The organism is Micromonospora sp. WMMA1996 (assembly GCF_002573675.1).
Lineage (GTDB): Bacteria > Actinomycetota > Actinomycetes > Mycobacteriales > Micromonosporaceae > Micromonospora > Micromonospora sediminicola.
The window spans coordinates 56,677-284,764 of the sequence record NZ_PDHU01000003.1 but is presented as its reverse complement, the minus strand read 5'-3'; the positions used below and the strand labels follow the sequence as shown (position 1 = coordinate 284,764).

Sequence of the window (228,088 nt, the reverse complement as noted above, 5' to 3'; positions counted from 1 at the left end):
CGCGCTGATGAACCTGCGCCAGCACGCGCACACAGTCGCCGAGGTCGCGGTCGGTCCGGCGTCGGGCGCTCAGGGGCGTGTCCGCGCCGGACACCTCGTCGCTTGTCACCCGCGGCATGAAAGCACAGCTCGCCGCCCTGCGACCAGCGACCTTCACGACCGTCCCCGGGTCCACGGCGGCGCGTACCGGTCGAGGTAGGCGCGTGCCCGGGGGATCGGGTCCCGCCAGTACCGGTGCGGCATGCGGTGGTGGTGCGCCGCGCAGAAGGCGGCGAGGTCGTCCGCGAGCGGCACCCGTTCCACCGGGCGGCGTTCGAAGTCGCGATTGACCGCGAGCAGGTCCGGCTCCGGGTTCCAGCCGGCGTGGTCGAACGCCCAGCCCGCCCAGGTCGCGTACACGTGGAAGACCTGGCGGTCGTCCGCGAAGCGCAACCCGGTCGTGCCGATCGCCCGGTCGGGGTAGGTGTCCCGGCACACCCAGGCCAGGATGTGGCAGGCCCCGGCCGCGAAGAAGGCCTGGTCCGTGCGGTGCCAGGCGACACGCTGGTCGGAGCGCTCGAGCGGCGTCCGACGGAAGACCCCCGCTGCTGTCACTGCCATCAGCGCACGCTACCGGCACGGGTGGACCGTCAGGGGTCCGGACGGGACTGCCCGGCGGCCACGTCCCGGATCCGGCGCAGCGCCTCCGTCCGGTCCATCCCGGTCGACTGCAACACGTCGCTGACGGCCGAGCGGACCTGCCCGACGATCACCGTGCCGGACAGTCCGGTGCCCGCCATCTCGGCGCGCGTCGCCTCGGCCACCGCGCGCAGCGCGTGCCGGCGGGCGTCCTGCGGGCCCCAGCCGGACACCACCTCCTGCTGCAGGGCGTGCACGGCCGCGCCCAGCGCGTCGACGGCGTCGGGCAGGGTCTCCGGCACCGGCTCCCCGTCCTCGATCAGCACGAGGACCCGACGAGCCAGCACACGGGTGTTCCAGACCGCCTGGTCCACCTCCGGGGCGCTCATCTGGTAGTGCCGGACGGACCGCCGCCGCGGCCACCGGGCGGGAGCGAGCTGTGCGGTCTCCTTCGCGCCGCCGAAGGCGTCCCAGAATGTGCCCAGCTCGGCCCCGATCTCCTGCGAGCGGGTCAGGGCCCGTTCGGCCAGCGCGTGGTCACGACGCCGCAACGCGGACGCGGTCAGCCGGAGCTGGTCGGCCAGCTCCCGCAGCGTCGGCGCGGCCACCCGCCGCATCACCCGGAGCGGGTTGATCGGCACCAGCAGCAACGTCACCGCCAACCCGACGGCGCCGCCGATGAGCGCGTCGACGAACCGGGGGAACTCCAGCGTGTGTCGGGAGGAGGAGAGCGCGCCCAGCAGCACCGCCGTGCCGCTGGCGTTGCCGACGATCCCGCCGCGGGTGCTCAGCGCCAGGGCCACCAGGATGGCCGCCGTGACGATCACCCCGGTCTGCCACACGCCGACGCCGATCGCCTCGATCAGCAGGTCCGACACGAAGATCCCGAGTGTCACCCCGGCGAGCAGCTCGACGGTGTTGGGCAGCCGCCGCCCGAACGACGACGTGATCACGGCGACGGCCGCGGCCGGGGCGAAGATCGGGCTCGGCATGCCGGTGAGCCAGCGCGCGGCGGCCCAGGCCAGCGCCGCGGCCAGGCCGGCCTGGACGGCGAGTACGGACTTGATCCGCAACTGTTGGAGACGGTCCCGCCCCGCGGTCCGGCCGCGTTCGTTCACGCGCTCCCACGCCTCGTCGAACCGCTCCGCGTCGAGGCCGGCACGCCGCGGCGGCCCGTGCCGCCGGCCGTTGCCGTCCCGCTCTCCGGTCACCGGCGGCGGCTACCCGGAATCACCGTTCCCAATCACCGTGTCCGAGCGGGTGCGGAGGTCGTGCTCAGCCGGCGGCCCCGAGGTACGCGGCGAGGTTGGCCAGCGACGACGCGATGCCCTCCTCGTGCGCCGCCTGGTCGATGCCGGGCGGCACGCCGGTCGCGGTGACGGTCACCTCGGTCCGGTCGCCGGCGGCGGCGAGGTCCCAGGTCATGGTCATGGTGCCCGCGTACGCCGGGTCGTCGGCGTGAAACTCCGCCGTCTGCACCACCCGCTCGGGCGGCGCCAGGTCGGCGAACCCGACGTCGACGACGTCGGTGGCCTCCGACGTCTTGCCCGGGCTGTCGGCGGCGTCGAGGTAGGTGAGCACCATCCGGAAGCCGCCCCCGGGTCGGGGATCCCACCGCTCGATCCGCCCGCGCATGCCCTCCGGCGGCAACCACGCCTCCAGCGCCTCCCGGTCGAGGAGCGCCCGGTAGACCGTCTCCGCCGGCGCCTCGATCACCCTGCTCGCCCGATCCACCCTGCCCACCCCGCGATCCTAGGCCGCAGCACCCGTCGATCATGGAGTTGTGGTCGTCGACATAGGTGGCACGAGAGGGCGATCCGGGTGCCACAACTCCAAGTTCGGCGGAAGGCTCGACGGGAGCGGGTGGCCGACCGAGGCGCGGGCCGGGTACGCGCGGATCCGGAAGCGGCTCGCCGAGGTTGGTCTTGTCCGCACCACCCGCCGCGTCAAGATTGAAAACCCCACCTCGCGTGGTTCGAAGGGAGGTCACCATGTCTGCCCCGCGGCTCTTCCTGCCGAAGAGATGGGCCCTCGTCGCTGTCGCTGTGCTGCTCGTGATCAGCGCGTACGCCGTGGTGAGCGCCGTCCACCGAGCGCAGGAGTTCGAGGTGCCGGTGGACTCCTACCAGGTGGGTGGTGACCCCGGATTCCTCGTTGCACGCGTCGAGGTGCACCCCGACTTCGAGGTCGTGCGCACGAACGCTGACGACCAGGGGGATCGGGTGGTTCTGCATGTGGTCGCGCGGCAGCCGACCCTGTGGTGGTCGGGCGGCGACCACGCGGAGACGCGATGGGTGCGCGTGCGGCTCGGCAATCCCCTCCGTGACCGGCAGGTGGTGGATTCCGTTACCGGCAATCTCGTGCCACGAGGTTGACCCTTCAGCGCGCGTGACGCGGGTGTCGGGGAGGCTGGCGGTCGCCGCGCTGATGCCCGGCATGTTACTTTTCGCGCCCAGCGGTCGCGGACGGGTCGTCGAGACCGCCGGGACGTGGTCCGCGTGATCATCGCGAAGCCCGGGTAGCTGTCGCCTACGGCGTCTCGGGCAGCGCCGAGGTCACGTCCAGCTCGACCAGCTGCCCGGTGAAACCGAGCTGGGCCACCCCGAGCAGCGTGCTGGCGGTCGTGAACGCGGCCGCGAGCGGGGAGGCCAGGAACCGTCGCCACACCTGGGCGAGCACGGCCTGGTCGGCGCTGACGACGTAGATGACGGTACGCACGACGTGCTCCGGGCCGGCGCCGACCGAGCGGAGAGCGGCCAACGCGTTCCACACGACGCTGACACCGGCGCGCACATGCAACAAATGGTTGCGCGTCGCGTCCGCAGCGGCTAGCGTCATCTGCAACCAAAGGTTGCAGGAGGTTGCCATGGAGTACGGAACCATCGAGCGGGAGATCTTCGTCGAGGCGTCGCCCGACATCGTCTTCGAGGTGGTGAGCAGCCCCGAGCACCTGTCGAGATGGTGGCCCGACGAGGCCCGCTACACCCCGACCCCCGGCGCGCCCGGGGAGATCGTCTTCGGCGACACCGTCGTCCCGTTCACCGTCGTCGACGCGCGCCCGCCCCGGACGTTCTCGTTCCGCTGGACCCACCCCGCCGGCGAGACGCCGGTGGAGGGCAACTCGCTGCTGGTCACGTTCGAGCTGACCCCGTCGGGCGCCGGCACCCTGCTGCGGATGACCGAGACGGGCTTCCGGGAGATGGGCTGGGAGATCGCCGTGCTGGAGCAGCAGTACCGGGACCACGTCAGCGGCTGGGACCACTTCCTGCCGCAACTGCCGCCCTACGCCGCGACGCTGGCCGTCCGGCCGTGACCAGCACCCTGGTCGAGCCGGTCGACGACGACCTGTGGTCCGCGATCGGGGACCCGACCCGCCGCCGGATGCTCGACCTGCTGCTCGCCGAGGGCGGCGGCACCGCCACGTCGCTGAGCCGGCAGATGCCGGTGACCCGCCAGGCGGTGGCCAAGCACCTCGGCGTCCTGGACCGGGTCGGTCTGGTCCGGGGCGACCCGGCCGGCCGGGAACGGCGCTATCGCGTCGACGACGCCCAGCTCGCCCGCGCGGTGGCTCAACTCGCGTCGGTCGGCTCCGCCTGGGACGCCCGCCTGCGGCGGATCAAGCGGATCGCCGAGGAGATCCAGCGCGCCCGACCCGAATGACGAGACGAGGAGATCGAGATGGTGGACATCCTGCACCGGATCGGGGTGCGGACCCCGGACCCCACGACGGCGTACGAGGCGCTGACGACCGTCGACGGACTGGCCGGTTGGTGGACCGACGACACGACGGGCGGCACCGAGGTCGGTGGCGTCCTCGAGTTCCGCTTCCCGCCCGGCGGGTTCGACATGGAGGTCGTCGAGCTGCGGCCGTCCGAGCGGGTGGTCTGGCGGGTGGTGGACGGCCCGCCGGAGTGGGTCGGCACCACCGTCGAGTGGGACCTGCGCCAGGACGGCGACTGGACGATCGTGCTCTTCGCCCACCGGGGCTGGCGTGAGCCGGTCGAGTTCATGCACCACTGCGGCACGAAGTGGGGGTCCTACCTGCTGAGCCTGAAGTCGCTGGTGGAGACCGGCGAGGGCGCGCCGTCGCCGCGCGACGTGCGGATCAGCGACTGGCACTGAGCGGATCGTGCCCGGGGCCGCTGAGCAGGGCGCGGTGCTCGGTCCAGAGCCACCGCAGATAGGCGCGCAGCCGCTCCGGGGTGGCGATCCAGCCCTCGTCGGGATAGCGGAGCAACCGGCTGACCTCGCCGGCCACCAGGTCGTACCCGCACGCCCCGGTCTCCGGCACCGGGGCGTGCGGGGCGACCGCCACGGGCAGCGGAACCATCGGCACCCGCAGGCCGGCGTCGTCGGCGGCCCGCAACACGGTGAGGTAGACCCGGACCAGGTGGTACGGGGAGACGACCAGCGCGAGACTGCCGATGCCCAGCTCCCGAACCCGGTCGACGATCCACCGGGCCTGCTGTCCGGTGTCGCCGGCCGGCTCGGCCTGGAGCACGACCCCGTCGACCCGGCGCAGCCCGAGCGCCCGCAGGCGGTCCAGCGTGAGCGGGCGGTAGGTCCGCTCTGCCGGGTTGGTGCTCGCCACCAGCAGATGGCGCGGCGCCGGGTCGACCTCCCAGGCGCGGATCGCGTCGGTGAGGCGCCAGTCCTCGCCCTGGCCGGTGGGGACCACCAGCGCGTCCACCCGTGTCGCGGCACGGCCGGGCAGGGTGAGGATCATCGTGACCGCCTCCAGCAACGCCAGGAACCGGTCGGCCGGGACGTCCGCGAGCGCCCCCGCCGGCACGATCCGCGGCAGCGCGCCCGGCGGGCGGAAAACACTCGTCACGCCTGGAGATCCTGCCAGCACCCCACCGGAAACGAGTACGGATGCTCATCCGTCCGCCCACCCCGGCCCGGCAGGATCTCCAGGTGTGACGACGAGACGTGCGGTGCTCGGCGGGCTGATCCTCGCGGCGGCCACCGCCGGCGCCTGGTGGGCCTGGCTGAGCTGGGAGTCCGGCTGGACCGTGGACCCGGAGACCGGCGCGGCCGGCGGACCGTACGCGGTCCGGCAGGTGGCCGCCGCGGTGCTGACCCTGGTGGCGCTCGCCGTGGCCGGCGGCTGGTGGCTGAACACCTGGCTGGTCGCCTCGGTGATGACGGTGGCGTTCACCGTGCCGTGGGCGGCGCACGCCGCCGCGAGCGACGACAGCGGCCTGTGGGCGATCGGGGCGGCGCTGGTGGCGATCGGCACCGCCATCGGGGCGACGGTGGTCGCCGGCGGCACCGGCTGGCTGCGCCGGCGCACTGCGTGACGACCGGTAGGACGGCCAGGGGCCCCGCCGAACCGGCGGGGCCCCTGGGGTCACTGACGTTCGCTCAGGCGAGCGTCTTCAGGTAGTCGGGGTTGGCCTTCAGCCACTCCTCGACCGCCTTCTTCTCGTCGCCCTTGTGCGTGTTGAACATCAGGTCCTCCAGCGACGCGAGCTGGTCACCGTCCATCTTGAACTTCTTCAGCATCGCGGCGACCTCGGGGAAGTCCTCGCTGAAGCCCTGCCGACCGAACGTGTTGATCTGCTCGGCCTTGCCCAGCGTGCCCTTCGGGTCGGTCAGGTCCTTCAGCTCGTACTTGGCGTAGGCCCAGTGCGGGTGCCAGAGCGTGACCACGATCGGCTTCTTGTCCGCGATGGCGCCGTCGAGCGCGGCCAGCATGGCCGGGGTGGAGGACGTCTTCAGCTTCATCGAGCCGTCCAGGCCGTACTGCGGGAGCACCTGCTCCTGGGTGGCCTTGGTGAGGCCGGCGCCGGGCTCGATGCCGATCATCTCGCCGCCGAACGTGCCGGCCTTGCCGGCCAGGTCGGCCAGCGAGTCGACGCCCTCGACGTACTTCGGCACCGCGATGCTGAGGCTGGCGTCGTCGTGCCACACGCCCAGCTTCTCCAGCTTGTCGCCGTACTTCTCCACGTAGGAGGCGTGGGTGAGCGGCAGCCAGCCGTCCAGGAACAGGTCGATGTCGCCGTTCGCGAGGCCGCCGTAGACCAGCCCGGCCTCCAGGTTCTTGAGCTGGACCCGGTAGCCCTTGTCCTCCAGGATGTGCTGCCACAGGTTCGAGGCGGCGATCGCCTCGTCCCAGGCCATGTAGCCGATGGTGATCTTCTTGCCGGCGCCGGACGCGTCGTCCGACTTCTCGCCGCAGGCGGCCGCGCCGCCCAGGGCCAGGGTGGCGGTCACCGCCAGCGCGAGCACGCGCTTCACTGTCGTGAACACAGAATTTCCCTTCCTTTTCGGGGTGCCGGCGGTTCCGCGTACGCGGAACCAGGGGTGCCGGCGGGGAGGGCGACGGTCAGGCGGCCTCGCGCGCGAGGCGCTGGGCCCGCGCGGAGGGGAACCGGTCGCCCACGGAATCGGTGAGCCGGTCGAGCACGACGGCGAGGACCACGACCGCGATCCCGCCCTCGAAGCCGCTGCCCACCTCGACCTGGGAGAGCGCGAACATGATCACGTCGCCGAGTCCGCCGGCGCCGACCATGCCGGCGATGACCACCATGGACAGGGCCAGCATGATCACCTGGTTCACGCCGGTCATGATCGTCGGCAGCGCCAGCGGGAGCTTCGTCCGCAGCAGCACCATCCACGGCGGCGCGCCGAAGGACTCGGCCGCCTGCACGATCTCCTTGTCGACCTGGCGCAGGCCCAGCTCGGTCAGGCGGACGCCGGGCGGCATGCTGAACACCAGCGTGGCGAGCACGCCCGGCACCGTGCCGATGCCGAAGAAGAAGATCGCCGGGATCAGGTAGACGAACGCCGGCATCGTCTGCATCAGGTCCAGCACCGGCCGGGCCAGCGCGGAGGCCCGCCTGTTCTCGGCCACGAAGACGCCCAGCGGGATCGCCAGCAGCAGGGCGAGCACGCTGGCCACGAGCACCTGCGCGAGCGTGCTCATGGTCTCCTCCCAGTACGGCATCCCGGCCACCAGGCCGAGACCGACCGCGGTGCCGAGGCCGAACCTCCAGCCGCGCAGCCACCAGCCCAGGGCGGCGAGCACCGCGACGACCGCCACGGCGGGTACGCCGTTGAGCAGTTGGTCGAGCGGGCTGACCAGGGCCTCGACCACTGACGCGACAGCGTCGAAGACCGGTCCGAGGGTACGGGTGGCCCAGTCCACGGCGGACTCCGTCCACTCACCGAGCGGGACCCGGGGCAGGGCGGCGTCGAGCGGGGATTCGCGCAGGCTCATGCCGACATCTCCTTGTCGCCGACCAGTTCCGCCTCGGCCGGCCCGGTCGCGGGCTCGGCCGGTCGCGGGACCGGCGGGTGCGGGGCCGACGCGTGCGGCGCTTCGTCCGGGGTGGCGCTGGCGAGCGCGCTGAGCAGGGTGATCCGGGGGATCACCCCGGTCAGCCGGTCCCGGTCGTCCAGGACGGCCACCGGGTGCTGGCTCTCCGCGCAGTCGGCGAACAGGTCGGCCACGGCGGTCTCCTCGGTGACGGTGCGGACCCGCTCGCCCGAGACGTACCCGTCGAGGTTGGGTCGGTTCTCCCGCAGCGCGCGCAGCACCTCGTCCTCGGTGACCGTGCCGAGGAACCGCTTCCCCGGCCCGGTCACGTAGACCACCGAGGTCTGGCTCTCGCGCAGGGCCCGGGCGGCGACCCGGGGGCCGGCGTTGACGTCGAGGACGTGGTGCGGCTTCTCCATCACGGAGGCGGCGGTCAGGATCCGGGTCCGGTCCACGTCGGCCACGAACTGCGCCACGTAGTCGTTCGCCGGATCGGTGAGGATCTCCTCGGCGGTGCCGATCTGGACGATACGGCCGTCGCGCATCACCGCGATCCGATCACCGAGGCGCATCGCCTCGTTGAGGTCGTGGGTGATGAAGACGATCGTCTTGCCCAGCTCGGCCTGCAACTCCAGGAGCTGGTCCTGGATCTCGCGCCGGATGAGCGGGTCGAGCGCCGAGAACGCCTCGTCCATGAGCAGGATGTCGGTGCCGGCGGCCAGTGCCCGGGCCAGTCCGACCCGCTGGCGCATGCCACCGGAGAGGTCGTGCGGGAGCTTGTCCGCCCACTCGGTCAACCCGACCATGCGCAACGCGTCCATCGCGCGCTCCCGCCGCTGCGCCTTGGGCAGGCCGGCGACCTCCAGCGCGTAACCGGCGTTCTCCAGCACGGTGCGGTGCGGCATGAGCGCGAAGTGCTGGAAGACCATGCTGACCTTGTCCCGGCGCAGCTTGCGCAGCGCGGCCGGCTTGAGCGAGGTCACCTCGACCCCGTCGATCCGGACGCTGCCCGCGGTGGGTTGGAGCAGCCCGTTCAGCATCCGGATGAGGGTCGACTTCCCGGAGCCGGAGAGGCCCATGACGACGAAGATCTCGCCGGGGCGTACCTCGAAGGTCGCGTCGATGACGGCGGCCGTGGCCGGCAGGCCGGCGAGGGCCTCGGCGCGCGGTGCGCCGCCCGCCAGGCGTCCCACCGCTTCGTCGGCTCGGTTTCCGAATATTTTGTAGAGCGACTTCACTGCGAGCGCGGACACGATCCCCTCTCCGACGCCGGCCACCGCGGATCGCGCCGGTGGAGGCAGTCTTCGCGTCTCGTCCGTCATATCAACATCGGTCACGTTGTCTGGCCTGTGAGGGCCGGCCGAGAAACCTACCGACGTCATCGCCGCAAATCCAGTCGGGACTGCGGGGAATGTGGAACTGCACACAAAAAGCGGCGGTCGAATTCGGTCGTCCGGGTCTTCGGGTGAGCCCGTCCGCACGCTCGTGATCCGCGTTTTCCCTGATCAGGACGCTTCCCGTTCGGACCGGCCGGGCGGTGTGAGCGTCGGTGAGCGGCACTCGCGAATATGAAGGCGCCGATAGCAAATCGTCGCGTGATCGTCATATTCGGATCCCGGTCGAGCGATCGGCGGGTGGTGCGGGAAAGGGGACGCGCCGGACCGCGTGTCGAATTCCGTCGAAACGATTCACGAGAATGTGGCGAGGTGAGGACCACGTCGCGCCACTCCGTCCGACGGGCGCTGGACGGGCCAGGGCATACTCGCCGGATGTCCGATCAGGTCCGGCCCCGGCGGGCGGTGGTGGTGTCGCCGATGCTGACCGCGCTGCGCGAGGGCACCCGCGACCACCACGTCGTGGTGGAGCGCCGGTTGGCCCTGCCCGACCGGATCCGTGGCCGGGCGGACCTCGGCGTCACGCTCGCCGCGCTGCTCGACGCCTGGGCGCCGCTGGAACGGGACCTCGCCGCCGCCGACTGGACCGGGTTGCCGGTCGGTGCCCGGCTCGGTGAGGCCGCCGCGCTGCTCCGGGCGGATCTGACCGCGCTCGGCGTGGTGGGTGTGGTCGCGTCCGACCGGACGTCCGGCGTCCGCCTGGACACCACGCCTCGGGCGGTCGGCGGCCGGTACGTGCTGCTCGGCAGTGCCCTGGGCGGCAGCGTGATCGCCCCCGTGGTGGAGCGCCGGCTCGGCCTGGCCGAGGGGGAGGGGACACGCTTCTTCCGGCGCAGCGGCCGTGCCCCGGGTGCCGACTGGCGGGACTTCCGTCAGGCGCTGGCCGGGCGCGGCTGGTCGTCCGCGGAGCGGCACGACGCCGTCGAGGCCGCGCGGCAGACGTTCGAGTTCGTCGGTCGTACCGCGGCCGTCCGGCCCTCGGGCTGACGGCGGCCCGTTCGGCGGCGGTCGTGCCGGTGGTGGCCCGGTCGACCCGGCTCGTCAGCCCGGGCCCAGCTCCCGGGCGACGGTCCGCAGGGCCCGGGTCAGCTCCTCCGCCGAGGGTGCGGCGTCCGGGTCGACCAGCCACTGGGCCGCCACGCCGCCGAGCAGCGCCTGGTGGAACGCGCCGAGCCTGAGCGCGGTCGCCTCGTCCGCGTCCGGGTCGAGGCGGTGGAACACCTCGGACAGCCCGAGTCGCGCCCGGCGGTTGGCGGCGGCGAACGCCGCGCGCAGGTCGGGGGAGCGGTCCATCCGGGCGATCAGCTCGAACTGCACCGCCCACAGGGGACGCAGTCGGGCGAACGACTCGATGATCCGTTCCCAGGCCAGCTCGAACCGCTGCTCGGGATCGGCGTCCGGCCCGGCGTCCCGGGCCAGCGCGCGGTCCAGTTCCTCGCCCCACTCCGCCATCGCGCCGACGAGCGCCTCGTCGAGCAGCGCCCGCGTGGTGCGGAAGTGGTAGCCGATGGCGGCCAGGCTGGTGCCCGCCGCGGTGGCCACGTCCCGGGCGGTCGTGGCCGCGTAGCCCTTCTCGATCAGGCAGCGCTTCGCCCCGGCGAGCAGGTCCTCCCGATTACCCATGCCGGACAGCGTACCGAGGTGTTGGAATTCTGTCTTGCACAAACGTCTAACACGATTGTACCGTCGGCGGTATGACCGATGTGCTGATCTCCGGCGGCGGTGTCGCCGGCTGCGCCCTTGCCTGGTGGTTGCGCCACCACGGCTTCCGACCCGCAGTCGTGGAACGGGCCGCCGCGCCCCGCGACGGCGGCTACAAGGTGGACGTCCGGGGCGCCGCCCTGACCGTGCTGGACCGGATGGGCCTGACCGGTTCGGTCCGGGCGCACGACACCGGCATGCGCCTGGCCCGATTCCTCGACCGGCGCGGCCGGCAACTCGCCACCATGGACGCGGCCCTCTTCGGCGGCCGCACGGGAGGCGACGTCGAGATCATGCGCGGCGACCTGACCCGGATCCTGCGGGCGGCGACCGGAGACGTGGAACACCGCTTCGACGACTCGGTCACCGCGCTGCGCCCCACCGCCGACGGCGTGGACGTGACGTTCGCGCGGGGCGCGCACCGCCGCTTCGACCTGGTGATCGGCGCCGACGGGCTGCACTCGACGGTACGACGCCTCGCGTTCGGCCCGGAGTCGGCGTACCTGCGCCCGCTCGGGCACCACATCGCCATCTGCACCGTGCCCGCCGGGTTCGGCGAGGAGCGGGTCGAGCTGCTGCACCCGGCCCCCGGGCGGACCGTCGGCGTCTACCGCACCGCCGGCGCGCCCGACGCCCGGGCGCTCTTCCTCTTCCGGTCGCCGGCCGACGCCCCCGACCACGGCGACGCCGCCGGGCAGCGGGCGTTGCTGGGGCGGGCGTTCGCCGGCTCCGGATGGCGGGTGCCCGAGCTGCTCGCCGCGCTGCCGGACGCGCCGGACCTCTACCTCGACGCGATGAGCCAGGTCCGGATGGAGCGCTGGTCGTCCGGCCGCGTCGGCCTGGTCGGCGATGCCGCCTACGCCGCCTCGCCGGCCTCCGGTCAGGGCACCAGCCTGGGGCTGGTCGGCGCGTACGTGCTGGCCGCCGCGCTGGCCGAGGCGGGCGGGCAGCCGGCGGCCGGGTTCGCCGCGTACGAGCAGCGGATGCGACCGTTCGTCGCGGCGAACCAGGCCCTGGCCGAGCGCAACCTGAAGGGGATGGTGCTCGGCTCGGCCACGCAGATCCGGTTCCAGACGTCGATGCTGCGCCTTCTGCCGCGCCTGCCGGGACGGGAGCGGATGGTCAGCCGGGTGGCCGAGCCGATCCGGCGGGCCTCGGGCGCGATCACGTTGCCGGACCCGCCGGCCCGCGCGGCCTGAGGTTCAGGGGCGGTCCAGGCGCTCGGCGTACGCGTCGCGCAGCTCCGCCCAGCCGAAGTCCTTCGCCTCCGCGCCACGGATCGGGCCGACCGGATCGCCGTCGAGCAGATGACCGGCGACGTCGAGGCAGAGATGCCAGCCGGCGGCCACCATCGGGGCGAGGTCGGGCCGGTCGATCCGCTGCCGGACGGTGAGCGTGGTGCCGGCGCCGGCCGGGGTCAGTTCCCAGCGGAGCAGGGCGTCGCCCCAGGTGTACTCCAGCAGGCGTGGCCGGTCGGCGCGCAGCACGCGGGCCGGGGCCGGGTGGGCCCGGTCGCCGTCGACGGTGCGCAGCGTGGTCTCGCCGGGGCCGCCGAGGTCGTGGTCGGACCGGAACGGCGCCCACTGCGCCAGCTGTTCCGGGTCGGTGAGGGCGGCCCACACCTTCTCCGGCGGATGCCGGAGGTCCCGGACGAGCACCAGGTCCCACCGGTCGCCCCCGGGGACCAGCTCGACGTCGGCGAGCGGGCCGGGGCGGAAGTTGTCGCGCTGCATGGTCACTCCTGACTGTCGAGGTGGCGCTCCAGGGCGTCGAGGTGCGTGTCCCACATCCGCCGGTACGGCCCGAGCCAGTCGTCCACCGCCCGCAGCGGCCCGGTGTCGACCCGGTAGATCCGCCGCTGCGCGGCGGTGCGGCAGGTGACCAGGCCGGCCTCGCGCAGCACCCGCAGGTGCTTGGAGACGGCCGGCTGGCTCATCCCCAGCGCGTCCACCAGATCGCCGACGCTGCTCTCCGCCCGGCGCAGCCGGTCGAGGATGCGGCGGCGGGAGGGTTCGGCCAGTACGGCGAAGGCGTCCACGGACACGCTGGCAATATGCCTCACTGGTTATATGACTGTCAAGGAATGCAGGCGGGCGCTGCCGCGTCGCCGTCGGGTCCATATGCTCGGGGCATGGAACTGCGGATCTTCACCGAACCCCAGCAGGGGGCCAGCTACGACCAGTTGCTCGCCGTGGCGCGCCGCGCGGAGGAGACGGGGTTCGCGGCGTTCTTCCGCTCCGACCACTACCTGAAGATGGGCTCGGTGAGCGGGGACCCCGGTCCGACCGACGCCTGGACCACCCTCGCCGGCCTGGCCCGGGACACCACCCGGATCCGGCTCGGCACGCTGATGAGCGCCGCCACCTTCCGCCTGCCCGGCCCGCTGGCCATCACCGTGGCGCAGGTCGACCAGATGAGCGGCGGCCGGGTCGAGCTGGGCATCGGCACCGGCTGGTACGCCGAGGAGCACAGCGCGTACGGCATCCCGTTCCCGGCGCTGGGGGAGCGGTTCGACCGGCTGGAGGAGCAGCTCGCCGTCATCACCGGGCTCTGGTCCACCCCGCCCGGGTCGACGTTCGACTTCCCCGGCACCTACTACCCGGTCAGCGACTCGCCGGCGCTGCCCAAGCCGGTGCAGCGGCCCCGCCCGCCGATCCTGCTCGGCGGCATGGGCCCGAAGCGCACGCCCCGCCTGGCGGCCCGGTACGCCGACGAGTTCAACCTGCCGTTCGCCTCCGTCGACGACACGAAGACGCAGTTCCAGCGGGTACGCGACGCCTGCACCGCGATCGACCGGGACCCGTCCACCATGACCTGGTCCAACGCGGTGGTGCTGTGTTGCGGGCGCGACGACGCCGAGGTGGCCCGGCGCGCCGAGGCGATCGGCCGGGATCCCGACGAGCTGCGCGCGAACGGCGCCGCCGGCACACCCGCCGAGGTGGTCGACACGCTCGGCCGGTATGCCGAGACCGGCAGCGACCGCGTCTACCTCCAGGTACTCGACCTGGCCGACCTGGACCACCTGGAGCTGGTCGCCGCCGAGGTGATGCCGCAGCTCTGAGCCCCGGCTCGGCCTGGCCTGGCTCGGCTCGGCCTGGCCTGGCTCGGCTCGGCCTGGCCTGGCCTGGCTCGGCCTGGCCTGGCTCGGCCTGGCCTGGCTCGGCCTGGCCTGGCTCTGGCTCGGCTCGGCCTGGCTCGGTCCGGTCCGGGCTTGGTGCGGTCCGGTCCGGCTCGGTCCGGTCCGGTCCCGGTCCGGTCCCGGTCCGGCTCGGTCCGGTCCGGTCCGGTCCGGTCCGGCCCAGCTCGGCTCGGACTCGGCCTCGAGCTTCCTCAGCCGGCCCAGCACGGTCGGGAGGAGACTCGCGCCAAGCGCGATATGACTCAGAGTCATAATTATGACTCTGAGTCATAAAGGGTTCGAGGCGGCACTGCTTCTGACGGAGCGTTGCGGAGGGTGACCGTGCGCTCGGAACAGCGGCTTGTGTCGGGCGAACGATTCGCCGAGCCGCCGTGGCCAGGTGAGAGTCGAGCTGGCTGACAGCCGGCGTTGAAACCGGGGCGGCGCGGGACGGCCCTGCGACCGGGGCGGGGTGCCTAATGGGACCGACGGACGCCGGCCCGCCGGACGCGCCTGAGGGCGGGGCGGAACCGGGATGCCGGACGACCCGCGCCGGAACCGATGGCCGGGACCGGGCCCGGGCCGGAACCGAGGGCCGGGACCGAGGGCGGACCGGACCAGACCGGGCAGGGCAGGACCGGGCCGAGGCAGGACCGGGCCGAGGCAGGGCCGGGGCAGGGACCGGGCAGGGCCGGAGCAGGGACCGGGCAGGGCCGGGGCACGCCGGGACGGCCCGGCGTCGCATCTTGGGCGGGCCGGGGTCGGGCGGGCCGGGTCAGCCGGCCGTCGCCCGCCGCACCGTGTCGAGCCGGCCGTCCCGGTCGCTGTCCAGGTACGTGACGTCCGGGACGCCGTCGCCGTCCAGGTCGACCTGCACCACGTCGGCCACGCCGTCGCCGTCGAGGTCGGTCACCACCTCGACGGATCCGTCCAGGTGCCGGGTCACGATCGACCGGCCCTGCCCGGAGCGCGGCGGCGGGCCCGGCCGGGGCACCGGGTCCGGCTCGGGCTCCGGCGTCGGCGCCGGGACCGGCGCGGTCGCGTCGGGCGCCGCGCCGGTGAGGTCGGGGTCCACCCCGGTCGGATCGATCTCCTCCTCCGACGGGTACACGTCGCCGCGGAGGCTCGGGTCGCGGTAGCTGCTCATCCGCCCAGGATTCCCGCTCGGCCCCCGGAGCAACCCTGTCCGCGCCGGATGGCGCATGATGCAGCCCATGACCGACACCAACTGGGCCGGGAACGTCCGCTGGTCGGCGCGGGACCGGCACCGGCCGACCTCGGTGGACGAGGTGCGCCGGCTGGTCGCCGGGGCGGACCGGGCCCGGGCCGTCGGCACCGGCCACTCGTTCAACCGGCTCGGCGACACCGCCGGCACGCAGATCACGCTCGCCGGCCTGCCGCCGAGCGTCGCGCTCGACCCCGACCGGCGCACCGTCACGGTCGCCGCCGGCGTGCGCTACGGCGACCTGGCCACCGCGCTCCACAACCAGGGGTACGCGCTGCGCAACCTCGCCTCGCTCCCGCACATCTCGGTGGCCGGCTCGGTCGCCACCGCCACCCACGGATCCGGCCCGGCGAACGGCAACCTGGCCACCGCCGTGGCGGCGCTGGAGCTGGTCACCGCCGACGGTGACCTGCTCACCGTCGACCGTACCGACCCGAGGTTCGCCGGGCTGGTGGTCAACCTCGGCGCGCTGGGCGTGGTCACCCGGCTCACCCTCGACGTGGTGCCCACGTTCGCGGTGCGGCAGTTCGTGCGGCTCGGCCTGCCCCGCGCGGCGCTGGACGAGGCGCTCGACGCCGCGTACAGCGTCAGTGTCTTCACCGGGTGGCGGTCGGACCGCTTCGACCAGGTGTGGATCAAGCAGGACGCCGACCAGGCGCCGCCCCCGGCCGACTGGTTGGACACGGTGGCCGCCGACACGCCCCGGCACCCGGTGCCCGGCATGTCGCCGGAGCACTGCACCGCCCAGCTCGGCGAGGCCGGGCCGTGGCACGAGCGCCTGCCGCACTTCCGGCTCGGTTTCACCCCGAGCAGCGGCGACGAGCTGCAGTCCGAGTGGCACGTGGCCCGCGCCGACGCGGCGGCGGCGCTCGCCGCGCTCGACCCGGTCGCCGAGCGGATCGCCGCCGTGCTCCAGGTCTGCGAGCTGCGGACGGTGGCCGCCGACGAGCTGTGGCTGAGCCCGAACTTCCGGCGGGACACGCTGGCGGTGCACTTCACCTGGGTCGGTGACCCGGTGGCGGTGGCGCCGGTGCTGGCCGAGGTGGAGCAGCGGCTCGCCCCGTTCGCGCCGCGCCCGCACTGGGGCAAGCTCTTCGAGCGCGATCCGGCGGCCGCGTACCCCCGACACGGCGACTTCCGGGCCCTGCTGCGCGAGTTCGACCCGGACGGGAAGTTCCGCACCCCGGAGATGGACGTCTACTTCCCCCGCGACTGAGTCTCAGCGCCCGGCGGGCATCTGCTGGCGCAGGCTGCCGCGCTGCACGGCGCGGCTGATGTCGCTGGGCGAGACGATCCCGACCAGCCGGTCGTCGACCACCACCAGCGCCCGGCCGTCGGTGCACTCGTTGAGCCGGGGGAGCAGGTCGTTGAGCTGCTCGTCCGGGCGGGCGAGCACCAGCTCGTCGGCCCGGCAGGACACCTCGGCCAGCGTGGTGGAGGCGCGGCGGTCCGCCGCGATGCCGCGTACCCGGTCGAGCGTGACCAGGCCGACGGGCCGACCGTCGGCGGTCAGTGGCAACGTCGAGTGCCGGTACGCGAAGAGGTAGTGGTCGACGAAGTCGGCCACGGTCAGCTCGCCGGACGCGGTCTGCGGCTGCGGCGTCATCACGTCGCCGACCCGGATGCCGCGCAGCGCGTCGCCCATCCGGGCGGCGCGCTCCTCCTGGCCGGCGGCGCCGATCAGGAACCAACCGATCAGGGCCAGCCAGAGCCCGCCGAATCCGGCGCCGACCAGGAACCGCCACAGCCCGAGGCCGATCAGCAGGATGCCCAGCACCCAGCCGGCGCGCGCGGCCACCACCGAGGCCCGGGTCCGGTCGCCGGTGGCCTTCCACACCGCAGCGCGCAGCAGCCGCCCGCCGTCGAGCGGCGCGGCCGGCAGCACGTTGAAGACCGCCAGCAGCACGTTGATGCCGGCCAGCCAGGACAGCGCGCCGAGCAGCAACCCGCCCCCGCCGGCCGCCGCGACCGCCACCGCTATCGTGCCGAACACCACGCCGATGATCAGGCTGACCAGGGGTCCGACGCCGGCGATCCGCAGCTCGGCGCCCGGGTCCTTCGCCTCCCCCTTCAACTCGGCGACGCCGCCGAAGAGCCAGAGCGTGATCCCCTCGACCTCGATGCCGTTGCGCTTGGCCACCACCGCGTGCGACACCTCGTGGGCGAGCAGGCCGACGAAGAAGACCACCGCGGCGGCCAGGCCGGCGGCGACGTAGGCGAGCGTCGAATTTCCCGGGTACGAGCGCGGGAACAGACTCGCCGACAGCGACCACGCGATCAGCACGAAGATGACCAGGACGCTCCAGTTGACGCCGACGGGTACGCCCGCGATCCGGCCGAGCCGGAAACTCGCCCTCATGTCCCTGTCATACCCGGCGCGGGCACCCCCACACCAGGGCCGAACGCCACCGCGCGCCGTGGCCCACCGATCAGTCGGCGGTTCCGGCCGGCGCCACCCAGGTCGTCGGCTGACCGGTGATCGCCGTGATCAGGTCGAAGTCGCCGTCGTAGTGCAGCACCGTCGCACCATGTCGTTCGGCGGTGGCAGCGATCAGCAGATCGGCCATCGAGAGCGCCCGGTGGCTGCCCTTGTGCAGCGCCTTCACCTGCACGTCGATCGCTCGATCCCAGATGTCGTCAGGCATCGGAAGCCAGTCGAATCCGCGCAGCAACCATCGGATCCGTTGCGCCTCCTTGGCCGAGCGGGCACTGTGCAAGACCTCGATCTCGATCGCGCCGCGGACAGCCAGCAGACCCCGATCGGACAACTCGTCGAGCTCGTCGCGGGTCAGCGTCGGGGCGCCTCGCTGACCACGGTCGGGGAGAACTCGTTCGCCGCCTCCACCGCCCACTCCAGCGCGAAGTCCGCCTCCTCCTCCCAGCCCGGTTCGCCGCCGACGAAGTGTGACCGGCCGGGGAACTCCCGGTAGCTGGTGATCGCGGTGGAGCTGCGGTAGAGGTTGGCCAGGCTGACGGCCAGCGACGCCGGGATGACGTGGTCCTCGCCGCCGGCGGTGATCAGCAGCGGGGCGCGGTCGGCGCGCGTGCGGTCGATCTCGGTGGCCGAGTGCGGGTCCAGGTTGGCGAACGAGCCCTCGAACAGCACGTGCCCGGCGCCGGGGACGGCGTACCGCTCCCAGGCGGCGTCGGACTGGTCCTGGCTGATCGTGTTGCCGAAGGCGTACCGGAAGTCCTCGGCGGTGAACGGCACCGCGCGATGCCGGTTGGCCGGGTTGCGCAGGATGGAGAAGCCGGAGCGCAGCGTGCTCAGCGGCAGCTTGAGCACGCCCTTGACCGGCGCGGGGTGCACGCCGACGACGGCCGCGCCGAGGCGGCGGTCGAGCAGCAGCTGGGCGATCAGGCCGCCGAACGAGTGCCCCATCACGATCGGCGGGCGGGGCAGCTCGCGGATGATCGCCGCGTAGTGGTCGACGATCGTGGCGATGCGCTGTCCGGCGATCGGGGTGGGGTCGGCGCGCAGCTCGGCCGGCTCCCGGTCCATGCCGGGCCAGGCCGGGGTGAGCACCCGGAAGCCGCGCGCCGCGTAGCGCGCGGCCCAGTGCTCCCAGCTGCGTGAGGTCATCCAGAGCCCGTGGATGAGCACGATCGTGTCGACCCGTCCCGTCGGTACACCCATACCGCGGGTTACCCGGCCCGGTGGCCCTCACTCCCGGCCGGCGCCGTCGCGGCCAGCCCGTCGATCAGCAGGTCCAGGCCGAAGCCGAAGCGCTCGTCCCCACCGCCGGCCATCAGCTCGTCCAGGTGGCCCAGGATGCGCGGGTACGTCGGCGCGGGCAGGCCCTGGTAGTACGCCCGGAGCTGTCGGTGCATGTTCGCCCACCACGTGGGCGGGTCCTGCCCGGCGGCGCGGGCCTTCTCCGCGTACAGCGCGCCCTCGTAGGCGTCGCCGGCGATGTAGAGGAAGAGCCGGTCCAGGAACCAGGCCGCCCGCTGGGGCGGCACGCCGCCGGCCAGCAGGATCTCCAGCATCCCCTCGGTGACGCGCAGTGCGTTCGGGCCGGTGGGGATGGTGGCGAGCGAGGCCAGGGCCAGGTTGGTGTGGGTGGCGTACACCCGGTACGCCTGCCACGCGACCTCGCGGATCTGCTCGGCCCACCGCGCCGGGTCCGGCGCCGGGACCACGATGTCGGCGCTGGCCCGGTCGACCAGCAGTTCGAGCAGCTCCTCCTTGCCGGAGACGTGGGCGTAGAGCGACGCCGGCCCGGTGCCCAGCTCCTGGGCGACCCGCCGCATGCTCAGCGCGCCCAGCCCCTCGCGGTTGATCAGGGCGAGCGCGGTGTCCACCACCGCCTGCTGGCTGAGCGGCCGGCGGGGAGCCGGGCGGGTGCGGGCGCGGGTACGCCACGGCGGGGCGGGCTGGTCGCTCACGGACACCTCCGGCGGTCGGGACTCGAACATCGTACTTGCCGCGAACGCCGTTCGTTGCTAGAACGGTGTTCGACAACGAACACCGTTCGACCGATCGGGGGAGCCATGACCACCGAAACCGCGACGCCGGAGCGGGCGGGCGCGCCCGCCACCGGCCACCGCTGGCGCTGGATCGCGCTCGCGGTGATCCTCAGCGCCGAGGTGATGGACCTGCTCGACGTGCTGGTCACCAACCTCGCCGGCCCGGCGATCCGGGCCGACCTCGGCGGCTCGCCCGCCGTCATCCAGTGGCTCGGCGCCGGCTACACCCTGGCCATGGCCGTCGGCCTGGTCACCGGCGGCCGGCTCGGCGACCTCTACGGCCGGCGCCGGATGTTCCTGGTCGGGGTGCTCGGCTTCACCGCCGCCTCGGCCCTGTGCGCGCTGGCCGCCGGCCCCGGCACGCTGATCACCGCCCGAGTGGTGCAGGGCCTCTTCGGCGCCCTGCTCCTCCCGCAGGGGCTCGGCCTGATCAAGGAGATGTTCTCGGCGGACGAGCTGGCCGCCGCCTTCGGCGCCTTCGGCCCGGTGATGGGGCTCTCCGCGGTCGGCGGTCCGATCCTGGCCGGGTGGTTGGTCGACGCCGACCTGGCCGGCACCGGCTGGCGGGCCATCTTCCTGATCAACGTGCCGCTCGGCCTGCTCGCCGCGCTCGGCGCGCTCTGTTTCCTGCCCGAGTCCCGGGCCACCCGGGCCACCCGCCTCGACCTGCCCGGCGTCCTGCTCGTCTCGCTCGGCGCGGTGCTGCTGGTCCATCCACTGGTGCAGGGACGGGAGCTGGGCTGGCCCTGGTGGACGCTGGCCATGCCGGTCGGCGCGGTCCTGGTCCTCGCGCTCTTCGCCCGCTACGAGCTGGCCCGACAGCGCGCCGGCCGCGACCCGCTGGTCGTGCCGACGCTGTTCCGCCGCCGCGCGTTCACCGGTGGGCTGGTCGCGGGCCTGGCGTTCTTCACCGCGCTGACCGGCTTCTCGCTGGTGTTCAGCCTCTATCTCCAGCTCGGCCTGGGCTGGTCGCCGCTGCGCACCGGCCTGGCCTCGGTCCCGCAGGCGCTCGGCATGGTGCTCGCGTTCGTGCTGGCCGGCGCCGGCCTGGCGCGGCGTCTCGGCCGGCGGCTGATCCACCTCGGCCTGGGGGTGGTGGTGGCCGGCGTGGCCGGGATGCTGCTCACCCTGCGTCTGGTCGGCGACGACGTCACCCCGTGGCGGCTGACGCCCGCGCTGCTCGCGGTCGGCTTCGGGATGGGGCTGGTGATGGCGCCCTTCTTCGACATCGTGCTCTCCGGGGTGGACGAGGAGGAGACCGGCTCGGCCTCCGGCACACTCACCGCCGTCCAGCAGCTCGGCGGCGCGCTCGGCGTGGCCCTGCTCGGCACCGTCTTCTTCGACGCCGCGACGGCGGGGGTCGGCCACGCCGTGCGGGTCACCCTCGTCGCGGAGCTGGGCCTGCTGCTGGTGACGATCGCCGGCGCGTTCCTGCTGCCCCGCCGCGCCCGCGAGGCCGTCGCCCACTGACCCGGCGCGCCCGGGTGGCGGCCCCGCCGCCCGGGCCGCCCTGACAAATGTCACGGGTGGAAGGTGACGGCTGCTCCCGGGTCCGGTGCGTCGCGGGCCGGAGCATCGTGGACATGACCGACACCGCACCGGCCGTCGAACTGGCCGGACTCACCAAGACCTTCGGCCCGGTGACCGCCGTCGACGGGCTCAGCCTGCGGATCACCCCCGGTGAGGTGGTGGCCTTCCTCGGCCCCAACGGCGCCGGCAAGACCACCACGGTGGACATGCTGCTCGGGCTGGCCCGCCCGGACGCGGGCACCGTCCGGCTCTTCGGCGGCACCCCGGCCGACGCCGTCCGGCTCGGCCGGGTCGCCGCCGTGATGCAGACCGGTGGCCTGCTCAAGGACCTCACCGTCGCCGAGACGGTACGGATGACCGCGCACTTCTACGGCCACACCCGACCGGTCACCGAGGTGCTGGAGCGGGCTGGCATCGCCGAGATCGCCGACCGGCCGGTGGGTCGGTGCTCGGGCGGCCAGCAGCAGCGACTGCGGTTCGCGCTGGCGCTGCTGCCGGATCCGGACCTGATGGTGCTGGACGAGCCGACCACCGGAATGGACGTCGAGGGGCGGCGCGACTTCTGGCAGGCGATCCGGGCCGACGCCCGCTCCGGCCGGACCGTCCTGTTCGCCACCCACTACCTGGACGAGGCGGACGCGTACGCGGACCGGATCGTGCTGGTCCGCCAGGGGCGGGTGGTGGCCGACGGCACCACCGCGGAGATCAAGAACCTGGCCGCCGGCCGGGTGGTGCGGGCCACGCTGCCCGGCGCCGACCAGGCCGCGCTCGCCGCGCTGCCCGGCGTGCGCTCGGTCGAGGTACGCGGCGACGCGGTCCTGGTGCACAGCGAGGACTCCGACGTGGTCGCCCGGCACCTGCTGACCCGGACCGACGCCCGGGACCTGGAGATCACCTCCCGCAACCTCGAGGACGCGTTCCTCGCCCTCACCGCCGCCGCCTGACACCGACCCTCCCGGGAGCATCGCCATGACCGCCACCTCCTCGCCCACCACCACCACCCAGCCCCGCCGGGCCGACCGCCGGCCCCCCGCGCTCGGCGGCTTCTGCGCCCCGGTGCTCGCCATCGAGATCCGCCGGGTGCTGCGCAACCGCCGCACGCTGATGTTCATCCTGGTCATGCCGGCGGTCTTCTTCCTCCTGTTCGGACTGCCCTCGCGCGGCGAGAAGCTGGACAACGGCCTGCCGGTCACCGGCTGGATCATGATCAGCCTGGCCGTGTACGCGGCCATGGTCGCCACCACCAGCGCCGGCGCCGCCGTGGCCACCGAGCGCGCGCTGGGCTGGAGCCGGCAGCTGCGGTTGACCCCGTTGCGTCCCGCCGCGTACGTGGCGACCAAGGTGGCCACCGCGATGGTGCTCGGGCTGCTCGGCGTGCTGGTGGAGTTCGCCGTCGGTGCCGCCTCCGGGGTCCGGCTGCCGGCGCACGTCTGGCTGGAGTCCGGCGTGACCGCCTGGATCGGCTCGCTGGTCTTCGCCGCGTTCGGACTCTTCGTCGGCTACCTCGCCCCGGCCGAGAACGTCATGCAGTTCATGGGCCCGGCCCTGGCCATCCTGGCCATGCTGGGCGGCCTGTTCGTTCCCCTCGATCTGCTGCCCGACGTGATGCGGCAGATCGCCACGTTCACCCCGGTGTACGGGGTCGGTCAGCTCGCCCGCGCGCCGCTGACCGGCACCGGGGTGGACTGGGCGGCGGTCGCCAACGTGGCCGCCTGGACCGCGTTCTTCGGCCTCGGCGCGGCACGGCTGTTCCGCCGGGACACCACCCGGGTCTGAGCGGGGTCTAGCGTGGTCGGCGTGACGTCGCCGCCCGACCGGGTCCGGCCGGTGAACCGCCACTGGCGGTTCACCGGCTGGCTGCTCGCGGCGGTCTGGCTCTTCTTCCTCAACATCCCATTCGTCACCGCCCTGCATCAGCAGGAGTGGTGGCGGCGGTTGCTCGGGCTCGGTTCGGTGGTCGCGTTCGGCGTGGCGTACGTGCTGATCTTCGAGTGGGCTCGGGCCCGCCGGCAACGGCACCTCCCGATCCCGGTCGGTCGGGCCCGGGCGCTGCTCGCGTTGCTGCTCGCGATCGGCCTGGTCGGCATTCCGGGCACCGGCGGCGACTGGCTGACCACGCTGGTCTTCGTGGCCGCCGCCGCGGTGTTCCTGCTGCCACCGGTGGAGTCGCTGGTCGTGGTGGCGCTGGCCGCCGCGACCCCGCCGGTGACCTCGCACCTCGTGCCGGGCTGGGAGGCGGAGAGCACCGTGGTCTTCGCGGTGCTGCTCGCCTCGTTCGCCATGTTCGGGGTGAGCCGGCTGGCCCAGCGCAACGCCGAGCTCCAGGCCGCGCAGCAGGAGATCCGCCGGCTCGCGGTGGCCGAGGAACGCGCGCGGACGGCCCGCGACTTGCACGACATCCTCGGGCACTCGCTGACCGTGGTGGCGGTCAAGGCCGAGCTGGCCGGCCGGCTGCTGGAGCTGGACCCGGCCCGGGCGGCGACCGAGATCGCCGACGTGGAGCGGCTGGCCCGGGAGGCGCTGGCCGACGTGCGGGGCACCGTCGGGGCGTACCGCGGGGTGGACCTGGCGTCCGAACTGGCCGGAGCCCGGTCGGCGCTGGCCGCCGCGGGCATCGTCGCGGAGCTGCCGGAGACGGTGCCGGAGCTGCCGACGGACCGGGATGAGCTGTTCGGCTGGACGGTCCGCGAAGGGGTGACGAACGCGGTGCGGCACAGCGGCGCGCGGCGCTGTGTGATCCGGGTGGACCCGGCGGCGGTGGAGGTCCGCGACGACGGTCGGGGACCGGCCGGCGAGTCGGCGGGCGCCGGGCACGGGCTGGTCGGGCTGCGAGAGCGGGCGGCCCGGTTGGACGCGACCGTGACGGTGGCCCGAGCGCCCGGCGGGCGCGGTTTCCTGCTCCGGGTCACGGTGCCGGACACGAACGGGAGGGACTGCGGGTGACCGAGCCGATCCGACTGCTGCTCGCCGACGACCAGGCGCTGGTGCGCGGCGCGCTGGCCGCGCTGCTGGCGCTGGAACCGGACCTGACCGTGGTGGCCGAGGTGAGCCGGGGCGACGAGGTGGTGCCGGAGGCGCTGCGTACCCGCCCCGACGTGGCGTTGCTCGACGTGGAGATGCCCGGCCTGGACGGGGTGGCCGCGGCGGCCGCGCTGCGCGACGCGCTGCCCGCCTGCCGGGTGCTGGTGGTGACCACGTTCGGTCGGCCCGGCTACCTGCGCCGGGCGATGGAGGCGGGCGCGAACGGCTTCGTGGTCAAGGACACCCCGGCCCGGCAGCTCGCCGACGCGGTCCGCCGGGTGCACGCCGGCCTGCGGGTGGTCGACCCGACGCTGGCCGCCGAGACGCTGGCCACCGGGTCGAGTCCGCTCACCGAGCGGGAGACCGAGGTGCTGCGCACGGCCCGGGGCGGTGGCACGGTGGCCGAGCTGGCCGCGACGCTGCACCTGTCCGAGGGGACGGTCCGCAACCACCTCTCGTCCGCCATCGGCAAGACCGGCGCCCGCAACCGCGCCGACGCCGTCCGGGTCGCCGAGGCCAACGGCTGGCTGCTCGGGTAGAAGGAAGGGCCCCCTCTTAACGCCTCCGGTAGAGCAAGGGCCCCTTCTTAACAGGGCGTGTTAAGAAGGGGCCCTTCCTTGCACGGTTGGGCGGTCAGGGGAGGCGGTCGACGACCACGAGGCCGGTGCCGGGTTCCAGTTCGGCGAGGAGCTGGCGCTGGGCGCTGCGGGTGAGCCGGATGCAGCCGTTGGTGACGTTCTCGCCGAGCGTGTCGTCGTTGTACCAGCTGTGCAGTCCGATGTGGGCGCCGCGCAGTCCGGTCGGCACCGCGTCCGGGTCGTCGGGGATCGCGCCGAGGGCGAAGATGTCGACGCCGCCGTAGACGTCCTGCGGGGGTGGGGTGCGACCCAGCACGAACGTGCGACCGAGCGGGGTGAGCTGGCCGGACATGCCGAGACTGACCGGCCAGGAGCGCACCGCGCGCCCGTCCCGGTTCCAGGTGAGCCGGTGCGTGCGGCGCTCCACCACGATCTGGTCGCGCAACGCCACGGTGGTCCAGCCGCCGGACGGCAGCCAGCCGACGGTGCGGTTGGCCGAGGGGAGCAGCACCGCGGTCCAGCCGGCCCGGCGTTCGACGATCGGCACGGTCAGCCGGACCCCGCTGATGGTCGGGGCGAGGAAGGCCAGCGGTCGTCCGCCGGGCGCGTCGTAGGCGGCCACGTTCCGGTCCGGGCGCAGCCCTTCGCCCAGCGGGGTGGTGTCGGCCGGGGCCGGATCGGCCGGGAAGCCGCGGGGCGCCGGGTCGTAGGTGATCACCGGGAGGTCGGCCGGTGCGGGCGCGGCGGGCGGGACGGACTCCATCGGCGACGGGCGCGGCGAGGCCGTCGGGGACGTCGGGGGCGCGGCGACGGTCGGCGCGGGCGGCGGAGCGGTGGCGGTGAGCGCGCGGCCCACCAGCAGCGCGACGACCAGCAGCAGCGGTACGCCGAGCGCGGCGAGCAGCCAGCCGGGAGGCCGGCGTGCGGTAAACCGGTCGAACAGCACGAAACTGACTGTAACCGAACGGAAGCCCCCGTACCGCGAAGTGCGGCACGGGGGCTTCCGGGTGAGGTCAGCTCAGTTTCGCGCCGACGTGGATGGCGATCGCGTCGTGCGCGTTGACGGTGGCCGCGAACCAGCCCGCCGAGTCCACGGTGATCACCGGTCCGCTGCACGAGCCGTTGCTGAACGTGCCGTGGATGACGTCGCAGTAGCGCCCGGCCGGCAGGCCGGTGTAGTACGACCGGCCGCTGATCGCGGAGTCCTCGTCGTTGACGGTCAGGTAGCCCTTGCCGGCCCGGCTGAACGCGATGTGCTGGTAGCCGTTGTCGTACCAGTTGGTGACTCCGGCACCCTCGGTGGCGTTGCGGAAGCCGACCATGTTGGCGATGACCGGCCAGCGGTGCTCACACTCCCAGCCCGAGTAGCAGGTGGTGTTGGTGACCCTGTTGCTGCCGTCCGACGGGGGACCCTGGTCCCGACCGGAGTACGTGAAGCTCGACATCACCGCCGGGGTGCCGTACGGCCAGGCCAGCATGAACGCGTTGGCCAGGGCGTACTCGCCGCGGTCGCGGTAGGTGAGCACGCCGCCCTCGCGCTGGGTGTCGTGGTTGTCGGTGAAGACCACCGCCGAGCCGCCCGGCAGGTAGCCCCAGGACTCGCCGAAGTTGCGCAGGTACGCCAGCCGCTCGTTGTTGAACATCCGGGCCAGGTCCTTGCCGTACCGGAACTCGTGCACGTCGCCGTTGCCGGTGTACTCGGTCGGCTGGACCGGCTCACCCGCGCCGTAGATGACCTCCTGCACCAGGTACGCCGGCCGGGACAGCTTGGCCTTGATCGCCGCGATGTCGGCGGCCGGCATGTGCTTGCTGCCGTCCAGCCGGAACCCGTCGACGCCGAGCGAGAGCAGGTCGTTGAGGTACGTGGCCAGCCGGGTGCGGACGTAGTCCGACTCGGTCTTGAGGTCGGCGAGGTTGACCAGCTCGCAGTTCTGCACCTCGTACCGGTCGTTGTAGTTGGCGATGTCGTTGTTGCCGTTGCGGCCGCAGTAGTGGAAGTCCTGCGACGAGTAGACGCCCGGGTAGTTGTAGTGGCCGTACGACGTGCCGGCCCAGCCGGTGCCGCCGTTCTCCTGCCCGGACATGTGGTTGACCACGGCGTCGACGATCACCTTGACGCCGGCGTTGTGGCAGGTGTTCACCATGGACTGGAACTGGGCCCGGGTGCCCTTGCGGGACTCGATCCGGTAGCTGACCGGCTGGTAGGACACCCACCACGGGCTGCTGTTGACGTGTTCCTGCGGCGGGGACACCTGGACGTAGCCGTAGCCCTTGGGGCCGAGCGTGCTGGTGCACTCGTTGGCCACCGAGGTCCAGTTCCACTCGAAGAGCTGGACGATGACCTTCTTGCTTCCGGGGGTCGCGGCGGCGGCCGGGGGTGCCGCCACGGTGGTCGGGACGAGCAGGCTCGCGGCCAGGCCCAGGACGAGGGCCGCGGCGCGGCATCGGTGTCGATGCATCAGGACTCCTGCGGGGGTGCGGGGGTGCGGGGGAGTGGAGCCTGGGGAGGGCGTCAGTGCCGGCTTCTTGCAACCGGCGCTGAAATTTTCCGCAAGGTTACGAGTGTGTTGCAAGGACTGTCAATGCATGGGCATCCGTCGTTGCGTTGGGTGCTACACGCGCGCCCGGTCGGGACGGTTCGAGGAATCGGCCGAGAAATTCCTTACCGGAGGTGATCCGTCCGGGGCGTCGCTCCGTACCTGAGGTGGGAGCAGGGTCGGCCGGTGGGGGCGCCGCCGCGAGACGATCGAGGAGCAGATGGCCCGGGCACAGCAGAACGAGAAGGCGACGACCGTCCGGACCACCACCACCAGCCGTGGTGTCCGGACCATGTCGAAGTCCGCGATGGTGGCGCTGACCGCCTCCGCGCTCGGCCTCGCGTGGGCGGGTGTCGAGCTCGCCGGCGCCGGCGGCCTCATGTACTCGTACGGATTCTTCTTCACCGAGTTCTTCGCCGGGGTGGTCGCCCTGGTCTCACTGAGCCTCACCGTGATGCTGGGGCTGCTCGCCACCGACCGGCTGGTGCTGCTCATCCGGCACCGGGTGCTGCTCCAGTCGGCGCACCGCGCCACCGGCGTGCTCGGCGTGGCCGGGCTGCTCTTCCACGTCATCACCAAGATCGCGATCGGGCGGGCCGGGCCCACCGACGCGGTGGTGCCGTTCGTCGGCGGCAGCGGCCTCTACGTCGGGCTCGGCACCGTCGCCGCGCTGCTGATGGTCAGCGTGCTCTGGACCGGCCTGATCCGGGTCCGGTTCGCCGGCGTCGGTCCGAAGTGGTTCTGGCGGGCGCTGCACTCGATGGCGTACGTGTCCTGGCCGTTCGCGCTGCTGCACGGGCTCAACGCGGGCCGGACGGCGGCCGGTTGGGTGGTGCTCAGCTACCTCGCCTGCGTGCTGCTCGTGGTGATGGCACTGCTGGTGCGCGTCTCCGTCCACCTCGGCAAGCGCAGCCGCGAGCAGCACCAGGCCGCCGCGCTGAACAAGGCGATGGCGGGCAAGGGCGAGGAGCGCACCGGCGTGTTCGCCGCGCTCGGCCGCAAGAAGGCCGCCGACAAGGAGGAGAGCGGCGCCGGCCGGGGCCGCTGGGCCGAGGCGACCGCCACCTGGACCGCGCCGGCCGGCACCGCCCGCCGGCGGGACCCCGAGCGGTTCGCCGTACCGGTGGTGCCGGAACCCGGAACGCTGCGCGAGCCGGTGCGCGCGGCCGCCGCCCGGCGGCGCGGCGAGGCGACGGACGCGCCGGAACGCCGGGTCCGGACGCAGGAGGTCCCGGCCGCGCGGCGCACCTCGCGGCGCGGGGACGACGAACGCGAGCCGGTACGCCGCGGCCGGGAATCCGAGCGGGTGCCCGCCGTCCGGCGGAACACCGAGGAGTTGGAGCCGGTCGGCCGGCGGGACGGGGAGCGGTCCCGTCGTCGCCGCCGGGACGACGAGGAGCGGGTGAGCCGCCGGTCCCGGGCCGACGAGGACATGGTCGCGCAGTACTCGGCCCCGCCGGAGAGCGGTGGCCGGCACTCCGCCCCGCCGGACACGGGCGGACGCCACTCGGCCCCGCCGGACAGCGGCCGGTACGCCACCCCCGCCGAGGTGGCCCGCTACTCGGCCCCGCCGCGTCCGACGGACGAGGCGGAGGAGCCGTGGGACAGCCCGCGCCGCTGGGAGAGCCGCCCGGTCTCCGGCGAGCCGATCTCGGCCGGACCGATCTCCGGCACCCCGGTCACCGCGGAGCCGCGCAGCGGTTCCGGCCGGCGCTACCGGGACGAGGAGGACGTGCCGGAGGAGCCGGACTACTGGCGTCCGCCGGCCCGCTACGCCGCCGACGACGAGTTCGTCGACGACACCCCCACGCTCGTCGACCTGGCCTCCCGCCGGGCCCTGCGGGCCACCAAGGAGAGCCGTTCCGGCCGGCGCAAGCGGGCCGACGCGGACGCGGTCGACGGCGCGTACTGGGCCGGGCTGCGGGGTGAGGCCCGATGATGCGGACGACCGTGCCCCCGGTCGCCTGCGTCGGTGAACCCCGCCTGACCGCCGGCTTCGCCGAGTTCGGCCGGCTCGACCTGCTCGCCCACGAGGAGGTGCACGGCCCGATCGGTCCGATGGAGCCGGCGGCGCTGCTGCGGCTCGCCGAGGCGATCGACCTCAAGGGCAAGGGCGGTGCGGGCTTCCCGTTCGCCCGCAAGCTGCGCGCGGTGCTGGAGTCCTGCGAGCGGCAGGACCTGGCCGCCGTGGTGGTGGTCAACGCCAGCGAGGGCGAGCCGGCCAGTTGGAAGGACAAGGTGCTGCTCACCCGAGCGCCGCACCTCGTTCTGGACGGCGCCGCGCTGGCCGCGTTCGCGCTGGACGCCGACGAGATCGTGATCGGGGTGGCCGACGACGACGTGGGCCGGCCCTCACTGACCGAGGCGTTGCAGGAACGGCGGATGCCGGTGCCGACCACCATCGTCACCGTGCCGCACCGGTTCATCTCCGGTGAGGGCGGCGCGCTGGTCAACGGCATCAACGGCCTGCCGCACATCCCGCCCGGCACCAAGAAGCGCTCCAGCGACTCCGGCGTCGGCGGGCTGCCCACCCTGCTCTCCAACGCCGAGACGTACGCTCAGCTCGCGGTCGCCGCCCGGATCGGCCCGTACGAGTACGCCGCGCTCGGCACCGACGACGAGCCGGGCACCGTGCTGCTCACCGTCACCGGGTCGGCGAAGCGGCCGGCCGTGGTGGAGTGCGCCGCCGGCACCCCGCTGCGCGAGATCCTCGACCTGTGCGAGGTGCCGCCCGGGCCGGGCATCCTGATGGGCGGCTACCACGGCAAGTGGATCACCGCCGAGGCGGCGGAGCGGGCCGAGGTCTCCCGCAAGGGACTGGCCGCGGTGGGCGGCACGCTCGGCGCCGGCATCATCGTGCCGCTCGGCACCGACACCTGCCCGCTCGGCGAGGCCGCCCAGGTGGTCCGCTACCTGGCCGGTGAGTCCGCCGGGCAGTGCGGCCCGTGCAAGATGGGACTGCCCGACCTGGCCCGCTCCGTCGACCTCGCCGTCTCCGGCAGCGCCCCGATCGAGCTGGTCCGGGCCGCCGCCGGCGACGTGAAGGGGCGCGGCGCGTGCAGCCACCCGGACGGCACCGCCCGGTTCGCGCTGTCCGCCATGGAGGTGTTCGCCGACGACCTGCGGCTGCACGCCACCGGGGAGGGCTGCGGCAAACGGGTCAAGGGCACGATGGGCCTGCCCGGCGCGCCCGACGGCAACCCGCAGAAGCTCACCCTGGACTGGTCCCGCTGCGACGGGCACGGACTCTGCGCGCACGTGGTGCCGGACTTCATCCGGCTCGACGGCAACGGCTTCCCCGCCTTCCCCGCCACCCCGGTGCCGACCTGGCTGCGCGAGGGCGCGCTCAAGGCGGTCAAGGTCTGTCCCGAACTCGCGCTCCGGCTGGTCAAGGCGGAGTGACGACCACGTCAGGAGCGTCGATGGCATCACCCACCGTTCGTCGTCTCGGGGCCGCCGCCGTGCTGGCCGCCACGCTCACCGCCACGGCGGCCTGCGCGGTCGGTCCCGAGCGGACCACGTCGGTCGGTACGGTGGCCGCCCCGTCCGCCGCCGCGCCGACCACCGCCGCGAGCGCGTCGGCCGGCCCGTCGTCGCTCGCCCCGTCGCCGACCGCGCCGGCCCGGGTGCCGAAGACACTGGCGTTCGACGCGAAGACCCTCGACGGTACGGCGTTCTCCGCCGCCGCCCTGGCCGGGCGGCCGGTGGTGCTCTGGTTCTGGGCCCCCTGGTGCGCCACCTGCGCCAGCCAGGCGTGGACCGTCGCCGAGATCGCCCCGGCCTACCGGGACACGGTGCCGATCGTCGGCGTCGCCGGGCTCGGCCAGCAGAAGGCGATGAAGGAGTTCGTCACCGAGTTCGACCTGGCCGGCACCCCGCAGCTCGACGACCGCGCCGGCGCGGTGTGGCGCCGCTTCAAGGTGGTCGAGCAGAGCACGTTCGTCATCCTCGACCGGGACGGCAAGGTGGTCCACCAGGGCTTCCTCGACGGCGAGTCGCTCACCCGGCAGGTCGAGACGCTGGCCCGGGGATGACCGGCGCGCTGCTGCTCGCGCTGACCGCCGGCATGCTCGGCGCGGTCAACCCGTGCGGCTTCGCGATGCTGCCCGCGTACCTGTCGTTGCTGGTGGCCGGCCCCGGCGACGGCCGCGGCGCGGTCGGCCGCGCGCTCACCGCGACGGCCGGGCTGACCCTCGGGTACGTGCTGGTCTTCGGCGCGTTCGGGCTGGCCGTGGCGCCGGCGGCGGACTGGCTGCGGCCCCGGTTGCCCTGGCTGACCGTGACCCTCGGCGTGCTCCTGGCGCTGGCCGGCTGCTGGCTGCTCGCCGGCCGGCGGTTGCCCGCGCCCCGCCCGCTCACCACCGCGCCCCGGCTCACCCGCACCTGGCCGTCCATGGCGCTGTTCGGCGCGGCGTACGCGCTCACGTCGCTGACCTGCGCGATCGCGCCGTTCCTGGCGATCGTGGTGACCAGCCTGCGGGCCGGGTCGCCGCTGCGCGGGCTGGCGCTGTTCGGCGCGTACGCCCTCGGGATGGCCCTGGTGGTCGGTGTGGCCGCGCTGGCCGTGGCGTTGCTGCGCGGGCGGGTGGTGGCCGGACTGCGCGGCGCCGGCGCGTGGGTGCCGCGCCTGAGCGGCCTGGTGCTGCTGGTCGCCGGCGGCTACGTCGCCTGGTACGGCTGGTACGAGGTGCGCCTCGCCCTGGGCCGCCGCGACGCCTTCACCGACCCGGTGATCCGCACCGCCGCCCGAGCGCAGCAGGCTCTGGTGGGCGCCGTCGACACTCTGGGCCCCGCCGTCCTCACGACCCTCCTGACCCTGCTGCTCCTCCTCACCACCCTCACCCGCCGCCCCCGCGATCTTGCAGTTGGTGCCCGGGCGGAAGGGGTGAAGCGGACTTCTCACGGGCCGGAAGTGCAAGATCACGGGGGAGAGGTGGGGGCGGGGGAGCGGGGGCGGGTCAGCGCGGGGTGAGGCGGTCGGTGCCGAGCTTGTCGCGCAGCACCTCGGGGACCACGACCGAGCCGTCGGGCTGCTGGCACTGCTCCAGGATGGCCGGGAACAGCCGGCTGGTGGCCAGCGCCGAGCCGTTGAGCGTGTGCACGAACCGGGTCTGCTTCGCGCCCGGCTCGCGGTAGCGGATGGCCGCCCGGCGGGCCTGGTAGTCGCCGGCCCAGGAGACCGACGACACCTCCTTGTACTTGCCGGTGCTCGGCATCCACACCTCGACGTCGAGCGTCTTCTTCATCGAGGCGCTCGCGTCGCCGGCGGCGAGCAGGCTGGTCTGGAAGTGCAGACCGAGCCTGTCGACCAGGCCCTCGACGTGCCCGACCATCGCCTCCAGCGCCTCGCCCGCCTGCTCCGGCAGCGTGAACTGGAAGATCTCCACCTTGTTGAACTGGTGGCCGCGCACCGTGCCGCGCTCGTCCGAGTGCGAGCCGGCCGCCTCGCGGCGGTAGCACGGGGTGTAGGCGAACGCCTTGACCGGCAGCCGGCCCGTCTCCAGGATCTCGTCCTGGTAGGCGCCGAGGATCGCCGTCTCCGACGTGGGCAGCAGGAACTGCCCGCGCGGGGCGGACTGCCGGTCCAGGTGGTAGACGTCGTCGTAGAACTTCGGGAACTGCCCGGCGGCGAAGCCGGCGGTGTCCAGCAGCAGGTGCGGCGGGAGCAGGAACTCGTAGCCGGCCTGGATGTTCTGCTCGATCAGCCAGTTGACCAGCGCCCACTCCAGCCGGGCGCCCATGCCGGTGTACATCCAGAAGCCCGAGCCGCCGAGCTTCACGCCCCGCTCGTGGTCGACCAGGCCGAGCGCGCGGCTCAGCTCCACGTGGTCGCGCACCTTTTCGACGGCCGGCGGCTCACCGAACGTCCGCACCACCCGGTTGGCCTCCTTGCCCCCGGCGACCACGTCGTCGGCGGGCAGGTTGGGCAGCTCGCTCATCGCCGAGCGGAGCCGGGACTGCACCTCGTCGAGCTGGGACTCCAGCTCCGCGAGCTGCTTGCGCTCGGCCTCCGGGGCGACCGGCTGCGGCGTGGCGCCGGACCGCTTCGCCTCCGCGTACGCGCGCGCCTCGGCCTTGCGGCGCTGCCGCTCGGCGTCGATCTCCGTGATCAGCGCGCGTCGTTCCTGGTCGAGCCGCTGGATGTCGTCCAGCGCCCGGGTGACCTCGGCGGGATCCAGACGCTTCGCCAGCGCGGTCGCCACCGCCTCGCGATCCTTCCGGATCAACTCCATGTCGAGCATGCTGCTCGTACGCCTCCGTCCAGGCAGTCAGGTGGGACCCCCAGATGCTACCGTCGCGGCCCTGCCGGCCCGGGCCCGCCCGGTCTACAGGCGCACGGGCATGAGGACGGAGAACGCGTGCGCGTCGTCGGCCCGGCGCACCGCCAGCGGGGTGATCGGCCCGTCCAGCTCCAGCACGAGCTGCCCGCCGCCGGCGTCCAGCGCGTCGAGCAGGTACTCCCGGTTCACCCCGACCCGCAACCCGTCCGCGACCGGCGCGGCCTCCGGGTCGACCAGGCGCAGCTCGCCCCGGCCGTCCAGGCCCAGGGCCACCACCTCGTGCGCGACCCCGTCGTGCGCCCGGTGACAGACCGGGACGTCGGCCGCGGTGAGCGCCGCGCGCAGCGCCGCGCCGTCCACCCGGATCCGGTACGCGGGCGCGTCGCCGACCCGCGCGCGCAGCAGCCGGCGGACGTCCGGGAAGTCGTACGGCAGCGGTACGGCGGTCACCGGCCGGTCCCCGACCGAGACGGTCACCCGGTCCGCGGCGACCTCGGCCGCCACGGTCGGCCCGGCGTCGGTGTCCAGCGCGGCGCGCAGCTCGTCGACGGCGGCCACCGGCAGCAGCGCGGTCACCGGCGGGCCGTCGACGGTGGCGTCGACCCGGGCCACGGCCATCCGGAAACGGTCGGTGGCGGACAGGTGCACGCCGTCCGGCTCGACCGCCAGCAGCACGCCGGACAGGGCCGGCAGCTCCGGGTCGGCGCCGACGGCGAAGCGTACGGCGTCCACCGCCTCGGACAGGGCGGCGCGGGACAGCACGAGTCGGGTGGTCACGGTGGTCTCCTCCGGGTCGATCAGTCGACGGATCCGGGAGAGTTCGCGTCGCGCGTCGGTGAGGCCGTCCTCCAGCCGCCGCAGGTGCGCGTCGAGCAGGCGGTGCACCTCGGCCGGCCGGTGCCGGTGCCGCAGCGCCTCGGCGATCCCGGCCAGCGGCATGCCGACCCGCCGCAGCCCGGCCACCAGGCGCGCCGGCGCCACCTGGTCGCCGGTGTACCAGCGGTAGCCGGTCACCGGGTCCACCCGGGCCGGCGTCAGCACCCCGGAACGGTCGTAGAACCGCAGGGCGCTGATCGTCAACCCGCTGGCCCGGGCCAGCTCACCGATGCTGCGAAGCTCGCTCTCCACGGCCGTCATCCTGTGACCTCGACCAGGTCGAGGGTCAACCTCCCTCGGGCAGGGTGCGGAACGTGATCCCGGCCCGGACCAGCCGGTCCAGCAACGCGTCACCCATCGCGGCCACCGGGGTGACCTGGCCGGCGGTCTCCGGCAGGTCGTCGAACGCCAGGCAGAGCGCCGACTCGGCGAGCATCTTGGCGGTCTCGTCGTAGCCGGGGTCGCCGCCGGACACCTCGGTCACCACCCGCCGGCCGCCACCGGCGCCCACGAACCGCACCCGGAACCAGGACTTCGCCCGCTGCTCGGCGCTCGGCCCCTGGCCGGAGGCGAGCCGACCGAGCAGCCAGCGCCGGGTCGGCGGCACCTTGACCAGCCCGAGCACACCGGCCAGGCCGGCGCCGGCCACCAGCACGGTGGGCAGCCGTTTCACCGCCGCGAAGTGCCGGTAGCGGAAGTCCGGGCCGTACTCCGGGCGGGCCGCCGCGGACCGGCGGACGACCTGCGGGTCGATCGTGGGCAGCGGGACCGCCCACTGGTCGAACTCCCGGACCCGGCCCACCCTGCCGGGCACCGCCCGCACCCGCCGCCCCTCCGGTCGCGGCTCCACCGCGCGGCGGGCCCGGGCCGCCCGGCTCGCCTCGCCGGTGCGGGCGAACGCGGTCAGCGCCGAGTGGTACGTGCCGGCGGAGAAGCGGCCACCGGCCCGCACGTAGCCGTCGACCGTGACCGGGCCGTCGGTGGGAAGCTGCTTGACCGTGTACCAGACGCCCAGGTCGTGCGGGATCGAGTCGAAGCCGCAGGCGTGCACCAGGCGCGCGCCGGTGCGCACCGCCTCGGCGTGGTGCCGCACGTACATGAGGTCGACGAACTCCGGCTCGCCGGTGATGTCGAGGTAGTCGGTGCCGGCGCCGGCGCAGGCGGCCACCAGCGGGGCGCCGTGGTGCACGTACGGGCCGACGGTGCTGGCGACCACCCGGGCGCTCTCCGCCACCGCCCGCAGCGACGCCGGGTCGGTCACGTCCGCGGTGAGCAGGGGCAGGTCGGCCAGGCCGGGGTCGATCGCGGCCAGCCGGTCGCGGACGGCGGCGAGCTTGGCCGGGTTGCGCCCGGCGAGCGCCCAGCGCAGCCGGTCCGGCGCGTGCCGGGCCAGGTACTCCGCGGTCAGGCCGCCGGTGAAGCCGGTGGCACCGAACAGGACGAGGTCGTACGGACGGTCTGCGCGCATCCGCCGAGTGTGCCATCCGCGCCCGCCCGGATCACGGGGTGAAGACCACCCGGACACAGCCGTCGGCCCGGTCCCGGAACAACGCGTACCCGTCGGCGCCCCGCTCCAGCGGCAGCCGGTGGGTGGCCAGGTGCTCGGTCACCAGCTCGTCCCGGGCCATCCGGTTCAGCAGCTCCGGGATGGCGCCCGGCCCGGCGCGCCGGCCGCCGCGCACCACCAGACCCTTCTCCGCCACCGCGCCGACCGGGAACCGGTCGACGAACCCGGCCCCGCCGTCGAGCACCACCACCGTGCCGCCCTTGCGGCAGGCGTGCACCGCCTCGCGCAGCGCCACCCCGCCGTCCGGCTCGCCGGTCGGCCACCGCGTCGGCCCGGCCGGCGGACCCGCCGCGTCCACGCACACGTCCGGTCCCCGGCCGCCGCTGCGTTCCCGCAGCTCGGCGAGGACGTCCAAGTACCGGTGGTTGAGCGCCTCGACGCCCGGATTCCGGGTCACCATCCGCAGCCGGTCGTCGTGCTCGTCGACGACGACCACCCGGGCCGCGCCGCGCGCCACGGCCGCCCCGGCGGTGAGCTGGCCCACCGCGCCCGCGCCCCAGACGGCGACCACGTCGCCGGGGCCGATGCCGCCCAGCTCCGCCCCGTGCCAGGCGGCCGGGGCGGCGTCCGCGGCGAACACCGCCCGGTCGTCGTCCACGCCCGCGGGTACGGCGAACGCGCCCACGTCGGCGTACGGCACGCGGACGAACTCGGCGTGACCACCGGCGAAACCGCCGAGCCGGGCCGGCCGGCCGTAGCAGCCGGCGGTGGGCGGACCCCACTCCGGCTCGGCCGCCCCGCCGGACGTCCCGTTGTCGCAGCAGGCCAGCAGACCCTGCCGACAGAACCAGCACGCCCCGCAGGCCACCGACGCGCCGACCACCACCCGGTCCGCGACCCGGTGCCGCCGCACGTCCGGCCCGACCTCGACCACGTCGCCGACGAACTCGTGGCCGAGCACCTCGCCGGCGGCCGCCTCCGGTATCCGCCCGGCCAGCAGCGGCAGGTCGCCGCCGCAGGTCACGCTGCGACGTACCCGGACGATCATGTCGTGGGCGTTGCGCAGCTCGGGGTCGGGGACCCGGCGCACCGCGAGCGCGTCCGCGCCCTCCCAGCAGAGCGCCCTCACCCGGCGGCCCCGGGCCGGTCCAGCGGCGAGCGGTCCGCCCGCAGCACCTCCCCGGTCTCCAGGAGCTGCTTGGTCTCCCGCAGCACCTGGCGCAGGAACCGGCCCGGGTCGTCGCCGACCAGGTGCGCGGCGAACCCGGGCAGCGTCGGCTCCCCGCCCAGCGGGCGTACCGCCAGTTCGGTGCCGCGTCCACCCGGGGCCGGACGCGCGTGGACCTCCACCGCGCCGTCGAGCCGACGCAACGGCTCGGGCCACCGCCCGGGTGGCAGCACCTGGTCGGGCCGGCCGGTCACGGTCACCACCTGCCAGCGCCCGGGCCGAGGGTCCGTGCCGGGGCGGCGGGCGCGCCCCGACGTGCCAGGACGTTCGCGCCGCCGGCCGCCAGCGCGAGCGCGCCGCCGGCCCACCGTCCGGTCCGCGCCACCTGCCCTCCCGAGGTCGTGGGTCGCCGGGCGGCCGGAGCTGGATGGCCGGCCGCCCGCGTACCCCCAGGGTGGGGGTGGTCCGGGTGAGGCGGGTTCGCCCCGAAGGGGTGAACCGGTCCGGTCCGGGTAACCGCCCACCGCGCCGACGGGGGAGGGGGACGCATGCCGGAGGAGGCCGACCAGGTCCGGTTCGCCACCGCGCCGACCGACGCCACGACGGAGGTCTTCGGTACGCCGGAACCGCTCACCACCGGCGCCGCCGCGCCGCTGCTGGCGTCCCGGCTGACCCCACCCGTGCCGCCCGAGCCGGTGGTGCTCCGCCCACGCCTGCTGGACCGCCTGGAGCGGGGCGCGGGCGGGCCGGTCACGCTGGTGCTGGCCCCGGCCGGCTGGGGCAAGACGACAATGCTGTCCGGTTGGGCGCGCGGGGAGCGGGACGGCCCGGCGCCGGTCTGGGTGACCGTGGCGGAGGGCGACACCACCGGGCGGCTCTGGGCGTACCTGGCCGCCGCGCTGCGCGCGGCCGTCGCCGAGGAGCCGGACGAGGGGCCGCCGCCGGTGCCGGACGCGCCGCCCCGGCCGGAGCAGCTCGAAACGCTCGCCGCCGCGCTCGCCACGCGGGAGCGGCCGGTGCTGCTGGTCCTGGACGACCTGCACCGGGTGACCGACCCGGCGGCGCTGGCCGGGCTGGAGTTCCTGCTCCGCCACGGCGACGGGCGGCTGCGGCTGGTGGCCGGCGCCCGGCACGAGCCGCCGCTGACCCTGCACCGCTGGCGGCTGGCCGGTGACCTCACCACGATCGGTCCGGACGAGCTGGCGTTCCGCACCGACGAGGTCGCCGATCTGCTGGTCGCGCACGGGGTGCCGGTGCCGCCCGAGGCGGTGCCCCGGCTCGCCGAGCGGACCGCCGGCTGGCCGGCGGGGCTGCGTTTCGCCGCGCTGTCGCTGGGCGCCGGGGCCGACCCCGCCCGCGCGGTGGAGCGCTTCGGCGGCGACCAGCCGGACGTCGCCGCGTACCTGCGCGACGAGGTGCTCACGCCGCTGGACCCGGCCGCCCGCGACGTCCTGCGCCGCTGTGCGGTGACGGTCGCGGTCCGCGCCGACCTCGCCGCCGCGCTGACCGGCCGGGCCGACGCCGGGCACCTGCTCGCCGAGGCGGCCCGGGAGGGCGGTTTCGTCCAGCGCGACGGCGGCGAGCCGCCCTGGTACCGGCCGCACCCGCTGCTGGCCGACCTGCTCCGCGACGAACTGGACCGGCTTCCCGTCGAGGAGGTGCGCGAGCTGCACCGGCGGGCGGCCGGCTGGTGCGCGGCCCACGACCGACCGGCCGAGGCGCTGCGCCACGCGCTGGCCGCCGCCGAGTGGGACGACGCCACCACGCTGCTGCTGACGCGCTGGCCCGAGCTGGCCCCGGACGAGCCGGCCCCGGCTCCCGTCCCGGCCCCGCCCGAGCCGCCGGCCGAGGCGGTGCGGCGGGATCCCGAGCTGGCGCTGGCCGCGGCGGCCGAGCGGGTGTACGCCGGGGACCCGGCCGCCGCGGACGGGCAGCTGCGGCGGGCGGTCGCGCACGCGGTCGACCTGCCGGAACCCCGTCGGGACCGGTTCCGGCGGCTGGCCGCCGCGGTGGAGCTGGGCCTGGCCCGGCTCGCCGGCGACCACGAGGAGGTACGCCGGGCCGCCGACCGCCTGCTCGCCACCGTCTCCGCGCCGGCCGGCCTGCCCTCGGCTGCCGGGACCGACGTGGGCGGGGCCGGCCCGGCCGCCGCCGGGGCCGGGGGAGGCGTGCCCGCCGCCGACCCGCGCGCCGACAACGGTGAGGAGGACGACGTACGGGCGGTCGCCGATGCCGCGCTGGGGCTGGTGGCGCTGGCCGAGGGGGCGTTGACGACGGCGGGCGCGCGGCTCGGGACGGCGCTCGCGGCGGCGCGGCGGGCCGGCCGGCCCCGGATCGAGCTGCTCTGCGCCAGCCGCTCGGCGCTGCTGGAGGCGGCCCGGGGCGCGCTGCGGGCCGCCGAGGAGCACGCCCGGGAGGCGCTGGCGATGCCGCCCTGCCAGGGCTGGTCGTCCCGGCGGGACTGCGGCCACGCGTACCTGGCGTTGGCGCTGGTCTGGTGGCAGCGGGACCGGCCGGCGGAGGCCGCCGCGCACCTGGCGCTCGCCGGGCCGGCGGGCGCGGAGCCCGGCGCGGCGGCGCTGGCCGCGCTCTGCCGGGCCGGGTTGCTGGCCGACGGCGGGGAGCCGGCGGCGGCGCTGCGTACCCTCGCCGCCGCCCGGGCCGGTGCGCCCGGGCCGGAGCTGGGCGCGTGGCTCACCGCCGCCGAGGCCCAGCTCCGCGCGGCGGTCGGTGACCTGGAGGGCGCCCGCGCGCTGCTGGACGTGGTCGCCGACGGCGGATCACCCGATCCCGCGCTGGCGCTGGCGTCCGCCCGGCTGCGGCTGCGGGCCGGCGACGCCCGCGGGGCCGAGCGGGCGTTGCCCGACTGGACCGCGCCCGAGGCGGCGGACTGGCCGCTGCCGGTGCGGCTGGGCGCCGGGCTGCTGGAGGCGGCGTCGGCCGGCTCGGCCGGCGACGGGCGGCGGGCCGGACGGCTGCTGGAGGAGGTGCTGGCGCTGGCCGAGCCGGAGGGCTGCCGGCGCGTGTTCACCCGCGCCGAACCGGACGTCCGCGACCTGCTCGCCACGCACCTGGACTCCGGGACGGCCTACTGGGCGACGGTGAGCGACCTGGTCCGCGACGTGGACGCGCACCGGCCCGAGGCGACCCCGGACGCCCCGGCGCGGGCCCTGGACGAGCCGCTCACCGAGCGGGAGCTGACCATCCTGCGCTACCTGCAGAGCATCCTGTCCAACGTGGAGATCGCCGCCGAGTTGTCGCTGTCGGTCAACACCGTCAAGACGCACGTCCGCAACATCTACCGCAAGCTCGACGCGACCCGCCGGCGGGAGGCCGTCCGACGGGCGCGCGAGCTGCGGTTGATCTGACCGGTCAGGCGTTCGCGGCGGCGTCCACCACGGCCAGCAGCTCGGCCAGCTCGTAGCCGCCGTCGTGTCGGACGTCGTTGACGAACAGCGTCGGGGTGCCGTTCACCCCGCTGCGGATGCCGCCCACGAAGTCCTGCCGGACCCGGTCCGCGTGGGCCTGCCGACCCACCTCCGCGCCGACCTCCTCGGGCGGCAGCCCGAGCTGCTCGACGCCGAGCGACAGGTGCACCGGGTCGAGCTGGTCCTGGTGCTCGAAGAGCCAGTCGTGCATCTCCCAGAACCGGCCCCGCTCGCCGGCCGCCTCGGCGGCCTCCGCCGCGCTCTCCGCGTACGGGTGGACGTTGGTGATCGGGAAGTGGCGGTACGCCAACCGCACCACGTCGGCCCGCTGGCGCAGCACCTCGGCCAGGTTCGGGTACGCGGCGCCGCAGAACCGGCACTGGAAGTCGCCGTACTCGACGATGGTGACCGGCGCGTCGGCCGGCCCACGGACGTGGTCGCGCTCGGACACCGGGATCCGCAGTCGGGCGGTGGTGACCTGCAACGGCGTCGTCATCGGGTGCTCACCCGCCGATCCGTGCCCAGCTGCTCCAGGGCGTCGAGGATGCCGTCCACGCCCGGGTTGACCTCGGGCGGGGAGAGGTGGCTCCAGGCCACCCGGCCGTCGGGGTCGATCACCACGAGCGCCCGGTCCGACTGCCCGCGCGGCGCGTACGCGCCGTAGCGGCGGGACACCTCGCCCTTGGGTTCGAAGTCGGCCAGCAGCGGGAAGCGGATGCCCCGGCTCTCCGCGAACGCCCGGTGCGAGTCGACGCTGTCCACCGAGATGCCCAGCAGCACCGCGTCGTACCGCTCCAGTTCGGGCAGGGCGGCCTGGTAGAGGGCCATCTGGTCGCCGCAGACCGGGGTCCAGTCGGCGGGGTAGAAGGCCAGCACCACCGGACGGCCAGGGAACTGTCCGGGGCCCACCTCCCGCCCGTCCGGCGACGCCGGCAGGGTGAACGCGGGCGCTACCTGCCCGGGTGTGATCAGCCCGTTCGGATCACTCATGCCTCCCACCCTGGCCCGTGCCCGGGTGAGCCGGGCTCACCCGGGCCGGGTGGTTCGCCGGCTCACCGCCGGACGGACAGGTGGTTGTGCACCTCCCGGATGCCGGGGGCGTTCCAGACCACCCGCTCGATCTCGTCGCGTTCGGGCCCGGAGTGGACCCGGCCCTCCAGCAGGACGGTGTCGCCGTGGACCCGGACGCCGACCTGTTCGGCCTCGGTCGCGCCGTTGCGGGCCAGCGCGTCCACGATCTGCTCGGCCAGGTCCCGCCCGTCCGCGCGGACCGCCGGCCGGACGGTGATCCCGTTGCTCAGCCCGCGTACGCCGGTGAGCCGGGCGACGGACCGTTCGGCGGCGCGCCGCTGGTACTCCCACTCGACCTCGCCGTGCAGGGTGACCCAGCCGTCGGCCACGGTGACGTGCAGCGCCTCGACCGGCACGAAGGCGTCCCACTCCAGGGCGCGGGCGGCGGCGACGGCGATCTGCGGATCCTCCCGGCCGGCGGCGGTGTCGATCCGGACGGCGAGGTCGTTGGCGACCGCGCGGACCCGGGCCACCCGGTGCGCGGCCCGCTCGGCGGCCCACTTCTTGGCGTAGCTGTCGACCCGCCCGGTCAACGTCACCACGCCGTCGGTGACGGTCACCCCGATCTCGTCGGGGCCCACCCGGGGTTCCCAGGTCAGCTCGTCGAGCACGGCGGACTGGATGTCCCGGTCCGTACGCGTGGTCGTCTCGGTGGCCATCCGGCTCTCCTCCCCGTCGGTCGGCGACGCGGGCACGTACTCCCGCACCACCGATCCTGGGCGCGGACCGGGTGACCCGCCCTCACCCGGTCCGGGTGAGGAACGCCCCCGCCGGGTGGCGGAGACGCCGGTGGCCGCCCCCGGGGGTCGGGGGCGGCCACCGGCCGGCTCGTACGGTCCCGGTCAGCCGTCCAGGCCGGCGGGGGAGTTGGGCCGGTCGACGTCGACGAACTCGATCTCGTCGGCGACCCGGTCCCGGCTGCCGGCGGCGCGGGCGGCGGTGCCGGCGGCCCAGCCGACGGCGGCGCCGGCCAGGGCCGCGGCGATCAGCAGCGTCCAGGGCAGTGCGGGCCGGCGGCCGGCGAGCGCGTCGAAGGCGAGGCTGGCCCGCCGGCGCGCCTCGTCGGCGGCGGTGCCGACCAGGTCGGTGGCGTCGTCGGCCAGGCCGGAGGAGTTGCGACGGGCCGCCCGGGTGGCGTCCCGCACGCTGTCACCGGCGGAGCCCACGGCGGAGAGCAGGTGCTGCCACGCCTGGTCCGCGACCCGCTCGGGCTTGCTGCGGCGGTCCATCAGGCTGGATCCGAACATCGTTCTACCTCCTCGGGTGCCGAAGCCCGGCGGCCACTTCGGACTCCGGTGTTCATCCGGCGCGTCACGGTTCACTCCCCGTGGGCTGTGCCCCGTCGGCGCCCGCGCCAAACCCGTCCCGACGGCGGCCCGGGCCGTCGCCGGGCGAACCGGACGAACCGTGGAGAACGTGTCGGGGACCGGGTGTCCGCGCGAGGTGCGCGGGCCCGCTACCCTGGGTCGGCGGATCGGCCGGTCCGGCCCGGTCGTTCGGCCGGTCGTGGTCCGCGTCGAAGGGGAAATTGGAACCCGGAGGTCCGGATTGGGTTCGCCCAGGTGTGCCCACTCCGCGAATTGCTCATCCCGGGGGGTGGCGACGGGGGCCGTCGGAGGAATACTCTCGGTCGCGGCCCGCGTACTGATGAGGCGCCCGTACGGGCGAGTGGAGGTGCTCGCGTGAGCCTGTCGATCGTGAAGTCGGTGCGTCCGGGTGGTGTCGTCCAGATCGCGCCCCGTGGGGAGATCGACGTCGACACCGCGTACGAGGTGCGGGAAGCGATCGCCGAGGTGCTCGCGAAGGCCCGTCCCGCCCGGATCGAGCTCAACATGCGGCTCGTGACGTTCATCGACTCCGTCGGCATCAGCGCCATGGTCGCCGGCTTCCAGACGTGCGAGGTCAGCGGCGTCAAGCTCGTGGTCACCGAGCCGAGCCGGTTCGTGCACCGGCAGCTCTGGGTGACCGGCCTGCTCGGCCTCTTCGGCGCGCCCGAGCCCTGGTTCGCCGACGACGCCCCCGAGGTGCTGCCCGGCGCCTGAGCGCCGCCCTCGATCCCCCTCCGGCCTGGGGACCTTCGACCCGTTGCCAGCCCGGCTCCGGTACGGGACGATCGTCGCGACCCACGACGGCGAGGGGGATCGGTTGCAGAGCAGCGACAGCTTCAGCTACACCGTGCAGGCCCGGTGCACCCGGGCGGACGCGGTGGCCCTGCTCGGCGACCTGAGCCGGCAGGGCGAGCTGCATCCGCTGATCGTGCGGGTCCGGCAGGTGCCGTCGCGGCCCGGAGCGCTGGCCAGCTATGCGATCACCGACCGGCTGGAGCTGGGCCCCCTGCACTTCCCGGTGACCTACCAGGCGGACGTGCTGGTCGCCACCGAGGACGAGGTGGTCACCGTGGCCCGGCAGCAGCCGGCGACGACGGTTCGCAACCACACCCGGCTGCGCGACGAGCCCGACGGCGTGGTGCGGATCGACGTGGAGATCACCCTCACCGCGCCGGCCCCGCTGTTCGGCTACGCGTTCCGCCAGGCCCGCGCCGCCCACCTGGGCCTCGCGGCCCGTCTGGGCGCGACCCTGGAGGGCCGGCCGGCCTGACTCAGCCGGCCCGCCCCGCCGGGACCGACCGGCGGGCGGGCGGGCGCAGCCGCCCCCACGGCTTCCAGGTGGACAGCACGGTGGCCACGAGCAGCAGTGTGGTGGAGACGGCGGGCGGCACCACCAGGTCGATCCGCAGGTGCGCGTCGGCCGCGCCGGCCAGCGCGCCGAGGTGCCGGACCCGGGGCGTCAGCAGGAGCAGCACCAGCCCGAGCATCACGGTGGTGAGCGCGAACTTCACCAGCACCCACCGCCACCGCAGCAGCCCCCACGGGGTGAGCAGCGCGCTGGCCACCCCGATCAGCCAGACCGCGACGCTCAGCGGCGCGAACAGCCAGGTGACCAGCAACGCCGCCGCGGGGTAGACGACCTCCGGGTCGGCGCCGCGCAGCCCGGCCACGCCCAGCGCGAGCAGCCCCAGGTCGGTGCCGAGCCAGCCGAGCGAGGTGACCAGGTGCGCGGTGAGCAGCGCCTTGCGTCCGGCGGGGGAGAGTCGTCTCATGCCACCGATCGTCGGCCGCCGCGCGGCCCACGTCGTGGGCCGCGCGACGACTCCCGGAGTACGTCGGGGAGCGTAGTGCTCAGTAGACCGACAGGTGCACGTGGTTGGTGTGGTCGCTGGACGGGTCGCCGTTGCCGCCGCTGTACGACTTCCAGCCGCTGCTGGGCAGCCAGATCTGCTTGAACCAGATCACGTAGAGCACGGCGAGCGGGTCGGCGTTGCGCACGAAGTACGCGGCCAGGTTGTTGCCGTACGTCCGGTCGCCGCCGCTGGCCACCCCGCCGAAGCCGTCCTTCTGGGCGGCGAAGTCGCAGGCGCGTCCCTTCGGGTGCTCGCCGGAGCCGCTGGGCCGGTGGCAGGAGACGTACCGGGTGAAGCCGGCCGCCTTGGCCTGGTTGAGCGCGTGCAGGGTGCGCGGGGTGATGCAGCCGTCGGCCGGCGTCGGGTCGTTGACGCTGCACGACTCCGCCGGCCAGGAGCCGTCGGAGTTGCGCTTGGCCGGCGTCGCGTTCGCCGTCGAGGTGCCCCGGACGCCGCCGCTGCCGGCGGACGGCCGGTCGTTCGCCACCTCCAGCGCCCGCTCGGCCTGCTGCTTGCGCTTGGCCATCACCGTGACCTGCTTGCGCTGCTCCCGGATCTCGCCGTCGAGCGCGGCGCGGGTCCGGGTCGCCTCGTCCCGGGTGGTGATCAGGTCGCGCAGCGTCCGGTCCTCGTGCGCGGCGACCTGCTCCAGCGCGGCCGCCCGGTCCATGAAGCCCTCCGGGCTGCTGCTGCCGAGCAGGGCCGCGGCGGTGCCCATCCGGCCGGTGCGGTACGCCACCTCGGCGATCTCGCCGACCTTGGCGTCGCGTACGGCCAGCTCGGCGCCGACCGCGTCGAGTCGCTCGGTGAGCTGCTTCTGCCGGGCCACCGACCGGCTCAGCGCGGCCTTGGCCTCCAGCCAGCCCTTGCTGGCCGCGTCGAGCTGGGCGCGCAGTTCCGGGGTGCCGCCCTCGTCGTCACCGCCGGGGGCGGCGGCGCGCAGGCCGGTGGGGGAGGCCGACCACGCCGCCGAGGCGGGGGAGGCCGGCGCGGTCACGACGCCGAGGGCCAGCATCGCGACGAGCAGGGCCGCCATCCGGGCGGCCGTCCGTCGTACAGGTGCCACTGGGGGCATTCACATGTCCTTCCGTCAACCGCCGACCGGGTTAGCTGACGGGTTCGGGACGGAAGATCCCTACCGCTGACGCGGATGCACCCCACGTACGTGGTTCCCCGGCTCGCCCTGCGGGCGATTAGGCGACGGCCGCTCCACCGGCGCCGGGGTGGCGCCCGCGGTGTGGCCGCGACCGAGCCTACCGGCGTTGCCCGGGGCCGGCTCCGTCGCCCGGAGCCGGTGAACCCGGCAAAGCCGGCATTACGCCACAATAGCGGCCTAGATTTAAGTTTGCCCTAATTACCACTCGGTCGGGCCGCACGCTCCGGCCGACGCTCCGGGTTCGATCTGCAACGTGGCGTGATCGATCGAGAAGTCCTCGTGCAGGGCGGCCCGGGCGGCGGCCAGCACGGTGGCGACCTCGGCGCCGGGAGCGGTGGTCAGGTGCGCCGAGGCCACCTCCATGCCCGAGGTCAGCGTCCACACGTGCAGGTCGTGCACCTCCGCCACGCCCGGCACGGCGGCCAGCCGGTCGTGCACCGCGGTCACCTGGAGGTGTTCCGGCGCGGCCTGCACCAGGATGCGCACCGCCGCCCGGCCGAGCCGCCAGGTGCGGGGCAGGATGAACAGACCGATCGCCACGGCCACCAACGGGTCGGCCCACCACCAGTCGGTGACCGCGATGACCAGCGCGGCGCCGATCACCCCGAGCGAGCCGAGCAGGTCGCCGAGCACCTCCAGGTACGCGCCGCGCAGGTTGATGCTCTCCTGCGCCCCGGAGCGCAGCAGCGCGAAGGCGCCGACGTTGGCGAGCAGGCCGAGCACCGCCACCACGAGCATCGGGCCGGCCAGCACCTGCGGCGGGTCACCGAACCGGCGTACCGCCTCGACCAGGACGTAGACCGCGACCGCGCCGAGCAGCACCGCGTTCGCCAGCGCCGCGAGGACCTCCAGCCGGTAGAGGCCGAATGTGCGCTGCGGATCGGTGGTGGCGCGCCGGGTGGCGGTGATCGCGGCCAGCGCCATGCCGATGCCGAGCACGTCGGTGAACATGTGCCCGGCGTCGGAGAGCAGCGCGAGCGAACCGGTCGCGAAGGCGGCCACCGCCTCGACCAGCATGAGGGCGGTGAGCAGCGCGAACGCCGCCCAGAGCCGGCCCCGGTGGCGGTGCGCCGCGTTGGTCACCGCACCGCTGTGGTCATGACCTGCGCCCACGCACACACCCTTCCCTCCCGCACCCTGGCCAGGCCCAATGTATGTTCACATCGCTATGTGTGCAAGTGAGGGTGGATCACCCGGTCGGGTCGAGCGTGGTGAGGCGTTGGGTGGCCCGGGACAACGCGACGTAGAGCGTGCGCACCCCCGAGCCGGGGTCGGCCCGGATCTCGCTCGGCGCGACCAGCACCACGCCGTCGTACTCCATGCCCTTGGCCTGCAGGCTGGTCACCACCTGGAGCCGGCCGGCGCCGAGGCCGTCCAGCCAGCCGGCCACCTCGTCCCGGCGCGGCACCGGTGTGATCACGCCGACGGTGCCCTCCACCTCGCCCAGCAGGATCCGGGCCGCCTCGACCGTGCTCGCCGGCAGCTCGGCGGCGGGCACCGTGCGTTCGACCGGCGACACGCCGGTGGAACGCACCGCGTCGGGCAGCGTCAGGTCCGGATACAGCCGGCGGATCTCCGCCGCCGCCACCGCGAAGATCTCCGCCGAGTTGCGGTAGTTGGTGGTCAGCTCGTAGCGGTGCCGGCGGCGACGCCCCAGCGCCTGGTCGCGGGCCCGGTCCAGCTCCTGCGGGTCGCCGGTCCAGGCGGTCTGCGCCGGGTCGCCGACCACCGTCCAGGACGCCAGCCGGCCCCGGCGCCCGATCATCCGCCACTGCATCGGCGAGACGTCCTGCGACTCGTCCACCACCACGTGGGCGTAGTCGCGGTAGTCCGCCGGACGCTCCCGGGCCGCCGCCCGGGCGGCGCGCTGCCGGTCGGCGTACGTGCTCAGCTCGCGCACGCCGCCGGCCAGCTGGTACGGGTCCCGCTTCGGCTTCGCCCGCCGCACCGGAGTGCCGAGCAACGCGTCCAGCTCGTCCAGCAGCGCGATGTCGGCGACGGTCGACCCGTCGGCGTCCAGCGTCCGGTACGCCTCGGTGAGCAACCGGATCTCGGCCGAGGAGAGGATCCCGCCGGCGTAGCGGCGCAGCCGGTCCGGGCGGGCGAGCCACCCCAGCACGTGACGCGGGTGCAACCGGGGCCACCAGGCCTTGAGGAACTCCCGGAACTCCGGCCGCTCGATGATCTCGTCCTCGAACGCGGGCTGCTCCGGCAACCGGCCCACCCGCAGCGTCCGGGCCTGCGCGTAGAGCGCGGCGAGCACCGCGTCGAACGCCGACCGGCGCACCTCGTTGCGGCGCGCGCCCCGGGTCAGCGTCCGGTCCCGGATGCCGTCCAGCGCCGGCCGCTCCAGCCGCAGCAGCTCACCGCGGTAGAGCAGGCGCAACTCCGCCGGGGAGTCCGGCACCGCGTCCCGCACCGCCCGCTCCAGCACCCGGCGCATCCGCAGCGACCCCTTCACCGCGGCCACCTCCGGCGGATCGGTCCGGGTCGCCGACATCCCCGGGAAGAGCGAGCCCAGCGAGTGCAGCGTGGCCGTCTCCTCGCCGAGCGAGGGCAGCACCGAGGCGATGTACTCGACGAAGACGCCGGACGGCCCGACCACCAGGATGCCGCCGCCGGCGTAGCGGGCCCGGTCGGAGTAGAGCAGGTACGCGGCCCGGTGCAGCGCCACCGCCGTCTTGCCGGTGCCCGGGCCGCCGGAGACGATCGTGACTCCGCTGGCGGGGGAGCGGATCGCCTCGTCCTGCTCCCGCTGGATGGTGGCGACGATGTCCCGCATGCCCCGGCCGGTGGCCCGGGACAGCGTGGCCAGCAGCGCGCCGTCGCCGACCACCGCCATGTCCGCCGGGGCCGCCTCCGGATCGAGCAGGTCGTCCTCGATCCGGGTGACCTTCTCCGCGGCCGACTGGATCGTGCGCCGGCGGACGACGCCGCGCGGCTCGGCGGGCGTGGCCTGGTAGAACGCCGCCGCGGCCGGTGCCCGCCAGTCCACCACCAGCGTCTCCGCGTCCTCGGCGCGCACGCCCAACCGGCCCACGTGCAGCACCTGCCCGGTGCGCAGGTCCAGCCGGCCGAAGACCAGCCCCTCGTGCTCGGCGTCCAGCACGTGCCGCCGCTGGGCGGCGTGGAAGACCATCGCGTCCCGCTCGACCAGGGCGCCGAAGGTGCCCACCCGGGCCAGCCGGTACCCCTCCCGCTCGGCGTCGGCCGCGGACCGGCGCAGTTCGGCCAGCCGGGCGTACACCCGGTCGAGATGCCGCTGCTCGGCGGCGATCTCCCGGTCCAGCGTGGTCTGGTCGGTCAACGCGGTGCTCCTGGGGTCGGACGGCACGACGGGCTGAATGAGGGTACGGGCCGCCGGCAAGGCGGACGTCGGGGCCATGCCGCCGGCCGGGGCCGCGTCCCCGGCGGTTGCCCGTTATCCGGTCGTTCCCGCCCGTTTTCCGGGCCGTCGCACCGCGGCCGGGCGTGGCGCCGCGACGGTGGCCGTCAGGGTGTGACGGTGGCGACCGCGGCGGGGTCGCCCCCACCCCCGCCCGGCGCCGCGAGGACCCGGTCCAGCACCCCGGCGACGGCCGCGTTGACAGCGTCCGGCCGTTCCATCATCAACATGTGACCGGCACCGGGGCAGACGGTCAGCTCGGCGGTCGGCAGCGCCGCCGCGATGGACTCGGCGCAGGGCGGCGGGGTGAGCCGGTCCCGGTCGCCGACCAGCGCCGCCGCCGGCAGCCCGCCCAGCGCGGTCAGCGTCTCCAGCCGGTGCTGGGCGCCGATCGAGGCGCGGAACCCGCCGATCGACCGCAGCGTGGCGTGCGCCACCGCCGAGGTGACCAGCCGGATGTCCGCCGGGTCGCAGCGGTCGCCGAAGAGCATCCAGCGGATGCTCGGGCGCAGCGCCCGCAGCAGCGCGTGCGGGGGCCGCCAGCCGCCGCAGCGGGCCAGCACCCCGGCGCCGGTGGTCTCGGCGAGGCGGATCAACCGGGCGATGCGGGGCGAGAGCCCGTAGACGGTGTGCGTGTGCCCCTCGGCGGTGGTCGAGACGAAGACCAGGCCGGCGGTGCGCGCGGCGAACCGGTCGGGGTGGCGGTGGGCGTACTCCATCACGGTCATCCCACCCATCGAGTGCCCGACCAGCACGACCGGCCCGGACGGGACGATCTCGTCGATCACCGCCGCCAGGTCGTCGCCGAGCTGCGCCAGCGTGGCGTCGCGCAACGCCAGGCAGCTCGACCGGCCGTGGCCGCGCGCGTCGTAGGTCACCAGGCGCACCCGGTCGGCGAAGCGCTCCCGCAGCTCGGCGACCTGGTGGTGCCAGCTGCGTCCGTCCAGCGTCCAGCCGTGCAGCAGGACGACGGTGACCTCGGCGTCGACCGGTCCGCTGACCGTGACGTGCAGGCGCACGTCGTCGGAGAGCCGCAGTTCCCGATGCTCCGGCATCGTCCACCTCCCCCGGGCCGACCGGCACACGCACCGGAGTGACCCGGCGGTAACACCGGCGTTACCCGCCATGACACCACGGCAACCGGGGTGGGGAGAAGATTCGACGTCCGGCCCCGCCCGGTCGGATCGGTGACCAGGCTGGAGACATGCCCGCGACCCCCGCCGCCCGCAGCCCGCGGGCCGCCCTGGCCGAGCTGCTCACCGGCAACCGCCGGTTCGTCAGCGGCCAGCCGCTGCACGGGCACGACGTGACGGCGGCCGCGGCGGTGGCCTCCGGCGACCAGCAGCCGTACGCGGTGCTGCTGGGCTGCATCGACTCCCGGGTGCCGCTGGAGGCGATCTTCGACCAGACGTTCGGGTCGATCTGTGTGATCCGCACCGGCGCGCACGTCCTGGACCGGGCGGTGTGCGGCTCGATCGAGTACGTGGTGGGCCAGCTCGGCGTACGGCTGGTGATGGTGCTCGGCCACGAGCGCTGCGGCGCGGTGGGCTCGGCGGTCGACGCGCTGCGCACCGGGCGGCGGCCCGGCGGGGCGCTGGCGTACGTGGTGGACCGGATCGCGCCGGCGGTGGTCGAGGTCGGTGTGGACGACCCGGCCGCCCATCCGCTGGCGATCCGCCGCCACGTCCGGCGCACGGTGGCCGCGCTGCGCGCCGACGACCTGCTCGCCGGGCCGGTGGCGGCGGGGGAGTTGGCCGTGGTGGGCGCGCTCTACGACCTGGCCACCGGCGAGGTCACCCTGCTGCCGGAGGAGGAGACGCGGAACCGCCCGCCGGGGTGATCCCCGACGGGCGGTCCGGTGGTGCGGGTGAGGGCGCTCAGCCCTCGAAGACGCCGGCCTCGACGAGACGCTTCTCGGCGGCGTCCCAACCGTGACCCGGGTGGGCCGCGGCCAGGCCGTTGATCTCGGCGCGGATCTTGGCGGCGTGGCCGGCGGCGGCCAGCACGCGGATCTCCTCGACGAAGGCGTCGGAGTCGGTGCGCAGGTGCACGGTCTTGCCGTTGGTCAGGTTGCGCACGTAGGCGTGCTTGCCGCCGTTGAGCGGGATCAGGTACTTGAACTCGCCCAGCACGCTGAGGGCGCCACCCTGGCCAGCCTGGCCGGCCCGGACTGACGCGCGCGCGGTCTTAGAGGTGTTGCTCGCCACGGAGGTACTCCTTGCAGACGTACGGTGGGGACGGGATCCGTCCGGGGGCTGTGCGAGTGACGCCCGGGGTGAGCGCCGGCCCGCGAAGACGTGCGGCGGCACAGAACCGCCCAGAGAACTGTACACGAACCCGACGCCTGGCTGGTCGTCGCGCCGTCAGGGTGCACAACCGGGTCAGCCGCCCGGGTATTTCCCGCCGCCCGGCCCCGGCGAATTTTCCGATTCGCTGGCGCACCACCTGTCACAGCGGTCATCATGTGTGCCAGGGACCACTCGGGTGACGAGGTCGTAGGGGAAGACGCACCTCGGCTCACCGGGAGGTCACCGTGCCAACGCGTGGCGTCGTATACGTCCACTCGACCCCGCTCGCCGTGTGCTCGCACGTCGAGTGGGCGATCGCGCGCGTCCTCGCCGCGCCGGTCAACCTGCACTGGACGGCGCAGCCCGTCGATCCGGGCGCCCGACGCGCCGAGTGCGGCTGGACCGGCAGCCCGGGGACGGGCGCCGAGCTGGCCGCTGCCCTCCGGCAGTGGCCCATGATCCGTTTCGAGGTGACCGAGGAGCCCGGTCCCGGCGTCGACGGCGAGCGCTTCATGTACGTCCCGGGCCGGGGCCTGTTCCGGGCCACCGTGGGCGCGGCCGGCGACATCCAGCTCGGCGAGGACCGGCTGCGCGCCCTGATGGCCGCCGCCCGCGCGCCGGAGGCGCTCGCGCACGCGCTCGACAAGGCGCTCGGCACCGCCTGGGACGCCGAGCTGGAGCCCTACCGGTACGCCGGCGACGGCGCGCCGGTGACGCTGCTCACCCGGGTGGGGTGACGCCGGCCGAGTTGCCCCGATACGGTGGGGCGCGTGTCGATTTCCCCGCGACGCTCCGCCGTCGCGCTCGCCGCACTGACCGCGCTGGTCGTCTCCGGCTGCTCGGACGGGCCGGACCGGCCCCGCCCGGCGCCGTCGACAGCGGCGCCGTCGTCGGCTGCGCCGACCCCGACCGCCGACGACCCGGCCGCCCGGGCCGCCGCCCTGGTCGCCACGCTCTCCGACGAGGACCTGGTCGGGCAGGTGCTGATGCCCTACGCCTACGGCAGCTCGGCGACCGACGTGTCCGCCGGTTCGGCCGCCGGCAACCGGGCCCTGGCCGGCGTCGACACCCCGGCCGAGATGGTCGCGAAGTACCGCCTCGGCGGCGTGATCCTGGTCGGCTTCAGCGCCGACGACCCGACCTCGGGCAACCAGGCCACCACCAACGTCGACAACCCGAAGCAGGTCCGCGCGCTGACCGACGGGCTGCGCGCCGCCGCCGGGAAGCTGCCCGCCGGCGCCGCGCCCTTCCTGGTCGGCACCGACCAGGAGTACGGCGTGGTCACCCGGATCACCGACGGCGTGACCCAGCTGCCCAGCCCGCTCGCCGCCGGCGCGGCCGGCAACCCGGCGCTGACCGAGGCGGCCTGGCGCGCCGCCGGCGCGGAGCTGGCCGCGATGGGGATCAACATGGACTTCGCCCCGGTCGCCGACGTGCTGGCCACCCGCAGCACGGTGATCGGCTCGCGTTCCTTCGGCGCCGACCCGGCGACCGCGTCGCCGCAGGTGGCCGGCGCGGTACGCGGGCTGCAGGCCGAGGGTGTCGCGGCAGCCGTCAAGCACTTCCCCGGGCACGGCCTCAGCGCCGCCGACTCGCACACCGAGCTGCCGGTGGTCGGCCAGTCCCGGGCGGTGCTCGACCGGACCGCGTTCCCGCCCTTCCGCGCCGGTATCGACGCCGGCGCGATGGCGGTCATGTCCGCCCACCTGAACGTCAAGGCCGTCGACCCGGGCACCCCGGCCACCTTCTCCCGCAAGCTGCTCACCGACGTGCTCCGCGGCCAGCTCGGCTTCCGCGGCGTGGTGATCACCGACGGGATGAACATGGCGCCGGCGAAGAAGTGGTCGCCGGGCGAGGCCGCGGTGCGGGCGCTCAACGCCGGCAACGACCTGATCCTGATGACCCCGAACGTGGGCCGGGCGTACGACGGGCTGCGCGCCGCGCTGACGGACGGCTCGCTGCCCCGCACCCGGCTGGTCGAGGCGGTCACCCGGGTGCTGACCATGAAGTTCCGGCTGGCCGGCCACGCCCAGCCGGCGCTCGGGACGCTGGACGACGCCGGCCACCGCAAGGCCGCCGCCGACCTGGCCGCCGCCGCGGTGACCGTGCTGCGCGGCCGGTGCGGCGGCGCCGTGGCCGGGCCGGTCAGCGTCACCTCCTCCGGCGGCCGGGACCGCACCCGGGCCGTGCTGACCGAGGCGCTCACCGCCGCCGGGGTGAAGGTGGTGCCGTCCGGCGGTACCGTGGTGCACCTGGTCGGCTACGGCGACGGGGCGAAGGACCTGCGGGCCGGCGCCGACGTGACGGTGGCGATGGACACCCCGTACGTGCTGTCCGGCGCGAAGTCGCCGACGGTGCTGGCCACCTACTCGTCCACCCGGGCCTCGATGACCGCGCTGGCCGCGGTGCTCGCCGGCAAGGCCCGCCCGACCGGCCGGTCCCCGGTCCCGGTCCCCGGCCTCCCGCCCACCACCTGCGGCGCCTGAGGTGTAAGGAGGGGCCCCCTGTTAACGCCTCCGGTAGAGGAGGGGGCCCCGCTTAACACCCTCGGCGGCGGAAACCGGATGCGGCACCGAGCGCCCGGCTGGCAGGGTGAGCGCCCATGGGAGAGCCAGCACACGGTTTCCGCTACGTCGAGCGCGCCGACGGCACGGTGGTGATCACGCACCACGGGCGGGTCGCCGGCACGCTACGGGGCGGTCGGGCCGCGCAGTTCCTGGCCGAGGTCGAGGACGACCCGCAGCTGGTGATGGCCCGGTGGACCGGCAACTACCGGCGCGGCAACGAGCGGACCGCGCGGCAGCACCCCCGCAACCGCGCCTGATGTAAGGAAGGGCCCCTTCTTAACAGACGTCTGTTAAGAAGGGGCCCTTCCTTACATCAGGCGGCTCAGGGGCGCGTGAAGACCAGCGCCACGTTGTGACCGCCGAAGCCGAACGCGTTGTTCAGCGCGGCCGGGATCTCCAGGTGACGCGCCTTGTGCGCGGCCACGTCCAGGCTCAGGCCCTCGTCCGCGTCGTCCAGGTTGATCGTCGGCGGGATCACGCCGTCCCGGATGGCCAGGATGGTGGCGATCGACTCCAGCGCCCCGGCCGCGCCGAGCAGGTGCCCGGTCATCGACTTGGTGGCGGTGAGCACCGGGTGGTCGCCGAGCGCCTGCCGCAGCGCGCCGATCTCCAGCATGTCGCCCACCGGGGTCGAAGTGGCGTGCGCGTTGACGTGCACGATGTCCGTCCGGGCCACGTCCGCGTCGGCGACCGCCCGGGCGATGGCACGGATCGCGCCCTCGCCCTCGGCGTGCGGCTGCACGATGTCGTACGCGTCCGAGGTGATCCCGGCGCCGGCCAGGCGCGCGTACACCCGGGCGCCGCGGGCGGCGGCGTGCTCGGCCCGCTCCAGGACCACCACGCCCGCGCCCTCACCGAGCACGAAGCCGTCCCGGCCCTTGTCCCACGGCCGGGAGGCCCGCTCCGGCTCCTCGTTACGGGTCGACATGGCCCGCATCGAGCTGAAGCCGGCGATCGGCAGCGGGTGGATGACCGCCTCGGTGCCGCCGGCCACCACCACGTCGGCCCGGCCGGCGCGGATGATGTCCAGGCCGAGCGCGATCGCCTCCGCGCCGGTCGCGCACGCGCTGGCGACCGAGTGCACCCCGGCCTTGGCGCCCATCTCCAGCCCGACCCAGGCGGCCGGACCGTTGGGCATCAGCATCGGGATGGTGTGCGGGGAGACCCGCCGCGGGCCGGACGCCTCCAGGACGTCGTCCTGGGCGAGCAGGGTGGTGGCGCCGCCGATGCCGGAGCCGACGCTGACCGCCAGCCGCTCCGGGTCGGGCCCGGCGTCGGCCAGCCCGGCGTCCGCCCAGGCCTGCCGCGCGGCGATGATGGCGATCGCCTCCGAGCGGTCCAGCCGGCGCAGCTTCACCCGGTCCAGCACCTCGGCCGGGTCGACCGCCAGCTGGGCGGCGATCCGGACGGGCAGTTGCGCGGCCCACTCCTGGGTGAGCGCACTCACCCCGGAGCGGCCGGCGAGCATGGCGTCCCAGGTCGACGCGACGTCCCCGCCGAGCGGGGTCGTCGCGCCGAGCCCGGTGACGACGACGTCGGGGCGACTCATGATCAGGACTGCGCCTCGATGTAGCTGACCGCGTCCCCGACGGTCTTCAGGTTCTGCACCTCGTTGTCCGGGATCTTGACGCCGAACTTCTCCTCGGCGGCCACCACGACCTCCACCATGGAGAGCGAGTCGACGTCGAGGTCGTCGGTGAAGGACTTCCCCTCGGCCACGTCGTCCGGGTTCACCCCGGCAACCTCTTCGAGGATCTCGGCGAGGCCGGCGGTGATCTCGTCACGGGTCATTGCGGTTGGTTCCTCTCATCGGGGGGTTCTCGGTGCCCGGCGTCGCCGGTCACCGCACCTGGAGCGCGTGTGCGCCCGAGGGGGTCTTCAGGGGCAGCGGACGACCTGACCGGCGTAGGTCAGGCCGCCGCCGAAGCCGAACAGCAGCACCGGGGCGCCCGAGGGCACCTCGCGCCGCTCGACCATCTTCGACAGGGCCAGCGGGATGCTCGCCGCCGAGGTGTTGCCGGACTCGACGATGTCCTTGGCGATGATCGCGTCCGGGATGTTCAGCCGCTTGGCGATGCCGTCGATGATCCGGGCATTCGCCTGGTGCGGCACGAACGCGGCCAGCTCGGACGGGTCCACCCCGGCCCGCTCACAGGCCTGCAGCGCGAGCGGGGCCAGTGCGGTGGTGGCCCAGCGGAACACCGACTGCCCCTCCTGGGCGATGTACGGCCGCCAGCCCTCGATCCGGACCGCGTCGCTCTTCTCCGGCGCGGAACCCCAGACCACCGGCCCGATCCCGGCCGGCTCGTCGTCGGCGGTCGCGGTGACCACCGCCGCGCCGGCGCCGTCGCCGAAGATGATGCAGGTCGAGCGGTCGGTCCAGTCGGTGAAGTCGGAGAGCTTCTCCGCGCCGACGACGATCGCGTTGCGCGCCGCGCCGGCCCGGATCGCGTGGTCCACCGTGCCCAGCGCGTACGCGAAGCCGGAGCAGGCGGTGTTGACGTCGTACGCGCCCGGCGCGCTGATCCCCAGCTTGGCCGCGATCCGGCAGGCCACGTTCGGGCTGCGGTCCACGGACGTGCAGGTCGCCACCACGACCAGGTCGATGTCGGCGGCGGTGAGACCGGAGTTGGCCAGCGCCTTGCCGGCCGCGGCGGTGGCCATGTCGGCCACCGTCTCGTCGCCGGCGATCCGCCGGGTGACGATGCCGACCCGATCCCGGATCCACTCGTCGTTGGTGTCGACCATCTGCGCGAGTTCGTCGTTGGTGACCACGCGGGAGGGCTGGTAGTGCCCCATCGCGGCGATCCGGCTGCCGGCCATCTAGTGCGATCCTCCGATGCGGACGAGGGGCTGGCCCGGGGCGACCGGGTCCTCGTTGTGCGCGAGCCACTCGGTGAGCGGCCCGCTGTCGTGCGCGGTCACCTCGACCGGCCCCTGCCGGCCGGTGACGTGGCCGACGACCTGGCCGGCGCGCAGCTCGGCGCCCTCGGCCAGTTCGGCGACCGGCCGGAAGACTCCGGCGGCGGGGGAGACCACCACCCGGAAGCGGGACGCCGGGGGGCGGGCGACGACGCCGCCGTGGCGGGCGATCAGGGCGCGCGCGGCGGGCAGGTCGTCGGGGGTGTTCAGGGTGACGATCTCCGGCGCGCCCTCGCCCTTGAGCTCCCGCTTCACCAGGCCGGCCAGGGTGCCGGCCGGCGGCAGCTCGACCACGCCGGTGACGCCGAGGTCGGCCAGGGAGCGCATGCACAGGTCCCAGCGGACCGGGGCGGTCACCTGCCGGACCAGGCGGCGCACCGTCTCCCGGCCGTGCCCGACCGGGGCGCCGTCCAGGTTCGACAGGAGGATCCGGGTCGGGTCGGCCACGGTCACACCGGCGGCCACCCCGGCCAGGGCGGCCTCGGCCGGGGCCATGTACGGCGTGTGGAACGCGCCGGCCACCTGGAGCCGGATGATCCGGGCCCGGGCCGGCGGCTCGGCGGCCAGCTTCTCCAGCCCGCCGACCGCGCCGGCGGCGACGATCTGACCGGCGCCGTTGCGGTTGGCCGGGTGCAGCCCGTGCGCCTGGAGCGCGGCGAGCACCTCGTCCGGGTCGCCGCCGAGCACGGCGGCCATCCCGGTCGGTTCGAGCGCGCAGGCGGCGGCCATCTCCCGTCCGCGTACACCGGCGAGGGTCACGGCCGCCTCGGCGGGCAGCACCCCGGCCAGGGCGGCGGCGCCCAGTTCACCCACGCTGTGCCCGGCGACCAGCCCGACGTCGTGCATCGGCAGGTGCTCGGCGGCGAGCAGCGCGGCGGCCACCAGCAGCGGCTGGGTGCGGGCGGTGTCCTTGATCTCGTCCGCGTCCGCCCGGGTGCCCAGGTGGACGAGGTCGACGCCGGCCAGCGCCGACCACCAGCGCAGGCGCGCCTCGACGTCGGCGAGGTCGAGCCAGGGGGTCAGGAAGCCGGGCTTCTGCGAGCCCTGTCCGGGGGAGAGTACGGCGAGCACGTGTACGACTCTGACGGATACTCGCGGGTCGCGCTGTAACGCACGGCACGAAACCGCACTAGAAGCTTTAGAGGAAACCTACAAAGATCGGTGGCGATCATCGCCGCTCTGGGTGGTTTTCCGGCCCCCTGGGCTCCCTGTCTGGCTCGGGACGGGTGCGACTGCCGGTACCACCGGGTCCAGCCTACCCACCGTCAGCGCGACCTGGAGCGCGAAGGCGTCCCGCGGGGCGAGCGGCGAGAAGCCGGTCACCTCGGCGATCCGCTTGAGCCGGTAGCGCACCGTGTTCGGGTGCACGAACAGCGCCCGGGCGGCGCTCTCCAGCGTGCCGCCGGCGGCGAAGAACGCATCCAGCGTCTCCAGCAGTTCGCCGCCGGAGCGGGCCAGCGTCGCGTACACGTCGTGCCGCAACCGGCGGCGGGCCTCGGCGTCGCCGGCCAGGGCCCGCTCGGGCAGCAGTTCGGCGGCGGCGACCGGGCACGGCGCGGTCGGCCAGGCCGGCGCGGCCCGGAACCCGGCCAGCGCGGCCCGGGCGGACTCGGTCGCCTCGTCCAGGCTGGGCACGGCCGGACCGACCACCACCGGCCCGTCACCGAACGCGGTCCGCAGCTTCTCGGTCGCCGCCAGCGGGTCGGCCGCCCCGCCGAGCACGATGACCAGGCGGTCGCCGTGCACCCCGCCGATCACCTCGACGCCGATGCGCCGGGCCTGCCGGTAGACGGTGTGCAGCACGGCCGCCACCTCACCGCCGGGGGAGCGGCCCACCGCCACCGCCACCGGCGGCGCGTCCGACCAGCCCAGCGCGGCGGCCCGGCTGGCCAGCACGTCCGGCGAGTCGCCCCGCAGCAGCGCGTCGACCAGCAACGCCTGGAGCCGGGCGTCCCAGGAGCCCCGGCTCTCGGCGGCGCGGGCGTAGACCCTGGCGGCGGCGAACGCGATCTCCCGCGAGAAGCGCAGCACCGCCTCCCGCAGCGACTGCTCCTCGCCCGGCACGGCCAGGTCCGACACCTGCTCCTCGACCACCTCGATGGTCACCTTGATCAGCGCCACGGTCTGTTGGAGGGTGATCGAGCGGGCGAGCGCCTGCGGCGCGGCGGCGAAGACCTCGTCCGAGACCTCCTGGGTGCGGTCGGTCGCGCCGCCGCCCTGGCGCAGCCACTGCACCAGTGACCGCACGCCGGCCTGGGCGACCAGCATGACCCAGGAGCGCTGGTCGGCCGGCAGCTCCCGGAACCAGGGCAGCGTCTCGTCCATCCGGGCCACGCTGGCGGTGGCCAGGCCACCCGCCGCCCGCTCGATGCGGCGCAGCGTCGCCGACGTCTCGGTCCCGCCCGATTCGCTCACCGCCCCAGCCTGACACGCCGTGACCAGCGGTTCCACTCCGAGGGCACGGGGCCGCCCCGGCCGGACGATCTCCACCGGTACGCGCTGACGATCTCGTCCGGCCGGGCCAGTACGGTGTCAGGGCGCGTCGGGGCGTTCCGTCCGGCGGGCGACGGCGAGATGGAGGAGACCGGGATGGCGCACGGGGAGGCCGAGCACGGCTGCGCCCAGGGCGAGCCCTGCCGGCCGGGTCACGAGCAGCCGGCGGCGGCCAAGCACCCGCGCCGGGCGGGCCTGACCCACACGGGTGAGCCCGCGGTCGGCCGGGGGCCCGAGCGCGCCGACGACGAGCCGGTGATGCCGCGTCAGCGCGCCGCCGAGCCGTCGCCGCACGCCGGCGATCCGACACCGGTGCCCAGCTGCCGCAGCGACCGGGCCGGCTGGGCCGGGGCCCACCGGCACGGCGCGGTGCGCCCGGGCAACCGCACGACGCGCCGGGAGCGGCCGCCGCGCCGCTGGTGCTGACCACGCGATCCCCGTCCGGCGGTTAGCGTGGGTGGGGTGAAGGCGATCGTGATCGACGCGTACGGGTCGGCCGACCTGCTGACCCCGCGCGAGCTGCCCACCCCGCCGGTCGGGCCGGACACGGTCCTGGTCCGGGTGCGGGCGGCCGGGGTGAACCCGGTCGACTGGAAGGTCCGCGAGGGGCACCTGGCGGGTGCCTTCCCGAGCCACTTCCCGCTGGTGCCGGGGTGGGACGCGGCCGGGGTGGTGGAGGCGGTCGGTCCGGCGGTGGCCGGGTTCGCCGTCGGCGACGAGGTGATCGGCTACGTCCGCCGCGACGACGTGCAGCACGGCACGTACGCCGAACTGGTCCCGGCCCCCGAGCGGTGCCTGGCCGACAAGCCGGTGCGGGCGTCCTGGCCGGAGGCGGCCGGGCTGCCGCTGGCGGGGCTCACCGCGTACCAGGCGTTGCAGTTGGCCCGCACGGGCGCCGGCGACACCGTGCTGGTGCACGGCGCGTCCGGTGGGGTGGGGCACCTCGCGGTGCAGGTGGCCCGGGCGCTCGGCGCGGACCGGGTGATCGGCACGGCGAGTGAGGCCAACCACGACTTCGTCCGGTCGCTGGGCGCGGAGCCGGTCGCCTACGGCGACGGCCTGCGGGACCGGGTCCGGGCGGTCGCGCCGGACGGGGTCGACGTGGTGTTGGACCTGTTCGGCGGCGACGCGCTCGACGTCTCCGCGGAGCTGATCGCCCGGCCGGCCCGGATGATCTCCACCGCCGATCCCGAGCACGTGACCCGGCTCTGCGGCACCTACCTCTTCGTGAAGCCGTCCGCGGCGGACCTGGCGGTGCTGGCCGGGTTGGTCGACGCGGGCCGGCTGACCGTGCACGTGGCCCGTACGCTCCCGCTGGCCGAGGCGGCCGAGGCGCACCGCCTCGTCGAGGCGGGGCACGTCCGGGGCAAGGTCGTGCTGACGGTCTGAGTCGACGCTCAGCGGGTGCGGCGACGCACCAGCAGCGCGATGCCGGCCAGCCCGGCCGTGATGACGACCACCACGCCGACGTTGAGCAGCAGCAGCCGCTGCAGCTCGCCGAGCGCGGTGTCGAGGTCCTGCACCGGGTCGAGCGCGTCCTCCGGCAGCACGCGCTCGCCGCCGCCGATGCCGCCGGAGAGCGTGTCGAACCGGGGCTCCAGCGGCACCCCGACCGAGCGCAGCGTCTCGGACATGTTGAGGCGTCCGAAGAACCAGCCGGCCCGGGGGCGGCTCAGGTCGGGCTGCTTGGCCGGCCGGTAGACCCGGGGACCGCCCTTCGCCAGCGGGAAGAGGTCGAAGGTGTTCTTCGGGGTGCCGGCGACGAGCACCACCACCGTGTACTTCGGACCGAGGTCCTTGGCGGCGGGACCGCGCAGCTGACCGGTCGTGCCCAGCCACTTGACCTGGTCGACGATCAAGTTCACGTCGGCCGGGCGGCTGTCGGCCCGCAACCGGAGCGGCTGGTCGAGCCGGTCGCCGGTGATGTCCACCCCACCCGGGGCGAGCTTCGGCTTGGGTGCGGCCTGGGCCGCCGCCGGGCCGGCCAGGGCCAGCGAGCACACCAGTGCCACCGCCGCCCCGGTCAGAACGGTCAACACCCGTCTCACCTTCCGGACCATCGCCGCCTCCTCGCCCCGTTCGATGGCTGGCTTTCGCTGCGGGTCACACTGGACCTGTCCACCTCAAAGACTCCGCAGAACGTCGCCTGGTTGCAGCTGGTGGAAGAGTATTTGGAACTATCTGCGAGCTGAGACCGACCAATAGCCGGCCGATGATCAGCGGCCGGATCCTACCCGGATGGAGGGGCTCATGGGGGGCAGGGTTGTCCGTGTGGCGCGTACCTGGCTGGTGGTCCTCGGGGTGGCGGCGGGAGCGTCGCTGCTGCTGCCGGCCGCCCCGGCTTTCGCGCACAACTCCCTGACCGGCAGCGATCCGCAGAACGGGGCCCGGTTGGCCGCCGCGCCGAAGCGGATCGAGTTGCGGTTCCTGGCCACACCGAAGGAGGCCACGACGAAGGTCACCGTCACCGGGCCGGACAACGTGGTCGCCGCGGGCGGCGCGCCGACGTTCGCCGGCAAGCGGGTGAGCGTGCCGTTCCAGCCGGGCGCCGCGGGGCTCTACATCGTGACCTACCAGCTCGCCTCCGACGACGGACACCCGGTCAAGGGGGAGATCCGGTTCACCCTGACCACGGGCACGCCGGCCGAGCCGCCGTCGGCGAGCGCCGCGCCTGGCAGCGCCACGCCGACCACCGCGCCGGCATCCACCGCCGCCGGCTCGCCGTCCGCCGGCTCGCCGTCCGCGGCGAGCCCGTCCCCGGCCGCCGCCGGGGACGACGACGGGGGTACGGGCTGGCTCTGGACCGTCGTCCCGGTGGTGGTGCTGGGGCTGCTCCTGGTCGGAGCGCTCGTGCTGCGCCGTCGCGCCACCCGCCGCTGACCCGGGCGAGCACGCCGAACACGGTGCGTGACGGCCGCGGGAGAAGGACGAACGTGCGAGCGATATACCGCTGAGTCATATTTATGACCCAGCGGTATATCGCTCGCACCTGTATCGGCTCTCGGCCGCGACACGCCTGCGGACGACACGCCGGCCGGCTCCCCCACAGGCCCGCCGGGCCATGCCGCGGGATCGTGCGGCGTCGGGCCGCGCCGCCGGGCCAGCCGGGCAACGCCTGGGACACGCCGTGTCGGGCCGCGCCGCCGGGTCCGCCGGGACACGCCGTGTCGGGCCGCGCCGCCGGGTCCGCCGGGATACGCCGTGTCGGGCCGCGCCGCTGGGTCCACCCCGTCGGGCCGCGCCGCTGGGTCCACCCCGTCGGGCCGCGCCGCCGGGCCCGCCCCGCCGGAGGGCCCGGTCGGGGCGTCCGCGGAGCGACCGTCACGGGGCGACCGCGCCGGGCCGGGTCAGACCAGGCGTACCCGGGCGGCGCGCAGCCGGGTGAGCGTGCGGTCGCGGCCGAGCACCTCCAGGGACTCGAACAGCGGCAGCCCGACGGTGCGTCCGGTGACCGCGACCCGGACCGGCGCCTGTGCCTTGCCCAGCTTCAGCCCGCGCTCCGCGCCGACCGCCTCCAGCGTGGCCTTCAGCGACTCGGCGTCCCACGAGCCGAGCGCGTCGAACGCGGCGATCGCGGCGTCCAGCAGCTCGGCGGCGCCCTCCTTCATCGCCTTCGCCCAGGCCGCCTCGTCGATCAGCGGGTCGGCCAGGAAGAGGAAGTCGACGTTCGGCACGATCTCGCTGAGGACCGCGATCCGGGTCTGCGCCAGCGGGGCCACCGCGGCGAACGCGGCCGGGTCGAACTCGGCCGGCTGCCACGGCGGCGGGGCGATCGTGTCGGTGCCGGTGAGCCACGGCTGGCAGGCGGCGACGAAGTCCTCCAGCGGCAGCGCCCGGATGTACTCCCCGTTGAAGGCCCGCAGCTTCTTCTCGTCGAAGAAGGCGGGGGAGGGGTTGACCTCGTCGAGCCGGAACTCGTCCTCGATCACCGACCAGGGCACGATCTCCCGGTCGCCGGAGGGCGCCCAGCCGAGCAGCATCAGGTAGTTGCGCATCGCGTCGGCGAGGTAGCCCTCGTCCCGGTACGCCTCCAGGGCGACCTTGTCGCGCCGCTTGGACAGCTTCTGCCGCTTCTCGTTGACCACCACCGGCACGTGCGCCCAGATCGGCGGCTTGACCCCGAGCGCGTCCCAGAGCAACTGCTGCTTCGGGGTGTTGGGCAGGTGCTCCTCGGCCCGGATCACGTGGGTGATCCCCATGGTCATGTCGTCGACCACGTTGGCGAGCAGGAAGACCGGCGACCCGTCTCCACGGGCGATGACGAAGTCCTCGATCAGCTTGTTCTCGAACGTCGGCTCGCCCCGGATCAGGTCGACCACCACGGTCTCGCCCTCGTCCGGCGTACGGAAGCGCAGTGCCCGGCCCTCGCCCGGCCCCAGGCCGCGGTCCCGGCAGAAGCCGTCGTAGCCACGCTGCTGGGGGCCGGTACGCGCCTGCACGTCCTCGCGGGTGCAGTCGCAGTAGTAGGCCCGGCCGCCGTCGTACAGGCGCTGGGCGGCGGCACGGTGCTCGCCGGCGTAGGAGGACTGGAAGTACGGGCCCTCGTAGCTGCCCCGCGAGATGCCGATCCAGTCGAGCGCGGAGAGGATGCCCTCGGTCCACTCGGGCTTGTTGCGGGCCGCGTCGGTGTCCTCGACGCGGAGCACGAACACCCCGCCCTGCTGCTTGGCGAAGATCCAGTTCTGCAGCGCCGAGCGGGCGCCGCCGACGTGGAACATTCCGGTCGGGGAGGGGGCGAAGCGTACACGTACCGTCACGTCCCCCAGCCTACGGCGGGCCGCGACCGAGAAAGGAAGGGCCCCTTCTTAACGCCTCCGGAGGTGAAGGGGCCCCCTTTCAACACGCGCCAACAGGCGCGACGGCTGGCGGGCGTCACGGCACGGAGCGGATCTTCACCACCAGGGCGCTGCCGAGCAGGGTGACCGCCGCGGTCACCGCGTACAGCGTCGGGTAGCCGCCGAGGTGCACGACGATCGGCGCGGACAGCGCCGGACCGAGCACCTGTGGCGCCGAGTTGGCAATGTTGATCACGCCGAGGTCCTTGGCCCGGTCGGTGGCGGCCGGCAGCACCTGGGTGATCAACGCGGCGTCCACCGCCAGGTAGACGCCGTAGCCCGCGCCGAGCAGCAGCGCGGCCACGATCGCCATCGGCCAGACCGGCGCGACGGCGAGCAGCGTCGCCGCCACCGCCATGATCAGCCCGGACACGATCACGAAGACCTTGCGCCGGCCGGAGCGGTCGGAGAGTCGCCCGGCGACCACGGCGGTGAGCATCATGCCCAGCGTGTAGAGCAGGATCAGCACCAGCAGCGAGCCCTCGGGGTCGGCCACCCGCACCCCGTCGGTGAGGAAGTAGAGCAGGTAGAGCGTGCCGAGCGCGTTGCCGGTCTGCACCAGGAAGCGGGTGAACCAGGCCCAGGCGAAGTCGGGGTGGCGGCGCGGGCTGATCCACATCGAGGCGAGCAGGGCGCGCAGCCGCACCGGCGACCGGTGCTCCCGGGGCAGCGGGTCGTCCTGGGTGAGCAGCGCGAACGGCAGTGACAGCAGCAGCACGGCGAGCGCGATCGCCGCGTACCCGGCCGCGTTTCCGGTCACCACGGCGGTGACCAGCACCGCGCCCAGCACCAGGCCGAGCGCCTGCGGGATGCCCACCCAGCCCGAGACGCCGCCGCGCTGCGCCACCGGCACCCGGTCCGGGATCGCGGCGGTGAGGCTGGCCAGCATCGCGTTGAAGCAGACCTGCGCGGCCACCCAGGCCACCGCCACCCCGGCGATGCTGTCCTGCCGGGCCAGCAGCACCAGGGCGGCCGCGCCGACCACCGCGCCGGTCGCGGTCCAGACGTGCCGGCGGCCGAAGTGCCGGTTGGCCAGCCGCAGCGAGGTACGGTCCGACAGGGCCCCGGCGAGCGGGTTGGCCAGCACCGCGGCGAGCGCGCCGAGGCCGGTCACCACCGCCAGCATGGCCTCCTTGTCGCCCGGCGCGATCCGTTCCACCTGCTGCGGCAGCAGGACCTGGATCGGGGTGAAGAACGCCATCCAGACGCCCAGGTTGGCCGCGAAGATCAGCGCGATCCAGCTCCGCCGGACCGGCACCGTCGGCTCGGCGAGCGCCGCCGGCAGCGAGGCCGGCGTCGGGTTCACCGTGGTCATCGCCGCACCAGGTCACGGAACCAGGCGTACGACGACTTCGGCGTGCGCCGCTGGGTCGGGTAGTCGACGTGCACCAGGCCGAAGCGCTTGGTGAACCCCTCGGCCCACTCCCAGTTGTCCAGCAGCGACCAGACGAAGTACCCGGTCACCGGCACGCCCGCGCCGATCGCCTCGTGCACCGCGCGCACGTGCCCGTCCAGGTAGGCGATCCGCTCCGGGTCGTCCACCCGGCCCTGGGCGTCGGGCGCGTCGTCGTACGCGCACCCGCTCTCGGTGACCTGGATCTCCGGCAGCGCGTCGCCGTACCGGTCCCGTAGCTGGAGCAGCAGCTCACGCAGGCCGTCCGGGGCGACCGGCCAGTCGAACGCGGTACGCGGGTAACCGTCCAGCGGCACGATCTCGAACGGAAGCGGCGACCCTTCCTCGGGCGCGCGGATGCCCGTCGGGTTGTAGTAGTTCACGCCGAGCACCTCGATCGGCGCGGCGATGACGTCCAGGTCGCCGTCGCGGACCACGGTCGGGTCGACGCCGGGCGCGTCGGGGTAGCCGAGACCGAGCAGCGGGTCGGTGAAGAGCCGGTTGTGCAGCGCGTCGTACGCCGCGGCGGCGGCCCGGTCGACGTCACTGTCCCCGGCCGGCCGCACCGGCGAGTAGTTGTTGGCGATCGCCACCGGGCTCGCGGTGCGGGCCCGCAGCGCGGCCACCGCGAGACCGTGCCCGAGGAGCTGGTGGTGCGCGACCGGGAAGGCGTCGAAGAGCAGCACCCGGCCCGGCGCGTGCACGCCCATGCCGTGTCCGAGGCTCATGTGGATGAACGGCTCGTTGAGGGTGATCCAGAGCTTCACCCGGTCGCCGAGGCGGGCCGCGGTCACGTCGGCGTACTCGGCGAAGCGGGCCGCGGTGTCCCGGTTCAGCCAGCCGCCGGCGTCCTCCAGTGCCTGCGGCAGGTCCCAGTGGAAGAGCGTGGCGACCGGGTCCACGCCGGCCGCGAGCAGACCGTCCACCAGCCGGTCGTAGAAGTCCAGCCCGGCCGTCAGGGCCGGACCGGCGCCGGTGGGCTGGATCCGGGGCCAGGAGATCGAGAACCGGTACGCGGACACCCCCAGCCCGGCCAGCAGCGCGGTGTCCTCGGCGTACCGGTGGTGGTGGTCGCACGCCTCGTCGCCGGTGCTGCCGTCGACGATCCGTCCGGGCTCGCGGGCGAACGTGTCCCAGATGGACGGCCCGCGACCGTCGACGGTGGTCGCCCCCTCGATCTGGTACGCGGAGGTGGACACCCCCCAGCGGAAGCCGGCGGGGAAGTCGGGCATCGGCGCGGTCGTCAAGTCACCCTCCCGAGACGTGAAGCGTGTTCGCGACTCTAGGGCTCCGACGACCGCCGCGCCATAGGCCGGAAAGCGTCGACGGCACAAGGGTTTCCGGCGTGTCTTCTCCGAACTCGTCCGCTTAAGTCCGATTTACACATAGAGTGCCGAATATCGCGGATGTGATTTAAGTGGGGGAAAGATACTCATGATCCTCGTGGAACGCAGCGCACACGTGGCGGCGCCGGTGGAAGTGGTCTGGGACGTCGTGCAGCGGGCCGAGCAGCTGCCGGCCTGGCTGGCGGGGGTCCGCGCGGCCGAGGTCCTCTCGGGGGAGGGATTCGGCCGGCGACAACTGGTCCAGGCCGGACGCGGCTCCGCGCACGAGGCCGAGGTGATCGCCTACCAGGAGCCGACCCTGATCGGCTGGCGCGAACGGGCCAAGGGCGCGGGCGCCCGGGCCGAGGCGCGCACCGAGATCTACGTCCAGCTGACCGCGGACGAGGAGGACGGTGGCACCGTCGTACGACTGATCGTCGTGCGGTGGCCCGCCGGCCCCGTCAAGGCCGCCCTGCTGCGGCTCGGCCTGCGCCGGGTCGGCGCCGACCTGGAGGACTCGCTGGCCCGGCTGACCGACCTGGCCGCCGTCGGCTGACCGAGCCCGTCCCGGCGTCGCCCGCGATGGTGATGGTCCGGCGTCCCCGCCAGGGACGCCGGACCATCGTCGTCTGTGCCCGAAGTGTTAAGAAGGGGCCCCTTCTCTACCGGAGGCGTTAAGAAGGGGCCCTTCCTTTCAGCTGTCGCCGCCGGTTTCGCCGACCGGGGCGGCGGTGACGTCGTCCAGCGCGTACTTGCGGGCGGCGTCGGCCGGCACGTGGGCCGGCACCGTGCCGCGCAGGGCGAGCTGGCGCAGCGTGGCGACCGCGATCGACTCGGCGTCGACGTGGAAGTGACGACGCAGCGCGTGCCGGGTGTCCGACATGCCGAAGCCGTCGGTGCCGAGCGAGGTGTAGTCACCGGGCACCCAGCGGGAGATCAGGTCCGGCACCGCGCGCATCCAGTCGCTGACCGCGACCTTCGGGCCGTCGGCGTCGGCCAGCTTCCGCGCGATGTACGGCACCCGCTGCTCCTCGCCCGGGTTGAGCAGGTTGTGCTCCTCGCACTGCACCGCGTCGCGGCGCAGCTCGGTCCAGGACGTCACCGACCACACGTCGGCGGACACGCCCCAGTCCTCGGCGAGCAGCTGCTGGGCCTTGAGCGCCCACTGCATGCCGGTGCCGGAGGCGAGGATGTTCGCCTTCGGCGCGTCGTCACGAACCTGCGGCGCCGGCGAGTAGCGGTAGATGCCCTTGAGGATGCCCTCGACGTCCACACCCTCCGGCTCGGCCGGCTGGAAGATCGGCTCGTTGTAGACGGTGAGGTAGTAGAAGACGTTCTCCTGCTCCTCGCCGTACATCCGGTGCAGGCCGTTCTCCATGATGTGCGCCAGCTCGAAGGCGAACGCCGCGTCGTAGGAGACCACCGCCGGGTTGGTGGCGGCGAGCAGCAGCGAGTGGCCGTCCTCGTGCTGGAGGCCCTCACCGTTGAGCGTGGTCCGGCCGGCGGTGGCGCCGAGCACGAAGCCCCGCGCCATCTGGTCCGCCGCCGCCCAGAACCCGTCGCCGGTGCGCTGGAAGCCGAACATCGAGTAGAAGATGTACAGCGGGATCATCGGCTCGCCGTGCGTGGCGTACGCCGTGCCGGCGGCGGTGAACGAGGCGACCGAACCGGCCTCGTTGATGCCCTCGTGCAGGATCTGCCCGGTGGTCGACTCCTTGTAGGACAGGAACAGCTCCCGGTCCACCGAGGTGTAGCGCTGGCCGTGCGGCGAGTAGATCTTCTGGGTCGGGAAGAGCGAGTCCATGCCGAAGGTGCGGGCCTCGTCCGGGATGATCGGCACCCAGCGCTTGCCGAACTCCTTGTCCTTCATGATGTCCTTGAGCAGGCGGACGAACGCCATCGTGGTGGCGACCTTCTGCTTGCCCGACCCGCGCTTGACGTCGGAGAACCGCTCGCTGCCCGGCACGGCCAGCGTCTTGCGCGCGGTGTTGCGCGTGGGCAGGTAGCCGCCGAGCTGCTGCCGCCGGTCCTTGAGGTAGGCGATCTCGTCCGACTTCTCGCCCGGCGTGTAGTACGGCGGGAGGTAGGGGTTCTCCTCCAGCTGCTTGTCCGGGATGTCCAGGTAGAGGCGGTCGCGGAAGAGCTTCAGGTCCTCCAGCGTCAGCTTCTTCATCTGGTGGGTGGCGTTGCGGCCCTCGAAGTGCGAGCCCAGCGTCCAGCCCTTGATCGTCTTGGCGAGGATCACCGTCGGCTGGCCGGTGTGCTCCGTCGCCGCCTTGTAGGCCGCGTAGAGCTTGCGGTAGTCGTGACCGCCCCGCTTGAGGTTCCAGATCTCGTCGTCGGAGAGGTGCTCGACCATCTTGCGGGTGCGCGGGTCGCGGCCGAAGAAGTGCTCCCGCACGTACGCCCCGGACTCCGCCTTGTAGGTCTGATAGTCACCGTCGGGCGTGGTGTTCATCAGGTTGACCAGCGCGCCGTCGGTGTCCGCCGCGAGCAGCGGGTCCCACTCGCGGCCCCAGACGACCTTGATGACGTTCCAGCCGGCGCCCCGGAAGAACGCCTCCAGCTCCTGCATGACCTTGCCGTTGCCGCGGACCGGTCCGTCCAGGCGCTGGAGGTTGCAGTTGATCACGAAGGTGAGGTTGTCCAGCTCCTCGCGGGCGGCCACGCCGATCGCGCCGAGCGACTCGACCTCGTCCATCTCACCGTCGCCGAGGAACGCCCAGACGTGCTGCTGGGAAGTGTCCTTGATGCCGCGGTGGTGCAGGTAGCGGTTGAACCGCGCCTGGTAGATCGCGTTCAGCGGGCCGAGGCCCATGGACACGGTGGGGAACTCCCAGAAGTCCGGCATCAGCCGCGGGTGCGGGTACGACGGCAGCCCGCCGCCGGGGTGCGACAGCTCCTGCCGGAAGCCGTCGAGCTGGCTCTCGCTGAGCCGGCCCTCCAGGAACGCCCGCGCGTACATGCCGGGGGAGGCGTGACCCTGGTAGAAGATCTGGTCACCACCGCCCGGGTGGTTCTTGCCCCGGAAGAAGTGGTTGAAGCCCACCTCGTAGAGCGACGCGGAGCTGGCGAACGTGGAGATGTGGCCGCCGACGCCGATCTCCGGCCGCTGCGCCCGGTGCACCAGCATGGCGGCGTTCCAGCGGATGTACGCCCGCAGCCGCCGCTCGATGTGCTCGTCACCCGGGAACCACGGCTCCCGCTCCGGCGCGATCGTGTTGATGTAGTCGGTGGTGGTCAGGGACGGCACCCCGACCTGGCGCTCGCGGGCCCGCTCCAGCAGGCGCAGCATGACGTACCGGGCGCGCTTGGTTCCGCGCTCGTCGATGACACCGTCGAGCGACTCGACCCATTCGCTGGTCTCTTCAGGGTCGATGTCCGGAAGCTGGCTCGGCAGACCAGCGGTGATCACCGGGCGCTTGCGTTCCGTAGCCACAGGCGTTCCCTCGGTTCTGTGTGGGATAGGTCTCTAGCGCCATCCTGCCCCCTCGTGGCGCTCGTCGTCACGTCTCCCTCCCCCAGACGCGACGCTGAACACAGGTACCCACCAGTAACTTTGTGCGATCACCGGATGCGCTAGCCGGGTCGCCGGTGGCGGTCCACGGCTACCCTGCCGGCATGCGGCGGGATCCGGTTCTGGTCGGCGGCGCGATGACGGCGCTGGGGGTGCTCGTGGCGCTCGTCGCCGCGGTGGGGTTGGCGCGGGAGATCGCGCGCACCCCGGAGTGGGGGCCGGAATGGATCTTCGTCCTGGGCGGTGGCGTGCTGCTGGTCCTCGGCGGCGTCGGCGAACTCCGGCACCAGCGCCGCTTCCGGTCCGGCTACCGGGAGGCGGCGGGCGGGGGCAGCGCCTTCGACTACGTCCCACCCGGCCCGCACGGCACGAGTGGGGAGATGCCCAGCTACGGCGACAGCGGCGGGGGCGGGGGCGGCGACTGCGGTGGCGCTGGTGGCGGCGGGAACTGAGCGGCTGCGGCAGAATGCGCCGTATGCGCAGTGAGGTGATCAGCGTCCGGACCGGGTCCCGGCCGACCGTCCGGGACATCACGGCCGAGGCCGAGCGGTTCGTCGCCGGGGCCGGCGACGGGCTGCTGCACGTCTTCGTGCCGCACGCCACGGCCGGGCTCGCGATCATCGAGACCGGCGCCGGGTCGGACGACGACCTGCTCCGGGCGCTCGACGACCTGCTGCCCACCGACGACCGGTGGCGGCACCGGCACGGCTCGCCCGGCCACGGCCGCGACCACGTGCTCCCGGCGTTCGTGCCGCCGTACGCGACGCTGCCGGTGCTCGACGGGCGGATCCAGCTCGGCACCTGGCAGTCGATCTGCCTGGTCGACCCGAACGGCGACAACCCGGACCGTCAGGTGCGCTTCTCGTTCCTCGCCGGCTGAGCGGCCGGGCCGGGCGCGCCCCTACCCGCCGGGGGAGCCGGGTGTCGATGCCGTGTGGGATCGAGGTGCGGCCGCGAGAGGCGGCGATGTCAGCCGAGCAGTCGGCGCAGCTCGCCCGGCGTGTGGCCGAGGTGGGCGCGGACCGTGCGGGTCAGGTGCGCCTGGTCGCTGAAGCCCAGCTCGCCGGCGAGGTCGGCCAGGCGTACGTCACCCTGCTCGATCCGGTCCAGCGCCCGGGCGACGCGCAGCCGGTTGCGGTAGCGGGTGAGCGGCACCCCGGTGCGGGCCTGGAACTCGCGGCTGAGCCGGTAGGGCGACACGTCGAGCGCCCGGGCCAGCGGGAGCAGCCCGGCGGCCTCCGGGGCGTCGTCGTGCAGCGCCGCCCGGGCCCGCTCCACCAGCCGCCGGCCCGGCCCGCCGCCGCCGGCGACCGGCGTGACGGCACGCCCGACCAGCCGTACCAACCGCTCGGCGGCGGCGTGGTCGGGATCGGCGGCGTCCCGCAGCAGGAGCCGGTGGGCCAGGTCCAGCCGGCCGTCCACGTGCACCGTGCCCGGCGCCGGCCGGTCGTCGAACAGCTCCCGCCACAGCCGCTCCGACAGGTGAACCGACGTGCACTCGTCGCCGCCGGCCGGGTGCGCGAACCGCTCCTCCTCGCCCGGGACCGTCAGGTAGGCCACCGTCGACCCGACCCACGTGGCTCCGTGGCGACCGGCCCGCCGGAAGGCGCCCCGCCGGGCCAGCACCAGGCCGTACGCGTCGGCCGGCTCGGGCGTGGACCAGCCGCGGTGGTCGTCCCGGCAGCGCACCACGGTGACCCGGAAGTCCGGTCGGGCCAGCAGCCGGGTGGCGGTACGCATGCGGGTCAGCGTAGGCCGCCGCGAGGACGGAAACGCCCCGCAAGGATCGACAAGACCGGGGACGGCCGGCCCGGCAGGGTGGCCGGCGTGACCACTTCGCACCGCCGACCCGCCGCCCTGCTCGTCGTGCTGCTCACCGGGCAGGCCATGGCCTCCATGGACACCTCGATCACGGCCGTGGCCGCGCCGGCGATCCGGGCCGACCTGGGTGGCTCCGCCGCCGTCCAGCAGCTCGTGCTGGCCGGCTACACGCTCACCTTCGCCGTGCTGGTGGTGATCGGCGCCCGCCTCGGCGCCCGGCACGGCGGCCCCCGCGTCTTCCTGTTCGGCCTGGCCGGTTTCACGCTCGCCTCGCTGGCCTGCGGCCTGGCTCCGACCCCGGTCACGCTGGTGCTCGCCCGCGTCGCCCAGGGCGCCGCGGGCGCGCTGATGGTGCCGCAGGTGCTCGCGCTCATCCGGGCCGCGCTGCCGGACGCGGCCCGGGCGCGCGCGATCGGGGCGTACTCGATGGTCCTCGCCCTCGGCGTCGCCGCCGGTCAGGTCCTCGGCGGGCTCCTCGTCACGCTCGACCTCGGCGGCCTCACCTGGCGGCTGGCGTTCCTGGTCAACGTGCCGGTCGGGGTGGCCCTCCAGATCGTCGGCCGGCGGGTGCTGACCGGCCCACCGGCCGCGCCGCCCCGGCGGGAACCGCTCGACCTGACCGGCGCGGCGCTGCTGGCCGCGGCGATGCTCACCCTCGTGCTGCCGCTGGTGTTGGACACGCCCACCGGGATCCGCGTCGCCGCGGTCGCCGCCGGCGCCGTCGGGCTGCGGCTCTTCCTCGGGTACGAGCGCAGGCGGGCCGGTCGCGGCGGCGCCCCGCTGCTGGACGTGACGGTGCTGCGCCATCCCGGGGTCCCGGCCGGGCTGCTCGCCTGCTGCGTGGTGATGGGCTGCTACGCGGGCTTCCTGTTCGTGTTCACCCTGCGGGCGCAGGACGCGCTGGGCCTCAGCCCGCTCGCCGCCGGGCTGGCGTTCCTCCCGTACGCCGCGGGTTTCGCCCTGTGCGGTCTGGCGGTCGCACGACTGCCGGAGGCGGCCCGCGCGGTCCTGCCGGTGGCCGGGCCGCCGGTGCTGGCCGCGGTGGCGGTGCTCCTCGCCGCGCTTTCCGCCCGGGGCTGGCCCTGGGTGGCCGGCGGCGCGTTGCTGCTGCTCGGCGGCGCGGCGCACGCGGCGGCGTTCAGCCCGCTGGTCACCCGGCTCACCGACGCGGTGCCGGCGGGCGCCGCCGCCGCCCTGTCCGCGCTCGTGTCCACCGGCACGCTGCTCGCCGCCGTGCTCGGGGTGACCGTGGTCGGCGGCGTCCATCTGGCGCTGACCGCGGCCGACCTGCGGGGGGCCGCGCTGGCCCTGCCGCCGGCTGTGGTCACCGCCGGGTTGCTGCTGGCCGGCACGGTAGCCGCCCGGCGGGCGCTCCGGCCCGCCCGACCGGTCGCGCCGGAGCATATAGTGGAGCAGGTCAATTGTTGATCGGTCACGTACGATCGAGGCATGGAGTCGCCGTCCCCCGACGATCGACCCGGCCTGGCCGGGGACACGGTGCGCCGGATCCTGCACGTCGCCGCCGCGCTGCGACACCACCAGGACGAGGCGGTCGCCGCTCTGGGGCTCACCCCGGCGGCCGCCCGGGCCCTGCACGAGCTGGACCCGGACCATCCGCTGCCGGCCCGCGACCTCGCCGAGCAGTTGGGCTGCGACCGGTCCAACGTCACCGGTCTGGCCGACCGGCTGGAGCAGGCCGGGCTGGTCGAGCGGCGGGTCGACCCCACCGACCGGCGGCAGAAGACGCTGGTGGTCACCGGGCACGGGCGCGAGGTCCGCGAGCGGGTGGGGCGGGTGATGTCGGACTCCCGACTCCTCGACGGGCTGACCACCGCCGAGTTGGCCGCCCTGCGTGAGCTGGTCTGGAAGGTCTCCGACGGCGGCTGCCCCGAGGAGTGCGGCGAGGTCTGAGCCACACCGGGCGGAACGTGTCCGACTGGGCGCGGCGGGCGTGAGTCGGTAATGCTGTCCGACGTGACCACCCCGCACGATCTCGACGACCGGCTCCGCACCGACCTGGCCGCGCTCGGCGCGCCGGAGCGGCGGCGTGACCTGGCCGAGCCGCTGCCGGACGGCGGGCCGCTGACCGGGGCCCAGCTGTTGGCCCTGTTCGACGCGCAGCTCACCAGTCGGCTGCTCGACCTGGCCGGGCGCTGGCTGCGCGGCTTCGGCGAGGGGTACTACACGATCGGCTCGGCGGGTCACGAGGGCAACGCCGCGGTCGCCGCCGCGCTCCGGCCGACCGACCCGGCGTTGCTGCACTACCGCTCCGGCGCGTTCTACTGCCTGCGGGCCGCCCAGGCGGCCGGCGACTTCCCGCCCGGCCCGCCGCCCCCGCTCCCCGACGCACCGCCGTCCGACGATTCGGCGGCGCCCCTCCCCGACGGTTCGCCCGACTCCACCTCTCCCGGTTCCCGGGATGAGCTTCCCGAATCGCGGGAGATGGCTGGATCTGGGACCGACAGTGCCTCCATGGGGGCCACGTCCCTCCACGATCCGGATCCGGCGGCCGGCACCCGTCTGCGGGATGAGCGGGGCGGTCGGCCGGGTGTCGAGGGGATCGAACCGTCGGCCGAGGCGGTGCGGCTCCCGCCCGGAGCCGGCGTGACCGTGGACGCGGACGGCGACGCGACGGTCGGCGTGACGCCGGCCCGGGGTGGTGACGCGAGGGGCGGCGTGACCGTGGACGCGGCCGGCGACGCGACGGCCGGCGTACCCGATCTGCCCCCGCCGGCCCCCGACGACGCCTACGCGGACGCGGCGCGCGACGTGCTGCGCGGAATGGCCGCCTCGGCCGCGGAACCGATCGCCGGCGGCCGGCACAAGGTCTTCGGCCGGGCCGACCTCGCGGTCGTGCCGACCACCTCCACGATCGCCTCGCACCTGCCCCGGGCGGTCGGCCTGGCCCTGGCGCTGGAGTGGCCGCGCCCGGGCGGCCCGCGCGCCGACGGCGAGCCGGCGGCGACGTCCTGGCCGGCGGACGCGGTGGTGGTCTGCTCGTTCGGCGACGCCTCGGTCAACCACGCCAGCGCCACCGCCGCGTTCAACACCGCCGGCTGGTACGACCACTCCGACCTGCGGGTCCCGGTCCTGTTCGTGTGCGAGGACAACGGGCTCGGCATCAGCGTGCGCTCGCCCGAGGGGTGGGTGGCGGCCACGCTGCGGTCCCGGCCCGGCATCCGCTACTTCGCCGCCGACGGGACGGACGTGGTGGAGAGCCACCGGGTGGCGGCCGAGGCGGCGGACTGGGTGCGCCGGCACCGCCGGCCCGCCGTGCTGCACCTGGACACGGTCCGGCTGATGGGCCACGCCGGCGCGGACGCGGAGACCGCGTACCGCAGTCCCGCCGAGATCGCCGCCGACGCGGCTCGGGACCCGCTGCTGGCCACCGCGCGGCGGCTGGTGGAGGCCGGGTACGCCGGCGGCGAGGATCTGCTCGCCCGGTACGACGAGCGGGGCTGGCAGCTGCGCCGGATCGCCGAGGAGGTGCTCGACGAGCCGAAGCTGGCCTCCCCGGTCGAGGTGGTGGCGGAGTTGGCGCCGCGCCGGCCGGCGCGGGTGTCCCGGGCGGTCGCCGAGGCGGCGGCCCGGGCGGTGGGTCCGGGCGCCGCCGCCCGGGCGGCGGCGTTCGGCGGCAAGCCGCCGGAGCTGACCGGGCCGCTGACGCTGGCGCAGAGCATCAACGCGGCGTTGGCCGACGGCCTGCTCGACGACCCCGGGATGGCCGTCTTCGGCGAGGACGTCGCCGTCAAGGGCGGGGTGTACGGGGTCACCAAGGGGCTGCGGGACCGGTTCGGCGCGGCCCGGGTGTTCGACACGCTGCTCGACGAGACCTCGATCCTCGGGCTCGGGCTGGGCGCCGGGCTGGCCGGCATGCTGCCGGTGCCGGAGATCCAGTACCTGGCGTACCTGCACAACGCCGAGGACCAGCTGCGGGGCGAGGCGGCCAGCATGCGCTTCTTCTCCCGGGGCGCGTTCCGCAACCCGATGGTGGTGCGGGTGGCCGGCCTGGCCTACCAGGAGGGCTTCGGCGGGCACTTCCACAACGACAACTCGGTGGCGGTGCTGCGCGACGTGCCGGGGCTGCTGATCGCGGTGCCGGCCCGGCCGGACGACGCCGCGCCGATGCTGCGGACCTGCCTGGCGGCGGCGCGGGTGGACGGCAGCGTGTGCGTCTTCCTGGAGCCGATCGCGCTCTACCACGCCCGCGACCTCTACACCGAGGGCGACGGCGAGTGGACCGCCGAGTACGCCGAGCCGGGCGCCTGGGCCGACCGGCACGTGCCGGTCGGCCGGGCCCGGGTGTACGGGGTCGGCTCGGCCGAGGACCTCACCGTCATCACCTTCGGTAACGGCGTGCGGATGTCGCTGCGCGCCGCGGCCACCCTGGCCGACGAGGGGATCGGCACCCGGGTGGTGGACCTGCGGTGGCTCGCCCCGCTGCCGGTGGCGGACATCATTCGGGAGGCCTCCGCGACCGGCCGGGTGCTGGTGGTGGACGAGACGCGGCGCTCCGGCGGGGTGGGCGAGGGGGTGCTGGCCGCGCTGGTCGACACCGGCTACGTGGGGGCGGCGCGCCGGGTGGCGGCACTTGACTCGTTTGTACCATTAGGTCCGGCTGCCCGTCAGGTTCTGGTCTCGGAGGAGGCCATCACCCAGGGTGCCCGTACGCTGCTGGCACGGTAAATTCCGTTCCACCCGGTGCGCCACTTGCGCGGCGAGCCGCAACTGTGTGGACTGGGCGCGACGGCGTCGCACGACGCCACGAGCAGGCATGAGATGAGGAGGCACGCGACAGTGAGCGCGACCGCTGGTCAGGCCGCCGACGGGGTACGCAGCCTGGCGGACCGGTTCGGGATCGAACCGGGCATGGTCGTCATGGAGATGGGCTACGACGACGACGTCGACACCGATCTCCGGGACGCCCTGACCGACCGCTGTGGAGAGCTTGTCGACGAGGACACCGACGAGGTGGTCGACGCGGTTCTGGTCTGGCACCGCGACGGCGACGGAGACCTCTTCGAGCTGCTCGTCGACGCCCTCGGGCCGCTGGCGGACAACGGGGTGGTCTGGCTCCTGACGCCCAAGGCGGGCCGGGACGGCCACGTCGAGCCGAGCGAGGTCGCGGAGAGCGCGCAGACCGCCGGCCTCCAGCAGACCTCCACCATCAACGCCGGCCGCGACTGGAGCGGCGCCCGCCTCGTGCTGCGGCGCGGGTCGAAGAGCAAGAAGTAGGGTCTCCCTGATCATTTCCAGACCCGATCCCGAGGGAGCGCGCATGCCCATCGAGGTTGGCGCCGAGGCGCCGGACTTCCTGCTCAAGGACCAGAACAACCAGGAGGTCCGGCTCTCCGACCTCCGCGGTCGCAAGACCGTGCTGCTGGTCTTCTACCCGCTCGCCTTCACCGGCATCTGCCAGGGCGAGCTGTGCGAGGTGCGGGACAACCTCAACGAGTACGTGAACGACGACGTCCAGGTGCTGACCGTCAGCGTCGACTCGGTCTACGCCCACAAGATCTGGGCCGACCGGGAGGGCTACCAGTTCCCGCTGCTGGCCGACTTCTGGCCGCACGGCGCGGTCGCCCAGGCGTACGGCGTGTTCAACGAGGTCGCCGGCATCGCCAACCGGGGCACGTTCGTCATCGACAAGGCCGGCGTGGTCCGGTTCGCCGAGATGAACATGCCCGGCGAGGCGCGCGACCAGCAGGGCTGGCGCAAGGCGCTGGCCGAGGCCGTCGCCGCCTGATCCACCCCGGGCACGTCGTTCGACCGGGCCGGAGGCCGGCAGGTAAGCTTGCCGCTCCGGCCCGCCGTTCGGGCGTTCCGGGCGCGTAGCTCAGTGGGAGAGCACTCGCCTTACAAGCGAGGGGTCGCAGGTTCGAAACCTGCCGCGCCCACCACACACCACCGGCGGACAGTGGCAGCAGGAGCAGTCATGAAAGCCGCCTGTCGAGGTTCCCAAGGGCCTGCCGGCGAGGCCGGGGCTCCAGCTGGTTCCGCCGGCGTCGGAGGACAACGGGATGCTCTCGGACCACCAACAGCGGCTGCGGGCGAGGTTTCTCGCCGCTCCGGTCGTCGCGCCGCCGGAGCCATGGCGACACCTCGACCGGACGCGCCGGTGCATACCGGTGGGCGGGCTGCAGGGCGTCGGCTTCGGTGTCCACCCGCAGACCGGCGTCGACCTGCTGATGGTCGTCTCGATGGACGGCTTCGGCCTGATCGACGCGACAACGGGTGCGACGATCGCCCGGGACCGTGACCCCGACCCCGACGACGCGTCGCCGTCCGGGCCGGACCTGGCCTGTCCGGGCATCGGCGTGCTGGTGGGCGCGCGGGTACGCGTCGCCGGGTTGTTCGGCGGTGGCCTGCACGCCACGACCGGCGACGGGTGGACCGTCGTCGTGGTGGCGCCCGAGTGGCCGAACGATCGTGTCCTGCTGTCCGCTGACGGCGGTGCCTGCAAGGGCCCACCGGGCACGTCCTGGTGGCACGTCTTCCATGCCGACTACTCCGAACTGCGCGCCGCCGGCTTCTCCCCGTCCGGCCGCACCCTGGCGATCGCCACCAGCAGCGACGTGACACTCATCGTCCGCCCCGAGTTCGCGTGACGGCTCGGGACGTGGGTGACACGTGAGGCGACGTGGTCGCGGCGTTCACAGGCGTCCGCGTTCCCGAACTGCGGCCTCTATGCGCAGCAGCAGCCCGCTGACCAGCGTGACGGCGGCCACGAAGCGCCACTCGGGGAAGCCGCGGTCAGCGAGCAACACGAGCCAGCAGGCACCCACCACCGCCGCGATCGTCCCGACGATGCCGATGCCCCGACTTGATCTCGTATCCACAGCGGCACTCTACGACCGGCGGCAATGGTGACGGCAGTTCGAGGAGGGCTTGACCTCAAGCGTGGTTGAGCGACGAGCGTCGTCGTCATGCGCCGACTCATCCATGTGATCCGGGACGTTCTGGCAGTACGCGGTAGGACGGAGTGGAACCGCACCGCACGTGTCGCGGCGGCGGCCGATCCGTCCGTGCCCCCACTGGCCCGTCTCCTTCTGCTCGCCCCGGAGTTGTCCGGGCAGGCTGCCGGCGAGCCCGGGCGGCGCGGACGGGCGGACGAGGGCCGATGACCGCATCAGCCCTTACGAGAGCCGTCGGGTCGCCCCGACGGGCGGCGTGGTTCGGCCCCGCACGTCCCACGGACCGCCCTCCGGGAACGCGGCGAGCGTGAGCCGGGCGACCGAAGCGGTGTGCAGCCGGAAGCCGATCGCGATCGTCGTCGCCAGGATCCCGAGCGGGACGGGCACCGCCGGCCACCACCGCGACGCGAACGGCACCACCGGCTCCACGCCGGCCCCCTCCCCTCCGCCATCCGACGGTGGTGCCCGCATCGGTCGCGATCGACACCTGCGGCGGCGGCCCGGAGCCATATGCCCGGAGAGCGATATGACTGCTGGTCATATTCATGACTCAGCGGTATACCGACCACAACACCATGCTCCTCCGGGCTGGCACAATCGCGGGATGACCGAGCGACTGGCGCCGATCCTGCGGGTCCGCGACGCCGACGCCGCCGCGACCTGGTACGCCCGTCTCGGCTTCGCCCGCCTGTGGGAGCACCGGTTCGCGCCCGACCTGCCGCGCTATGCCAGCATCGGCCGGTCGGGCATGGAGATCCACCTGTCCGAGCACGCCGGGGACGCCCGGCCCGGGACGCTGCTCTACCTCTATGTGGACGACGTGGACGCGGCGGCGGCGGCCTGCGGCGGGGTCGAGGTGCGGAGCCAGGACTGGGGGCGGGACTTCGAGGTCACCGACCCGGACGGCAACCGCATCCGGGTCGGGACCGTGCCGTCCTGAGTGACCTCACTGGCGTCGGCGGGCGTCGGCCTCGACGTCGAGCAGGTCGTTCAGCGCCAGCGCGGAGTTGATCAGGGAGAGGTGGCTGAACGCCTGCGGGTAGTTGCCGATCTGCTCACCGGTCGCGGCGATCTCCTCGGCGTACAGGCCGAGGTGGTTGCTGAAGGTGAACATCTTCTCGAAGGTGAGCCGGGCGTCGTCCAGGCGGCCGGTGCGGGCCAGCGCCTCGACGTACCAGAAGGTGCACATGTTGAACGTGCCCTCGTGGCCGGGGAGGCCGTCGGGGGAGTGCACCGGGTCGTAGCGGTGGACCAGGCTGTCGGAGACCAGGTCCCGCTCGATGGACGCCAGTGTGGACTGCCACAGCGGGTCGCTGGGCGTGACGAAGCCGACCGCCGGCATGGCCAGCAGCGCGGCGTCCAGCACGTTCTCGTCGTACGCCTGCACGAAGCTGCCGCGTTCCCGGTGGTAGCCGCGGGCCATGACCTGGTTGTAGATCCGGTTGCGCTGTTCGACCCAGCAGGACATGTCGCCGGGGCGGCCGGTGCGGGTGGCCAGCCGGATCGCCCGGTCCAGCGCCACCCAGGACATCACCCGTCCGAACGTGTAGTTGCGGGGGTGGTGGCGGCTCTCCCAGATGCCGGCGTCAGGCTGGTCCCAGTTGTGGCACAGCCAGTCGACGAGCCGGACGGTGCTCTTCCACACCTGGTGCGACACCCGGATGCCCTGCTCGTCGGCGAGGTGCATGGCGTAGAGCGCCTCGCCGTGGATGTCCAGCTGGAGCTGGTCGGCGGCGCCGTTGCCGATCCGCACCGGCCGGGAGCCGCGGTAGCCCTCCAGGTGCTCGAGCACCTCCTCGTGCAGGTCGGAGGAGCCGTCCACCCGATACATGATCTTCAGCGGGTCCTGGTGGTCGCCGGCCTCGCGGATGCGCTCGTCCAGCCAGTCCATGTACCGGCTGACCTCCTCGGTGAAACCGAGGCCGAGCAGCGCGTGCACCGAGAACGACGTGTCGCGTACCCAGGTGTAGCGGTAGTCCCAGTTGCGGGTGCCGCCGACCAGCTCCGGCAGCGCGGCGGTGGGCGCGGCGATCATCGCGCCCGTGGGCGCGTACGTCATGAGCTTCAACGTGATGGCCGAGCGCTCGACCATCTCCCGCCAGCGGCCGGTGTAGCGGGAACGCTCGACCCAGCGCCGCCAGTAGTCCCGGGTCCACTCGAACATGCCCTGGACCTCTTCGGGCGGGATGATGCGCGGTTCGATGCCGCCCGTCTCCAGCACCACCCCACCGGTGTCACCCTCGTTCAACGTGCCGTACGCGACCAGGTCGCCGTCGTCGAGGTGCACGTCGCCGGTCTGGGAGATGAGCCGCCGCACCGGGTCGACCGGGTGGAAGGTGAGCGACTCCGTGCGGCCGCGGAAGACGTAGCCGTTGCGGTGCCGCTCCAGCTGGTGCTTCTCCCGCGCGTAGTCGAACCGGGGCCGGCACTCCACCCTGAACCGCATGCTGCCCCGCACCATGTTGACGATGCGGACCAGGCGGTGCGAGTCGGTGGCCCGCTCGCCGGTGACCGGCATGAAGTCCATCACCTCGGCGACGCCGTCGGCGCTGATGAAGCGGGTGATCAGGATCGGCGTGCCGGGGAGGTAGAGCTGCTTGGTCACGTACCGGACCTCGTGCGGGGCGATCCGGAAGTAGCCGCCCTTCTCCTTGTCCAGCAGCGCGGCGAAGATGCTCGGCGAGTCGAAGCGCGGCGCGCAGAACCAGTCGATGGTCCCGTCACAGGTCACCAGCGCGGCGGTCTGCAGGTCCCCGATGAGCCCGTGATCCTCGATCGCCGGATAGCTCTCCACGTCGCCCCCCGGTCTCGACTGCCTCCTGCGCCTTCAACCTAGGGGAAGAATTGTCGGGTTAGGCGGGATTCGCGGTGAGCCCACCCGCTCGCGCGCGCCGGTGCGCCTCGACGGCCCGGCGGGTCTCCTCGGCCACCAGGTCCGCGTTGATCATCGCGGCGGTCCAGGCGCCGGCCGCGGCGGCGGCGCCGACCTGCGCGGACAGGTCGGTCACGTTGCCCGCGACCCACACCCCGGGAACCTCGGTACGCCCCGTCGGGTCGGCCGGCACGTGCTCGCCCGCCCCGCTCGCGTGCGGCGCCGGCCGTAGGCCCAACCCGGTCAGGAACCCGGCCCGCGCCACCATCCGGGGCGCGACGGTCAGCACCTCGCGGGCGACCGTACGGCCGTCGCGCAGGCGTACCCCGGTCAGCCGGTCCCCGGCGACCTCGACGGCCGCGACCTCGCCCTCGACCACCGGCACGCCGCGCGCGGCGAGCTGCTCGGCCTGCTCGTCGGTGAGCGGCGGCGCGGTGTGGCGGAGATAGACCACGTCGTCGCTCCACTGCCGGAACAGCAGCGCCTGGTGCACCGACAGCGGGCCGCTGCCCAGCACCCCGATCGCGCGGTCGCGCACCTCCCAGCCGTGGCAGTAGGGGCAGTGCACCACGTCCCGGCCCCAGCGCTCACGCAGGCCCGGCACCTCCGGCAGTTCGTCCACCAGGCCGGTGGTGACCAGCAGGTGGCCGGCGCGCACCCGGCGGCCGTCGGCCAGCGTCACGTCGAACCCGTCGTCGTCGCGGGACACCGCTTCGACCTCGCCGGTGAGCAGGTCCCCGCCGTAGCCGCGCACCTCGTCCCGGCCGCGTGCCAGCAGCTCGGCCGGCGGCATGCCGTCGCGGGCCAGCAGGGCGTGCACCCCGTCGGCCGGGGCGTTGCGCGGGCTGCCCACGTCGACCACCAGCACCGACCGTCGGGCCCGGGCGAGCATCAGCGCGCCGCTCAGGCCGGCCGCGCCGCCGCCGATCACCAGTACCTCGTAGCCGTCCGTCCGTACCTCGGTCATGTCGACCACCTCCGCGACCAGCCTGCGGCCGGCACCGGCAAGTCTGCAAACTCCGTTGCCGATCTGGCAAACTGGCGGAATGGACGACGACCTCAACGGCGCGCTCGACGCGGTCGGCCCTCGGTTGCGCGCGTTGCGCCGCGAGCGGGAGACCACGCTCGCCGACCTCTCCGCCGCCACCGGCATCTCGGTGAGCACCCTGTCCCGGCTGGAGTCCGGTGGCCGCCGGCCCACACTGGAGCTGCTGCTCCCGCTCGCCCGGGCGCACGGCGTCACCCTCGACGAGCTGGTCGACGCGCCGCCCACCGGCGACCCGCGCATCCACCTGCGGCCGGTCGCCGCGTTCGGGATGACCATGCTGCCGCTCACCCGCCGGCCCGGCGGCATCCAGGCGTACAAGCTGATCATCCCGGCCGGCGGCCGGGCCGTGCCCGAGCCGAAGACCCACGAGGGGTACGAGTGGGTCTACGTCCTCAACGGGCGGCTGCGCCTGGTGCTCGGTGAGCACGACCTGGTGCTCGAACCGGGTGAGGCGGCCGAGTTCGACACCCGGGTGCCGCACTGGTTCGGTCGCGCCGACGCCGAGGGCGTGGAGTTCCTCAGCCTCTTCGGCAGCCAGGGCGAGCGCGCCCACCTGCGCGCCCGTCCCCGTACCCGCGAGTGATCCTGCCCACGCCGCGCGCTCAGCAGCAGGTCGGCCGGGGTTACCCGGCGGTTAGGGTGGCGGCGCGAAGTCGCTCCCGGGACCCGGGACGCGGCTTCGTAGTGCTTCACGGCGTCCGTGGAGCCCAGCCGTCCCGACGTTCTCCGGGCCAACCGCACCGGGACGGCTGCACCCCCACCGCCCGTCCGGCACGACCGGCGGGCCAACCCGGAACGGAGCAAGCCACGCCATGAGCGTGACGACGCAGGATCATGCTGCCCCGGTGGAGCCGACCGAACCCGCCCCGCGGGGTCGCCTCGACCGATACTTCGAGATCACCCACCGCGGCTCGACCGTGCGGCGCGAGGTGCTCGCCGGGCTCACGACGTTCGCCACGATGGCGTACATCGTGGTGCTCAACCCCCTGATCATCGGCACCGCGCCGGACGCCGACGGCAACCTGCTCGGCATCGCCCCGGTCGCCGGCGTCACCGCCCTGGTGGCCGCCGTCATGACGATCATGATGGGCGTCGTCGGCCGGGTGCCGTTCGCCGTCGCCACCGGCCTCGGGCTGAACGCGTTCGTGGCGTACGCGGTGGCCTCGCAGATGTCCTGGGCCGAGGCCATGGGCCTGGTGGTCGTCGAGGGCCTGATCATCACCGTGCTGGTGCTCACCGGCTTCCGCAAGGCCGTCTTCCGGGCCATCCCGGCCGAGCTGAAGGCCGCCATCGCCGCCGGCATCGGCCTGTTCATCGCCATGATCGGATTCGTCGACGGCGGCCTGGTCCGGCGCGTGCCGGACGCGGCCGGCACCACGGTTCCGGTGCAGCTCGGCGGCGACGGCACGCTGCGCGGCTGGACCACCGTGGTCTTCGTGGTCGGCCTGCTGGTCACCGGCATCCTGGTCGCCCGCAGGGTCAAGGCCGGCGTGCTGGTCGGCATCGTGGTCACCACGGTGGTCGCGGTGATCGTGAACGCGCTGGCCAAGCCGGGGCCGGCGTTCGTCGACGGCAAGCCCAACCCGGAGGGCTGGCGGCTCAACGTGCCGACCCTGCCCGACCCGCTGATCCAGAAGCCCGACCTGCACCTGCTCGGCAACGTCTCGTTCGGCGCGTTCGCCAACGTCGGCCTGACGACCGCGCTGCTGCTGGTCTTCACGCTGGTGCTGGCCGACTTCTTCGACGTCATGGGCACCACGGTCGGGCTCGCCAAGCAGGCGAACCTCGCCACCGAGGACGGCACCGACATGCCCCGCCTGGGCAAGGTGCTCTTCGTCGACGGGGTCGCCGCGGTCGCCGGTGGCGCCGGCAGCGCGTCGTCGGCCACCACGTACGTGGAGTCGTCCTCCGGCATCGCCGACGGCGGCCGGACCGGCCTGACCAGCGTGGTCACCGGCGTCCTCTTCCTCGGCGCGCTGCTGCTCACCCCGCTGGTGTCGCTGGTGCCCAGCGAGGCGGCCGGGCCGGCGCTGGTGGTGGTCGGCGCGCTGATGATCCGCCAGGTCAAGGACATCGACTTCACCGACCTCGGGGTCGCCGTGCCGGCGTTCCTCACCATGACGCTGATGCCGTTCACCTATTCGATCACCAACGGCATCGGCGCCGGCTTCGTCAGCTGGGTGGCGATCCGGGTGGCGCAGGGCAAGGGCCGCCAGATCCACCCGCTGCTCTGGGCGGTCGCCGTGGCGTTCGTGATCTACTTCGGCATCAACCTGGTCAAGGCCGTCACCGGCGTCGGCTGACCGCGCCGTCGGGTGCGTTTCCGGTCGTCCCGGCGACCGCAAACGCACCCGGAGCGCGCCCCCGCGGCGGCACGATCAGCCGGTGGGCTACGTGGACGTGGGCGGGCGGCAGGTCTGGTACGAGGTGCACGGCGCCGGCCGGCCGCTGGTGCTCCTGCACGGCGGCTACGGCTCGACCGAGACGTTCGCGCCGGTCCGGCCCGCGTTGGCCGCGCGCCGGCGGCTGATCGCGGTCGACCTCCAGGGACACGGCCGGACCCCCGACGCGGACCGGCCGCTGCGCCACGAGTCGATGGCCGACGACCTGGCCGCCCTGCTGCGTCGGCTCGACCTGCCCGCCGTCGACCTGCTCGGCTACTCGCTCGGCGGCGGGGTGGCGCTGCGCACCGCGATCCAGCACCCCACCCTGGTCCGCCGCCTCGTCGTGGTCTCCGCGCCGTGCCGGCGGCGTGGCTGGTATCCGGAGGCGCTGGCCGCGATGTCCGCCCACGACGAGCGGGCCGCCGAGCGCATGCGCGGCACCCCGGCGTACGAGCGGTACGCGCGGGTCGCGCCCCGACCGCAGGACTGGCCCACGCTCTGGGTCAAGAGCGGTGACCTGCTGCGCCGCGACTACGACTGGTCGGCCGAGGTGGCCGCGCTGCCGATGCCGGTGCTGCTGGTCTTCGCCGACGCCGACGCGATCCCCACGAGCCACGTGGCCGAGTTCTACGGCCTGCTCGGCGGTGGGCGCCGCGACCCGGGCGGCGACGGGTCCGACCGTCCCGCGTCCCGGCTGGCCGTGCTGCCCGGGCTCACCCACCGGGAGGTGGTCGCGTCGCCGGCGCTGCCGGCGGCGGTGCTGCCCTTCCTCACCCACACCGTCCGCGCCCCCGGCTGAGCGGCGCGGCACGCCGGGGCGGGTCAGGCGGCGAGCGCGTCCGCGTTCTCCGCCGGGGCTGCGCCCACCGTCACCCGCGGGCGCAGCAGCGCGTACGCGAGGACGACGGCGACCACGACGAGCCCGGCGCCGACCGCGAACGCGAGGTGGAAGCCGCTGGTCAGCGCGGTGGCCCGGTCGTCGCCGTGCGCGACCCGGTCGGCGGTGCGGGCGGCGGCCAGGGTGGACAGCACCGCGACACCGAGCGCCATGCCGAGCTGCTGGGTGGTGTTGAACAGCCCGGAGGCCAGACCGGCGTCCTCGGCGCGGGCGGCCGACATGCCCAGCGCGGTCAGCGCCGGCAGCACCAGACCGAACCCCGCGGCGAGCAGCATCACCGGCAGCACGTCGACGAGGTAGCTCCCGTCCGCCGGCACCCGGGCCAGCAGCGCGAACATGGCGACGAGCAGGACGAGCCCGGCCACCAGCACGGCCCGCTCGCCGAAGCGTCCGTTGAGCCGGGCGGAGACGCCGAGCGACACCGCGCCGATCGTCACCGCCGCCGGCAGCAGGGCCAGCCCGGTGCGGGTGGCGTCGTAGCCGAGCACCTGCTGGAGGTAGAGCGTGACCAGGACCTGGAACGCGAACGTCGCGGCGACGGTGAGCACCTGGACCACGTTCGCCACGGCGACGCCGCGGGAGTGGAGGATCCGCAGCGGCATCAGCGGCCGGCGCGCGGTCGCCTGCCGCAGCACGAAGCCGGCGAGCAGGGCGACGGCGAGGGCGCCCAGGCCGAGGGTGCGGGCGGACGTCGCCCCGTACCGCTCGATCGTGACCACCGCGTAGATGCCGGTCACCAGGCCGGCGGTGACCAGCAGCGCGCCGGCCACGTCGGCGCCGGCGGCGAGACCGATGCCCCGGTCGGCCGGCAGCGTGCGGGCGGCGAGCGCGATCGTGACCAGGCCGATCGGCAGGTTGATCAGGAAGATCCAGTGCCAGCCGAACGCGTCGGTGATCAGGCCGCCGGCGACCTGACCGATGGCGGCGCCGGCGGCGCCGGTGAAGCTGAACAGGGCGATCGCCCGGGCCCGCTCGGCGGTGCCGGGAAAGAGCGTGACCAGGATGCCGAGGCTCACCGCGGTCGCCGCCGCGCTGCCGACGCCCTGCAGGAACCGGGCGGCGACCAGCACGGCGGGGGAGCCGGCCACGCCGGCCAGCGCCGAGGCCGCGGTGAACAGCGCGGTGCCGGCCAGGAACATCGCGCGGCGGCCGAGCAGGTCACCGAGGCGGCCGGCGAGCAGGAGCAGGCTGCCGAACGCGATCAGGTAGGCGTTGACCACCCAGCTGAGGCTCGTCGGGGTGAAGTCCAGGTCGCGCTGGATGGCGGGCATCGCGATGGTGACGATGCTGCCGTCGAGGATGGTCATCAGAGCGCCGGTGGCGAGCACGCCGAGGGCGAGGCCGCGAGACATGGGGTCCTCCTGTCGGAAGGGGTGACAGGAGGACCGTAACGGATAGTTCCGTTACAGACAATCTTTTAGAGAACTACTGGCGTGCGCGGCGTACCGGTCGGGGATTCTGCGCCGGGGTGGCCAGGTGGTCGGCGGCCAGTCGCGCCAGCGCGCGGATGAGGACCTCCCGCTCGTCGTCGGGCAGACTGGCCAACGCCTCGGCGTGCACCCGGTCGACGATCTCCTGGCTGCGCTCGGCCACCCGGGCGCCCTCCTCGGTCACCGCGATGATCCGCGCCCGCCGGTCGGTGCTCGACGGGCGGCGGACGGCCAGCCCGGCCTGCTCCAGCGCGTCCACGGTCACCACCATGGTGGTCTTGTCCATGTCGCCGATCTCGGCGAGCTGGATCTGGGTGCGCTCCTCGGGCAGCGCGTGCACCAGTACGCAGTGCATCCGGGCGGTCAACCCGATCTCGGCCAGAGCCGCGGCCATCCGGGTGCGCAGCACGTGGCTGGTGTGGTCGAGCAGGAAGGACAGGTCCGGGGTGGTACGCGTCGGGCCCATGGCGGTCATGACACCAGCGTACCGACGGGTCCGTGCCGGATGATCCGGCACGGAACGGCGTGCCCGTGGTGGGGACCGGCGGGGTCGCGTGGCGGCCGGTGGACGGCGCGCGGCCCGCGTCAGTGCGCCGGCCCGTCCAGCCGGTGGGCCAGCCAGGGCAGCAGCGCGTCGCCCTGCAACCGCTGGAACGCCCGGACGGTCGGGATGCCGGGTGGCGGCGGTTGGCGGGCGCCGTCGAGGAAGAACCCGGTGAGGCCGGCCAGGACGCCGGTCAGGTCGGTCGGGTCGACGTGCGCGGTCAGCGGGCGGGTGGCCAGCAGCTCGTCCGGGTCGTGCCCGCCGTACACCTGGACGTTGACCACGGTGAGCAGGGTGTCCAGCCAGGTCGGGCCGCGACAGGCCCAGGGCCAGTCGACGACCGTCACCGTGCCGCCCGGGCCGAGCAGCAGGTTGTCGGCGCGTACGTCGAGGTGGCAGAGCGTGTCGCCGGTCAGCGCGGTGAGGCCGTGGTCGGCGGCGGCGCACAGGTCGGACAGGTGGGCCCGGGCCCACGGATCCAGGTCGGCGGGCGGGTCCTCGGCGATCCGCCGCCAGCCGCCGAAGTCGGTCGCGAGCCGCTCGGTGGCGGTGGCGGTCGCGGCGGAGGGGGCCGGGGTGAGTGCCGCGGCCATCGCCTCCAGCGTGGACAGCGCGGCGTCCAGCTCGCCGGCGTCCCACGGGGTGACCGGGTGCCGACCCTCGACGTCGGCGAAGACCAGCGCGATCCAGTCACCGTCGTCGTGGCTGCCGAGCAGGCGGGGTGCCGGCGCGTCGGCGGGCAGGGCGGCGGCGATCCGGGCCTCGGCGCGGTGCATGTCGGGGCTGCGGTCGTTCTGCGCCGGGCTGACCGCCTTGACGAAGGCCCGGCCGCCGCGCGCGGTGCGGACGCGGTCGGCGGTGCCGGGGGAGAAGCCGCCCGGCTGCGACTCCGCCGCCACCACCCGGTCGTCGAGAATGGTCTCGATCGCTGTGCGGACGTGGGCCGGCAGCTCGTGCCAGTGGAGTCGGGTCCTGCTCGGGCCGGTCACCGCCCCACGGTGACGTGTCGCCGCCGGCCGCGGCAACCGGATTGCAAGGAAGGGCCCCTTCTTAACGCCCCCTGTTAAGAAGGGGCCCTTCCTCTACCGGATGCGTTAACAGGGGCCCCTCCTTACCGCGTGTAGCGCAGCACCACCACGCCGCTGTCGAACGGGCGCGTGGCGGTGAGCGTGAACCGGCTCGGCGAGAAGCCCCGGTCCACCAGCGGGATGCCGCTGCCGACGACGACCGGGTTGAGCTTGACCACCAGCTCGTCGACCTCGTCCAGGAGTTGGCCGGCGAGCTGGCCGCCGCCGCAGAGCCAGATGTCGGCCCCGGGCCGCGCCTTCAGCTCGCGGACGAACGGCACCGGGTCACCGGCGACGATCCGCACGTCCGGATGGTCGGCCGGGGCGAGGGAGCGGCTGAAGACGTACTGCGTCAGGTGGTCGTAGGGGCTGGGGAAGCCGAGCGTCAGGCCGGGCTCGTAGGTCGCGCGTCCCATCAGGACGGTGTCGAACCGGCCGGCGGGCGGCGAGTCGACTCCGAGCTGGGCGTGGGCGAACGTGGGCAGCGTCTGCGGCCACTCGGAGACCAGGTAGGGAGCGACGTCGGGCTCCAGCGGAAGGAAGTCGAAGGACCCGTCGGGGGCGGCGATGAAGCCGTCGAGGGTGCTGGCGACGAAGTACACGAGCTTACGCAAACCGACTCCGATGTCCGGGTATTCCACGACGGCTGTCGTGGTTAGGTGGCGAATGTACAACACCTGTCGTGGTTGTTGCTACTGTGTTCGCGTGGCCCGGAACCCGCAACGCCGTACCCAGCTCGCCGACGCCGGCCTGACGGTCCTCGCCGCCGCCGGCGCGCGCGGACTGACCCACCGGGCGGTCGACGCCCAGGCGGGCGTGCCGACCGGCACGACCTCCAACTACTTCCCGTCCCGGGCGGCGCTGCTCGCCGGCCTGGCCGAACGGATCTTCGACCGGATCGCGCCCGACCCGGCGGTGCTGGCCGACCTGGGGCGCCGGGAGCCGTCGCTCGCGCTGATGACCGACTACCTGCGCGACATCGTCGCGCGCACCACCCGCGAGCCCGACCTCACCCGGGCCCTGATCGAGCTGCGGCTGGAGGCGGCCCGCCGGCCCGAGCTGCGGGCCGCGCTCGGCGGCGTGCTCCGCCGGGGGTACGCCGACGACGTCGCCTTCCACGTCGCCGCCGGCCTGCCCGGCGGGGCGTACGAGATCGCGCTGCTGCACTATGCCGTCGACGGGCTCCTGCTCGACCTGCTCACCACCTCGATCGACGCCGGATTCGACCCCGACCAGGTGGTCTCCACCCTCGTCTCCCGTCTGGTGGGAGCCGCCCCCGACTGAGCGCCGTCGCCGGCCCAGCGCCGACCCGGCAAGTTATCCCGGCCCGGCCAGCGGGAACGCGGGCCGGGACGGTCCCCGGGAAGGAGCAACGGATGCCGGATCGCACCGGACTGACCATCGGCGTGCTCGGTTCGTACGGCGGTCGCAACCTCGGCGACGAGGCGATCCTCACGGGTCTCCTGGCCGACCTGCGCCAGCACGAGCCGAACGCGCGGATCATCGTCTTCTCCCGCAACCCGGCGCACACCGCGCTGGCGCACCCCGACGTCGAGGCGGTGCCGTGGGAGGGCGTCAGCCGGGTCGACTCCTCCCAGGTGCTCAATCAGCTCGACCTGCTCATCCTGGGCGGCGGCGGCATCCTCTACGACAAGGAGGCCCGGCGCTACCTGCGGGTGGTCCGGGTCGCCCAGGAACGTGGGCTGCCCCTGCTCACCTACGCGGTCGGCGTCGGCCCGCTCACCGACGGCATGGACACCGGCATGGTGCGCGAGACGCTGGCGCAGGCGGTCGAGGTGACCGTCCGCGACCAGGAGTCGCGGATGGTGCTGGAGGAGGCCGGCCTGGTCAACCCGATCACCGTGACCGCCGACCCGGCGTTCCTGCTGGAACCCGAGGAGTTCCCGGCGCAGTGGCTGCGCGAGGAGGGCGTGCCGGCCGGTGCCCGGCTCGTCGGCCTGAGCGTGCGGGAACCGGGCCGCGCCGCGGAACGGCTCGACGTCGACGGCTACCACCGGCTGCTCGCCCAGATCGGCGACTTCCTGGTGCACCGGATCGACGCGTACGTCCTCTTCGTGCCGATGGAGCGCGACGACATCCGGCACTCGCACGGGGTGCTGTCGCACATGATCGCCGCCGACCGGGGCCGGATCCTGCACGGCGACTACCGGCCGGCGCAGATCCTCGGCCTGATGCGCCACTTCGACCTGGCGGTCGGCATGCGGCTGCACTTCCTGATCTTCGCCGCCATGATGAACACGCCGTTCCTGCCGCTGCCGTACGCCGGCAAGGTCTTCGACCTGGCCCAGCGGCTCGGCGTACCGGCGCTGCGTGGCGTGGAACGGGAGGTGGAGGGCCCGTTGCTGGCCGAGGTGGACCGGCTGTGGGACGAGCGGGCGGCCCGGGCCGACGAGACCGCCCGGCGGGTGGCCGAGGTGTGCGACCAGGCGCGGGGCACCTCGCAGGTGACCCGCAGCGTGCTGGACAGCATCCGGGCCCGGGCGTTGACCCCGGCGGCCTGACCGGGTCCGGTCAGACCGCCGGGCCGCGCCAGGTGTAGACCCACTCGTGGTCCGGCCGGTCATCCGACTCCAGCTCGTAGATCTGCGCCTCCGCCAACCCGCCCGGCCCGAGGTGGTGGTGGGTCAGCGGCGGGCGGCCGTTGCTGTCCAGCTCGACGGTGACGGTCTCGCCGTCGGCCGTGCCGCCCACCAGGGGGATGTGCACCGAGGAAGCCATGCGCCCATCCTGCCCCGGCCGGCCGGGGCGCGCAGCGGATCACGGGGCAGCGGGCGGGCCACGGTGGCGACTAGGGTCCGGGGATGGCGAACTCGACGATCGACCCGGCACTCGGTCCGGTCCTCGCCCGCACGGGCGACGAACGGGCGATCCTCGACGCGTTCCTCGACTTCCACCGCGCCACCGTGCTGCGCAAGGCACGCGGCCTCGCCGACGCCGACGCCCGCCGGCGCCTGGTGCCCTCGCTGACCACCCTGGCCGGGCTGCTCAAGCACCTGACCCTGGTCGAGGGCAACTGGTTCGGCCGGTTGTTCGCCCCCGAGCCGGGCGACGTCTACCTGACCTCGCAGGAGGAGGCCGACGCCAGCTTCACGCTCGGCCCGGCCGACACGGTCGAGGCGCTCACCGTGGCCTACGAGGCGGCCTGCGACCGGTCCCGGGCCATCGCCGCCCGGTTCGACCTCGACCATGTGGTGCCGCACCCGCAGCTCGGCGAGGTGTCGCTGCGCTGGGTGCTGGTCCACCTGATCGAGGAGACCGCCCGGCACGCCGGCCACGCCGACATCCTGCGCGAGCTGACCGACGGCGAGACCGGCGCGATCTGAGGCTCAGCGCCTCGGGAGCAGCCCGTCCGGATACTCCATCCCGTCGTGGGTGCACGCCGCGGCGGCCACCCGGGCGGCGTAGCGGGCCGCGTCGAGCGGGGCGGCGCCGCGCAGCCGGGCCGCGATCAGGCCGGCGGCGAAGGCGTCTCCGGCGCCGTTGGTGTCCACCACCGGCGCCGGCGGCTCGGCCGCGGGCACGTGTGCCGGCGGGGCGTCCGGGGCGTACAGCGTCGCGCCGGCGGAGCCACCGGTGACCAGGACCGTGCGCGGCGCCAGCGCGGCCGCCTCCTTGCCGGCCCGCTCGCCCAGCTTGACGTCGCTGACGAACACCAGGTCGGCGGCCTCGGCGAAGGGCCGGTGGTAGTCGTTGTCGCCGTCCCAGTCGTGCAGGTCGGTGGAGAGGGAGGTGGCGGCGCGCAGCACCGGCAGCGCGTCCCGGGCCCAGTCCATGATCGACACGTGCACGTGGGCCGCGCCGGCGACCAGCGCCGCCAGCTCCGCCGGCGGGAACGGCGCCGGACCGGACCAGGGCCGCGGGTCGTAGAGCGACATCCGCCGGCCCGCCGGGTCGACCAGGTTCACCGAACGGCGGGTGCCGGCGGGCGCGTCGACCAGCACGGTCCGCACCGAGGTACGGGCCAGCGCCGCCCGGACCACGTCGCCGGCCGGGTCGGCGCCCAGCACGTCGACGAGCGTCACCCGGAGGCCGAGCGCGTGCGCGGCCAGGGCCACCCCGGCGCCGGTGTTGCCGATCCGCAGCTCGACCGGGGGCACGGTCAGCGAGTCGGCGGCGGGCAGCGGCAGGGCGGGCACCCGGGCGCGGACGTCCACGCCGAGTCCGCCGATCACGAGGAGGTCGACCATGGCGCCGACGATAACGCCGACCGGCCGCCTATCCTGGCCCCGGGCGTCGTCGAGGGGGAAAGCACGTGCTGGTCATCCACGGGCTGTGGCTGCCCGGCGCCGGGCTCGCCCTGTGGGCCGAGGACGGCACGCTGCCGGCCCGGGCGCCCCGCCGACCCGGCCGCGTGCCGCGCGAACGACCGCACCCGTTCGCCGCCGACCACGCCACGCTCGCCGCCGCGCTCGACGGGCCGCCGGGCGAGCCGGTCTCCGTCCTGCTCGGCCTGCCCACCCGCGCCGGCTCGCCGGTCGACTCGCCCGAACTGGTCCGGGCCGCCGTCGAGGAGCCGGTCCGCGGCCCGGTCACCCGCGCCGGCTGGCGGGTGCCCGCCCTGGCGTACGCCCCGGACGACGCGTACGCGCTGCTGCGCGCGGGGTGGCCCGGCCCGGTCGGGGCGAGCCTGCGCCACCTGGGTGAGCTGGCCGACTTCGCCGCCGACCTGGTGACGCGGGGTCGGGTGCTGCCGGGCGTCGTCGACGCGTACCCCGGGGGTGGGCGGCCGGCGTCCGGCCGACGGGCCGACGGGCCGGGCGGCGCGGTTCCCGGCGGGCCGCTGTCGACGGCGCTCGCGGCCCCGGGCGGGTCGGCGCCCGGACGGCATGCGTCGGCGGCGGTCCGGACCGGGGGCGGGCGAGGGCTGCGGGTGGTGGCCGAGACCGACGTGGCGACCGCGCTCGCGGTCTGGCGGCCGCTGCTCACCGGCACCGACGCGGCGTGGGCCCGCGACCTGGCACTGGCCCTGCCCCCGGCGACGCGGGCGGCCCGCGAGTGGCAGCCGGAGGCCGCGGGTGCGCCCACCGCAGCCGGTGCGGGGGCGGGGGAGCTGGTCGCGGAGGCGCTGGACGCGTTGGTCGACGCCGCCGCGCGGGTGGCCCTGGCCGACACCCGGCTGCACCGGGGGATGCGCCCCGGCGGGCCGGTGCCGCGCTGGCTGGCCGCGCTCACCGGCCCGGAGCGCGCCTTTCCCGCCGAGCCGGCCGCGCTGGAGACGCTGCGGGCCGAGCTGGACGCGTGGCAGCGCGACGCCGCCGGCGGCGCGGTACGGGGCACGTTCCGCCTGGTCGAACCGGCCGTCGATCCGGTCGCCGAACTGGTCGAGGGTGCCACCTGGCGGGTGGAGTTCGGCCTGCACCCGGCCGACGAGCCGGGGCTGGTGGTCGACGCCGGGCACATCTGGCAGCGACCCGCGCCCGCGCTCGCCGCACGGGGCGTGGACCCGCAGGAGACGCTGCTGGCCGAGCTGGGCCGGGCCAGCCGGCTCTGGCCGGAGCTGGAGGCCGCGCTGCGCTCCGCCGCCCCCGAGGGAATGGAGCTGGACGCCGAGGGCGCGCACCGGTTCCTGCGCGAGGGCGCGCCAGTGCTGCACGCGGCCGGGTTCGGGGTGCTGCTGCCGTCCTGGTGGCGGCGTTCCTCGTCCCGGCTCGGCGCGCGGCTGCGGGCGCGCAGCCGCACCGCTCCCGGCGCGGTGGCCACCACCACCGGCGGCCTCGGGCTGGACGCGCTCGTCGACTACCGCTGGGAGGTGGCGCTCGGCGACCAGCCGTTGACCGCCGAGGAGCTGGCCTCGCTGGCCGACCTGAAGTCGCCGCTGGTCCGGCTGCGCGGCCGGTGGGTCGAGCTGGACGCGCAGCGCCTGGAGGCCGGGCTCCGGCTGCTCCGCTCCTCGGGCGAGCTGACCGTGGCGGACCTGCTGCGGATGGGGCTCTCCGGCGACGACCGGGCCGGTGAGCTGCCGGTGCTCGACGTGGTCGCCGACGGGGCGCTGGGCGAGCTGCTGGCCGGCGAGGCGGAGCGGCGGCTCACCCCGGCCGACCCGCCGCCGGGCTTCGCCGGGACGCTGCGGCCCTACCAGCGGCGCGGGCTGGCCTGGCTGGCCTTCCTCCAGTCGCTCGGGTTGGGCGGGATCCTCGCCGACGACATGGGCCTAGGCAAGACCGTGCAGCTGCTCGCGCTGCTCGCCGGCGACCCGCCGGAGGTCGGGCCGACGCTGCTGGTCTGCCCGATGTCGCTGGTCGGCAACTGGCAGCGGGAGGCGGCGAAGTTCGCGCCCGGCCTGCGGGTGCACGTGCACCACGGCGCCGAACGCGCCCGGGGCGACGGCTTCGCGGACGCCGTGCGGGAGGCGGACCTGGTGCTCACCACGTACTCGGTGGCCGCCCGGGACGCGTTCGAGCTGGCCGGCGTCGACTGGCACCGCGTGGTGGTGGACGAGGCGCAGGCGATCAAGAACGCCGCGACCCGGCAGGCCGAGGCGGTCCGGTCGCTGCCCGCGCGGCACCGGGTCGCGGTCACCGGTACGCCGGTGGAGAACCGGCTCGCCGACCTCTGGTCCATCATGCAGTTCGCGAATCCGGGTCTGCTCGGCCCGGCGGCGACGTTCCGCAAGCGCTTCGCCGAGCCGATCGAGCGGCACGGGGACGCCGAGGTGGCCGAGCGGCTGCGCCGGATCACCGGCCCGTTCGTGCTGCGCCGGCTCAAGACCGACCCGTCGATCATCACGGACCTGCCGGAGAAACTGGAGATGGAGGTGGTCTGCAACCTCACCGCCGAGCAGGCCGCGCTCTACCGGGCCGTGGTCGACGACATGATGGCGAAGATCGAGTCCAGCGACGGGATCGAGCGCCGGGGGCTGGTGCTGGCCACCATGACCCGGCTCAAGCAGGTCTGCAACCATCCCGCCCAGCTGCTGCACGACGGGTCCGCGCTGGTCGGCCGCTCCGGCAAGCTGGAACGCCTCGACGAGATCGTCGACGAGGTGCTCGCGGCGGGAGAGAAGGCGCTGCTGTTCACCCAGTACGCCGAGTTCGGCGGCATGCTGCGCGGGCACCTGTCGGCGCGTACCGGCCGGGAGGTGCTGCTGCTGCACGGCGGCGTCGGCAAGGCCGAACGGGACGCGATGGTGACCCGGTTCCAGTCCCCGGACGGGCCGCCGCTGTTCGTGCTCTCCCTCAAGGCCGGCGGCACCGGCCTGACGCTCACCGCCGCCAACCACGTGGTGCACGTGGACCGGTGGTGGAACCCGGCGGTCGAGGACCAGGCCACCGACCGGGCGTTCCGGATCGGACAGCGCCGTCGCGTCCAGGTCCGCAAGTTCGTCTGCGCCGGCACGGTGGAGGAGAAGGTGGCCGCGATGATCGCCGACAAGCGCAGCCTGGCGCGGTCGGTGGTGGGCAGCGGGGAGCAGTGGGTCACCGAGCTGTCCACCGCGACGCTGCGGGAGCTGTTCACGTTGGAGTCCGGGGCGGTGGTCGAGTGACCACACCGGACGACCGGCCGGCCCGCCGGTTCGACGAGTACGGGCCGCCGCTGCGGGTCGAGGGCGGCCTGCGGGCCCGCAGCACCCGGGGCGCGATCGGGCAGTCCTGGTGGTCGCGCCGCTTCCTGGAGGTGCTGGAGTCGTTCGCGCTCGGCTCCCGGCTCACCCGGGGCCGGGCGTACGCGCGCCGGGGGCAGGTGCTCCGGTTGGACGTCTCGCCCGGGGAGGTCACCGCCGAGGTGCAGGGGTCCCGGCCGACGCCGTACCCGGTGCGGATCGGGCTGGCCGCCTATCCGGAGGAGGTGTGGCGGCGGATCGAGGCGGAGCTGGCCGGGCAGGCGTTCTTCAGCGCCCGGCTGCTCGCCGGCGACCTGCCGGCCGAGTTGGAAAGGGTGTTCGCCGAGGCGGGCGCGCCGTTGTTCCCCGAGCGGGTGGGCGAGTTGGCGCAGCGCTGCGGCTGCCCCGACTTCGCGGTGCCGTGCAAGCACCTGGCGGCCACGTTCTACCTGCTGGCCGAGGCGTTCGACGCGGACCCGTTCCAGCTGCTGCACTGGCGCGGCCGGTCCCGGGCCGACCTGCTCGACCGGCTGCGGTCACTGCGCGGGGCGCACCCCGCCGACACCCCGCCGGATGCCCTCATGCCGGACGCCCTCATGCCGGACGCCCTCATGCCGGACGTCGGCACGCCGGACGTCGGCACGCCGGGCGTCGGTGGCGCGGTGCCGGTGCTCGGAGCCGCCCGCGCGACGGCCGGGCTGCCGGCCGTCGAGCCGGACGAGGAACTGGCCCGGTTCTGGCTGTCGCCGACACCGTTGCCGGACCGGCCGCCCACCCTGGCCACCGGGCCGGAGCTGCTGCTGCGCCAGCTCGGCCCGCCGGGCGCCGGGATCGGCGGCCCGGGCCTGGCCGAACGGCTGCGGCGGGCGTACCGGGAGTTCGGTCGCGGCGAGGCCGCGTCGCCCAGGGAGTTCGGTCGCGGCGAGGCCGCGTCGCCCAGGGAGTTCGGTCGCGGCGAGGCCGCGTCGCCCAGGGAGTTCGGTCGCGGCGAGGCCGCGTCCCCCAGGGAGTTCGGTCGCGGCGAGGCCGCGTCCGAGCGTTAAGCGGGGGCCCCTCCTCTACCGGAGGCGTTAAGCGGGGGCCCTTCCTTACGCTCACAGCAGGCGGCGGCGGAACCGCCACATCAGGGCGGCGTTGGCGACCAGCACCACCGCGCAGATCGCACCGGCCAACCTCCCGGCCAGCACGGTCATCGCCGGCAGCGACGCCCACAGCACGATCGTCAGCAGCATCATGTACCGGCCCCGGCGACCCTTGACCCGGTTGTCCAACCGGGCGAAGAACCGCGGATCGCTCTCCCGCAGCTGGCGGGTGATCTGTTCGAACCTGCGCTGATCCTCTTGGCTGAGCATGGCGGTGCCTTCCCCTCACGGCTTCAGCGGTTCGGCGGCATACCCGGATCGAAGGGCGGTCACGCGCCGCCGCTGCTCCTGTTTCGACGAGCCGGACACGGGTGCACACACGGCCCGGTGGCCGGTCGCGGCCGGGACGACGACGCCGCAAAGTGCGATATACCGCTGAGTCATAGATATGACCAGGCGGTATATCGCCCAAAAATCGTCGTCCGGCTGTCCAGCAGTCCGGATGTCCGGGACCTCAGCGCAGGCTTATCCCTACCTTAAGTTTGCGTGAGGTGGTGAACGCGGCCGGCAGCGTCGCGTCGGGTCGAAACGTCACGTCCGGGCGGTCGGCGCCCGGGTAGCCCCTGCTCCGGACGGTCGGCGGGTGGCGTCGGGGTGCCCGGCCTCTTGCAGTCGGCCTGAGCACCGTCTTAAGTGCGCGCACGGGCGCTTCCGGCGCGCCTTGAGCGGCCGGGGAGCGCTGGCTACTTTCCCGTAGCAACTCTCCGGCAACCGTCGCCGCCCCTCCGCCACCCAACCCCCGGGTGGCCGGCGTGCCGGCGCTCGAAGAAAACGGGATAGGTACATGGCCGACCTGAACGTGCCACCGCGTCGACCCCGGGACGACCGCGGCTGGGACGGATACCAGCACCCCCATCCGGACGGGTACCGCGATTTGGACTCCGCCGCGCCGTACGCCGGCGGCCACCCCGCCCCGGCGCCGCAGTCCGGCGCGGGACCGCAGTGGGTGGGGCCGAACGGCTTCGCCCCCGCCGGCCACGCGCCCGGTGGCTACGCCCAGCCCGCGCCCGGTGGCTACGCCCAGCCCGCCGGCGGGTACGGCCCGCCGCCCGGACCGGGACTGCCCAGCCTGGACGACGACGGTGCGGACGCGCCGCGAAGCGGCCGGCGCCGCGCCCTGGCGACCCTGGGCGGCGCGGCGGTGGTCGCCGGCGGCGCCGCCCTGGCCCTGTCCCCGCAGATCCGTGGCCTGTTCACCGACGAGGCGGCGGGTGACGCCACCGGCACGGTGACCACCGACGGCACCACGGCCCGGCCCAGCGGCCAGCAGCCCAGCACCGTGCGGACCTACACCGAGCAGAACGAGAGCTACATGGGCTCGCGGGCCGGTGCGGCGCTCAAGCGCAACGCCCCGGCCGGTGGCCGCCTGTTCGGCAGCCCGGCGGCGGCCGCCGAGGCGACCGAGGTGACCGTGAAGACGGTGCTCGCCAAGGACCCGATCACCCACCTGGCCCGCCGGACCACCTTCGGCCCGACGTCCAAGGTGATCGCCGACATCAAGCGGCTCGGCATCGACGACTGGCTGCGCCAGCAGTTGGAGCCGGAGAAGATCGCCCCGACCAAGGGCGAGCTGAAGCTGGCCGAGCTGCCCTCGCTCAAGCTGAGCCCGACCCAGCTGCGGGACCAGCGCGAGCAGCTCAACGAGCGCGGCGTCGACCCGGCCCGGGAGACGGTGGACGCCACCATCGCCCGGCAGATCTGGTCCGACCGCCAGCTCTTCGAGGTGATGGTCGACTTCTGGAACGACTTCCTGCACGTGGCGGCCGACTTCGACGGCGGGGAGAACTACCGCAACGCGTTCGACCGCGACGTCATCCGCAAGCACGCGCTGGGCAGCTACCCGGACATGCTGGTCGCCGCGAACAAGCACCCGGCACTGCTGCTCTACCTGAACCAGGTCGACTCGCGCAAGGACGCGATCAACGAGAACCTGGCCCGGGAGAACCTGGAGCTGTACTCGGTCGGCGTCGACGGCGGCTACACCGAGAAGGACGTGCGGCAGGCCGCGATGCTGCAGACCGGCCGGGGCGTCGCCGACGGCAAGTACATGTTCTTCGCCGACCGGCACTACGTCGGCAAGGTGAAGATCCTCGGGTTCACCCACGCCAACAACTCGAGCGACCCGAAGGTCGCCGACAAGGTGATCGACTCGTACATCCGGTACATCGCGCTGCACCCGTCGACCGCGAAGTACGTGGCCCAGAACCTGGCCACCCGGTTCGTCTCCGACACGCCGCCGAAGTCGATCGTGGACCGGCTGGCGAAGGCGTACACCACCAACAAGGGCAACATCCGCCCGGTGCTGGCGACGCTGTTCAGCTCGTCGGAGTTCTGGGCCGCCGTCGGCCAGAAGGTGCGCCGGCCGATGGAGTACCTGGTCGCCACGTACCGGTCGCTGGGCGTGGGCCCGGACGCGACCGCCGGGTTCGAGGGCGACAAGCGGCGTACGCCGTTCGCCCAGGGCCTGCGGCAGATCCAGGACAAGATGCGCGAGCTGGGCCAGTACCCGATGGGTAAGCCCACCCCCGACGGTTACGCCGACGTCTACCTGGCGTGGACCTCGGCCGGCACCATGATCGACGGCTGGAACGAGGCCGGCGACCTGCTCGGTGGCTGGCGCAAGCAGTTCACCTACGTCAAGCCGGAGAAGCTGGTGGCGAAGCCGCCGGCGACCGCCGGGGCGTACGTGGACGCGCTGGCGCAGAAGCTCGTGCACCAGAAGCTGAGCGCCAAGGAGAAGAAGCTCGTGCTCGCCGTGGCCGGGGTCACCGAGAGCACCAAGGTCGACGCCACCTTCAACGGGGCCATCGCCGCGGTCGCGCGGACGATCCTCGCGTCCCCCCAGCACCACCTCCGGTGAGGCATTCGATGGAGATGACCGTGAACCCGTACCCCCTGCACCCCGAATGCCCCGACCTGCGGCGGCTGGCCGACAACCCGGCCGAGGCGCTGCTGCGCGCCGAGGCCGACATCGTCGCGGCCGAGAACGCGGCCGAGGCCGACCGGTACCGCAGCCTGGAGGAGGTCGAGGAGGCCCAGCAGGACGGCCGGGGCGTCACCCGGCGTACCTTCGTCGCCGGCGCCGCGGCCACCGCGACCGCGCTGGCCACCGCGCAGTTCGTCACCACCTCGGCGTCGTTCGCGGCGACCAAGACCGGCACCCTGATCCACGTCTTCCTCTACGGCGGGCTGGACGGGCTCAGCCTGGTCGCGCCGGCCGACGACCCGGTGCTCGCCAAGGCCCGGCCCGACCTGCTGCTCGGCAACGACTCGCTGGCCCTGGGCCGTGGCTTCAAGCTGACCAGCGCGTTCGCCCCGCTGGACAAGTGGCTCAAGGCCGGCCAGCTCGGCTTCGTGCCGGCGGTCTCCGACCCGCGGCTGTCGCGCAGCCACTTCCAGGCCGCCGACGCCTGCAACCTGGGCGGCCTGCCCGGTGAGACCGGTGGCCGGGGCTGGCTGGACAGCCTGGTCGACACGCTGGGCAAGGGCACCGCGTTCCGCAGCGTCGGCATCGGCAGCACGCTGCCCCGCTCGCTGGTCGGCGTGAACGGCGCGATCTCCCTCAACAGCGTGGGGGAGCTGCGGCTCAACGGCGACGACAAGTACCGCGCCGCCACCGAGAAGGCGATCCGAGGCCTGTTCACCGGGATCAACCACCCGGTGGAGGAGTCGGTCCTCGAGGGGATGGGCGCGCTGGCCACCGCCCAGAAGCTCGCCGCCAAGCCGTACACCGCCGCCGCCGGGGTCAAGTACGAGGGCGTCGGCAACGCGTTCCAGCAGCTCGCCCAGCTCATCAAGGGCGGGGCGAACGTGCGGGTGGCCACCGTCGGCATGGGCGGCTACGACACCCACGAGAACCAGGGCACCAGCCAGGGCGGCCAGCTCTGGCGTCGGCTCAACGAGCTGGCCAACGCCATGGCCGCGTTCTTCACCGACCTGGGCGACCGGGCGTCGGACGTGACGATCATGGTGTCCAGCGAGTTCGGCCGCCGGGTCGGCTCGAACGGCGGCGGCACCGACCACGGGCACGGCGGCGTGGTCACCGTGCTGTCCGGGCGCAAGCTCGCCGGGTCGCTGCTCGGCGCCTGGAACGGCCTGGACAAGCTGGACAGCGGCGACGTGCCGGAGTACAACAACATGTTCAACGTCTACGGGTCGGTGGCGCAGGGCCGGTTCGGCCTGACCGCCGCCCAGGTGGACAAGGTCTTCCCCCGACAGAAGTTCACCCCGATCAAGATGTACGCGTGACGTATCAGGACACCCGCGCCGCCGGCCGCCGTACCGGGCACTCCGCCCCGTACGGCGGCCGTCCGGCTGCTCCCGTACCGCCGGGCCGGCCGCGCCGCGGGCCCGGCGGCCGGCGTGCGCTGGCGGTGGTGTTCTGGCTCGGCCTGGCCGCCGCGGTCCTGCCGTGGTGGCTGGACACCCCGGCCGGCTCGCTGACCGACACCGCCGACGTGCTCACCGCCGGCGGTCGGGTCACCGGCCTGGTCGCCGGCTACCTGCTGCTGGCGCAGGTGCTGATGATGAGCCGGCTCGGCGTGCTGGAACGCACGCTCGGCGGGGAGCGGATCTCCCGGCTGCACCGGGACCTCGGCGCCACCCTCCTGGTGGCGGTGCTCACCCACATGGCGCTGCTGGTGGTGGGCTACGCCCGGCAGGAGAAGAACTCGGTCCTCGGCGAGGTCGGCGCGCTGCTGACCGACTACGAGGACATGGTCTCCGCGTTCGTGGCCGCCGGCGTCATGGTGGCGGTCGGGGTCACCGCGGTGCGTGGCGTACGCCGCCGGCTGCCCTACGAGCTCTGGTACGTGCTGCACCTGACCAGCTACCTCACGCTGCTGCTCGGGTACGCGCACCAGTTCAGCAACGGCGCCCAGCTCTACGAGCCCGGGCCGGTGCGCACCGGCTGGATCGCCGCGTACCTGCTGGTGGTGGCCGCGCTGGTGTGGGGCCGGATGGTCGCGCCGCTGGTGTTCAACCTGCGGCACCGGCTGCGGGTGGCCGACGTGGTGGCGGAGAGCCCGGACACCGTCTCGATCTACCTGACCGGGCACCGGCTCAACCAGATCGACATGCTGGGCGGCCAGTATTTCCGCTGGCGGTTCCTCAACCCCGGCTGCTGGTGGCAGTCGCACCCGTTCTCCGTCTCGGCGGCGGCGAACGGCCGCTGGCTGCGGCTCACCGTGAAGGTCGTCGGCGGCCACACCGCCGAGCTGCGCGACCTCACCCCGGGCACCCGGGTGTGGGCCGAGGGCCCGTCCGGCACGTTCACCGCCGCGCACCGCACCCGCGAGCGGGCCCTGCTCATCGCCGGCGGCAGCGGCATCGCGCCGCTGCGGGCGATGCTGGAGGAGCTGCCGCCCGGCGCGGCGTTGATCTACCGCGCCCGCACCCCGGCCGACGTGCTGCTGCACCGGGAGCTGGACTGGCTGGCCCAGGCCCGGCAGACCTCGGTCTGGTACGTGGTCGGCCGCCGCGACGACCCCGGCCCCCGGCAGGTGATGAACCCCGAGGGCCTGCGCCGGCTGGTGCCCGACCTGACCCGGCGCGACGTCTACCTGTGCGGCCCCGGCGGCCTGGTCGACGAGGCCGTCAGGGCGTTGCGCGCCGCCGGCGTGCCCCGCCGCCAGATCCACCTCACCGCGTTCGAGCTGTAAGAGAGGCACCACCCATGCGTCGCGCGCTCCTCGCGATCACCGGCCTGGCCGCCGGCACCACCGCGCTGGTGGTGCTCAAGGGCGCCCCGGGCACCGGTCAGGCCGCCCAGGACCTGCCGGCCGCGCTGGCCCCGGCCGCCCCGGGCGGCTCGCCCGCGCCCGGCGGGCCGACCCCCACCGCGCCCGGCGCGGTGACACCCTCGGCCGCGCCGAGCGCGTCGGCGAAGCCCAGCGCCAAGCCCTCCGCCGACCGGAAGCCGGCCAGCCGGGGCGGCACCCGGACCAGCAGCGCCCCGGCCGCGCCGAGGACCACCACCAAGGCGCCCGCGCCCACCACCCGCACGGTGACCGGCCGGTCGGTCAGCTACGAGTACGGTTCGCTCCAGGTGAAGATCACGCTGAGCGGCAGCCGGATCGTCGACGCCACCGCGATCGGCATGCCGCTGGGCGGGCAGTCCGGTCAGCGCAGCGACGACGTGCAGGCGCGCTACAGCGGCAGCTCGGGTGAGGTGGTGGCGAAGCAGAGCGCGAACCTGAGCACCGTCTCCGGCGCCACCTACACCAGCACCGCCTACAAGCAGTCGCTCCAGTCCGCGATCGACAAGGCCTAGTTTGGCCGCCGCCGGTCGGCCCGGGCTGCGTCGGGTCGAGCAGATCATGGGTACGGCGATCAGCCTCGACCTGGCCGACGAACTGCCCGCCGCCGTCCTGCACGAGTTGGCCGAGGACACGTTCGACTGGCTGCGCGAGGTGGACGCGCGGTTCAGCACCTACCGGGACGACAGCGAGGTGTGCCGGCTGGACCGGGGCGAGTTGGCGTTGGCCGACGCCTCCGACCACCTGCGGGCCGTGCTCGAGTGCTGCGCCGACCTGTGGACCGCCACTGACGGCTTCTTCGACGCGTACGCGACCGGGCGGCTGGACCCGTCCGGCTACGTCAAGGGCTGGGCGGCGCAGGTGGCGTCGGACCGGCTGCTGGCCGCCGGCGCCCCGAACCACTGCGTGAACGCCGGCGGTGACGTGCGGGCACGCGGCCACACGGCCACCGGTGAGCCGTGGCGGATCGGCGTGCGGCATCCCTGGGACCCGGCGGCGACCTGCCTGGTGCTGACCGGCACCGACCTCGCAGTCGCCACGTCCGGGGTCTACGAGCGCGGTCACCACGTGGTCGACCCGCGCCGGGGGACGCCCGCGGTCGGACTGCGCTCGGTCACCGTGGTCGGCCCGGACCTGGGGCTGGCGGACGCCTACGCCACCGCCGCCGTCGCCATGGGTGAACCCGGCATCGCCTGGCTGGACCGCCTACCGACCCCCTGGCAGCACGCCGTTGTCACCGACACCGCCCGCCTCCTCCACTCCCGCACCCTCCCGGTGACCCCCTGACGGGGACGGGGGCTCAGCGGAGGGGGCGGTGGAGGATGGCGGGGCGGGAGCCCGGCGGTCGGGGGCGGCCGGGGCGGGCGCCTCGGGGGCGGGTGAAGCCCCACGGGTGGGGGCGGCGGCGGTGCCGCGGTGGCTCGGTGCCGCCGGTGTGGCGGGCCGCGTCGTCCCTGGACATCGTCAAACCCCCGCTCTGGCGCGTGCGCGCCCTCGGCAGGCTCAACGAGTGCGGTGCCGGGGAGGTCGCTGTCGGGCAGTTGTCCCGGCTCAGCGGCCTCGGCGAGGCAGGGGGAGGTGGCCGGGGAGCAGGTCCGGGGTGAGCGTCACCCCGGCGGCCCGTAACGCGGCGATCAGCGCGTTCTGCACCAGGTAGGAGTCGGGGAGCTGCCACCGGGCCTGCTCCGGCGCGACCGCCCAGCGCACGGTCCCCTCCGGCAGCCGGGTCGGCGGCGCCGGGATCCACGAGCCGGGGCCGTGCCGCACCACGTGGAAGCAGTGTTCCAGCTCCGGCCGGAGCGGGTCGCCGGGGCGGACCAGGAACATCCAGCGGCCGGTCGGGGTGACCAGCACCGGCCCTCGTACGCCGAGACCGGCCGGGTGGGTGGCGACCGTGTCCAGCACCCGCCGGCCGAGGTGGGCGGCGACCTCCAGCACGTCGAACGCGTGTCCGGTGGGCAGCAGCACCCCGTGCGGGCGGTCCCGCCACCAGGTGGCCACCCGGGCCGGGTCGGCGCTGGCCGCGCGCTCCCAGTCCTCCAGGGCGGGGTGGCAGCCCACCGTGGGACAGCCGGCCCGCCCGCAGACGAAGCGGCTGTTGGCCAGGCAGGCGCCCGGGGTGACCGGCCAACCGTGCAGCGCGTACCGGACGGCGACCCGGCGCAGCCGGACCCGCTCCAGCGGCGACAGGTGAGCGACGCGCGGTCGGACGTTCCCCCACATGTGTGCCATCCCCTCTCGCCCCGCCGAACCGTCCACATGCCACACGTCGAAAGCCGTCACTGCCGTAACCCACGTTCGTTGAGCTGACGAACGGCCGGTGCAACTTGCACGAAAACTACGAGAATTGGCTGGACGGCTGACGCACAACCTGTGCGACCAGGGCAAACCTGATGGACGTGGGGGGACCGGCCGGCGCCGTGAGGGGGAGGGAGCAGGGATGGACGAACTACCCATAGGCCGGCGGGTGGCGTACTGGCGGAGTCGCCGCAAGATGTCCCAGCAGGTCTTCGCCGACCGGCTCGGCAAGTCCAAGAGCTGGGTGGACAAGGTGGAGCGCGGCGTCCGCCGGCTGGACAAGTTCTCGGTCCTCTACGAGATCGCCGACATTCTCCAGATCGACGTGCAACTGCTGCACGGCAAGGACCCGGAGCGGCGCACCGACGCGCTCAACTGCATCGACCAGGTCGAGGTCGAGGAGATCCGCACCGCCCTGGAGCGGTACGACTCGATGAGCGCCTACTTCGACGCCGCGCCCTACCCGCCGCCGCTGGCCGACATGCACAAGGCGGTCAACCACGCCTGGCTCACCTACCAGTACGGCCGCTACGGCATGCTCACCCGCGCGCTGCCCAAGCTGCTGCGCGACGCCCAGGCGGCCGACGCCGGCTACGGCGGCGACGACCAGGCCCGGGAGGCCGCCCACCTGCTCGGGCAGGTCTACCAGATCGCCTCCTCGGTGCTGCGCAAGCTCGGCGAGTGCGACCTGGCCTGGCTGGCCGCAGACCGGTCCATGGCGGTGGCCCAGCGGGCCGACGACCCGCTGCTCGCCGGCATCGCCACCACCCGGGTCTGCAACGCCCTCGTCGCGATGGGCCGCCCCCGCCCGGCGCTCGAGCTCAACGTGCGGATCGCCAACCGGCTCGCCCCCGGCGGCGACAACGACGTCCGGCCCGAGCGCCTGTCCGTCTACGGCATGCTGCTGCTCCAGGGCGCGATGGCCGCCGCCCGGATCGGCGACTCGGCGACGGTCGACGACCTGCTCACCGGCGCGGGGGAGGCGGCCACCCTGCTCGGCGCCGACCACAACCACTACTGGACGTCGTTCGGCCCGACCAACCTGGAGCTGCACCGGGCCGCCGCGGCCGTCGAACTGGGCGACGGCGGCCGGGCCGTGGAGACGCACCACCGGCTGGCCGAGCCCGCGTTCAACGCGCTGCTGCCCGAGCGGCGCGCGCACCACCTGCTCGACCTGGCCCGGGGCTACGCCCAGATCGGCGACGTCGCCAACGCCGGCGACATGCTGCTGCGGGGCGACCGGCTCGCGCCCTCCGAGATCCGTTGCCGGCCCATCGCCCACGAGGTGATGTCGGACGTGCTCCGTCGCACACGGGGTGCGCCGCCTCCGCCCATCGCGGAGTTGGCTGAGCACATGGGAGTAGGAGTATGAGCGCGGGTCGGGTCGGATGAGCGGTCCGCACACCAGCAACGGGCACCGCCGGGTGCTCTACGTCATCGCCTGCGGCTCGCCGCTGGCCCGTCACGTCGGCCGGCTGGTCGACCTCGCCCAGCGGGACGGCTGGACGGTCTGTGTGGTCACCACGCCGGACGGCGCGAAGTTCGTCGACCGGACGGCGCTGGCCCGGCAGACCGGCCACCCGGTCCGGACGCACTACAAGAACCCGGGCGACCCGGACGTGCTGCCCCCGGCCGACGCGATCCTGGTCTGTCCGGCGACGGTCAACACGGTCAACAAGTGGGCGGTGGGCATCACCGACACGCTGGCGCTCGGCCTGCTGGTCGAGGCGCAGGGCCTCGGCGTGCCGATCGCGGCCGTCCCGTACACCAACGAGGCGATGGCCGGGCACCCGGCGTTCCGGGCGAGCCTGGCCCGCCTCGGCGAGTGGGGCGTGCGGGTGGTCTTCGGCGACCACGTCGTCCGCCTGCACCCGCCGGGCACCGGTGAGCGGCACCTGGACGCCTTCCCCTGGGACGCCGGCCTGGCCGCCCTGGACGGCGCGGCGCGGCCGGTCGCCCCGGTCGGCTGACGGGTGGGCGCGGGGCCCGTCGACGTCCGACGGCCCCGCGCCACCGCGGTGGGCGTGTCCCCGGCCGGACGCCGGTAAGCTGGCCCGCCGTGAGCACAACCGGATCGCCGCCCACCGTCGCCGACGTGGTGGCCGCCCTGGACCGCCGCTACCCGCCGGCCTGGGCCGAGGAGTGGGACCGGGTCGGCCTGGTGCTGGGCGAGCCCGACCACCCGGTGCGCCGCGTCGCCTGCGTGGTCGACGTGGTCCCCGAAACGGTCGACGAGGCGCTCGCCGCCGGCGCCGACATGATCGTCGCGCACCACCCGCTGCTGCTGCGCGGCGTCTCGTCGGTGGCCGCGACCACGTACAAGGGCCGGATCGTGCACCGGTTGATCAAGGCCGACGTCGCCCTGTACGTGGCGCACACCAACGCCGACGTGGCCGCCCCCGGGGTGTCCGACGCCCTGGCCGCCCGGTTCGGGCTGACCGGGCTGCGCCCGCTGCACCCGCCCCGCCCCGGTTCGCCCGCCGACGGGCCCGGCCGGGGCATCGGCCGCATCGGCGAGCTGCCCGCCCCGACGACCCTCGCCGAGCTGACCCGGCGGGCCGCCGAGGTGCTCCCGGTCACCGCCTGGGGAGTTCGCGCCGCGGGTGATCCCGGGCGTATGGTTCGTACCCTCGCCGTCAGCGGTGGCTCGGGGGACAGCTTCCTCGCCGAGGCGACCGCGGCCGGGGTGGACGCGTTCCTCACCGCGGACCTGCGCCACCATCCGGCCGGCGAGCACCTCGCCGCCGGCGGCCCGGCCCTGCTGGACGCCGCCCACTGGGCGACCGAACGACCCTGGCTGGACGACCTGGCCGCCCACCTGCGGGACGAGCTGGGCGTCGAGGCCGTGGTGTCCGACCTGGACACCGACCCGTGGACCGTGCACGCCGCCGCGCCCCGACCGGACGACAAGGAGCCCCGACCGTGAAGGCTGACCCGAAGGTGCAGCGTCGCCTGCTCGACCTGCAGGCGATCGACACCACCCTGGCCCAGCTCGCGCACCGCCGCCGGAGCCTGCCGGAGCGGGCCGAGCTGGAGGCGCTCGCGCGGGAGCTGTCCGCGCTGGAGGACGAGCGGGTCCGCGCCCAGGTGGCCGTCGACGACCTGGACCGGGACATCGCCCGGCTGGAGAAGGACGTCGACCAGGTGCGGGCGCGCAAGAGCAAGGACGAGGCCCGGCTGGCCTCGGGCAGCGGCCCGGCCCGGGAGCTGGAGGCGCTCCAGCACGAGCTGGTCTCGCTCAACCGCCGGCAGAGCGACCTGGAGGACGCCGAGCTGGAGCTGATGGAGCAGCGGGAGACCGCGCAGGGCGTGCTCGACGGCATCGAGGGCCGGATCGCCGACGCCCGGGAGCGCCGGGCCGCGGCCGAGCAGCGCCGCGACGACGCGCTGGCCGAGATCGCCAAGGAGGAGGAGTTCAAGCGCACCTCCCGCCAGCCGCTCGCCGGTGACCTGCCGCCGGACCTGGTCACCCTCTACGACAAGATCCGCGAGGACACCGGGCTGGGCGCGGCGCTGCTCACCGGGGGCCGCTGCGGCGGCTGCCGGCTGGAGCTCTCCGGCGCCGACCTGGCCCGCATCCGCAAGGCCGACCCGGACGACGTGGTCCGCTGCGAGGAGTGCCGCCGGATCATGGTCCGGACGAACGAGTCGGGGCTGTAGCCGCCGTGGCGGTGCGCGCGGTCGTGATCGAGGCCGACGGCGGTTCCCGGGGCAACCCGGGGCCGGCCGGCTACGGCGCGGTGGTCCGGGACCCGGAGACCGGCGAGGTGCTGGCCGAGCGGTCGGCGTCGATCGGCACGGCGACGAACAACGTGGCCGAGTACCGGGGCCTGATCGCGGGGCTGGAGGCCGCCGCCGAGCTGGGCGCGGTCGAGGTCGAGGCGCGGATGGACTCCAAGCTCGTGGTCGAGCAGATGTGCGGCCGCTGGCAGATCAAGCACCCCGGGCTGCGCCCGCTCGCGGCCCAGGCCGCCGGGCTGGTCGGCCGGTTCGCCGCCGTACGCTTCGTCTGGGTGCCCCGCGAGCGCAACCGGCACGCCGACGCCCTGGCCAACGCGGCGATGGACGCGGCGGCCGCCGGCGCGCCGGCCGAGGCCGCGGCGACGCCGCCGCCCGCCGCGACGGTGGCCCGGGCCACCGGCACCGACCCGGCCACCACCCCCGCCTCCTGGGAGCCCCGCCCGACCGAGGAGGGCACCCGGCTGATCCTGGTGCGGCACGGGGAGACCGAGCGCACCGTGCAGAAGCGCTACTCCGGCCGGGGCGACGTGCCGCTGACCGAGCGCGGGCGGGCGCAGGCCGCGGCCACCGCCGCCCGGGTGGCCGAGCTGGCGCCGTCCGTCGCGGCCGTGGTCAGCTCGCCGCTGTCCCGGTGTGTGGCCACCGCCGAGGCGGTCGCCGCGCGGGTCGGCGACCCACCGGTACGCACCGACGACGACCTGATCGAGTGCGACTTCGGGATCTGGGAGGGACGCACCTTCGCCGAGGTACGCCAGGGCTGGCCGGGCGAACTGGACGCGTGGCTCGCCTCGACCCGGGTCGCTCCGCCGCAGGGCGAGTCGTTCACCCAGGTCGCCGAGCGGACCGGACGCGCGGTGGACCGGCTGCGGTCGGCGTACCCGGGGGAGACCGTGGTGGTCGTCTCCCACGTCTCGCCGATCAAGCTGGTGCTGCGCGACGCCCTCGCCGCCGGCGACGCGTTCCTGCACCGGCTCTACCTGGACACCGCGGGCGTCTCGGTCCTCGACCTGTACCCGGACGGCGGCGTCGCGGTCCGCCTCGTCAACGACACCGCGCACCTGCGGAACCTCTGAGCCCCGGGCGGCCGTTCGGCGCACGCCGGCGGCCGCTCGGCGCATCGGCGTCGGTCTGTCGAACGTGACCGCGCTCACAGGGTCGTAGCCTCCGGCCGTCACATGGCCCGCTACGACTGCCCGGAGGGTGTCACATGGCCACACCGGAACCGGAGGCGCTGGACACGGCGCGATCCAGGGCGAAGGACAAGAGTCCCTGGAACTGGTTGCTCTTCATCCCGATCGTGGTGCCGCTGATCCCGGCCTTCTTCAACGCGGACTCGCCCCGGCTGTTCGGGTTCCCGCGCTTCTACTGGCTGCAACTGGCCTGGATCCTGCTGGGCGTCGGCACCACCACGCTGGTCTACCAGATGACCAAGAAGAAGCGGGGTGACCGCTGATGTGGCGCGACCACCTCACCGAGATCATCGTCTTCTCGCTGCTGTTCCTCCTGGTCAGCGCCATGGGTTTCGTGGCGGCCCGGTGGCGGCGACCGCAGGACATGGCCCACCTCGACGAGTGGGGTCTGGGCGGGCGCAGCTTCGGCGGCTGGATCACCTGGTTCCTGGTCGGCGGTGACCTCTACACCGCGTACACGTTCGTGGCGGTGCCGGCGCTGATCTTCGGGGCGGGCGCGGCCGGCTTCTTCGCCGTGCCGTACACGATCGTGATCTACCCGCTGGTGTTCCTGGTGCTCTGCCGGCTCTGGTCGGTCTCGCACCGGCACGGCTTCGTCACCCCGGCCGACTTCGTGCGCAACCGGTTCGGCTCGCCGATCCTGGCGCTGCTGGTGGCGATCACCGGCATCGTCGCCACCATGCCGTACATCGCGCTGCAACTGGTCGGCATCGAGGCGGTGCTCAAGACCATGGGCGTCACCGGCGACAGCGCGCTGGCCCGGCACCTGCCGATCATCATCGCGTTCGCCATCCTGGCCGCCTACACCTACCAGTCCGGGCTGCGCGCGCCGGCGCTGATCGCCTTCGTCAAGGACTCGCTGATCTACGTGGTGATCCTGGTGGCGGTCGTCTACCTGCCCTACAAGCTGGGCGGCTGGGGCAGCATCTTCGACGCCGCGGACGCCAAGTTCCAGGGCACGGCCAACAATCCCAACGACGGCATCCTGCTCAACGCCAACAACCAGCTCCAGTACGTGACGCTGGCGTTCGGCTCGGCGCTGGCGCTCTTCCTCTACCCGCACAGCATCACCGGCGTGCTGGCCAGCCGGAACCGGGACGTGATCAAGCGGAACATGTCCGCGCTGCCGGCGTACAGCCTGTTGCTCGGGCTGATCGCGCTGCTCGGCTACATGGCCATCGCGGCGAACGTGAAGCCGTTGCCCGGCGCGAAGGAGGGCAGCGTCGACGGCAACACGGTGGTGCCGCTGCTGTTCGACCAGCAGTTCCCGGACTGGTTCGCCGGTGTGGCGTACGCGGCCATCGGCATCGGCGCGCTGGTGCCGGCGGCGATCATGTCGATCGCGGCGGCGAACCTGTTCACCCGCAACATCTACAAGGAGTACCTGAAGCGGGACGCGACGCCGGCCCAGGAGGCCAACGTCTCGAAGATCACCTCGCTGGTGGTGAAGGTCGGCGCGGTGGCCTGCATCGTCTTCCTCGACCCGCAGTTCTCCATCGACCTCCAGCTCATCGGCGGCGTGATCATCCTGCAGACGCTGCCGGCGGTGGCGCTGGGCCTCTACACCCGCTGGTTCCACCGGGGCGCGCTGATCGCCGGCTGGGTGGCCGGCATGGGCCTGGGCATGTGGATGCTCTACCAGATCGGCAACCCAGCGACCGGGAAGAAGCACTTCGCCGGGTCGGCCTTCCCGCTCTCCGAGTTCGGCTTCGACACCAAGAAGACGATCTACGTGGGGATCGTGGCGGTGCTGGTGAACCTGGTGGTGGCCGCGCTGGGCACGCTGGTGCTGCGGGCGGCGAAGGTGGCCGACGGGCCGGACGGCACCACGCCGGACGACTACTTCGCCGACGAGGGGGACCCGCGGGTCACCACCTCCGCCGACAGCGCCGACTCCGCGCGCGAGCCGGTCGCATGAAAGGAGGGGCCCCCTCTTAACGCATTCCGTAGAGGAGGGGGCCCCTCTTAACAACCGCCTCAGCGGCGGCGGTTTCGCGCGTCGAGCGCCTCGTTGAGGCGGTGCAGCAGCTCCGCCAGGGTGTCCCGGTCCGCCTCGGACCAGGAGGCCAGCATCTCGCCGTAGAGCCGGGTGCGGGCGGCCCGCACGGCCGCCATCCGCTGGAGCCCGGCCGCCGTCGCGGAGATCACCGTGCCGCGCCCGTCGGCCGGGTCGGGGGTACGCGCGATCAGGCCGTCGCGCTGGAGCGCGGAGACCTGCCGGGTGACCGTGGACCCGTCCAGGTTGAGCCGGGCGGCCAGCGCCGAGACGTTCTGCGGCCCGGCCTGGTCGAGGTGGCGCAGGATCACGTACGCGGCGCGGTCGAGCAGCCGGTGCTCCATGGTGCCGGTGCCCCGCCGGGTCGCCTCGCCCAGTCGCATCAGCAGCGCGACCTCGGATTCGATCCGGCCGAGTGTGACCTCTTTCGCGTGGGCGTCGTCGCTCATAGCTGTATGATACAAGGAAATTACCTGTACGATACAGCTATCTGGGGAGGTTGCGGAGTGGATCGCCGATCCGAGCCCAACCGCAGTGCCATCTACGCCACCACGCTCGTGGCGTTCCTCGCCATCGCCGGCATCGCCGTGGTGGACCCGATCCTGCCCGCCATCGGCGAGGCGATCGGCGTCACCGCCTGGCAGGTCGAGCTGCTCTTCACCGCGTACATCGCGGTCATGGCCGTCGGCATGATCCCGGCCACCCTGGCCAGCGGAAAGTTCGGCTTCAAACCGGTGCTGATCACCGGCGTCTCGGTGGTCGGCCTGGCCGCCATTCTCGCCTCGTTCAGCAACGACATCGTCCAGCTCTCCGTGCTGCGCGGCGTCTGGGGCCTGGGCAACGCGATGTTCTTCGCCACCGCCATGGTGGTGCTGGTCAACCTCGCCAACGACCGGGAGTGGGTGGTCGGCCTCTTCGAGACCGCGCTCGGCCTCGGCTTCGCCGTCGGCCCGCTCATCGGCGGTCTGCTCGGCGAGGTGAGCTGGCGGCTGCCGTTCTTCGTCTGCGGCGTGTTCATGGTCCTCGCGCTCGGCGTCGCCGCCCGCAAGCTCCGCGAACCCACGAACAAGCAGGCTCCGGTACGCGTGGGCCAGATCTTCGCCACCTACCGCCGGCCGGCGTTCATCACGCTCTGCGTGGTCACCGCCGCGTACAACTTCGTCTTCTTCGTGGTGCTCGGCTACACGCCGCTGTTCCTGCGCCTCGACGTCATCCCGCTGGGCCTGGCGTTCACCGGCTGGGGCCTCGGCCTCGCCGCCGGCATCCTGCTGATCGGGCACCGGCTGGCCCACCGCATCGGCGCGGTGCAGACCGTCGGTGTGGCCATCGTCGGCCTGCTGGCCTGCATGGTGCTGTTCGCCACCAGCACCGGCACCGCCATGTCGCTCGTCGTCCTGGTCGTCGCCGGCCTGTTCATGGGCCTGGCCAACGCCAACCTCACCGACCTGGCGCTCGGCCTCGGCTCCGCCGACCGCCGCATCGCCACCGGCGCGTTCAACCTGGTCCGCTGGGGCGCCGCGGCGCCCGCCCCGATCATCTCCGGCAAGCTGGCCGAACACGGCCTGGCGCTGCCGTTCTGGGTCGGCTTCGGGGTGCTCGCCGTCGGCGTGCTGGTCTACCTCGGCTTCGGCCACCTGATGGCCGCCGGCTACGGCGAGCGGGTGGTGTGGAACCGGGCCGCCCGCACCGCCGAGCACGCCCCGGAGGAGCCGGTGGGGGAGGCGTACTGACCGACCGTCAGGTCAGCGCGCGCCACAGCAGGTAGAGGCCGATGGTCGTGCCGAACAGCACGATGACCGTCTTCAGCACCACCGCCGGAAGCCGGCGGGCCAGCCGGGCGCCCGCGTACCCCCCGACCAGGGTGGCCGGCGCGACCACCGCGACGGCCACCCAGTTCACCGGGCCGAACAGGGCGAACACCACCAGCGTGGTCAGCCCCACCACGGCCGACAGCAGGTTCTTCACCGCCGTCACCCGGGCCAGCGTGGCGTCCAGCACCAGGGCCAACCCGGCCACCAGCATCACCCCGAGCGCCGCGCCGAAGTAGCCGCCGTACACCGCGCCGACCGCGACCATGACCTGCACGGTGACCGTACGGCGGCGCGGGCTCAGCTGCGCCGGATGACCCACCAGCCGGCGCAGCGGGTCCTGGAACGCCAGCACCGCCGTCGCGCCCAGCACCAGGAACGGCACCACCAGCTCGAACGCGCGGGCCGGGGTGGCCAGCAGCAGCACGCAACCGACCACCGTGCCCACCGCGGCGGTCGGCAGCAGCGACCACAGGGCCCGGCCGCGCGGCAGGTCCGCCCGGCTGCCCGCCACGCTGGCCAGGTAGCCCGGGAAGACGGACACGGAGTTGGTGACGTTGGCCGGCACCGGCGGCAGGCCGCTCGCGATCAGCGCCGGGAACGTGATCAGCGAGCCGCCGCCGGCGACCGCGTTCACCGTGCCCGCGGCGAGGCCGGCGGCGAGCAGCAGCGCGGCGTCGGAGAGATCCATGATCTCCGAGGCTAGTACGCCCCGGGCCGGGTCGCCTGCCTGGTTCGGGCTCGGGTTGCGCCAGGGTCCCGGCCGAGGTCCCGCGGCTGTGTCCACGTCCCGCGTTGCCGCAACCTCGGTGAACTCGCGGTCCGCCGTCGCGCCCGGGCCGGAAATGCGCGTGACGGGTGCGTCGTTAGGATGAGAGCGCGACGGACGAGTCGACCGGGCGGTCGCGTCGACGGGCTCCGGCCCGTCGCCGAGGAACGTCCGGACTCCACAGGGCAGGGTGGTTGCTAACGGCAACCCGGGGTGACCCGCGGGACAGTGCCACAGAAAACAGACCGCCGGCCCGTCACGGGACGGTAAGGGTGAAACGGTGGGGTAAGAGCCCACCAGCACCCCGGGTGACCGGGGTGGCTCGGTAAACCCCACCCGGAGCAAGGCCAAGAAAGGGCCGTCACCGCAAGATGACGACCCGCGCAGACGCTTGAGGGCTGCCCGTCCGATGTCTGCGGGTAGGCCGCTGGAGCCTGCCGGCGACGGCAGGCCTAGATGGATGGCCGCCGCCGGCGCGTTCTCGGACGCGCCGGGCACAGAATCCGGCGTACAGGTCGACTCGTCCGTCGCCCTGTCGCCCCGGAGATCGCATCGCTACCGCCCTTCTCGGACGTGACCGCCAGTCCCTCCCATCAACCGATGTGCCGCTCGACGACCTCTCGTACCTGACGACGGAGGTCCGGGTGCTCGCCGCCGCTCATCCCCTCGGCCTCGAAGATCGCGTCGGTGAAGCCGTCCACCCCACCCGGAGGCGACTCGCGGAGCCGGCGCCTCTCCTCCGGTGGCAGGCAGAAGCCCAGCTTGACGCAGAGTTCGTCGAGGAGCCGGCGCACGTCGGACTCCCGGTCGTCACGGTGGCCCATGGAGGACAGCATGACGAACCCGGGACGTGGCCCTCCCTAGGGGGATCATGGGTGCTGCGCCGGATGTCGGACGGCGTGCCCGCCGCGCAGGATCGGAGGCATGAGCCTGCCCAGACCGCGCCGCCCGCTCCGGGACGCCGACGGCGTACGCCGGTTCCGGCTCTTCCTGGTCGCCGCCGTGCTCACCGTGGCGGTGACCCGGCTCTACCTGGCGGCCACCGGCTTCCCGCAGCTCGGCTCCGGCGACCTGCACGTGGCGCACCTGCTCTGGGGTGGGCTCGGCATGCTCGTCGCGCACCTGCTCCCGATGCTCTTCCTGGGCCGGGCGGTGCGTACCGCCGCCGCGGTGCTGGCCGGCGTGGGCTTCGGGCTGTTCATCGACGAGGTGGGGAAGTTCGTGACCCGGGACCACGACTACTTCTACGAGCCGGTCGCCGCGCTGATCCACGCCACGTTCCTCGCCGCCTGCGTGTTCGTGCTCCTCGTGGTGGGCCGTCGGCCGCCCACCGAGCGGGAACGGCGGGCCAACGCGGCCCAGGCCCTGGCGTACGCGGTGGCGGCGGGTGGCGTCCACCGGCCGGGCTTCCGGTGGCCGGACCGCCTGCGTACCCCTGTCGAGCTGATGTCGGGAACGACTCGGACGCCCGCGCTGGACCGCGCCACCGTGGTGGCGGTCGGGCTGCTCGCGGTGTTCTCGCTGGGCCGGCCGCTGGTGCTGTTGTCCCGTGAGCCAGGGCTGTGGCGCGGCGCCCACCTGGCGGCGGCGGTCGCCGCGCTGCTCGTCACCGCCGTCGGGCTGATCCGGTGGGCGGCGGGCCGGCGGGCGTCCGCGCTCGGGGCGCTCACGTCCGCCCTGGTGCTGCAGTTGGTCGTGGTGCAGTTCTTCTGGCTGCTCGACCACGAGTTCGCCGGCTTCGCGCTGGTGCTGGTCACGCTCGCCCTGCTCGGCCGCTGCCGGGGAATGGCCGCCCGGCAGCGGGCGGCGGGTGACGCGGACGGTCGGGTGCGGGTCGCGGCCTGAGTCGTCGGTGATATCAGCTCGACAGGCGGCGAGGACCGAGGTCCGTCCGCCCCGGCGGGATCGCCGACCGTCGGTCCCCCTCCGGGCGAGGGCACGGGTACGGGCCGGCGCCGGTCGCGCCGACCGCTGGGGCCGGCGCGACCGGCGCCGGTCAGGTCGTGGTCGGGGTGACGCCGTCGAGCAGGTCGGCCAGGCGGGCCGCGGTGGTCGGGGCGTGCAGGTGCAGCCGCGCCACGTTGATGCTGTCCGTGCCGACCACGGCGAGCAGGGCCTGCGGGCTCACCGCGTAGACGCTGAGATAGCCGCCCTCGTTGCGCACGGTGGACTGCTGGAAGTCGCCCTGGCCCAGCCGGAATCCGACCTGCCGGCCCAGCCCGAACATGGTGGCGGCCAGCGCCGCCAGGTCGTCCGGGTCGGCGCCGTTCTGCAGGTTGTGCGTGACGAGCAGCCCGTCGACGCCGCCGAGGACACAGCCGTGCACCCCGGGGATCTGCAGCCGCAGCGCCGACAGCTCCTGCCCGATGGCCGGGTACGGCAGGGTCGGGTTGCCGGCCAGCGAGGGCGGCAGCGTGCGCGGGGGTGGCAGCGCGCCGGCCCGGGCCGGCGTACGGCGGGGGAGGTCGTCCACCCGGCTCACAGCTCCAGGGTCTCCTCGATCACGCGCAGCTGATGCCGGGCCATCGCGAGGTTGGCCCGGCTCTTGCTCACCATCAGGTAGAGGAACAGTCCCTTGCCGGTGCGGTTGCTCAGTGGCCGGATCAGGTGGTACTGGCTGCCGAGCGTGATGAGGATGTCCTCGATCTCGTCGTCGAGCTTCAGCATCTCGATGGTGCGCAGCTTGGCCCGGACCACGTCGGTGTTGCCGGCGGCGGCGACGGTCAGGTCGATCTCGCCGGTGCCCCCGGCCACGCCGAGGGTCATGCCACTGGTGTAGTCGACGAGCGCGGCTCCGATCGCCCCGTCGATGCTCATCGCGTTCTTCAACGCGACGTCAAGATTGCCCACGGTTCTCTCCCCAGGTCTGACGGGATGCGCCGGCGGGCCCGCTCGCGGTGTCCGGCGGGGCTGACAGCCGACGTCTCCCGCGAATATGCTCCGTCGAGGCTTGCACAACGCCGTCCGCCCGGCACCGGCTCGGGCGATGATCCACCGAAGCGGAGCCCCCGGCTCGGCCGCCGGTCCCGTAAGTGGGACTCACCGTCGGATGGTCGATCCTGCCTCCTGCTGCTAGAGCGGGGACGTGTCGTCCCGCGTACCCCGTCTTCCGTCGTTCCCCGTCGCGACCGCCACGACCAGGTCTAATGTGGAGAGGGCGACGACTATTTGTGGCGTTCCGGTGGCGGCCGGGCGGTTCCCGGTGCACAGTGATCGCATGAGCGACGACGGAAGTGGTGGGCACTACTACTGGTGCACGCGACACCACCGGGTCGAGACCGATGCCGACGTGTGCCCCGCGAAGCACGTTCTCGGACCGTACGCCTCAGCCGCCGACGCGGAGAACGCCCTGCAGCAGGTGCGGGAGCGTAACGAAGCGTGGGATGCCGAGGACGCCCGTTGGGCCGGGGAGGGCCGCTAGACGGCGCGGGAGGGCCCGCGTCGAGGTGATCCGTGCTCCGCGAGGGCGAGAGCACGTCCCCAGGAAAGGGAACCGAGATGGCCGAAGCACAGCAGGCCACCCGCCCGGCCGCGAAACGGACGACCGCGAAGAGGACCACCGCGGGCAGGACGACGACGGTCACCAAGGCGTCGCCGAACGCCTCGGGCGCCGGCGCCGGACGGACGCCGGCGAAGAAGGCGGTGGCGAAGAAGGCCGCCGCCAAGAAGGTCGTGTCGGCGGCGCGCAAGGCGCCGGCCACCAGGGCCACGGCAGCCAGGACGACCGCCAAGAAGACCGCGGCCAAGAAGACCGCCGGTCGGACGGCGCCGGCCACGAGGACCACCGCCAAGAGCGCGCCGGCCAAGAAGGCCACCGCGAAGAAGACGGCGGCGAAGAAGGCGCCCGCGAAGAAGACCACGACGGCGGCGAAGAAGACCACCGCGGCGAGGAAGACCACGGCGGCCACGAAGACCACGGCGGCCCGGAAGACGACCACCGCCCGGACGACCACCGCGAAGAAGGCGCCGGCGAAGAAGACCACCGCCGCGAAGAAGGCGCCGGCCAAGAAGACCACCGCCTCGACGCGCCCCGCGGCGCGCAAGACGGCGGCCAAGAAGGCCCCGGCGAAGAAGACCACCACCGCGCGCAAGACCACCGCCGCCAAGAAGACCACGGCGGCCAAGAAGGCGCCGGCCCGCAAGACCACCACGGCCAAGCGGACCACCACCGCCCGCAAGGCCCCGGCCCGCCGGGCCTGACCCCGACCGCTCACCCGCGCGGCGGGAGCTGACGCCGTCGCGCCGGTGAGCGGAACGTGCGGGGCGCTGTCAGGATTGACCGCGTGGTGATCCGACGCGTACTGGCGCCCCGCATCGACTTCGGCGCGCTGCGCCGCGAGCTGGGACTGCCCGAGAGCTTCCCGGCCGCGGCGCAGCGCGAGGCCGACACGGCGGCGGCCGCGCCGCCGCCGGCCGTCGCCGACCGCACCGACGTCCCGTTCGTCACGGTCGACCCGGCGACCTCGCGCGACCTCGACCAGGCGATGCACCTCGCCCGCCGTCCCGGTGGCGGCTACCGCGTGCGGTACGCGATCGCCGACGTGTTCACCCACGTACGCCCCCGCGGTGAGCTGGAGGCGGAGACGTGGCGCCGGGGCCAGACGGTCTACCTGCCGGACGGCAACGTGCCGCTGCACCCGCACACGCTCAGCGAGGGGGCGGCCAGCCTGCTGCCCGACGCCGACCGGGCCGCGGTGCTCTGGACCATCGACCTGGACGCCGACGGTGGCACGGTCGCGGTCACCCTGGAACGGGCCCTGGTGCGCAGCCGGGCGAAGCTCGACTACGGCGGGGTGCAACGCGACGCCGACGCCGGCCGGCTGCCCGAGCCGATCGCCCTGCTGCCCGAGATCGGGGCCCTGCTCACCACCCGTGGTCTGCACCGGGGCGCGATCAATCTGCCGCTGCCCGAGCAGGACGTCGAGCCCGACGGCGACGGCTGGCGGCTGGTGCTGCGCGGCCCCGGCGCGATGGAGGAACACAACGCCCAGATCTCGCTGCTGACCGGCATGGCCGCCGCCGACATCATGCTCGCCGGCCGGATCGGGCTGCTGCGGACGATGCCGCGTCCCCGCGCGGAGGCGGTCGAGCGGCTGCGGACCGCCGCCGGCCCGCTCGGCGTGCCGTGGCCGGACGGTGTCCCGGTCGGTCAGGTGCTCGCCGGGCTGGACGCGTCGCGACCCCGGGCCGCCGCCTTCGTCGACCAGGCCGCCGAGCTGATGCGCGGGGCCGCGTACACCGCCTTCGACGGTGCGGTGCCCGAGCAGCCCGAGCACGGCGGGGTGGCCGCCGCGTACGCGCACGTCACCGCGCCGCTGCGCCGGCTCGCCGACCGCTACGCCACCGAGGCGTGCCTGGCCCTGCACGAGGGCCGGGAGGTGCCCGAGCACGTCCGGGCCGCGTTGCCGAAGCTGCCGGAGGTGATGGCGACGACCGACCGTACCGCCGGCGCGGCCACCCGGGGCGCGATCGAGCTGGCCGAGGCGGTGCTGCTGGCGCACCGGGTGGGGGAGACGTTCGAGGCGGCGGTGCTGGACGTGGACGAGCCGCGCCCGGCGGGCAACGGCCGCGCCGGCCGGCCGCCCGGCGGCACTGTCGCGCTGGACGAGCCGCCGGTGCGGGCCCGCTGCGTCGGCGACCTGCCGCTGGGAGAGCGCGTCCGGGTCCGGCTGACCGTGGCTGACCCGGTGGAGCGCAAGGTCGCCTTCGAACGCGCCTGACCGGCGGTGGATGTCCCGCACCCGACCCGGCGACCGGGGCGGGGATTGTCACAGCGCCTCGACGCGCCGACGCCGGGCACCCTTTGCGAGGATGACCGCATGGCTTACGACGCGACCACGCTGCCCGACGTCTCCGGGCTGACCGTCGGCATCATCGGTGGCACCGGCGACCAGGGGCGGGGACTCGCCTACCGGTTCGCCCGGGCCGGGCAGACCGTGCTGATCGGCTCCCGCGCCGCCGACCGGGCCGCCCAGGCCGCCGCCGAGATCGCCGCCCTGCCCGGGATGCCGGCCGGCGCGACGGTCACCGGTGCCGACAACGACGAGGTCGCCCGGCGCAGCGACGTGGTGATCGTGGCGGTGCCGTGGGACGGGCACGCCGCCACCGTCGCCGCGCTCGCCGAGCCGCTGGCTGGCAAGATCGTCGTGGACTGCGTCAACCCGCTCGGCTTCGACAAGCAGGGCCCGTACGCGCTCACCGTGGCCGAGGGCAGCGCCGTGCAGCAGGCCGCCGCGCTGCTGCCCGACTCCCGGGTCTGCGCCGCGTTCAACCACGTCAGCGCGCCGCTGCTGGCCGACCCGGAGGTCGACCGGATCGACCTCGACGTGCTGATCTGCACCGAGGACCGGGACCTGGTGGGCGTGGTCGCCGCGTTGGCCGCCCGGATCCCCGGGATGCGCGGCATCTACGCCGGCCGGCTGCGCAACGCCCACCAGATCGAGGCGTTCACCGCGAACCTGATCGCGATCAACAAGCGCTACAAGGCGCACGCCGGCATCCGGGTCACGGATCTCTGAGCGGCGCTTGTTAAGAAGGGGCCCCTCCTCTACGCCAGGCGTTAAGAAGGGGCCCTTCCTTACACCTCAGAAGGTGTGTTCGGGGGCGGGGAACTCGCCGCCGCGTACCTCGTCGGCGAACCGGCGGGTGGCGTCGGTGAGCGCGCCGGCCAGGTCGGCGTAACGCTTGACGAACCGGGGCGCCCGGCCGGTGCGCAGCCCGGCCATGTCCTGCCAGACCAGCACCTGACCGTCGGTGTCCGGGCCGGCGCCGATGCCGACGGTGGGGATGCGCAGCTCGCCGGTGACGCGCTTGGCCACCTCGCCCGGCACCATCTCCAGCACCACCGCGAACGCGCCCGCCTCGGCCACCGCCCGCGCGTCGGCGAGCACCTCCTCGGCGGTGTCGCCCCGGCCCTGCACGCGGTAGCCGCCGAGCGTGTGCTCGCTCTGCGGGGTGAAGCCGATGTGCGCCATCACCGGGATGCCGGCCCCGACGATCGCCTCGATCTGGGCGGCGCAGCGCCGGCCGCCCTCCAGCTTCACCGCGTGGCAGCCGCCCTCCTTCATGAACCGCACCGCGGTGCGCAGCGCCTGCGCCGGCCCCTCCTCGTAGGAGCCGAAGGGCAGGTCGCCGACGATCAGCGAGTGCCTCGTGGCCCGCACCACGGCGCGGACCAGCGGCAGCAGCTCCTCGGCGGTGACCGGCAGCGTGGTCTCGTAGCCGAAGACGTTGTTCGCCGCCGAGTCGCCGACCAGCAGCACCGGGATCCCCGCCTGGTCGAAGATCGAGGCGGTGTACTGGTCGTACGAGGTGAGCATGGCCCACCGCTCGCCGCGCTCCTTGGCGGCGATCAGGTCACGGGTGCGGATCCGCCGGGTGGCCGGCCCGCCGTAGAGGGCGGTCACCTCGGTCGGGGTGGACTCCACCATGACAATCTCCTTCCTCGAGGCCGCGCGCGCGGTCCCCGGGTTCCCCGCGATCGTCGCACCGGGCGGCCGGTCGGGGGCAGGTCGGAGTGGAGGAATTCACTCCCGGCCGAGGCCCGCTCAGCCGTCCTCGCGCCAGCGGTTGGTGATCGGCAGTCGCCGGTCCCGCCCGAACGCCTTCATGGAGATCTTGGTGCCGGGCGCGGACTGCCGCCGCTTGTACTCGGCGGTATCCACCATCCGCAGCACCTTGTCCACCACCGCCGGGTCGTGGCCGGACTCGATCAGGCCGTCGCGGCCCAGGTCGCCGTCGACGTAGCCGATCAGGATCGGGTCGAGCACGTCGTAGTCGGGCAGCGTGTCGCTGTCGAGCTGGCCGGGGCTCAACTCGGCCGACGGCGGCTTGCCGATCGAGTTCTCCGGGATCGGCGGGGTCTCCCCGCGCCGGGCCGCGTCCGCGTTGCGCCACTTCGCCAGCCGCCAGACCAGCGTCTTCCACACGTCCTTGACCGGGTTGTAGCCGCCCACCGAGTCGCCGTAGAGCGTCGAGTAGCCCACCGCCAGCTCGCTCTTGTTGCCGGTGGTGAGGACCAGGTGGCCCTCCTGGTTCGACAGCGCCATCAGGATCACGCCGCGCACCCGGGCCTGGAGGTTCTCCACCGCCACGCCGGACAGCGACATGTTGGCCAGGAACGTGTCCACCATCGGCTGGATCGGCTCGACGCGGTAGTCGAGGCCGGTCCGCTTGGCCAGGTCCTCGGCGTCGGTGCGGGAGTGCTCGGAGGAGTGCTGGCTGGGCATCGAGACGCCGACCACCCGCTGCGGGCCGAGCGCGTCCACCGCGAGGGCCGCCGCCACCGCCGAGTCGATGCCGCCGGAGAGGCCGAGCACCACCGAGGGGAAGCGGTTCTTGTCCACGTAGTCGCGCAGCCCCAGCACCAGCGCCTGCCACACCTCGGCCTCGTCGGCGACCGGCTCGATGATCCCGCCGGTCGCCGCCTCACCCGTCGGCTCGGCCGGGATGCCGGAGACATCGTGGCGGACCAGCCGCATCCCGTCGGCCAGGTCGGTGGCGCCGCCGGTCGCCTCCGGCGCGGCGGGCAGCTCCACGTCGTGCACCAGCAGGTGCTCGACGAACTGCGGCGCCCGGGCCAGCAGCGTCCCGTCGGCGTCCACGATCAGCGAGTCGCCGTCGTAGACCAGCTCGTCCTGGCCGCCGACCATGTTCACGTACGCGATCGCCGCGCCCGCCTCGGCGGCGCGCCGGCGCACCAGCGGCAGCCGCGCGTCGTCCTTGTTCAGCTCGTACGGCGACCCGTTGATGCTCAGCACCAGCCCGACGCCGGCCTGCCGGGCCACCGCGAACGGGCCGCCGGCCTGCCACAGGTCCTCGCAGATGGTCAGCGCCACGTCGACCCCGCCGACGCGCACCACGGTCAGCGTGTCGCCGGGGACGAAGTAGCGGTCCTCGTCGAACACCCCGTAGTTGGGCAGGTGGTGCTTGAAGTAGGTGGCCACCACCTCGCCGCGGTGCAGCAGCGCCGCCGCGTTGCGGGCCCCCCGGCCCGGCTCGGCGTCGGAGCTGACCTGCGGCGGCCCGTCCGCGTCCAGGTAGCCGACCAGGACCGGCAGGTCGCCGAGTCCGTCGGCGGCCAGGTCGGCGGCGAGCCGGTGCAGCGCGGCCCGGGACGCGGCGACGAAGGACCGGCGGAAGACCAGGTCCTCGACCGGGTAGCCGGTCACCATCAGCTCGGGGAAGAGGGCCAGCTGGGCGCCGGAGTCGGCGGCCTTGCGGGTCCACGCGCGGACCCGCTCGGCGTTTCCGGTGAGGTCGCCGACCGTCGGGTTGACCTGGCACAGGGCGAGACGCAGGGTGGGCATGTCCCCATCTTCCCCCAGTCGTCCCGCCCCAGTCCCGCCGGTCGTGGGAGACGCGGGCCACCGCCCGCCCGGCGTCCCCCGGGGCGGGACACGGCAGGACGACCCGCCGGGGAAGGGCGTAACGTCGGCGTAACGAGGCCGGTGAAGACTGAGCGGTCAGCCGGGCCGGCCCGACCGGTGCAGGACGTACGTGTCACGAGGGGTGGATGTGGACCGTCAGCAGGAGTTCGTCCTCCGTACGCTGGAGGAGCGGGACATCCGTTTCGTCCGGCTGTGGTTCACCGACGTGCTCGGCACGCTGAAGAGCGTCTCGGTGGCCCCGGCGGAGCTGGAGGCGGCCTTCGAGGAGGGCATCGGCTTCGACGGCTCCGCCATCGAGGGCTTCGCCCGGGTCTTCGAGTCGGACATGGTGGCCATGCCCGACCCGACCACGTTCCAGGTGTTCCCGTTCGAGGGCGGGGTCAGCGGCGAGAGCGCGCGGATGTTCTGCGACATCCTGCTGCCCGACGGCAGCCCGTCCTGGGCCGACCCGCGCCACGTGCTGCGCCGGATGCTCTCCCGGGCGGCCGACAAGGGCTTCACCTTCTACACCCACCCCGAGATCGAGTTCTTTTTGCTGGAGAACGGCCCGCAGGACGGCTCGGTGCCCGTCCCGGTGGACACCGGCGGCTACTTCGAGCACACCACGCACGCCGTCGCCCGGGACTTCCGCCGCCAGGCCGTGCTGGCGCTGGAGCGGATCGGCATCTCGGTGGAGTTCAGCCACCACGAGGTCGCCCCGGGTCAGCAGGAGATCGACCTGCGCTACGCCGACGCGCTCACCACCGCCGACAACATCATGACGTTCCGGCACGTGGTGAAGGAGGTGGCGCTCTCCACCGGGGTGCAGGCCAGCTTCATGCCGAAGCCGTTCACCGACCAGCCGGGCAGCGGCATGCACACCCACCTGTCGCTGTTCGAGGGGGAGCGCAACGCGTTCCACGACGCCGGCGACCCGATGAAGCTGTCCAAGGTCGCCAAGTCGTTCATCGCCGGGCTGCTCACCCACGCCCGGGAATACACCGCGGTCACCAACCAGTGGGTCAACTCCTACAAGCGGCTGTTCCCGCAGGCCCTGCCGGACCGGATCACCGAGAGCCCGGCGTACGTCTGCTGGGGTCACCTGAACCGCTCCGCGCTGGTCCGGGTCCCGGCCTACGGCAAGCCGAACTCGGCCCGGGTCGAGGTGCGGTCGCTGGACTCGGCGACCAACCCCTACCTGGCGTTCGCGGTGATGCTCGGCGCCGGCCTCAAGGGCATCGAGGAGGGCTACGAGCTGCCCCCGGGCGCCGAGGACGACGTCTGGTCGCTGAGCAGCGCCGAGCGCCGCGCCATGGGCTACGAGGCGCTGCCGGAGAACCTGTCCGAGGCGATCGACGTGATGGCCGGTTCCGAGCTGGTCGCCGAGGTGCTCGGCGAGCACGTCTTCGACTTCTTCCTGCGCAACAAGCGGGCCGAGTGGGAGCAGTACCGCCGCGAGGTCACCCCCTACGAGCGGCAGCACTACCTCTCGCTCTAGATCACCGTGGCGCGGTGCCGCTATCGTCTGCGGCACCGCCCGCGCACCCGCGCCGGGCGAACGGAGCCGGGGAGGGCGTTCGGTGCTGGGAGACCTGCTCAACGGGGCGTGGCAGAGCATCGTGTTCGGGGTCGTCGGGGTGGGCCTGATGGCCGCCGGGTTCCTGCTGGTCGACCTGCTCACGCCGGGAAAGCTGCGGGAGCTGATCTGGACGCGCCGCAACGGCAACGCGGCGCTGCTGCTCGCCGCCAACCAGCTCGGCATCGCCGGCATCGTGTTCACCGCCGTGCTGACCAGCTACAGCTCCTTCGCCAAGGGGCTGGCCTCCACGGTGATCTTCGGGCTGGTCGGTCTGCTGGTGATGGCGCTGGCGTTCCTGGTGCTGGACCTGCTCACCCCGGGCAAGCTCGGTGACGTCATCGCCGCCGACGAGCCGCACCCGGCGGCCCGGGTCAGCGCCGCCACCCACTTCGGCGCCGCGCTGATCGTCTGCGCCTGCATCGCCTGACGGTTGTCGGACCCGGGGCATAGCGTCCGGGAGGTGAACCGCACCGACCGTCTCTACGCCCTGGTCGAGGAGCTGCGGGCGGTGTCGCCGCGCCCGCGCAGCGCGCGCTGGCTGGCCCACCGCTTCGAGGTCAGCACCCGCACCGTCGAGCGCGACATCAGCGCGTTGCAGGGCGCCGGGGTGCCGATCTGGGCCGAGCCGGGCCGCACCGGCGGCTACGTGGTCGACCGGGCGCGCACGCTGCCGCCGGTCAACCTGACCCCGGCCGAGGCGGTGGCGATGGCCGTCGCGCTGCACCGCCTCGGTGGCTCCCCGTTCGCCTCGGCGGCCGGGGCCGCGCTGCGCAAGCTGGTCGCGGTGATGCCGCCCGCCGCGGTGGCCGAGGCGCACCGGCTCGCCGGCCGGGTGCACCTGGTGGGCGACGGGCCGGGCACCCCCGTCCCGGCCGCCGTCGCCGACGCGGTCGCCGCCGGGCGCGTGCTGCGCCTGCGGTACGCCGACCGCGACGGCGCCGACTCGGCGCGCGACGTGGAGCCGCTGGCCTACCTGGGCAACGCGACGCACTGGTACCTGGTCGCCTGGTGCCGGCTGCGCGACGGGCTGCGGTGTTTCCGCACCGACCGCATCCGTTCGGTGCACCCGCTGGCCGAGCCGGTGACCCGGGAGCTGCGCCCCGACGACCTCGACCTCCCGGTCGACCGGGTCCGCCCGCTCACCCTGGTCTGAAACCCGACAGCGTTTCCGGTCCGGATGGGGGAGGCTGGCGGGTCTGCCGCCCCGGGGGAGGAACACGCGTGCCCGACACGCTCAGCTACGCCGATGCCGTACGCCTGTTGGGCGGGGAGAAGAGCAAGGTCGTCGACTGGTTCGACAAGCTGACCGGGGGAGTGCTGCTGGCCGCGTCGGTGCCGGTGCCGGCGCTGCTCGGCCTCTTCGACGCCAAGGCGGAGTTCGTCCGGCTCGGCCACGAAGTGGTACGGGTCGCGTCCGAGAAGCGCTCCGGGCTGTCCCGGTACGGGCGCACGCAGCGGTTGGAGGCCGCGCACGCGGTGATCGCGGTGACCGCGTTCTTCGAGGCGCTGGCCGAGGCGGACCTGCCCTTCGACTTCGCCGACCTGGAGCTGCGTCGGTCCGAGCAGCTGACCCTGGCAGGGGCGGGGCCGGAGAGCAGGCGGTCCGTCGCACGGGTCCTCTTCGAGGTCCCGGCGCCGCTCCCCGCGCCCGAGGTGCCCTATGCGAGGCTGCGGGAATTGCTGCGGAACCACTACGTGCTTCTGGTCGGGCGGGTCGCGGACTTCGTCGACGGGCTGGCCGTGGGCGAACGGCTGACCGACGGGGAGAAGCAGTCGCTGCGGCAGGCGCTGGAGCGGTTACCGGAGTTCGCGGTCGAGCGCCATCGTGATCTGCTCACCGCCTTGGCGGCGGATTTCCCGGAGGTCGCGTTCTGGGCCGGGTTGCACGAGCACGAGGCGACCCGCGGAGAGGTACGCCAGCTCGCGGTCGGGCTGGTCGAGCTGCGCGAGACGTTGGCGGCGATGGCCACCGGCGGCACGCCCAGCGACTGGCGGGAGGCGTTGGCCCGCTCGTACCGCGCGCAGCTCGACCGGCCGATCATCAACTCGGGTGAGGTGCCGGACGGTCTCCGGGTCCCGGCGCTCGGCGTCGCGTACGTGCCGCCCTCGTACCGGGTGGCCGCACTGGGCGAGCAGTCGCGGCCGAGCGACGAGTCGTGGTGGGCGGTGCAGCCGGCCCGCGAGGATCTCGTCCAGTTCCTGATCGGGCATCTCACCTCCCCCCAGGCGGTTCACGCGCCGTTGCTGGTGCTGGGTCAGCCCGGTTCCGGCAAGTCCGTGCTGACCCGGGTCCTCGCGGCCCAGCTGCCGGCCCGTGACTTCCTGGTCGTCCGCGTGGTGCTGCGGGAGGTCCGGTTGGAGGCGGACCTTCAGGATCAGATCGAGCAGGCCGTGCGGGACGCCACCGGGGAGCGGTTGGCATGGCCCAAGCTGGCGCGGTCGGCCGGCGACGCCCTGCCGGTGGTGCTGCTGGACGGCTTCGACGAACTGCTCCAGGCCACCGGCGTGACCCAGACGGACTACCTGCTCAAGGTGGCCCAGTTCCAGCAGCGCGAGGTGGATCAGGGGCGACCGGTGGCGGTGCTGGTCACGAGCCGGACCAGTGTGGCCGACCGGGCGAAGCCGCCGCCGGGGACCGTCGCGCTCCGGCTGGAGCCGTTCGACCCGGCACGGGTCGCCCGCTGGGTGACCACCTGGAACGCGGCCAACTCCGACGGTTTCGCGGTGCTCGGCGTGCCGCCGCTGGATCCGGCGGCCGTGCTGACCCACCGCGAGCTGGCCGGGCAGCCACTGCTGTTGCTCATGCTCGCCCTCTACGCCGCCGACGGCAACGACCTGCGGTCGGCCGGCACGCTCGGCCGGGGTGAGCTGTACGAGAAGCTGCTGCGTAGCTTCGCCCGGCGTGAGGTGGTCAAGCACCGGGAGGGGCTGTCCGAGCGGGAGTTGTCCCGCGCCACCGAGGCGGAGCTGCGCCGGCTGGCCGTGGTGGCCTTCGCGATGTTCAACCGGGGCGTGCAGTGGGTCACCGAGGAGGAGTTGGAGGCGGACCTCGGCGAGCTCGCGTTCCTGGCGGGCGGGGCGCCGCAGGCGCGCGCCGACGGCAGCCTCCGGGTGCCGTTGCGGGCCGCGGAGATCGTGCTGGGGCGCTTCTTCTTCGTCCACCGGACGCAGGCGCTGCGCGGGGACCAGCGGACGGAGACGTACGAGTTCCTGCACGCCACGTTCGGCGAGTTCCTGGTCGCCCGGACGACCGCGCTCGTGCTGGAGGAGTTGGCTGCCCGGGAGGCGGCGACGACCATGTTGCGGAGCGCGTCGGTCGACGACGATCCACTGCACGCGCTGCTGTCGTTCGCGACCCTGACCGGGCGGGCGCCGGTCGTCGCGTTCCTCGTCGAGGCTCTCCGGTCGTCTCCGGGCGATCACGCGGCGGGCATCCTCGACGTGCTGCTGCGCCTGTTCCAGAGCGTGCACCACGGACGGCCCGGGCGGACGTTCGCCTCGTACCGGCCCCGGGCGCTGTCGGTGCCCGAACGGCACGCCGTCTACAGTGCGAACCTGCTCGTGCTGGCGCTCTGCGCGGTCGAGGAGCTGTCCGGCGGTCAGCTCTATCCGGCGGAGCCGGACGTCCGGGTGCCCTGGACGCGCCAGGCACTGCTCTGGCGCTCGCAGCTCGCCGAGGGCGAGTACCGGAGTCTGGTGAACGCCGTCGCGCTGGACCGGCGGGGCGACGGCCGGCGCCGGGAGATCGGCCTGAGCCTCGCTCCGGAGGGATGGAGACCGCCGGACGTGGACCTCGGGTGGACGTTCCGGCCCACCTCGTCGTCGGAGTCGAACTGGTTGCAGGTGGAGTCCGGGCCGGACGCCGCCTTCCTGCGTTCGGTGGCCAACTTCGAGTGTGGCGTCGCCGGTGACGCGGTCCAGCACGCGCTGGAGCCGCTGGTGGAGATGTTCCCACCGGGGTTCGCCTGGGTGGTACGTGGTGGCGACACAGGGCAACTGTCGGTGGGCCGCATGCTCGTGACGACGGTCCTGGGGATGCCGGGCCTCGGGCCCGCGGACCGGGCGGCACACTATCGCGTGGTCGCGTCGCTGGTGATCGCCTTCCACGGCTCGGACGAGCGGGACGAGGTCGACATGGCGGTGGTGCTGCTGGACCGGCTCGCCGCCGATCGCCTCGTGACCCGGGCCGCCGCGATCGCGGTGCTGAGCAGTCTCGAGTTCGTGCCGACGGCCGGGGACCGGGCCGCCGGCGCCTTCCTCCGCTGTTGCCTCGCGCTGATCGGCGCCGACGACCCGGAGACCCGTCAGGTCGCCCGCATCGTGGGGCGAACGTTGCACGCCGACCAGGGCTCGTGGAGCGCGTACACCGAGGAGTTGGCGGTGGAGGCGGTGGTCCGCCTCACCGAACTGGGGATCGACGAGTTCCACCTCAGCCCGGCGGAGGCCGACCGGCTCGCCCGGCTGTTCGTCGGACGCCGCCCGGATCTCGTCGATCGGATCCGACCGCTGGTGCTGGCTCCCGTGCCGCCACGACCGTCCACCGGACGGGCGTTGTCCGGCGGTGACGTGGCGGTGTGATTCCGAAACACCGACAGGACGGTGTCGCGGCGGCCGCTCAGGCTGACTTCTGACGACGCCGGCCGGACGGCCGGCGCGACGACAGGAGGCAGCATGTCCAGCACACCCGTGACCTGGTTCGAGATCGGCTCCGACCGGCCGGACGAGGCGCAGCGGTTCTACGCCGAGATGTTCGGCTGGACCTTCGAGGAACAGGGCGGCCCGGGTGGGTCGTACCGGCAGACGGCGGCCGGCGGGGAGCCGGGGATCGGCGGCGCGATCCGGGGCACCGACTCCGCCGCCGACAACTACGCGGTCTTCTACGCGCAGGTGACCGACGTGGCGGAGACCTGCCGCCGCGCCGAGTCGGCGGGCGGCACGGTGCTCGCGCCGCCGGTCACGACGCCGAGTGGGCTGACGCACGCCCGCCTGCGCGACCCGTCCGGCAACCTGCTCGGCGTCTTCACCCCGCCGGCCGCCGGCTGACCGCACCCTTGCTCCCGGCCGGCGGGCCAGCCGGGAGCAAGGCGTTGCGGTGGGTGCAAGTGGTTGCGCGCATCGTCGATTGTGAACCTCTGGTTTCCGCGGATCGAAGCTGGTAACTTCCTGGCACCACGCGTCGCAAGTTCTTGCAACGCCTTCATCCCCTTGCGCCCGTCGTGCGGGGCGGGGGTGTCAGGAGAGCGCCATGAGGGGCACCACCACCACCCGCCGCCGGTGGGGAGCGCTCGCGCTCGCCGCCGGCGTGCTCGCCGCGCTGCTGCCGTTCACCGCCGCCGCGGCGGCGAACACCGTCACCGTCTACTACCAGCCACCGGCCGCCTGGGGCGCGTCGGTCAACATCCACTACGGGGTGGACGGGCAGGCCTGGACGCCGGTGCCCGGCGTACCGATGGACACCGCCTGCGCCGGGTGGCGTCGCCGGACCGTCGACCTCGGTGCGGCCACCGGCCTCCAGGTCGTGTTCACCAACGGCAGCGGCGTCTGGGACAACAACAACGGCGCCAACTACCGGCTCGCCGCCGGCACGGTGACCGTCGCCGCCGGGCGGATCGGCGCGGGCGACCCCTGCGCCACGCCCCCGCCGACGCCGACGCCGACACCGACCGGAAGCACCGGCGGCGGGAACACCGCCGAGGTCTGGTACCACCTCACCCCGCGCGGCTGGTCCACCGCGAACCTGCACTACCGGCCCACCGGCGGCACCTGGACCACCGCGCCGGGCGTGGCCATGGAGACGCGCTGCGCCGGTTGGGCCCGCCGGATCGTCGACCTCGGCGCCGCCACCGGGCTCACCGCCGCGTTCAACAACAACGCCGGCACCTGGGACAACAACGGCGGCGCCGACTACACCCTCGGCGTCGGGCGCAGCGTCGTCGACAACGGCCGGGTCACCGCGGGGGCCGCCGACCCGTGCGCGCCGGTCGTGCCGGACACCGGCCCGCCGTCCACGCCGGGCGGGCTCACCGCCGTCGCCGACGGGCTGGCGGTCACCCTGAGCTGGACCGCCGCGACCGACGACCGGGCCGTCACCGGCTACGAGCTGACCCGCACCGGGGGCGCGGGCACCGTCACGGTCACCAGCACCACCACCCGGTACGTCGCGTACGACCTGCGGCCCGCCACCACGTACACCTGGACGGTGCGGGCGCTCGACGCGGCCGGCAACCGGTCGGCGGCGAGCGCGCCGGCGTCCGCGACCACCGGCAACCCGCCGGCCGGCGGCGCGCCACTCGGCGGCGACCCGCGCGAGGACAGCATCTACTTCGTCATGACCGCGCGGTTCGCCGACGGCGACCCGACCAACAACCGGGGCGGCAGCCAGCACGTCGCCTCCGGAAACGCGGCGAACGACGACCCGATGTTCCGGGGCGACTTCAAGGGGCTCGTCGACAAGCTCGACTACGTCAAGGCGCTCGGGTTCTCCGCCATCTGGATCACGCCGGTGGTGCTCAACCGCTCCGACTACGACTACCACGGCTACCACGGATGGGACTTCTACCGGGTCGACCCGCGGCTGGAGAGCGCCGGCGCGTCCTACCAGGACCTGATCAACGCCGCGCACGCCAAGGGCATCAAGATCTTCCAGGACGTGGTCTACAACCACAGCTCCCGGTGGGGCGCGAAGGGCCTGTTCACGCCCACCGTCTACGGCACCCGCGACGACCAGTGGAAGTGGTACTACGACCAGCCACAGGCCGGCCGGGCCTACGACCCGATGGTCGAGGCCACCGGCACCGACCCGGCGCTCACCCCGGCGCAGAACGCCAAGGCCAAGGGCCGACCGTACAACGGCGACGTCTGGTCGTCCGCCGCGCCCGCCGGCAACCAGTGCCTGAACTGGGGTACGCCGACCGGCGGGCGCAGCGCCGAGGGCTACACCCTCTACCAGTGCCAGTGGCCCACGCCGACCAGCAGGCTCTTCCCCGCCGACAGGTACCACCAGTGCTGGATCGGCAACTGGGAGGGCGAGGACGCGCGCAGCTGTTGGCTGCACGAGGACCTGGCCGACTTCAACACCGAGAACGCGCAGGTGCAGCGCTACCTGATCGACGCGTACAACCGGTTCATCGACATGGGGGTGGACGGCTTCCGGATCGACACCGCCGTGCACATCCCCCGGGTCACCTGGAACCGGCGCTTCCTGCCCGCCATCCAGCAGCACGCCGTGTCGAGGTTCGGCGAGAAGGGCCGGGACTTCTACGTCTTCGGCGAGGTCGCCGCGTTCGTCAACGACAAGTGGAACCGCGGCTCCGTCAACCACTCCGCCCAGTTCTTCACCTGGTCCGAGCGCAGGGAGTACAGCCCCGACGACGTGCGGGCCGCGATCGAGCAGTACGACTACGAGCAGCTGCTCGGCCCGTCCGGGCAGCCCACCACCGACAACGCGTTCCTGCGCGGCAACGCGTACCACGCGCCGGACCACTCGAAGTTCTCCGGCATGAACGTGGACGACATGCGGATGCACATGAACTTCTCCGACGCCGGCAACGCGTTCGGCAACGGGAAGGACTCCGACGACAGCTACAACGACGCCACCTACAACGTGGTCTACGTCGACAGCCACGACTACGGGCCGAACAAGTCCTCCACCCGCTACGCCGGCGGCACCGACGCCTGGGCGGAGAACATGAGCCTGATGTGGACGTTCCGCGGCATCCCGACGCTCTACTACGGCTCGGAGATCGAGTTCCGCAAGGGCGCCCGGATCGACTGCGGACCGAGCTGCCCGCTCGACACCACCGGCCGGGCCTACTACGGCGACCACCTTGCCGGCAGCGTCACCGCCGCCGACTTCGGGGTGGTCGGCTCGGCCAGCGGGGCGGTCGCCACCACGCTCAGCCAACCGCTGGTGAAGCACGTGCAACGGCTCAACCTGATCCGGCGGGCCGTGCCGGCGCTGCAGAAGGGGCAGTACTCGACCGAGGGCGTCAGCGGCGCGATGGCGTACAAGCGGCGCTTCACCCAGGGCGCGGTGGACAGCTTCGCCCTGGTCACCGTGTCCGGCGGCGCCACGTTCAGCGGCGTGCCGAACGGCCGGTACACCGACGCGGTCACCGGCGACGTCCGCTCGGTCACCAACGGCACGCTGACCGCCTCGGTCAGCGGCCGGGGCAACCTGCGGGTCTACGTGCTCGACCTGCCCGGCAACCCGGCCCCGGGGAAGGTCGGCGGGGACGGGCCGTACCTGCGCTGACGACAGCGTGGCGGGGTCCGGACGTGTCCGGACCCCGCCCTCGCCTGGGTGGCCCCGCCGGGGCCGGCCGGGAGGGAGGTGCGGCCGGCGAGGGGAGGCGGGGCCACCGGGTCACTCGCCGGGCCTGCCGTCCTGGCCGTGCCAGCCGCGGTGGCCCATGCCGCCCGGGCCCGGGAACACGCCGGCCTCGGCGGCCTTGAGCACCGCGTCGGCCTGCTCCTGGGTCAGCTTCCCGTCCTTGACGGCCTGGTCCAGCCGCTCCTTCAGGGCGGCCTGCCGGTCCTGCGTCGACGGCGGCTGCGGCCGCTCCGGCCGGTCGGCCTGGCGCTGCTCGCGCAGCTTCTCCAGCGCGGCGGTCACCTTGTCGGCCGGGACGCCCAGCTCCTTGGCGAGCGCGTCGGCGAACTCGGCCTGCCGCTGCTCACGGTCGCCGGTCCAGTCGGTGCTCGTGCTGGCGCTCGGAGTGGGGGTCTTGTCGTCGGCGAGCGCCACCGTCGGGGCGGCGATCCCGACGCCGAGCACCCCGGCGGCGGCGAGGCCGACCAGCAGGCGCTTCCTCGTCGTGCGGATCATGCGATTCTCCTGTTCGGTGGTGGTGCGATGACGTCACCGACAGTGACCGCCGGAGCTGGGGGCAACCCGTGGCGAACCTGTCAGCGAGCTGGCAATCGGGGCCACCGATCCGGACAAATGCGGTTGCGGGGCCGCCGGGGCGGCCGTGAGGCTGGGCGGAATCCCGACGGAAGGCATCCCTCATGACTCAGCCCGTCATCCGCGAGGTCCCGCTCACCGGGCCGGGCTCCGGCCCGTACGCGATCACGGTCGGGCCGGACGGCGCGCTCTGGCTGACGCTGGCCGGCTCCGGCGGCGTCGCCCGGCTCGGCCTCGACGGCGAGGTGCGGACCTACCGCGCCGACCCGCCGGAGAGCCGGCCGCTGATCATCACCACCGGCCCGGACGGCGCGCTCTGGTACACCCGCTCCGGCGACCACCGGCTCGGCCGGATCACCGTCGACGGCGAGAGCGGCTCGGTCGCGCTGCCGCCCGGCTGTTCCCCGTGCGGCCTGGTCACCGGGCCGGACGGGGCGCTCTGGTACGCCGGCATGGGCGACGACACGGTCGGCCGGGTCACCGTCGACGGGAAGGTCGCCACGTTCCCGCTGCCGGTCACCAAGGCGTTCCCGTCGATGCTGGCCGTCGGGCCGGACGAGGCGCTCTGGCTGACGCTGAACCAGGCGAACGCGGTCGCCCGGGTCGACCTCGACGGGTCGGTGGCGGTGTACCCGCTGCCCACCGACGCGGCCGGGCCGGTCGGCATCACCCGGGGCGGCGACGACGCGCTCTGGTTCGTCGAGATCGGCGCCGGGCAGCTCGGCCGGATCACCCCGGACGGGCGGATCGACGAGTTCCCGCTGCCGGACCGGACGTCCCGCCCGCACGCGATCGTCGCCGACCCGGCGGGCGGCTGCTGGTTCACCGAGTGGGCCGCGAACCGCATCGCCCACGTCGCCCCCGACGGCCACGTCACCGCCCACGCCCTGCCGACGCCGAATTCCGAACCCCACGGCCTGACCGTCACCCCCGACGGCGCGGTCTGGGCCGCCCTGGAAGCCGGCGCCGTCGCCCACCTCACCGCGCGCTGACGTCGATCATGAGGTTGGCGGCGCTGTGGAGATCGACAACTGCCGCCAACTTCATGATCGACCGGGTGGGGGTGGGGGTCAGCGGACGGCGGGGGTGACCGTCAGGGTGGCGGCGGTGGTGTCGAGGACGGCGGGGGTGCCCACCGGGACGGTGAGCTGGTTCCGGCCGTGACCGACGGGGAGGCCGCCGAGGACCGGGACACCGAGGTCGCCGAGGCGGTCGGTGAGCACGTCCACCACCGTCGTGTCCCAGCCGTCGGCGCACTCGGTGAACTGGCCGACCGCCACCCCGGCGAGCCCGTCCAGGGCACCGCAGCGGCGCAGGTGGGTCAGCATCCGGTCGATCTTGTAGGGCGGCTCCTGCACCTCCTCGACCAGCAGGATCGCGCCGCGCAGGTCGGGCATGTCCGGGGTGCCGATCGACGCGGTGATCAGGCACAGGTTCCCGCCCAGCAACCGACCCTCGGCCCGGCCGGGCACCCGCACCGGATACGTCTCCTCCGCCTCGACCGCCGCGACGGTCACCGGTTCGGTGCTGGTCAGCGCCGCGTGCAGCGACTCCGCCGAGCGGATCGGGGTGCGCTCGTCCCGCCAGGCGGCGCCCGGACCGTGCACCCCGGCCAGCCGCGCGCCGCGCCAGAGCGCGAACTGCAGCGCGGTGATGTCCGAGAAGCCCGCCACCACCTTCGGGTCCCGGCGTACCGCGGCCATGTCGATCAGGTCGACCACCCGCTGCGCCCCGTAGCCGCCCCGGGTGCAGATCACCCCGCGGATCTCCGGGTCGGCGAACGCCGCGTTCAGGTCCGCGGCCCGCAGCGCGTCGTCGCCGGCCAGGTAACCCCGGCGGGCGTACGCGTTCGGCGCGGGCACCGGCCGCAGGCCCCAGCCGGTGAGCAGCTCGACGCCGCGGGCCACCCGCTCCGGGCGGGTCGGGCCGGACGGCGACACCAGCATCACCGCGTCGCCGGGACGCAGGGCCGGTGGGCGCAGGCAGTCGTCGGTGGGCACGACCGGGAGCCTAGTGCGGCCGAGCCGGACCGTCCGCCGTCGGGCGCACCGGCTAGCCTCGACGTCGTGGCGACCGCGCTGGTGATCGAGAACGACCCGACCGACGACCTCCGCCGCCTGGGGGAGTGGCTCACCGAAGGGGGTCTGGAGCTGCGCGTCGTGCGCCCGCACGCCGGCGACGCGCTCCCCGACGACCTGGAGGGATACGCCGCCCTGGTGGTCCTCGGCGGCGACCAGCAGGCCTACCCGCTACCCGACGACAGCCCCGGCGCGGCCTGGTTCCCGGCGCTGGAGGGGCTGCTGCGCAAGGCGGTCCGCCACCGGGTGCCCACGCTGGCCATCTGCCTGGGCGCGCAACTGCTCGCCACCGCGCACGCCGGCCGGGTCGAGCGCAGCCCGTCCGGGCCGGAGATCGGCCCCACCGTGGTGGGTCGGCGCGACGCCGCCGAGACGGATCCGCTGTTCCGCTACGTGCCGCTGATGCCCGACGTGCTCCAGTGGCACGCCGACGAGATCACCGAGCTGCCGCACGGCGCGACGCTGCTCGCCGCCTCCACCCGCTACCCGCACCAGGCGTTCCGCCTCGGCGACCGGGCCTGGGGCCTGCAGTTCCACATCGAGTGCGACACCGCGATGATCGCCGAGTGGTCCCGCGACTCGGCCACGCTGGCCGAGCTGGGCTACGACCCGGAGCTGGTGGTGGCCGCCTGCGACCGGGCGATGGCCGACGTCGAGGAGGCCTGGCAGCCGTTCGCGATCCGGTTCGCCGCGCTCGCCCTCGGCGAACTCGGCGACGACAGCACCCGCCGCAGCCTGCCGCTGCTCGGGGCGTGACGTGACCCGGCCGGCCCGCGGACGCCTGGCCCGCTACGGCTTCGCCGAGGGAGACGGCGCCACCCGCGCCGCCGACCTGCTCGGCCCGGACGGGCTCGACCTGTGGCGCCCGGAGGCGCAGGAACCGGCCGACGAGGACGCCGCCGAGCTGCTCACCGCGCTGTCCCGGGCCGCCGACCCGGACCTGGCCCTGCGCCAGCTGCACCGGCTGGTCGAGTCGGAGCGGCGCGCCGGCGACGAGGTGGCGGTCCGCGACGCGCTGGCCGCCGATCCCGGGCTGCGCCGCCGGCTGGTCGCGGTGCTCGGCGCGTCCTCCGCGCTCGGCGACCACCTGGTGGCCAACCCGGGGCAGTGGGCCGTGCTGGCCACCGAGCCGGACGGCCTCGCCCCCACCGCCGACGGGCGGCTCGACCCGACCGTGGCGGCCCGGCTGACCACCGTCACCGGCGCGGTCCCGCTGCTGCGGCAGGCGTACCGGCTGGCGCTGCTGCGGATCGCGGCGGCCGACCTGACCGGCGGGCGGGGCCTGGAGCAGACCATGGCCGCGCTCTCCGGGCTGGCCGACGCCACCCTGGCCGCCGCCTACGACATCGCCGTCGACGAGCTGCCCGAGGGCACCCCGCGGCCCCGGCTGGCGGTGGTGGCGATGGGCAAGTGCGGGGGCGACGAGCTCAACTACGTCTCCGACGTCGACGTCATCTTCGTCGCCGCCGCCGACGACGACCTGTCCGCCGCCACCCAGGTCGCCACCCGGCTGATCCACATCTGCGGGCTGGTCGCCTGGCCGGTCGACGCGGCGCTGCGCCCGGAGGGCAACCGGGGCCCGCTGGTCCGCACGCTCGCCAGCCACCTGGCCTACTACAAGCGTTGGGCCCGCACCTGGGAGTTCCAGGCGTTGCTCAAGGCCCGCCCGGCGGCCGGCGACCTGGACCTGGCCCGGGAGTGGATCGAGGCGCTCGCCCCGCTGGTCTGGACCGCCGCCGAGCGGCCGGAGGCGGTCGAGGACGTCCGCGCCATGCGCCGCAAGATCCTCGACAACGTGCCGCCGAAGGAGCTGGAACGCGAGATCAAGCGCGGTCCGGGCGGGCTGCGCGACATCGAGTTCGCCGTCCAGCTGCTCCAGCTCGTGCACGGCCGCGGCGACGAGTCGCTGCGGGTGCCCGGCACCGTCCCGGCGTTGCGCGCCCTGGTCGCCGGCGGCTACGTCGGCCGCGCCGACGGCGAGGCGCTGCTGCGCGGCTACCGCTTCCTGCGCGCCGTCGAGCACCGGCTCCAGCTCCAGGGCCTGCGCCGCACCCACACCGTGCCGACCGAACCGGCCGCGCTGCGCTGGCTCGCCGCCGCGCTCGGCTACGCGGCCACCCCGGGCCGCAGCGCCGTCGAGGAGTTCCGCGCCGAGTGGGTCACCCACGCCGCCGAGGTACGCCGGCTGCACGCCAAGCTGCTCTACCGGCCGCTGCTGGAATCCGTCGCCCGGGTGCCGGCCGAAGGGCTGCGCCTCACGCCCGAGGCGGCCCGGCACCGGCTGGAGGTGCTCGGCTTCGCCGACCCGGTCGGGGCGCTGCGGCACCTGCAGGCGCTCACCGGCGGGGTCAGCCGCACCGCCGCCATCCAGCGCACGCTGCTGCCGGTGCTGCTGGACGAGTTCGCCGACGCCCCGGAGCCGGACCGGGGGCTGCTCAACTACCGGCAGGTCTCCGACAAGCTCGGCAGCACCCCCTGGTACCTGCGCCTGCTGCGCGACTCCGGCCCGGTGGCGCGCCGGCTGGCCCGGGTGCTCTCCTCCTCCCGCTACGCCGCCGACCTGCTGGCCCGCGAGCCGGAGGCGCTGCGGCTGCTCGCCGAGGACACCGAGCTGACCCCGCGCCCCCGGGACACCCTGGTCGAGGGCTTCACCGCCGCGGCGGCCCGGCACGACGACCCGGTCGAGGCCACCCGGGCGGTCCGCGCGTTGCGCCGCCGCGAGCTGGTCCGGATCGCCTGCGCCGACGTGCTCAGCCGGGCCGGGTCGCTCGCCCCGCTCACCCCGCGCCCGGTCGGCGGCGGGGAGCGCCGGCCGACGGTGGTCGACGTGACAGCGGTCGGCACCGCGCTGTCCCACGTCACCGACGCCACGCTGGCCGCCGCGCTGCGCGCCGCCCGGGCCGCCCAGCCCGGCCCGCCCGGCCTGCGCTTCGCGGTGATCGGCATGGGCCGGCTCGGCGGGTACGAGTCCAACTACCTCTCCGACGCCGACGTGCTCTTCGTCTACGACCCGCCGCCCGGGACGGAGGAGAGCGCGGCCAGCGCCGCCGCGCACGCGATCGCCGAGGAGCTGCGTCGGCTGCTCTCCGCGCCCGCCCCCGACCCGCCGCTCGGCGTCGACGCCGACCTGCGCCCGGAGGGCCGGCAGGGCCCGCTGGTGCGCAGCCTGGCCGCGTACGCCCAGTACTACGCCCGGTGGTCGCGGGTGTGGGAGGCGCAGGCGCTGCTGCGGGCCCGCTTCGTCTGCGGCGACGCCGACCTGGGCGCGCAGTTCGAGGCGATGATCGAGCCGGTGCGCTACCCGGCCGACGGGCTGACCCGCGAGCAGGTGGTGGAGATCCGCAGGATCAAGGCGCGGGTGGAGACCGAGCGCCTGCCCCGGGGCGCCGACCCGGCCACCCACACCAAGCTGGGCCGGGGCGGCCTCGCCGACGTCGAGTGGGCGGTGCAGCTGCTCCAGCTCCGGCACGCCGGCCGGCTGCCGGCGCTGCGCGGCACCCGTACCCTCGACGCCCTGGCCGCCGCCCGTGACGCCGGCCTGCTCGACGGCGACGACGCGGCCGAGCTGGCCGCCGGCTGGACCCTCGCCGCGCAGGTCCGCGACGCGTTGATGCTGGTCCGGGGTCGGGCCGGCGACCAGCTGCCCCGGCACGGGGTGGAGCTGGCGGGCGTGGTGCGCCTGCTGGGTCACGAGGACCCGGGCGAGTTCCTCGACGAATACCTGCGCACCGGCCGCCACTCCCGCACCGTCGTCCAGCGCATCCTCGAAGCCCCGCTCTGACGGGCGAGATCCGCTCCGGGTGATGAGTTCTCGCGCCCGTGCCCGTCACACCTCCGACGGCACACGACGAGACGTGAGGATGACCAGATGAGTGCGGACACACGGCCCGCGGGGTGGGGCGAGGTCGACGAACCGGTCTTCTCCGGGCTGACCGAGCGGCACCGGCGGGAGTTGCACGTGCACTGCTACCGGATGCTCGGGTCGTTCGAGGACGCCGAGGACGCCGTGCAGGAGACGTTCCTGCGGGCGTGGCGGCGCCGGGAGACCTACGCGGGACGGTCGACGGTGCGGGCCTGGCTCTACCGGATCGCCACCAACACCTGCCTGGACCTGCTCGCCAAGCGTCGCCCGCAACCGGCGACCGGCGGCGAGGTGCCCTGGTTGCAGCCCTATCCGGACCGGCTGCTCGACGAGCTGCCCGCCGGCGACGCGGACGAGCCGGAGGCGGTCGCCGTCGCGCGGGAGACGATCGAGCTGGCGTACCTGGTCGCGGTCCAGCACCTCGCGCCGCGCCCACGCGCCGTGCTGATCCTGCGCGACGTGCTCGGCTGGCCGGCGCGGGACGTCGCGGAGCTGCTCGGGGACTCCGTCAACTCGGTGAACAGCGCGTTGCAGCGGGCCCGCGCCGGCATGCGCGCGCACCTGCCCGCCGAGCGGCAGGACTGGACCGGCGGCGACGAGGACGCCGGCACCCGCGAGCTGGTGCGCCGCTTCACCGACGCCAGCGTCGCCAAGGACGTCGACCGGCTCGCCGCGCTGCTGCGCGACGACGTGCGCTGCTCGATGCCGCCCACGCCGGGCCTCCAGGTCGGCCGCGACGCGGTGGTCGGCGACTGGGTCGCGGACGGCTTCGGGGAGCTGGGGCGCCTGCGCGCCGTCCCCACCGCGGTGAACCGGCAGCCCGCCGTCGCCTTCTACCTCTGGCGGGAGCGGGAGGGCGCGTACCTGCCGCTGACGCTCGACGCCCTGCGCGTCACCGACGGGGCGATCGCCGAGATCGTCACGTTCCACGCCGACCAGTTCCCCCGGCTCGGACTGCCCGAGCGCCTGCCGGCCGACGGCACCGAGTAGCCCCGGTGCGGACGCTCACGCTGCCCGGCGGCGCGCGCGTCGCCGTGGTCGCGGCCCAGTGGCGCGACGCGTTCGCCGTCGTCGCCCGCGGGCGGGTGCAGCTGGAGCTGCGCGACGGCGCACCCGGGCCGGTCCTCGGCCGCGACGCCTACTTCTGGCTGCGCGACACCGGCGTACGCGCGCTGCGCAACCCCGACCGGCGCACCGCGACGGTGCGCATCCACACCCCCGACAGCGGACCCTGGAGGAACGACATGACCAGCGGCAACGACACGGCGGTGGCCGCCGGACCGGCGGCGGGCCGGACCGGCCACCGCCTCCGCCGGCTCGCCGGCACCGGCCTGCTCGCCACGCTCGCGGCGGTGGTGGTCACCACGCTCGCCGCCGCGCTCGCCCGCGCCCTCGGCGTCGACTTCGCGATCCCCGACGGCGGCGAGCGGATCCCGCTGGGCGGGTTCGCGGTGGTGACCGGCTTCTTCTCGGTCGTCGGCGTGGTCCTCGCCGCCGCTCTGCTGCGGTGGAGCGCCCGCCCCGCCGCGCGGTTCGGGTGGACGGCCGGGACGCTGACCGCGATCTCGCTGGTCCCGCCGTTCCTGGTCGGGGCGGACGCCGCCACCGTCGCCGCGCTGGTCGGGCTGCACCTCGTCGCGGCGGCGGTGATGATCCCGGCGCTGACCCGGAGCCTGCCCGCCGGGTGAGCCGGCGGCTCAGCTGCCGAGCGTGTACGTGCCGGCGCGGGGGACCGTCACCACGGTCCACCCGCCGTCGGCGGCGAGCGTCGCGCCGCCGGTGACGGTCAACCAGCGGTCGTGCCGGACCCGGACCGGGACCGGGCCGGGCCCGGGGGCGCGGAAGGTGACCGAGGCGCCGTCCTGCCGGACCAGCTCGCCGGGCGCGCCCACGAGCGGGGTGGGGTCGGCCACCGCGTACAGCCGCCAGTGCCGGTCCGACCAGACCTCGGTCAGGTACGGCTGGCCCGCGGTCACCAGCTCCGCCTCCGGCCGCCCCACCCAGGACAGCTCGACGTCCGGCACGGCCACGTACTGCACCGCGTTGTCGGCCAGCCAGGCCCGGTAGGAGTCGGGGGTCAACGCGACGCCGGTGCCCGAGGCGCCGGGGACGGTGGTGAAGAACAGCGGGTTGCGGTCGATGTCGGCCTGCCGCAACCAGCCCCGGGCCAGCGGCACCTCGCCGAGGCGGGCGGCCTCCCAGTAGTTGCGCGTCGGCGGCACCTCCACCCGCCCGGTGAGCCCGCGCCGGTCCAGCTCCGCGCGCAGCGGCGCGAAGTAGGCCGGATCGGCCGTCGGGTCGCCGGCGCTGCGCACGTCGGCGGTGACCACCGGCGGCTGCCACCAGCAGACCACCGCCAGCAGGGCGGCCAGCGTGACCGGGCCGGCGGCCCGGGGGAGCCGGCGCGCGGTCGGCCACCGCGCGGTGAGCCGGTCCGGCAGCGTCGCGGCGGCGGCCAGCACCGGCAGCGCGAACATCACCACCAGGCGGGTGGCGTTCAACCCGACCGGGGTGGGCAGCAGCGCGGCCGCCAGCACCCCCGCCCCGGACAGCAGCGCGCCCACCCGGACCGGCCGGTACGCCACCAGCGCCGCCACCAGCAGGCTCGTCACCACGGCGTGCGTCGTGTCCGCCCGGCTGATGTTCATCCAGCCGCCCTCGCCGAACAGCAGCCCGGTCACCGCCAGCGGGCCGGCCGCCGGCACGGCGAGCAGCAGGCCGTCGGCGTACCGGCGGGTCAGCAGCAGCGCGACGCCGGCCAGGCCGACGAAGAGCCCGGCCACCGGGCTGGCCGCGGAGGCGAGCAGCGCGGCGGTGCCGACGGCCGCGGCACGGACCCACCCGGCGCGGGACCACCGGGCCGGGCCGGCAGTCCCGGCGGTAGCGCCCGACGGCCGGCCGCCCGGGGCGGCGGGCAAGGTGAGCGCCAGCAGCGCGGCCAGGCCGAACGCGACGCCGAGGGCGTAGGTGACCCGGCCGGAGACCAGGTTGCCGGCGATGGTGACCACGCCGACCAGGCTGCCGAGCAGCGGGCGGGGCACCCGGAGCCGGACCAGCAGGGCCGCGAACGCGGTGGCCGAGGCGAGCAGGGCGAGCGCGCCGGTGGGGCGTACCCCGAGTGCCGCCATCAGCGGCGGCGAGACGAGGCTGTAACCCCACGGGTGCACCCCGCCGTACCAGCGCAGGTCGACCAGGGCGGACCCGTGCGCGGCGAAGAAGTCGGCGCGGGCGACCTGCGCGGACAGGTCCGACCCGGTGACCGGCAGAGTGAGCTGGAGCACGGCCAGGACGAGCGCCGACGCGGCGGACACCGCCACCACCCGAGTGCCCCGCATGCCCACCTCCTGATCGCGAACCACCGTACTGGCAGCATGTCGGACGTGCCTCACCACCTCTCGCGCTGGATCGGCCTGGCGGGCTCGGTGCTGCTCGCCGTGGCCGCCTTCCTCGGCGGCGCCCTGCCCGACGGCGAGCTGCGTCCCACGCCGGTCAGCATCTGGCAGGGCCCCAACGGCCCGCTCATCATCGGGCTCTGGCTGGTCGGCACCGGGCTGCTGGCGTGGGCCTGGTGGTCGCTGCGCGACCGGGTGCCGTCCGCCCGGTGGGTGCTGGTCACGGTCGCGCTCTGGCTGCTGCCGATGCTGGTCGCCCCGCCGCTGGGCAGCCGCGACGTCTACGCCTACGCCTGCCAGGGCGCCAGCTTCTCGGCCGGCATCAACCCGTACGAGCAGGGCGTGTCCGCGCTGCCCTGCCCCTGGTTGGACACCATCTCGTTCATCTGGCGGGACACCCCGGCGCCGTACGGGCCGCTGTTCGTGCTGCTCTCCGGCGCCGTGGTCAAGGCCACCGGTTCGCTGTGGGGCGCGGTCGCGCTGTTCCGGCTGCTCGCCGTCGCCGGGGTGGCGCTGACCGCCTGGGCGCTGCCGGTGCTGGCCCGCCGCTGCGGGGTGCCGCCGGAGCGGGCGCTCTGGCTGGCGTTGGCCAGCCCGCTGGTGCCGGTGCACCTGGCCTCCGGCGCGCACAACGACGCGCTGATGGTCGGCCTGCTCGTCGCCGGACTGGCCGTGGTGGCGGCCCGACCGGGCCGGCCAGGTCCGCTGCTCGCCGGTGGCGTGCTGCTCGGCCTGGCCGCCGGTGTCAAGATCACCGCGCTGGTGGTGCTGCCGTTCGCGGCGCTGGCCGCGATCGTCGGGCCGTACCGGATCCGGGCGCTGGTCCGCGACGGCGCGTGGGTGGTCGGCGGCGCGTTGGCGGCGCTGGCCGGCGCGACGCTCGCCGCCGGGCTGGGGCTCGGCTTCATCAGCGGGCTGGAGCAGGGCGGCCTGGTGGTGGCCTGGACCTCGCCGCCGACCGCGGTCGGGCAGACCGTCGGCTACCTGCTGGCGCCGTTCGGCGTGCACGTGGACGCGCTGCCGGTGACCCGGGCGATCGGCATGGTGGTGCTGGTCGCGGTGCTGGTCTGGCTCTGGTTCCGGTCCTGGCGTCGGGGCGAGCCGTTCTGGCACGCGGCGCTGGCGCTGACCGCCACGGTCGCGCTCTCCCCGCTGTTCCACCCCTGGTACTGGCTGTGGCCGCTGGCGGTGCTGGCCGCCACCGCGCGGCGGACCCGGTGGTTCGCGATCGTCACCGTGGTGTCGTCGTTCCTGGTGCTGGCCGACGGGACCGGTTTACCCCGGTACACCAAGATGCCGGGTGCGCCGCTGATGACGCTGTTCGTGATCGTGCTGGTCGTGCGGTTGGTACGGTCGGCCCGGAAGGGTCGGCAGCCGGTTCCCGTGTCCTGAGGAGTGTGCCGGTGAGCGAGCCCGACGCGCCGGTCCGACCGGTCGCCGCCAGCGTCGCCCGATACGCCGGTCTCACCGGGGCGACCCTGCTCACCGTCGCCGGCTGGCTCGGCGGGGCGCTGCCCGACGCGCCGCCACGCGCCACGCTCTCCGATTTCTGGCAGGCCCCGCACGGGCCGGCGACGCTGCTCTGCTGGCTGGTCGGCACGGCGCTGCTGGTGGGCGCCTGGTGGTCACTGCGCTGGGGCGCCCCGTCGGGCCGCTGGGCGTACCTGACCGCCGGGCTCTGGACCCTGCCGCTGCTGGCCGCGCCGCCGCTGGGCAGCCGGGACGTCTACTCGTACGCCTGCCAGGGCTGGACCTGGACGCGCGGGGTCAGCCCCTACCGGGTAGGTGTCGCCGCGGCCGGCTGCCCGTGGACCGACTCGGTGTCACCGATCTGGCGGGACACCCCCGCGCCGTACGGGCCGTTCTTCGTGCTGCTGGCCGGGCTGGCGGTGCTCGCCGGCGGCGGCCTGGTCGGGGCGATCGTGCTGTTCCGGGTGGCCGCGGTGGCCGGGGTGCTGCTGGTCGCGCTCTGCCTGCCCGGCCTGGCCCGGGCGGCGGGCGTGCCCACCCGACGGGCGGCCTGGCTGGTGCTGGCCTGCCCGCTGGTCGGCGTGCACCTGGTGGCCGGCGCGCACAACGACGCGCTGGCGCTCGGGCTGGTGCTGTTCGGACTGCTGGTGCTGATCCGCGGGCCGGGCAGGCCCCGCGCGCTGGTCGCGGCCGGGGTGCTGCTGGGCCTGGCCGTCGCGGTCAAGGCGATGGCCGTGGTGGTGCTGCCGTTCGCGGCGCTCGCCGCCGTGCTCGGCCGCTACACCTGGCGGGCGCTGCTGCGCGACGGCGGTCGGCTGGCCGCCGTGGTGCTCGGCACGCTCGTGGTGCTCTCGCTCGCCACCGGCCTCGGCCTGGGCTGGGTGGATGGGCTGGGCCGCAGCGGCGACTCGCAGCAGTGGACCTCACCACCCACCGCCGTCGGTTTCGTGGTCGACTACGCCGGCGAGGCGGCCGGCCGGCGGCCGCACGCGGTGCCGGTGACCCGGGCGGTCGCGTTGGTGCTGCTGGTCGCGTCGTTGGTGGCGCTCTGGTGGTGGGCGTGGACGGCGCTGCGACGGTGGAACGACGCCCGGCAGCGGGTGGTCCGGCTGACCGTGGCCCGACCCCGGGTGGCGCTGCTCGGCGCGGGGCTGGCGCTGACCGCGACCGTACTGCTCGCCCCGGTCTTCCACCCCTGGTACGCGACCTGGCCGCTGGCCCTGCTCGCGGTGTCGGCGGTGCCGCTGGCCCGGACCGTCTGGTTCGTGGCGCCCTGCGCGGTGGCATCGGTGCTCGCGCTGCCGGACGGCACCAACCTGGCCCGGTTCACCAAGGCGCCCGGCGCGGTGCTGATGACCGTGCTGGTGCTGGTCGTGCTGGTCGTGCTGGCGGCCGGCGTCCGGGCCGGCCTGCGCCGCCGTCGGGTCGACCGCTGAGCGACGGGCACGCAGAAGGCCGGGCCGGCCCCGCGGAGGCGGAGCCGGCCCGGCCGGTGCTGACGAGCGTGCTCAGCAGTCGAAGTACATCGCGAACTCGTGCGGGGTGGGCCGCAGGCGCACCGGGTCGACCTCGTTGGCCCGCTTCCAGTCGACCCAGGTGGAGATCAGGTCGGGCGTGAAGACACCGCCGTCGAGCAGGTAGTCGTGGTCGGCCTCCAGCGAGTCGAGCACGGCCGACAGCGAGCCCGGCACCTGCTTGACGTCGCCCCACTCCTCCGGCGGGAGGTCGTAGAGGTCCTTGTCGATCGGGGCCGGGGGTTCGATCTTGCTCTTGATGCCGTCCAGGCCGGCCATCATCATCGCGGAGAAGGCGAGGTAGACGTTGGCCGACGGGTCGGGGACGCGGAACTCGACGCGCTTGGCCTTGGGGTTGCTGCCGGTGACCGGGATGCGGGTGCAGGCGGAGCGGTTGCGCTGGGAGTAGACCAGGTTGACCGGGGCCTCGAAGCCGGGCACGAGGCGCCGGTAGGAGTTGACGGTCGGGTTGGTGAACGCCAGCAGCGAGGGCGCGTGGTGCAGCAGGCCGCCGATGTACCAGCGGGCGGTGTCGGACAGGCCGGCGTAGCCGGTCTCGTCGTAGAACAGCGGTTCGCCGTTCAGCCAGAGGCTCTGGTGGGTGTGCATGCCGGAGCCGTTGTCACCGAACAGCGGCTTGGGCATGAACGTGGCGGTCTTGCCGTTGGCCCACGCCTCGTTCTTCACGATGTACTTGAACAGCTGGAGCTGGTCCGCGGCGTGCAGCAGGGTCGAGAACCGATAGTTGATCTCGGACTGGCCGGCGGTGCCGACCTCGTGGTGCGAGCGCTCCACGGTGAACCCGGTGTCGACCAGGCGCCGCACGATCGAGTCGCGCAGGTCGGCGTAGTGGTCGACCGGCGGGACCGGGAAGTAGCCGCCCTTGTAGGCGGTCTTGTAGCCGCGGTTGCCGCCCTCCTCGACCCGGCCGGTGTTCCAGGCGCCCTCGATCGAGTCGATGTAGTAGAACGACTGGTGCGCGGAGGTCTCGTGGCGGATCGAGTCGAAGATGTAGAACTCGGCCTCGGCGCCGAAGTAGGCGGTGTCGGCGATGCCGCTGGCGGCGAGGTAGGCCTCGGCCTTCTTGGCGACGTTGCGCGGGTCCCGGGAGTAGGCCTCGCGGGTGAACGGGTCGTGGATGAAGAAGTTGATCGCGACCGTCTTCTGCGCCCGGAACGGGTCGACGAAGGCGGTGGCCACGTCCGGGAGCAGGAGCATGTCCGACTCGTGGATGGCCTGGAAGCCGCGGATCGACGAGCCGTCGAACGCGAGGCCGTCGGTGAAGACGCTGTCGTCGAAGGACTCGACCGGCAGGTTGAAGTGCTGCATCACGCCGGGCAGGTCACAGAAACGTACGTCGACGAACTTCACGTCCTCGTTCTTGAGGTATCGCAGGAGTTCCTCGGGATTGGCGAACACACGTCCTCCTGGCAGGTCCACTCCGGTGGCTGGCTCCTGGCGACGCTATGGCCGGGCGGTTGCCCGGCCGTGTCTCCTCTGTTTCCGCCGTGTTACGTCGCTCGCGGAGCATCATCCCCGCCCCGTTTGCGGTCATTTGTGGTGTTCGTCGGATTTACCGGTGGGTGCCGACGCGGCGCTACCCTGGCCGCTGTGACCGATACCGCCACCCCGGTGCCGCCCGCCACCGACCCCGCCTTCACGCCGCCCAGCCTCGGCCGTCGCTTCGGCGCGCTGCTCATCGACTGGATCCTGTGCCTGCTGGTCGCCGGCACCTTCGCCCACCCGACCCGCGACGGCTGGTCACCGGTCCTGGTACTGGTCCTGGAGTACGGCTTCTTCCTCGGCCTGTTCGCCCAGACCCCGGGCATGTTCCTGACCCGGGTCCGCTGCGTGGCCTGGGCCGACGGCGGCCGGATCGGGATCGTCCGGGCGCTGCTGCGCGGCCTCCTGCTGGCCCTCGTCGTGCCGGCCCTGATCATGGACGAGCACCGGCGCGGCCTGCACGACCGCCTCACCGGATCGGTCGTCACCGACGCGCCCCGCCGCTGACCCGCACCGAAAAGGAGCCGGCCCCCGTGGGGGACCGGCTCCTTTTCCGCGTACGTCGGAGGTCAGCGACCCCGGGTCTGCCGGAACGCGCCGCGCGGCGGCCGCATGTTCTTCGGGACCGCGCCCTTGGGCATCTGCGGCCGCGCGGTCAGCGCCTTGAGGCGCTTGTCGAGGGCGTTGACGTCCTTGGGGGAGAGGCTGCGGGGCAGCCGCATCAGCGTCATCCGCAGCTTGCGGACCGGCAGCTCACCGTCACCCTGACCGATCACGTAGTCGTGCAGCGGGGCGCTGCCGATCACCTTGGCCAGCCGGCGCTTCTCCTGGCCGAGCAGGCCCCGGACGCGCTGCGGGTTTCCCTCGGCCAGCAGGATCACGCCGGGCCGGCCCACCACCAGGTGCACCATGTCCATCTGGGTGGTGGAGCTGACCGCCGGGGTGACCCGCCAGTCGCCGCGCATGCTCTCCATGATCTGCGCCGCCGCGCCGGGCTGCCCCTCGGCGGCGTTCATCATCGCCTTGTTGGACCGCAGGTTGAGCACGATCAGCACGGCGAGCAGGGTGAGCAGGATGCCGATCGGCAGCCAGAGCCAGCCCCAGGCGAGCACCGCGACCACGGTGAGCGCGAGCGGGATCAGCACCGCCGCCGCCGTCAGCGGCGCGAACCACTTGTCCTGCTTGGCGGTGAACCGGAACACCATCCCGATCTGCTTCAGCCGCTGGCCGAACGAGACCTTCTCCTGGGGCTTTGCCATGCCGCAGAGTCTAGTGGTCGGCGCCCGGCCCGTTGATCCGTGGCCGCCCCTTCCGGCGCGGGCTGAGTACCTTACGGCCGCGCCGGCCCTTTCCGGTCCCCGGGTAAGGAGGTGGGGCGGGCGAAGATCAGGCACCGTACCCATGCCCCGGGGGCACCTTCGCGCGGAAAGTCGATGTCGACAGGGACGACACACCGCACGACAGGGAGATCGACGATGTTCGGCAACGACGCGGAATTTCTGCTCAGCATCCACCGCAGCCACGCCTCCGAGCTGCAGGCCGACGCGGCCCTCGACCGGCTCGCCCGGTCGCTGCCCCGCCGGCACGCGCACGGGTGGCTGAGCCGGCGCCAGCACACCGCCCGCACCACCGACGCCCGCCGGTGACCGCCCCGCCGGTCGCCGGCGCCGGCATCGAACCGGTCGTCACCGGATCGGCGCGGAGGCCGGAGACCACGGGCCCGGCCGTCGCCGGTCCGGCCGCCACGGGGGCGGCCGGACCGGCGACGCCGGCTGGACCGGTCACGCCGTCGGACCGCCATGGCATGCTCGACGGCGTGACCGTACGCGCCGCCAGCACCGTGCTCGTCGGCCGGCAGCCCGAGCTGGCCGTGCTGCGCGAGGCGCTGGCCCGGGCCCGCGGCGGCGACCCGACCACGGTGCTGGTCGGCGGGGAGGCCGGCGTCGGCAAGACCCGACTGATCGAGGAGTTCGGCGCCCACGTCGCCGCGGCCGGAGCGCGGCTGCTGGTCGGCCACTGCCTCGAACTGGGCGAGGCCGGCCTGCCCTTCGCCCCGTTCGCGGCCACGCTGCGCGACGTGCTGCGGCACGACGGCCCGACGGTCTTCGCCGGCTATGAGGCGGAGTTCGCCCGGCTGCTGCCGGAGCTGGCCCGGATGCCGGCCGGCGCCGCCGCGCCCGCCGGGCCGGCCCTCGCCGACACCCCGCGCGGCTACCTGTTCGACCTGGTCGCCGACCTGTTCCGGCGGCTCGCCGAGGAACGCCCGCTGGTGCTGGTGATCGAGGACCTGCACTGGGCCGACCGGTCCACCCGCGACCTGATCGGGTTCCTGGTGCGCGCCGCCCGCGCCACCCGCCTGCTGGTCGTCTGCACCTACCGCACCGACGAGCTGCACCGCGGCCACCCGCTGCGTCCCTTCCTCGCCGAGCTGGACCGGGTCCGGGGCGTGGACCGGATCGAGCTGGGCCGGCTCGACCACGACGGCACCGCCGCCGTGCTCGCCGACCTGCTCGGCGCGGAGCCGGCCGCCCGCGCCGTCGACGACGTGCACGACCGCACCCAGGGCAACCCGTTCTTCATCGAGGAGTTGGCCGCGGCCGGCGGGCCCATCGGCTGCGCCACCATCCCGGAGACGCTGCGGGACCTGCTGCTGGCCCGCGTCGACCGGCTGACCGAGCCGGCCCAGCGGGTGCTGCGGATCGCCGCCGCCGGCGGCACCCGCTTCGCCCACCAACTTCTCGCCGAGGTGGCCGGGCTGCCCGAGGCCGAGCTGGAGGACGCGCTGCGCGCCGCCGTCGCCGGTCAGCTCGTGGTCGCCGACCCGGACGGGGACTACGAGTTCCGGCACGCGCTGGTCCGCGAGGCGGTGCACGACGACCTGCTCCCCGGCGAGCACGCCCGGCTGCACGCCCGCTACGCCGCCGCGATCGAGGCGCAGCCACACCTGGTGGCCGCCGGTCGCGCCCCGGCCGAGATCGCCCACCACTGGTACGCCGCACACGACCACCCCCGCGCCCTCACCGCGGCCCGGGTCGCCGCCGCGGCGGCGACCGAGCGATACGCGTACGCCGAGCAGAGCCGGCTGCTGGAGCGCGTCCTCGAACTGTGGGAGCTGGTCCCCGACGCCGCCGACCGTCTCGGCATGGACCACCTGCGGGTGCTGGAGGAGACGCTCACCGCCGCCGTCACCGCGGGTGACCTCGGCCGGGCGCTCACCCTCACCCGGGCCGCGCTGGCCGAGGTCGACTCCACCGTCGAGCCGCTGCGGGCCGCCGCCCTGCTCGACCAGCGGGGCCGGCTGCTCGCCCTGCTCGGCAAGAGCGACGGCGCCGCCGAGCTGCGTGAGGCGTACCGGCTGGCGGCCGGCGCGCCGGGCGGCGCGGACCGGCTCGGCGTGCTGGCCGACATCGCGGCGCACCTGATGAAGGTCGACCCGGGGGAGGCCGCCTCGGTGGCCGCCGAGGCGATGGCCGGCGCGGCCGAGATCGGCAGCATCGACCTGGCGCTGCTGCCCACCCGGATCGCGGTGCTGCACCGCACCGAGGACACCCCGGATCTCGGGCTGGCCGAGCTGCGCCGGGTGGAGGCGCGGGCTCGGGCCGCCGGCGACTCACGGGCGCTGGTCAGTGCCCTGGTCTTCCTCTCCGACGTGCTCTACGAGCTGGGCCGGTACGCCGAGTCCGAGGAGGCCGCGGCGGCCGGGGTGAGCGAGGCGCGCCGGGTCGGGATCAGCCGTTCGATCGGCGCCTACCTGCTGTCCAACCGGGCCGAGGCGCTGATCGCGCTGGGGCGGTGGGACGAGGCCGACGACACCTGCGCGGAGGCGGCCCGGATCGATCCGCCGGGGGTGTCCGGCCTGCACTGGCTGCAACTGCGGGCCGGGCTCCGGCTGGCCCGGGCGCATCCCGCGGCCGACGAACTGGTCGGGCGGGCGCTGGCGTTCCTGGGTCGGCCCTATCTCTGGCCGAACCACCGCCTGCCGCTGCACGAGCTGCGCGTGGAGGCGGCCCTGGCGGCCGACGACAAGGTGGAGGCGGTACGCGCGGCCTGCGCCGCCCTGGCCGACGCGCACCTGGCCGACCGGCCCCGGGAGGGGTGGCCGGTGCTCCACGTGGCGGCCCGCGCCGCCGTGTTGGCCGGCGACGCGGCACTGGCCGGTGAGGTCTCCGCGCTGGCCGCCGTGCTGCCCGTACGGCACCCGGCCGAGCGCGCCCACCGCGCGCAGGTCGCCGCGATTCTGACCGGCCCCGGCGCGGGCGGTGAGGCACTGGGCGCGTGGCGGTCGGCGGTGGCGCAGTGGCGGGAGACCGGGCAGCCGTACCCGTTGGCTCGGGCGCTGCTCGGGCTGGCCGAGGCCGCCGCGGCGGCCGGCGAGCGGGACGAGGTGGCCGCCGCCGTCCGGGAGGCGGCCGAGGTGGCCGACCGCCTGGGCGCCACCCCGCTGGGGGAGCAGGTCGCCACGCTGGCGCGCCGGGTCGGGCTGCGCGGGACCGGCCGGCCGGGGCCGGACCTGTTGACCAGCCGGGAGCGGGAGGTGCTGCGGCTGGTCGCCGAGGGGCACAGCAACAGCCGGATCGCCGAGCGGCTCTTCATCTCGCCGAAGACGGCCAGCGTGCACGTCTCCCGGATCATCGCGAAGCTGGACGTGACCAACCGGGTGGAGGCCGCGGCGCTGGCCCACCGGCTCGGTCTGCTCGACCCGCCGCCGTCCGCACCGACACAGCGCCGGGCCCGGTAGTCCTCCGCGCCGACCGGCGGCGCGGAGGACGATCCGTCAGCGGGTGGTGACGACCTCCTGGCGGGCGGCGAGCGCCTGCTGGTAGAGCCGCCCGGCCCGGTACGACGAACGGACCAGCGGCCCGCTCATCACGCCGGCGAAGCCGATCTCCTCGGCCTCCTCGCGCAGTTCGACGAACTCCTCCGGCTTGACCCAGCGGGTGACCGGGTGGTGCCGGGGGGAGGGGCGCAGGTACTGCGTGATGGTGATCAGCTCGCAGCCGGCCTCGTGCAGGTCGCGCAGCGCCTGGGAGATCTCGGCGCGCTCCTCGCCCATGCCGAGGATGAGGTTGCTCTTGGTGACCAGGCCGTCGGCCCGGGCCTGCCGGATCACGTCGAGCGAGCGCTCGTAGCGGAACGCCGGGCGGATCCGCTTGAAGATGCGCGGCACCGTCTCGACGTTGTGCGCGAGCACCTCCGGGCGCGAGCCGAAGACCTCGGCGAGCTGCTCGGGCACCGCGTTGAAGTCGGGGATCAGCAGCTCGACGCCGCAGCCGGACTGGAGGGCATGGATCTGTCGGACCGTCTCGGCGTAGAGCCAGGCGCCGCCGTCGGGCAGGTCGTCACGGGCCACGCCGGTGATGGTCGCGTAGCGCAGGCCCATCGCGGCGACGGACTCGGCGACCCGGCGCGGCTCGTCGGCGTCGAACTCGGCCGGCTTGCCGGTGTCGATCTGGCAGAAGTCACAGCGCCGGGTGCACTGGTCGCCGCCGATGAGGAAGGTGGCCTCCCGGTCCTCCCAGCACTCGTAGATGTTGGGGCACCCGGCCTCCTGGCAGACCGTGTGCAGCCCTTCGCGCGAGACGAGCCCGCGCAGCTGGGTGTACTCCGGCCCCATCTTGGCCTTGACCTTGATCCACGGCGGTTTGCGCTCGATCGGCGTCTCGGCGTTGCGCGCTTCGATCCGCAGCAGGCGCCGCCCCTCCGGGGCGGCGGTCGCGGTGCGCGCTGGCTGCTCAGTCGTCGGCGCGTTTTGCTCGATCGTCACGAAATCGAGCCTACGCCGGTCGGCGGCGGTCGATGAACGTCGGGCGACGGCCGTCACCCCGGAAACGTTGTGACACCGGACACGAGCGGTCAAAAAACCCCGTCACATTCCGGCGATCGTGGTGCTAGCGTGCCGGGCAGAGCTGCGACGGAGCCGAGTAGCGGACCGACCCGCCAGCCCAGAGAGCCGCCGGTTGCTGCGAGGCGGTCTGGCGCCGGCCCGCGAAGACCCTCCCGAGCTGCGGGAGGAACGGCGTTCGCGCCCAGTAGAACCCGCCCGGCCGGCCCCGGTGAAAAGGCGACGAACGAGGCTCCCGCCGCGGCGGGGGCGAAGGTGTGGTGGCACCGCGAGGTTCCCGCTCGCCCACACCTCCCTGGGGATCGCGTTGCGATTGACCGAGGAGGTAACCGCCGTGCAACGCATCCTGTCCGCCCAACTTCCCACCCACGTCGGCGCCACCGTCCGGCTCGCCGGGTGGGTCCACCGCCGCCGGCTGCTCAAGTCGGTGGCCTTCCTGATCGTCCGGGACGCCGCCGGGCTCGCCCAGGTGGTGGTCGCCGCGCCCGCCGTGCGCGCGCAGGTCGAGGCGCTGCCCGAGGAGACCGTGGTCGAGGTGGTCGGCACGGTGGTCGTGAACCCGACCGCCCCCGCCGGGGTCGAGGTCGTCGAGCCCGAGGTACGACCACTCGGCCCGCCCGCCGTCCCGCCCCCGTTCGACCTCTACCGGCCGGTGCTGACCGCGAGCCTGCCCACCCAGCTCGACCACGCGCCGACCGCGCTGCGGCACCCCACCCGGTCCGCCGCGCTGCGGATCTCGGCCGCTGCCGTGTCCGGATTCCGGGCGACCCTCGACGCGCGGCGCTTCGTCGAGGTGCACACGCCGAAGGTGGTCGGCTCGTCCACCGAGAGCGGCGCGAACGTGTTCGCGCTGGACTGGTTCGGCCGGCCCGCCTACCTGGCCCAGTCGCCGCAGTTCTACAAGCAGCTCATGGTGGGCGTCTTCGAGCGGGTGTACGAGGTGGGGCCGGTGTTCCGCGCCGAGCCGCACGACACGGTCCGCCACCTGGCGCAGTACACCTCGCTCGACGTCGAGCTGGGATTCGTGACCGACCACCGGGACGTGATGGCGGTGCTGCGGGACACGGTGGCCGGGATGCTCGCGGCCGTGGCGGACCGGGCCGGCGCCGCGCTGGACACGCTCGGCGTGACGGTGCCGCCGGTGCCCGTCGAGATCCCGGCGGTGCACTTCACCGACGCGCTGACGATCGCCGGCGCCCCGGCCGACGAACCCGACCTGGCCCCCGCCCACGAGCGGGCGCTGGGGGAGTGGGCCCGCGCCGAGCACGGCAGCGACTTCCTGTTCGTCACCGGCTACCCGATGGCGAAGCGGCCCTTCTACACCCACCCGGACCCGGCCCGACCGGCGTACTCGAACGGTTTCGACCTGCTGTTCCGCGGCATGGAGCTGGTCACCGGCGGGCAGCGGCTGCACCGGCACGCCGACTACCTGGCCGCGTTGGCGGCCCGGGGCGAGCCGGTGGAGCCCTACGCCGGCTACGTGGACGCGTTCCGGCACGGGATGCCGCCGCACGGCGGCTTCGCGATCGGGCTGGAACGGTTCGTCGCCCGGCTCACCGGCGCGGCGAACGTCCGCGAGGTGACGGCCTTCCCGCGCGACCTGCACCGCCTCACACCCTGACCCCGCGCCGACGGACGGTCCTGATCCGGACCGTTCGCCGGCGCGCCGCCCGGGAAGCGGCAGGGCACGGGAACGGGGTGAGCGCAAACGTCATCGCGCGCAGCGGCGTGGCCTGCGCCCAGGGCCACGGGCGCCGGGGGTGTGGGTTCGGTCGCCTGGCCGATCACGACCTTGCACGCCCCGCGCGATATACCGCCTGGTCATACTTATGACTCAGCGGTATATCGCACCCGGGGGCATTGTCGTGCCGACGGCGACACGCCCGGCGCGGGATGCTCGCGCGACGGGATGACGGGCATCGACCGACGGCGGCCGGGAGCCGTACCCGGTCAGACCCGGGTGAGGGTGGGCAGGTGCCGCTCGACCACCGGGAGCACGTCGGCCACGGTGACCGGCCGGCCCAGTTCGGCGGTGAGCGAGGTGACCCCGGCGTCGCGGATGCCGCACGGCACGATCCGGTCGAAGAAGCCCAGGTCGCAGTCGCAGTTGACGGAGAAGCCGTGCAGCGTGACGCCGCGGGCCACCCGGATGCCGATGGCCGCCACCTTGCGGGCCGGGCCCCGGTCGTCCTCCGGCACCCACACGCCGCTGCGCCCCTCGACCCGGCCGGCGGTCAGCCCGAACTCGGCGCAGACGTCGATCAGCAGCTGCTCGGTGCGTCGCACGTAGGCCACCACGTCGACCGGGTCGGGCAGCCGGACGATCGGGTAGCCGACGAGCTGCCCCGGACCGTGCCAGGTGATCTTGCCGCCGCGGTCCACGTCCACCACCGGGGTGCCGTCCACCGGCCGGTCCCACGGCTCGGTCCGCTTGCCGGCGGTGTAGACGCTGGGGTGCTCCAGCAGCAGCACGGTGTCGCCCTGCTCGCCCGCCACCACGGCCTCGTGCAGCCGGCGCTGCTCGTCCCAGGCGGCCTGGTAGTCGAGCAGGCCGGCGCGGACGGCGGTCAGCCCGGAAGTCGTCACGCTCACCCGTCCAGCCTAGTCCCGCCGGCCGGGACCCCGACCCGTGACGCTCGTCGCGTCACGCCGCCGGCACCCGCCACACCCAGACGTCCTCGACCCGCTCGGGCGGGCCCAGCAGGGCGGTGGCGGTGCGGCGCAGCGCCTCCTCGTCGACGTCGTACTTGGCGCCGTGCACCCGGTCGGCCAGCACGACCGCCCGCACGTCCCAGTAGCGCAGGTCGGCCCGCGACTGCTGGATGCTGCCCTCGGTGACGATCGGCACCAGGCCGGTCCGGCCCGCCTGGTCCATCAGCGTGTCGAAGGTGCGCGGCACCGGGCCGATCCGGCCCCGGCCGTCCGGCCCGCCCGGGCCGAGGAAGAAGCCCGCCGGGATACGGAACTCGCCCTGCCGGTGGGCCAGGGCGTACGCCTGCCAGCGCTGGCCGTCGGGGTAGACGTCGACGGTCAGCGGCAGCGGGGTGAGCACCCCGTCGGGCGGGACGTAGCGCGTCCAGGCGCCGGTGGTGATGAACGCCGGGACCGGTTCGCGCACGCTGGTGAGCAGCGGGGTGGGCAGCAACGGCAGCAGCGCGACGGCGAACCCGACCGTCCAGGCCGCGCCGCCGAGCCGGCGCCGGGGCGGCCGGGCCCGCAGGCTGTCGACCGCGTACGCCAGCAGCAGGCCGATCACCGGCGCGACGACCAGCGCCAGCCGCGACGGCAGCGCCGCGTTGACCACCGGCAGGTTGTCCAGCACCCCGAACGGCAGCAGCTGGTCGGTGCGCCGGCCGTTCCACTTGGCCGTCGGCCCCCAGGAGAGCACGGCGAAGACCACCGCGGTGACGCCGAGCGCGGCCAGCGTGGCCCGGAACGCCCGGTCGGCGCGCCGCCAGAGCAGGGCGAAGCAGGCGACCGCGAGCAGCAGCAGCGCGACGCCGAAGAAGGAGTTCTCCTCGGTCGGGTTGGGCGCCAGCGAGGTGCCCCACCCGGCCCAGCCGGCCAGCGAGCGGCGCGGGTACGCCCCGTAGGCGGCGATGTCCTCGGAGTGGACCAGCGGGTCGAAGCCGGTGCCGTGGAACCGTTGCGGCCCGGCGAAGTGCAGCCAGAGCGGGTACGCCAGCAGCGCCCCGGCCACCAGCGCGGTCACACCGAGCCCGGCCGCCATCCGCGGCAGCGCGGCGCGCGCCTCGGCCCGGCGCGCCGGGGCCAGCGCCCAGACCAGCAGGAACACGCCGAGCGCCAGGGCGGTGAAGAACAGCCCCTCGGCGGCGATCGAGAAGGCGACCGCCACCAGCAGCCCCAGCACGATCCCCCCGGTGACCGCGCGCCCCGGCCGCCGCAGCCGGAACACGCCCCAGACCAGCAGCGGCACCAGCCAGCCCGCGGTCCAGTTCAGGTGCGCGTTGGCGTGCGACACCATCGCCGGGCAGTAGGCGATGAACAGCGCGCCCACCCCGGCGGCCAGCCGGCTGGCCACGAGGTGCCGGCTGAGCAGCCAGTACCAGGCCACCGCCGTGGCGGCCAGGTTGAGCGTGAGGATCACCAGGAACGTCGCGGGCGGCCCGACCAGGTACGTCAGCGGCGCGAAGACCGCCGCGTACACGGTGATCGAGGTGTTGACCGCGAGGTTCACGCCGTCCGGGACGTTGATCAGGTGGGTGAAGAGCGGGTTCTCGCCGTGGGTCAACGCGTGCCCGCCGAACGCCAGCAGCCACTCGAACAGCGCCTGGTCGCTGGAGTTGACGGTGATCGTGCGGCTGTTCGGGTCCCGCCACATGCCGCTGGTGACCCAGAGCGCCAGGGCCACCGCGGCCAGCGTCACCAGCAGGTCGGCGCGCCGGTCGCGAGCGGCGGTGGCCGGCGACGGGCCGGTGACCGGGGACGGGGAGAACGGCACGCAGCGGACGTTACCAATCGGACCTGGGCACACCGCCCGGACGGTGAATGTGTGACCGGCAACCATTCCTGTCGATGAAACACGGACGTAACGTCGCGGCAACTCGGAGAGTGACTCAGTTCACATTCCATGATCGGGAGGTCCCCGTGTCCCGCTCCTCATCCCTCATCACCCGCCTCGCCGGGGCGGCGGCCGGGGTCGTGCTGGCCGCGGCCGCCGTCCTGGTCTCCGCCCTGCCCGCGCAGGCCGCCTCGCTGACCCAGGTCAGCGGGTTCGGCTCCAACCCCGGCAACCTGGCCATGTACGCCTACCGGCCGGACGGCCTGCCGGCCAACGCGCCGGCCGTGGTGCTGCTGCACGGCTGCACCCAGAACGCCTCGACGTACTTCACCAACTCCGGCTGGCAGAAGTACGCCGACCAGTGGAAGTTCGCGCTGATCGTGCCGCAGCAGCCGTCCGGCAACAACGCCAACTCCTGCTTCAACTGGTTCGAGACCGGGGACACCGCCCGAGGCCAGGGTGAGGCGCTGTCGATCAAGCAGATGGTCGACTACGCGAAGACGAACTACGGCACCGACGCCGGCCGGGTCTTCGTCAGCGGCCTGTCCGCCGGCGGCGCGATGAGCTCCGTCATGCTCGCCACCTACCCCGACGTGTTCGCCGCCGGCTCGGTGATCGCCGGCATCCCGTACCGCTGTGCCACCAGCACGACCAGCGCCTTCAGCTGCATGAACCCGGGCGTGGACAAGACCCCGGCGCAGTGGGGCGACCTGGTCCGCAACGCGTACTCCGGCTACTCCGGCAAGCGGCCCCGGGTGGCGGTCTGGCACGGCACCAGCGACTACACGGTCAACGTGGCGAACGCGACCGAGTCGCGGGACCAGTGGACCAACGTGCTGGGCGTGTCGCAGACCCCGACCAGCACCTCGTCGCTGCCGGGCGGCACCAGCCTGGAGGTCTACGGCAACGACCAGGTGCGCGTCTACCGCGTCTCCGGCATGGGCCACGGCACCCCGGTCGACCCGGGCTCGGCCGCCGACCAGTGCGGCACCGCCGGGGCGTACTTCCTGGACACCATCTGCTCGACCTACCGGGACGCGCTCTTCTTCGGCCTGGGCGGCGGCACCACGCCGAGCCCGACCCCGACGGCGACCGCCTCGCCCACCCCGACCTCGTCGCCCTCGCCGACGCCCACCACGTCGCCGGTCTGCGTCACCGCCAGCAACTACGCGCACGTCGTGGCCGGCCGGGCCTACCAGTCCGGCGGGTACGCCTACGCGCTCGGCAGCGGCCAGCGGATGGGCCTCTACAACACCTTCTACACCACCGTGCTGAAGCAGACCGGCCCCAGCTACTGGGTCATCGGCTGCTGACCGCCCGCACCGCGCCGCCCTCGCCGGGTCACTCGGTGAGGGCGGCGTGCAGCGCGCCCGCCAGCTCCGGGTGGGTCCAGGTGAAACCGGCCCTGCCGAGCACCCCCGGCAGCACCCGGGTGCTGGTGAGCGCCTCGTGCGCGAAGCCGCCCAGCGCCACCTTCAGCGCCAGCGCCGGGATCGGCATGATCGCCGGTCGGTGCAGCTGACGGGCCAGCTCCCGGGTGAACTCGGCGTTGGTGACCGGCGCCGGGCCGACCACGTTGACCGGGCCGGCCACGTCGTCGCGGGCCAGCAGGAACACCGCGGCGTCCAGCCAGTCACGCATCGAGATCCATGGCAGCCACTGCCGGCCGTTGCCCAGCTTGCCGCCGACACCCAGCCGGAACGGCAGCAGCTGCGGCTTGAGCAGACCGCCGTCGCGGTGCAGCGGCAGCCCGGTGCGCAGCCGCACCACCCGTACCCCGGCGTCCTCGGCCGGTCGGGTCGCGGCCTCCCAGACCCGGCAGACGTCGGCCAGGAACCCCTCGCCGGCCGGCGCGTCCTCCTCGACGGTCCGGTCGCCGGTGTTGCCGTACCAGCCGACGGCGGAGGAGTTCAGCAGCGCCGCCGGCCGGTCCGTCGCGGGCAGCCCGGCGATCGTGATGGCCAGCGTGGTGGTGCTGTCCACCCGGCTGGTCCGGATCAGCTTCTTGTAGTCGTCGTTCCAGCGCTTGTCGCCCACCCCGGCGCCGGCCAGGTTGACCACCGCGTCGGCGTCGGCGACCAGCTGCGGGTCGAGCTGCGCGGCGGACGGATTCCACTGCCGCTCGTCGGGGGTACGCGGCGCGCGGCGGACCAGGCGGGTGACCTGGTGGCCGTCCGCGGCGAGCCGGTCGACCAGTCGGGTGCCGAGGAAGCCGGAGACGCCGGCCATGAGGATCCGCATGCTCATATCTTCGAGTACGGAGCGCGATCCGGATGCGTTGAGCGAAATCACTCACTCGTCACGCCCCCGTGTTGCGGAGTCGTCTCACTCGCCCGTGCGGCCGTCGACGGCCTCGCGCAGGATGTCGGCCTGACCCAGGTGCCGGGCGTACTCGTCGATCATGTGCAGGAGCACCCAGCGCAGCGATCGTTCGGCCCCCGTCCCCGGCGTGCGTCCGACCGCGTCGAGGGGGAGGGCGGCGGCGATCCGGCGGGAGGTCGCCACCTGTTCCCGCCAGATCGCGAAGCTGCCCGGGCCGGTGGCCTCGGCGACGTCGTGGAACGGCGCGTCGAAGTCGTCGGTCAGGTCGAACAGGTCCCCGGGCCAGGGCGCGTCCGCGACCACGCCCTGGAAGTACCAGCGTTCGACGGTCGCGAGGTGCCGGACCAGGCCGAGCAAGGACAGACCGGTGGACGGCACCGGACGTGACCGCAACTGCTCGTCGGACAGATCGGCGCACTTGCGGACCAGGGCGTCGCGCTGGAATTCGAGGAACGTGTCGAGCAGCGTGCGCTCGTCCGCGCCGGGCGGCAGCGCGAAGCGGCGGTCGGCCCCGGCGTCTCCGGGCACCACGGCGCTCACGCGGTCGCCGCGGTCGTGCGCAGGTCGGCCAGGAGGCGCTCCACCTCGGCGTACGCCGTCTCCGGCAGCGGCCCGCACGCCAGCGCGCCGATGTTCTCCTCGGCCTGGCCCACCGTCCGGCAACCGGGGATGGGCAGCGTGCGCGCGCTGCGGGCGAGCAGCCAGCCCAGCGCGCCCTGGGCCAGCGTGCGGCCGTCGGCGGTGAGCGCCTCGCGGACCCGGGCCACCCGCTCGGCCCACTCGGCGCGTGGCACCCCCTCGCTGAACCAGTCCAGCCACTCGGGAGCCGACCCGCGCACGTCGTCGCCGCCCCGGGCGGCCGGGGCGCCCTGGTACTTCGCGGTGAGCAGGCCCATCGCCAGCGGGCCCCGGTTGAGGCTGGCCAGGTCGAACTCCTCGCAGACCGCGAGCATCGCGGCGTTGTCCCGCAGCACCGACTGGTCGTGCTGGATCGCCGCGCAGCGCGGCCCGGCCGCCGCGAACGCCCGCGCCGACGCCGGGTCGTCGGTGCTCCAGCCGTACGCCCGGATCTTCCCCTCGTCGACCAGCGCCTCCAGGGTGTCGACCAGGTCCAGCGCGCGTGGCACCGGCAGGCCGTTGAGGTGGAGCTGGTAGAGGTCCACGTGGTCGGTGCCGAGGCGGCGCAGCGACCCCTCCAGGCTGCGTCGCGCGTTCGCGGGGCCGGCGTCCTCGCCGGTGGCCTGCCGGGTCGCCTCGTCGGTGAGGTAGCCGAACTTGGTGGCGATCACCGCCTGGTCCCGGCGACCGGCGAGCGCCCGGCCGAGCACCCGTTCGCTGTGCCCGGCCCCGTAGTTGCAGGAGGTGTCGAAGAGGGTCGCGCCGAGGTCCAGGGCCCGGTGGACGGTGCGGACCGACTCGTCGTCGTCCACCTCGCCCCAGCCCAGCGGCTGGGCGCCGGCCCAGAGCGGGCCGCCGATCGCCCAGCAGCCCATGCCGATGGCGCTGACCTCGATGCCGCTGCGCCCGAGTCGTCGTGTCGTCGTCATGGCCTCAGTGTCCTATCTCGAGCGCGCTCGAAGTCGACCCGTTTCCGGCCAGCCGGTGCAGGAGCGGCGCGAGCGCGGCGACGGCGTCGGCGCGTACCACGAAACGGGTGACGCCCCAGCGGCGCTCGTGCGCGGCGACGGCCGTGGCGATCTCGTCGGCGGTGCCGGCCAGCACGAACGGGGTGGCCAGCACCTCCGCCGGGGTGAGGCCGGTCTCGGCGGCCGTCTGCGCGGCGACCGACTCGGCGTCGTCGGTCACGGCGAACCGCTGGACCAGCGCCTCCAGGACCGGCGGCGCGTCCCGGCCGGCGGCGCCGGCCGCCACGTGGGCGAGCTGCGCCTCGATCTGGTCGGCCCGCCAACGGGCCTCGTGCTGGTGGCCGTCGGCGAGGGTGCGGCCGAAGCCGGTCAGGCCGACCACGTCGGCGTGCGCGCCGGCCCAGCGCAGCAACGTCGAGTTGGCCGTGCCCACGGTGAGCGGGATCCGGTCCTGGACCGGCCGGGGCGCGTCCAGGCGGGCGGCGTGCGCGGTCAGGTCCGGCGTGTCGACGGTGACCTCGTCGCCGGCCAGCAACGCCCGCACCGCCTCGGCCACCGCGACGCAGCGGCGGACCCGACCGGCGACGTCGGGGCGTTCGCGCCCGACCGCCCGCCACTCGGCCGGGGTGTGGCCGGCGCCGAGGCCGAGCCCGGCCCGCCCGCCGGAGACCACGTCCAGGGTGGCCACGTCGGCGGCGAGCAGGACCGGCTCCCGGACACCGGCGTTGGAGACGTACGAGCGCAGGCGCAGCGTGCCGGTCACCGTCGCCGCGGCGGCGAGCGCCACGAACGGGGACGGGCCGGAGCCGGGATGGTCGGCCGCGGAGAGCGCGTCGAACCCGGCGGCCTCGACGGTGCGGGCCAGCTCCACCCAGCTCGCCGCGTCGGTGGGCCGGGCCTGTACGGAGAAGGTCGCCATCGGCCCAGTCTCCGGTCGTGCCGCTCTCCCCGCCCACCCCTTCTGCCGAGGGCCGAAGGGGTGGGTGCCGCCCCGCCTCGACGCCTCAGACCGCGTCGAGGCGGGCCAGGTCGTCGGGGGAGAGGCGCAGGGCGCCGGCGGCGATGTTCTGCTCCAGGTGAGCCGGGTTGCCGGTGCCGGGGATCGCGAGCACGTTCGGGCCGCGACCCAACGTCCAGGCCAGCCGGATCTGGGCCGGGCCGACCCCGTGCTCGCGGGCCACGGCGACGACCTCCGGGTGCTCCTCGCCGGTGGCGCCGGCCTCCCGCCCGCTGGTGACGATGGAGAAGAACGGCACGAACGCGGTGCCGTGCGCGGCGCAGTCCCGGATCAGCTCGTCGTGGCTGCGGCGGTAGCCGAGGCCGTACGAGTTCTGCACGCAGACCACCGGCGCGACGGTCCGCGCCTCGGCGACCTGGTGCGGACGCACCGCCGAGACGCCGAGGTGCCGGATCAGCCCGGCGTCGACCAGTTCGGCGAGCGCGCCGTAGTGCTCGGCCAGCGGCTCCGGGCCGTGCACCCTCAGGTTGACCACGTCGAGGTGGTCCCGGCCGAGCTGGCGGAGGTTCTCCTCGACCTGGCCACGCAACTGGTCCGGCCGGGCCGCCGGCAGCCACCCGCCGGACGGGTCCCGGCCCGGTCCGACCTTGGTCACGATGACCAGGTCGTCCGGGTACGGCCACAGCGCCCGGTTGATCAGCTCGTTGGCGGAGCGCAGCGGGGAGAAGTAGAACGCGGCCGTGTCGATGTGGTTGACGCCCAGCTCGACCGCGCGGCGCAGCACGGCGACGGCCCGGTCCCGGTCGCTCGGGCTGCCGTCGGCGTTCGCGGTCAGCCGCATCGCGCCGAGGCCCATCCGGTTGACGGTCAGGTCGCCGAGCTGCCAGGTGCCGGCCGCGCCGGCGTGGACGGTGTCGGTGGTCATGCGGTCCCCGTTCTCTCCTGGCCCGGTGGTGGGCCGAGTGGTTCCACGGAGGCCACCGCCGATCGGTTCACCGCTTCGCGCTCACTCGCCCTCGTCGCGGTCGTCGGGCTGCTCGTGCCAGCGGGCCCGCCACGCCGCCTCGTGCGCCTCGTGGCTGGCCCGTTCCTCGAAGACCAGCTTCCGCAGCGCCCGCCGGCCCTCGTCGAAGACGACCACCTCGGCGGCCACCATACCGACCGTGATCGCGGTCAGCAGGCCCAGCGCGGCCAGGCCCGGCACTCGCTCGGCCAGTGGGATCGACGCGCCGAGCAGGAGGACGGCCGTGACCCGGGTCCAGCTCAGCGTGCGCAGCGTCCGCGCCTGGAACAGCATGTTGCCGCAGAGGAAGCAGGCCACGCCGCCGAACAGCAGCGGCACGCCCGGGCCGTGCGCCGGTTCGCTCGGCGGCACGTTCGGGTCGGCGATCCCGTGCACGATCATCTCCGCGCCGAGCGCGAACAGGATGATGCCCGCGATCATCGGCAGGAACAGGTACGCGTACGCGTCCCGGGCCATCGCCACCCGGGGGCCGTCCTCGGCGGCGTGCAGGGCGATCCGGGCGGCCGGCCCGACCATGTCGTAGTGCGCCCACCACAGCGCGGCGGTGAAGAAGATGCCGAGCACCGCCGCCGCGACGGCCGGCCAGGTGGGCGGCTGCCCGAGCAGGTTGCTGCCCACGCCGACCGAGATGACCGACTCGCCCAGCGCGATGATCAGGATGAGGTCGTACCGCTCGGTCCAGTGCTCGGCCGAGGCGACGCCCCAGCCCCAGGTGCCGGCGATGAGGCCGGTGCTGTACTGCAGCACCACGACGGTCGCCCACAGCCCGTCCCGCACCGCCGCCGCCGAGGTGAGACCGTCGATCTTCGGCGGCACCAGGGCGGCGACCAGCAGCAGCGCCGTGCTGCCGATCACCTCTGGGGCGAACCGGACCAGTTGCCGACGCTCGTTCGGGCTGTCCCGCACGACGTGCAGGTAGAGCAGCAGGTGCACCATCCGCAGCACGGTGTAGCTCAGCGCCGCGACGATCGGTCCGGCCGCGTTGCCGCGCGGGTCGCGGAACGCGTTCGGCAGCGACAGCGCGAACGTGAACAGCGCGGCCATGCCGACGGTCATGAGCACCGGGACGAAGCCCTCGCCGAGCCGTACCCGGGTGGCCACCACGCTGTGCACCACCCACGACCACCAGAGCACGGCGAGGACCAGCAGCGCGTGCAGCAGCGCGCCGCCGGTCACCTGGAGGGCGGTGGCCCGGGTGATGATGAAGAACGAGAAGACGAAGACCAGGTCGAAGAAGATCTCGAACCGGTCCACCCGGGCCCCCGGGGCCACCGGCACGGCCGGCCCGAGGCGCCCCCGCCACCCGTACCCGCTCACCGGCCGAGTCTGTCAGCGCCCCGGCGGCGGCGGGCCGGAACGACGCGGACCGCGTCCCGGTCAGCCCTGCCGGTGACGCAGCCCGTCCATCAGCAGGTCGAGCAGGCGGCCGGCCTGGTCGCGTTGGTCGGGCTCACCGGCCACCAGGGAGACGCCGCTCAGGCTCGCGAGCACGTCGGCGGCGGCCACGTCGGCGCGTACGGTGCCCTCGGCCGCGCCGGCCGCCAGCAGGTCGCCCAGCGCGGCGAGCAGCCGGTTCCGGCTGTGCGCGTACGGGTTGGCGCCGGAGGCGATGGCGAGCCGCAGCGCGTCGGCCATGCCCCGCTTGGTGGCGAGGTAGTCCACGAACCGGTCCATCCACGCGCGCAGCGCCGCCTCGGCGGGCCGGTCCGCCAGCAGCTCCGGCCCGGCGTCGCAGAGCTTGGCCAGCTCACTGCGGTAGGCCGCCTCGATCAACGCCTCCCGGGTCGGGAAGTGGCGGTAGAGGGTGCCGATGCCGACCCCGGCCTCCTTGGCCACCCGATCCAGCGTTACCTCGGCGCCTGCCCGGGAAAACGCCTGGACTGCGGCGTCCAGCAGTCGCTGCCGGTTGCGCAGCGCGTCGGCGCGCAGCGGTCGGTCGGGCACGGCTCCTCCTCGGCTCGACCGGGGCGGACACCCGGCCGGACTGGCAACCGGAGGATCCTCCGGTTAGTCTCGGTGTTAACGGAGGGTCCTCCGCTTCTCATCGTAGCGGGCGGACGTCGATCCGCCCCGCCCTCGACAAGGATGGATCATGACCACCAGCACTCCCGTCACCACCCCGTTCTCCCGCGAGACCACCGCCCTGGAGGTGGTCCGCGGCCTCGACCTGACCGGCCGGCGCGCCGTCGTCACCGGCGGCGCCTCCGGGATCGGCGTCGAGACCGCCCGCGCGCTCGCCTCCGCCGGGGCGGACGTCACCCTCGCGATCCGCAACCCGGACGCCGGGCAGCGCGCCGCCGCCGACATCACCGGCACCACCGGCAACGACCGGATCCTGGTCGCCCCGCTCGATCTCGCCGACCTCGACTCGGTGGCGGCCTTCGTCCGCACCTGGGACGGCCCGCTGCACATGCTGGTCAACAACGCCGGCATCATGGCCTCGCCCGAGATGCGCACCGAGCAGGGCTGGGAGATGCAGTTCGCGACCAACCACCTCGGGCACTTCGCCCTGGCCACCGGGCTGCACCCCGCGCTCGCCGCGGCCGGGGGCGCGCGGGTCGTCTCGGTCAGCTCGGCGGCCCACCTGCGCTCGCCCGTGGTGTTCGACGACATCCACTTCCGGCAGCGGCCGTACGACCCGTGGGCGGCGTACGGCCAGTCCAAGACCGCGAACGTGCTCTTCGCGGTCGAGGCCAGCCGGCGCTGGGCCGACGACGGGATCGTCGTCGACGCGCTGATGCCGGGCGCGATCCGCACCAACCTCCAGCGCTACATCAGCGACGAGGAACTGGACCGGATGCGCGCGCAGAGCGGCGGGGGAGCGGCGTACTGGAAGACGCCCGAGCAGGGGGCGGCCACCTCGGTGCTGGTCGCGGCCTCGCCGCTGGTCGCCGGCGCCGGCGGCCGGTACTTCGAGGACTGCCAGGAGGCCGGGGTGAACCAGCCGGGCACCCGCACCGGCTACGCCCCGTACGCCCGGGACCCGGAGTCCGCCGAGCGGCTCTGGACGGTCTCCGAGGAGCACCTGCGCGGCTGACAGGCGAAACGCCGGAGGGGCGCGCGGCAGTCGCCGCGCGCCCCTCCGCTGTCGAACGTCAGAGACCCAGTTCGGCCTCGAAGTTGCCGGCCTCCAGCCGCTCCTTGACCGAGGTCAGGAAGCGGGCGGCGTCGGCGCCGTCGATCAGGCGGTGGTCGTACGACATGGCCAGGTAGACCATCGACCGCACCGCGATGACCTCGCCCAGCTCCGGGTCGTTGACCACGACCGGACGCTTCACCACGGCACCCGTGCCGAGCATCGCCGACTGCGGCGACGGCACGATCGGGGTGTCGAAGAGGGCGCCCCGGCTGCCGGTGTTGGTCAGCGTGAACGTCGCGCCGGCCATCTCGTCCGGAGTGATCTTGTTGGCCCGGGTGCGCTCGGCCAGGTCGGCGATCCGCTTGGCGATGCCGCCCATGTTGAGGTCACCGGCGTTGTGGATGACCGGCACGAGCAGGCCGCGCTCGGTGTCCACCGCGATGCCCAGGTGCTCGGCGGCCGGGTAGGTGATCGTGCCGCCCTCCAGGTCCATGCTGGCCTGGATGATCGGGTGGGTCTGCAGCGCCTCGATCGCGGCCAGGGCGAAGAACGGCAGGAAGGACAGCTTCACGCCGTGCTTGGCCTGGAACGAGTCCTTGGCCCGGGCCCGCAGCTTGGCGACCTTGGTGACGTCGACCTCGACGACCGTGGTCAGCTGCGCCGTCTCGTGCAGCGACTGCTGCATCCGCTTGGCGATGGTGGCCCGGATCCGCGGCAGCTTCTCCGTGGTGCCCCGCTTGGCGCTCGGCTCCGGCTTGGCGGCCGGCTGGGCCGGCGCCTTCGCGGCGGCGGGCTCGGCGGCGGCCGGCGCGGCCGTGGCGGCCTTCGCCTTCTCGGCCGCCTCCAGCACGTCCTGCTTGCGGATCCGGCCACCCACGCCGGTGCCGTTGACCGAGGCGAGGTCGACGCCGTGCTCGGCGGCGAGCTTGCGGACCAGCGGCGTCACGTAGCCGGCGGCCTCCTCGCCGCCGCCCTGGGCCGGGGCGGTCGGGCGCTGCGGGGTGGCGGTCGGCGCGGCCGGCTGGGCGGCCTGCTCGGCCTTGGCCGGCTGCGCGGCCGTCTCCGCCTCGGCGGACGGCTCGTTGTAGGACAGACCCGGGGTCGGCTCCTCGACCTTCGGCTCCGGCTTCGGCTCGGCCTTGGGCTCCGGCTTCGGCTCGGGCTTCGGCTCCGCCTTGGGCTCGGGCTTCGGCTCCGCCTTCGGCTGGGCCGGCGCGGCGCCGGCCGCCCCGACGATCGCCAGCACGGCGCCGACGTCGGCGGTCTCGTCCTCGGCGACCTTGATCTCCTGCAGCGTGCCGGCGACCGGCGACGGGATCTCGGTGTCGACCTTGTCGGTGGAGACCTCCAGCAGCGGCTCGTCCACCTCGACGGTCTCGCCGACCTGCTTGAGCCAGCGGGTGACCGTACCCTCGGTGACGCTCTCGCCCAGGGCCGGCATGGTCACCGGGGTGCCCTCGCCCGACGACGCGGCGGGCTCGGCCGGCTCCTCGACGGCCGGCTGCTCGGCCTCGGCGCCCGGCTCGGCGGCGGCCTGCTCGGCCTGCTGCTCCGGCTCCGGGCCGGTGCCCTCGGCGGCGGCCGTCGGCTCGGTGGCCGGCTCGGCCTTCTCGGTGGGAGCCGCGCCCGCGTCCTCGCCCTCACCGGCGATGACGGCCAGCTCGCTGCCGACCTCGGCGGTCTCGTCCTCGCCGACCACGATCCGGCTCAGCACGCCCGCCGCGGGCGACGGGATCTCGGTGTCGACCTTGTCGGTCGACACCTCCAGCAGGGGCTCGTCGACCTCGACGGTGTCACCCTCCTGCTTGAGCCAGCGCGTGACGGTGCCCTCGGTGACGCTCTCGCCGAGCCGGGGCATGGTGACCGATACCGGCATGTTCTCCAGACTCCTTCATTCCCCTGGTGGGATCATCGCCCGTCGCCGGACGCCGCGGTTGTCGTGTCAGGCGTGCGCGTGCAGCGGCTTGCCGGCCAGGGCCAGGTGCGCCTCGCCCAGGGCCTCGTTCTGGGTCGGGTGGGCGTGCACGAGCTGCGCCACCTCGGCCGGGTAGGCCTCCCAGTTGTAGATGAGCTGGGCCTCGCCGATCAGCTCACCCACCCGGGCGCCGACCATGTGCACGCCGACCACCGGGCCGTCGTCCACCCGGACCAGCTTCACGTGGCCGGCGGTCTTGAGGATCTGGCTCTTGCCGTTGCCGCCCAGGTTGTAGTTGTAGGTCTTGACCTTGTCGGCGCCGTACTGCTCCTTGGCCTTCGCCTCGGTCAGCCCGACCGAGGCCAGCTCCGGGTCGCAGTAGGTGACGCGCGGGATGCCGGCCTCGTCGATCACGGCCGGGGTCTTCCCGGCGATCTCCTCGGCGACGAAGATGCCCTGCTGGAAGCCGCGGTGCGCGAGCTGGAGGCCGGGCACGATGTCGCCGACCGCGTAGACGTTCGGCACGCTGGTGCGCAGCCGCTCGTCGGTCAGCACGTAGCCGCGGTCCATCTTGACGCCCTGCTCCTCGTAGCCGAGGTCGGCGGTGTTCGGACCGCGGCCCACGGCGACCAGCAGCAGCTCGGCCTCGACCGTGTCGCCACCGGAGATCGTCAGCTTGACGCCGTTGTCGGTCTTCTCGACCTTCTCGAACGGCTTGCCGACCTTGAAGTTGATCTTCCGCTTGCGGAACGCCCGCTCCAGCGCCTTCGACGACTCCTCGTCCTCGGCGGCGACCAGGCGGGGCAGCGCCTCGACGATGGTCACGTCCACGCCGAAGGACTTCCATACGCTGGCGAACTCGACGCCGATCACGCCGCCGCCGAGCACGATCGCCGACGCCGGGACGCGGTCCAGGGTCAGCGCGTGGTCGCTGGTGATGATCCGCTCGCCGTCGACCTCCAGGCCGGGCAGGCTCTTCGCGTACGAGCCGGAGGCCAGCACGATGTTGCGGCCGGTGTAGCGCTTGCCGTCGACCTCGACGACGTTCTTGCCGACCAGCTTGCCGTGGCCCTCGACGATGGTGATCGCCTTGTTGCTCTTGAGCATGCCCTGAAGGCCCTTGTACAGCCGGGAGATCACGCCGTCCTTGTACGAGTTGACGGCCGCCATGTCGATGCCCACCAGCTCGGCCTTCACGCCGAACTGCTCGGACTCGCGGGTCTGGTCGGCGATCTCGGCGGCGTGCAGCAGCGCCTTGGTCGGGATGCACCCGTTGTGCAGGCAGGTCCCGCCGAGCTTGCCCTTCTCGATCAGCGCGACCGTCAGGCCGAGCTGGACGGCGCGCAGGGCGGTCGCGTAGCCGCCGCTACCACCTCCGAGGATGACGATGTCGAAGGTCGTGTCGTTCGGCTCGCTCACATCCAACTCCCAGGTCGCGTCACTGCATCGGGGGTTACGGCGGAGTAACAGGCACACCCCACCTCGGTCATCTTGTCACCACCACGGACCGAGCGCGTACCGAGGTGCCCAACGACACGTCGGCGACACGTACCCTTGGCATCGTCTTCGATGACGTCCGGGGGAGGAGTGGGTCCGGTGGCGCTGTTCCGACGACGCAAGCGGGTGGCCGCGGTGAGCCGCGACCGGGCCGCCGATCGCGCCGATCTGGACCACCTTGAGAACTTCGTCCGCACCCGCCGGGGCGTCGAGGCGTTCCTGGAACCGCGGACGACGGTCACCGAGACCACCGTGATGCTGATCGCCGACGACGGCGAGTGGACCCGTCGGCGGGTCGGCAGCCCGGACGAGGCCCGCCGGTGGGCCCACAAGATCGCGATCCCGATCTACGACGTGCGGCTGATGGGCTACCCGCAGCGGATGCGCGACTACAACGAGCGCCGCAAGCGCCGGCCCGAGCTGTTCTGAGCCGTCCGAGCTGTCGAGCGCACGTGTTAAGAAGGGCCCCTTCTACAACGCCAGGCGTTAAGAAGGGGCCCTTCCTTGCGCGTCAGCCGTTGGCGGCGACGTCGTCCACCAGGTGGAGCAGGGTGCGCACCGGCACGCCGGTGCCGCCCTTGGTCCAGTAGCCGGTCGCCTCGCCCGAGTGGTAGCCCGGCCCGGCGATGTCGATGTGCGCCCAGGCCACGTCGTCGGTGACGAACTCACGCAGGAACACGCCGCCCTGCAGCATGTGCCCGGCCCGGTCCATCCCGGCGTTGACCTGCGAGATGTCCGCGACGTCGGACTCCATGCCCTTGCGCACGTCGTCCGGCAGCGGCATCGGCCAGGCCGGCTCGCCGGTCGCGTCACCGGCCACCCGGACCCGCTCGCACAGCTCCGGGGTGCCCATCACGCCGGCGATCCGCTTACCCAGCGCGATCACCTGGCCGCCGGTCAGCGTCGACGTCTCGAACAGGTAGTCGGCGCCGTCCTCGCAGGCCCGAGCGATCGCGTCGGCCAGCACCATCCGGCCCTCGGCGTCGGTGTTGAGCACCTCCACCTTCTTGCCGTTGTACATGCTGATCACGTCGCCCGGCCGGTAGCTGGTGCCCGACGGCATGTTCTCCGCCATCGGCAGGTAACCGGTGACCGTCACCGACGGCTTGAGCGCCGCGACCGCCAGCATGGCCGCGCCGACCGCCGCCGCGCCGGCCATGTCCGACTTCATCTCCCACATGCCCTGCGCCGGCTTGATCGAGATGCCGCCGGTGTCGAACGTGATGCCCTTGCCGACCAGCGCGACCCGCTTGCCGTTACCGCCACCCGCGGGGGTCCAGGTGAGCTTCACCAGCCGCGGCGGGGCCTCCGAGCCCTGGCCGACCGCGAGGATGCCGCCGTAGCCGCCGGCGGCCAGCGCCGCCTCGTCCAGCACCTCGACCTCCAGCCCGGCCTCGCGGGCGGCGGCCGACACCACGTCGGCGAACGCCGGGGGACGCAGCTCGTTCGGCGCGGTGTTCACCCAGTCCCGACTGGTCCGCACCGCGCCGGCCACCGCCTGCGCGCGGGTGACCTCGGCCTGGGCGGTCCCGTCGGCCGCGTCCGGCACCGCGACCAGCACCTCGGCCACCGGCTCCCGCCGGGTCGGCTGCGGCTTGGTCTTGTAGCCGGCGAACCGGTAGCCGCCGAGCAGCGCGCCCTCGGCGACCGCGCGCAGCGCGGCCGGCGCGTCGGCGTCGTCGGGCAGCGGCAGGGCGAGGGCGACGCGCGCGGCGCCGGCCAGCGCCCGGACCGCGGCGCCGGCGGCGCGGCGCAGCGACTCGGGCCCGGGGGCGGCGCCGGAGGGCTCCGGGCCGAGCCCGACGGCGGCGACCACCGGTGCGGTCACCGTGCCCAGCGTGGCCAGCTTGATCACCTCGCCGGGGCCACCGGTCGCGCCGAGCAGGGCCAGCGTCTCGGTCAGCTTGCCGTCGAACGCGGCGGCGATGCTCTCCGCGCCGCTGGCCAGCAGCAGGGCGTGGGCGGGTGCGCCGCTGCCCGGCTCGGTGGTCTGGCTGTGCACGCCGATCACGATCGCGTCGACGGCGAGTTCGGCGGGGTCGGTGTCGACCAGGCTGAGGGTGGTGCGGGGCGATGTCACGAAAGCTACTCCGGGCGGGCCGGGCCGGCCGCGTCGTCGCGTACCGGCGGTGAAGGTCTCTCCGGCGGCAACCTACCCGTCGGAGGCGTGGCTGTCCCGCCGATGGACGCCGACGGGATCCCGCCGATGCTAACCAGCCCGGTCCGGGCCGGTAAGTTGCCACCCATGACCGAGGTGACCTCCGACGCCGCCGAGACCCGGCTGCGCCGCTCCCCGCTGCACGAGCGACACACCGCGCTCGGCGCGAAGTTCGCCCCCTTCGGGGGCTGGCAGATGCCGCTGGAGTACGCCGGCGGCGGCGTGCTCAAGGAGCACACGGCGGTGCGGACCGCTGTGGGCGTGTTCGACGTCTCGCACCTGGGCAAGGTCCGGGTCACCGGGCCGGGCGCCGCCGACTTCGTCAACGCCTGCCTGACCAATGACCTCGGCCGGATCGCGCCCGGAAAGGCGCAGTACACGCTCTGCTGCGACGACGCCACCGGCGGCGTGGTGGACGACATCATCGCCTACCTGCACGCCGACGACCACGTCTTCCTGGTGCCGAACGCGGCCAACACCGCCGAGGTGGCCCGCCGGTTGCGCGCCGCCGCGCCGGACGGCGTGACCGTCACCGACGAGCACGAGGCGTACGCGGTGCTCGCGGTCCAGGGTCCGCGGTCGGCCGAGCTGCTCGACGGGCTCGGCCTGCCCACGGGGCACGAGTACATGAGCTTCTCCACCGCCACGCTGGCCGGCGTGGAGCTGACCGTCTGCCGCACCGGCTACACCGGCGAGCTGGGCTACGAGCTGGTCGTGCCCGCCGAGCACGCGGTCGCGGTCTGGGACGCGCTGCTCGCCGCCGCCGACGACGTGCGCGCCTGCGGCCTGGCCGCCCGGGACACGCTGCGCACCGAGATGGGCTACCCGCTGCACGGGCAGGACCTCTCCCCGGAGATCACCCCGGTGCAGGGCCGCTCCGGCTGGGCGGTGGGCTGGGACAAGCCTGCCTTCTGGGGCCGGGACGCGCTGCGCGCCGAGAAGGCCGCCGGTCCGGCCCGTACGCTGCGCGGCCTCACCGCCGTGGACCGGGCCATCCCGCGTCCCGGCATGGCCGTGTACGCGGGCGACACGCAGGTCGGCGTCGTCACCAGCGGCACGTTCAGCCCGACGCTCAAGCACGGCGTCGCGCTGGCGCTGGTCGCCACCGACCCGAAGCTGCCCGACGGCGAGGAGCTGGAGGTCGACATCCGCGGCCGGCGGGCCCGGATGCGCCTGACGAAGCCCCCGTTCGTCCAGCCCTCCGTCCGCTGAACCGCGCGGGTCAGTCCTCGGCGAGGCGCTCGCCGGCGTCGAGGACGGCCTGCGTCCAGCCGCCCTCCAGCACGCCGGTGCCGTCCAGCACGGCCCAGTCGACCACGTCCGACGCCTCCACCACGACCGGCGAACCGATCCGCACGGCGGGGTCGGTGTTGGCGTCGCTGGCGCTGGCGCCGACGATCCGCTCCGGGACCTCCCAGGAGGTCACCCCGGCCCAGACGTACTCGGGGCCCTCGTCACCGGGCAGGCCGTACTTGACCACCAGCTGGCTCTCGTCGGGCAGCCGGCCGGCGAGGAACCGGGCCCGGATGTCGCCGAGCGAGGCGCGGGCGGTGGCCACCGCCCGGCTCATCGCGTCGCCGGTGCGGGTGTAACGGACGTCCGGCTGGATGCCGTTGAACAGCGTGGCGCAGGCGGCGGCGAAGTAGCGCCCGGGCGGACCGGGGTGCCCGGGCGGCGGGTTGAGGCTCAGGAACGAGTCGGCGTCCGGGTCGGTGGCCGGGTCCAGCTCCAACCGCAGCAGCACCGGCGCCGTCGCGCCGTGCTGCTCCGGATTGCCGTACGCGACCGCGATGTCGTGCCCGGTCACCGTGGCCAGCACCGGCAGCTGCACGAACGCCGGCACCTCCTCGCCGGCCAGCCCGTCGGTCCAGTCCCGCAGCAGCCGCCGGGCCGCCCCGGTCATCACCGCGCCCCAGGCCCGGGTGAGGTGGTCCGGCACGCCCTGGGCCTGCAACTCCAGCAGCCCGAACCGGCGCAGCCCCTTGGTGGTGAACCAGAGCCCGTCGGCGTCCGAGGAGTAGGGCACCAGCACCCAGTCGACCAGCCGGATCCGGCCGTGCTCGTCGGGCAGCGAGCGCAGCGCGGCCGCCGGGTCGAGGAACTGGAGCCCGAAGACGTCCACCACGTCCCCGCCGACCGTTTCGGCGACCGCCGCGGCCACCGCCCGGGCCGCCCACTCGTGCGCCGGCGGCCAGCCCGGCCGGTACTCGGCCTGCACCACCACCAGGTGGGTGGCGGCGGCCAGCCGGGCCAGCTGCTCGTCGGTGGCGCCGAACGCGCTGAGCAGGTCCGGCGGCAGCTCCGGGAACTCGTCGACGGTGCGCGTGTCCACGCTCATCAGGGGGCTGTCCAGCATCTGTTTCGCCAGCCCGTGCACCGGCTCGGCGAGCCGGCCGGCCAGACCCTCCACCGCGGTCTTCGGGCTGACCCGGGGCAGCCCGGCGATCGGCACCAGATAGGTCGCGTCGAGCGACTCGGGCACCGGTACGGGCAGGAAGTCGTCCGTGATGAGCATGTCGTCCCCCTCGACCGCGCCGGTGCACCAACCCGAACGCTACCCGTCCGACCGGGTGGCGATCAGCCGGTCAGGACCAGTCCCAGGTAGGACAGCGTGGTGACGATCTCCACGAGGGCGCCGAGGACGTCGCCGGTGATCCCGCCGAAGCGGCGTACCAGGTGTCGCAGGAGCCCGGCCGCGACGGCGAGCGCGCCGAGCACGGCGAGCGGCCCCTGCCACGGGCGGCCCGGCACGGCGGGCGCGGCCAGCAGCGCCACGGCGAGCGCGCCGACGGTCGGCGCCACCCACCCCACGGTGCCGGCCACCAGCGCGCCCAGGCCCTCCGGTCGGGCCGCCGGCACCCCGCGGCGACAGGCCAGCGTCACCCCCAGCCGCCCGGCCGCGGTGGCCGCGACCACCGCGGCGAGCGCCGCGACCGCGTCCCGTCCGACCAGCTCCGCGAGCACCGCGGTCTGGAGGAGGAGGACGAGCACCAGCGCGACCACCCCGAACGGGCCGACGTCCGGCTGTTTCATGATCTTCAGGGCGGCCGCGCCGCGGCGGTAGGAGCCGAGCGCGTCCACGGTGTCGGCCAGCCCGTCCAGGTGCAGGCCCCGGGTGAGCAGCGCGCCCAGCCCGACGGTGAGCCCGGCGGCGACCAGCGGCGGGGTGACGGCGCCGGCGAGCAGCAGCACCCCACCGAGCACTGCGCCGAGCAGCGCGCCGACCGCCGGGGCCAGGGCCATCGCGGTGCCGGCGGTGGCCCGGTCGACCCGGCCGGCGCGCAGCGGCGCGGTGGTGAACGTGGTCAGCGCCAGCCGGACGCCCTCGGTGAGCCGGGCCTCAGTCGGCACGTCGGCCGGGGAAGACCGGCTCGTCGGCGCCGGTCGTGGTCGGTCCCGGCCCGGCGGGCTCCGGCTCGGCGAAGTCCGGCTCGTCCGCGCCGGTCGTGGCCGGTCCCGGCCCGGCCGGCTCGGGCTCCGCGAAGCTCTCGTCCTCCGCGCCGCCGCCCAGCGACGGGTGCACCGGCAGGGTGGCGGCCAGCGTCAACGCCGAGCGCAGCAGCGGCAGGGCGGCCAGCGCGGTCGCCCCCTCGCCCAGGTCGAGGCGCAGGTCCAGCAGCGGCGTCAGGCCGAGGACGTCGGCGGCGAGCCGCACCCCGGGACGGCCGCCGTGGTCGGGCAGCAGGCACCAGTGCCGGGCCTGCCCGGCCAGGTCGCGGCTGACCATCCCGGCGGCGGTGCCGACGGGGCCGTCCAGCAGCACCGGGACCCGTCGGGCGGTGGCGCCGAGCAGCACGCCGGTGGCCATCGCGATGTCGCCGCCGCCCAGCTCGGACAGGATGTCGTGGGCCTCGCGGGGCGAGCGCCGAGTGCGGTGCAGCGCGTCCCGGACGGCCGCGCAGCGGACCATCCAGGCGGCGTCGTCGATCTCGCCCTGCTCGTTCACCACCCGGCCGAGCACGGCCGGCGGTTCCGCGCCGGCCGTGGCCGCCAGCACCGCGGCGGCCGCCGCCTCGGCGCCGGCCCCGCACGCCGCCAGCACCAGCAGCTGTACGCCGGCGTCGGCGGCCTGCTCGGCCAGGCGCCAGCCGTAGCGCAGCGCCGCCTCGACCTGGTCGGCGGGGAGCGCCGGACCGTCCTCGAACGGCGCCGAGGTGGGTGCCTCGACGACCTGGAGGCTGGCGCCGTTCTCGGCGGCCAGCCGGGCCAGCGCGCCCCGCCCGGCGCGGGCCTGCCGGGCCCGGCGGGCCGACTCGCCGGGCACCGCCCCGGCCGACGCGCCGCCGTCGTGGTCGCCGTGCAGCAGCAGCACCCGGACGGCGGCCCACGGGCGCGGGGTGGCGGTGCCCTGGGTGGCGGCGGCGAAGCCGACCACCTGCTCCAGCACGCCGAGCCCGGCGCCGGGGACGTCGAGCGTGGCGAGCCGGTCGACCGCCTGCGGGCCGGTGTAGTCGTCCGGCATCGGCAGTTCCATGCCGGGCTGGATGACCAGCCCGGTGGCGATCATCGGCAACGCCATGGTGGGGGCCGCCCAGTCGCCCGCGCCGGACGTCCCGCCCTGCCCCGGGGTGGGCACCGGCGCGGCGGTCGGGGTGAGCACCTCGGGCAGCGCCACGTCCGGCACGATCCGACCGCCCGGGTCCGGAGTGGAGGCGGTGGACGGCGCCCAGGGCCGGTCGGCCGGGCGGGACTCGGCCGTTCCCGGGCCGGTCGCCGGTTCCGCCGACGTGGCTCCGAGGCTTCCCGGGGCCGCCGGCCGCGCCGCCGGGGTGGACCCGGGCGTCGCCGGGGCGGCGCCGGCCGGGGCGGGCTGCTTGAGCCAGGCGGTCTGGCCGGCCACCACGAGCGCGACCGCGTCGCAGGCGTCGGCGACCGCCCGGTTGGTCGCGCCCAGCGCGTCGGTGAACGCCCGGCCCAGTGGTGTGGTGGGCACCAGCGACAGGCCGACCTCCGGGCTGACCAGCACCAGCCGCGCCTGGCTCGCGCGGACCGCGGCGGCCAGCTCGGCGACGGTGGCGGTGTCGTCGGCCGGCTGGTGGGCCGGGTCGAGCAGCACGGTGACCCAGCCGCCGAGGTCGTCCACGAGCACTGTGTCGTGCGGGCCGGCGGCGGTGATCAGCTCGACCAGCCGGCCCGGATCCGCCGCGGTCTCCTCGGTGGTCCAGCTCCCCGGCCGGCGGGCGCGGTGCGCCGCGAGGCGGCCCGCCCACTCGGTGTCCTCCGGGTCCCCGGCGGGGGCGGTGGCCACGTACCGGACCGTGGGCGCGTCGGCGACCAGTGACTCGGCGAACTCGGACTTGCCGGAGCGGATACCGCCGAGCACGAGGAGGGTGTGCCACCCGTCAACGGACATGCCCGTACCTTAGTTCTCCCGCCCGCGCCCCGCCCCTCCCCGCCCCCTCCCCGCCCCCTCCCCGCGTCGATCTTGCGGTTGCGGCCCTCGGGATGCCGGAAATGGTGGTTCTGTCGGGGCGACAACTGCACGATCGCGGGCGCGGGGTCAGTCGCAGTGTTCGAAGGGGCTCGCGTAGGTGGCTCCGGGGGTGGAGCCGCCCCACTTCACGCAGACGCCGGCGGCGGTGGCCCGGACCGGGCCGGCGTAGTACTGGTAGCCGCCGCTCTGGGTCTGTCGGGCCCTGCCCTGGACCTCCAGGTACGTGGTCACCGTGGTCACCCGGCCGACGTCGGCGTCCTTGAGCGTCACCACGCAGTTGGCGCCGGACGCGGCGCTGTAGAGCAGGTAGACCCGTCCCTGCCGGATCCCGCCGGCGGTCAACGTGGCCGAGTCGATCACCTGGTAGCCGCTGCCGCACACCTGCGTCGCGGTGTACGGGTTCGCCTTCGGCGCCGCCGTCGGGCCGCTCGTCGGGGCGGGGGCGCCGATGCTCGGCGCCGGTTCGCTCGGTGGCGCGGCGGTGCGGCTCGGCGTGGCCGACGGGGACCGGCCGGGCCGCCCCGCACGGCTCGGGCTCGGCGTCACCGGGCCGGCGTCGGCCGTCGTCGGCGGCACCGGATCGGCGACCGCCGACTCCCCGGCCACCGCGGTCGGGCCGGGCCCCGGGCCCGGCTCGTCGGGGGAGCGCAGCGCCGTCACGGCCACCGCGACCAGCACCGCGACCAGGGCCACACCGGCCGCGCCGGCCAGCGCCACCGTCCGCCGCCCGCGTCGCGCCGGCTCCTCCCGCGTCGCCGGCCCCTGATTCGACCCCGCCCACGAGGGGCCACCCGGGCCGGACCTCGGGTACGGGTCGCCCGCTCCTTGCGACGGGAACGCGCCGCCCGTACCCCGGCTCGGGAGGCCGGCCGGCGCGGACGCCGGGCTCGGGGGGCCGGCCGGCGCGGACGCCGGGCTCGGGAGATCGGCCGGCGCGGACGCCGGGCCTGGTTCGGCGGGGCCGCTCACCGCCCACGGCGGGCGCGGCGGGACCGGCACGACGGCCAGCGTGGCGTCCCGGGCGTCCCGCGCGCCCTCGGCCAGGGCCAGCCCGGTCGGGAAGCGGTCGCGCGGGCCCTTCGCCAGCGCGCGTCGGACCACCTCGACCACCGCCGGGGGCGTGGTCGGCGGCAGCGGCGGCGGCTCGTCCTGCACGTGCCGCATCGCCACCTGCAGCGGGTTGTCGCCGTCGAAGGGCGGGCGGCCGGCCAGGCAGAAGTACGCCACCGCGCCGAGCGCGTACACGTCGGTGACCGGCGAGACGGGCTGGCCGGCGGCCTGCTCCGGGGACATGTACGAGGCGGTGCCGAGCACCATGTGGGCGGCGGTGATGCCGGCCATGGTGCTGGCCCGGGCGATGCCGAAGTCGACGAGCACCACCGTGCCGTCCCGCTTCACCAGCAGGTTCCCCGGCTTCACGTCTCGGTGCACGATGCCGGCGAGGTGGGCGGCGTGCAGTGCCTGGGCGGCCTGCCCCACCACCGACATGGTGGACGCCGGGTCGAGCCGCCCGGCCTGCCGCACCCAGCTCGACAGCGGCTGGCCGTCGACGTACTCCATCACCAGGTAGCTGACCTGGCTGCCGTCGGCGAGCACGGCCGAGCCGAAGTCGTGCACCTGCACGATGCCGGGGTGGCGCAGCGCGGCCAGCATCCGGGCCTCGGCGTGGAACCGGGTGGTGAACTCCGGGTCCGCGACCAGCGACGGCAGCAGCACCTTCACCGCGACGGCCCGGTCCAGGAGCGTGTCGGTGCACCTCCACACGGCGCCCATGCCACCGGTGGCGACGCGTTCGTCCAGCCGGTACCGCTCGCTGAGCACCACTCCCGAAGTCAGCACCGCGACACCGTACCGGCCGGCGGCCGGCATGATCCATGTGGCGGCGGGCCGTCGCGCGGCGGGCCGACTAGGCTTGCGGGGGTTTGGCGTCCCACGGGGCGACGGCGGCGAGGGGAGACGCGGCATGGCGTGGAGCTGGCGGTACGAGGGCACGAACGGCGAAGCGGTCGACGGACCGGCTGAGTCGTTCCCGAATCAGGCCGACGCCGAGTCCTGGATCGGCCAGACCTGGCGGGAGCTCGCGACGTCCGGCGTCACCACCGTCTCACTGGTCGAGGACGACCGGGTGGAATACCGGATGAGCCTGCAGCCCCCGGCCGAATGACCGGCTACGACCGCCCGGGCGACCCGCTGGTGCTCGGGGTCCCCCGGGCGGCGTTCCGGCCCAGCCCCATCTTCCTGGCGCTGGTCGCGCTCTTCGTGGCCGCCGGGGTGATGACCTGGAACCGGTACGGCAACGTCCGGTTCGACGTGTTCCTCTTCGTGGTGTCGGGCTGGCTGGTGTCGCTCTGCCTGCACGAGTACGCCCACGCCGTGATCGCCTACCGGGCCGGCGACCGGGACATCGCGCACCGCGGCTACCTGACGCTCAACCCGCTGAAGTACACCAGCCCGCTGCTGTCGATCGTGCTGCCGGTGGTCGTGGTGCTGCTCGGCGGCATCGGCCTGCCCGGCGGCGCGGTCTGGGTGGACCGGCACGCCATTCCCGGCCGGCTGCGGCACTCCCTGGTCAGCCTGGCCGGGCCGGCCACCAACGTGCTGTTCACGCTGGTGCTGGTAGCGGCGCTGACCTGGGGGCCCGACCTGGGCGGGCCGCTGGAGTTCTGGGCCGGCGTCGGGCTGCTCGCGTTCCTCCAGCTCACCGCCAGCGTGCTCAACCTGCTGCCGGTGCCGGGCCTGGACGGCGGCAACATGATCCAGCCCTGGCTCAGCCCCGCCTACCGGCGGATGTACGACCTGTTCGCCCCGTACGGATTCATCCTGCTCTTCGCGCTGCTGTGGAGCCCGCAGATCAACCGGGTGTTCTTCGGCGGGGTCTTCGCCGTCGGCGAGGCGCTCGGCCTGCCCCGGGAGCTGTACCAGCTCGGGTTCTACCTGATCCGCTTCTGGCAGGGCTGACGCGCCGTCCCGGGCCGACGGTGACCGCCGGCCCGGGACCGGGCGTCACGGACGCTGGGCCGGGCTCTCGGTCTGCGCCGGGTCCCGCTCGGTGACCGGCTCGACGATCTCGTCGATCGCCTTGAGCAGCTCGGCGTCGAGCTTCACGCCGGCCGCCTTGACGTTGTCGTGCACCTGCTCGGGCCGGGACGCGCCGATGATGGCCGAGGCGACGTTGGGGTTCTGCAACACCCAGGCGACGGCGAGCTGCGGCATGGTCAGCCCGGCCTGCTCGGCCAGGGGCTTGAGCCGCTGCACGCGGGTCAGCACGTCGTCGGTGAGCCACTTGGCGATGAAGTCCGCGCCGGACTTCTCGTCGGTGGCGCGCGAGCCGGCCGGCGGCGGCTGACCCGGCAGGTACTTGCCGGACAGCACGCCCTGGGCCATCGGCGACCAGACGATCTGGCCGATGCCCAGCTCCTCGCTGGCCGGGACGACCTCGGTCTCGATGACCCGCCACAGCATCGAGTACTGCGGCTGGTTGGAGATCAGCGGGATGCGCAGCTCACGCGCGAGCGCGTGGGCCTCGCGCAGCTGCGACGCCTTCCACTCCGAGACGCCGATGTAGTGCGCCTTGCCGGAGCGTACGACGTCGGCGAAGGCCTCCATCGTCTCCTCCAGCGGGGTGCTGTAGTCGTAGCGGTGGGCCTGGTAGAGGTCGACGTGGTCGGTCTGCAGGCGGCGCAGCGAGCCGTCGATCGACTCCATGATGTGCTTGCGGGACAGGCCCCGGTCGTTGCGGCCCGGGCCGGTCGGCCAGTACACCTTGGTGAAGATCTCCAGCCCCTCGCGACGCTCGCCCTTGAGCGCCCGGCCGAGCACCGACTCGGCGCGGGTGCCGGCGTAGACGTCGGCGGTGTCGAACGTGGTGATGCCGCTGTCGAGGGCGGCCCGCACGCATGCGACGGCGGCCTCCTCCTCGACCTGCGAGCCGTGGGTGATCCAGTTGCCGTACGAGATCTCGCTGACCATCAGGCCGGAGCGGCCCAGGTGTCGGAATTCCATGCTTCCGACCCTAGTCCGGCCCGCCGGCCGGTGCCGCGCGGCGTTCACGCCGGCAGCAGCGCGTCCCGCATCCGGGCGCCGGAACGCCGGCTGCCCGACCCCGGCCCGGTCGACCCGGCCGCGCTCGGGCCCGCGGCCGCCCGCAACGGCATCGAGCTGCTGGGGCCCCCGCCGACGGCGTGAGACCGGGTCAGAGCACCGGGCTGGCGTCGGTGAGCAGCCGGTCGATCTCGGCGGCGACCTCCGCGCGGGCCCGGTGCACCGGATCGATCAGCGGCTCACCGCGCCGGTCCAACGCGCCCCACCGCCCCGACTCCGTGGTGACCAGGAACGCCACCGGGTGCACCACCAGCGTCGGGTACGCGGGCGCCACCACCACCCGGCCGCCCCGGTCCACCACGCCCCGGCGACCGGCCAGTTCGACCACGGCCAGACCGTCGGAGGTGAAGCCGTCCAGGTGCCGGCCGTCGGCCAGCGACGTGCCCAGACCGTGGTAGCGGGTCGGCACCACCACCGCCCCGGTCCGGTCCACCGCACCCCAGCCGCCGTTCTGCCGGACCGCCGCCAGCCCGTTGCGGAACGGCCGGGCCTCCTCGTACCCGGGTGGGATCTTCACGATGTTCATCTGGTCGACGGCCATCCACCGGCCCTTGCCGTCCATGGACACCCAGGACAGTCCCTCGGAGAACGGGCCCACGGCCCGGTAGCCGTTGTTCGCCTCGATCAGCGCCGCGCCGGTGCTGTCGATGAGCGCCCAGCGGGACGCCTCCGGCCGACGCACCCAGGCCAGCCCCTCGTGGAACGGCTGGGCCTCCGCGTACCGGTAGGCGACGACCAGTTCGCCGTCGGCGTCCGCGTACCCCCAGAGCTGCTGCTCATCGTCGAACGTCGGCACCGGGTAGCGCGGCGTGCCCAGGATCTCCTCCCGGGTGCGCGGCACCGGACCGAAGCCGCCGTCCGCGGCCCGCTCGGCCACCGCGTCCAGCGCGACCACGGTACGCGCGTTGAGCGGCCCGTCCTCGCCCTGCCGCAGGTCCAGCGCCCGCTCGAAGTGCAGGCACGCCTCGGTCAGCCGACCCTGGTCGAAGCAGGAACGCCCGGCGTGCTCGTGCAGCAACGCGCGCAGCCGGTCGGGCAGCTCCGGCGAGTTGGCCTCGGCGAAGAGCCGGTCGGCCTCCGCGTGCTCCCCACGCCAGCGCAGCACCTCGGCGAGGCGCGCGCGGGCCAGCGCGGTCCGCCGCAACTCGCCGGTGGACTCCGCGTACGTGAGGGCGAGCCGCGCGTCGGCGACCGCGTCGTCCAGGTCCCCGAGGACCCGGGACGCCACCGACCGGAGGCTGAGCAGCCGGGCCCGGCTGCGGTTGTCCAACGCGGTGTCGAGCTTGCCGGTGAGACCGTCCCGGATCCGCCGCAACTCGTCCGGGTCGGGGGCCTCCTCGCGCAGCGTCCCCGGGTGCAGCCGCCAACCCACGGCGGCCAGCGCCTGCTCCGGGTCGACCGGCGGCTCCGGCTCGGGAGCGGACGCCCCGGCCTCCGGTCCCGCCTCCTGGGCACCCGAATCCGCCGGCCCGCCCGAGCCGGCGTCGACGGTCGGTCCCTCGCCCGCCGCCGCGTCGCCCCGCACCGGCTCCGCCGGGACCCCGTCCGGCTCCCCGCCGTGCGCGCGGGTCGCCGCGTCGTCCTCGGTACGCGCCGGGACCCCGACGGTGCCGACCTCGGCCGTGGTCGCGCCCCGGTCCGTGCCGGCGTCGGTCCCGTCGGTCGAGGTGTCGCTCTGCTCCGCGGTGGTGCCGGTCCTGTCGGTCGAGGTGTCGCTCTGCTTCGCGGTGGTGCCGGTCCTGTCGGTCGAGGTGTCGCTCTGCTTCGCGGTGGTGCCGGTCCTGTCGGTCGAGGTGTCGCTCTGCTTCGCGGTGGTGCCGGTCCTGTCGGTCGAGGTGTCGCTCTGCTTCGCGGTGGTGCCGGGCGTTGTTGCCGGGGTGTCCTGGCCTGCGGTGGTGCTGGCCGGTGTCGTCGGGGTGTCGTGGTTCGTGGTGGTGCTGGCCGGTGCTGTGGGGGCGTCGGTGCTGTCGGAACGGGTGGCGCCGGCCGCGGCGAACGAGGCGGGCGTCGGCGCCGGGCCCGCTGGCGACGGCGAGGGCGCCGACGCCGGCGCGGGCGCTGCGGAGGTGGGGCGCGGCCCGGCGCCGAGGACCGGTTCGGTCGTCGTCCCGTCGTACCCGGTGGGGCTCGGCGTGCCGGGCCCGGGTGTCGGCGGCCGTGGCTCCGCGTCGGGCTGGGACGCGTCGGGCCGGGACGCGTCGGTCCGCGGGGCCTCGACCGTGGTCGCGGAGTCCGGTACGGCGGCCGCCACCCCGGCGACGTTCGGTTCCGGAGCTTGCGGGACGCCCGCCTCGCTGACGGGCGAGTCCGTGACACTCGGTTCCGGGCCGGTGTCCTCGGCGATCGCCCGCTCCGCAAGGACCCCGTCCGTCGCGGCCCGTTCCGTCGCGGTCTCCGCCGTCGCGGCGAGCAATTCGGCGGCCTGCTCGGTCGCGGCCTGCCCCGGGTGGTCCGGTGCGATGGTCCGGTGCTGCTCCACCCCGTTCGCGGTACCGCCGGACGTCGCCGATCCGGTGCACCCTGCCGTGTCGACGGACGCCACGAGATCACGGGCGTCGACGTCGGATTCGCCCGCTTCACCGGTGGCCCCCGACTCAACCGGTCCGCGGAGGCCGATCAGCTGCCCCTCCGCCCCCGACTCCTCACCCGCGCGAGATCTTGGAAGGAAAGGGCCCTCATAGGGGCCGGAATCTTCCAAGATCTCCGGCGGTGCCTCCGCGGTGGCGGCTCCGGTGCGGGTGGACGGGGGAGCCGGCTCCGCGAGGTCGACCGGCCCCACGGAAGCGACGGGCTGCGCGAGAGCGGGCGGCGGTACGGAGTCGGCGGGCTTCGTCACTTCGGCCGGGAGCACGGAGCCGGCGGGCCCGGCCGGATGACCGAGGTCGGCCGGGTTCGGGGAATCGGCGGGCTTGGCGGGGTTGTCCGGGTGCTCGGGGTCGGCCGGGTTCGGGGAGTCGGCGGGCGTCATGGGGTCCGCCGGGTGCCCGGGGCCGGCCGGGTGCATCGGGCGGCCCGACTGCGCGGGGGTGGCCGGCCTCGTCGCGGCGGTTACCGGCTGGTCGTCCTCCCGGACGACGCCGGCGACAGGTGCCCTGCGGTAGCGGTCGCTGGAGTGCGGGAGGCCCGCCGGCTCCGCGGCATGGTGGGTGTCAGCCTCGACCAGTCGGTCGGCTCCGGGACGGTCGGCGCTGTCCGCGGGCGCGGACTCGGCCGGGGTGGACCCGGCGACCGTCGTGTCCTGGTCCGCAGGTCGCGTACCCGCGTCCTGGTCCCCGGTGGCCGTCGGTCGGTTCGGACGGAACCAGGCTTCCGCGCCGGCGTCCGCGGCCTGCGGTGCGGGAGCTGTCCCCGCCACGGAGTGCCCGCTGCCGGCCCGTTCCGGCCGCTCTTCGACCGTTCCTCCGTCCTGCGTTCGGCCCGGCCGCTCGTCGACCCGGGCGGCGTTCGCACCCGCTGGAGGTTGACCGTTGTCCGTCGGCGGGGTTGGCCGGGTTTCCGCGCCGGGCCGAAGGTCCGCGGCGGTGCGGGGCTCGGACCCCGTCGTGGAGCCGGGACGGACGGTCGTGCCGACCTGCGGGCCGGTGGCCGGTCCCGGCTCCGGGCCGGAGGTCGTGTCGGTCCCGGCGCCGCTGACAGTGCTGTGGGTCGTATCGGATCCGGTCTCGGTGACCGGGCCGCGGCTCGTCCCGGCCTCGGCCCCGGTGACCGGGCCTCGGGTCGTCCCGGTCTCGGCGTCGGTGACCGTGCCGCGGGCGGTGTCGGCCCCGGCGTCGGTGACCGTGCTGTGGGTCGTGTCGGTGCGCGCCGCGGTGACCGGGCCCTCCTCGGGCCGCTGATCCGCACCCGGCTGCGCCCCGCCAGGCGCTCGGGGGGCGGGTGGTTTCGCCGTCTCCGGGCGGCGGTCGGCGGGTGGCGTCGGGGCGGTGTGGCGCGGGTGAGCCTCGGTGGGTCCGGTCGGTGCGGGTAGGGGCGCGCCGCTTCCGACGGTCGGGGTCGACGACGGGCCCGGGTAGACGGGCGGTGCCGGGCGAGCCGGCGGAGCCTGGGTCGGGCCCGGCCGGGCGGTCGGGCGCGGGTCCGGGCGATCCGCGTGCCGGGGCGGCGCTGCCGGCGGGACAGGCTCGCCGGACCCGTCCGTCGGCGGGGCGGGCCTGCCGGCATCCGCCGGCGCGGCCGGCTCGCCGGAGCGGGGGATCGACGGCGCGGCCGGCTCGCCGGGACGAGGGGTCGACGGCGCGGCCGGCTCGCCGGAGCGGGGGGTCGACGGCGCGGCCGGCTCGCCGGGACGGGGGGTCGACGGCGCGGCCGGCTCGCCGGAGCGGGGGGTCGACGGCGCGGCCGGCTCGCCGGGACGGGGGGTCGACGGCAGGGGTCCGGTTCCGGGCGCGTCACGGACGGGCGCGGCCGGCGTCGGGCCGGCGGACACCCGCCGGTCGGGCTCGGCGGCGGCGGGACGACGGGCCTCGTCGTAGCGTCCCGGTCCCACCGACCGGTGCGGGTCCTCCGGACGCGTCGGCGGTACGGGACGTGTCGGCACGTTCTCGGCGCCGGACACGGTGGTCCCCTCGCCGGGGCGGACCGGTGCTGCCGTCGGCCTGATCCCCTCCGGCCGTACCGCGGCGGGCCGGGGTCGGGCGTCGTCGGGGCGGGTGCGAGCGTCGGGCTCGACCGGAGCCGCGCCCCGGGCGTCGGGGACACGGGTCGACGGATGCCCGTCCGGCCGTGCCGGCCACTGCTCGGACCGGGGCCGGTACTCGGCGCTCGCGGCGACGTCGGGCCGTCTGCCGTCCTGCTCCGGCTGCGGTCGGCCGGACCCGGGCCGGCCCGAGGTGGCCGGCGGCCGGGAATCCCGTGCCTCCGGGCGGGTGCCGGGCTGAGCGGCGCGGGCGTCCACGGCCGGGGACCGAGGGTCGCGTGGCTCCGGGCGGGTGCCGGGCTGACCGGGGCGGGCGTCCACGGCGGGGGACCGAGGGTCGCGTGGGTCCGGGCGGGTGCCGGCCGGGCCGGGGCGGCCTTCCACGGCGGGCGGTCGCGCGTCGCGTGGTTCCGGACGCGGGGTGGCCTGACCGGGACGGGCGTCCACGGCGGGCGGCCGGACCTCCCGCGGTTCGGGGCGGCCGGCGCCGGGCTGGTCGGGGCGGCGACCGTCGGGGCGTGCGCCGTCCACGGGCTGGACCGGGTATCCGGGCGGCGTCGGGCGGGCCACCGGCGGGCGGTGCCGCTCGTCGGGCCGGTAGGCGGCGGGCTCGACACGTGGACGCGGCTCGACGACCGGCCACTCGCCCTGATGGGATCGGGCCCGGTCGGCGGGCGGGCGCTGCCCGTCCCACCGCTGGTCGGCGCCGGGGCGCGGAGGGCCGTACCGGTCGGGCTCGGTGCGGGGGCGCCCGCACTCGGGCGCCCGGCGGTGGGTCTCGGGGTACGCGGCGGCATCCCGGCGCGGCGCGCCGTCGTCCCACCGGCTCCCCGCCGGCTCGCGCCACTCGGCCGGGGGACGGGCCCCGGGGTCACGCCAACCGTCGCGGCCGTCCCGCTCCGGCGACGCCATCGGATGGTCCCGCCGGTCGACCGGCCGACCGGGACCGGCCTCACGTCGACCGTCGAGGGACGCCTCCCGGTGGCCGTGGGGGAGGGCGTCCCGACGCGGGTCGGACGCCGGACCGCGGCGACCGTCCGGGGTGGCCTCGTGGCCGTCGGCGGGGACACGTCGGCCGTCCACCGGGCGACGGCGCTCGGACCAGCCCGGGCCGGCGTGCGGTACCTCGTTCGGCTCCGGCACCCAGCCCGGCTCGGATCCGGGCGGGGCCGGTCGGTGCGACGCCGCGGCGGGACGTACCCACCGCTGGTCGGCGCGCTCCGGGCCGGGCCGGTGCCGCTCCTCGGGCCAGGGCCGCCGGTCGTCCGGGCCCGGTCCGTCCGGACGACCGTTCCGGTCGCGCGGCCCCGCGCCGCCGGGGTGCGACCCGCGCGAACCGTCCGCGGCGGCCGGACTCACCGGGTACGACGCACGACGCCCGTCCGGGCCGGCGGAGCTGAGCGGGTAGGCCTCGCGCGGTCCGGCAGGGCTGAGCGGATAGGCCTCGCGCGGTCCGGCAGGGCTGAGCGGATAGGCCTCGCGCGGCCCGGCGGGACTGACCGGGTAGGTGCCGCGCGGCCCGGCGGGGCTGACCGGGTAGGTACCACGCGGTCCGGCGGGGCTGGTCGGACGGGCCTCACGCGGTCCGGCGGGGCTGACCGGGTACGAGCCACGCGGGCTCGCAGGGCTCACCGGGTACGCGTCGTCGGGGCGGGAAGCGGCGGGGCTGACCGGCTGCTCGACACCCGGAGCGGGACTGACCGGGCGTACCTCGGCGCGTCCGACCACGGCGCGACGGCGGGGCGGAGGCGTCAGGTTCTCGAGGCCGATGTCGCCGGGGTAGCGCTGTCCGGGGAACTGCGGCTCCCATTCGTGGGTGGGCTCGGCGGCCCAGGCCGGTTCGGCCGGCTCGCGCCAGCTGCCCCAGCCACTCATCGGCAGCCCCTCCCGCCGCTCGCGCGGCGCGGCCCCGGGGCCGGCTCGCGTCGCTCGCTCACGGCGGTGTCACCTCGTTGGAAATTGTCGCGCTGGGCGCCGGACGTGCCGGTAGAGTCGCCCGGTCCAGCACGTCGTGGCTGCGGAAGGAGGGTAACGGCGTGGGCTCGGTCACCGCCACTGTGGGACCACCCACGGACGCACACGTTACCCCATGGTTTCGGACATTCGGCGCGATAGTGGCGGCCGGCTTCCGCCGGTACGCGACCTATCGCCAGGCCGCGGTGGCGGGCGTCGTCACCAACACCGTGTTCGGCTTCCTGCGCTGCTACATCTTCCTCGCCGCGACCGGCGCGGCCGGCACCGTGGCCGGTTACGACCGGGCGCAGCTCGCCACGTTCGTCTGGGCCGGGCAGGGTCTGCTGGCGGTGATCGCCATCTGGGGGTGGACCGATCTGGCCGACCGGATCCGCACCGGCGAGGTGGCCGCCGACCTGCTGCGGCCGGTGCACCCGGTGACCAGCTACCTCGCGATCGACCTCGGCCGGGCCGGGTTCGCCGCGCTGGCCCGGCTGGTGCCGCCGCTGGTGGTCGGCCCGCTCTTCTTCGCCGTCTACCTGCCCCGGCACTGGGCCACCGTGCCGTTGTTCCTGCTCTCCACGCTGCTCGCCGTGGTGGTCTGCTTCGGCTGCCGCTACCTGGTCAACGCCACCGCCTACTGGCTCCAGGACGTCCGCGGTCCGATGATCCTCTGGACGCTCGGCTCGGGCGTGCTGGCCGGGCTCTACTTCCCGCTGGGCTTCCTCCCCGGCTGGCTGGAGGCGGCCCTGCGGTACGCCACCCCGTTCCCCAGCATCCTGCAGGTTCCGCTGGACGTCCTGGTCGAGCGCGAGCCGATGTCGACCGGTCTCGGCCTGGTCGGGCTGCAACTGGTCTGGGCGGTGCTGCTGCTGGCGCTCTGCCGGCTGGTCCAGCGCCGTGCCGAGCGCCGCCTGGTGGTGCAGGGTGGCTGAGCGCGAGAGCGCGCCCAGGGTGGCTGAGCGCGAGAGCGCGCCCAGGGTGGCTGAGCGCGACAGCGCGCCCAGGGTGGCTGAGGCTGGCGCCGGAGGCGCGCTGCGGGCGTACCGGGCGCTGCTCGGGGCGCAGGCCCGCTCGCAGGCCGCCTACCGCACCTCGTTCGTGGTGGACCTGGTCGGCAACCTGGGTGCGACCGTGTTCGACGTGGTCACCGTCCTGGTGATCTTCGGGGTGACCCGTGAGCTGGGCGGGTTCACGCTGCGCGAGACGCTCGTCGTGGTCGGGCTGTCGTCGTGCGGCTTCGCCGCCGCCGACCTGCTGGTCGGCAACATCGAACGGCTGCCCCGGTACGTCCGCACCGGCCTGTTCGACGCCGTGCTGGTCCGCCCGCTCGCGGCGTTGCCCCAGCTGCTGCTGATGGACCTGCCGCTGCGCAAGGTGTCCCGGGCCGTGTTCGGGCTGGCCGTGCTGCTGTACGCGCTCGCCTCGGCGGGGATCGACTGGACCCCGGGCCGGGTGGCGCTGGCCGTGGTCGCCCCGCCGGCCGCTGTGGTGTTCTTCGCGTCGGTCTTCGTCACCACCGCCACGGTGTCGTTCTACTGGGTCGACTCGGGGGAGATGGCCAACTCGGTGACCTACGGGGGGCGCGACTTCACCTCGTACCCGGTCACCGTCTACGGCGGCTGGTTCCGCGCGCTGTTCGCGTACGGGATGGGGTTCGCCTTCGTCAGTTACCACCCGGCGCTGGCGCTGCTCGGCCGCGCCGACCCGCTCGGCCTGCCGCCCTGGGTGGGGTGGGCCTCGCCGGGCGTCGCGCTGGTCGCGGCGGCGGTCGCCGCCCTGGCCTGGCGGGTCGGGATCCGTCACTACCGGAGTACGGGGTCATGAACGTCATCGAGACGGACGGGCTGCGCAAGGAGTTCACGGTCCGGGTCAGGGCCGGGGCGCTGCGCCGCGAGAAGCGGACGGTGACCGCTGTCGACGGGGTCGACCTGCGGGTGGAGCGCGGCGAGATGCTCGGCTACATCGGGCCCAACGGCGCCGGGAAGTCGACCACGCTGAAGATGCTGACCGGGGTGCTGATGCCCTCGGCGGGCCACGCCCGGGTCTGCGGGCTGCGGCCGGTGGCCGACCGGACCCGGTTGGCGTTGCGTATCGGGGTGGTGTTCGGGCAGCGTTCGCAGCTCTGGTGGGACCTGCCGCTGCGGGATTCGTTCGACCTGCTGCGGCACGTCTACCGGGTGCCGGCCGCCGCGCACGCCGCCCGGCTGGCCCGCTGCCGGGACCTGCTCGACCTGGACGCGTTCCTGGACACCCCGGTCCGGCAGCTCTCCCTCGGTCAACGGATGCGCGGCGAGCTGACCGCGGCGCTGCTGCACGGCCCGGAGGTGCTCTTCCTGGACGAGCCCACCATCGGGCTGGACGTGGTGAGCAAGCAGGCGGTCCGCGGCTTCCTGGCCGAGCTGGGCCGGGCCGGCGACATCACACTGGTGCTCACCACGCACGACCTGGCCGACATCGAACGGCTCTGCCGTCGGCTGGTGGTGATCGACCACGGGCGGGTGGTGCACGACGGCTCGATCGCCGAGCTGCACCGCCGGTACGGGTCGCGCCGGATGGTGGTCGCCGAACTGGACGCCGCGCTGCCGGAGCCGCCGGCGCTGCCCGGCGCGCCGGTGCACCGGGTGGAGGCGGACGGCCGGCGGCTGGTCTTCGCGCTGGAGGCGGCGAGCGTGGCGGAGGTGGTGGCGGGGCTGGCCGGCCTGGCCACGTTGCGGGACATCTCGATCGTCGAGCCGGACATCGAGGAGGTCGTCGCCCGGCTCTACCGCAGTGAAAGGAAGGGCCCCCTCTTAACGCCTGGCGTATAGGAAGGGGCCCCGCTTAACACGTGTGTGCGCCGGTCAGACCTTGTCGCCGATGTCGACCCGGGGGGCGGGGGCGCGCATCTTGCGGAACGTGATCGACCGCATGATCGCGTAGAAGTAGAGCGACCCCAGTTTCTCGGTGCTCTTCGGGAAGCGCTCGCGGACCAGCTTCTTGATCTTCCTGGCGATCAGCACGGAGTCGATCAGCACGCCGAGGGCCAGCGCGCCCCAGAGCAGGTTCGACACCAGTCGCACCTGCGGCGGCATGGCCTGGTTGGAGCCGACCAGCACGATCAGCGCGCCGCCGAAGAACCAGGTGCCGACCGTACGCCGGGAGTCGACCACGTTGCGGGCCAGCAGCCGCTCCGGGCCCCGGTCGCGCGGGCCACCCTCGCGACGGAACTCGGCCGCGGCCTCGGCGCGCGCCGCGCGGCGCTGCTCCCGGGCCTCCTCCTTGGTCAGCGCGCGGGCCGGGGCGGCCGGACGGCGACCGGCGGCGGGGCGCTTCGGAGTGGTCTGCCCGAGTTCCTTCTTGCTGGGCGTGTAGCCCCGGGGACGGGCGGAGGACTCCTCGTCGGTCGTCACCGGGGTGACGGACTCCTCGACGAGGTCGGCTGACTTGCGACGAAACAACGACGGCACGCCGGCAAGGGTAGCCAAACGCGTCGGCCCGGTGCACACGCGGTGCACCGGGCCGACGGAGAAAGCGTGATCAGGGGCGCTCGACGTGCGCGCCGAGGTCGGCCAGCTTGGCCTCGAAGTCCTCGTAGCCGCGGTTGATCAGGTCGACGCCGTACACCCGGGAGGTGCCCTCGGCGGCCAGCGCCGCGATGAGGTGGCTGAACCCGGCCCGCAGGTCCGGGATGACCAGGTCGGCCGCGTGCAGCTTGCTCGGGCCGGCGATCACCGCGGAGTGCTTGAAGTTGCGCCGGCCGAAGCGGCACGGGGTGCCGCCGAGGCAGTCCCGGTAGACCTGGATGTTGGCGCCCATCGTGTTCAGCGCCTCGGTGTAGCCGAGCCGCTGCTCGTAGACCGTCTCGTGGACGATCGACAGGCCCCGGGCCTGGGTGAGCGCGACCACCAGCGGCTGCTGCCAGTCGGTCATGAAGCCGGGGTGCACGTCGGTCTCCAGCGCGACCGCGTTCAGCTCGCCGCCCGGGTGCCAGAACCGGATGCCGCCCTCCTGGCCCGGGTCGCCGAGCTTCGGCGGCCGGGCGTCGGTGACCTCGTACTCGCCGCCGACCGACCGGAAGATGTTCAGGAAGGTCATCATGTCGGCCTGCTGCGCGCCGAGGACCTCGACGTGGCCCCGGGTCGCCAGCGCCGCCGCCGCCCAGCTGGCCGCCTCGATCCGGTCCGGGATCGGCCGGTGGGTGTAGCCGTGCAGCTTCTTGACGCCCTGGATCTCGATCACCCGGTCGGTGTGGACCTTGATGATCGCGCCCATCTTCTGCAGGATGCAGATCAGGTCGATGATCTCGGGCTCGACCGCCGCGTTGCGCAGCTCGGTGACGCCCTCGGCCATCACGGCGGTGAGCAGCACCTGCTCGGTGGCCCCCACGCTCGGGTACGGCAGGGCGAACTTGGTGCCGTGCAGCCCGTTGGGCGCGGACAGGTGCAGTCCCTCGGGGGTCTTCTCGACCGTGGCGCCGAACTCGCGCAGCGCCTGGAGGTGGAAGTCGATCGGGCGGGGGCCGATGTGGCAGCCGCCCAGGTCGGGGATGAACGCGTGGCCGAGGCGGTGCAGCAGCGGGCCGCAGAACAGGATCGGGATCCGGCTGGACCCGGCGTGCACGTTGATCTGGTCGGTGCTGGCGCTCTCGACGTTTGACGGGTCGAAGACCAGCTCGCCGTCCTCGGTGCCGTCGGTCACCTTCACCCCGTGCAGGCCGAGCAGCCCGCGGACCACCTCGACGTCGCGGATCCGCGGCACGTCGAACAGTCGGCTGGGTGTGTCGCCGAGCAGGGCGGCGACCATCGCCTTGGACACGAGGTTCTTCGCGCCGCGCACGCGGATCCGCCCTTCGAGCGGAGTGCCTCCGTGTACGACCAGGACGTCGTCGGTCAACGCAACCTCCAGCGCGTTGGGTGCTGCCGTGTAGGTGAGGGGTCTGCGAAGTACATCGCTACCCGAATCGCGGTCATCGAAAAACGGCCCGCGTGTGTCGTCGCCCCGGCAGCATAGCCCTCCGTGACGAGAATGGAATCGGTCACATCGCCAGCGAGGGCACGAACCGGGGTGTCCGGTGCGTTTCCGTGCCAGCAGGGTGACCTACGGTGATCAGACCCCCGGCAGGGCGAGCATCTGGTCCAGCGCCGTCCGGGCGTGTCGGGCGGTGTCGGGGTCGACGGTGATCTGGTTGACCACGCGGCCCGCGACCAGCTCCTCCAGCGCCCAGACCAGGTGCGGCAGGTCGATCCGGTTCATCGTCGAGCAGTAGCAGACCGCCCGGTCGAGGAACATGATCTGCTTGTCCGGGTGGGCCAGCGCGAGCCGGCGGACCAGGTTCAGCTCCGTGCCCACCGCCCACGCCGAGCCGGCCGGGGCCGCCTCGATCGTGGAGATGATGAACTCGGTCGAGCCCACCAGGTCGGCGGCGGTGACGACCTCGTGCCGGCACTCCGGGTGCACCAGCACGTTGACGCCGGGCACCCGGGCCCGCACGTCGTTCACGCTGTCGAGCGTGAAGCGGCCGTGCACCGAGCAGTGCCCGCGCCACAGGATCATCTTCGCGTCGCGCACCTGCTCCTGGGTCAGCCCGCCGCCCGGCTTGTGCGGGTCGTAGAGCACGCAGTCGTCCAGCGAGAACCCCATCTCCAGCACCGCCGTGTTGCGGCCCAGGTGCTGGTCGGGCAGGAACAGCACCTTGCGGCCCTGCTCGAACGCCCAGTCCAGGGCGCGCTTGGCGTTGGACGAGGTGCACACCACGCCGCCGTTGCGGCCGACGAAACCCTTGATGTCGGCCGAGGAGTTCATGTAGGTCACCGGGACCGTGTCGGCGGCGACACCCAGGTCGGTCAGCGTGTCCCAGGCGGCCTCGACCTGCGTCAGCACCGCCATGTCCGCCATCGAGCAGCCGGCGGCCAGGTCGGGCAGGATCACCTTCTGCGCCTCCGAGGTGAGGATGTCGGCGCTCTCGGCCATGAAGTGCACACCGCAGAAGACGATGTACTCCGCGTCGGGCCGGGCCGCGGCCTCCCGGGCCAGCTTGAACGAGTCGCCGGTCACGTCGGCGAACTGGATCACCTCGTCGCGCTGGTAGTGGTGGCCCAGCACGAACACCTTCGTGCCGAGCGCGGCCTTCGCCGCCGCCGCGCGGGCCACCAGGTCGGGGTCGCTCGGCGCGGGGAGGTCACCCGGACACTCCACGCCACGCTCGGTGGCGGGGTCGCTGCCGCGGCCGAGGAGCAGCAGCGCAGTGGCGGTGTTGGAGGGCTCAACCCAGGTCGAAGTCACGACCCCATGGTCCCACAGCCCGGCCGCCGCGCAGCCGCCGCCGATGTGGCCTGCCACACTGCTCGGCATGCGCGTGCTGATCTGCCCGGACAAGTTCGCCGGCACGCTGCCGGCCCCGGAGGTCGCCGCCGCGGTGGCCGAGGGCTGGCGGAGCGTCGCCCCCGACGACGAACTGCTGCTGCGACCCCTCGCCGACGGCGGGCCCGGGTTCGTCGCCGTGCTCGCCGAGGCGCTCGGGGGACGCCGGCTGCCAGTGCCCACGGTCGACCCGCTGGGCCGCCCGGCCGCCGGTGAGATCCTGCTCACCGACGACGGCGTGGCCTACCTGGAGAGCGCGCAGGCGTGCGGCCTGCACCTGCTGTCGCCCGCCGAGCGCGACCCGAAGGCCACCACCTCGTACGGGCTGGGCCTGCTCGTCGCCGCCGCGGTCGAGGCGGGCGCCCGGACCGTGGTGGTCGGGCTGGGCGGGTCGGCCACCAACGACGGGGGCGCCGGCATGCTCGTCCCGCTCGGCGTGACAGCGCTCGACGGGGCCGGCCGGGCCCTCCCGTACGGCGGTGCGGCGCTCGCGGCCGTGGCCGGGCTCGACGGCGCTCCCCGACTGCGCGGCGCGGCGCTGGTCGCCGCCACCGACGTGGACAACCCGCTGCTCGGGCTGCACGGCGCGAGCAGCGTCTTCGGGCCGCAGAAGGGCGCCACCCGGGCGGACGTGCTGCTGCTCGACGCCGCGCTGGAGCGCTGGGCCGACGTGCTGGTCGAGCGGCTGCCCGACTGCCCGTCCGGGCTCGGCGCGCTGCCCGGCGGCGGCGCGGCCGGCGGACTCGGCGCGGCGGTGCTGGCACTGGGCGGCCGGTGTGAGTCGGGCATCGGGCTGGTCACCCGGGCGGTCGACCTGGACAGCGCGCTGGACACCGCCGACCTGGTGGTCACCGGCGAGGGCTCGTTCGACCACCAGTCGCTGCGCGGCAAGGTGGTCGCCGGCGTGGCCGGCGCGGCTCGCGACCGCGGCGTGCCCTGCGTGGTGCTGGCGGGACGGGTGAGCACCGGCCGGCGGGAAGCCGCCGCGGCCGGCGTGACCGAGGCGCACAGCCTGGTCGAGCACTTCGGCGGCGAGGAGCGCGGGGGAGTGGCCGCGGCGATGGAGCGCCCGGCCGAGGGGCTGCGGGCGCTCGGGGCCCGCCTGGCCGGCCAGTGGAGCCGCTGAGCGCGTTCCGCTGGTCACGCCGCCGGGTGGTCACGCCGGCAGCGGCGTACGATCGGAGACGGACCACCGGGAATACTGGCGGACGTGCGGCGTTGGCCAGTACGTCCGGACCTCATACCGCGCAGGGAGACTTCCACGTGACCACGCCAGCGCAGACCGAGTCGACCGAGGCCACGCAGGCCCCCAGCACCGTCGTCCTCACCGACGTCGCGGCGCAGAAGGTCAAGGCCCTGATCGAGCAGGAGGGCCGCGACGACCTGCGGCTCCGGGTCGCCGTGCAGCCGGGTGGCTGCTCCGGCCTGCGGTACCAGCTCTTCTTCGACGAGCGGTCGCTCGACGGTGACGTCGTCACCGACTTCGGCGGTGTCGAGGTCGTCGTCGACCGGATGAGCGCCCCCTACCTGGCCGGCGCCACCATCGACTTCGCCGACCGGATCGACGCCCAGGGCTTCACCATCGACAACCCGAACGCCGGCAGCTCCTGCGCCTGCGGCGACTCCTTCAGCTGAGTCGGCGGGCCCTACTCGACCGGAAACGGCGGGACCACCCCGGACGGGGCGGTCCCGCCGTTTCGTCGTACCGGTGGGTGTCCGTGCGGTGACGTCCGGATGTGCGGGGAGCGACCGGTCGGCGGCCGACCGCCGTCCGGGCGACCGGACCGACCGGTAGGCTGACCGCGCCGTGCTCCCGACCACGAGGGTTGACATGAAGATCGCCGTGACCGGCTCGATCGCGACCGACCACCTGATGAGCTTCCCCGGCCGCTTCGCCGACCAGCTCATCGCCGACCAGCTCGACAAGGTCTCGCTGTCCTTCCTCGTCGACGAGCTGGTGCTGCGGCGCGGTGGCACCGCCGCCAACATCGCGTTCGGCATGGCCCAGCTCGGGCTGCGACCGGTGCTCCTCGGCGCCGTCGGCGCGGACTTCGCCGACTACCGCTCCTGGCTGGAGCGGCACGGCGTGGACTGCGACTCGGTGCACGTCAGCGAGGTGGCGCACACGGCCCGCTTCGTCTGCACCACCGACACCGACATGTGCCAGATCGCCTCCTTCTACGCCGGCGCGATGAGCGAGGCCCGCAACATCGAGCTGTCCCCGGTCGCGCAGCGGCTCGGCGGGCTGGACCTGGTGCTGGTCAGCGCCAACGACCCGGCCGCCATGATCCGGCACTCCGCCGAGTGCCGCGACCGCGGCTACTCCTTCGTCGCCGACCCGTCGCAGCAGCTCGCCCGGATGGACGGCGCGGACGTGCTCGGCCTGATCGACGGCGCCGACTACCTGATGACCAACGAGTACGAGCGGTCGCTGCTGCAGAGCAAGGCCGGTCTCACCGACGAGCAGCTGCTGGACCGGGTGAAGGTGCGGGTCACCACGCTGGGCAAGCAGGGCGTGGAGATCGCCGGCCGGGAGGTCGGCACCATCCGGGTGCCGATCGCGCGGGAGATCCAGGCGGTCGACCCGACCGGCGTCGGCGACGGCTTCCGGGCCGGCTTCTTCGCCGCGCTCGACTGGGGCGTCGGCCTGGAGCGCGCGGCCCAGGTCGGCTGCCTGCTGGCCACGCTCGTGCTGGAGAACTTCGGCGGCCAGGAGTACGAGGTCCGCCGGGACCTGTTCGTGAAGCGGCTCGCCGAGTCGTACGGCGACGCGGCCGCCGAGGACGTCCGGCCGCACCTGCTGTGACCGGCGTGGCGGGCCCGGCCGGCGGCGGGGTGGACCCGGGGGTCCGCGCCGGCGCCGGCGGCCCGCTGCTGGTCGCGTTCGCCGGGCTGCCCGGCGTGGGCAAGAGCACCCTGGCCACCCGGGTCGGCGCGGCGTTGCGCGCCCCGGTGCTGCCGGTCGACCCGGTCGAACGGGCGCTGGGCCGCTACGGCCTCACCGGCGACGTGTCCGGCATGGCCGCCTACGGCGCGGTCGCCGGGCTGGCCGAGGTGCAGCTCGGCCTGGGGTTCAGCGTGGTGGTCGACGCGGTGAACCCGGTCGCCAGCGCGCGCGGGCTCTGGCACGACCTGGCCGAGCGGGCCGGGGTGCCGCTGCGGGTGATCGAGGTGCACTGCGGCGACGAGGCGGAGCACCGCCGCCGGGTCGAGGCCCGGCCGCCCGAGGAGCACGTCACCTGGGAACAGACGCTGCGGCGCCGGGCCGAGTACGAGCCGCTGATCGGTCCGCGCCTGGTGGTCGACACCGCCGTGGCGGTCGACCCGCTTCCCGGCATCCTCGCCTACCTGGGCTGAGCTCCGACCGTCGCCGGCGTTAAAAGGGGCCCCCTGCTCTACCGGAGGCGTTAAGAAGGGGCCCCTCCTTACACCCGGACGTCGTAGGCGGGCCCGGCGTGCGGGTGGGCGGCGAGGAACTCGTGCCCCCGCATCCGGCACCACGCCGGGATGTCCACCGCGGCGGCCGGGTCGTCGGCGAGCACCCGGACCACCGCGCCGGCCGGCAACCCGGGCACCCGGCGAGCGAGATTGATCACCGGCAGCGGGCAGCGCTGCCCCCGACAGTCGAGCACCTCGTCCGGTTCGCTCACAGGTCGGTCACCCCCGCCTCGGCGCGCAGGGCCGCGACGATCCCGGGCAGCTCGGCGAGGAACCGCTCCACGTCCGCCTCGGTGGTCTCCCGGTGCAGCGACACCCGCACGTTGCCGTGCGACAGCACTCCCATCGCCTCCAGCACGTGTGACGGCCGCAACGTCGAGGACGTGCAGGACGAGCCGGAGGAGACCGCGAAGCCACGCCGGTCCAACGCGTGCAGCAGCGCCTCGCCGTCCACGTACAGGCAGGAGAACGTCACCAGGTGCGGTAACCGGTCCACCGGGTCGCCGACCACCTCCACGTCCGGCACCTCCGCCGCCACCCGGGTCCGGATCCGGTCCACCAGCGGCGCCAGCCGGGCCGCCTCGGCCGCCGCGTCGGCCGCCGCCGCGCGCAGGCTCGCCGCCGCGGCCACCACCGCCGGCAGGTTCACCACCCCCGGCGTACGCCCCGACTCCCGCTCGTCGGCCGGGTACGGCGACTCCCACCGGGTGCCCTTGCGCACCACCAGCAGCCCGACGCCGGGCGGGCCGCCCCACTTGTGCGCGCTGGCGGTCAGCACCGACCAGCCCGCCGGCAGCGGCGCCCGGCCGACCAGCTGCGCCGCGTCCACGTAGAGCGGCACCCCGGCCTCGGCGGACAGCTCGGCCGCGGCGGGCACCGGCTGCACGGTGCCCACCTCGTGGCTGGCCCCGATCAGCGCCGCGAGGGCCACGCCGGGCGCGGTCACCGCCGCCGCCCAGGCGTCCAGGTCCAGCCGGCCCAGCCGGTCCACGGGTACGGCCACCGCGTCGCCCCCACCGGCTGCATGCCGCTGCGCGGCGTGCAGCACCGCCGAGTGCTCGATCGCCGAGTGCACGAGCGTCGCCCCGGCCCGCCGCCGCCCGGCCAGGCCACCGAGTACGGCGGCGTGCGCCGCCGCCGTACCGCTGGGGGTGAAGGAGAGCTCGTCGGCGCGGACGCCGAGCGTCTGTGCGGCGGCCTCCCGGGCGGCGTCGAGGAGCTGGCGGGCCCGACGGGCCGGCGCGTAGAGCCGGGCCGGGTCGGCCCAGCCGTCGTCCAGGGCGGCCAGCATCGCCTGCCGCGCCACCGGGTGGAGCGGAGCGGCGCTGGCGGCGTCCAGGTAGACCGGGGAGGCGTCCATGACGTTCCACGCTATCGCTCGGGTACGCCCAAGATCCCCCCGATGGGGGCGGACAGTGACCCCAAGACGGTCAGGCCCGCCATGGTCGAGTAATCTGCGACCGTCGGTGACGCCTTTGCCGTCGGTGTCAAGAACACGGAATCGCCGCGGCGCGCTAGGGAGGCAGGACCAGGTGGTCGCAAGGAGTTCGGAGGTACGGCCGTCGGCCGTACGGCACAGCGCTTCCCCGGGGGCCGGTGGGCGCCGGCGGCGTGGTGCTGGTCGAATCGCCGGGCTCGGTCTCGGCGGAGCGGCGCTGCTGGTTCTGCTCACCGGCTGTGACGTCGGCAAGACGTTCGACGGCTTCGGCTGGCCGCAGGGCGGCATCACCCCCGAGTCGCACCGGATGTACGACCTGTGGATCGCGTCCTGCATCGCGGCGCTCGCGGTCGGCGTCTTCGTGTGGGGCCTGATCTTCTGGTGCGTGATCCGTTACCGCAAGCGCGGCAACGAGCTGCCGGTGCAGACCCGCTACAACCTGCCGATGGAGTTCCTCTACACCATCGCGCCGATCCTCGTGGTCTCCGTGCTCTTCTACTACACGGCGGTCGTGCAGACCGACGTCAACAAGGAGTCGAAGAACCCGGACGTCACCGTCGAGGTCGTCGCCTTCAAGTGGAACTGGCAGTTCAACTACCGCGACGGCCAGGGCCGCGACGCCAACACCGTCGCCTCGGTGCTGGGCACCAGCGAGGTCATCCCGGTGCTGGTGCTGCCGAGCGGCCGGTCGATCCGGTTCGAGGAGCAGAGCCGCGACGTCATCCACTCGTTCTGGGTGCCGGAGCTGCTGTTCAAGCGCGACGTGATGCCGGGCAACGTCCGCAACACGTTCGAGGTCTCCAGCATCGACCAGGAGGGCGCGTTCGTCGGCCGCTGCGCCGAGCTGTGCGGCAGCTACCACGCCTTCATGAACTTCGAGCTGCGGGTCGTCTCGCCGGAGAAGTACGAGCAGTTCCTGGCGGCCAAGAAGGGCGGCCAGTCGACCCAGGACGCGCTCAAGGCGATCGGCGAGCCCGAGTACGCCACCGAGACGAAGCCGTTCGACACCCGCCGCACCAAGGACAACTTCAACCCGTCCGACGCGACGGCCGGCGCGGGAAACTGAGGGGTTCGGCATGAAGACCGAGTGGAAGATCTTCCTGACCATCGCCACGTTCCTCCTCGGCGCGACCGTCCTCTACGGCGCCTGGACGTACGCCGACAGCGACGGTCACGTCGAGTGGGTCGGCACCGTGGCGCTGCTGCTCTCGTTCCTGCTCTGCGCGATGTGCGGCGGCTTCTTCTGGTTCGTCTCCCGCCGGATCGACCTGCGACCGGAGGACCGGGCCGACGGTGAGATCGCCGACGGCGCCGGTGAGATCGGCTTCTTCAGCCCGGGCAGCTACTGGCCGTTCGGCCTGGCCCTGGCCGCCGCGATCGCCGGCCTCGGGCTCGTGTTCTGGCAGTTCTGGCTGCTGGGCCTGGGCATGGTGGCGGTCGTCTTCGCCACCTGCGGGCTGCTCTTCGAGTACTACTCCGGCACCCGCCGCACCGCCGAGCACTGACCCCCGAACCACCAGTCAGGCCCGCCGCCCCTCCGGGGCAGCGGGCCTGACTGTTCCCCCCTCTGGCGCCGTCGACCATGAAGTTGGCGGCGCGATCCGCCCCTTTCATCCCGGCCAACTTCATGATCGACGGCTCTCCGTGGCGGGTGACGGCGGGTTGGTGTTCGCTGTGGACGACGGGTCGGCGAGGCCGGATCCGGGCGGTGGCGCCTGGTGCGGGATGGCCGGGTGGTCCTGCCCCTCTTGCGCTTGCCCCTCTCGCGCCCGCCTCGCGCTCGTCCAGCGCCGACTCTGGGCCGCCTGTCGGTCCGTCCGCTGCCTGCCCTGACCCACCTGTCTGAGGTTGATCAAGGAGTTTGTGTCGCCTGGGGCGTCGTCACCTGACGCCAACTCCTTGATCGCCGGGTGCTGGCGTGGAAGGAGAGTGGGTGGGGGATGGGTCGGGAGGTGGTGGGGCATGGCGGGCTGGTGCTGGATGGTGGCGCGGTGGGACAGGCTTGGGTGCCCTGCCTGCCGGGGGTCCGCTGTCGCCACCGGTCTGCCCGCCCGGCTCGGCTCAGGGCGGCCCGGCTCGGCCCTGCCCGGCTCGGCCCTGCCCGGCTCGGCCCTGCCCGGCTCGGCCCTGCCCGGCTCGGCCCTGCCCTCCCCGGCCCGGCCCGGACGGGCCGAGAGCGGCCTTGCCTGGCCCTGCCAGGCGCCCCGCTCAGTCCTGCCTACCCGGCGCCGTGGGGCAGTGGCCGAGGGCGGGGGCGCGGCCGGCTGGCGGGTGGGAGGGGCGTGACGTCGCGGCGCTGGTCGCCGCTGGCCGGCGGCGCGGACCTGTCGGTGGTGGCTCGTCCTCGCGAGGTCCGACCGGCGGACGAGAAGAAGATCGGCCTTGCGGCGGGGTGGGTCAGGCGGCGTGCCGGTGGGTGGCGCGTCGGGCCGGGCGGCGGGACGGGCGCAACGCGTGCGTGGCGATCAGGATCGCCGTGCCGCAGCCGGTGCAGATCAGCTCGGGGCAGTCGACGCCGTGCCCGTCGCCGCAGGGCGGCGCCTCGAACAGCACGACGCCCTCACAGGTGTCGCAGGGCAACTCGCGGGCGGACACGGGCGTCTCCTCTCGGTCCGGTGCCGGTCGAAGCGGGGAAGCCATCGCCCGAAAACGGAAAATTACTCCCGTGTAGCTTGGCACGCGGGTATGACAGACACCCGTTCAGGCGGTGCGGGCGACCTCCAGCCAGCGGTCCAACGCGGCAGCGGCGGAGCCCGAGTCCACCGACTCGGCGGCCCGGACCAGGTTGGCCCGCAGCGCCTCGTGCAGGTCGCCGTCGAGCGGGCCCTGGGTGGACAGCGCGACCGCGGCGTTCACCAGCACCGCGTCCCGCACCGGGCCGGTCTCGCCGGCCAGCAGCCGCCGGACCACGTCGGCGTTGTAGACGGCGTCTCCGCCCCGCAGGTCGGCCAGGGTGGCCCGGGGCACCCCGAGTTCCGCGGCGTCCAGCAGGGCCTCCCTGACGGCGCCCTGCTGGGCCACCCAGACCCGGGTCGGCGCGCCGGTGCTGAACTCGTCCAGCCCGTCCTCACCGCGGACCACGATCGCCGAGTCGCCCCGGGCGGCGAAGACGGCCGCCATCACCGGCGCCATCCGCCGGTCGAAGCAGCCGACCGCGCCCGCGCGCGGGCGCGCCGGGTTGGTCAGCGGGCCGAGGAAGTTGAACGCGGTGGGTACGCCGATCTCCCGCCGGACCGGACCGGTGTGGCGCATGCCGGGGTGGAACCGGGCGGCGAAGCAGAAGCCGATGCCGGCCTCGGTGACGCAGCGCGCCACCTGCTCCGGTTCCAGGTCCAGCGGCACGCCGAGCTGCTCCAGCACGTCGGCCGTGCCGCACGAGGAGGAGGCGGCCCGGTTGCCGTGCTTGACCACCCGGACCCCGGCGCCGGCGACCACGAGGGCGGCCATGGTGGAGATGTTGACCGTGTGGGCCAGGTCCCCGCCGGTGCCCACCACGTCCAGCGCGGTGGCGCGCACCTCTTCGGGCAGGCGTACCGGCACGGCCCGGGTGAGCATCGTCTCGACCAGGCCACCCAGCTCGGCCGGGGTCTCACCCTTGGTGCGCAGCGCCACGGCGAACCCGGCGATCTGCGCCGGGGTGGCCGAGCCGGCCATGATCTCGCCCATCGCCCAGGCGGTGTCGGCGGTGGAGAGCTCCTCGCCGCGCAGCAGCGCGTTGAGCAGAAGCGGCCAGGTCCGTTCGCCCATGGCGGGCCTCCCGAGCGGCGTGAGTGAAGCGGTTGGGGGCGCGCGCCACGGCCGCGTCGCCGTGGCGCCGCGGGGTGGATCAGGCCGCGGCGTGGGTGCGGCGCAGCAGCTCGACCACGGTGCTGCCGGCGGTGACCGGGTCGAGCGGGTGGGTCAGCGTGGCGTCGACCTCGGCGTACGCGGCCAGCCAGCGGTCGGCGGCGCGGGCCAGCACCACGCAGGTCGGCGGCGCGTCGTCGCGGTCGTCCTTGATCTGGCGGGCGATGCCGATGCCGCCGCCCGGGCTCGCCTCGCCGTCGAGCAGCAGCAGGTCGATCTCGTAGTCGTCGACCAGCCGGACGCAGCCGGCGTAGTCGTCGGCCTCGACGAACTCGATCTCGATGCCGGGCGCCGGCCGGGTGCCGACGGCGAGCCGCATCCGGTCCCGGACCTTCGGGTCGTCGCTGTAGAGCAGGACGGTGCAAAGACGATCGCTCATCGTGACGTGGCTCCCACCTCGTAGCTGCCCGCTGATCGTAGCGGGCGTCACATTCGACCCGACGCCCCGCCCGGGCGGGACTCAGGCGCTGGCCTCCGCGGCCTTCTGGCGGGCCTCCTGGCGGTCCAGTTCCCGGTCCAGCCGGCGGGCCTCGCGCTCGGACTGCTTGATCCACTGGACCACCAGCACGGCCAGCATGGTGACGCTGACGAACTCACCGCCGGCCCAGAGCACGCCGCCGGCGACCACCTGGTCCTCCCAGGGGTCGGACCAGGACAGGTTCAGCGACGGGTACCAGTCGCCGCCGAACAGCGTGGTGCTCTGCATGATGGTGAGCCCGAGCACGGTGTGGAACGGCACGGAGAGCACCATGAGCAGCGCCCGGGCCGGGTAGGGCCAGCGGCCGGGCAGCGGGTCCAGGCCGAGCAACGGCCAGAAGAAGACGCACCCGGTGGCGATGAAATGCGCGTGCACCAGCTCGTGCGCCCACTCGTGCCGCAGCGTGAACTCGTAGAGGTCGGTGAAGTAGAGCGCGAACGGGTTCACCACGAAGATGGTGAACGCCACCAGCGGGAAGCTGTAGATCCGGGCGATTCGGCTGTGCACGATCGCCAGCAGCCGCTTGCGGGGCCGCACCGGCAGCGTGCGCAGCGCCAGCGTCACCGGGGCGCCGAGGGCCAGGAAGATCGGCGCGATCATCGACAGCACCATGTGCTGCACCATGTGCACCGAGAGCAGGGCGGTGTCGTACGCGCCGAGGCCGGTGAGCGTGACGAGCGCGATGCCGCCGAGGCCGGGGCCGAGGAACGCCACCGTGCGGATGACCGGCCAGCGGTCGCCGCGCAGCCGCAACCGGTGCACCCCGTAGAGGTAGAGGCCGGCGGCGAGCACCAGGCCCAGGGTGAGCCAGCTGTCCAGCCGGGTCTCGGTGAGCACCCGGGCGACGTCGAACGGCGGCGGGGCGGCCTCGCCTCCCGCCGCGAGCGTCGCCGGAGCCGCCGAGGTGACGGCGAGGATCTGATCGACGTGCAGCACGCTTTTCAGGGTAGGTCAGGCGAAGCGGACGACCACGATCGGGCCACTGCGGGCACCGGTTTGCCACCCCGCTGATCGTCGGTCCCGGTCAAGGGCAATAATGACCGCGTGACTGCGGCCCCAGCCATTGACAAGAGCCGGATCCACTCCCTGACGCGTCCCAACATGGTCAGCGTCGGGACGATCGTGTGGCTCTCCAGCGAACTCATGTTCTTCGCGGCGCTGTTCGCGATGTACTTCTCGATCCGCGCGGCGGCGCCGGAGCTGTGGGAGAAGCACACCGAGGCCCTCGACGTGCCCTACGCGACCACCTTCACGGTGATCCTGGTGCTCTCCTCGGTGACCTGCCAGCTCGGTGTCTTCGCGGCCGAGAAGGGCGACGTCCACGCCCTGCGTCGGTGGTTCACGATCACCTTCGTGATGGGCCTGATCTTCGTGCTCGGCCAGCTGAACGAGTACCGCCACCTGGTGCACGAGGGCGTCAAGATCAACGAAGACGGTTACGGGTCGATGTTCTACCTCACCACCGGCTTCCACGGTCTGCACGTGACCGGCGGTCTGGTCGCCTTCATCATCTTCATGATCCGCACCACCATGGGTCGGTTCACTCCGGCCCAGGCGACCTCGGCGATCGTCGTGTCCTACTACTGGCACTTCGTCGACGTCGTGTGGATCGGGCTCTACGCCATGATCTACTGGCTTCAGTGATCTTGGCGCGTCACGAACCGCGCCGCTGCTCCGTCCCCTGAGACAAGGTCCAACCGGTTAAGGACACAGGTCATGACTTCTGACAACGACCGCCGACGCGGTCTGCTCGCGCGGCTGCGCGGGCGGCCCGTAGCGCGCAGCAGGGGCCGCCGCCGGCTGGGCGCCGCGGTCCGGCTGGCCGCCGCGCTGATGCTGGCCGGCGGCGCCTACACCGTCTTCGCCCCGGGCGTGCAGGCGCAGGACAACCCGCCGCTGAGCGCCGCCGGCAACGAGGGCAAGGCGCTGTTCGACGTGAGCTGTGTGACCTGTCACGGTCGCAACGCCCAGGGCGTCGAGGGACGGGGTCCGAGCCTGATCGGCGTCGGATCGGCCTCGGTGGAGTTCCAGGTCAGCAGCGGCCGCATGCCGATGGCCCGGCAGGAGGCCCAGGCGATGCGCAAGCCGCCGGTCTTCACCGACGAGCAGGTGCGCCAGCTGGGCCAGTACATCCAGGAGCTGGGCGGTGGCCCGCAGGTGCCGTCGGGCAACCTGCGTGAGGGCGCCAACATGTCCACCGGTGGCGAGCTGTTCCGGATCAACTGCTCGCAGTGCCACGCCTTCGGCGGTGGCGGCGGCGCGCTCTCCTCCGGCAAGTACGCCCCGAGCCTGAAGCCGGCCAGCGACCGGCAGATCTACGCCGCCATGCTGAGCGGCCCGCAGAACATGCCGGTGTTCGGCGACAACCAGATCACTCCGCAGGAGAAGGCGGACATCATCGCCTACATCCAGGAGACCCTCAAGCACGACCAGGACCAGGGCGGTTTCAACCTGGGCCGGTACGGCCCGTCGACCGAGGGTCTGGCGATCTTCCTGGTCGGCATAGTCGCGCTGGTCTTCGCGAGCCTGTGGATTGCGGGCAAGTCGTGACCCGGCCGAACATCTGTATCATTGCCCTGGTGCCGGCCACCGGCGCCACGCGTAGCGAGGTGACGGCATGAGCACCCACACCGAGCACCAGGCCCAGTCGGGCCCGGAGCCGCTCGACGTGAACGACCCCCGGCTCTCCCGGTTCGACATCGTGCAGGAAGGCGCCCGGCGCGACGACATCGAGATCGTCCACTACGAGGCGCAGGTGGTCCCGGGCAGCAAGGCCGAGCGCCGGCTGACCCGCACGGTCGCCATGATGTTCCTGCTGACCGGCGCCTTCGCCACCGCCTTCCTGGCGATCTACATCTGGTGGCCGTGGCAGTGGGAGGCCGGTCGGGGCGGCGACAAGCTCTACACCCCGCTGCTCGGGCTGACCCTGGGCCTGGCGCTCCTCGGCGTCGGCTTCGGCATCCTGACCTGGGGCAAGAAGCTGCTGCCCAAGGAGGTCTCGATCCAGGACCGGCACGACCAGGTAAACAACCCGGAGGATCGCAAGATCACCGGTGAGACCATGCTCTACCTGGCCGACGAGCTCGGGGTGAAGCGCCGTCCGCTGCTCGGCATCTCGCTGCTCGCCGGTCTCGCGCCGGTCGGCGCGGTGATCGCGGCTCCGCTGGTCGGTGGTCTGATCCAGCAGCCGCACAAGAACAACCAGATGTTCACCACCGGCTTCCAGCCGGCCGAGGGCGGCGAGAAGATCCGGCTGATCCGCGAGGACGGCCGCCCGATCCGCCCCGCGGACGTCAGCGTCGGCGGTCAGCTCACCGTGTTCCCCGGCATCGAGGGTGGCGTCAGCAACAAGCACGCCGACTCGCCGACCCTGCTCATCCACCTGCGCGAGGACGACGCGCAGAAGTCGCGCGAGGCGAACGAGCGCAAGGGTCGCGGCGACTACATGTGGGGCAACTACGTCGCGTTCTCCAAGATCTGCACGCACGCCGGCTGCCCGGCCAGCCTCTACGAGCAGCAGACCAACCGGCTGCTCTGCCCCTGCCACCAGTCGCAGTTCCTCATCACCGACAACGCCAAGCCGATCTTCGGCCCGGCGAACCGGCCGCTGCCGCAGCTGCCGATCGAGGTGGACGAGGAGGGCTTCTTCGTGGCGAGGTCCGACTACACCGAGACCATCGGTCCCGACTTCTGGGAGCGGCCATGAAGCGCCGAAAGTTCGATCGGGCCGCGCTGCCGGCCAAGACCGCCGGGGCGGTTGACGACCGCTTCCAGGTCGCCACGCCGCTGCGCAAGCTGCTGAACAAGGTCTTCCCCGACCACTGGTCGTTCCTGCTCGGCGAGATCGCGCTCTTCTCGTTCGTGGTCCTGCTGCTGACCGGTGTGTTCCTGACCTTCTTCTACGAGCCGGCGATGACCGAGGTGGTATACGACGGCAGCTACGCCCCGCTGCGTGGCACCCCGATGTCGGCCGCGTACGCCTCCAGCCTGGACCTCTCGTTCGACGTCCGCGGCGGCCTGATCATGCGGCAGATGCACCACTGGGCGGCCCTGCTGTTCATGGCCGCGATCGTGGTGCACATGCTCCGGGTCTTCTTCACCGGCGCGTTCCGCAAGCCGCGTGAGACCAACTGGATCATCGGCTCGCTGCTGTTCTGGGTCGGCTTCCTGGCCGGCTTCACCGGCTACTCGCTGCCGGACGACGGCCTGTCCGGCACCGGTCTGCGGATCGCCTCCGGCATCATCCTGTCGATCCCGGTGATCGGTTCCTGGGTCAGCTCGTCGATCTTCGGCGGGGAGTTCCCCGGCACCATCATCATCAGCCGCTTCTTCATCGCCCACGTGCTGCTCATCCCGGGCCTGCTGGTGGCGCTGATCAGCGTGCACCTGGGCCTGGTGTTCAAGCAGAAGCACACCCAGTGGCCCGGCCCCGGCCGGACCAACGAGAACGTGGTCGGCGAGCGGATGTTCCCGCGCTACGCGCTCAAGCAGGGCGGCTTCTTCATGGTCGTCTTCGGCGTGATCGCGCTGATGGGTGGCCTCTTCCAGATCAACCCGATCTGGTACTTCGGCCCGTACGAGGCGTGGGTCGTCTCGGCGGCCAGCCAGCCCGACTGGTACGTCATGTTCCTCGACGGCTCGACCCGACTCATGCCGGGCTGGGAGATCAGCATCCCGATCGGCGACGGATACGTCATCCCGCCGCTGTTCTGGCCGACGGTCGTGCTCCCGGGCATCCTGGTGGGCCTGTCGACGATGTACCCGTTCCTGGAGGCACGCCGCCTCAAGGACTACAAGCACCACAACCTGCTCCAGCGGCCCCGGGACGTTCCGGCCCGGACCGCGGTGGGCGCCATGGCCGTCGCCTTCTACATCGTGCTGACGCTCTCCGGCGGCAACGACGTGATCGCCGACAAGTTCCACATCAGCTTGAACGCGATGACCTGGGCCGGCCGGATCGGTCTGCTGGTCGTCCCGCCGCTGGCCTACTACATCACCTACCGGATCTGCCTGGGTCTCCAGCAGCACGACCGGGAGGTGCTGGCCCACGGCGTGGAGACCGGCATCATCCGACGCCTGCCGGACGGCCGGTTCGTCGAGGTCCACCAGCCGCTGACCTCGGCGGACGGCCACGACGGTCACGCGCCGGCGCTGGACTACGTCGGCTGGGTGGTGCCGAAGAAGATGAACCGGCTGGGCGCCCTCGGGCCCGCCATCCGGGGCTTCTTCTACCCGATCGAGAAGCCGGCCGAGGCGCCGGTCTCGCCGGGCCACCCGCCGGTCGAGCCCCGACCGGAGCGGGAGGAGATCAGCAGCGGCGAGAGCCGTCGCTGACCCCGTCGCGTACGACTGACCGTGGCGCCCGCCGGACCATCCGGCGGGCGCCACGGCCGTTTCCGGCACTGTCGTCCGGTTGTGCCCGCCGGACGCCCGGCGGCCCCGCGCCGGTGCCCCGCCGCCCCCCGACACGGACGGGTGGAATCGCAGGAATAACCCCGGTCAGCCGGGTATCCGTGCGGTCCGACGTCTCATGGGGGAGGAAGCATGTTGGGAATCAAACGCCTGGGCCTGCTGGCCGCGCTGGTGGTCGTGGGGCTGGCGCCCGCCGCCGCGGCGCAGGCCGCGGCGCAGCCGTCGACGCAGGACACCCAGTATCTGCAGGCGGTGCACCAGGTCAACCTGTTCGAGATCACCGCCGGTAACCTGGCCCAGCAGAAGGGCCAGAACCAGCAGGTCAAGGACCTGGGCAAGATGTTCGTCACGGACCACACCCAGCTGGACCAGACGGTGCAGTCGACCGCCCAGCAGCTGAACGTGCAGCTGCCGGCCGACCCCACCGCCGACCAGCAGAAGGTCCTCGACAAGCTGAACAACCTCAGCGGGGCCGAGTTCGACAAGGCGTGGGTGACCGCCCAGCTGGCCGGCCACGTCCAGGCCATCCAGGCCACCCAGACGGAGATCTCGCAGGGCTCCGAGCAGTCGGTGGTGCAGATCGCCCAGGACGCGCTGCCGGTCCTCCAGGCGCACTACGACGCGTTGGTGGCCCTGGCCCAGACCCTGGGCATCCCGGTTCCGCAGACCAGCGCCAGCGGCACGCCCAGCCCGGGCGGCACCACGTCGCCGGCGCCGGGTGGTGGCGGCACCGAGTCGCCGGCTCCGGGCGGCACCGAGACCGAGGAGCCCGCCCCGGGCACCGAGTCCCCGGCGCCCGCGCAGAGCTGACGCACCGCACGAAACAGGTCGGCCGGCCCGTCCCCACCAGGGGCGGGCCGGCCGCCGCCGGTCTCAGTCGGCGTTGGCCAGCCCGATCGCGAACGCCTCCTCCAGGTCGTGCTGCGAGTAGGCGCGGAACGCGATGTGCGACTCGGTGTTCAGCACGCCGGGCACCTTGGAGATGCTGCCGGCGATGACCTGGGCGATCTGCTCGAACTCCCGGACCCGGACCATGGCGATCAGGTCGACGTGCCCGGCCACCGAGTAGACCTCGCTGACGCCGGGCAGGTTGGCCAGGGTCTCGGCCACCTCGGGGATGGAGTCGGTGGCGCAGTCGATCAGCACGATCGCGGTGATCACGGGACGTTTCTCCGTTCGTCGGCGACGAGGCCCATGCTAGAGCCCGGCGCGGTCACCGCGCGGCCGGGACGGTCAGGTCGGCGCCGGCCCGGACCACGCGATCGAGGCGTTCCCCGGCGGCGACGGTCGCGCCCGGCCAGATCACCGACCGGTCGACCGTGCCGTGGACCCGGGCGCCGGCGCCCACCACCGAGCGGGTGACCCGGCCGTCCACGGTGGCGGACGGGTCGACCAGCCCGTCCGGGCCGGCGGCGTGCAGGTTGGCGGCCAGGTAGTCGGCCGGCGTGCCGGTGTCGTAGAAGGTGCCCCGGTAGGGGACCACGGTCAGCGCGCCAGCCGCCTCCGCCGGCCGCCACACCGCCCGGACCAGGTCGCCGAACGTGGCCGGCAGGTCCCGGACCATCCGCCAGGGCAGGAGCGAGAAACCGACGAAGCGGTGCCCGTCGAAGGTGCCGGGGGCGGCCGGGTCGTCCGCCGGCTGTCCGAGCAGGCGTACGCTCCGCCCGTCCCAGCCGTCCAGCAGCGCGGCCACGTCCGGGCCGGGTGGGGTCTCCGGGTCGGCCAGGTAGGCGTCGGCGTTGCCGACGAGCACGCCCCGCCCGGCGATCCAGTCCCGCAGCCGCCCCAGCCCGCCGGCGGTGCCCAGTGGGTCGCCGGGCTCGACCGACAGGTGCGCCCGGTCACCCACCCGGGCCACCACCTGGTCGCCCAGGTAGCAGGCGTTCACCGCGACCCGGTCCGGGCCGGTCAGGCCGAGGCCGGCCAACCGTGCCAGGGCCCGGTCGAGCAGCGGCACGTTGCCGACCGGGCAGAGCGCCTTGGGCACCCGCTCGGTGAGCGGGCGCAGTCGGGTGCCCTCACCCGCCGCCAGCACGACCGCGCACACCTCGACCCCGGACGCCGTCGGACCGGATCCCGTCGGGCCGGACGGCGCGGCCGCCGGTGGGCTCACGCGGCCGGTGGCGTCGCCGGCGGGACCTCGCCGGCGCGCGGACCGATGCCGTAGTAGCCGAGCAGGTTGGCGGTGGCGCGGCTGAGCCGGGGCAGGTCGTCCAGCGGATGCCAGGCGGCCTCGAAGACCTCGGCCCCGTCGACCGCCAGCTCGGTGCGCGACGCCGGCACCTCCGCCTCGAACACCACGTCGACCCAGCCCTTGGCGTGCACGACCGCGTTCGGCACGGCCGGCCGGAGCGCGTCGGGGGAGAGGCGGACGCCGGACTCCTCGTACAGCTCCCGGGCGGCGCCGACCACGGGCGCCTCACCGCGTTGCAGCAGACCGGCCGGCAGGGTCCAGCTGTGGCCGGGCGGCTGGCGCAGCAGCAGGATCCGCCCGGCGCCGGTGGCCTCCGTGTCCCGGACCAGCGTGACCGCCCCCACGATGTACTTCGGCACGGCCAACCGCACCAGTCGCCGCCGCAGCGGGACCGGAAGCCGGTAGAAGAGCTGGTAGCCGAGGGCCCGTCCGGTGGCACGCGCGCGGGGGATCATGCGTCCAGGCTAGTGGCCGCCGGGCGGACGCGGGCGAACGACCTCCGCCCTACTGCCGGTGGTCGACCAGGTCGATCAGTTGCTGGACCACCGTGTCCGGCTCGACCGTGCGGTCGAAGACCGCCACCAGCAGCGTCTCCAGGTCGGGGTAGCCCAACTCCTCGGAGAGCCGCAGCAGCGGCAGGTCGCTGGCCAGGCCCCGGTTGTGCTTGCGCAGCGCCAGCCCGATGGAGGCGCGGCCGAGGCGGACCTTGTCGGCGATCGAGATGCCCGGCTCGGTGTGCTCGGCGAACCAGCGGTTGATCTGCATCTGGGCGTGCGGGGACTTGACGAAGCCCAGCCACTCCCGGCGCGGGCCCCGCGGGGCCACGTCCACCTCGAAGCCGCTCTCCGCGTCGCTCTCGGTGAAGATCTCCACCACGTCGCCCTCCTCCAGCTCGGAGGAGAGCGGGGCCAACCGGCCGTTGATCCGCGCGGCCAGACAGTGGTCGCCGCGCTCGGTGCCCAGCTCGTACGCGAGGTCGACCGGGGTGGCCCCGGCCGGCAGCACCACCTGGCGACCGTCGGCGACCACCTGGATCTGCGCCTCGGCCAGGTCGCACCGCAGCGACGCCATGAACTGGGTCGGGTCGACCGTGTCCTGCTCCCAGTCGAGCACCCGGCGCAGCCAGGCCAACTCGTCGGCCCGGTCGGCGGCCCGGCCCGCGGCCCGGGGGAAGCGGTAGTGGGCGGCCACGCCGTACTCCGCGGAACGGTGCATCTCGCTGGTGCGGATCAGCACCTCCACGGTGCGGTCCTGCGGGCCGCACACGCTGGTGTGCAGCGAGCGGTAGAGGTTGTTCTTCGGGGAGGCGATGAAGTCCTTGAACCGGCCCGGCACCGGCCGCCAGAGGCCGTGCACGGCGCCGAGCGCGGCATAGCAGTCGGTCGGTGGGCCGTCCACCACGATCGCGATGCGCGGCAGGTCGTACGGGGCGGCGTGGTCGCCGGCGACCGTGTCCTTCCAGATCGAGTAGAGGTGTCGCGGCCGGGGGGACACCTCGGCGTCCACCCGGTTGCGGCGCAACGCGGCCCGGGTCCGGGCCACCACGTCGCCCAGGTAGGCGTCCCAGCCCGGCCGGTCGTGCACGAACCGCTCGATCCGCGCGTGCTCGTCGGGTTGGAGGTGCAGCAGCACCACGTCGTCCAGCTCCCGTTTGAGGGTCTGGATGCCCAGCCGGTCGCAGAGCGGGACCAGCACCTCCTGCGTCTTACGGGCGATCCGCTCCCGCGAGGCGGCCGAGCGGACGCCGAGGGTGCGCATGTTGTGCAGCCGGTCGGCCAGCTTGATGACCAGGACCCGGACGTCCTTGCCGGCCGCCACGATCATCTTGCGGACGGTCTCCGCCTCGGCGGCCTTGCCGTAGAACGCCTTGTCGAACTTGGTCACGCCGTCGACCAGGTGGGCCACCTCGCGGCCGAAGTCCTCCTGGAGCGCCTGGAGCGTGTAGCGGGTGTCCTCCACGGTGTCGTGCAGCAGCGCGGCGACCAGGGTGGTGGTGTCCATGCCGAGGTCGGCGCAGATCTGCGCCACCGCGAGGGGGTGGGTGATGTAGGGCTCGCCGCTCTTGCGGAACTGGCCGCGGTGCATGTTCTCGGCGATCGTGTAGGCCCGACGCAGCACCGAGGCGTCGGCGCTGGGGTGGATCCCGCGGTGGGTGCGGACCAGGGCGGTGACCGGGTCGCCGTCGGTGGTGGGCCAGGTGAGCAGGGAGCGCAGGCGGCGGGTGAGCGGCAGCTCGCCCTGGGTCGGAAGGGCGCCGCCCAGGGCGGCGCCGTGTCCGGCGTCGACGTCCACCTGGGACACCTCCTCACCCCGACCCTCGACCGCCGGGACCGGCGACCGGGAGCAGGCCCGCGAATCGGGCAGGTCTGCACTTCTTTAACAGACTAAGGGAGTCGACGTAGTCCGATCGGACACTTGGTCATGAGCGTTCGGTCGAGAGTTGGTGGGACCCGCCGTTCTCCGCCTTCGCCAGCAGGTCACGGAACCGCCCCGCGCCGCCCACCGGGGAGGCCCATCCGTCGGTCGCCTCGACGAGCCGGGTCTCCGGTCGCTCCAACCAGGACAGGATCCGTTCGGTCTCCTCGGCGGTGGCCGCCGGCACCGGCCCGTGCCCGGGCAGCACCGTCTCGGCGGTGGCCCGGATCGCGGCGATCGTCGGTCGCGGGTGGACACCCGGCGGGGACACCCCGGCCCCGGCCAGCCGGCCGTGCCGGACCAGCGCCAGCTCCCAGCCGCCCCGGGCGGCCGGTCGGGCGGCGGCCAGCTCGGCGATGCCGGTCAGCGCGGCCAGCCGCTGCATCCGGACCGCCGCGCGCAGCACCGCGACCAGCCGGCCCCGCGCCACCGCGGCCTCCTCGTAGCGCTGGGCCGCGGACAGCACCTCGATCCGGGCGAGCAGGGCCTCGACCACCACCCCGGGGTCGTCGCGCGTGGCGGTGCGGAACGGGGTGGCCGCGCGGTGCTCGTACTCCTCCGGGGTGATCTTGTGCTCGCAGGGCGCCGGGCAGCGACCCAGCTCGGCCAGCGCGCAGGCCGGCATGGTGGTGCGCCGGGAGAGCCGGTGGGTGCACTGGCGCAGCGGCACCGCGTCGTGGAAGCCGGCGGCGGCCAGCTCGGCCGCCTGCCGGGACCGGAACGGGCCGAGGTAGGCCGAGTCGGTGGGCGCGAGGTCGCGCACGATCGACAACCGGGGGTACGCCTCGTCGGTGAGCTTCAGCCACACCTGGCGCTCGGGATACTTCGACCGGCGATTGTACGGCGGCGCGTGCGCCGCGATCAGCCGTAGCTCGCGGACCTCCGCCTCCAGCGAGTGGGCGCACTCGACCGCCTCCACCCGCTCGGCGGCGGCCAGCATCTCGGAGATCCGGGCCCGCTTCTCCGCCGCGGTGAAGTAGCTGCGGACCCGGGTGGCGATGTCGCCGGAGGTGCCCACGTAGAGCGGCCGGTCGTCGGCGGCCCGGAAGATGTAGACCCCGGGGACCTTCGGCAGCCCCTCGGCCAGGTGCCGTTTGCGCCGCTGGGTGGGGGTGACCGCGCGGGCGAACTCGATCGCCTCGCCGACGGTGTCCACCCGGTGCCCACCGAGGCGGCCGATCAGCCCGTGCAGCACGTCGACGGTGGCCTTGGCGTCGTCCAGCGCCCGGTGGGTGGGCTGGGTGGCGGTGCGGAAGTAGGCCGCGAGGGTGCCCAGCTTGCGGTTGGGCACCTCGTCGCGGGTGAGCACCCGCCGGGCCAGCGCGGCGGTGTCCAGCACCCGGGGGTTGGGCCACGCGTAGCCGTGCTTGGCGCAGGCGGCCTTGAGGAAGCCGACGTCGTAGGGGGCGTTGTGGGCGACCAGCACGGCGTCGGTGACGAACTCCAGGAAGCTCGGCAACACCTGCTCGATCGGCGGGGCGGGCAGCAGCATCGCCTGGGTGATGCCGGTCAGCACGGTGATGAACGGCGGGATCGGCACCCCGGGGTTGACCAGTGTGGCGAGCACGCCCAGCTCCTCGCCGCCACGGACCTTCACCGCGCCGATCTCGGTGATCCCCCCGCCGTCCGGCGCACCGCCGGTGGTCTCCAGGTCGACCACCACGAAGGTGGTCGCGTAGAGCGGCAACGCGGGGTCGACCCCGCTGCCCGCCGCCCGGTCCAGACCGGCCAACGCCTCCTGGACGTACTCCGCTCGCGTCACCCGCCGGACGGTAACGGCACGGTCCGACACTCCGGTCACTCCGGCCCCTTCCGTTACCACGGGGGTACGATGAGAGATCGGCTCACTCACCGGGCGGTGGGCCCGTTCGGGGTGGGAGACTTGCCACATGCCCCTCACCGAGCCGCACGACGACCGCACCTCCCCGGAGGAGCCGGTGGTCGGTGCGCCCGGAGCCGGTGAGGAACCGTCGACCACGGTCGAGCCCGAGCCCACTCTCCCCGAGCCGGTCCGCCAGCGGATCGTCACGCTGACCGCCGCCGTGCTGCCCGGCCTGCCCGCCGACGAGGTGCCGGTGCCGCTGCGCCGGGTCGCCAAGTTCGCCCCGAACCGCCGGGCCCGGCTCGGCGCCCCGGTGATCGCCGCCCAGCTCACCGCTGACCCGCTGTTCCGGCAGCGGGTCACCGCCCGGGTGCTGGCCGACGCCGGCGACCTCGGCGCGGCCGTGGTGGAGGGCACCGCGCCGGCCGCGGCCGACCCGGTCGAGGTGGCCGCCCTGGCCTACCTGGCCCGACCCAGGGGTTGGCGGGAACTCATCGACGCCAGCGGCGAGGCGGTACGCGCCGAGGCGGACAGCGCGGTCGTGGCCGAGCTGGTGCGGGAGGCCGAACAGCGGGCCACCCGGGCCGAGCACGACCGGGCGGTGGCCCGGGTCGAGGCCGACAAGCTGCGCGACGAGCTGGCCCGGGTCCGGGAGGAACTGGGCCAGCTCCGCGAGGAGGCGCGCCAGTTGGCCCGTACCCTGCGGGAGACCCAGGCCCGGGAGCGCAAGGCCACCGAACTGCTGGCCACCGAGCGCGGCCGGGCGGCCCGCGCGGCGGCCGACGCGGACGCCGAGCTGCGCCGCGCCCGGGCCCGGCTGGCCGAGGCGGAGGCCGCCGCCGGCGTGGCCCGGGCCAGCGCCAAGGAGGCCCGCTCCGTCGACGACGCCCGGTTGTGGCTGCTGCTGGAGACGATCGGTCAGGCCGCGGTCGGGCTGCGCCGGGAGCTGGCGCTCGACCCGGTCGACACGCTGCCGGCCGACTTCGTCGCCGACGCGTTCGCCGACCAGCCGGGAGCCGCGCCGGCCGGCGCCGCGACCCGGGCCCGCGACACGGACGACCCGGCCCGCCTCGACCAGCTCCTCGCCCTGCCCCGGGCACACCTGGTGGTGGACGGCTACAACGTCACCAAACGCGGCTTCGGCGAGATGTCGCTGGAGCAGCAGCGCAAGCGACTGATCACCGGCCTGGGCGGGATCGCCGCGCAGACCGGGGACGAGGTCACCGTCGTCTTCGACGGGGCCGAGCGGATCCACGGCCTGCCCCCGGCGCCGCGCGGCGTACGCGTGCTCTTCTCCCGCAAGGGGGAGACCGCCGACGAGCTGATCCGGCGGCTGGTCCGCGCCGAGCCGGCCGGCCGCCCGGTGGTGGTGGTCTCCTCGGACCGGGAGGTCGCCGACGGGGTCCGCCGCCACGGCGCGTACCCGCTCGGGGCCGACTCCCTGCTGCGCCGCCTCGCCCGCTCCTGACCCCACTCGGCGGCGGCGTTCCGATCGCGCCACTTCGGCGTACTGGTGGCCGGATGATCGTTTTCGAGGTGGGTGCTGCCTCGTTGTCCGGTTCTGTCATACCCGAGGCATAGCCTTTCGGTGACCGACGGTGGTGGTCCCTTCCCCGACCGCCACCGGCGACCCGTCAGGAGGCGTTGATGCTCATCGACTGCGACACCTGCGGCATCCGCGGCGCCGGCTGCTCCGGCTGTCTGGTGACCGCGCTGCTCGACCCCGACTCGCCGGCGGCCGACCTGGGCCCCGCCGAGCACCGGGCGATCGAGGTGTTCGCCCGGGCCGGCTTCGACGTGCAGGTGCTGCCGTCCGCGCCGGCCCCGGCGCCCCGCCGCTCCGCCCGCCGCCGCCGCGTCGCCTGACCACCGCCTGCCTCCGGGTGGCCCGACCCCCGCGCCCGGACTCTCCCCGTCCATCGGCCCGGCTCGCTGAGTCCGTCGCGTTCCAGGCCGGCCGGGCGGGCGCTCCGGGTTGAGCCCGTGACGGCCGGCCCCCGGGCTGACTCCGTCGGCCTCCCGGGTCCGGCGCCCGAGCACTGACCGCGGCCCGCGGCCCACGGCCCGCGGCCCACGGCCCGCGGCCCACGGCCCACGGCCCGCGGCCCACGGCCCACGGCCCGCGGCCCGCGGCCGGGCGGACCACTGTCGACCTCGCGCCACCGCGCCGTCGGGCGTATACGCGCGGCTGTCAACTCCGACGTGGCTGCACGTGCTGCTACCGCCGCTGCCGGCTTGAGGCGACGATCGCCCATTGTGAGGTCTGTCCTGCCGGCCGGCCCGGGCTTAGCCCGCCACGGGTCCGCTCCGCTGCTGTCGCGTGGCTGTCCCCTCCGGCGTGATCCCGAACCTCGATTCCCTTGGGCGTGTCGCGCCGGCCAGGCGCATGCGTCAGGAGCGATATGACTCCTGGTCATAAATATGACTCAGAGGCATATCGCTCTCGGGCCCTGCCTTCCGCCGCCCGCGCATGCGACCCGCCCACGCATGCCGCCACGCCGCGCCGTGGAGCGCCCGTCGCCCAGCGCCTGTCGTTCGGAAACTGCTGCCGCGCCGGTGGCTCGGGCGCCTGTCGTCCGGAGCCGTTGCCCGCGCCGGTCGCCCCCACCTGCGCCGGTCACCCACCACCCACGCCGGTCATCCACCACCCGCGCCGGTCACTCGGGGCCGGGCCGCCTGTCAACGCTCCGCGCGGGGCGGGTGTGACCGGGCGGGGCGGGCGGCGGCGGTGGGCGGTCGGGCACCGCAGCGGATCCGCGAGGATCGGGCAATAGGATGGGCGGTCACGGTGGAGGGGAGCGGCATGACGCGGACGGGTCGCGACGGCGGGGTGGGCTGGTGACCCCGCGCGGTTGGGCGGTGCTGAGCCTGGCCGGGCTGGCGGTCGCGCTGGTCGTGGCCGTCGTGCTGCTGGTGCCGTGGGGCCGGCCGCCGGCTCCCCGGGCGGACCAGCTCGCCGCGTTGCGGTCGCTCCCGGTCGACCAGGTCGCCCGGGGTCGGGCGTTCCACGACGCGTTGCGTCCGGCCGGCTGGTCGGCGCTCGCGGTCGGGCTGGTGGTGGCGCTGCTGCTCGGACTCACCCCGCTGGGTGGGCGCCTGGTCGAGCTGGCCGGCCGGCCCTTCGGCGGCCACTGGGTCGCGCAGGCCGTGCTCGGTGGGCTGGCCGTCATGTTCCTCGCCGACCTGCTCACGCTGCCCTTCTCGGCCTGGCGTCGCACCGTGCTGGTCCGCTACGGGCTGAGCACCCAGGGCTGGGGCGGCTGGGCGGTCGACCTGCTCAAGTCGTACGCGGTCAGCGCGGTCATCGGGGCGCTGGTGCTGCTCGGCTTCTACACGGTGGTGCGGCTTGCCCCCCGCTGGTGGTGGGCGTTCGGCGCGGCCGGCGCCGCCGCCCTGGTGGTCGTGCTGTCGTTCGTGCTGCCGGTGCTGGTCGAGCCGGTCTTCAACCGGTTCACCCCGATGGAGCCGGGCCCGCTGCGTACGGAGTTGACCAGCATGGCGGCCCGGGACGGGGTCCCGGTGCGCGACGTGCTGGTCGCCGATGCCTCCCGACGGACCCGGGCGGTCAACGCCTACGTCTCCGGGCTCGGACCGACCCGGCGGGTCGTGGTCTACGACACCCTGCTGCGCGAGGCCGAGCCGGCGGAGGTGACCAGCGTGGTCGCGCACGAGCTGGGGCACGCGAAGGACCGGGACGTCTGGACCGGCACCGTGCTCGGCGCGCTCGGCGCCGCCGCCGCGGTGGTGGCCCTCTACCTGGTCGGCTCGTGGACGCCGCTGTTGCGGCTGGCCGGCGTCGACTCCATCGCCCAGCCCCGCGCGTTCCCGCTGCTGATCGCGTTGGTCACGGTGGCCGGTCTGCTCGCCACCCCGGTGCAGGCGCTGGTCTCCCGTCGGGTGGAGGCCCGCGCCGACGCGCACGCGCTGGCGCTCACCGGCGACCCGACGACGTTCGAGGCGATGCAGCGTCGCCTGGCCGGGGTCAACCTGTCCGACCCCGACCCGCCGCGCTGGGAGTACCTGTGGTCGGCGTCCCACCCGTCCACCGTGGAGCGGATGGCCGCCGCCCGCGCCTACGCCAGGGAGACCGGCCGATGAGCCGCACCTTGCTGATCACCAACGACTTTCCGCCCCGCCCCGGCGGCATCCAGTCCTTCGTGCACAACCTGGCCGTACGCCAGCCCGCCGGGTCGGTGGTGGTCTACGCGTCGAGCTGGCGCGGCGCGGAGAAGTTCGACGCCGACCAGCCGTTCGAGGTGGTCCGTGAACGCACCAAGGTGCTGCTGCCCACCCCGCTGGTGGCGCGGCGGGCGGCCCGGCTGGCCCGGGCGTACGACTGCGACACGGTGTGGTTCGGCGCGGCGGCCCCGCTGGGGCTGCTGGCGTCCGGGCTGCGTCGGCGGGCCGGGATCCGCCGGGCGGTGGCGCTGACCCACGGGCACGAGGTCGGCTGGGCCGCGCTGCCCGGCGCCCGCGCCGCGCTGCGCCGCATCGGCCGGGGCGTGGACGTGACCACCTACCTCGGCGAGTACACCCGGGTCCGGCTGGCCCGGGCGCTGGACGGGCTCACCGAGCTGCGCCGGCTCGCGCCCGGCGTGGACGTGGACACCTACCACCCGGGCGTGGACGGCGGGCAGGTCCGGCTGCGGCTGGGGCTCGCCGACCGGCCGGTGGTGGTGTGCGTGTCGCGGCTGGTGCCGCGCAAGGGGCAGGACATGCTGATCCGGGCGTTGCCCGAGATCCGCCAGCGGGTGCCGGACGCCGCGCTGCTGGTCGTCGGCGGCGGGCCCTACCGGGCGACGTTGGAGAAGCTGGCCCGACAGGTCGGGGTGGAGCGGGACGTGGTCTTCACCGGCTCGGTGCCCACCGCCGAGCTGCCCGCGCACTACGCGGCCGGTGACGTCTACGCGATGCCCTGCCGCACCCGCAACCGGGGACTGGACGTGGAGGGCCTCGGCATCGTCTACCTGGAGGCGAGCGCGACCGGGCTGCCGGTGGTGGCCGGTGACTCCGGCGGCGCGCCGGACGCCGTCCGCGACGGGGAGACCGGGTACGTGGTCCGGGGCCGGGACGTGGCCCAGCTCGCCGACCGGGTGTCCGCCCTGCTCGCCGACCGCGACCTGGCGCAACAGTTCGGCGCGGCCGGACGCGCCTGGGTGGAGCGGGAGTGGCGCTGGGAGACCCAGGCCGAGCGGATGGCCGCCCTGCTCGCCGGCTGACCCCTCATGCGCCCGCCCCGTCCGAGTGCCCGCCCCCGAGCGCGCCGCCCGCCCGCCCCCGAGCGCGCCGCCCGCGGGGCGGGCCGGGCGGGCGGTGCTCCGGGCGGGCGGCGCGGGTCCGGTGGTGACGCTCAGACCCGCAGCGCGGCCCGCTCGGCCGCGGGCGACGGCGCCGTGGCCACCCGCCGACGGGACAGCCGCCCCGGCCACCAGGTACGCGCGCCCAGGTCCAGGGTCAGCGCCGGGATCAGCAGGCTGCGCACCAGGAGCGTGTCGAGCAGGATGCCGACCGCCACGATCACCCCCATCTGCACCGACGGCACCAGCGGCAGCACCAGCAGGGCGCCGAAGGTGGCCGCCAGCACCACCCCGGCGCTGGTGATCACGCCGCCGGTGACGGTGAGCGCCCGCAGCGTCCCGAGGCGGTGCCCGATCGACGCGGTCTCCTCCCGCGCGCGGGTCATCAGGAAGATCGTGTAGTCGACGCCGAGGGCGACCAGGAACAGGAACGCCTGCAGCGGCACCCCGACGAACAGCCGTGGGTGGCCCATCAGGTCCAGCAGCAGCCCGGCCGCGCCCATCGCCGCCGCGTACGACAGCACCACGCTCGCCATCAGCAGCAGCGGCGCGACCAGCGCGCGCAGCAGGAGCACCAGGATCACCAGGACGACGGCGAGCACCAGCGGGATGACCACCCGGTTGTCCCGGTCCACCGTGCGCCGCTCGTCGAGCAGCGTGGCGGTGCGCCCCCCGACCAGCGCCTGCGCGTCGGGCACCGCGTGCACTTCGGTCCGCAGCCGGCTCACGGTGTCCCGGGCCGGGGCGCTGTCCGGAGCGGCGGCGAGCACCGCGGTGACGCGTACCCATCGGCCGTCGGCGGACCGCTGCGGGCCGCCCACCTCCGCGACGCCCGGCACCGCGCGGACCGCGTCCACCACCCGGTCGGCCGCGCCGGCGGCGGCCAGCACCTCGACCGGCGCGGTCGACCCGCCCGGGTAGTGGGCGGCGACCAGCCGCTGGCCGGTGACCGAGCCGACCTCGGTGGTGAAGGACTCGTCGTCGGGCAGGCCGAGGGCGAGGTTGCCGATCCCGAGGGTCAGCGCGACCAGGGCCGCGGCGGTGCCCACCCAGACCAGGCGCGGCCGGCGACCGACCAGGCCGGCGAGCCGCCGCCACACCCCGTGGTCGGCGGTGCGGTCCCGCTCGTCCGCGCCGGGGGTGTGGCGCGGCACGAACGGCCAGAACAGCCACCGGCCGCACAGGACGAGCACCGCCGGCAGCAACGTGGTCATCGCCAGCAGCGCGGCCACGATGCCGACCGCGCCGACCGGGCCCAGGCCGCGGGTGGCGGGCAGGTCCGCCGCGACGAGGCAGAGCAGGCCGAGCGCGACGGTCGCCGCGGAGGCGCAGACCGCACCGTACGACCGACGCAGCGCGACCGCCATCGCGGCGTGCCGGTCGGCGTGCCGGCGCAGCTCCTCCCGGTAGCGGGCGATGAGCAGCAGGGCGTAGTCCACGCCGACGCCGAAGACCAGCACGGTGAGGATGGTCTGGCTCTGGAAGTCCACGGCCAGACCGGCGTGCCGGGCCAGCAGGTAGACGGTGGCGCCGGCGAGCTGGTTGGCGACGCCCACCGCGAGCAGCGGCACCAGCCACAGCACCGGGCTGCGGTAGGTGACCAGCAGGAGCAGGGCGACGGTGACGGCGGTGGCCAGCAGCAACGCGCCGTCCATCCCGTCGAACGCGTCCCAGATGTCGCTCTCGGCGGCCGCGTCGCCGGTCAGCGCGGTCCGCAGCCCCGGCACGCCCTCGGCGAGGCGGTCCTTCATGGCGCTCACCGCGTCGGCGCGCCGCTGCTCGTCGGCGGTGACCGGCAGCGAGAACAGCAGCGCCCGGCCGTCCGCGCTCGGCACCGGAGGGGAGACCACGCCGCCGTCGGCGTACCCGGCGAAGGCCGTCCGGTCGGCGTCGACCCGGGCCCGGTCGGCGGCGGTGAGGCCGGTGTCGCGGACGTAGACGGCGACGGCCAGCTGCCGGCGGGACTCGGGGAAGGCGGCCTCGGCCCGCTGCGCGGCGCGGCTGCTCTCGACGCCGGGCGGCAACGCGCCGAGCGTCGAGTTGTCCTGCGTCTCGCCCAGCTTCAGCGCGAGCGGCCCGGCGACCGCGAGCAGCACCAGCCAGAGCACGAGGACGGCGTACTTGCCGCGGCGGCCGGCGGGCAGCCCGGCCATTCGGTGCGGGGACATCGGGTTTCCTCTCACTCGTGCCCGACGCGGATTGCGGGCCCTGTCTGCGATCCTTCGGCTCGGCGGCCCGCCGGTCAGGGGTGCCGCCCCGACTCCACGGGTGGTGCCAGCACCACCGGATCCGCGGCGGTGGTGCCGGAGAATGAGGTCCGTGGACGCATCGGTGCGCGTACTGCTTCGGACCTGGCTGCGGCCCGGCGCGGTGACCGCCGCCCAGGGGCTGCTGATCGCGCTGCTGTCGTTGACCACGCACGTGGCCCTGTTCGTGCTGTCGCTGGCCGCGCTGGTGCTGATCCCGGCGTTCGGCGTCGGCTTCGCCCTCTTCCCGGTGGTCACCGCCGGGGTACGGGTCTGCGCCGGGCTGCACCGCCGGCTGGCCGGGTGGGGCGGCGTCGGGATGGCCACGCCGTACCTGCCGGCGCCGGCCGGCGCGCAGTTCGGCACGTGGCGGCGGTTCCGCTGGGTGGTGGCCGACCCGGCGACCTGGCGGGACCTGGCCTGGCTGCTGCCCGGCGCGGTCACCGGCGCGGTGTGCCTGGCCGCGTTCGCCCTCCCGCTGTACGGCCTGGAGGGGATGGTCGGCGTCCCGCTGGTGCTGCACACCTTCGACGTCTGGTACGGCTACGGCCCGTTCTGGCCGGTCGACAACCTGGTGGAGGCGCTGCTCTGCTTCCCGCTCGGCGCGTTGCTGCTGGCCGTCGGCGTGGCGGCCGGTCGCTGGCTGGTCTGGCTGCACGTGACGTTCGCCGGGTTCTTCCTGCCGCCGACGCGCAGCGCCGAGCTGGCCCTGCGGGTGCGGCAGTTGACCGTCACCCGGGCCGAGACGGTGGACGCGCAGGCCGCCGAGCTGCGTCGGATCGAACGGGACCTGCACGACGGCGCGCAGGCCCGGCTGGTCGCGCTGAGCATGAGCATCGGCCTGGCCGAGCAACTGGTGCGGGACGACCCGGAGGCGGTCCGTCGGCTGCTCGCCGAGGCCCGGGAGACCAGCGGGCAGGCGCTGGCCGAGCTGCGCGGGCTGGTGCGCGGCATCCACCCGCCGGTGCTCGCCGAGCGGGGCCTGCCCGGCGCGGTACGGGCGCTGGCGCTGGCCGTGCCGCTGCCGGTGGACGTCACCGTCGAGCTGCCCGGCCGGCCGGCGGCCCCGGTCGAGTCGGCCGCGTACTTCGCGGTGGCCGAGGCGCTGGCGAACGTGGGCAAGCACAGCGGGGCGACCCGCGCCTGGGTGGAGCTGCGGCACGGCGGCGGACGGCTGTCGGTGGTGGTCGGTGACGACGGCCGGGGCGGCGCGGAGGCGGCGGCGGGCGGCGGGTTGGCCGGGACGGGGCGTCGGCTGGCCGCGTTCGATGGGACGATGACGGTGACCAGTCCGGTGGGTGGGCCCACCGTCATCAGCATGGAGCTGCCGTGCGAGTTGTCATCGCCGAGGACCTCGCCCTCCTCCGGGACGGGCTGACCCGGATCCTGGAGGCGTTCGGCTGCCAGGTGGTGGCGGCCGTCGACAACGGACCGTCGGTGCTGCCGGCGCTGACCGCGCACCGGCCGGACGTCGCGGTCATCGACGTCCGGTTGCCGCCGACGTTCACCGACGAGGGGTTGCAGGCGGCGGTGCGGGCCCGCGCCGAGCTGCCCGGGCTGCCGGTGCTGGTGCTGTCCCAGCACGTCGAGCAGCTCTACGCCCGGGAGCTGCTCGCCGACCGGCGCGGCGGGGTCGGCTACCTGCTCAAGGACCGGGTGTCGCACGTGGACCAGTTCGTCGACGCGGTGCGCCGGGTCGCCGCCGGCGGCACCGTGATGGACCCGGAGGTGGTCGCGCAGCTGCTGGCCCGCCGGGCCGGCGCGGAGCCGCTCGACGAGCTGACCCCGCGGGAGCGGGAGGTGCTCGGCCTGATGGCCGAGGGCCGGTCGAACGCGGCCGTCGCCGCCCGGCTGTTCGTCACCGAGAAGGCCGTCGACAAGCACATCAACAGCATCTTCAGCAAGCTGCGGATGCCGCCGTCCGGCGACGACAACCGGCGGGTGCTGGCCGTCCTGGCCTACCTGGACGGGGCGGACACCCGACGCCTCCCGAGCTGACCGCGCCGCGGCGTGGCGTGGGGCCCCGCACCCTCACGTGTTAAGCGGGGGCCCCTCCTATACCGCAGGCGTTAAGAGGGGGCCCTTCCTTACGCGGCGGGCGCGTGGCTGAGGTGCTGCACGGCCGGTCCCGGGCGGCCGAAGTGCCAGCCCTGCCCGGCGTCGCAGCCGATCGCGCGCAGGCGGTCCGCCTGGTGCGCCGTCTCCACCCCCTCGGCGGTGACGGTGAGGCCGAGCGCGTGCGCCAGCGAGACCAGCGAGCCGAGGATCCGCTCGTCGGTACGGCCACCCGGGTCACCGGCCGGGGCCCGCAGCCCGGTCACGAACTCACCGGCCACCTTCAGCTCGTCGACCGGCAGGTCCCGCAGGTACGCGA

The 228,088-nt window shown here is 74.3% G+C and carries 211 protein-coding genes, 1 tRNA gene, 1 other RNA gene, 1 pseudogene and 1 riboswitch (2 of these 215 running past the window's edge); of the genes and pseudogenes, 110 read left to right on the top strand and 104 right to left on the bottom strand.

Annotated features, from left to right (window positions below):
* The 4 genes from COO58_RS20960 to COO58_RS20945 form a co-directional block, all read right to left on the bottom strand.
* On the bottom strand, window positions 1-109 hold the beginning of the coding sequence (locus tag COO58_RS20960) for a GNAT family N-acetyltransferase (RefSeq protein ID WP_218012409.1). It extends 431 nt beyond the left edge of the window; only the first 109 of its 540 coding nucleotides appear in the window; it begins with the start codon at window positions 107-109; its stop codon lies off the left edge, out of view.
* 44 nt (window positions 110-153) lie between these two features.
* Window positions 154-600, bottom strand: coding sequence for a hypothetical protein (locus tag COO58_RS20955; RefSeq protein WP_098746864.1), 447 nt, complete (start codon window positions 598-600; stop codon window positions 154-156).
* A gap of 29 nt (window positions 601-629) precedes the next feature.
* Window positions 630-1,829 carry an aromatic acid exporter family protein gene (locus tag COO58_RS20950; RefSeq protein WP_091572366.1) on the bottom strand — a complete coding sequence of 400 codons (1,200 nt, stop codon included), beginning with the start codon at window positions 1,827-1,829 and terminating at the stop codon, window positions 630-632.
* Window positions 1,830-1,893: 64 nt separating this feature from the next.
* A complete protein-coding gene (locus COO58_RS20945) occupies window positions 1,894-2,361 on the bottom strand; it encodes an SRPBCC family protein (RefSeq protein WP_091572369.1) in 468 nt (155 codons plus the stop codon).
* Window positions 2,362-2,609: 248 nt separating this feature from the next.
* Here COO58_RS20945 and COO58_RS20940 point away from each other — a divergent pair, with 248 nt between their 5' ends.
* A complete protein-coding gene (locus COO58_RS20940) occupies window positions 2,610-2,993 on the top strand; it encodes a hypothetical protein (protein WP_098746863.1) in 384 nt (127 codons plus the stop codon).
* Between the two features lie 154 nt (window positions 2,994-3,147).
* Here the strand turns inward: COO58_RS20940 and COO58_RS20935 are convergent, their stop codons facing one another.
* Window positions 3,148-3,411: a RidA family protein gene (locus COO58_RS20935; RefSeq protein WP_218012408.1), complete on the bottom strand. Its 264-nt coding sequence runs from the start codon at window positions 3,409-3,411 to the stop codon at window positions 3,148-3,150.
* A 73-nt stretch (window positions 3,412-3,484) separates the two neighbouring features.
* Between COO58_RS20935 and COO58_RS20930 the strand changes: the two genes are divergently transcribed.
* The 3 genes from COO58_RS20930 to COO58_RS20920 are packed head-to-tail and all read left to right on the top strand — an operon-like array spanning window position 3,485 to window position 4,740.
* Entirely contained in the window at window positions 3,485-3,931 is a 447-nt protein-coding gene (locus COO58_RS20930; protein ID WP_098746861.1) for an SRPBCC family protein, read from the top strand.
* Entirely contained in the window at window positions 3,928-4,278 is a 351-nt protein-coding gene (locus COO58_RS20925; RefSeq protein ID WP_091572381.1) for a metalloregulator ArsR/SmtB family transcription factor, read from the top strand. The genes COO58_RS20930 and COO58_RS20925 overlap by 4 nt, the downstream gene beginning before the upstream one ends.
* 18 nt (window positions 4,279-4,296) lie before the next feature.
* A complete protein-coding gene (locus COO58_RS20920; protein ID WP_098746859.1) occupies window positions 4,297-4,740 on the top strand; it encodes an SRPBCC domain-containing protein in 444 nt (147 codons plus the stop codon).
* Here COO58_RS20920 and COO58_RS20915 read toward each other — a convergent pair.
* Window positions 4,724-5,452, bottom strand: a complete 729-nt coding sequence (locus COO58_RS20915) for a hypothetical protein (protein WP_255292734.1) — start codon at window positions 5,450-5,452, stop codon at window positions 4,724-4,726. The two genes, COO58_RS20920 and COO58_RS20915, sit on opposite strands and share 17 nt — an antisense overlap.
* An 85-nt stretch (window positions 5,453-5,537) precedes the next feature.
* On the opposite strand from COO58_RS20915, the gene COO58_RS20910 reads away from it, so the two are divergent.
* Complete coding sequence (locus tag COO58_RS20910; RefSeq protein ID WP_098746858.1) at window positions 5,538-5,921, top strand: hypothetical protein; 384 nt, start codon at window positions 5,538-5,540, stop codon at window positions 5,919-5,921.
* Window positions 5,922-5,985: 64 nt separating this feature from the next.
* Here the strand turns inward: COO58_RS20910 and COO58_RS20905 are convergent, their stop codons facing one another.
* The 3 genes from COO58_RS20905 to COO58_RS20895 form a co-directional block, all read right to left on the bottom strand.
* On the bottom strand, window positions 5,986-6,873 hold the full coding sequence (locus COO58_RS20905; RefSeq protein ID WP_091572393.1) for a glycine betaine ABC transporter substrate-binding protein: 888 nt from the start codon (window positions 6,871-6,873) through the stop codon (window positions 5,986-5,988).
* Window positions 6,874-6,949: 76 nt separating this feature from the next.
* Window positions 6,950-7,843, bottom strand: coding sequence for a proline/glycine betaine ABC transporter permease (locus COO58_RS20900; RefSeq protein WP_098746856.1), 894 nt, complete (start codon window positions 7,841-7,843; stop codon window positions 6,950-6,952).
* Entirely contained in the window at window positions 7,840-9,135 is a 1,296-nt protein-coding gene (locus COO58_RS20895) for a glycine betaine/L-proline ABC transporter ATP-binding protein (protein ID WP_255292733.1), read from the bottom strand. Before COO58_RS20895 ends, COO58_RS20900 begins: the two co-directional genes overlap by 4 nt.
* A 516-nt stretch (window positions 9,136-9,651) precedes the next feature.
* Here COO58_RS20895 and COO58_RS20890 point away from each other — a divergent pair.
* Window positions 9,652-10,263 (top strand): biliverdin-producing heme oxygenase, encoded by a 612-nt coding sequence (locus tag COO58_RS20890; protein WP_176558925.1) that lies wholly within the window; start codon window positions 9,652-9,654, stop codon window positions 10,261-10,263.
* A gap of 54 nt (window positions 10,264-10,317) precedes the next feature.
* Here COO58_RS20890 and COO58_RS20885 read toward each other — a convergent pair whose 3' ends face one another.
* The gene (locus COO58_RS20885) at window positions 10,318-10,899 is read right to left on the bottom strand and encodes a TetR/AcrR family transcriptional regulator (RefSeq protein WP_098746851.1); all 582 of its coding nucleotides are present in this window, start codon (window positions 10,897-10,899) and stop codon (window positions 10,318-10,320) included.
* Between the two features lie 71 nt (window positions 10,900-10,970).
* Here COO58_RS20885 and COO58_RS20880 point away from each other — a divergent pair, with 71 nt between their 5' ends.
* Window positions 10,971-12,176 carry an FAD-dependent monooxygenase gene (locus COO58_RS20880; RefSeq protein ID WP_098746850.1) on the top strand — a complete coding sequence of 402 codons (1,206 nt, stop codon included), beginning with the start codon at window positions 10,971-10,973 and terminating at the stop codon, window positions 12,174-12,176.
* A gap of 3 nt (window positions 12,177-12,179) precedes the next feature.
* On the opposite strand, the gene COO58_RS20875 is transcribed toward COO58_RS20880, so the two are convergent.
* Both COO58_RS20875 and COO58_RS20870 read right to left on the bottom strand, forming a co-directional pair.
* A complete protein-coding gene (locus tag COO58_RS20875) occupies window positions 12,180-12,710 on the bottom strand; it encodes an SRPBCC family protein (RefSeq protein WP_091572410.1) in 531 nt (176 codons plus the stop codon).
* A 2-nt stretch (window positions 12,711-12,712) separates the two neighbouring features.
* A complete protein-coding gene (locus COO58_RS20870; protein ID WP_172967944.1) occupies window positions 12,713-13,021 on the bottom strand; it encodes a helix-turn-helix transcriptional regulator in 309 nt (102 codons plus the stop codon).
* An 87-nt stretch (window positions 13,022-13,108) separates the two neighbouring features.
* Here COO58_RS20870 and COO58_RS20865 point away from each other — a divergent pair, with 87 nt between their 5' ends.
* A complete protein-coding gene (locus COO58_RS20865; protein ID WP_091572414.1) occupies window positions 13,109-14,038 on the top strand; it encodes an LLM class F420-dependent oxidoreductase in 930 nt (309 codons plus the stop codon).
* An 832-nt stretch (window positions 14,039-14,870) separates the two neighbouring features.
* On the opposite strand, the gene COO58_RS20855 is transcribed toward COO58_RS20865, so the two are convergent.
* Window positions 14,871-15,242 (bottom strand): hypothetical protein, encoded by a 372-nt coding sequence (locus tag COO58_RS20855; RefSeq protein ID WP_091572419.1) that lies wholly within the window; start codon window positions 15,240-15,242, stop codon window positions 14,871-14,873.
* A 67-nt stretch (window positions 15,243-15,309) separates the two neighbouring features.
* Between COO58_RS20855 and COO58_RS20850 the strand changes: the two genes are divergently transcribed.
* Window positions 15,310-16,536, top strand: coding sequence for an FAD-binding protein (locus tag COO58_RS20850; RefSeq protein WP_098746848.1), 1,227 nt, complete (start codon window positions 15,310-15,312; stop codon window positions 16,534-16,536).
* 3 nt (window positions 16,537-16,539) lie between these two features.
* On the opposite strand, the gene COO58_RS20845 is transcribed toward COO58_RS20850, so the two are convergent.
* From COO58_RS20845 to COO58_RS20830, 4 genes are all read right to left on the bottom strand, one after another.
* Complete coding sequence (locus COO58_RS20845) at window positions 16,540-17,679, bottom strand: site-2 protease family protein (RefSeq protein WP_098746847.1); 1,140 nt, start codon at window positions 17,677-17,679, stop codon at window positions 16,540-16,542.
* Between the two features lie 70 nt (window positions 17,680-17,749).
* Window positions 17,750-18,088, bottom strand: a complete 339-nt coding sequence (locus COO58_RS20840; protein ID WP_245666165.1) for a PIN domain nuclease — start codon at window positions 18,086-18,088, stop codon at window positions 17,750-17,752.
* Between the two features lie 20 nt (window positions 18,089-18,108).
* Window positions 18,109-18,957: an alpha/beta hydrolase gene (locus COO58_RS20835; RefSeq protein ID WP_098746845.1), complete on the bottom strand. Its 849-nt coding sequence runs from the start codon at window positions 18,955-18,957 to the stop codon at window positions 18,109-18,111.
* An 8-nt stretch (window positions 18,958-18,965) separates the two neighbouring features.
* Window positions 18,966-19,709: a TetR/AcrR family transcriptional regulator gene (locus tag COO58_RS20830; protein ID WP_091577105.1), complete on the bottom strand. Its 744-nt coding sequence runs from the start codon at window positions 19,707-19,709 to the stop codon at window positions 18,966-18,968.
* A 105-nt stretch (window positions 19,710-19,814) separates the two neighbouring features.
* Between COO58_RS20830 and COO58_RS20825 the strand changes: the two genes are divergently transcribed.
* The 5 genes from COO58_RS20825 (at window position 19,815) to COO58_RS20805 (ending at window position 24,880) form a co-directional block, all read left to right on the top strand.
* Window positions 19,815-21,260 (top strand): MFS transporter, encoded by a 1,446-nt coding sequence (locus COO58_RS20825; protein WP_098746844.1) that lies wholly within the window; start codon window positions 19,815-19,817, stop codon window positions 21,258-21,260.
* A gap of 113 nt (window positions 21,261-21,373) precedes the next feature.
* Complete coding sequence (locus COO58_RS20820) at window positions 21,374-22,264, top strand: ABC transporter ATP-binding protein (RefSeq protein ID WP_098747341.1); 891 nt, start codon at window positions 21,374-21,376, stop codon at window positions 22,262-22,264.
* Between the two features lie 25 nt (window positions 22,265-22,289).
* Entirely contained in the window at window positions 22,290-23,096 is an 807-nt protein-coding gene (locus tag COO58_RS20815; RefSeq protein WP_098746842.1) for an ABC transporter permease, read from the top strand.
* 21 nt (window positions 23,097-23,117) lie between these two features.
* Complete coding sequence (locus COO58_RS20810; protein WP_141561938.1) at window positions 23,118-24,263, top strand: sensor histidine kinase; 1,146 nt, start codon at window positions 23,118-23,120, stop codon at window positions 24,261-24,263.
* On the top strand, window positions 24,260-24,880 hold the full coding sequence (locus COO58_RS20805; protein WP_098746839.1) for a response regulator: 621 nt from the start codon (window positions 24,260-24,262) through the stop codon (window positions 24,878-24,880). Before COO58_RS20810 ends, COO58_RS20805 begins: the two co-directional genes overlap by 4 nt.
* Window positions 24,881-24,974: 94 nt before the next feature.
* Here the strand turns inward: COO58_RS20805 and COO58_RS20800 are convergent, their stop codons facing one another.
* Entirely contained in the window at window positions 24,975-25,865 is an 891-nt protein-coding gene (locus tag COO58_RS20800; protein ID WP_098746837.1) for a L,D-transpeptidase, read from the bottom strand.
* 67 nt (window positions 25,866-25,932) lie between these two features.
* Complete coding sequence (locus COO58_RS20795; RefSeq protein WP_098746836.1) at window positions 25,933-27,378, bottom strand: alpha-amylase family protein; 1,446 nt, start codon at window positions 27,376-27,378, stop codon at window positions 25,933-25,935.
* 298 nt (window positions 27,379-27,676) lie between these two features.
* On the opposite strand from COO58_RS20795, the gene COO58_RS20790 reads away from it, so the two are divergent.
* The 4 genes from COO58_RS20790 to COO58_RS20775 are packed head-to-tail and all read left to right on the top strand — an operon-like array spanning window position 27,677 to window position 32,428.
* Window positions 27,677-29,395, top strand: coding sequence for a ferric reductase-like transmembrane domain-containing protein (locus tag COO58_RS20790; protein ID WP_098746834.1), 1,719 nt, complete (start codon window positions 27,677-27,679; stop codon window positions 29,393-29,395).
* Window positions 29,392-30,858: an NADH-quinone oxidoreductase subunit NuoF family protein gene (locus COO58_RS20785; RefSeq protein ID WP_091572470.1), complete on the top strand. Its 1,467-nt coding sequence runs from the start codon at window positions 29,392-29,394 to the stop codon at window positions 30,856-30,858. Before COO58_RS20790 ends, COO58_RS20785 begins: the two co-directional genes overlap by 4 nt.
* Before the next feature lie 20 nt (window positions 30,859-30,878).
* A complete protein-coding gene (locus COO58_RS20780; RefSeq protein WP_098746833.1) occupies window positions 30,879-31,490 on the top strand; it encodes a redoxin domain-containing protein in 612 nt (203 codons plus the stop codon).
* Complete coding sequence (locus tag COO58_RS20775) at window positions 31,487-32,428, top strand: cytochrome c biogenesis CcdA family protein (protein WP_098746831.1); 942 nt, start codon at window positions 31,487-31,489, stop codon at window positions 32,426-32,428. The genes COO58_RS20780 and COO58_RS20775 overlap by 4 nt, the downstream gene beginning before the upstream one ends.
* Here COO58_RS20775 and serS read toward each other — a convergent pair.
* From serS to COO58_RS20750, 5 genes are all read right to left on the bottom strand, one after another.
* Window positions 32,415-33,698, bottom strand: coding sequence for a serine--tRNA ligase (gene serS / locus COO58_RS20770; RefSeq protein ID WP_098746830.1), 1,284 nt, complete (start codon window positions 33,696-33,698; stop codon window positions 32,415-32,417). The two genes, COO58_RS20775 and serS, sit on opposite strands and share 14 nt — an antisense overlap.
* A gap of 84 nt (window positions 33,699-33,782) precedes the next feature.
* A complete protein-coding gene (locus COO58_RS20765; RefSeq protein ID WP_098746828.1) occupies window positions 33,783-34,874 on the bottom strand; it encodes a MerR family transcriptional regulator in 1,092 nt (363 codons plus the stop codon).
* 25 nt (window positions 34,875-34,899) lie between these two features.
* Window positions 34,900-36,081, bottom strand: coding sequence for a trans-acting enoyl reductase family protein (locus tag COO58_RS20760; protein ID WP_098746827.1), 1,182 nt, complete (start codon window positions 36,079-36,081; stop codon window positions 34,900-34,902).
* Between the two features lie 31 nt (window positions 36,082-36,112).
* On the bottom strand, window positions 36,113-37,249 hold the full coding sequence (locus COO58_RS20755) for an alcohol dehydrogenase catalytic domain-containing protein (protein ID WP_098746825.1): 1,137 nt from the start codon (window positions 37,247-37,249) through the stop codon (window positions 36,113-36,115).
* Window positions 37,246-37,656: a hypothetical protein gene (locus COO58_RS20750; protein ID WP_255292731.1), complete on the bottom strand. Its 411-nt coding sequence runs from the start codon at window positions 37,654-37,656 to the stop codon at window positions 37,246-37,248. The genes COO58_RS20755 and COO58_RS20750 overlap by 4 nt, the downstream gene beginning before the upstream one ends.
* A 180-nt stretch (window positions 37,657-37,836) precedes the next feature.
* Here COO58_RS20750 and COO58_RS20745 point away from each other — a divergent pair, with 180 nt between their 5' ends.
* Window positions 37,837-40,656, top strand: coding sequence for a LuxR C-terminal-related transcriptional regulator (locus COO58_RS20745; protein WP_098746823.1), 2,820 nt, complete (start codon window positions 37,837-37,839; stop codon window positions 40,654-40,656).
* A gap of 4 nt (window positions 40,657-40,660) precedes the next feature.
* On the opposite strand, the gene COO58_RS20740 is transcribed toward COO58_RS20745, so the two are convergent.
* From COO58_RS20740 to COO58_RS20725, 4 genes are all read right to left on the bottom strand, one after another.
* Window positions 40,661-41,212 (bottom strand): DsbA family protein, encoded by a 552-nt coding sequence (locus tag COO58_RS20740; RefSeq protein ID WP_098746821.1) that lies wholly within the window; start codon window positions 41,210-41,212, stop codon window positions 40,661-40,663.
* The gene (locus COO58_RS20735; protein WP_091572509.1) at window positions 41,209-41,706 is read right to left on the bottom strand and encodes a redoxin domain-containing protein; all 498 of its coding nucleotides are present in this window, start codon (window positions 41,704-41,706) and stop codon (window positions 41,209-41,211) included. Before COO58_RS20735 ends, COO58_RS20740 begins: the two co-directional genes overlap by 4 nt.
* Before the next feature lie 62 nt (window positions 41,707-41,768).
* Entirely contained in the window at window positions 41,769-42,446 is a 678-nt protein-coding gene (locus tag COO58_RS20730) for a BON domain-containing protein (protein ID WP_091577108.1), read from the bottom strand.
* A 183-nt stretch (window positions 42,447-42,629) separates the two neighbouring features.
* Entirely contained in the window at window positions 42,630-43,034 is a 405-nt protein-coding gene (locus COO58_RS20725) for a hypothetical protein (RefSeq protein ID WP_091572514.1), read from the bottom strand.
* A 435-nt stretch (window positions 43,035-43,469) separates the two neighbouring features.
* Here COO58_RS20725 and COO58_RS20720 point away from each other — a divergent pair, with 435 nt between their 5' ends.
* Window positions 43,470-43,829, top strand: a complete 360-nt coding sequence (locus COO58_RS20720; RefSeq protein ID WP_091572519.1) for an STAS domain-containing protein — start codon at window positions 43,470-43,472, stop codon at window positions 43,827-43,829.
* A gap of 43 nt (window positions 43,830-43,872) precedes the next feature.
* On the top strand, window positions 43,873-44,385 hold the full coding sequence (locus COO58_RS20715) for an SRPBCC family protein (RefSeq protein WP_245666168.1): 513 nt from the start codon (window positions 43,873-43,875) through the stop codon (window positions 44,383-44,385).
* Between the two features lies 1 nt (window position 44,386).
* Here COO58_RS20715 and COO58_RS20710 read toward each other — a convergent pair whose 3' ends face one another.
* The 5 genes from COO58_RS20710 to COO58_RS20690 form a co-directional block, all read right to left on the bottom strand.
* Entirely contained in the window at window positions 44,387-44,887 is a 501-nt protein-coding gene (locus COO58_RS20710; RefSeq protein ID WP_098746819.1) for a DUF2269 domain-containing protein, read from the bottom strand.
* A 79-nt stretch (window positions 44,888-44,966) separates the two neighbouring features.
* Window positions 44,967-46,043, bottom strand: a complete 1,077-nt coding sequence (locus tag COO58_RS20705; protein WP_091572527.1) for a hypothetical protein — start codon at window positions 46,041-46,043, stop codon at window positions 44,967-44,969.
* A 4-nt stretch (window positions 46,044-46,047) separates the two neighbouring features.
* Window positions 46,048-46,178, bottom strand: a riboswitch (cyclic di-AMP (ydaO/yuaA leader).
* 144 nt (window positions 46,179-46,322) lie between these two features.
* On the bottom strand, window positions 46,323-47,237 hold the full coding sequence (locus COO58_RS20700) for a cation diffusion facilitator family transporter (RefSeq protein ID WP_091572530.1): 915 nt from the start codon (window positions 47,235-47,237) through the stop codon (window positions 46,323-46,325).
* A gap of 76 nt (window positions 47,238-47,313) precedes the next feature.
* Window positions 47,314-49,431: an AAA family ATPase gene (locus tag COO58_RS20695; protein ID WP_091572534.1), complete on the bottom strand. Its 2,118-nt coding sequence runs from the start codon at window positions 49,429-49,431 to the stop codon at window positions 47,314-47,316.
* A gap of 185 nt (window positions 49,432-49,616) precedes the next feature.
* The gene (locus COO58_RS20690) at window positions 49,617-50,564 is read right to left on the bottom strand and encodes an alpha/beta fold hydrolase (protein WP_091572538.1); all 948 of its coding nucleotides are present in this window, start codon (window positions 50,562-50,564) and stop codon (window positions 49,617-49,619) included.
* 149 nt (window positions 50,565-50,713) lie between these two features.
* Between COO58_RS20690 and COO58_RS20685 the strand changes: the two genes are divergently transcribed.
* Complete coding sequence (locus tag COO58_RS20685) at window positions 50,714-51,349, top strand: carbonic anhydrase (protein WP_091572542.1); 636 nt, start codon at window positions 50,714-50,716, stop codon at window positions 51,347-51,349.
* A 37-nt stretch (window positions 51,350-51,386) separates the two neighbouring features.
* On the opposite strand, the gene COO58_RS20680 is transcribed toward COO58_RS20685, so the two are convergent.
* Window positions 51,387-51,716: a hypothetical protein gene (locus COO58_RS20680; protein ID WP_091572545.1), complete on the bottom strand. Its 330-nt coding sequence runs from the start codon at window positions 51,714-51,716 to the stop codon at window positions 51,387-51,389.
* A 326-nt stretch (window positions 51,717-52,042) separates the two neighbouring features.
* Between COO58_RS20680 and COO58_RS20675 the strand changes: the two genes are divergently transcribed.
* The 3 genes from COO58_RS20675 to COO58_RS20665 all read left to right on the top strand — a co-directional run bounded on the left by COO58_RS20675 (window position 52,043) and on the right by COO58_RS20665 (window position 54,621).
* A complete protein-coding gene (locus COO58_RS20675; RefSeq protein ID WP_091572550.1) occupies window positions 52,043-52,534 on the top strand; it encodes a DUF3145 domain-containing protein in 492 nt (163 codons plus the stop codon).
* 24 nt (window positions 52,535-52,558) lie between these two features.
* Complete coding sequence (locus COO58_RS20670) at window positions 52,559-54,283, top strand: glycoside hydrolase family 3 protein (protein ID WP_176558924.1); 1,725 nt, start codon at window positions 52,559-52,561, stop codon at window positions 54,281-54,283.
* A 116-nt stretch (window positions 54,284-54,399) separates the two neighbouring features.
* Window positions 54,400-54,621, top strand: coding sequence for a hypothetical protein (locus COO58_RS20665; RefSeq protein ID WP_098746816.1), 222 nt, complete (start codon window positions 54,400-54,402; stop codon window positions 54,619-54,621).
* Window positions 54,622-54,686: 65 nt separating this feature from the next.
* Here COO58_RS20665 and fabF read toward each other — a convergent pair whose 3' ends face one another.
* The 5 genes from fabF to COO58_RS20640 form a co-directional block, all read right to left on the bottom strand.
* Window positions 54,687-55,913 carry a beta-ketoacyl-ACP synthase II gene (gene fabF / locus COO58_RS20660; protein WP_098746814.1) on the bottom strand — a complete coding sequence of 409 codons (1,227 nt, stop codon included), beginning with the start codon at window positions 55,911-55,913 and terminating at the stop codon, window positions 54,687-54,689.
* A 2-nt stretch (window positions 55,914-55,915) separates the two neighbouring features.
* The gene (locus COO58_RS20655; protein WP_007072348.1) at window positions 55,916-56,155 is read right to left on the bottom strand and encodes an acyl carrier protein; all 240 of its coding nucleotides are present in this window, start codon (window positions 56,153-56,155) and stop codon (window positions 55,916-55,918) included.
* Between the two features lie 87 nt (window positions 56,156-56,242).
* Window positions 56,243-57,187 carry a beta-ketoacyl-ACP synthase III gene (locus COO58_RS20650; protein ID WP_098746812.1) on the bottom strand — a complete coding sequence of 315 codons (945 nt, stop codon included), beginning with the start codon at window positions 57,185-57,187 and terminating at the stop codon, window positions 56,243-56,245.
* Window positions 57,188-58,357 (bottom strand): acyltransferase domain-containing protein, encoded by a 1,170-nt coding sequence (locus COO58_RS20645; RefSeq protein WP_098746810.1) that lies wholly within the window; start codon window positions 58,355-58,357, stop codon window positions 57,188-57,190. It abuts the gene before it with no gap.
* A gap of 78 nt (window positions 58,358-58,435) precedes the next feature.
* Window positions 58,436-59,776, bottom strand: a complete 1,341-nt coding sequence (locus COO58_RS20640; protein WP_369700209.1) for a PucR family transcriptional regulator — start codon at window positions 59,774-59,776, stop codon at window positions 58,436-58,438.
* Between the two features lie 99 nt (window positions 59,777-59,875).
* Between COO58_RS20640 and COO58_RS20635 the strand changes: the two genes are divergently transcribed.
* Together COO58_RS20635 and COO58_RS20630 are read left to right on the top strand one after the other, a co-directional pair.
* On the top strand, window positions 59,876-60,205 hold the full coding sequence (locus COO58_RS20635) for a hypothetical protein (protein ID WP_091577112.1): 330 nt from the start codon (window positions 59,876-59,878) through the stop codon (window positions 60,203-60,205).
* A 36-nt stretch (window positions 60,206-60,241) separates the two neighbouring features.
* The gene (locus COO58_RS20630) at window positions 60,242-61,168 is read left to right on the top strand and encodes an NADP-dependent oxidoreductase (RefSeq protein ID WP_098746809.1); all 927 of its coding nucleotides are present in this window, start codon (window positions 60,242-60,244) and stop codon (window positions 61,166-61,168) included.
* An 8-nt stretch (window positions 61,169-61,176) separates the two neighbouring features.
* On the opposite strand, the gene COO58_RS20625 is transcribed toward COO58_RS20630, so the two are convergent.
* Entirely contained in the window at window positions 61,177-61,839 is a 663-nt protein-coding gene (locus COO58_RS20625; RefSeq protein ID WP_098746807.1) for a hypothetical protein, read from the bottom strand.
* A 211-nt stretch (window positions 61,840-62,050) separates the two neighbouring features.
* Between COO58_RS20625 and COO58_RS20620 the strand changes: the two genes are divergently transcribed.
* Window positions 62,051-62,659, top strand: coding sequence for a copper resistance CopC family protein (locus COO58_RS20620; protein WP_255292730.1), 609 nt, complete (start codon window positions 62,051-62,053; stop codon window positions 62,657-62,659).
* 467 nt (window positions 62,660-63,126) lie between these two features.
* Here COO58_RS20620 and gltX read toward each other — a convergent pair whose 3' ends face one another.
* The 3 genes from gltX to COO58_RS20605 form a co-directional block, all read right to left on the bottom strand.
* Entirely contained in the window at window positions 63,127-64,536 is a 1,410-nt protein-coding gene (gene gltX / locus COO58_RS20615) for a glutamate--tRNA ligase (RefSeq protein WP_091572589.1), read from the bottom strand.
* 115 nt (window positions 64,537-64,651) lie between these two features.
* Window positions 64,652-65,929 carry an MFS transporter gene (locus tag COO58_RS20610; RefSeq protein ID WP_091572592.1) on the bottom strand — a complete coding sequence of 426 codons (1,278 nt, stop codon included), beginning with the start codon at window positions 65,927-65,929 and terminating at the stop codon, window positions 64,652-64,654.
* Entirely contained in the window at window positions 65,926-67,239 is a 1,314-nt protein-coding gene (locus tag COO58_RS20605; RefSeq protein ID WP_098746806.1) for a GH1 family beta-glucosidase, read from the bottom strand. The genes COO58_RS20610 and COO58_RS20605 overlap by 4 nt, the downstream gene beginning before the upstream one ends.
* 202 nt (window positions 67,240-67,441) lie before the next feature.
* Here COO58_RS20605 and COO58_RS20600 point away from each other — a divergent pair, with 202 nt between their 5' ends.
* Window positions 67,442-67,888: an SRPBCC domain-containing protein gene (locus COO58_RS20600; RefSeq protein WP_091572600.1), complete on the top strand. Its 447-nt coding sequence runs from the start codon at window positions 67,442-67,444 to the stop codon at window positions 67,886-67,888.
* 138 nt (window positions 67,889-68,026) lie between these two features.
* Here COO58_RS20600 and aceE read toward each other — a convergent pair whose 3' ends face one another.
* Window positions 68,027-70,771, bottom strand: a complete 2,745-nt coding sequence (gene aceE / locus COO58_RS20595) for a pyruvate dehydrogenase (acetyl-transferring), homodimeric type (RefSeq protein ID WP_091572604.1) — start codon at window positions 70,769-70,771, stop codon at window positions 68,027-68,029.
* A gap of 182 nt (window positions 70,772-70,953) precedes the next feature.
* Here aceE and COO58_RS20590 point away from each other — a divergent pair, with 182 nt between their 5' ends.
* Both COO58_RS20590 and COO58_RS20585 read left to right on the top strand, forming a co-directional pair.
* Window positions 70,954-71,301, top strand: a complete 348-nt coding sequence (locus tag COO58_RS20590) for a hypothetical protein (RefSeq protein ID WP_141561937.1) — start codon at window positions 70,954-70,956, stop codon at window positions 71,299-71,301.
* Between the two features lie 23 nt (window positions 71,302-71,324).
* Window positions 71,325-71,729, top strand: coding sequence for a YjbQ family protein (locus COO58_RS20585; protein WP_176558923.1), 405 nt, complete (start codon window positions 71,325-71,327; stop codon window positions 71,727-71,729).
* An 89-nt stretch (window positions 71,730-71,818) separates the two neighbouring features.
* On the opposite strand, the gene COO58_RS20580 is transcribed toward COO58_RS20585, so the two are convergent.
* Window positions 71,819-72,589 carry an AraC family transcriptional regulator gene (locus COO58_RS20580; protein ID WP_098746803.1) on the bottom strand — a complete coding sequence of 257 codons (771 nt, stop codon included), beginning with the start codon at window positions 72,587-72,589 and terminating at the stop codon, window positions 71,819-71,821.
* Between the two features lie 87 nt (window positions 72,590-72,676).
* On the opposite strand from COO58_RS20580, the gene COO58_RS20575 reads away from it, so the two are divergent.
* The 7 genes and pseudogenes from COO58_RS20575 to COO58_RS20545 all read left to right on the top strand — a co-directional run bounded on the left by COO58_RS20575 (window position 72,677) and on the right by COO58_RS20545 (window position 79,278).
* Window positions 72,677-74,098, top strand: a complete 1,422-nt coding sequence (locus tag COO58_RS20575; RefSeq protein WP_218012407.1) for an MFS transporter — start codon at window positions 72,677-72,679, stop codon at window positions 74,096-74,098.
* A 21-nt stretch (window positions 74,099-74,119) separates the two neighbouring features.
* Window positions 74,120-74,581, top strand: a complete 462-nt coding sequence (locus tag COO58_RS20570) for a MarR family winged helix-turn-helix transcriptional regulator (RefSeq protein WP_091572621.1) — start codon at window positions 74,120-74,122, stop codon at window positions 74,579-74,581.
* 837 nt (window positions 74,582-75,418) lie between these two features.
* A pseudogene (locus tag COO58_RS20565) lies at window positions 75,419-77,356 on the top strand (thiamine pyrophosphate-dependent enzyme); the annotation flags it as partial.
* Between the two features lie 111 nt (window positions 77,357-77,467).
* Window positions 77,468-77,905, top strand: a complete 438-nt coding sequence (locus COO58_RS20560; protein WP_091572628.1) for a DUF3052 domain-containing protein — start codon at window positions 77,468-77,470, stop codon at window positions 77,903-77,905.
* A gap of 43 nt (window positions 77,906-77,948) precedes the next feature.
* Complete coding sequence (locus COO58_RS20555; RefSeq protein WP_091572632.1) at window positions 77,949-78,416, top strand: peroxiredoxin; 468 nt, start codon at window positions 77,949-77,951, stop codon at window positions 78,414-78,416.
* 79 nt (window positions 78,417-78,495) lie between these two features.
* A tRNA-Val gene (locus COO58_RS20550) sits at window positions 78,496-78,570 on the top strand.
* Window positions 78,571-78,798: 228 nt separating this feature from the next.
* Window positions 78,799-79,278 carry a hypothetical protein gene (locus COO58_RS20545; RefSeq protein WP_245666170.1) on the top strand — a complete coding sequence of 160 codons (480 nt, stop codon included), beginning with the start codon at window positions 78,799-78,801 and terminating at the stop codon, window positions 79,276-79,278.
* A 45-nt stretch (window positions 79,279-79,323) separates the two neighbouring features.
* Here the strand turns inward: COO58_RS20545 and COO58_RS20540 are convergent, their stop codons facing one another.
* Both COO58_RS20540 and COO58_RS20535 read right to left on the bottom strand, forming a co-directional pair.
* Window positions 79,324-79,509 (bottom strand): hypothetical protein, encoded by a 186-nt coding sequence (locus COO58_RS20540; protein WP_098746800.1) that lies wholly within the window; start codon window positions 79,507-79,509, stop codon window positions 79,324-79,326.
* A 297-nt stretch (window positions 79,510-79,806) separates the two neighbouring features.
* Entirely contained in the window at window positions 79,807-80,013 is a 207-nt protein-coding gene (locus COO58_RS20535) for a hypothetical protein (protein WP_098746798.1), read from the bottom strand.
* Between the two features lie 175 nt (window positions 80,014-80,188).
* On the opposite strand from COO58_RS20535, the gene COO58_RS20530 reads away from it, so the two are divergent.
* The gene (locus tag COO58_RS20530) at window positions 80,189-80,524 is read left to right on the top strand and encodes a glyoxalase superfamily protein (RefSeq protein WP_098746796.1); all 336 of its coding nucleotides are present in this window, start codon (window positions 80,189-80,191) and stop codon (window positions 80,522-80,524) included.
* 6 nt (window positions 80,525-80,530) lie between these two features.
* On the opposite strand, the gene COO58_RS20525 is transcribed toward COO58_RS20530, so the two are convergent.
* Window positions 80,531-82,378 carry a glycoside hydrolase family 15 protein gene (locus COO58_RS20525; protein WP_091572649.1) on the bottom strand — a complete coding sequence of 616 codons (1,848 nt, stop codon included), beginning with the start codon at window positions 82,376-82,378 and terminating at the stop codon, window positions 80,531-80,533.
* A 58-nt stretch (window positions 82,379-82,436) separates the two neighbouring features.
* On the bottom strand, window positions 82,437-83,423 hold the full coding sequence (locus COO58_RS20520) for an NAD(P)/FAD-dependent oxidoreductase (RefSeq protein ID WP_098747336.1): 987 nt from the start codon (window positions 83,421-83,423) through the stop codon (window positions 82,437-82,439).
* A 79-nt stretch (window positions 83,424-83,502) separates the two neighbouring features.
* Between COO58_RS20520 and COO58_RS20515 the strand changes: the two genes are divergently transcribed.
* From COO58_RS20515 to COO58_RS20505, 3 genes are all read left to right on the top strand, one after another.
* A complete protein-coding gene (locus tag COO58_RS20515) occupies window positions 83,503-84,087 on the top strand; it encodes a helix-turn-helix domain-containing protein (protein ID WP_091572654.1) in 585 nt (194 codons plus the stop codon).
* Window positions 84,088-84,316: 229 nt separating this feature from the next.
* On the top strand, window positions 84,317-85,807 hold the full coding sequence (locus COO58_RS20510; RefSeq protein ID WP_098746795.1) for an NCS2 family permease: 1,491 nt from the start codon (window positions 84,317-84,319) through the stop codon (window positions 85,805-85,807).
* A gap of 82 nt (window positions 85,808-85,889) precedes the next feature.
* Window positions 85,890-86,687 carry an alpha/beta fold hydrolase gene (locus tag COO58_RS20505; protein ID WP_098746793.1) on the top strand — a complete coding sequence of 266 codons (798 nt, stop codon included), beginning with the start codon at window positions 85,890-85,892 and terminating at the stop codon, window positions 86,685-86,687.
* A gap of 23 nt (window positions 86,688-86,710) precedes the next feature.
* Here COO58_RS20505 and COO58_RS20500 read toward each other — a convergent pair whose 3' ends face one another.
* From COO58_RS20500 to COO58_RS20485, 4 genes are all read right to left on the bottom strand, one after another.
* Window positions 86,711-88,138, bottom strand: coding sequence for an MFS transporter (locus COO58_RS20500; protein WP_098746791.1), 1,428 nt, complete (start codon window positions 88,136-88,138; stop codon window positions 86,711-86,713).
* Window positions 88,139-88,211: 73 nt separating this feature from the next.
* Entirely contained in the window at window positions 88,212-88,682 is a 471-nt protein-coding gene (locus COO58_RS20495) for a MarR family winged helix-turn-helix transcriptional regulator (RefSeq protein WP_369700217.1), read from the bottom strand.
* A gap of 119 nt (window positions 88,683-88,801) precedes the next feature.
* On the bottom strand, window positions 88,802-89,749 hold the full coding sequence (locus COO58_RS20490; protein WP_098746788.1) for a phosphotransferase family protein: 948 nt from the start codon (window positions 89,747-89,749) through the stop codon (window positions 88,802-88,804).
* 122 nt (window positions 89,750-89,871) lie between these two features.
* Window positions 89,872-90,468 (bottom strand): dihydrofolate reductase family protein, encoded by a 597-nt coding sequence (locus COO58_RS20485; protein ID WP_176558922.1) that lies wholly within the window; start codon window positions 90,466-90,468, stop codon window positions 89,872-89,874.
* A 64-nt stretch (window positions 90,469-90,532) separates the two neighbouring features.
* Here COO58_RS20485 and COO58_RS20480 point away from each other — a divergent pair, with 64 nt between their 5' ends.
* Both COO58_RS20480 and COO58_RS20475 read left to right on the top strand, forming a co-directional pair.
* Entirely contained in the window at window positions 90,533-91,111 is a 579-nt protein-coding gene (locus COO58_RS20480) for a TetR/AcrR family transcriptional regulator (protein ID WP_091572680.1), read from the top strand.
* Window positions 91,112-91,203: 92 nt separating this feature from the next.
* The gene (locus COO58_RS20475) at window positions 91,204-92,349 is read left to right on the top strand and encodes a polysaccharide pyruvyl transferase family protein (RefSeq protein ID WP_091572684.1); all 1,146 of its coding nucleotides are present in this window, start codon (window positions 91,204-91,206) and stop codon (window positions 92,347-92,349) included.
* Window positions 92,350-92,359: 10 nt separating this feature from the next.
* On the opposite strand, the gene COO58_RS20470 is transcribed toward COO58_RS20475, so the two are convergent.
* Window positions 92,360-92,566 carry a hypothetical protein gene (locus COO58_RS20470; protein ID WP_091572688.1) on the bottom strand — a complete coding sequence of 69 codons (207 nt, stop codon included), beginning with the start codon at window positions 92,564-92,566 and terminating at the stop codon, window positions 92,360-92,362.
* Window positions 92,567-92,649: 83 nt separating this feature from the next.
* Between COO58_RS20470 and COO58_RS20465 the strand changes: the two genes are divergently transcribed.
* On the top strand, window positions 92,650-93,171 hold the full coding sequence (locus tag COO58_RS20465; RefSeq protein WP_098746787.1) for a DinB family protein: 522 nt from the start codon (window positions 92,650-92,652) through the stop codon (window positions 93,169-93,171).
* 3 nt (window positions 93,172-93,174) lie between these two features.
* Here COO58_RS20465 and COO58_RS20460 read toward each other — a convergent pair whose 3' ends face one another.
* The gene (locus COO58_RS20460; protein ID WP_091572697.1) at window positions 93,175-94,035 is read right to left on the bottom strand and encodes a carbohydrate kinase family protein; all 861 of its coding nucleotides are present in this window, start codon (window positions 94,033-94,035) and stop codon (window positions 93,175-93,177) included.
* Window positions 94,036-94,100: 65 nt separating this feature from the next.
* Here COO58_RS20460 and COO58_RS20455 point away from each other — a divergent pair, with 65 nt between their 5' ends.
* Window positions 94,101-97,331, top strand: a complete 3,231-nt coding sequence (locus COO58_RS20455) for a DEAD/DEAH box helicase (RefSeq protein ID WP_098746785.1) — start codon at window positions 94,101-94,103, stop codon at window positions 97,329-97,331.
* The gene (locus tag COO58_RS20450) at window positions 97,328-98,431 is read left to right on the top strand and encodes an SWIM zinc finger family protein (protein ID WP_098746784.1); all 1,104 of its coding nucleotides are present in this window, start codon (window positions 97,328-97,330) and stop codon (window positions 98,429-98,431) included. The genes COO58_RS20455 and COO58_RS20450 overlap by 4 nt, the downstream gene beginning before the upstream one ends.
* Before the next feature lie 51 nt (window positions 98,432-98,482).
* On the opposite strand, the gene COO58_RS20445 is transcribed toward COO58_RS20450, so the two are convergent.
* The gene (locus COO58_RS20445) at window positions 98,483-98,740 is read right to left on the bottom strand and encodes a DUF3040 domain-containing protein (protein ID WP_091572710.1); all 258 of its coding nucleotides are present in this window, start codon (window positions 98,738-98,740) and stop codon (window positions 98,483-98,485) included.
* A 574-nt stretch (window positions 98,741-99,314) separates the two neighbouring features.
* Here COO58_RS20445 and COO58_RS20440 point away from each other — a divergent pair.
* The 5 genes from COO58_RS20440 to COO58_RS20420 are packed head-to-tail and all read left to right on the top strand — an operon-like array spanning window position 99,315 to window position 105,573.
* Window positions 99,315-101,390 carry a DUF1800 domain-containing protein gene (locus tag COO58_RS20440; RefSeq protein ID WP_098746782.1) on the top strand — a complete coding sequence of 692 codons (2,076 nt, stop codon included), beginning with the start codon at window positions 99,315-99,317 and terminating at the stop codon, window positions 101,388-101,390.
* A 14-nt stretch (window positions 101,391-101,404) separates the two neighbouring features.
* A complete protein-coding gene (locus tag COO58_RS20435; RefSeq protein ID WP_255292757.1) occupies window positions 101,405-102,778 on the top strand; it encodes a DUF1501 domain-containing protein in 1,374 nt (457 codons plus the stop codon).
* Window positions 102,775-104,190 (top strand): ferric reductase-like transmembrane domain-containing protein, encoded by a 1,416-nt coding sequence (locus COO58_RS20430; RefSeq protein ID WP_091572721.1) that lies wholly within the window; start codon window positions 102,775-102,777, stop codon window positions 104,188-104,190. The genes COO58_RS20435 and COO58_RS20430 overlap by 4 nt, the downstream gene beginning before the upstream one ends.
* A gap of 14 nt (window positions 104,191-104,204) precedes the next feature.
* Window positions 104,205-104,801 (top strand): FMN-binding protein, encoded by a 597-nt coding sequence (locus tag COO58_RS20425; RefSeq protein WP_098746779.1) that lies wholly within the window; start codon window positions 104,205-104,207, stop codon window positions 104,799-104,801.
* 46 nt (window positions 104,802-104,847) lie between these two features.
* Entirely contained in the window at window positions 104,848-105,573 is a 726-nt protein-coding gene (locus tag COO58_RS20420; RefSeq protein ID WP_098747332.1) for an FAD:protein FMN transferase, read from the top strand.
* A gap of 264 nt (window positions 105,574-105,837) precedes the next feature.
* Here the strand turns inward: COO58_RS20420 and COO58_RS20410 are convergent, their stop codons facing one another.
* On the bottom strand, window positions 105,838-106,509 hold the full coding sequence (locus COO58_RS20410) for a bifunctional DNA primase/polymerase (protein WP_091572730.1): 672 nt from the start codon (window positions 106,507-106,509) through the stop codon (window positions 105,838-105,840).
* Window positions 106,510-106,726: 217 nt separating this feature from the next.
* Here COO58_RS20410 and COO58_RS20405 point away from each other — a divergent pair, with 217 nt between their 5' ends.
* The 7 genes from COO58_RS20405 (at window position 106,727) to mctP (ending at window position 113,433) form a co-directional block, all read left to right on the top strand.
* Window positions 106,727-107,956: a helix-turn-helix domain-containing protein gene (locus tag COO58_RS20405; RefSeq protein WP_091572735.1), complete on the top strand. Its 1,230-nt coding sequence runs from the start codon at window positions 106,727-106,729 to the stop codon at window positions 107,954-107,956.
* 16 nt (window positions 107,957-107,972) lie between these two features.
* A complete protein-coding gene (locus COO58_RS20400) occupies window positions 107,973-108,554 on the top strand; it encodes a flavoprotein (protein ID WP_098746778.1) in 582 nt (193 codons plus the stop codon).
* 89 nt (window positions 108,555-108,643) lie between these two features.
* A complete protein-coding gene (locus COO58_RS20395; RefSeq protein WP_098746776.1) occupies window positions 108,644-109,510 on the top strand; it encodes a Nif3-like dinuclear metal center hexameric protein in 867 nt (288 codons plus the stop codon).
* Window positions 109,507-110,244, top strand: a complete 738-nt coding sequence (locus COO58_RS20390; protein WP_098746775.1) for a zinc ribbon domain-containing protein — start codon at window positions 109,507-109,509, stop codon at window positions 110,242-110,244. Before COO58_RS20395 ends, COO58_RS20390 begins: the two co-directional genes overlap by 4 nt.
* Window positions 110,245-110,249: 5 nt before the next feature.
* Entirely contained in the window at window positions 110,250-111,398 is a 1,149-nt protein-coding gene (locus COO58_RS20385; RefSeq protein WP_098746773.1) for a bifunctional RNase H/acid phosphatase, read from the top strand.
* A gap of 134 nt (window positions 111,399-111,532) precedes the next feature.
* On the top strand, window positions 111,533-111,778 hold the full coding sequence (locus COO58_RS20380) for a DUF3311 domain-containing protein (RefSeq protein WP_091572757.1): 246 nt from the start codon (window positions 111,533-111,535) through the stop codon (window positions 111,776-111,778).
* Entirely contained in the window at window positions 111,778-113,433 is a 1,656-nt protein-coding gene (gene mctP / locus COO58_RS20375) for a monocarboxylate uptake permease MctP (RefSeq protein WP_091572762.1), read from the top strand. The genes COO58_RS20380 and mctP overlap by 1 nt, the downstream gene beginning before the upstream one ends.
* A 59-nt stretch (window positions 113,434-113,492) precedes the next feature.
* Here mctP and COO58_RS20370 read toward each other — a convergent pair whose 3' ends face one another.
* On the bottom strand, window positions 113,493-113,960 hold the full coding sequence (locus COO58_RS20370) for a MarR family winged helix-turn-helix transcriptional regulator (protein WP_098746772.1): 468 nt from the start codon (window positions 113,958-113,960) through the stop codon (window positions 113,493-113,495).
* Between the two features lie 57 nt (window positions 113,961-114,017).
* On the opposite strand from COO58_RS20370, the gene COO58_RS20365 reads away from it, so the two are divergent.
* Window positions 114,018-115,241: an MFS transporter gene (locus COO58_RS20365; protein WP_098746770.1), complete on the top strand. Its 1,224-nt coding sequence runs from the start codon at window positions 114,018-114,020 to the stop codon at window positions 115,239-115,241.
* 7 nt (window positions 115,242-115,248) lie between these two features.
* On the opposite strand, the gene COO58_RS20360 is transcribed toward COO58_RS20365, so the two are convergent.
* Window positions 115,249-116,010 carry a sulfite exporter TauE/SafE family protein gene (locus COO58_RS20360; protein WP_098746769.1) on the bottom strand — a complete coding sequence of 254 codons (762 nt, stop codon included), beginning with the start codon at window positions 116,008-116,010 and terminating at the stop codon, window positions 115,249-115,251.
* A 196-nt stretch (window positions 116,011-116,206) separates the two neighbouring features.
* Between COO58_RS20360 and rnpB the strand changes: the two genes are divergently transcribed.
* An RNA gene (gene rnpB / locus COO58_RS20355) (RNase P RNA component class A) lies at window positions 116,207-116,615 on the top strand.
* Window positions 116,616-116,681: 66 nt separating this feature from the next.
* On the opposite strand, the gene COO58_RS20350 is transcribed toward rnpB, so the two are convergent.
* A complete protein-coding gene (locus COO58_RS20350; RefSeq protein ID WP_091577133.1) occupies window positions 116,682-116,912 on the bottom strand; it encodes a hypothetical protein in 231 nt (76 codons plus the stop codon).
* A 100-nt stretch (window positions 116,913-117,012) separates the two neighbouring features.
* On the opposite strand from COO58_RS20350, the gene COO58_RS20345 reads away from it, so the two are divergent.
* Complete coding sequence (locus COO58_RS20345) at window positions 117,013-117,933, top strand: hypothetical protein (RefSeq protein ID WP_098746767.1); 921 nt, start codon at window positions 117,013-117,015, stop codon at window positions 117,931-117,933.
* A gap of 151 nt (window positions 117,934-118,084) precedes the next feature.
* Here COO58_RS20345 and COO58_RS20340 read toward each other — a convergent pair whose 3' ends face one another.
* Entirely contained in the window at window positions 118,085-118,570 is a 486-nt protein-coding gene (locus tag COO58_RS20340; protein ID WP_098746766.1) for a roadblock/LC7 domain-containing protein, read from the bottom strand.
* Entirely contained in the window at window positions 118,567-118,938 is a 372-nt protein-coding gene (locus COO58_RS20335) for a hypothetical protein (protein ID WP_091572826.1), read from the bottom strand. The genes COO58_RS20340 and COO58_RS20335 overlap by 4 nt, the downstream gene beginning before the upstream one ends.
* Window positions 118,939-119,305: 367 nt before the next feature.
* Here COO58_RS20335 and COO58_RS20330 point away from each other — a divergent pair, with 367 nt between their 5' ends.
* The 4 genes from COO58_RS20330 (at window position 119,306) to npdG (ending at window position 122,606) form a co-directional block, all read left to right on the top strand.
* On the top strand, window positions 119,306-119,509 hold the full coding sequence (locus COO58_RS20330; protein ID WP_098747330.1) for a hypothetical protein: 204 nt from the start codon (window positions 119,306-119,308) through the stop codon (window positions 119,507-119,509).
* A gap of 77 nt (window positions 119,510-119,586) precedes the next feature.
* Window positions 119,587-120,288, top strand: a complete 702-nt coding sequence (locus tag COO58_RS20325) for a histone (RefSeq protein WP_255292729.1) — start codon at window positions 119,587-119,589, stop codon at window positions 120,286-120,288.
* An 83-nt stretch (window positions 120,289-120,371) separates the two neighbouring features.
* The gene (locus tag COO58_RS20320) at window positions 120,372-121,808 is read left to right on the top strand and encodes an RNB domain-containing ribonuclease (protein ID WP_091572833.1); all 1,437 of its coding nucleotides are present in this window, start codon (window positions 120,372-120,374) and stop codon (window positions 121,806-121,808) included.
* 99 nt (window positions 121,809-121,907) lie between these two features.
* A complete protein-coding gene (gene npdG, locus COO58_RS20315; protein WP_091572837.1) occupies window positions 121,908-122,606 on the top strand; it encodes an NADPH-dependent F420 reductase in 699 nt (232 codons plus the stop codon).
* A gap of 66 nt (window positions 122,607-122,672) precedes the next feature.
* On the opposite strand, the gene panB is transcribed toward npdG, so the two are convergent.
* Window positions 122,673-123,518 carry a 3-methyl-2-oxobutanoate hydroxymethyltransferase gene (panB, locus tag COO58_RS20310; RefSeq protein WP_091572840.1) on the bottom strand — a complete coding sequence of 282 codons (846 nt, stop codon included), beginning with the start codon at window positions 123,516-123,518 and terminating at the stop codon, window positions 122,673-122,675.
* Window positions 123,519-123,635: 117 nt separating this feature from the next.
* The gene (locus COO58_RS20305; protein WP_098746762.1) at window positions 123,636-125,396 is read right to left on the bottom strand and encodes an NAD+ synthase; all 1,761 of its coding nucleotides are present in this window, start codon (window positions 125,394-125,396) and stop codon (window positions 123,636-123,638) included.
* Between the two features lie 208 nt (window positions 125,397-125,604).
* Between COO58_RS20305 and glnA (COO58_RS20300) the strand changes: the two genes are divergently transcribed.
* The 6 genes from glnA (COO58_RS20300) (at window position 125,605) to COO58_RS20275 (ending at window position 135,289) form a co-directional block, all read left to right on the top strand.
* Entirely contained in the window at window positions 125,605-126,954 is a 1,350-nt protein-coding gene (gene glnA / locus COO58_RS20300; RefSeq protein ID WP_091572849.1) for a type I glutamate--ammonia ligase, read from the top strand.
* 82 nt (window positions 126,955-127,036) lie between these two features.
* Window positions 127,037-127,462 carry a DUF350 domain-containing protein gene (locus tag COO58_RS20295; RefSeq protein ID WP_091572853.1) on the top strand — a complete coding sequence of 142 codons (426 nt, stop codon included), beginning with the start codon at window positions 127,037-127,039 and terminating at the stop codon, window positions 127,460-127,462.
* Between the two features lie 33 nt (window positions 127,463-127,495).
* A complete protein-coding gene (locus COO58_RS20290; RefSeq protein ID WP_091572857.1) occupies window positions 127,496-128,188 on the top strand; it encodes a YafY family protein in 693 nt (230 codons plus the stop codon).
* A 68-nt stretch (window positions 128,189-128,256) separates the two neighbouring features.
* A complete protein-coding gene (locus tag COO58_RS20285; RefSeq protein WP_098746761.1) occupies window positions 128,257-131,613 on the top strand; it encodes an NACHT domain-containing NTPase in 3,357 nt (1,118 codons plus the stop codon).
* Window positions 131,614-131,706: 93 nt separating this feature from the next.
* Entirely contained in the window at window positions 131,707-132,078 is a 372-nt protein-coding gene (locus COO58_RS20280) for a VOC family protein (RefSeq protein WP_098746759.1), read from the top strand.
* 202 nt (window positions 132,079-132,280) lie between these two features.
* Window positions 132,281-135,289, top strand: a complete 3,009-nt coding sequence (locus COO58_RS20275; RefSeq protein ID WP_098746758.1) for a carbohydrate binding domain-containing protein — start codon at window positions 132,281-132,283, stop codon at window positions 135,287-135,289.
* A 111-nt stretch (window positions 135,290-135,400) separates the two neighbouring features.
* On the opposite strand, the gene COO58_RS20270 is transcribed toward COO58_RS20275, so the two are convergent.
* A complete protein-coding gene (locus COO58_RS20270; protein WP_098746756.1) occupies window positions 135,401-135,862 on the bottom strand; it encodes a hypothetical protein in 462 nt (153 codons plus the stop codon).
* 182 nt (window positions 135,863-136,044) lie between these two features.
* Between COO58_RS20270 and COO58_RS20265 the strand changes: the two genes are divergently transcribed.
* Window positions 136,045-136,932 carry a virginiamycin B lyase gene (locus COO58_RS20265; protein WP_098746755.1) on the top strand — a complete coding sequence of 296 codons (888 nt, stop codon included), beginning with the start codon at window positions 136,045-136,047 and terminating at the stop codon, window positions 136,930-136,932.
* Window positions 136,933-137,010: 78 nt separating this feature from the next.
* Here the strand turns inward: COO58_RS20265 and COO58_RS20260 are convergent, their stop codons facing one another.
* Window positions 137,011-137,940, bottom strand: a complete 930-nt coding sequence (locus COO58_RS20260) for an LD-carboxypeptidase (protein WP_091572881.1) — start codon at window positions 137,938-137,940, stop codon at window positions 137,011-137,013.
* Between the two features lie 66 nt (window positions 137,941-138,006).
* Between COO58_RS20260 and COO58_RS20255 the strand changes: the two genes are divergently transcribed.
* The 4 genes from COO58_RS20255 to COO58_RS30930 all read left to right on the top strand — a co-directional run bounded on the left by COO58_RS20255 (window position 138,007) and on the right by COO58_RS30930 (window position 143,568).
* Window positions 138,007-138,774 (top strand): type 1 glutamine amidotransferase, encoded by a 768-nt coding sequence (locus tag COO58_RS20255; RefSeq protein WP_091572886.1) that lies wholly within the window; start codon window positions 138,007-138,009, stop codon window positions 138,772-138,774.
* Window position 138,775: 1 nt separating this feature from the next.
* Window positions 138,776-141,799, top strand: a complete 3,024-nt coding sequence (locus COO58_RS20250) for a bifunctional [glutamine synthetase] adenylyltransferase/[glutamine synthetase]-adenylyl-L-tyrosine phosphorylase (protein WP_098746753.1) — start codon at window positions 138,776-138,778, stop codon at window positions 141,797-141,799.
* 87 nt (window positions 141,800-141,886) lie between these two features.
* Window positions 141,887-142,870, top strand: coding sequence for an RNA polymerase subunit sigma-70 (locus COO58_RS20245; protein WP_098746751.1), 984 nt, complete (start codon window positions 141,887-141,889; stop codon window positions 142,868-142,870).
* Window positions 142,871-142,875: 5 nt separating this feature from the next.
* The gene (locus COO58_RS30930) at window positions 142,876-143,568 is read left to right on the top strand and encodes a DUF6069 family protein (RefSeq protein WP_098746750.1); all 693 of its coding nucleotides are present in this window, start codon (window positions 142,876-142,878) and stop codon (window positions 143,566-143,568) included.
* A gap of 9 nt (window positions 143,569-143,577) precedes the next feature.
* Here the strand turns inward: COO58_RS30930 and COO58_RS20235 are convergent, their stop codons facing one another.
* Complete coding sequence (locus COO58_RS20235) at window positions 143,578-145,215, bottom strand: hypothetical protein (RefSeq protein WP_098747328.1); 1,638 nt, start codon at window positions 145,213-145,215, stop codon at window positions 143,578-143,580.
* Here COO58_RS20235 and mptB (COO58_RS20230) point away from each other — a divergent pair.
* Window positions 145,114-146,664 (top strand): polyprenol phosphomannose-dependent alpha 1,6 mannosyltransferase MptB, encoded by a 1,551-nt coding sequence (gene mptB, locus COO58_RS20230; protein WP_176558948.1) that lies wholly within the window; start codon window positions 145,114-145,116, stop codon window positions 146,662-146,664. The genes COO58_RS20235 and mptB (COO58_RS20230) overlap by 102 nt on opposite strands.
* Window positions 146,665-146,675: 11 nt before the next feature.
* Window positions 146,676-148,178 carry a polyprenol phosphomannose-dependent alpha 1,6 mannosyltransferase MptB gene (gene mptB / locus COO58_RS20225; protein WP_098747326.1) on the top strand — a complete coding sequence of 501 codons (1,503 nt, stop codon included), beginning with the start codon at window positions 146,676-146,678 and terminating at the stop codon, window positions 148,176-148,178.
* Window positions 148,179-148,250: 72 nt separating this feature from the next.
* On the opposite strand, the gene glnA (COO58_RS20220) is transcribed toward mptB (COO58_RS20225), so the two are convergent.
* Complete coding sequence (gene glnA / locus COO58_RS20220; protein ID WP_091573166.1) at window positions 148,251-149,675, bottom strand: type I glutamate--ammonia ligase; 1,425 nt, start codon at window positions 149,673-149,675, stop codon at window positions 148,251-148,253.
* A 192-nt stretch (window positions 149,676-149,867) separates the two neighbouring features.
* Here glnA (COO58_RS20220) and COO58_RS20215 point away from each other — a divergent pair, with 192 nt between their 5' ends.
* Window positions 149,868-150,266: an RDD family protein gene (locus tag COO58_RS20215; protein ID WP_091573167.1), complete on the top strand. Its 399-nt coding sequence runs from the start codon at window positions 149,868-149,870 to the stop codon at window positions 150,264-150,266.
* A 62-nt stretch (window positions 150,267-150,328) separates the two neighbouring features.
* Here COO58_RS20215 and COO58_RS20210 read toward each other — a convergent pair whose 3' ends face one another.
* Complete coding sequence (locus tag COO58_RS20210; RefSeq protein WP_091573168.1) at window positions 150,329-151,018, bottom strand: DUF4191 domain-containing protein; 690 nt, start codon at window positions 151,016-151,018, stop codon at window positions 150,329-150,331.
* A gap of 216 nt (window positions 151,019-151,234) precedes the next feature.
* Between COO58_RS20210 and COO58_RS30310 the strand changes: the two genes are divergently transcribed.
* Both COO58_RS30310 and COO58_RS20205 read left to right on the top strand, forming a co-directional pair.
* Window positions 151,235-151,405: a hypothetical protein gene (locus COO58_RS30310; RefSeq protein ID WP_176558921.1), complete on the top strand. Its 171-nt coding sequence runs from the start codon at window positions 151,235-151,237 to the stop codon at window positions 151,403-151,405.
* A gap of 170 nt (window positions 151,406-151,575) precedes the next feature.
* Entirely contained in the window at window positions 151,576-154,497 is a 2,922-nt protein-coding gene (locus tag COO58_RS20205) for a helix-turn-helix transcriptional regulator (RefSeq protein WP_255292728.1), read from the top strand.
* A gap of 36 nt (window positions 154,498-154,533) precedes the next feature.
* On the opposite strand, the gene lipA is transcribed toward COO58_RS20205, so the two are convergent.
* Window positions 154,534-155,580: a lipoyl synthase gene (gene lipA, locus COO58_RS20200; protein ID WP_176558920.1), complete on the bottom strand. Its 1,047-nt coding sequence runs from the start codon at window positions 155,578-155,580 to the stop codon at window positions 154,534-154,536.
* A gap of 355 nt (window positions 155,581-155,935) precedes the next feature.
* On the opposite strand from lipA, the gene aspS reads away from it, so the two are divergent.
* A complete protein-coding gene (aspS, locus tag COO58_RS20195) occupies window positions 155,936-157,222 on the top strand; it encodes an aspartate--tRNA(Asn) ligase (RefSeq protein WP_098746747.1) in 1,287 nt (428 codons plus the stop codon).
* Window positions 157,223-157,551: 329 nt separating this feature from the next.
* On the opposite strand, the gene lipB is transcribed toward aspS, so the two are convergent.
* Together lipB and COO58_RS20185 are read right to left on the bottom strand one after the other, a co-directional pair.
* A complete protein-coding gene (lipB, locus tag COO58_RS20190; protein ID WP_098746746.1) occupies window positions 157,552-158,193 on the bottom strand; it encodes a lipoyl(octanoyl) transferase LipB in 642 nt (213 codons plus the stop codon).
* 52 nt (window positions 158,194-158,245) lie between these two features.
* Window positions 158,246-160,063, bottom strand: a complete 1,818-nt coding sequence (locus COO58_RS20185; RefSeq protein WP_176558919.1) for a DUF2079 domain-containing protein — start codon at window positions 160,061-160,063, stop codon at window positions 158,246-158,248.
* 146 nt (window positions 160,064-160,209) lie between these two features.
* On the opposite strand from COO58_RS20185, the gene COO58_RS20180 reads away from it, so the two are divergent.
* Window positions 160,210-161,436, top strand: a complete 1,227-nt coding sequence (locus tag COO58_RS20180; RefSeq protein WP_091573173.1) for a PHB depolymerase family esterase — start codon at window positions 160,210-160,212, stop codon at window positions 161,434-161,436.
* Between the two features lie 28 nt (window positions 161,437-161,464).
* Here COO58_RS20180 and COO58_RS20175 read toward each other — a convergent pair whose 3' ends face one another.
* The 7 genes from COO58_RS20175 to COO58_RS20145 form a co-directional block, all read right to left on the bottom strand.
* Complete coding sequence (locus COO58_RS20175) at window positions 161,465-162,364, bottom strand: TIGR01777 family oxidoreductase (RefSeq protein WP_091573174.1); 900 nt, start codon at window positions 162,362-162,364, stop codon at window positions 161,465-161,467.
* Between the two features lie 84 nt (window positions 162,365-162,448).
* Window positions 162,449-162,985, bottom strand: coding sequence for a DinB family protein (locus tag COO58_RS20170; protein ID WP_255292727.1), 537 nt, complete (start codon window positions 162,983-162,985; stop codon window positions 162,449-162,451).
* Complete coding sequence (locus tag COO58_RS20165; protein WP_098746744.1) at window positions 162,982-163,992, bottom strand: aldo/keto reductase; 1,011 nt, start codon at window positions 163,990-163,992, stop codon at window positions 162,982-162,984. Before COO58_RS20165 ends, COO58_RS20170 begins: the two co-directional genes overlap by 4 nt.
* Window positions 163,993-163,996: 4 nt before the next feature.
* On the bottom strand, window positions 163,997-164,950 hold the full coding sequence (locus COO58_RS20160; RefSeq protein ID WP_141561936.1) for an LLM class flavin-dependent oxidoreductase: 954 nt from the start codon (window positions 164,948-164,950) through the stop codon (window positions 163,997-163,999).
* An 85-nt stretch (window positions 164,951-165,035) separates the two neighbouring features.
* Window positions 165,036-165,914: an oxidoreductase gene (locus COO58_RS20155; protein ID WP_091573176.1), complete on the bottom strand. Its 879-nt coding sequence runs from the start codon at window positions 165,912-165,914 to the stop codon at window positions 165,036-165,038.
* 81 nt (window positions 165,915-165,995) lie between these two features.
* Window positions 165,996-167,330, bottom strand: coding sequence for a low temperature requirement protein A (locus tag COO58_RS20150; protein WP_098746743.1), 1,335 nt, complete (start codon window positions 167,328-167,330; stop codon window positions 165,996-165,998).
* Between the two features lie 60 nt (window positions 167,331-167,390).
* Entirely contained in the window at window positions 167,391-167,957 is a 567-nt protein-coding gene (locus COO58_RS20145; protein WP_098746742.1) for a TetR/AcrR family transcriptional regulator, read from the bottom strand.
* A 148-nt stretch (window positions 167,958-168,105) separates the two neighbouring features.
* Between COO58_RS20145 and COO58_RS20140 the strand changes: the two genes are divergently transcribed.
* Window positions 168,106-169,050, top strand: a complete 945-nt coding sequence (locus COO58_RS20140; protein ID WP_098746741.1) for an SDR family NAD(P)-dependent oxidoreductase — start codon at window positions 168,106-168,108, stop codon at window positions 169,048-169,050.
* 58 nt (window positions 169,051-169,108) lie between these two features.
* On the opposite strand, the gene sucB is transcribed toward COO58_RS20140, so the two are convergent.
* Both sucB and lpdA read right to left on the bottom strand, forming a co-directional pair.
* Window positions 169,109-170,968: a 2-oxoglutarate dehydrogenase, E2 component, dihydrolipoamide succinyltransferase gene (sucB, locus tag COO58_RS20135; protein WP_098746740.1), complete on the bottom strand. Its 1,860-nt coding sequence runs from the start codon at window positions 170,966-170,968 to the stop codon at window positions 169,109-169,111.
* A gap of 66 nt (window positions 170,969-171,034) precedes the next feature.
* Complete coding sequence (lpdA, locus tag COO58_RS20130; RefSeq protein ID WP_091573181.1) at window positions 171,035-172,426, bottom strand: dihydrolipoyl dehydrogenase; 1,392 nt, start codon at window positions 172,424-172,426, stop codon at window positions 171,035-171,037.
* A gap of 177 nt (window positions 172,427-172,603) precedes the next feature.
* Between lpdA and COO58_RS20125 the strand changes: the two genes are divergently transcribed.
* Entirely contained in the window at window positions 172,604-172,933 is a 330-nt protein-coding gene (locus COO58_RS20125) for a hypothetical protein (RefSeq protein WP_091577145.1), read from the top strand.
* A gap of 82 nt (window positions 172,934-173,015) precedes the next feature.
* Here the strand turns inward: COO58_RS20125 and COO58_RS20120 are convergent, their stop codons facing one another.
* Window positions 173,016-174,584, bottom strand: a complete 1,569-nt coding sequence (locus COO58_RS20120; RefSeq protein ID WP_098746739.1) for a leucyl aminopeptidase — start codon at window positions 174,582-174,584, stop codon at window positions 173,016-173,018.
* A 165-nt stretch (window positions 174,585-174,749) separates the two neighbouring features.
* Between COO58_RS20120 and gcvT the strand changes: the two genes are divergently transcribed.
* On the top strand, window positions 174,750-175,874 hold the full coding sequence (gene gcvT, locus COO58_RS20115) for a glycine cleavage system aminomethyltransferase GcvT (RefSeq protein WP_176558918.1): 1,125 nt from the start codon (window positions 174,750-174,752) through the stop codon (window positions 175,872-175,874).
* 10 nt (window positions 175,875-175,884) lie between these two features.
* Here the strand turns inward: gcvT and COO58_RS20110 are convergent, their stop codons facing one another.
* From COO58_RS20110 to COO58_RS31260, 4 genes are all read right to left on the bottom strand, one after another.
* The gene (locus COO58_RS20110) at window positions 175,885-177,177 is read right to left on the bottom strand and encodes a DUF2314 domain-containing protein (RefSeq protein WP_098746738.1); all 1,293 of its coding nucleotides are present in this window, start codon (window positions 177,175-177,177) and stop codon (window positions 175,885-175,887) included.
* 62 nt (window positions 177,178-177,239) lie between these two features.
* Window positions 177,240-178,013 (bottom strand): adenosylcobinamide-GDP ribazoletransferase, encoded by a 774-nt coding sequence (locus COO58_RS20105; RefSeq protein ID WP_098746736.1) that lies wholly within the window; start codon window positions 178,011-178,013, stop codon window positions 177,240-177,242.
* Complete coding sequence (locus COO58_RS20100) at window positions 178,003-180,015, bottom strand: bifunctional adenosylcobinamide kinase/adenosylcobinamide-phosphate guanylyltransferase (RefSeq protein WP_098746735.1); 2,013 nt, start codon at window positions 180,013-180,015, stop codon at window positions 178,003-178,005. Before COO58_RS20100 ends, COO58_RS20105 begins: the two co-directional genes overlap by 11 nt.
* A 147-nt stretch (window positions 180,016-180,162) precedes the next feature.
* The gene (locus COO58_RS31260) at window positions 180,163-181,935 is read right to left on the bottom strand and encodes a serine/threonine-protein kinase (RefSeq protein ID WP_098747319.1); all 1,773 of its coding nucleotides are present in this window, start codon (window positions 181,933-181,935) and stop codon (window positions 180,163-180,165) included.
* Between the two features lie 124 nt (window positions 181,936-182,059).
* Here COO58_RS31260 and COO58_RS20090 point away from each other — a divergent pair, with 124 nt between their 5' ends.
* Both COO58_RS20090 and COO58_RS20085 read left to right on the top strand, forming a co-directional pair.
* Window positions 182,060-182,260: a hypothetical protein gene (locus COO58_RS20090; protein WP_091573186.1), complete on the top strand. Its 201-nt coding sequence runs from the start codon at window positions 182,060-182,062 to the stop codon at window positions 182,258-182,260.
* On the top strand, window positions 182,257-183,054 hold the full coding sequence (locus tag COO58_RS20085; RefSeq protein WP_091573187.1) for a site-2 protease family protein: 798 nt from the start codon (window positions 182,257-182,259) through the stop codon (window positions 183,052-183,054). Before COO58_RS20090 ends, COO58_RS20085 begins: the two co-directional genes overlap by 4 nt.
* A gap of 45 nt (window positions 183,055-183,099) precedes the next feature.
* Here the strand turns inward: COO58_RS20085 and COO58_RS20080 are convergent, their stop codons facing one another.
* Window positions 183,100-184,098: an aldo/keto reductase family protein gene (locus tag COO58_RS20080; protein WP_098746733.1), complete on the bottom strand. Its 999-nt coding sequence runs from the start codon at window positions 184,096-184,098 to the stop codon at window positions 183,100-183,102.
* Window positions 184,099-184,128: 30 nt separating this feature from the next.
* Here COO58_RS20080 and COO58_RS30305 point away from each other — a divergent pair, with 30 nt between their 5' ends.
* Entirely contained in the window at window positions 184,129-184,281 is a 153-nt protein-coding gene (locus COO58_RS30305) for a hypothetical protein (RefSeq protein ID WP_176558913.1), read from the top strand.
* 7 nt (window positions 184,282-184,288) lie between these two features.
* Here the strand turns inward: COO58_RS30305 and COO58_RS20075 are convergent, their stop codons facing one another.
* A complete protein-coding gene (locus tag COO58_RS20075; RefSeq protein ID WP_255292726.1) occupies window positions 184,289-186,676 on the bottom strand; it encodes a WG repeat-containing protein in 2,388 nt (795 codons plus the stop codon).
* 4,193 nt (window positions 186,677-190,869) lie between these two features.
* Here COO58_RS20075 and COO58_RS20060 point away from each other — a divergent pair.
* The 3 genes from COO58_RS20060 (at window position 190,870) to COO58_RS20050 (ending at window position 193,596) form a co-directional block, all read left to right on the top strand.
* Window positions 190,870-191,721, top strand: a complete 852-nt coding sequence (locus COO58_RS20060; RefSeq protein WP_091573189.1) for an ABC-2 family transporter protein — start codon at window positions 190,870-190,872, stop codon at window positions 191,719-191,721.
* 73 nt (window positions 191,722-191,794) lie between these two features.
* Window positions 191,795-192,613, top strand: a complete 819-nt coding sequence (locus COO58_RS20055; protein WP_245666178.1) for an ABC transporter permease — start codon at window positions 191,795-191,797, stop codon at window positions 192,611-192,613.
* Window positions 192,610-193,596 (top strand): ATP-binding cassette domain-containing protein, encoded by a 987-nt coding sequence (locus tag COO58_RS20050; protein ID WP_098746728.1) that lies wholly within the window; start codon window positions 192,610-192,612, stop codon window positions 193,594-193,596. The genes COO58_RS20055 and COO58_RS20050 overlap by 4 nt, the downstream gene beginning before the upstream one ends.
* Window positions 193,597-193,629: 33 nt before the next feature.
* On the opposite strand, the gene COO58_RS20045 is transcribed toward COO58_RS20050, so the two are convergent.
* The 3 genes from COO58_RS20045 to nadA form a co-directional block, all read right to left on the bottom strand.
* Window positions 193,630-194,235 (bottom strand): DUF3043 domain-containing protein, encoded by a 606-nt coding sequence (locus COO58_RS20045; RefSeq protein WP_091573191.1) that lies wholly within the window; start codon window positions 194,233-194,235, stop codon window positions 193,630-193,632.
* A gap of 70 nt (window positions 194,236-194,305) precedes the next feature.
* The gene (gene murA, locus COO58_RS20040; protein WP_091573192.1) at window positions 194,306-195,661 is read right to left on the bottom strand and encodes a UDP-N-acetylglucosamine 1-carboxyvinyltransferase; all 1,356 of its coding nucleotides are present in this window, start codon (window positions 195,659-195,661) and stop codon (window positions 194,306-194,308) included.
* 213 nt (window positions 195,662-195,874) lie between these two features.
* Entirely contained in the window at window positions 195,875-197,050 is a 1,176-nt protein-coding gene (gene nadA / locus COO58_RS20035; protein ID WP_098747315.1) for a quinolinate synthase NadA, read from the bottom strand.
* 43 nt (window positions 197,051-197,093) lie between these two features.
* On the opposite strand from nadA, the gene COO58_RS20030 reads away from it, so the two are divergent.
* The 4 genes from COO58_RS20030 to COO58_RS20015 all read left to right on the top strand — a co-directional run bounded on the left by COO58_RS20030 (window position 197,094) and on the right by COO58_RS20015 (window position 200,485).
* On the top strand, window positions 197,094-198,254 hold the full coding sequence (locus tag COO58_RS20030; protein ID WP_176558917.1) for a glycerate kinase: 1,161 nt from the start codon (window positions 197,094-197,096) through the stop codon (window positions 198,252-198,254).
* A 137-nt stretch (window positions 198,255-198,391) separates the two neighbouring features.
* The gene (gene erpA, locus COO58_RS20025; protein WP_098746724.1) at window positions 198,392-198,763 is read left to right on the top strand and encodes an iron-sulfur cluster insertion protein ErpA; all 372 of its coding nucleotides are present in this window, start codon (window positions 198,392-198,394) and stop codon (window positions 198,761-198,763) included.
* A gap of 196 nt (window positions 198,764-198,959) precedes the next feature.
* Complete coding sequence (locus tag COO58_RS20020; protein WP_091573195.1) at window positions 198,960-199,934, top strand: carbohydrate kinase family protein; 975 nt, start codon at window positions 198,960-198,962, stop codon at window positions 199,932-199,934.
* Between the two features lie 5 nt (window positions 199,935-199,939).
* Complete coding sequence (locus tag COO58_RS20015) at window positions 199,940-200,485, top strand: ATP-binding protein (protein ID WP_255292725.1); 546 nt, start codon at window positions 199,940-199,942, stop codon at window positions 200,483-200,485.
* Window positions 200,486-200,553: 68 nt separating this feature from the next.
* Here COO58_RS20015 and COO58_RS20010 read toward each other — a convergent pair whose 3' ends face one another.
* Entirely contained in the window at window positions 200,554-200,778 is a 225-nt protein-coding gene (locus tag COO58_RS20010) for a sulfurtransferase TusA family protein (RefSeq protein ID WP_091573197.1), read from the bottom strand.
* Window positions 200,775-201,926 carry a cysteine desulfurase family protein gene (locus tag COO58_RS20005; RefSeq protein WP_091573198.1) on the bottom strand — a complete coding sequence of 384 codons (1,152 nt, stop codon included), beginning with the start codon at window positions 201,924-201,926 and terminating at the stop codon, window positions 200,775-200,777. Before COO58_RS20005 ends, COO58_RS20010 begins: the two co-directional genes overlap by 4 nt.
* Window positions 201,927-202,098: 172 nt before the next feature.
* Here COO58_RS20005 and coxB point away from each other — a divergent pair, with 172 nt between their 5' ends.
* Entirely contained in the window at window positions 202,099-203,070 is a 972-nt protein-coding gene (gene coxB / locus COO58_RS20000; protein ID WP_091573199.1) for a cytochrome c oxidase subunit II, read from the top strand.
* Window positions 203,071-203,080: 10 nt separating this feature from the next.
* Window positions 203,081-203,509, top strand: a complete 429-nt coding sequence (locus tag COO58_RS19995; RefSeq protein ID WP_091573200.1) for a cytochrome c oxidase subunit 4 — start codon at window positions 203,081-203,083, stop codon at window positions 203,507-203,509.
* Between the two features lie 892 nt (window positions 203,510-204,401).
* On the opposite strand, the gene COO58_RS19990 is transcribed toward COO58_RS19995, so the two are convergent.
* From COO58_RS19990 to COO58_RS19975, 4 genes are all read right to left on the bottom strand, one after another.
* Complete coding sequence (locus COO58_RS19990) at window positions 204,402-204,599, bottom strand: hypothetical protein (RefSeq protein ID WP_091573201.1); 198 nt, start codon at window positions 204,597-204,599, stop codon at window positions 204,402-204,404.
* Between the two features lie 105 nt (window positions 204,600-204,704).
* Complete coding sequence (trpD, locus tag COO58_RS19985; protein ID WP_091573202.1) at window positions 204,705-205,751, bottom strand: anthranilate phosphoribosyltransferase; 1,047 nt, start codon at window positions 205,749-205,751, stop codon at window positions 204,705-204,707.
* A gap of 79 nt (window positions 205,752-205,830) precedes the next feature.
* A complete protein-coding gene (locus COO58_RS19980) occupies window positions 205,831-206,229 on the bottom strand; it encodes a hypothetical protein (RefSeq protein WP_091573203.1) in 399 nt (132 codons plus the stop codon).
* 81 nt (window positions 206,230-206,310) lie between these two features.
* A complete protein-coding gene (locus tag COO58_RS19975; protein ID WP_098746721.1) occupies window positions 206,311-207,264 on the bottom strand; it encodes a cytochrome c oxidase assembly protein in 954 nt (317 codons plus the stop codon).
* 108 nt (window positions 207,265-207,372) lie between these two features.
* Here COO58_RS19975 and COO58_RS19970 point away from each other — a divergent pair, with 108 nt between their 5' ends.
* The 5 genes from COO58_RS19970 (at window position 207,373) to COO58_RS19950 (ending at window position 212,550) form a co-directional block, all read left to right on the top strand.
* A complete protein-coding gene (locus COO58_RS19970) occupies window positions 207,373-207,972 on the top strand; it encodes a heme-copper oxidase subunit III (RefSeq protein WP_091573205.1) in 600 nt (199 codons plus the stop codon).
* 72 nt (window positions 207,973-208,044) lie between these two features.
* Window positions 208,045-208,878: a cytochrome c gene (locus COO58_RS19965; protein ID WP_091573206.1), complete on the top strand. Its 834-nt coding sequence runs from the start codon at window positions 208,045-208,047 to the stop codon at window positions 208,876-208,878.
* A gap of 67 nt (window positions 208,879-208,945) precedes the next feature.
* Window positions 208,946-210,034 (top strand): ubiquinol-cytochrome c reductase iron-sulfur subunit, encoded by a 1,089-nt coding sequence (locus COO58_RS19960; RefSeq protein ID WP_091573207.1) that lies wholly within the window; start codon window positions 208,946-208,948, stop codon window positions 210,032-210,034.
* A complete protein-coding gene (locus tag COO58_RS19955) occupies window positions 210,031-211,662 on the top strand; it encodes a cytochrome b N-terminal domain-containing protein (protein WP_091573208.1) in 1,632 nt (543 codons plus the stop codon). Before COO58_RS19960 ends, COO58_RS19955 begins: the two co-directional genes overlap by 4 nt.
* Window positions 211,663-211,872: 210 nt before the next feature.
* Window positions 211,873-212,550, top strand: a complete 678-nt coding sequence (locus COO58_RS19950) for a DUF4142 domain-containing protein (RefSeq protein WP_091573209.1) — start codon at window positions 211,873-211,875, stop codon at window positions 212,548-212,550.
* Between the two features lie 63 nt (window positions 212,551-212,613).
* On the opposite strand, the gene COO58_RS19945 is transcribed toward COO58_RS19950, so the two are convergent.
* From COO58_RS19945 to COO58_RS19925, 5 genes are all read right to left on the bottom strand, one after another.
* Entirely contained in the window at window positions 212,614-212,901 is a 288-nt protein-coding gene (locus COO58_RS19945; RefSeq protein WP_013287689.1) for an Lrp/AsnC family transcriptional regulator, read from the bottom strand.
* A gap of 52 nt (window positions 212,902-212,953) precedes the next feature.
* Window positions 212,954-213,775, bottom strand: a complete 822-nt coding sequence (locus tag COO58_RS19940) for an NTP transferase domain-containing protein (protein ID WP_255292724.1) — start codon at window positions 213,773-213,775, stop codon at window positions 212,954-212,956.
* Window positions 213,776-213,849: 74 nt separating this feature from the next.
* Entirely contained in the window at window positions 213,850-214,389 is a 540-nt protein-coding gene (locus tag COO58_RS19935; RefSeq protein WP_098746719.1) for an NUDIX hydrolase, read from the bottom strand.
* A gap of 49 nt (window positions 214,390-214,438) precedes the next feature.
* A complete protein-coding gene (locus COO58_RS19930; RefSeq protein ID WP_098747312.1) occupies window positions 214,439-216,226 on the bottom strand; it encodes a bifunctional (p)ppGpp synthetase/guanosine-3',5'-bis(diphosphate) 3'-pyrophosphohydrolase in 1,788 nt (595 codons plus the stop codon).
* 127 nt (window positions 216,227-216,353) lie between these two features.
* Window positions 216,354-218,111 (bottom strand): DEDD exonuclease domain-containing protein, encoded by a 1,758-nt coding sequence (locus COO58_RS19925; protein ID WP_098746718.1) that lies wholly within the window; start codon window positions 218,109-218,111, stop codon window positions 216,354-216,356.
* Between the two features lie 127 nt (window positions 218,112-218,238).
* On the opposite strand from COO58_RS19925, the gene COO58_RS19920 reads away from it, so the two are divergent.
* The 4 genes from COO58_RS19920 (at window position 218,239) to COO58_RS19905 (ending at window position 223,390) form a co-directional block, all read left to right on the top strand.
* Entirely contained in the window at window positions 218,239-219,639 is a 1,401-nt protein-coding gene (locus COO58_RS19920) for an NYN domain-containing protein (RefSeq protein ID WP_098746716.1), read from the top strand.
* A gap of 179 nt (window positions 219,640-219,818) precedes the next feature.
* Complete coding sequence (locus COO58_RS19915) at window positions 219,819-220,037, top strand: hypothetical protein (RefSeq protein WP_098746714.1); 219 nt, start codon at window positions 219,819-219,821, stop codon at window positions 220,035-220,037.
* A gap of 972 nt (window positions 220,038-221,009) precedes the next feature.
* Window positions 221,010-222,269 (top strand): M48 family metallopeptidase, encoded by a 1,260-nt coding sequence (locus COO58_RS19910; protein WP_091573215.1) that lies wholly within the window; start codon window positions 221,010-221,012, stop codon window positions 222,267-222,269.
* A complete protein-coding gene (locus COO58_RS19905; RefSeq protein WP_098746712.1) occupies window positions 222,266-223,390 on the top strand; it encodes a glycosyltransferase family 4 protein in 1,125 nt (374 codons plus the stop codon). The genes COO58_RS19910 and COO58_RS19905 overlap by 4 nt, the downstream gene beginning before the upstream one ends.
* Before the next feature lie 131 nt (window positions 223,391-223,521).
* Here COO58_RS19905 and COO58_RS19900 read toward each other — a convergent pair whose 3' ends face one another.
* Window positions 223,522-225,636: an MMPL family transporter gene (locus COO58_RS19900; RefSeq protein ID WP_098746710.1), complete on the bottom strand. Its 2,115-nt coding sequence runs from the start codon at window positions 225,634-225,636 to the stop codon at window positions 223,522-223,524.
* A 163-nt stretch (window positions 225,637-225,799) separates the two neighbouring features.
* Between COO58_RS19900 and COO58_RS19895 the strand changes: the two genes are divergently transcribed.
* Window positions 225,800-227,092: a sensor histidine kinase gene (locus tag COO58_RS19895; protein ID WP_255292723.1), complete on the top strand. Its 1,293-nt coding sequence runs from the start codon at window positions 225,800-225,802 to the stop codon at window positions 227,090-227,092.
* Complete coding sequence (locus tag COO58_RS19890; RefSeq protein ID WP_091573219.1) at window positions 227,044-227,712, top strand: response regulator transcription factor; 669 nt, start codon at window positions 227,044-227,046, stop codon at window positions 227,710-227,712. Before COO58_RS19895 ends, COO58_RS19890 begins: the two co-directional genes overlap by 49 nt.
* An 89-nt stretch (window positions 227,713-227,801) precedes the next feature.
* Here COO58_RS19890 and COO58_RS19885 read toward each other — a convergent pair whose 3' ends face one another.
* Window positions 227,802-228,088 carry the end of a bifunctional diguanylate cyclase/phosphodiesterase gene (locus COO58_RS19885; RefSeq protein WP_255292755.1) on the bottom strand. Its footprint extends 1,387 nt past the window's final position, so the window shows 287 of its 1,674 coding nt (coding positions 1,388-1,674); its start codon lies off the right edge, out of view — the gene reads right to left on this strand; its stop codon occupies window positions 227,802-227,804.

Excerpts from the sequence above, each read along its gene's own strand:
- COO58_RS20370 (WP_098746772.1), bottom strand. The coding sequence starts at position 113,960 with ATGAGCGACGACGCCCACGCGAAAGAGGTCACACTCGGCCGGATCGAA.
- sucB (WP_098746740.1), bottom strand. The coding sequence starts at position 170,968 with ATGCCGGTATCGGTCACCATGCCCCGGCTCGGCGAGAGCGTCACCGAG.
- COO58_RS20465 (WP_098746787.1), top strand. The coding sequence starts at position 92,650 with ATGGCGAACTCGACGATCGACCCGGCACTCGGTCCGGTCCTCGCCCGC.
- COO58_RS20875 (WP_091572410.1), bottom strand. The coding sequence starts at position 12,710 with ATGCAGCGCGACAACTTCCGCCCCGGCCCGCTCGCCGACGTCGAGCTG.
- COO58_RS19955 (WP_091573208.1), top strand. The coding sequence starts at position 210,031 with ATGAAGCGCCGAAAGTTCGATCGGGCCGCGCTGCCGGCCAAGACCGCC.
- COO58_RS20605 (WP_098746806.1), bottom strand. The coding sequence starts at position 67,239 with ATGCCCGACTTCCCCGCCGGCTTCCGCTGGGGGGTGTCCACCTCCGCG.
- npdG (WP_091572837.1), top strand. The coding sequence starts at position 121,908 with ATGGCTTACGACGCGACCACGCTGCCCGACGTCTCCGGGCTGACCGTC.
- COO58_RS20140 (WP_098746741.1), top strand. The coding sequence starts at position 168,106 with ATGACCACCAGCACTCCCGTCACCACCCCGTTCTCCCGCGAGACCACC.
- COO58_RS20330 (WP_098747330.1), top strand. The coding sequence starts at position 119,306 with ATGAGCGACGACGGAAGTGGTGGGCACTACTACTGGTGCACGCGACAC.
- COO58_RS20090 (WP_091573186.1), top strand. The coding sequence starts at position 182,060 with ATGGCGTGGAGCTGGCGGTACGAGGGCACGAACGGCGAAGCGGTCGAC.
- COO58_RS20920 (WP_098746859.1), top strand. The coding sequence starts at position 4,297 with ATGGTGGACATCCTGCACCGGATCGGGGTGCGGACCCCGGACCCCACG.
- COO58_RS20705 (WP_091572527.1), bottom strand. The coding sequence starts at position 46,043 with ATGCCCCCAGTGGCACCTGTACGACGGACGGCCGCCCGGATGGCGGCC.
- COO58_RS20495 (WP_369700217.1), bottom strand. The coding sequence starts at position 88,682 with ATGGGCCCGACGCGTACCACCCCGGACCTGTCCTTCCTGCTCGACCAC.
- COO58_RS20650 (WP_098746812.1), bottom strand. The coding sequence starts at position 57,187 with ATGGCCGGCAGCCGGATCGCCGCGATGGGGCACTACCAGCCCTCCCGC.
- panB (WP_091572840.1), bottom strand. The coding sequence starts at position 123,518 with ATGGTGGAGTCCACCCCGACCGAGGTGACCGCCCTCTACGGCGGGCCG.
- COO58_RS20440 (WP_098746782.1), top strand. The coding sequence starts at position 99,315 with ATGGCCGACCTGAACGTGCCACCGCGTCGACCCCGGGACGACCGCGGC.
- COO58_RS20360 (WP_098746769.1), bottom strand. The coding sequence starts at position 116,010 with ATGGATCTCTCCGACGCCGCGCTGCTGCTCGCCGCCGGCCTCGCCGCG.
- COO58_RS20110 (WP_098746738.1), bottom strand. The coding sequence starts at position 177,177 with ATGCTCATCACGGACGACTTCCTGCCCGTACCGGTGCCCGAGTCGCTC.
- COO58_RS19995 (WP_091573200.1), top strand. The coding sequence starts at position 203,081 with ATGAAGACCGAGTGGAAGATCTTCCTGACCATCGCCACGTTCCTCCTC.
- COO58_RS20865 (WP_091572414.1), top strand. The coding sequence starts at position 13,109 with ATGGAACTGCGGATCTTCACCGAACCCCAGCAGGGGGCCAGCTACGAC.
- COO58_RS20835 (WP_098746845.1), bottom strand. The coding sequence starts at position 18,957 with ATGGGTGTACCGACGGGACGGGTCGACACGATCGTGCTCATCCACGGG.
- COO58_RS20685 (WP_091572542.1), top strand. The coding sequence starts at position 50,714 with ATGCCCGCGACCCCCGCCGCCCGCAGCCCGCGGGCCGCCCTGGCCGAG.
- COO58_RS20600 (WP_091572600.1), top strand. The coding sequence starts at position 67,442 with ATGATCCTCGTGGAACGCAGCGCACACGTGGCGGCGCCGGTGGAAGTG.
- COO58_RS20265 (WP_098746755.1), top strand. The coding sequence starts at position 136,045 with ATGACTCAGCCCGTCATCCGCGAGGTCCCGCTCACCGGGCCGGGCTCC.
- COO58_RS20270 (WP_098746756.1), bottom strand. The coding sequence starts at position 135,862 with ATGATCCGCACGACGAGGAAGCGCCTGCTGGTCGGCCTCGCCGCCGCC.
- fabF (WP_098746814.1), bottom strand. The coding sequence starts at position 55,913 with ATGAGTCGCCCCGACGTCGTCGTCACCGGGCTCGGCGCGACGACCCCG.
- gcvT (WP_176558918.1), top strand. The coding sequence starts at position 174,750 with ATGACCGAGGTGACCTCCGACGCCGCCGAGACCCGGCTGCGCCGCTCC.
- COO58_RS20825 (WP_098746844.1), top strand. The coding sequence starts at position 19,815 with ATGACCACCGAAACCGCGACGCCGGAGCGGGCGGGCGCGCCCGCCACC.
- COO58_RS20725 (WP_091572514.1), bottom strand. The coding sequence starts at position 43,034 with ATGTTCGGATCCAGCCTGATGGACCGCCGCAGCAAGCCCGAGCGGGTC.
- COO58_RS20760 (WP_098746827.1), bottom strand. The coding sequence starts at position 36,081 with ATGCGCGCAGACCGTCCGTACGACCTCGTCCTGTTCGGTGCCACCGGC.
- COO58_RS20785 (WP_091572470.1), top strand. The coding sequence starts at position 29,392 with ATGATGCGGACGACCGTGCCCCCGGTCGCCTGCGTCGGTGAACCCCGC.
- COO58_RS20305 (WP_098746762.1), bottom strand. The coding sequence starts at position 125,396 with ATGCCCACCCTGCGTCTCGCCCTGTGCCAGGTCAACCCGACGGTCGGC.
- COO58_RS20210 (WP_091573168.1), bottom strand. The coding sequence starts at position 151,018 with ATGGCAAAGCCCCAGGAGAAGGTCTCGTTCGGCCAGCGGCTGAAGCAG.
- COO58_RS20890 (WP_176558925.1), top strand. The coding sequence starts at position 9,652 with ATGTCCGATCAGGTCCGGCCCCGGCGGGCGGTGGTGGTGTCGCCGATG.
- COO58_RS20100 (WP_098746735.1), bottom strand. The coding sequence starts at position 180,015 with ATGTCCGTTGACGGGTGGCACACCCTCCTCGTGCTCGGCGGTATCCGC.
- COO58_RS20745 (WP_098746823.1), top strand. The coding sequence starts at position 37,837 with ATGCCGGAGGAGGCCGACCAGGTCCGGTTCGCCACCGCGCCGACCGAC.
- COO58_RS20165 (WP_098746744.1), bottom strand. The coding sequence starts at position 163,992 with ATGACGACGACACGACGACTCGGGCGCAGCGGCATCGAGGTCAGCGCC.
- COO58_RS20625 (WP_098746807.1), bottom strand. The coding sequence starts at position 61,839 with ATGGTCCGGAAGGTGAGACGGGTGTTGACCGTTCTGACCGGGGCGGCG.
- COO58_RS20610 (WP_091572592.1), bottom strand. The coding sequence starts at position 65,929 with ATGACCACGGTGAACCCGACGCCGGCCTCGCTGCCGGCGGCGCTCGCC.
- COO58_RS20580 (WP_098746803.1), bottom strand. The coding sequence starts at position 72,589 with ATGCGTACCGCCACCCGGCTGCTGGCCCGACCGGACTTCCGGGTCACC.
- mctP (WP_091572762.1), top strand. The coding sequence starts at position 111,778 with ATGTGGCGCGACCACCTCACCGAGATCATCGTCTTCTCGCTGCTGTTC.
- COO58_RS20765 (WP_098746828.1), bottom strand. The coding sequence starts at position 34,874 with ATGACGGCCGTGGAGAGCGAGCTTCGCAGCATCGGTGAGCTGGCCCGG.
- COO58_RS19965 (WP_091573206.1), top strand. The coding sequence starts at position 208,045 with ATGACTTCTGACAACGACCGCCGACGCGGTCTGCTCGCGCGGCTGCGC.
- COO58_RS20030 (WP_176558917.1), top strand. The coding sequence starts at position 197,094 with ATGTGGCCTGCCACACTGCTCGGCATGCGCGTGCTGATCTGCCCGGAC.
- COO58_RS20850 (WP_098746848.1), top strand. The coding sequence starts at position 15,310 with ATGACCGACACCAACTGGGCCGGGAACGTCCGCTGGTCGGCGCGGGAC.
- COO58_RS19980 (WP_091573203.1), bottom strand. The coding sequence starts at position 206,229 with ATGAGCGATCGTCTTTGCACCGTCCTGCTCTACAGCGACGACCCGAAG.
- COO58_RS20475 (WP_091572684.1), top strand. The coding sequence starts at position 91,204 with ATGCCGGATCGCACCGGACTGACCATCGGCGTGCTCGGTTCGTACGGC.
- COO58_RS20085 (WP_091573187.1), top strand. The coding sequence starts at position 182,257 with ATGACCGGCTACGACCGCCCGGGCGACCCGCTGGTGCTCGGGGTCCCC.
- COO58_RS20410 (WP_091572730.1), bottom strand. The coding sequence starts at position 106,509 with ATGTGGGGGAACGTCCGACCGCGCGTCGCTCACCTGTCGCCGCTGGAG.
- COO58_RS20690 (WP_091572538.1), bottom strand. The coding sequence starts at position 50,564 with ATGCCGGAGCATCGGGAACTGCGGCTCTCCGACGACGTGCGCCTGCAC.
- COO58_RS20235 (WP_098747328.1), bottom strand. The coding sequence starts at position 145,215 with ATGCGGGGCACTCGGGTGGTGGCGGTGTCCGCCGCGTCGGCGCTCGTC.
- COO58_RS20050 (WP_098746728.1), top strand. The coding sequence starts at position 192,610 with ATGAACGTCATCGAGACGGACGGGCTGCGCAAGGAGTTCACGGTCCGG.
- COO58_RS20880 (WP_098746850.1), top strand. The coding sequence starts at position 10,971 with ATGACCGATGTGCTGATCTCCGGCGGCGGTGTCGCCGGCTGCGCCCTT.
- COO58_RS20730 (WP_091577108.1), bottom strand. The coding sequence starts at position 42,446 with ATGGCCACCGAGACGACCACGCGTACGGACCGGGACATCCAGTCCGCC.
- COO58_RS20820 (WP_098747341.1), top strand. The coding sequence starts at position 21,374 with ATGACCGACACCGCACCGGCCGTCGAACTGGCCGGACTCACCAAGACC.
- COO58_RS20420 (WP_098747332.1), top strand. The coding sequence starts at position 104,848 with ATGGGTACGGCGATCAGCCTCGACCTGGCCGACGAACTGCCCGCCGCC.
- COO58_RS20930 (WP_098746861.1), top strand. The coding sequence starts at position 3,485 with ATGGAGTACGGAACCATCGAGCGGGAGATCTTCGTCGAGGCGTCGCCC.
- COO58_RS20460 (WP_091572697.1), bottom strand. The coding sequence starts at position 94,035 with ATGGTCGACCTCCTCGTGATCGGCGGACTCGGCGTGGACGTCCGCGCC.
- COO58_RS20590 (WP_141561937.1), top strand. The coding sequence starts at position 70,954 with ATGCGGCGGGATCCGGTTCTGGTCGGCGGCGCGATGACGGCGCTGGGG.
- COO58_RS20815 (WP_098746842.1), top strand. The coding sequence starts at position 22,290 with ATGACCGCCACCTCCTCGCCCACCACCACCACCCAGCCCCGCCGGGCC.
- trpD (WP_091573202.1), bottom strand. The coding sequence starts at position 205,751 with ATGGGCGAACGGACCTGGCCGCTTCTGCTCAACGCGCTGCTGCGCGGC.
- COO58_RS20710 (WP_098746819.1), bottom strand. The coding sequence starts at position 44,887 with ATGAGACGACTCTCCCCCGCCGGACGCAAGGCGCTGCTCACCGCGCAC.
- COO58_RS19920 (WP_098746716.1), top strand. The coding sequence starts at position 218,239 with ATGCCCCTCACCGAGCCGCACGACGACCGCACCTCCCCGGAGGAGCCG.
- COO58_RS19935 (WP_098746719.1), bottom strand. The coding sequence starts at position 214,389 with ATGATCCCCCGCGCGCGTGCCACCGGACGGGCCCTCGGCTACCAGCTC.
- COO58_RS20425 (WP_098746779.1), top strand. The coding sequence starts at position 104,205 with ATGCGTCGCGCGCTCCTCGCGATCACCGGCCTGGCCGCCGGCACCACC.
- COO58_RS20570 (WP_091572621.1), top strand. The coding sequence starts at position 74,120 with ATGGAGTCGCCGTCCCCCGACGATCGACCCGGCCTGGCCGGGGACACG.
- COO58_RS20380 (WP_091572757.1), top strand. The coding sequence starts at position 111,533 with ATGGCCACACCGGAACCGGAGGCGCTGGACACGGCGCGATCCAGGGCG.
- COO58_RS20445 (WP_091572710.1), bottom strand. The coding sequence starts at position 98,740 with ATGCTCAGCCAAGAGGATCAGCGCAGGTTCGAACAGATCACCCGCCAG.
- COO58_RS20080 (WP_098746733.1), bottom strand. The coding sequence starts at position 184,098 with ATGGAATTCCGACACCTGGGCCGCTCCGGCCTGATGGTCAGCGAGATC.
- COO58_RS20635 (WP_091577112.1), top strand. The coding sequence starts at position 59,876 with ATGGCGCACGGGGAGGCCGAGCACGGCTGCGCCCAGGGCGAGCCCTGC.
- COO58_RS20795 (WP_098746836.1), bottom strand. The coding sequence starts at position 27,378 with ATGCATCGACACCGATGCCGCGCCGCGGCCCTCGTCCTGGGCCTGGCC.
- COO58_RS20735 (WP_091572509.1), bottom strand. The coding sequence starts at position 41,706 with ATGAGTGATCCGAACGGGCTGATCACACCCGGGCAGGTAGCGCCCGCG.
- COO58_RS20955 (WP_098746864.1), bottom strand. The coding sequence starts at position 600 with ATGGCAGTGACAGCAGCGGGGGTCTTCCGTCGGACGCCGCTCGAGCGC.
- COO58_RS20350 (WP_091577133.1), bottom strand. The coding sequence starts at position 116,912 with ATGGGCCACCGTGACGACCGGGAGTCCGACGTGCGCCGGCTCCTCGAC.
- COO58_RS20515 (WP_091572654.1), top strand. The coding sequence starts at position 83,503 with ATGGACGACGACCTCAACGGCGCGCTCGACGCGGTCGGCCCTCGGTTG.
- COO58_RS20400 (WP_098746778.1), top strand. The coding sequence starts at position 107,973 with ATGAGCGGTCCGCACACCAGCAACGGGCACCGCCGGGTGCTCTACGTC.
- COO58_RS20160 (WP_141561936.1), bottom strand. The coding sequence starts at position 164,950 with ATGGCGACCTTCTCCGTACAGGCCCGGCCCACCGACGCGGCGAGCTGG.
- COO58_RS20435 (WP_255292757.1), top strand. The coding sequence starts at position 101,405 with ATGACCGTGAACCCGTACCCCCTGCACCCCGAATGCCCCGACCTGCGG.
- COO58_RS20555 (WP_091572632.1), top strand. The coding sequence starts at position 77,949 with ATGCCCATCGAGGTTGGCGCCGAGGCGCCGGACTTCCTGCTCAAGGAC.
- COO58_RS20325 (WP_255292729.1), top strand. The coding sequence starts at position 119,587 with ATGGCCGAAGCACAGCAGGCCACCCGCCCGGCCGCGAAACGGACGACC.
- COO58_RS20500 (WP_098746791.1), bottom strand. The coding sequence starts at position 88,138 with ATGTCTCGCGGCCTCGCCCTCGGCGTGCTCGCCACCGGCGCTCTGATG.
- COO58_RS20510 (WP_098746795.1), top strand. The coding sequence starts at position 84,317 with ATGAGCGTGACGACGCAGGATCATGCTGCCCCGGTGGAGCCGACCGAA.
- COO58_RS19960 (WP_091573207.1), top strand. The coding sequence starts at position 208,946 with ATGAGCACCCACACCGAGCACCAGGCCCAGTCGGGCCCGGAGCCGCTC.
- COO58_RS20855 (WP_091572419.1), bottom strand. The coding sequence starts at position 15,242 with ATGAGCAGCTACCGCGACCCGAGCCTCCGCGGCGACGTGTACCCGTCG.
- COO58_RS19900 (WP_098746710.1), bottom strand. The coding sequence starts at position 225,636 with ATGTCCCCGCACCGAATGGCCGGGCTGCCCGCCGGCCGCCGCGGCAAG.
- COO58_RS20280 (WP_098746759.1), top strand. The coding sequence starts at position 131,707 with ATGTCCAGCACACCCGTGACCTGGTTCGAGATCGGCTCCGACCGGCCG.
- COO58_RS20520 (WP_098747336.1), bottom strand. The coding sequence starts at position 83,423 with ATGACCGAGGTACGGACGGACGGCTACGAGGTACTGGTGATCGGCGGC.
- COO58_RS20885 (WP_098746851.1), bottom strand. The coding sequence starts at position 10,899 with ATGGGTAATCGGGAGGACCTGCTCGCCGGGGCGAAGCGCTGCCTGATC.
- COO58_RS20245 (WP_098746751.1), top strand. The coding sequence starts at position 141,887 with ATGAGTGCGGACACACGGCCCGCGGGGTGGGGCGAGGTCGACGAACCG.
- COO58_RS19915 (WP_098746714.1), top strand. The coding sequence starts at position 219,819 with ATGCTCATCGACTGCGACACCTGCGGCATCCGCGGCGCCGGCTGCTCC.
- COO58_RS19905 (WP_098746712.1), top strand. The coding sequence starts at position 222,266 with ATGAGCCGCACCTTGCTGATCACCAACGACTTTCCGCCCCGCCCCGGC.
- COO58_RS20175 (WP_091573174.1), bottom strand. The coding sequence starts at position 162,364 with ATGCGGATCCTCATGGCCGGCGTCTCCGGCTTCCTCGGCACCCGACTG.
- COO58_RS20740 (WP_098746821.1), bottom strand. The coding sequence starts at position 41,212 with ATGACGACGCCGTTGCAGGTCACCACCGCCCGACTGCGGATCCCGGTG.
- COO58_RS20530 (WP_098746796.1), top strand. The coding sequence starts at position 80,189 with ATGACCGAGCGACTGGCGCCGATCCTGCGGGTCCGCGACGCCGACGCC.
- COO58_RS20020 (WP_091573195.1), top strand. The coding sequence starts at position 198,960 with ATGAAGATCGCCGTGACCGGCTCGATCGCGACCGACCACCTGATGAGC.
- COO58_RS20940 (WP_098746863.1), top strand. The coding sequence starts at position 2,610 with ATGTCTGCCCCGCGGCTCTTCCTGCCGAAGAGATGGGCCCTCGTCGCT.
- COO58_RS20275 (WP_098746758.1), top strand. The coding sequence starts at position 132,281 with ATGAGGGGCACCACCACCACCCGCCGCCGGTGGGGAGCGCTCGCGCTC.
- COO58_RS20005 (WP_091573198.1), bottom strand. The coding sequence starts at position 201,926 with ATGGACGCCTCCCCGGTCTACCTGGACGCCGCCAGCGCCGCTCCGCTC.
- COO58_RS20585 (WP_176558923.1), top strand. The coding sequence starts at position 71,325 with ATGCGCAGTGAGGTGATCAGCGTCCGGACCGGGTCCCGGCCGACCGTC.
- COO58_RS20155 (WP_091573176.1), bottom strand. The coding sequence starts at position 165,914 with ATGACCACCGACACCGTCCACGCCGGCGCGGCCGGCACCTGGCAGCTC.
- COO58_RS20405 (WP_091572735.1), top strand. The coding sequence starts at position 106,727 with ATGGACGAACTACCCATAGGCCGGCGGGTGGCGTACTGGCGGAGTCGC.
- COO58_RS20775 (WP_098746831.1), top strand. The coding sequence starts at position 31,487 with ATGACCGGCGCGCTGCTGCTCGCGCTGACCGCCGGCATGCTCGGCGCG.
- COO58_RS20780 (WP_098746833.1), top strand. The coding sequence starts at position 30,879 with ATGGCATCACCCACCGTTCGTCGTCTCGGGGCCGCCGCCGTGCTGGCC.
- COO58_RS19950 (WP_091573209.1), top strand. The coding sequence starts at position 211,873 with ATGTTGGGAATCAAACGCCTGGGCCTGCTGGCCGCGCTGGTGGTCGTG.
- COO58_RS20665 (WP_098746816.1), top strand. The coding sequence starts at position 54,400 with ATGGGAGAGCCAGCACACGGTTTCCGCTACGTCGAGCGCGCCGACGGC.
- COO58_RS20345 (WP_098746767.1), top strand. The coding sequence starts at position 117,013 with ATGAGCCTGCCCAGACCGCGCCGCCCGCTCCGGGACGCCGACGGCGTA.
- COO58_RS30310 (WP_176558921.1), top strand. The coding sequence starts at position 151,235 with ATGTTCGGCAACGACGCGGAATTTCTGCTCAGCATCCACCGCAGCCAC.
- COO58_RS20900 (WP_098746856.1), bottom strand. The coding sequence starts at position 7,843 with ATGAGCCTGCGCGAATCCCCGCTCGACGCCGCCCTGCCCCGGGTCCCG.
- COO58_RS20790 (WP_098746834.1), top strand. The coding sequence starts at position 27,677 with ATGGCCCGGGCACAGCAGAACGAGAAGGCGACGACCGTCCGGACCACC.
- COO58_RS20470 (WP_091572688.1), bottom strand. The coding sequence starts at position 92,566 with ATGGCTTCCTCGGTGCACATCCCCCTGGTGGGCGGCACGGCCGACGGC.
- COO58_RS20655 (WP_007072348.1), bottom strand. The coding sequence starts at position 56,155 with ATGACCCGTGACGAGATCACCGCCGGCCTCGCCGAGATCCTCGAAGAG.
- COO58_RS20845 (WP_098746847.1), bottom strand. The coding sequence starts at position 17,679 with ATGAGGGCGAGTTTCCGGCTCGGCCGGATCGCGGGCGTACCCGTCGGC.
- serS (WP_098746830.1), bottom strand. The coding sequence starts at position 33,698 with ATGCTCGACATGGAGTTGATCCGGAAGGATCGCGAGGCGGTGGCGACC.